General features: G+C 42.8%; 198 protein-coding genes and 1 pseudogene (1 of these 199 running past the window's edge). 41 read left to right on the top strand and 158 right to left on the bottom strand.

Annotation, left to right across the window (positions count from 1 at the left end):
- Nucleotides 1-85 precede the first annotated feature (85 nt).
- Nucleotides 86-460: a winged helix-turn-helix transcriptional regulator gene (locus tag MH215_RS17240; RefSeq protein ID WP_481857451.1), complete on the bottom strand. Its 375-nt coding sequence runs from the start codon at nucleotides 458-460 to the stop codon at nucleotides 86-88.
- A 170-nt stretch (nucleotides 461-630) separates the two neighbouring features.
- Between MH215_RS17240 and MH215_RS17235 the strand changes: the two genes are divergently transcribed.
- A complete protein-coding gene (locus MH215_RS17235) occupies nucleotides 631-1,269 on the top strand; it encodes a nitroreductase family protein (RefSeq protein ID WP_239291729.1) in 639 nt (212 codons plus the stop codon).
- A gap of 71 nt (nucleotides 1,270-1,340) precedes the next feature.
- Here the strand turns inward: MH215_RS17235 and MH215_RS17230 are convergent, their stop codons facing one another.
- The 9 genes from MH215_RS17230 to MH215_RS17190 form a co-directional block, all read right to left on the bottom strand.
- The gene (locus MH215_RS17230; protein ID WP_239291728.1) at nucleotides 1,341-2,408 is read right to left on the bottom strand and encodes an LLM class flavin-dependent oxidoreductase; all 1,068 of its coding nucleotides are present in this window, start codon (nucleotides 2,406-2,408) and stop codon (nucleotides 1,341-1,343) included.
- A 44-nt stretch (nucleotides 2,409-2,452) separates the two neighbouring features.
- Nucleotides 2,453-2,899, bottom strand: coding sequence for a MarR family winged helix-turn-helix transcriptional regulator (locus tag MH215_RS17225; RefSeq protein WP_239291727.1), 447 nt, complete (start codon nucleotides 2,897-2,899; stop codon nucleotides 2,453-2,455).
- A gap of 384 nt (nucleotides 2,900-3,283) precedes the next feature.
- A complete protein-coding gene (helD, locus tag MH215_RS17220; protein WP_239291726.1) occupies nucleotides 3,284-5,701 on the bottom strand; it encodes an RNA polymerase recycling motor HelD in 2,418 nt (805 codons plus the stop codon).
- A 308-nt stretch (nucleotides 5,702-6,009) separates the two neighbouring features.
- Complete coding sequence (locus MH215_RS17215; RefSeq protein ID WP_239291725.1) at nucleotides 6,010-7,026, bottom strand: HAMP domain-containing sensor histidine kinase; 1,017 nt, start codon at nucleotides 7,024-7,026, stop codon at nucleotides 6,010-6,012.
- Nucleotides 7,023-7,703, bottom strand: coding sequence for a response regulator transcription factor (locus MH215_RS17210; RefSeq protein WP_239291724.1), 681 nt, complete (start codon nucleotides 7,701-7,703; stop codon nucleotides 7,023-7,025). The genes MH215_RS17215 and MH215_RS17210 overlap by 4 nt, the downstream gene beginning before the upstream one ends.
- An 88-nt stretch (nucleotides 7,704-7,791) precedes the next feature.
- A complete protein-coding gene (locus MH215_RS17205) occupies nucleotides 7,792-8,184 on the bottom strand; it encodes a GNAT family N-acetyltransferase (RefSeq protein ID WP_239291722.1) in 393 nt (130 codons plus the stop codon).
- 457 nt (nucleotides 8,185-8,641) lie between these two features.
- On the bottom strand, nucleotides 8,642-9,046 hold the full coding sequence (locus MH215_RS17200) for a hypothetical protein (RefSeq protein WP_239291720.1): 405 nt from the start codon (nucleotides 9,044-9,046) through the stop codon (nucleotides 8,642-8,644).
- 308 nt (nucleotides 9,047-9,354) lie between these two features.
- A complete protein-coding gene (locus tag MH215_RS17195; RefSeq protein WP_239291718.1) occupies nucleotides 9,355-9,891 on the bottom strand; it encodes a hypothetical protein in 537 nt (178 codons plus the stop codon).
- Nucleotides 9,892-9,958: 67 nt separating this feature from the next.
- Complete coding sequence (locus MH215_RS17190) at nucleotides 9,959-11,395, bottom strand: Gfo/Idh/MocA family oxidoreductase (protein ID WP_239291716.1); 1,437 nt, start codon at nucleotides 11,393-11,395, stop codon at nucleotides 9,959-9,961.
- Nucleotides 11,396-11,600: 205 nt separating this feature from the next.
- Between MH215_RS17190 and MH215_RS17185 the strand changes: the two genes are divergently transcribed.
- Nucleotides 11,601-12,347 (top strand): DUF4386 domain-containing protein, encoded by a 747-nt coding sequence (locus tag MH215_RS17185; protein WP_239291714.1) that lies wholly within the window; start codon nucleotides 11,601-11,603, stop codon nucleotides 12,345-12,347.
- Here MH215_RS17185 and MH215_RS17180 read toward each other — a convergent pair.
- Nucleotides 12,338-12,916: a Crp/Fnr family transcriptional regulator gene (locus MH215_RS17180; protein WP_239291712.1), complete on the bottom strand. Its 579-nt coding sequence runs from the start codon at nucleotides 12,914-12,916 to the stop codon at nucleotides 12,338-12,340. The genes MH215_RS17185 and MH215_RS17180 overlap by 10 nt on opposite strands.
- 157 nt (nucleotides 12,917-13,073) lie before the next feature.
- Here MH215_RS17180 and MH215_RS17175 point away from each other — a divergent pair, with 157 nt between their 5' ends.
- Complete coding sequence (locus tag MH215_RS17175) at nucleotides 13,074-13,592, top strand: hypothetical protein (protein WP_239291710.1); 519 nt, start codon at nucleotides 13,074-13,076, stop codon at nucleotides 13,590-13,592.
- A 626-nt stretch (nucleotides 13,593-14,218) separates the two neighbouring features.
- On the opposite strand, the gene MH215_RS17170 is transcribed toward MH215_RS17175, so the two are convergent.
- From MH215_RS17170 to MH215_RS17160, 3 genes are all read right to left on the bottom strand, one after another.
- Nucleotides 14,219-15,103, bottom strand: a complete 885-nt coding sequence (locus MH215_RS17170; protein WP_239291708.1) for an AraC family transcriptional regulator — start codon at nucleotides 15,101-15,103, stop codon at nucleotides 14,219-14,221.
- Nucleotides 15,104-15,180: 77 nt separating this feature from the next.
- The gene (locus MH215_RS17165; RefSeq protein WP_239291706.1) at nucleotides 15,181-16,101 is read right to left on the bottom strand and encodes a poly(ethylene terephthalate) hydrolase family protein; all 921 of its coding nucleotides are present in this window, start codon (nucleotides 16,099-16,101) and stop codon (nucleotides 15,181-15,183) included.
- A 453-nt stretch (nucleotides 16,102-16,554) separates the two neighbouring features.
- On the bottom strand, nucleotides 16,555-17,193 hold the full coding sequence (locus MH215_RS17160) for a hypothetical protein (protein ID WP_239291705.1): 639 nt from the start codon (nucleotides 17,191-17,193) through the stop codon (nucleotides 16,555-16,557).
- A 328-nt stretch (nucleotides 17,194-17,521) separates the two neighbouring features.
- Here MH215_RS17160 and MH215_RS17155 point away from each other — a divergent pair, with 328 nt between their 5' ends.
- From MH215_RS17155 to MH215_RS17145, 3 genes are all read left to right on the top strand, one after another.
- A complete protein-coding gene (locus MH215_RS17155; protein ID WP_239291704.1) occupies nucleotides 17,522-17,968 on the top strand; it encodes a hypothetical protein in 447 nt (148 codons plus the stop codon).
- 35 nt (nucleotides 17,969-18,003) lie between these two features.
- Nucleotides 18,004-18,456 carry a hypothetical protein gene (locus MH215_RS17150; protein ID WP_239291703.1) on the top strand — a complete coding sequence of 151 codons (453 nt, stop codon included), beginning with the start codon at nucleotides 18,004-18,006 and terminating at the stop codon, nucleotides 18,454-18,456.
- A gap of 347 nt (nucleotides 18,457-18,803) precedes the next feature.
- Entirely contained in the window at nucleotides 18,804-19,955 is a 1,152-nt protein-coding gene (locus MH215_RS17145; protein WP_239291702.1) for an MBL fold metallo-hydrolase, read from the top strand.
- Between the two features lie 103 nt (nucleotides 19,956-20,058).
- On the opposite strand, the gene MH215_RS17140 is transcribed toward MH215_RS17145, so the two are convergent.
- From MH215_RS17140 to MH215_RS17130, 3 genes are all read right to left on the bottom strand, one after another.
- Nucleotides 20,059-21,300 carry a DUF418 domain-containing protein gene (locus MH215_RS17140; RefSeq protein WP_239291701.1) on the bottom strand — a complete coding sequence of 414 codons (1,242 nt, stop codon included), beginning with the start codon at nucleotides 21,298-21,300 and terminating at the stop codon, nucleotides 20,059-20,061.
- 189 nt (nucleotides 21,301-21,489) lie between these two features.
- On the bottom strand, nucleotides 21,490-22,380 hold the full coding sequence (murB, locus tag MH215_RS17135; protein ID WP_239291700.1) for a UDP-N-acetylmuramate dehydrogenase: 891 nt from the start codon (nucleotides 22,378-22,380) through the stop codon (nucleotides 21,490-21,492).
- A 747-nt stretch (nucleotides 22,381-23,127) separates the two neighbouring features.
- Nucleotides 23,128-24,003, bottom strand: a complete 876-nt coding sequence (locus tag MH215_RS17130; protein ID WP_239291699.1) for an NmrA family NAD(P)-binding protein — start codon at nucleotides 24,001-24,003, stop codon at nucleotides 23,128-23,130.
- Between the two features lie 145 nt (nucleotides 24,004-24,148).
- On the opposite strand from MH215_RS17130, the gene MH215_RS17125 reads away from it, so the two are divergent.
- Nucleotides 24,149-24,496 carry a winged helix-turn-helix transcriptional regulator gene (locus tag MH215_RS17125; RefSeq protein ID WP_239291697.1) on the top strand — a complete coding sequence of 116 codons (348 nt, stop codon included), beginning with the start codon at nucleotides 24,149-24,151 and terminating at the stop codon, nucleotides 24,494-24,496.
- Nucleotides 24,497-24,597: 101 nt separating this feature from the next.
- Here the strand turns inward: MH215_RS17125 and MH215_RS17120 are convergent, their stop codons facing one another.
- The 5 genes from MH215_RS17120 to MH215_RS17100 all read right to left on the bottom strand — a co-directional run bounded on the left by MH215_RS17120 (nucleotide 24,598) and on the right by MH215_RS17100 (nucleotide 29,292).
- Entirely contained in the window at nucleotides 24,598-25,239 is a 642-nt protein-coding gene (locus MH215_RS17120) for a YdcF family protein (protein WP_239291695.1), read from the bottom strand.
- A gap of 104 nt (nucleotides 25,240-25,343) precedes the next feature.
- Nucleotides 25,344-26,537, bottom strand: coding sequence for a chromate transporter (locus MH215_RS17115; protein WP_239291693.1), 1,194 nt, complete (start codon nucleotides 26,535-26,537; stop codon nucleotides 25,344-25,346).
- Nucleotides 26,538-26,748: 211 nt separating this feature from the next.
- Nucleotides 26,749-27,291 (bottom strand): GNAT family N-acetyltransferase, encoded by a 543-nt coding sequence (locus MH215_RS17110; protein ID WP_239291691.1) that lies wholly within the window; start codon nucleotides 27,289-27,291, stop codon nucleotides 26,749-26,751.
- A gap of 134 nt (nucleotides 27,292-27,425) precedes the next feature.
- Entirely contained in the window at nucleotides 27,426-28,304 is an 879-nt protein-coding gene (rarD, locus tag MH215_RS17105) for an EamA family transporter RarD (protein ID WP_239291689.1), read from the bottom strand.
- 142 nt (nucleotides 28,305-28,446) lie between these two features.
- Nucleotides 28,447-29,292 carry a LysR family transcriptional regulator gene (locus tag MH215_RS17100; protein WP_239291687.1) on the bottom strand — a complete coding sequence of 282 codons (846 nt, stop codon included), beginning with the start codon at nucleotides 29,290-29,292 and terminating at the stop codon, nucleotides 28,447-28,449.
- Between the two features lie 167 nt (nucleotides 29,293-29,459).
- Here MH215_RS17100 and MH215_RS17095 point away from each other — a divergent pair, with 167 nt between their 5' ends.
- On the top strand, nucleotides 29,460-30,407 hold the full coding sequence (locus MH215_RS17095) for a DMT family transporter (protein WP_239291685.1): 948 nt from the start codon (nucleotides 29,460-29,462) through the stop codon (nucleotides 30,405-30,407).
- A 208-nt stretch (nucleotides 30,408-30,615) separates the two neighbouring features.
- On the opposite strand, the gene MH215_RS17090 is transcribed toward MH215_RS17095, so the two are convergent.
- From MH215_RS17090 to MH215_RS17025, 14 genes are all read right to left on the bottom strand, one after another.
- A complete protein-coding gene (locus MH215_RS17090; protein WP_239291683.1) occupies nucleotides 30,616-31,827 on the bottom strand; it encodes a multidrug effflux MFS transporter in 1,212 nt (403 codons plus the stop codon).
- Nucleotides 31,828-32,025: 198 nt separating this feature from the next.
- A complete protein-coding gene (locus tag MH215_RS17085) occupies nucleotides 32,026-33,021 on the bottom strand; it encodes an alpha/beta fold hydrolase (RefSeq protein ID WP_239291681.1) in 996 nt (331 codons plus the stop codon).
- Nucleotides 33,022-33,087: 66 nt separating this feature from the next.
- Entirely contained in the window at nucleotides 33,088-34,071 is a 984-nt protein-coding gene (locus tag MH215_RS17080) for an alpha/beta hydrolase (RefSeq protein WP_481857450.1), read from the bottom strand.
- Between the two features lie 283 nt (nucleotides 34,072-34,354).
- On the bottom strand, nucleotides 34,355-35,653 hold the full coding sequence (locus tag MH215_RS17075) for an NCS2 family permease (protein ID WP_239291677.1): 1,299 nt from the start codon (nucleotides 35,651-35,653) through the stop codon (nucleotides 34,355-34,357).
- 469 nt (nucleotides 35,654-36,122) lie between these two features.
- Nucleotides 36,123-36,377, bottom strand: coding sequence for a hypothetical protein (locus MH215_RS17070; protein ID WP_239291675.1), 255 nt, complete (start codon nucleotides 36,375-36,377; stop codon nucleotides 36,123-36,125).
- A gap of 99 nt (nucleotides 36,378-36,476) precedes the next feature.
- Nucleotides 36,477-37,121, bottom strand: a complete 645-nt coding sequence (locus tag MH215_RS17065) for a sensor histidine kinase (protein WP_239291673.1) — start codon at nucleotides 37,119-37,121, stop codon at nucleotides 36,477-36,479.
- Between the two features lie 752 nt (nucleotides 37,122-37,873).
- Nucleotides 37,874-38,617: a LytR/AlgR family response regulator transcription factor gene (locus MH215_RS17060; RefSeq protein ID WP_239291672.1), complete on the bottom strand. Its 744-nt coding sequence runs from the start codon at nucleotides 38,615-38,617 to the stop codon at nucleotides 37,874-37,876.
- A 48-nt stretch (nucleotides 38,618-38,665) separates the two neighbouring features.
- The gene (locus MH215_RS17055) at nucleotides 38,666-40,396 is read right to left on the bottom strand and encodes an ABC transporter ATP-binding protein (protein ID WP_239291671.1); all 1,731 of its coding nucleotides are present in this window, start codon (nucleotides 40,394-40,396) and stop codon (nucleotides 38,666-38,668) included.
- Between the two features lie 29 nt (nucleotides 40,397-40,425).
- Nucleotides 40,426-42,201: an ABC transporter ATP-binding protein gene (locus MH215_RS17050; RefSeq protein WP_239291670.1), complete on the bottom strand. Its 1,776-nt coding sequence runs from the start codon at nucleotides 42,199-42,201 to the stop codon at nucleotides 40,426-40,428.
- 162 nt (nucleotides 42,202-42,363) lie between these two features.
- A complete protein-coding gene (locus MH215_RS17045; protein ID WP_239291669.1) occupies nucleotides 42,364-42,678 on the bottom strand; it encodes a thioredoxin family protein in 315 nt (104 codons plus the stop codon).
- 212 nt (nucleotides 42,679-42,890) lie between these two features.
- Nucleotides 42,891-44,084 (bottom strand): trans-sulfuration enzyme family protein, encoded by a 1,194-nt coding sequence (locus MH215_RS17040; RefSeq protein WP_239291668.1) that lies wholly within the window; start codon nucleotides 44,082-44,084, stop codon nucleotides 42,891-42,893.
- A gap of 59 nt (nucleotides 44,085-44,143) precedes the next feature.
- Entirely contained in the window at nucleotides 44,144-45,070 is a 927-nt protein-coding gene (locus tag MH215_RS17035) for a trigger factor (RefSeq protein ID WP_239291667.1), read from the bottom strand.
- 181 nt (nucleotides 45,071-45,251) lie between these two features.
- Entirely contained in the window at nucleotides 45,252-48,188 is a 2,937-nt protein-coding gene (locus tag MH215_RS17030; protein ID WP_239291666.1) for an insulinase family protein, read from the bottom strand.
- Nucleotides 48,189-48,389: 201 nt separating this feature from the next.
- Entirely contained in the window at nucleotides 48,390-49,025 is a 636-nt protein-coding gene (locus tag MH215_RS17025; protein ID WP_239291665.1) for an NAD(P)H-dependent oxidoreductase, read from the bottom strand.
- A 191-nt stretch (nucleotides 49,026-49,216) separates the two neighbouring features.
- Here MH215_RS17025 and MH215_RS17020 point away from each other — a divergent pair, with 191 nt between their 5' ends.
- The 3 genes from MH215_RS17020 to MH215_RS17010 all read left to right on the top strand — a co-directional run bounded on the left by MH215_RS17020 (nucleotide 49,217) and on the right by MH215_RS17010 (nucleotide 50,883).
- Nucleotides 49,217-49,669 (top strand): Rrf2 family transcriptional regulator, encoded by a 453-nt coding sequence (locus MH215_RS17020; RefSeq protein ID WP_239291663.1) that lies wholly within the window; start codon nucleotides 49,217-49,219, stop codon nucleotides 49,667-49,669.
- 190 nt (nucleotides 49,670-49,859) lie between these two features.
- The gene (locus MH215_RS17015) at nucleotides 49,860-50,141 is read left to right on the top strand and encodes an ArsR/SmtB family transcription factor (protein ID WP_239291661.1); all 282 of its coding nucleotides are present in this window, start codon (nucleotides 49,860-49,862) and stop codon (nucleotides 50,139-50,141) included.
- 88 nt (nucleotides 50,142-50,229) lie between these two features.
- Complete coding sequence (locus MH215_RS17010) at nucleotides 50,230-50,883, top strand: nitroreductase family protein (RefSeq protein WP_239291659.1); 654 nt, start codon at nucleotides 50,230-50,232, stop codon at nucleotides 50,881-50,883.
- Nucleotides 50,884-51,026: 143 nt separating this feature from the next.
- Here the strand turns inward: MH215_RS17010 and MH215_RS17005 are convergent, their stop codons facing one another.
- The 5 genes from MH215_RS17005 to MH215_RS29255 all read right to left on the bottom strand — a co-directional run bounded on the left by MH215_RS17005 (nucleotide 51,027) and on the right by MH215_RS29255 (nucleotide 56,070).
- A complete protein-coding gene (locus tag MH215_RS17005; protein WP_239291657.1) occupies nucleotides 51,027-51,743 on the bottom strand; it encodes a 3-ketoacyl-ACP reductase in 717 nt (238 codons plus the stop codon).
- 138 nt (nucleotides 51,744-51,881) lie between these two features.
- Complete coding sequence (locus MH215_RS17000) at nucleotides 51,882-52,253, bottom strand: winged helix-turn-helix transcriptional regulator (protein ID WP_239291656.1); 372 nt, start codon at nucleotides 52,251-52,253, stop codon at nucleotides 51,882-51,884.
- 279 nt (nucleotides 52,254-52,532) lie between these two features.
- Nucleotides 52,533-54,128 (bottom strand): extracellular solute-binding protein, encoded by a 1,596-nt coding sequence (locus MH215_RS16995; protein ID WP_239291655.1) that lies wholly within the window; start codon nucleotides 54,126-54,128, stop codon nucleotides 52,533-52,535.
- A 72-nt stretch (nucleotides 54,129-54,200) separates the two neighbouring features.
- Nucleotides 54,201-55,088 carry a carbohydrate ABC transporter permease gene (locus MH215_RS16990; RefSeq protein WP_343224589.1) on the bottom strand — a complete coding sequence of 296 codons (888 nt, stop codon included), beginning with the start codon at nucleotides 55,086-55,088 and terminating at the stop codon, nucleotides 54,201-54,203.
- A 16-nt stretch (nucleotides 55,089-55,104) separates the two neighbouring features.
- Entirely contained in the window at nucleotides 55,105-56,070 is a 966-nt protein-coding gene (locus MH215_RS29255) for an ABC transporter permease (RefSeq protein WP_239291654.1), read from the bottom strand.
- 269 nt (nucleotides 56,071-56,339) lie between these two features.
- Between MH215_RS29255 and MH215_RS16980 the strand changes: the two genes are divergently transcribed.
- From MH215_RS16980 to MH215_RS16970, 3 genes are all read left to right on the top strand, one after another.
- Nucleotides 56,340-58,100, top strand: coding sequence for a sensor histidine kinase (locus MH215_RS16980; RefSeq protein WP_239291653.1), 1,761 nt, complete (start codon nucleotides 56,340-56,342; stop codon nucleotides 58,098-58,100).
- Nucleotides 58,075-58,932 carry a response regulator transcription factor gene (locus MH215_RS16975; protein WP_239291652.1) on the top strand — a complete coding sequence of 286 codons (858 nt, stop codon included), beginning with the start codon at nucleotides 58,075-58,077 and terminating at the stop codon, nucleotides 58,930-58,932. The genes MH215_RS16980 and MH215_RS16975 overlap by 26 nt, the downstream gene beginning before the upstream one ends.
- Before the next feature lie 312 nt (nucleotides 58,933-59,244).
- On the top strand, nucleotides 59,245-60,444 hold the full coding sequence (locus MH215_RS16970) for a DUF418 domain-containing protein (RefSeq protein ID WP_239291651.1): 1,200 nt from the start codon (nucleotides 59,245-59,247) through the stop codon (nucleotides 60,442-60,444).
- A 362-nt stretch (nucleotides 60,445-60,806) separates the two neighbouring features.
- Here the strand turns inward: MH215_RS16970 and MH215_RS16965 are convergent, their stop codons facing one another.
- The 8 genes from MH215_RS16965 to MH215_RS16930 all read right to left on the bottom strand — a co-directional run bounded on the left by MH215_RS16965 (nucleotide 60,807) and on the right by MH215_RS16930 (nucleotide 72,136).
- Nucleotides 60,807-64,160: a M14 family metallopeptidase gene (locus tag MH215_RS16965; protein WP_239291650.1), complete on the bottom strand. Its 3,354-nt coding sequence runs from the start codon at nucleotides 64,158-64,160 to the stop codon at nucleotides 60,807-60,809.
- A 41-nt stretch (nucleotides 64,161-64,201) separates the two neighbouring features.
- Nucleotides 64,202-65,215, bottom strand: coding sequence for an LCP family protein (locus MH215_RS16960; protein ID WP_239291649.1), 1,014 nt, complete (start codon nucleotides 65,213-65,215; stop codon nucleotides 64,202-64,204).
- A gap of 42 nt (nucleotides 65,216-65,257) precedes the next feature.
- A complete protein-coding gene (locus tag MH215_RS16955) occupies nucleotides 65,258-65,959 on the bottom strand; it encodes an SGNH/GDSL hydrolase family protein (protein WP_239291647.1) in 702 nt (233 codons plus the stop codon).
- A gap of 44 nt (nucleotides 65,960-66,003) precedes the next feature.
- Nucleotides 66,004-67,857, bottom strand: coding sequence for an acyltransferase family protein (locus MH215_RS16950; protein ID WP_239291645.1), 1,854 nt, complete (start codon nucleotides 67,855-67,857; stop codon nucleotides 66,004-66,006).
- A 184-nt stretch (nucleotides 67,858-68,041) separates the two neighbouring features.
- On the bottom strand, nucleotides 68,042-69,199 hold the full coding sequence (locus MH215_RS16945; RefSeq protein ID WP_239291643.1) for a WD40 repeat domain-containing protein: 1,158 nt from the start codon (nucleotides 69,197-69,199) through the stop codon (nucleotides 68,042-68,044).
- A complete protein-coding gene (locus MH215_RS16940) occupies nucleotides 69,192-70,658 on the bottom strand; it encodes a HAMP domain-containing sensor histidine kinase (RefSeq protein ID WP_239291642.1) in 1,467 nt (488 codons plus the stop codon). Before MH215_RS16940 ends, MH215_RS16945 begins: the two co-directional genes overlap by 8 nt.
- Nucleotide 70,659: 1 nt before the next feature.
- Nucleotides 70,660-71,358, bottom strand: coding sequence for a response regulator transcription factor (locus tag MH215_RS16935; RefSeq protein WP_239291641.1), 699 nt, complete (start codon nucleotides 71,356-71,358; stop codon nucleotides 70,660-70,662).
- Between the two features lie 172 nt (nucleotides 71,359-71,530).
- Nucleotides 71,531-72,136, bottom strand: coding sequence for an acetylglutamate kinase (locus MH215_RS16930; protein ID WP_239291640.1), 606 nt, complete (start codon nucleotides 72,134-72,136; stop codon nucleotides 71,531-71,533).
- Between the two features lie 94 nt (nucleotides 72,137-72,230).
- Here MH215_RS16930 and MH215_RS16925 point away from each other — a divergent pair, with 94 nt between their 5' ends.
- The 3 genes from MH215_RS16925 to MH215_RS16915 all read left to right on the top strand — a co-directional run bounded on the left by MH215_RS16925 (nucleotide 72,231) and on the right by MH215_RS16915 (nucleotide 75,395).
- The gene (locus tag MH215_RS16925; protein ID WP_239291639.1) at nucleotides 72,231-72,839 is read left to right on the top strand and encodes a CPBP family intramembrane glutamic endopeptidase; all 609 of its coding nucleotides are present in this window, start codon (nucleotides 72,231-72,233) and stop codon (nucleotides 72,837-72,839) included.
- A gap of 111 nt (nucleotides 72,840-72,950) precedes the next feature.
- Nucleotides 72,951-74,087 (top strand): GerAB/ArcD/ProY family transporter, encoded by a 1,137-nt coding sequence (locus MH215_RS16920; protein ID WP_239291638.1) that lies wholly within the window; start codon nucleotides 72,951-72,953, stop codon nucleotides 74,085-74,087.
- Nucleotides 74,088-74,177: 90 nt separating this feature from the next.
- Nucleotides 74,178-75,395, top strand: coding sequence for an NAD(P)/FAD-dependent oxidoreductase (locus MH215_RS16915; RefSeq protein ID WP_239291637.1), 1,218 nt, complete (start codon nucleotides 74,178-74,180; stop codon nucleotides 75,393-75,395).
- Nucleotides 75,396-75,463: 68 nt separating this feature from the next.
- Here the strand turns inward: MH215_RS16915 and MH215_RS16910 are convergent, their stop codons facing one another.
- On the bottom strand, nucleotides 75,464-76,228 hold the full coding sequence (locus MH215_RS16910; RefSeq protein ID WP_239291636.1) for an alpha/beta hydrolase: 765 nt from the start codon (nucleotides 76,226-76,228) through the stop codon (nucleotides 75,464-75,466).
- Nucleotides 76,229-76,358: 130 nt separating this feature from the next.
- Between MH215_RS16910 and MH215_RS16905 the strand changes: the two genes are divergently transcribed.
- Complete coding sequence (locus MH215_RS16905; RefSeq protein WP_239291635.1) at nucleotides 76,359-76,976, top strand: TetR/AcrR family transcriptional regulator; 618 nt, start codon at nucleotides 76,359-76,361, stop codon at nucleotides 76,974-76,976.
- Between the two features lie 285 nt (nucleotides 76,977-77,261).
- Here the strand turns inward: MH215_RS16905 and MH215_RS16900 are convergent, their stop codons facing one another.
- The 14 genes from MH215_RS16900 to MH215_RS16835 all read right to left on the bottom strand — a co-directional run bounded on the left by MH215_RS16900 (nucleotide 77,262) and on the right by MH215_RS16835 (nucleotide 91,850).
- Nucleotides 77,262-77,450 carry a hypothetical protein gene (locus MH215_RS16900; RefSeq protein WP_056690632.1) on the bottom strand — a complete coding sequence of 63 codons (189 nt, stop codon included), beginning with the start codon at nucleotides 77,448-77,450 and terminating at the stop codon, nucleotides 77,262-77,264.
- A gap of 219 nt (nucleotides 77,451-77,669) precedes the next feature.
- Entirely contained in the window at nucleotides 77,670-78,629 is a 960-nt protein-coding gene (locus MH215_RS16895; protein ID WP_239291633.1) for a helix-turn-helix transcriptional regulator, read from the bottom strand.
- A 45-nt stretch (nucleotides 78,630-78,674) separates the two neighbouring features.
- Nucleotides 78,675-79,115, bottom strand: coding sequence for a hypothetical protein (locus MH215_RS16890; protein ID WP_239291631.1), 441 nt, complete (start codon nucleotides 79,113-79,115; stop codon nucleotides 78,675-78,677).
- A 232-nt stretch (nucleotides 79,116-79,347) separates the two neighbouring features.
- Nucleotides 79,348-80,616, bottom strand: a complete 1,269-nt coding sequence (locus tag MH215_RS16885; RefSeq protein WP_239291629.1) for a cytosine deaminase — start codon at nucleotides 80,614-80,616, stop codon at nucleotides 79,348-79,350.
- Nucleotides 80,585-81,862 carry a cytosine permease gene (gene codB / locus MH215_RS16880; protein WP_239291627.1) on the bottom strand — a complete coding sequence of 426 codons (1,278 nt, stop codon included), beginning with the start codon at nucleotides 81,860-81,862 and terminating at the stop codon, nucleotides 80,585-80,587. Before codB ends, MH215_RS16885 begins: the two co-directional genes overlap by 32 nt.
- 309 nt (nucleotides 81,863-82,171) lie before the next feature.
- Nucleotides 82,172-82,555 (bottom strand): hypothetical protein, encoded by a 384-nt coding sequence (locus MH215_RS16875; RefSeq protein WP_239291625.1) that lies wholly within the window; start codon nucleotides 82,553-82,555, stop codon nucleotides 82,172-82,174.
- 19 nt (nucleotides 82,556-82,574) lie between these two features.
- A complete protein-coding gene (locus tag MH215_RS16870; protein WP_239291623.1) occupies nucleotides 82,575-83,429 on the bottom strand; it encodes an aminoglycoside phosphotransferase family protein in 855 nt (284 codons plus the stop codon).
- 38 nt (nucleotides 83,430-83,467) lie between these two features.
- A complete protein-coding gene (locus tag MH215_RS16865) occupies nucleotides 83,468-84,118 on the bottom strand; it encodes a hypothetical protein (protein WP_239291621.1) in 651 nt (216 codons plus the stop codon).
- A gap of 333 nt (nucleotides 84,119-84,451) precedes the next feature.
- Nucleotides 84,452-87,097, bottom strand: a complete 2,646-nt coding sequence (locus MH215_RS16860) for an ABC transporter permease (RefSeq protein ID WP_239291619.1) — start codon at nucleotides 87,095-87,097, stop codon at nucleotides 84,452-84,454.
- Nucleotides 87,094-87,780 (bottom strand): ABC transporter ATP-binding protein, encoded by a 687-nt coding sequence (locus MH215_RS16855; protein WP_239291617.1) that lies wholly within the window; start codon nucleotides 87,778-87,780, stop codon nucleotides 87,094-87,096. The genes MH215_RS16860 and MH215_RS16855 overlap by 4 nt, the downstream gene beginning before the upstream one ends.
- A gap of 99 nt (nucleotides 87,781-87,879) precedes the next feature.
- Nucleotides 87,880-89,031, bottom strand: coding sequence for a HAMP domain-containing sensor histidine kinase (locus MH215_RS16850; RefSeq protein WP_239291615.1), 1,152 nt, complete (start codon nucleotides 89,029-89,031; stop codon nucleotides 87,880-87,882).
- Between the two features lie 96 nt (nucleotides 89,032-89,127).
- The gene (locus tag MH215_RS16845; protein ID WP_239291614.1) at nucleotides 89,128-89,823 is read right to left on the bottom strand and encodes a response regulator transcription factor; all 696 of its coding nucleotides are present in this window, start codon (nucleotides 89,821-89,823) and stop codon (nucleotides 89,128-89,130) included.
- 218 nt (nucleotides 89,824-90,041) lie between these two features.
- Nucleotides 90,042-91,088, bottom strand: a complete 1,047-nt coding sequence (locus tag MH215_RS16840) for a ketopantoate reductase family protein (RefSeq protein ID WP_239291613.1) — start codon at nucleotides 91,086-91,088, stop codon at nucleotides 90,042-90,044.
- Between the two features lie 15 nt (nucleotides 91,089-91,103).
- Nucleotides 91,104-91,850 (bottom strand): acetoacetate decarboxylase, encoded by a 747-nt coding sequence (locus MH215_RS16835; RefSeq protein WP_239291612.1) that lies wholly within the window; start codon nucleotides 91,848-91,850, stop codon nucleotides 91,104-91,106.
- Between the two features lie 128 nt (nucleotides 91,851-91,978).
- On the opposite strand from MH215_RS16835, the gene MH215_RS16830 reads away from it, so the two are divergent.
- On the top strand, nucleotides 91,979-92,863 hold the full coding sequence (locus tag MH215_RS16830) for a LysR family transcriptional regulator (protein WP_239291611.1): 885 nt from the start codon (nucleotides 91,979-91,981) through the stop codon (nucleotides 92,861-92,863).
- Nucleotides 92,864-92,967: 104 nt separating this feature from the next.
- Here MH215_RS16830 and MH215_RS16825 read toward each other — a convergent pair whose 3' ends face one another.
- Nucleotides 92,968-94,365: a family 4 glycosyl hydrolase gene (locus tag MH215_RS16825; protein WP_239291610.1), complete on the bottom strand. Its 1,398-nt coding sequence runs from the start codon at nucleotides 94,363-94,365 to the stop codon at nucleotides 92,968-92,970.
- 177 nt (nucleotides 94,366-94,542) lie between these two features.
- On the opposite strand from MH215_RS16825, the gene MH215_RS16820 reads away from it, so the two are divergent.
- Nucleotides 94,543-95,394, top strand: coding sequence for an AraC family transcriptional regulator (locus MH215_RS16820; protein ID WP_239291609.1), 852 nt, complete (start codon nucleotides 94,543-94,545; stop codon nucleotides 95,392-95,394).
- A 132-nt stretch (nucleotides 95,395-95,526) separates the two neighbouring features.
- On the opposite strand, the gene MH215_RS16815 is transcribed toward MH215_RS16820, so the two are convergent.
- Nucleotides 95,527-96,654 (bottom strand): phosphotransferase enzyme family protein, encoded by a 1,128-nt coding sequence (locus MH215_RS16815; RefSeq protein WP_239291608.1) that lies wholly within the window; start codon nucleotides 96,652-96,654, stop codon nucleotides 95,527-95,529.
- 279 nt (nucleotides 96,655-96,933) lie between these two features.
- On the opposite strand from MH215_RS16815, the gene MH215_RS16810 reads away from it, so the two are divergent.
- Nucleotides 96,934-97,419, top strand: coding sequence for a DinB family protein (locus tag MH215_RS16810; protein WP_239291607.1), 486 nt, complete (start codon nucleotides 96,934-96,936; stop codon nucleotides 97,417-97,419).
- 9 nt (nucleotides 97,420-97,428) lie between these two features.
- Here MH215_RS16810 and MH215_RS16805 read toward each other — a convergent pair whose 3' ends face one another.
- The gene (locus tag MH215_RS16805) at nucleotides 97,429-98,349 is read right to left on the bottom strand and encodes an ArsR/SmtB family transcription factor (protein WP_239291605.1); all 921 of its coding nucleotides are present in this window, start codon (nucleotides 98,347-98,349) and stop codon (nucleotides 97,429-97,431) included.
- A gap of 204 nt (nucleotides 98,350-98,553) precedes the next feature.
- Here MH215_RS16805 and arfA point away from each other — a divergent pair, with 204 nt between their 5' ends.
- Complete coding sequence (gene arfA / locus MH215_RS16800) at nucleotides 98,554-100,047, top strand: arabinosylfuranosidase ArfA (RefSeq protein ID WP_338544013.1); 1,494 nt, start codon at nucleotides 98,554-98,556, stop codon at nucleotides 100,045-100,047.
- Nucleotides 100,048-100,222: 175 nt separating this feature from the next.
- On the opposite strand, the gene MH215_RS16795 is transcribed toward arfA, so the two are convergent.
- The 3 genes from MH215_RS16795 to MH215_RS16785 form a co-directional block, all read right to left on the bottom strand.
- Nucleotides 100,223-100,678: an NUDIX domain-containing protein gene (locus tag MH215_RS16795; protein WP_239291601.1), complete on the bottom strand. Its 456-nt coding sequence runs from the start codon at nucleotides 100,676-100,678 to the stop codon at nucleotides 100,223-100,225.
- 215 nt (nucleotides 100,679-100,893) lie between these two features.
- Nucleotides 100,894-101,397, bottom strand: coding sequence for a ClbS/DfsB family four-helix bundle protein (locus tag MH215_RS16790; protein WP_239291599.1), 504 nt, complete (start codon nucleotides 101,395-101,397; stop codon nucleotides 100,894-100,896).
- Between the two features lie 98 nt (nucleotides 101,398-101,495).
- On the bottom strand, nucleotides 101,496-102,311 hold the full coding sequence (locus MH215_RS16785) for a MerR family transcriptional regulator (RefSeq protein ID WP_239291597.1): 816 nt from the start codon (nucleotides 102,309-102,311) through the stop codon (nucleotides 101,496-101,498).
- Nucleotides 102,312-102,437: 126 nt separating this feature from the next.
- Between MH215_RS16785 and MH215_RS16780 the strand changes: the two are divergent.
- Nucleotides 102,438-102,886 (top strand): annotated as a pseudogene (locus MH215_RS16780) (GNAT family N-acetyltransferase).
- Between the two features lie 183 nt (nucleotides 102,887-103,069).
- Here MH215_RS16780 and MH215_RS16775 read toward each other — a convergent pair.
- The 12 genes from MH215_RS16775 to MH215_RS16720 all read right to left on the bottom strand — a co-directional run bounded on the left by MH215_RS16775 (nucleotide 103,070) and on the right by MH215_RS16720 (nucleotide 119,057).
- A complete protein-coding gene (locus tag MH215_RS16775; RefSeq protein WP_239291595.1) occupies nucleotides 103,070-104,068 on the bottom strand; it encodes a hypothetical protein in 999 nt (332 codons plus the stop codon).
- Nucleotides 104,065-104,559 (bottom strand): RNA polymerase sigma factor, encoded by a 495-nt coding sequence (locus MH215_RS16770; protein WP_239291593.1) that lies wholly within the window; start codon nucleotides 104,557-104,559, stop codon nucleotides 104,065-104,067. The genes MH215_RS16775 and MH215_RS16770 overlap by 4 nt, the downstream gene beginning before the upstream one ends.
- Nucleotides 104,560-104,956: 397 nt before the next feature.
- Nucleotides 104,957-106,156 carry an MFS transporter gene (locus MH215_RS16765; protein ID WP_239291592.1) on the bottom strand — a complete coding sequence of 400 codons (1,200 nt, stop codon included), beginning with the start codon at nucleotides 106,154-106,156 and terminating at the stop codon, nucleotides 104,957-104,959.
- Between the two features lie 79 nt (nucleotides 106,157-106,235).
- Nucleotides 106,236-107,459 (bottom strand): M24 family metallopeptidase, encoded by a 1,224-nt coding sequence (locus MH215_RS16760; protein WP_239291591.1) that lies wholly within the window; start codon nucleotides 107,457-107,459, stop codon nucleotides 106,236-106,238.
- Between the two features lie 4 nt (nucleotides 107,460-107,463).
- Nucleotides 107,464-108,297: an ABC transporter permease gene (locus MH215_RS16755; protein WP_239291590.1), complete on the bottom strand. Its 834-nt coding sequence runs from the start codon at nucleotides 108,295-108,297 to the stop codon at nucleotides 107,464-107,466.
- Complete coding sequence (locus MH215_RS16750; protein ID WP_239291589.1) at nucleotides 108,290-109,207, bottom strand: ABC transporter permease; 918 nt, start codon at nucleotides 109,205-109,207, stop codon at nucleotides 108,290-108,292. Before MH215_RS16750 ends, MH215_RS16755 begins: the two co-directional genes overlap by 8 nt.
- Nucleotides 109,204-110,331 carry an ABC transporter ATP-binding protein gene (locus tag MH215_RS16745; RefSeq protein ID WP_239291588.1) on the bottom strand — a complete coding sequence of 376 codons (1,128 nt, stop codon included), beginning with the start codon at nucleotides 110,329-110,331 and terminating at the stop codon, nucleotides 109,204-109,206. The genes MH215_RS16750 and MH215_RS16745 overlap by 4 nt, the downstream gene beginning before the upstream one ends.
- 91 nt (nucleotides 110,332-110,422) lie before the next feature.
- Entirely contained in the window at nucleotides 110,423-111,559 is a 1,137-nt protein-coding gene (locus MH215_RS16740; RefSeq protein WP_239291587.1) for an ABC transporter substrate-binding protein, read from the bottom strand.
- Between the two features lie 109 nt (nucleotides 111,560-111,668).
- The gene (locus tag MH215_RS16735; protein WP_239291586.1) at nucleotides 111,669-113,648 is read right to left on the bottom strand and encodes a hydantoinase B/oxoprolinase family protein; all 1,980 of its coding nucleotides are present in this window, start codon (nucleotides 113,646-113,648) and stop codon (nucleotides 111,669-111,671) included.
- Nucleotides 113,645-115,696 (bottom strand): hydantoinase/oxoprolinase family protein, encoded by a 2,052-nt coding sequence (locus MH215_RS16730; RefSeq protein WP_239291585.1) that lies wholly within the window; start codon nucleotides 115,694-115,696, stop codon nucleotides 113,645-113,647. Before MH215_RS16730 ends, MH215_RS16735 begins: the two co-directional genes overlap by 4 nt.
- Nucleotides 115,697-115,710: 14 nt before the next feature.
- Nucleotides 115,711-116,460, bottom strand: a complete 750-nt coding sequence (locus MH215_RS16725; protein ID WP_239291584.1) for an FCD domain-containing protein — start codon at nucleotides 116,458-116,460, stop codon at nucleotides 115,711-115,713.
- 335 nt (nucleotides 116,461-116,795) lie between these two features.
- Nucleotides 116,796-119,057, bottom strand: coding sequence for a glycoside hydrolase family 3 N-terminal domain-containing protein (locus MH215_RS16720; RefSeq protein WP_239291583.1), 2,262 nt, complete (start codon nucleotides 119,055-119,057; stop codon nucleotides 116,796-116,798).
- A 247-nt stretch (nucleotides 119,058-119,304) separates the two neighbouring features.
- Here MH215_RS16720 and MH215_RS16715 point away from each other — a divergent pair, with 247 nt between their 5' ends.
- The gene (locus MH215_RS16715) at nucleotides 119,305-120,072 is read left to right on the top strand and encodes a sulfite exporter TauE/SafE family protein (RefSeq protein ID WP_239291582.1); all 768 of its coding nucleotides are present in this window, start codon (nucleotides 119,305-119,307) and stop codon (nucleotides 120,070-120,072) included.
- A 114-nt stretch (nucleotides 120,073-120,186) separates the two neighbouring features.
- Here MH215_RS16715 and MH215_RS16710 read toward each other — a convergent pair whose 3' ends face one another.
- The 9 genes from MH215_RS16710 to MH215_RS16670 form a co-directional block, all read right to left on the bottom strand.
- Nucleotides 120,187-121,089, bottom strand: coding sequence for a phosphotransferase family protein (locus MH215_RS16710; protein ID WP_239291581.1), 903 nt, complete (start codon nucleotides 121,087-121,089; stop codon nucleotides 120,187-120,189).
- A gap of 239 nt (nucleotides 121,090-121,328) precedes the next feature.
- Entirely contained in the window at nucleotides 121,329-122,249 is a 921-nt protein-coding gene (locus MH215_RS16705; RefSeq protein WP_239291580.1) for a carbohydrate ABC transporter permease, read from the bottom strand.
- 15 nt (nucleotides 122,250-122,264) lie between these two features.
- Nucleotides 122,265-123,206, bottom strand: a complete 942-nt coding sequence (locus MH215_RS16700) for an ABC transporter permease (RefSeq protein WP_239292038.1) — start codon at nucleotides 123,204-123,206, stop codon at nucleotides 122,265-122,267.
- Nucleotides 123,207-123,343: 137 nt separating this feature from the next.
- Entirely contained in the window at nucleotides 123,344-125,020 is a 1,677-nt protein-coding gene (locus MH215_RS16695) for an ABC transporter substrate-binding protein (RefSeq protein ID WP_239291579.1), read from the bottom strand.
- Nucleotides 125,021-125,061: 41 nt separating this feature from the next.
- Nucleotides 125,062-126,723 (bottom strand): ABC transporter substrate-binding protein, encoded by a 1,662-nt coding sequence (locus MH215_RS16690; RefSeq protein WP_239291578.1) that lies wholly within the window; start codon nucleotides 126,721-126,723, stop codon nucleotides 125,062-125,064.
- Between the two features lie 120 nt (nucleotides 126,724-126,843).
- Nucleotides 126,844-128,559, bottom strand: coding sequence for a sensor histidine kinase (locus MH215_RS16685; RefSeq protein WP_239291576.1), 1,716 nt, complete (start codon nucleotides 128,557-128,559; stop codon nucleotides 126,844-126,846).
- A gap of 20 nt (nucleotides 128,560-128,579) precedes the next feature.
- Nucleotides 128,580-130,145 carry a response regulator gene (locus MH215_RS16680; protein WP_239291574.1) on the bottom strand — a complete coding sequence of 522 codons (1,566 nt, stop codon included), beginning with the start codon at nucleotides 130,143-130,145 and terminating at the stop codon, nucleotides 128,580-128,582.
- Between the two features lie 361 nt (nucleotides 130,146-130,506).
- Nucleotides 130,507-132,834 (bottom strand): glycoside hydrolase family 95 protein, encoded by a 2,328-nt coding sequence (locus MH215_RS16675; protein ID WP_239291572.1) that lies wholly within the window; start codon nucleotides 132,832-132,834, stop codon nucleotides 130,507-130,509.
- Nucleotides 132,835-133,266: 432 nt separating this feature from the next.
- Nucleotides 133,267-134,850, bottom strand: coding sequence for a histidine-type phosphatase (locus MH215_RS16670; protein WP_239291570.1), 1,584 nt, complete (start codon nucleotides 134,848-134,850; stop codon nucleotides 133,267-133,269).
- 319 nt (nucleotides 134,851-135,169) lie between these two features.
- Between MH215_RS16670 and MH215_RS16665 the strand changes: the two genes are divergently transcribed.
- Entirely contained in the window at nucleotides 135,170-135,715 is a 546-nt protein-coding gene (locus MH215_RS16665; protein WP_239291567.1) for a TetR/AcrR family transcriptional regulator, read from the top strand.
- Nucleotides 135,716-135,858: 143 nt separating this feature from the next.
- Here MH215_RS16665 and MH215_RS16660 read toward each other — a convergent pair whose 3' ends face one another.
- From MH215_RS16660 to MH215_RS16620, 9 genes are all read right to left on the bottom strand, one after another.
- A complete protein-coding gene (locus MH215_RS16660) occupies nucleotides 135,859-137,679 on the bottom strand; it encodes a glycoside hydrolase family 2 protein (protein WP_481857449.1) in 1,821 nt (606 codons plus the stop codon).
- Between the two features lie 427 nt (nucleotides 137,680-138,106).
- Nucleotides 138,107-138,853: a VOC family protein gene (locus tag MH215_RS16655; protein WP_239291566.1), complete on the bottom strand. Its 747-nt coding sequence runs from the start codon at nucleotides 138,851-138,853 to the stop codon at nucleotides 138,107-138,109.
- Between the two features lie 221 nt (nucleotides 138,854-139,074).
- Complete coding sequence (locus MH215_RS16650; RefSeq protein ID WP_239291565.1) at nucleotides 139,075-139,779, bottom strand: SDR family oxidoreductase; 705 nt, start codon at nucleotides 139,777-139,779, stop codon at nucleotides 139,075-139,077.
- 200 nt (nucleotides 139,780-139,979) lie between these two features.
- Entirely contained in the window at nucleotides 139,980-140,558 is a 579-nt protein-coding gene (locus MH215_RS16645; protein ID WP_239291564.1) for a TetR/AcrR family transcriptional regulator, read from the bottom strand.
- A gap of 191 nt (nucleotides 140,559-140,749) precedes the next feature.
- Nucleotides 140,750-142,360, bottom strand: a complete 1,611-nt coding sequence (locus MH215_RS16640) for a DUF4179 domain-containing protein (protein ID WP_239291563.1) — start codon at nucleotides 142,358-142,360, stop codon at nucleotides 140,750-140,752.
- The gene (locus tag MH215_RS16635; RefSeq protein WP_239291562.1) at nucleotides 142,344-142,862 is read right to left on the bottom strand and encodes an RNA polymerase sigma factor; all 519 of its coding nucleotides are present in this window, start codon (nucleotides 142,860-142,862) and stop codon (nucleotides 142,344-142,346) included. The genes MH215_RS16640 and MH215_RS16635 overlap by 17 nt, the downstream gene beginning before the upstream one ends.
- A 108-nt stretch (nucleotides 142,863-142,970) precedes the next feature.
- Entirely contained in the window at nucleotides 142,971-143,369 is a 399-nt protein-coding gene (locus tag MH215_RS16630) for a GNAT family N-acetyltransferase (RefSeq protein WP_239291561.1), read from the bottom strand.
- A 114-nt stretch (nucleotides 143,370-143,483) separates the two neighbouring features.
- On the bottom strand, nucleotides 143,484-144,425 hold the full coding sequence (locus tag MH215_RS16625; protein WP_239291560.1) for a glycoside hydrolase family 43 protein: 942 nt from the start codon (nucleotides 144,423-144,425) through the stop codon (nucleotides 143,484-143,486).
- 208 nt (nucleotides 144,426-144,633) lie between these two features.
- Nucleotides 144,634-145,812, bottom strand: coding sequence for an adenosylhomocysteinase (locus MH215_RS16620; RefSeq protein WP_239291559.1), 1,179 nt, complete (start codon nucleotides 145,810-145,812; stop codon nucleotides 144,634-144,636).
- A 141-nt stretch (nucleotides 145,813-145,953) separates the two neighbouring features.
- Here MH215_RS16620 and MH215_RS16615 point away from each other — a divergent pair, with 141 nt between their 5' ends.
- Nucleotides 145,954-146,625, top strand: coding sequence for a Crp/Fnr family transcriptional regulator (locus MH215_RS16615; protein ID WP_239291558.1), 672 nt, complete (start codon nucleotides 145,954-145,956; stop codon nucleotides 146,623-146,625).
- 17 nt (nucleotides 146,626-146,642) lie between these two features.
- On the opposite strand, the gene MH215_RS16610 is transcribed toward MH215_RS16615, so the two are convergent.
- The 17 genes from MH215_RS16610 to MH215_RS16530 form a co-directional block, all read right to left on the bottom strand.
- On the bottom strand, nucleotides 146,643-147,068 hold the full coding sequence (locus MH215_RS16610) for a DUF3237 family protein (protein WP_239291556.1): 426 nt from the start codon (nucleotides 147,066-147,068) through the stop codon (nucleotides 146,643-146,645).
- 101 nt (nucleotides 147,069-147,169) lie between these two features.
- Nucleotides 147,170-147,928, bottom strand: a complete 759-nt coding sequence (locus MH215_RS16605; protein WP_239291555.1) for an SDR family NAD(P)-dependent oxidoreductase — start codon at nucleotides 147,926-147,928, stop codon at nucleotides 147,170-147,172.
- Between the two features lie 74 nt (nucleotides 147,929-148,002).
- Nucleotides 148,003-148,953, bottom strand: coding sequence for a transketolase family protein (locus MH215_RS16600; protein WP_239291554.1), 951 nt, complete (start codon nucleotides 148,951-148,953; stop codon nucleotides 148,003-148,005).
- On the bottom strand, nucleotides 148,950-149,783 hold the full coding sequence (locus MH215_RS16595; RefSeq protein ID WP_239291553.1) for a transketolase: 834 nt from the start codon (nucleotides 149,781-149,783) through the stop codon (nucleotides 148,950-148,952). The genes MH215_RS16600 and MH215_RS16595 overlap by 4 nt, the downstream gene beginning before the upstream one ends.
- A gap of 126 nt (nucleotides 149,784-149,909) precedes the next feature.
- Nucleotides 149,910-151,256, bottom strand: coding sequence for an MFS transporter (locus MH215_RS16590; RefSeq protein ID WP_239291552.1), 1,347 nt, complete (start codon nucleotides 151,254-151,256; stop codon nucleotides 149,910-149,912).
- A gap of 297 nt (nucleotides 151,257-151,553) precedes the next feature.
- A complete protein-coding gene (locus MH215_RS16585; RefSeq protein WP_239291551.1) occupies nucleotides 151,554-152,264 on the bottom strand; it encodes a FadR/GntR family transcriptional regulator in 711 nt (236 codons plus the stop codon).
- Between the two features lie 261 nt (nucleotides 152,265-152,525).
- Nucleotides 152,526-153,074, bottom strand: coding sequence for a carboxymuconolactone decarboxylase family protein (locus MH215_RS16580; protein WP_145048786.1), 549 nt, complete (start codon nucleotides 153,072-153,074; stop codon nucleotides 152,526-152,528).
- Nucleotides 153,075-153,146: 72 nt separating this feature from the next.
- Nucleotides 153,147-153,929 (bottom strand): ABC transporter ATP-binding protein, encoded by a 783-nt coding sequence (locus MH215_RS16575; RefSeq protein WP_239291550.1) that lies wholly within the window; start codon nucleotides 153,927-153,929, stop codon nucleotides 153,147-153,149.
- Nucleotides 153,926-154,747 carry an ABC transporter ATP-binding protein gene (locus MH215_RS16570; protein WP_056690426.1) on the bottom strand — a complete coding sequence of 274 codons (822 nt, stop codon included), beginning with the start codon at nucleotides 154,745-154,747 and terminating at the stop codon, nucleotides 153,926-153,928. The genes MH215_RS16575 and MH215_RS16570 overlap by 4 nt, the downstream gene beginning before the upstream one ends.
- Complete coding sequence (locus MH215_RS16565; RefSeq protein ID WP_239291549.1) at nucleotides 154,747-155,754, bottom strand: hypothetical protein; 1,008 nt, start codon at nucleotides 155,752-155,754, stop codon at nucleotides 154,747-154,749. The genes MH215_RS16570 and MH215_RS16565 overlap by 1 nt, the downstream gene beginning before the upstream one ends.
- Before the next feature lie 79 nt (nucleotides 155,755-155,833).
- Entirely contained in the window at nucleotides 155,834-156,673 is an 840-nt protein-coding gene (locus tag MH215_RS16560; RefSeq protein WP_239291547.1) for an ABC transporter permease, read from the bottom strand.
- Between the two features lie 18 nt (nucleotides 156,674-156,691).
- On the bottom strand, nucleotides 156,692-157,609 hold the full coding sequence (locus MH215_RS16555) for an ABC transporter permease (protein WP_056690418.1): 918 nt from the start codon (nucleotides 157,607-157,609) through the stop codon (nucleotides 156,692-156,694).
- A gap of 52 nt (nucleotides 157,610-157,661) precedes the next feature.
- The gene (locus tag MH215_RS16550; RefSeq protein WP_239291546.1) at nucleotides 157,662-159,212 is read right to left on the bottom strand and encodes an ABC transporter substrate-binding protein; all 1,551 of its coding nucleotides are present in this window, start codon (nucleotides 159,210-159,212) and stop codon (nucleotides 157,662-157,664) included.
- A gap of 24 nt (nucleotides 159,213-159,236) precedes the next feature.
- The gene (locus tag MH215_RS16545) at nucleotides 159,237-160,262 is read right to left on the bottom strand and encodes a M14 family metallopeptidase (RefSeq protein ID WP_239291545.1); all 1,026 of its coding nucleotides are present in this window, start codon (nucleotides 160,260-160,262) and stop codon (nucleotides 159,237-159,239) included.
- A gap of 247 nt (nucleotides 160,263-160,509) precedes the next feature.
- Complete coding sequence (locus tag MH215_RS16540; RefSeq protein WP_239291544.1) at nucleotides 160,510-161,193, bottom strand: metal-dependent hydrolase; 684 nt, start codon at nucleotides 161,191-161,193, stop codon at nucleotides 160,510-160,512.
- Between the two features lie 197 nt (nucleotides 161,194-161,390).
- Nucleotides 161,391-162,026, bottom strand: a complete 636-nt coding sequence (locus tag MH215_RS16535) for an FMN-dependent NADH-azoreductase (protein ID WP_239291543.1) — start codon at nucleotides 162,024-162,026, stop codon at nucleotides 161,391-161,393.
- Nucleotides 162,027-162,085: 59 nt separating this feature from the next.
- A complete protein-coding gene (locus MH215_RS16530; RefSeq protein WP_239291542.1) occupies nucleotides 162,086-162,469 on the bottom strand; it encodes a tautomerase family protein in 384 nt (127 codons plus the stop codon).
- Nucleotides 162,470-162,599: 130 nt separating this feature from the next.
- Here MH215_RS16530 and MH215_RS16525 point away from each other — a divergent pair, with 130 nt between their 5' ends.
- Entirely contained in the window at nucleotides 162,600-165,137 is a 2,538-nt protein-coding gene (locus MH215_RS16525) for a tetratricopeptide repeat protein (RefSeq protein WP_239291541.1), read from the top strand.
- 211 nt (nucleotides 165,138-165,348) lie between these two features.
- On the opposite strand, the gene MH215_RS16520 is transcribed toward MH215_RS16525, so the two are convergent.
- From MH215_RS16520 to MH215_RS16500, 5 genes are all read right to left on the bottom strand, one after another.
- Entirely contained in the window at nucleotides 165,349-166,323 is a 975-nt protein-coding gene (locus MH215_RS16520; protein WP_239291540.1) for a sensor domain-containing diguanylate cyclase, read from the bottom strand.
- A complete protein-coding gene (locus MH215_RS16515) occupies nucleotides 166,316-166,951 on the bottom strand; it encodes a chemotaxis protein CheC (RefSeq protein ID WP_239291539.1) in 636 nt (211 codons plus the stop codon). Before MH215_RS16515 ends, MH215_RS16520 begins: the two co-directional genes overlap by 8 nt.
- Nucleotides 166,941-167,315 (bottom strand): response regulator transcription factor, encoded by a 375-nt coding sequence (locus MH215_RS16510; protein WP_239291537.1) that lies wholly within the window; start codon nucleotides 167,313-167,315, stop codon nucleotides 166,941-166,943. Before MH215_RS16510 ends, MH215_RS16515 begins: the two co-directional genes overlap by 11 nt.
- A 379-nt stretch (nucleotides 167,316-167,694) precedes the next feature.
- Nucleotides 167,695-168,462 carry an alpha/beta hydrolase gene (locus tag MH215_RS16505; RefSeq protein WP_239291535.1) on the bottom strand — a complete coding sequence of 256 codons (768 nt, stop codon included), beginning with the start codon at nucleotides 168,460-168,462 and terminating at the stop codon, nucleotides 167,695-167,697.
- A gap of 65 nt (nucleotides 168,463-168,527) precedes the next feature.
- On the bottom strand, nucleotides 168,528-169,811 hold the full coding sequence (locus MH215_RS16500) for an SGNH/GDSL hydrolase family protein (RefSeq protein WP_239291533.1): 1,284 nt from the start codon (nucleotides 169,809-169,811) through the stop codon (nucleotides 168,528-168,530).
- A 234-nt stretch (nucleotides 169,812-170,045) separates the two neighbouring features.
- Between MH215_RS16500 and MH215_RS16495 the strand changes: the two genes are divergently transcribed.
- Nucleotides 170,046-171,188 (top strand): family 8 glycosyl hydrolase, encoded by a 1,143-nt coding sequence (locus MH215_RS16495; RefSeq protein WP_239291531.1) that lies wholly within the window; start codon nucleotides 170,046-170,048, stop codon nucleotides 171,186-171,188.
- A 219-nt stretch (nucleotides 171,189-171,407) separates the two neighbouring features.
- Here MH215_RS16495 and MH215_RS16490 read toward each other — a convergent pair whose 3' ends face one another.
- The 9 genes from MH215_RS16490 to MH215_RS16450 form a co-directional block, all read right to left on the bottom strand.
- Complete coding sequence (locus MH215_RS16490; protein WP_056690374.1) at nucleotides 171,408-172,352, bottom strand: carbohydrate ABC transporter permease; 945 nt, start codon at nucleotides 172,350-172,352, stop codon at nucleotides 171,408-171,410.
- Between the two features lie 17 nt (nucleotides 172,353-172,369).
- Entirely contained in the window at nucleotides 172,370-173,272 is a 903-nt protein-coding gene (locus MH215_RS16485; protein WP_481857454.1) for a carbohydrate ABC transporter permease, read from the bottom strand.
- On the bottom strand, nucleotides 173,269-175,839 hold the full coding sequence (locus tag MH215_RS16480) for a DUF5696 domain-containing protein (RefSeq protein WP_239291527.1): 2,571 nt from the start codon (nucleotides 175,837-175,839) through the stop codon (nucleotides 173,269-173,271). Before MH215_RS16480 ends, MH215_RS16485 begins: the two co-directional genes overlap by 4 nt.
- A 17-nt stretch (nucleotides 175,840-175,856) precedes the next feature.
- A complete protein-coding gene (locus MH215_RS16475) occupies nucleotides 175,857-176,492 on the bottom strand; it encodes a YIP1 family protein (RefSeq protein ID WP_239291525.1) in 636 nt (211 codons plus the stop codon).
- Nucleotides 176,476-177,939 (bottom strand): hypothetical protein, encoded by a 1,464-nt coding sequence (locus MH215_RS16470; protein WP_481857447.1) that lies wholly within the window; start codon nucleotides 177,937-177,939, stop codon nucleotides 176,476-176,478. The genes MH215_RS16475 and MH215_RS16470 overlap by 17 nt, the downstream gene beginning before the upstream one ends.
- A gap of 15 nt (nucleotides 177,940-177,954) precedes the next feature.
- The gene (locus tag MH215_RS16465) at nucleotides 177,955-178,836 is read right to left on the bottom strand and encodes a carbohydrate ABC transporter permease (protein WP_397338249.1); all 882 of its coding nucleotides are present in this window, start codon (nucleotides 178,834-178,836) and stop codon (nucleotides 177,955-177,957) included.
- Nucleotides 178,833-179,750 (bottom strand): carbohydrate ABC transporter permease, encoded by a 918-nt coding sequence (locus MH215_RS16460; protein WP_235540363.1) that lies wholly within the window; start codon nucleotides 179,748-179,750, stop codon nucleotides 178,833-178,835. The genes MH215_RS16465 and MH215_RS16460 overlap by 4 nt, the downstream gene beginning before the upstream one ends.
- Before the next feature lie 58 nt (nucleotides 179,751-179,808).
- Nucleotides 179,809-182,706: an extracellular solute-binding protein gene (locus tag MH215_RS16455; protein ID WP_239291523.1), complete on the bottom strand. Its 2,898-nt coding sequence runs from the start codon at nucleotides 182,704-182,706 to the stop codon at nucleotides 179,809-179,811.
- A gap of 108 nt (nucleotides 182,707-182,814) precedes the next feature.
- Nucleotides 182,815-184,173 (bottom strand): extracellular solute-binding protein, encoded by a 1,359-nt coding sequence (locus MH215_RS16450; RefSeq protein ID WP_239291521.1) that lies wholly within the window; start codon nucleotides 184,171-184,173, stop codon nucleotides 182,815-182,817.
- A gap of 273 nt (nucleotides 184,174-184,446) precedes the next feature.
- On the opposite strand from MH215_RS16450, the gene MH215_RS16445 reads away from it, so the two are divergent.
- Nucleotides 184,447-185,214, top strand: coding sequence for a helix-turn-helix transcriptional regulator (locus MH215_RS16445; protein ID WP_239291520.1), 768 nt, complete (start codon nucleotides 184,447-184,449; stop codon nucleotides 185,212-185,214).
- A 160-nt stretch (nucleotides 185,215-185,374) separates the two neighbouring features.
- Here the strand turns inward: MH215_RS16445 and MH215_RS16440 are convergent, their stop codons facing one another.
- The 5 genes from MH215_RS16440 to MH215_RS16420 form a co-directional block, all read right to left on the bottom strand.
- Nucleotides 185,375-187,009: a response regulator gene (locus MH215_RS16440; protein WP_239291519.1), complete on the bottom strand. Its 1,635-nt coding sequence runs from the start codon at nucleotides 187,007-187,009 to the stop codon at nucleotides 185,375-185,377.
- Complete coding sequence (locus MH215_RS16435; RefSeq protein ID WP_343224588.1) at nucleotides 186,984-188,759, bottom strand: sensor histidine kinase; 1,776 nt, start codon at nucleotides 188,757-188,759, stop codon at nucleotides 186,984-186,986. The genes MH215_RS16440 and MH215_RS16435 overlap by 26 nt, the downstream gene beginning before the upstream one ends.
- 24 nt (nucleotides 188,760-188,783) lie before the next feature.
- A complete protein-coding gene (locus MH215_RS16430; protein ID WP_239291517.1) occupies nucleotides 188,784-190,493 on the bottom strand; it encodes an extracellular solute-binding protein in 1,710 nt (569 codons plus the stop codon).
- Nucleotides 190,494-190,642: 149 nt separating this feature from the next.
- Nucleotides 190,643-192,175: a glycoside hydrolase family 43 protein gene (locus MH215_RS16425; protein WP_239291516.1), complete on the bottom strand. Its 1,533-nt coding sequence runs from the start codon at nucleotides 192,173-192,175 to the stop codon at nucleotides 190,643-190,645.
- A gap of 58 nt (nucleotides 192,176-192,233) precedes the next feature.
- Complete coding sequence (locus MH215_RS16420; protein ID WP_239291515.1) at nucleotides 192,234-193,754, bottom strand: glycoside hydrolase family 43 protein; 1,521 nt, start codon at nucleotides 193,752-193,754, stop codon at nucleotides 192,234-192,236.
- A gap of 198 nt (nucleotides 193,755-193,952) precedes the next feature.
- Between MH215_RS16420 and MH215_RS16415 the strand changes: the two genes are divergently transcribed.
- A complete protein-coding gene (locus MH215_RS16415) occupies nucleotides 193,953-194,837 on the top strand; it encodes an AraC family transcriptional regulator (protein ID WP_239291514.1) in 885 nt (294 codons plus the stop codon).
- Nucleotides 194,838-195,119: 282 nt separating this feature from the next.
- Here the strand turns inward: MH215_RS16415 and MH215_RS16410 are convergent, their stop codons facing one another.
- The 3 genes from MH215_RS16410 to MH215_RS16400 form a co-directional block, all read right to left on the bottom strand.
- Nucleotides 195,120-195,392 (bottom strand): barstar family protein, encoded by a 273-nt coding sequence (locus MH215_RS16410; protein WP_239291513.1) that lies wholly within the window; start codon nucleotides 195,390-195,392, stop codon nucleotides 195,120-195,122.
- An 11-nt stretch (nucleotides 195,393-195,403) separates the two neighbouring features.
- Nucleotides 195,404-195,838, bottom strand: a complete 435-nt coding sequence (locus MH215_RS16405; RefSeq protein ID WP_239291511.1) for a ribonuclease domain-containing protein — start codon at nucleotides 195,836-195,838, stop codon at nucleotides 195,404-195,406.
- Between the two features lie 220 nt (nucleotides 195,839-196,058).
- Nucleotides 196,059-196,973 carry a DsbA family protein gene (locus tag MH215_RS16400; protein ID WP_239291509.1) on the bottom strand — a complete coding sequence of 305 codons (915 nt, stop codon included), beginning with the start codon at nucleotides 196,971-196,973 and terminating at the stop codon, nucleotides 196,059-196,061.
- 154 nt (nucleotides 196,974-197,127) lie between these two features.
- Between MH215_RS16400 and MH215_RS16395 the strand changes: the two genes are divergently transcribed.
- Nucleotides 197,128-197,481 carry a winged helix-turn-helix transcriptional regulator gene (locus MH215_RS16395; protein ID WP_239291507.1) on the top strand — a complete coding sequence of 118 codons (354 nt, stop codon included), beginning with the start codon at nucleotides 197,128-197,130 and terminating at the stop codon, nucleotides 197,479-197,481.
- 109 nt (nucleotides 197,482-197,590) lie between these two features.
- Here the strand turns inward: MH215_RS16395 and MH215_RS16390 are convergent, their stop codons facing one another.
- Nucleotides 197,591-198,109: a DUF3231 family protein gene (locus MH215_RS16390; protein ID WP_239291505.1), complete on the bottom strand. Its 519-nt coding sequence runs from the start codon at nucleotides 198,107-198,109 to the stop codon at nucleotides 197,591-197,593.
- A 167-nt stretch (nucleotides 198,110-198,276) separates the two neighbouring features.
- Here MH215_RS16390 and MH215_RS16385 point away from each other — a divergent pair, with 167 nt between their 5' ends.
- Entirely contained in the window at nucleotides 198,277-199,131 is an 855-nt protein-coding gene (locus tag MH215_RS16385; RefSeq protein ID WP_239291503.1) for a manganese catalase family protein, read from the top strand.
- Nucleotides 199,132-199,237: 106 nt separating this feature from the next.
- Here MH215_RS16385 and MH215_RS16380 read toward each other — a convergent pair whose 3' ends face one another.
- Nucleotides 199,238-199,588, bottom strand: a complete 351-nt coding sequence (locus MH215_RS16380) for an AMP-dependent synthetase and ligase (protein WP_239291501.1) — start codon at nucleotides 199,586-199,588, stop codon at nucleotides 199,238-199,240.
- A gap of 84 nt (nucleotides 199,589-199,672) precedes the next feature.
- On the opposite strand from MH215_RS16380, the gene MH215_RS16375 reads away from it, so the two are divergent.
- The 4 genes from MH215_RS16375 (at nucleotide 199,673) to MH215_RS16360 (ending at nucleotide 203,165) form a co-directional block, all read left to right on the top strand.
- The gene (locus MH215_RS16375) at nucleotides 199,673-199,903 is read left to right on the top strand and encodes a hypothetical protein (protein WP_239291499.1); all 231 of its coding nucleotides are present in this window, start codon (nucleotides 199,673-199,675) and stop codon (nucleotides 199,901-199,903) included.
- Nucleotides 199,904-200,053: 150 nt separating this feature from the next.
- The gene (locus MH215_RS16370; protein WP_239291497.1) at nucleotides 200,054-200,935 is read left to right on the top strand and encodes an AraC family transcriptional regulator; all 882 of its coding nucleotides are present in this window, start codon (nucleotides 200,054-200,056) and stop codon (nucleotides 200,933-200,935) included.
- Between the two features lie 108 nt (nucleotides 200,936-201,043).
- Complete coding sequence (locus MH215_RS16365) at nucleotides 201,044-202,321, top strand: glycoside hydrolase family 27 protein (RefSeq protein WP_239292035.1); 1,278 nt, start codon at nucleotides 201,044-201,046, stop codon at nucleotides 202,319-202,321.
- A gap of 241 nt (nucleotides 202,322-202,562) precedes the next feature.
- Nucleotides 202,563-203,165, top strand: coding sequence for a DUF5412 family protein (locus tag MH215_RS16360; RefSeq protein ID WP_239291495.1), 603 nt, complete (start codon nucleotides 202,563-202,565; stop codon nucleotides 203,163-203,165).
- 23 nt (nucleotides 203,166-203,188) lie between these two features.
- On the opposite strand, the gene MH215_RS16355 is transcribed toward MH215_RS16360, so the two are convergent.
- The 5 genes from MH215_RS16355 to MH215_RS16335 all read right to left on the bottom strand — a co-directional run bounded on the left by MH215_RS16355 (nucleotide 203,189) and on the right by MH215_RS16335 (nucleotide 210,508).
- Nucleotides 203,189-204,580 (bottom strand): MFS transporter, encoded by a 1,392-nt coding sequence (locus MH215_RS16355; RefSeq protein WP_239291493.1) that lies wholly within the window; start codon nucleotides 204,578-204,580, stop codon nucleotides 203,189-203,191.
- Between the two features lie 121 nt (nucleotides 204,581-204,701).
- Nucleotides 204,702-205,292, bottom strand: a complete 591-nt coding sequence (locus tag MH215_RS16350; protein WP_239291491.1) for a TetR/AcrR family transcriptional regulator — start codon at nucleotides 205,290-205,292, stop codon at nucleotides 204,702-204,704.
- 212 nt (nucleotides 205,293-205,504) lie between these two features.
- Nucleotides 205,505-208,087: a X2-like carbohydrate binding domain-containing protein gene (locus MH215_RS16345; protein WP_239291489.1), complete on the bottom strand. Its 2,583-nt coding sequence runs from the start codon at nucleotides 208,085-208,087 to the stop codon at nucleotides 205,505-205,507.
- 324 nt (nucleotides 208,088-208,411) lie between these two features.
- Nucleotides 208,412-209,437, bottom strand: a complete 1,026-nt coding sequence (locus MH215_RS16340) for an NAD(P)-dependent alcohol dehydrogenase (RefSeq protein WP_239291487.1) — start codon at nucleotides 209,435-209,437, stop codon at nucleotides 208,412-208,414.
- A gap of 150 nt (nucleotides 209,438-209,587) precedes the next feature.
- A complete protein-coding gene (locus MH215_RS16335; RefSeq protein WP_239291485.1) occupies nucleotides 209,588-210,508 on the bottom strand; it encodes an ArsR/SmtB family transcription factor in 921 nt (306 codons plus the stop codon).
- Between the two features lie 228 nt (nucleotides 210,509-210,736).
- On the opposite strand from MH215_RS16335, the gene MH215_RS16330 reads away from it, so the two are divergent.
- Nucleotides 210,737-212,227 carry a glycoside hydrolase family 43 protein gene (locus tag MH215_RS16330; RefSeq protein ID WP_239291483.1) on the top strand — a complete coding sequence of 497 codons (1,491 nt, stop codon included), beginning with the start codon at nucleotides 210,737-210,739 and terminating at the stop codon, nucleotides 212,225-212,227.
- 94 nt (nucleotides 212,228-212,321) lie between these two features.
- Here MH215_RS16330 and MH215_RS16325 read toward each other — a convergent pair whose 3' ends face one another.
- Nucleotides 212,322-212,693 carry a hypothetical protein gene (locus MH215_RS16325; protein WP_239292034.1) on the bottom strand — a complete coding sequence of 124 codons (372 nt, stop codon included), beginning with the start codon at nucleotides 212,691-212,693 and terminating at the stop codon, nucleotides 212,322-212,324.
- Nucleotides 212,694-212,916: 223 nt separating this feature from the next.
- On the bottom strand, nucleotides 212,917-214,860 hold the full coding sequence (locus MH215_RS16320) for a glycoside hydrolase family 127 protein (protein ID WP_239291481.1): 1,944 nt from the start codon (nucleotides 214,858-214,860) through the stop codon (nucleotides 212,917-212,919).
- A 140-nt stretch (nucleotides 214,861-215,000) separates the two neighbouring features.
- Between MH215_RS16320 and MH215_RS16315 the strand changes: the two genes are divergently transcribed.
- Nucleotides 215,001-215,846, top strand: a complete 846-nt coding sequence (locus MH215_RS16315; protein ID WP_239291479.1) for a helix-turn-helix transcriptional regulator — start codon at nucleotides 215,001-215,003, stop codon at nucleotides 215,844-215,846.
- A gap of 135 nt (nucleotides 215,847-215,981) precedes the next feature.
- Here the strand turns inward: MH215_RS16315 and MH215_RS16310 are convergent, their stop codons facing one another.
- The 8 genes from MH215_RS16310 to MH215_RS16275 all read right to left on the bottom strand — a co-directional run bounded on the left by MH215_RS16310 (nucleotide 215,982) and on the right by MH215_RS16275 (nucleotide 224,775).
- Nucleotides 215,982-218,081, bottom strand: coding sequence for a serine hydrolase domain-containing protein (locus tag MH215_RS16310; RefSeq protein ID WP_239292033.1), 2,100 nt, complete (start codon nucleotides 218,079-218,081; stop codon nucleotides 215,982-215,984).
- A 329-nt stretch (nucleotides 218,082-218,410) separates the two neighbouring features.
- Nucleotides 218,411-219,343 carry a ribose ABC transporter substrate-binding protein RbsB gene (gene rbsB / locus MH215_RS16305; protein ID WP_239291477.1) on the bottom strand — a complete coding sequence of 311 codons (933 nt, stop codon included), beginning with the start codon at nucleotides 219,341-219,343 and terminating at the stop codon, nucleotides 218,411-218,413.
- Between the two features lie 14 nt (nucleotides 219,344-219,357).
- Nucleotides 219,358-220,326, bottom strand: coding sequence for a ribose ABC transporter permease RbsC (gene rbsC, locus MH215_RS16300; RefSeq protein WP_145048699.1), 969 nt, complete (start codon nucleotides 220,324-220,326; stop codon nucleotides 219,358-219,360).
- Nucleotide 220,327: 1 nt separating this feature from the next.
- The gene (locus MH215_RS16295; protein ID WP_239291475.1) at nucleotides 220,328-221,809 is read right to left on the bottom strand and encodes a sugar ABC transporter ATP-binding protein; all 1,482 of its coding nucleotides are present in this window, start codon (nucleotides 221,807-221,809) and stop codon (nucleotides 220,328-220,330) included.
- Nucleotides 221,810-221,824: 15 nt separating this feature from the next.
- Nucleotides 221,825-222,226, bottom strand: coding sequence for a D-ribose pyranase (rbsD, locus tag MH215_RS16290; protein ID WP_239291474.1), 402 nt, complete (start codon nucleotides 222,224-222,226; stop codon nucleotides 221,825-221,827).
- On the bottom strand, nucleotides 222,226-223,104 hold the full coding sequence (gene rbsK, locus MH215_RS16285) for a ribokinase (protein ID WP_239291473.1): 879 nt from the start codon (nucleotides 223,102-223,104) through the stop codon (nucleotides 222,226-222,228). The genes rbsD and rbsK overlap by 1 nt, the downstream gene beginning before the upstream one ends.
- Nucleotides 223,097-224,086: a LacI family DNA-binding transcriptional regulator gene (locus tag MH215_RS16280; RefSeq protein WP_239292032.1), complete on the bottom strand. Its 990-nt coding sequence runs from the start codon at nucleotides 224,084-224,086 to the stop codon at nucleotides 223,097-223,099. Before MH215_RS16280 ends, rbsK begins: the two co-directional genes overlap by 8 nt.
- 248 nt (nucleotides 224,087-224,334) lie before the next feature.
- Nucleotides 224,335-224,775: a nuclear transport factor 2 family protein gene (locus MH215_RS16275; protein WP_239291472.1), complete on the bottom strand. Its 441-nt coding sequence runs from the start codon at nucleotides 224,773-224,775 to the stop codon at nucleotides 224,335-224,337.
- Nucleotides 224,776-225,058: 283 nt separating this feature from the next.
- Here MH215_RS16275 and MH215_RS16270 point away from each other — a divergent pair, with 283 nt between their 5' ends.
- Entirely contained in the window at nucleotides 225,059-225,628 is a 570-nt protein-coding gene (locus MH215_RS16270; RefSeq protein ID WP_239291471.1) for a TetR/AcrR family transcriptional regulator, read from the top strand.
- Nucleotides 225,629-225,739: 111 nt separating this feature from the next.
- On the opposite strand, the gene MH215_RS16265 is transcribed toward MH215_RS16270, so the two are convergent.
- Nucleotides 225,740-228,919, bottom strand: a complete 3,180-nt coding sequence (locus tag MH215_RS16265) for a galactose-binding domain-containing protein (RefSeq protein ID WP_239291470.1) — start codon at nucleotides 228,917-228,919, stop codon at nucleotides 225,740-225,742.
- Between the two features lie 99 nt (nucleotides 228,920-229,018).
- On the opposite strand from MH215_RS16265, the gene MH215_RS16260 reads away from it, so the two are divergent.
- The gene (locus tag MH215_RS16260; RefSeq protein ID WP_239291469.1) at nucleotides 229,019-229,873 is read left to right on the top strand and encodes a helix-turn-helix domain-containing protein; all 855 of its coding nucleotides are present in this window, start codon (nucleotides 229,019-229,021) and stop codon (nucleotides 229,871-229,873) included.
- On the opposite strand, the gene paiA is transcribed toward MH215_RS16260, so the two are convergent.
- On the bottom strand, nucleotides 229,830-230,375 hold the full coding sequence (gene paiA / locus MH215_RS16255; protein ID WP_239291468.1) for a spermidine/spermine N(1)-acetyltransferase: 546 nt from the start codon (nucleotides 230,373-230,375) through the stop codon (nucleotides 229,830-229,832). The genes MH215_RS16260 and paiA overlap by 44 nt on opposite strands.
- Before the next feature lie 201 nt (nucleotides 230,376-230,576).
- Here paiA and MH215_RS16250 point away from each other — a divergent pair, with 201 nt between their 5' ends.
- A protein-coding gene (locus MH215_RS16250; RefSeq protein ID WP_239291467.1) for a class I SAM-dependent methyltransferase crosses the window boundary here: on the top strand, nucleotides 230,577-230,686 show its 5' portion. It continues 517 nt past the right edge of the window; the window shows 110 of its 627 coding nt (coding positions 1-110); the start codon lies at nucleotides 230,577-230,579; its stop codon lies off the right edge, out of view.

Raw genomic sequence — 230,686 nt, 5'->3', positions numbered from 1 at the left:
AGCGGCTTAGTGACAATGGGTTATGTCCCTCTTCAATGATGCTTAATATGCGCGCCCTCCCCCTCGATAAGCACCAGCCTTACGTTTAAAGCTGCTTGTCCTCCTCATGTTGCTCAAAGCGCTTACCCCATTCAGCAATACTGTTTAAAATCGGCATAAAACTATCCCCTAACGCTGTTAACGAATATTCAACCTTAGGAGGCACTTCTTTGTATACCTCTCGATGAATAAGTCCATCTGTTTCAAGCTCTCTTAGCTGCCGTGTAAGAATCCCTTTGGATATGCCGGGTAGTAAGCGTTGAAGCTCATTGAAACGTCTGGTCTGCATGCTTATTAGCCATAGAATAGTCAACTTCCACTTTCCAGCTATCATATTTTGCGGCTTAGCGATAGCACATCTTTTTACGTTTTCAGAAGAATCTATGTCATCCGTAGTTGAATTGTACTCCATTTTAGCCATTGAACATCACCAATCTCCCCAAAGGTTCTTTTTTTGTGACTATGTTATAAAAATATAACTACTTACATTAATAGATACTATGCATTAAGATAAGTCCGTAGTCAAGCCGTCCATTATGATGACGCGACTTCAATAAGATAAGTGATTGATTTTAAGGAGGATTATGGTTTATGGGAAAATATCAAAAAACGAACGATTTTAACGAAATCGTATTTGGTCGTCGCACTGTTAAAGTTTATGACCCTGAGGTTAAAATAAGCCACGAGGAAATGACTGAGATTTTGCAAGAAGCGACGCGTGCGCCTTCATCTATCAACTTACAGCCTTGGCGCTTTCTGATTATTGACAGTGATGAAGGTAAAGAAAAACTTACTCCCCTTGTTACGTATAACCAAAAGCAAATTAAAACTGCAGCAGCTGTCATTGCAGTGTTCATGGATATGCAGCACATTGAAAACATGGAGCGCATTTTGAACAAGGAAGTTGAGCTTGGATACAAACCTGCAGACATCAGAGACTTACAGTTAAACACAGTCAAACCTGGGTATACGAACATGCCTGAATCTGAATTACGCCATTTCAACACATTAGACACCGGACTCGTATCCATGCAGCTTATGTTGGTTGCAAGGGCACACGGATATGATACCAACGCTATTGGCGGTTATGATCGTTCGAGAATCAATGACGTATTTGGCTTAGATAAGGAACGTTACCCTACGGTTATGTTAATTACGATCGGTAAAGGAGCTAGAGAAGGGCATCAATCTTATCGTCTCCCGGTAGAGGAAGTTGCTACTTGGGTATAAATAGCATATAACAACAAGAACCAAGGGGTTGTCTTCAGACAGACAAGCCCTTGGCTCCATAACTACAGCAGTTACTTGTTACTTGATGACTGTATTCGCGCAAGCTCCTTTTTGACAATGGGTACAACTCTCGTTCCGAACAATTCAATCGTTTCTAAAAGGTCACGATGAGCTAACATACTATTATCTACATGCAGCAAAAATCGTGTCAGTCCCAAGTTCTTTCTCAACAATATGATTTTCTCGGCTACATACTCAGGATCACCTGTATATAACGCCCCATTTATGCTTCGAGCTTGATCAAAAGACCTACGTGTGTACTCTGAGAAACCACGTTCGCGGCCAATTTTATTGATTTGATCAACTACTGCAGGAAATTGCATATTGGCAGCTTGCTCGCCATCTTCTTTAATAAGACCGTGTGAATGAACAGCAATCTGTAATTGGTTTAGATCATGTCCTGCTTGAAGCGCAGCTTCTTTGTACACCTGAACCAAAGGAGCGAATTGCGCTGGTGAACCGCCAATGATCGCAAAACAAATAGGTAGTCCCAAAACTCCTGCGCGAATCGCTGAATTTACGTTTCCTCCCGTGCCAATCCATACAGGTAATGGCTCCTGTACTGCTCGTGGATATACCCCTAAATCATGAATCGCAGGACGGTGTTTACCTCTCCAAGTAACCTTCTCTGAAGCGGAGACTTGCAGTAACAAGTCCAGTTTTTCCTCAAATAACTCATTGTAATCATCTAAGTCATATCCGAACAGAGGGAAAGATTCTATAAATGATCCCCGTCCAGCCATAATCTCTGCACGTCCACTAGAAAGAGCATCTAATGTTGCGAAATTCTGATATATTCGAACAGGATCGTCAGATGATAAAACAGATACTGCGCTGGATAGACGTATTTTATTGGTTTTAGATGCAATGGCAGCTAATATGGTTGCGGGTGCCGAGCTTGCATAATCCTCACGATGATGTTCCCCAATAGCATACACGTCTAATCCAACCTGTTCAGCTAATTCAGCTTCCTCAACAGCCTGTCGAATTCTCTCTGCATGAGATACGCCATTCGCTGTTGGTTTAGATTCTAAGAAAGTACTTAGTCCAAATTCCATAGATTCTGATGATTGATTCATTCAATCTCCTTCTTTCTATTTTTATTTAAATGTTAGTCGGAAAATCATTCTTCACTCATATTTTGAATGCCATATCCAATCTTTTTGAGAAGATTAATGAGTTGTTCCTTTTCATCCGTTGTAACAAAAGACAAGCTTCGAGAGATCATATCCACATGTTTAGGAAAAATTTCATCAAACAGAGTTCTTCCTTGATCGGTTAAAGCGATAAGATACGCCCTTTTATCTTCCGAATGTTGTTTCCTTTCCACTAACTCCTTCTTTTCTAGCTTATTAATTACATAGGTAATACTTCCGCTCGGTATAGAAAGCAATTCACTGATTCTCTGAACAGTTTGCGGTCCCTTGCTATAGAGCAATTCAAGTGTTATAAAATTCTCCATGCTGATATTGTAACTTTGAATATCTCTCTGAATTGTTTCTGTCGCTGCTTTTGTAGCCTTCATCCACACACGAAATAATCGTAAATCAAGCTCACTCTGCTCGTTCATCTATCAAATCATCCTCTTCCATAGCATTTTGAAACTTAAGAACAATTGAAATTAAAACGTATCTATAAATTTATCATAATATTATGATAAATTTATCCTAACTATAGGATAAATAATTGTCAACAGTGTTTCTGTCCTAACATTTATCATAATTACAGCCCAGCGTTATTGCTTACACTCTCAGCATGATTGTCGTTAACAAGTTGTACAACCCATAAACGCGATGTTATGAAGTAGCACCTTTATTATAACAAAATTTTTAAAAAATCCTCTGGAGGCTCCTCTGACCTCACGTATAGCGTATGGTTTTCTTTCGATAAAAAAAGCCTTGGTTGGGAATAACCAAGGCTGAACATGCTTTCTATTACATGCTCACTGAGCTGTCTAAGATGATATCTCATACAAATCCGCAGGTAGCGCCTGCACAATTGGTGACCAATCTTCAATCGTATACAGATAAAGTTCGTGCATTGCCCGTGTACAAGCGGTATAAAGTAACTTACGTTCATTTTCCTCGCCATACGTTTTCGACGAAGCATCATAGACCAGCACTGCATCGAACTCGACTCCTTTGGCAAGGTAGACGGGGATCACCATCAACCCTTTTTCAAAGTGTATGGTCTCTTTTGTAATGAGTTGTAACGTTTCGTTTCCTTGAGCTTGTAACATCGCGTACGCCTCACGGCTCTCGGCTGCCGTTTTCGTAATAATTGCGATCGACTCAAATCCCTTGTCTCGAAGTGCAGCGATGTCTGCCATAACCTGTTCATCACGTTTTTCTCTACTAATTAACTTGGTTAGAAGGGGTTTCGGTCCTTGTCGATCAAACGGTACAATCTCCTCACCGCCAGGCAACATCGCTCTTGTGAATTCAACAATTTCGCTAGTTGAGCGATAGCTACACAATAGGGAAAATAGACTTGTGTCAGCTTCGCCAAAAAGGCGAACCAGTGGAGATTGATCTCCAACCAGACTTGTTGATTGCATGAAGATGGCTTGCCCAAAATCACCGAGCACCGTCATCCGGGCTCGAGGAAACAGTTTTTTCAAATACTCATATTGAAAGGACGAATAATCTTGACCCTCATCTACAAATACATATCGAATTTCCGTGTTTGTCCGGACACCTTCAATTAACTCTTTTACATATAAATACGGTGTTGCATCCTCATGAAACAACCTGTTTTGATCCAGCATATCCTTGGTTTTCATGCATATTTCTTTCCATAAAGCAGGAACAGGAGCTCCATTTGTTTTTTCTTTATATGTTGCTTCATCAACAAACAATTGAGCGTAAATGGCTTTGAGATTGACAAAAGAGAAATTTCTCACATTTTTCTTTAGCGGCTTAAAGTATGCTCTGACAATCTTTTGACGGAGCAGCTCTTCCTCTCGTTGCGTGAAATCGAAGTCACCTTCATCCCCTCGTTGCTTATGTTTGCTATCTCTAAGAATGGCAGCATAACGCTCTGCAACGTCGAAAATCTCTTTCTCCTTATGCAGCATTCCGAATGCTTCAACGTATTGCTCGGTATCCAGATAATTCAACTCTTCCTGTACCCAAGAGGATTCCCGTTCCAACCGTTCCAGCGAACCTAGTTCACTCAGTAGCCACTCCTGCAAGAGAGCAACTCGGTTGATTAGAGGCAAGGTATGATCATATCCGTAAAATTTCTCCTTCATCTGCTCTGCCGTAATCAGATCACGATCCTGTATCCGAAGTGCCTTGAATTGCATACCTTCATGTCCCAACGATACTCCATAGCTCTGTAGAGCTTGTAGAAAAGATTGGGATGTTTTGTATTCAATCCCCTGAAGACGAGCCTCATAACCTGGCGTTCCTTGTTCGGTCAGAACATATTCAATCTGATCAAAAGCATCCTCTGAGCGCAGTGTGGAATCGAGCCAATAGTCGAGATATTCTTGAAATGTTGTCTGCTGCATATTCTCTTCACCAAGCTCAGGAAGGACGGTGGAAATATAGCTGGCAAACATGGGATTTGGTGAAAAAAGAACAATCTGATCGGCCTTGATTGTCTGGCGATGCTTATATAGTAAGTAAGCTATCCGCTGCAAAGCCGCTGAAGTTTTACCACTGCCGGCAGCCCCCTGCACGATTAGCATACGACTTGTATCATTACGGATAATGGTATTTTGTTCTTTCTGAATCGTTGCTACAATGCTCTTCATTTGCGAATCTGCTCCAGAGCCAAGCACATGCTGAAGCAAGTCGTCCCCGATGGTTTCATTTGCATCAAACATATTATTTATTGTTCCGTTTTGGATCTGAAACTGCCGTTTAAGTTCCATCGTGCCATCGATGGTTCCAGAAGGGGTAACGTATGAGGCAACCCCGGGAGAAGCGTCATAATACATGCTAGCTATGGGCGTACGCCAGTCATAGATCAGAAAGCTCAAGCCGTCTTGATCAACAAAGGAAGACACGCCAATATAAATTTTCTCACTGAAGTTCACTCCCTTTTCTCGGAAGTCAATTCGCCCAAAATATGGTGATGGAAGCAGACGCTTTAAGTTTTTCCATTGCTGCATCAATCGCTGATGACCACGCTCTCGTTCGGCTAATACTGCGGACTGTTGGTTAATGGTGAAGAAAGACTCCTCGAAGTCTTCATTAGTACCTGTGTTCATCGTAACTTCTTCCCAGAATCGCTTGCGAATGTCCGATGCCTGATCATGTAATCCGGCCACTTCCGGCTCCAGTTCAGAGATCCTTACCTGCAGTTTGTTTCTAACTAACTCCAGCCGTTCCTGTTCTTGATGCCAATTGTTCTTTTCGATCATCCCTGAACCACCCTTTTCCCATTTTTTAGGCCAAAAAAGAGCATTGACAAATCCAAATCCCAGAGGTATACTATATTTAGGGATAATAAAATATACAACTATTGATTGGAATTATTAATGCGCTACTGATTATATCACAGCGTTTTTTCGCGTTCAATTTATTTTTTTATCTTTGGACAATAAATTGTGCGATCCACTTTGACCATTCCTCATGAGATTACATTTATAAGATAACATGACAAAGAAGAGGCACCTTGAATGATCAAAATGCCTCTTCTTTGTCATGTTTAATACGCACATAGAGTGCCTCATTGCTCAGCTCTACCAATAATAGCTTTTGTACCATAATCCTCATTAGATACGAAGTCTGCCTTCAGATTCATTTTGTTTAACATATAATTTACAGTCGACAAACCAATACCTGCTCCACCCTCATAAGAAGAGTTATTCATACCTGGGCCTCGGTCTGCAACGATGATTTGTTCTTGAGCTACATCAACCACAATGTGAGCATATTTCCCCTCTGCTGCATGTCGAAGAATATTCTGAAACAAATTATCCAGAACACGTGACATCCATTTTGGATCTGCATCCCAATAAAAAGTTTGCTCCGTCGGTAAAACGATTTCAAGCTGTATCTCTTTTTCTTCAAATACGGTATACCATGCAGCAACAGATGCTCTAACTAAACGTACAATATCTGTTGAAGCGGGTTCAAAAGGATATTTCTCTGATGTTAGCAACGTGTAGGAAAGCAAATCATCCATGAGTACGCCAACTCTTGTAATCGTATGATTCATTTCTGTTAACGAGTGTTGTTCTTCTAGACTTATGGTTTCTTTGTTTAATCTGGTGACATGTCCTCTCAAAATCGTCAGTGGCGTACGTAAATCGTGAGATAAATTGGCAATAAGTCGTTGGCGCAATAACTGCTCTTCATATTCTCGCTTACGACTGTCTTCAAGCTGTTCAATCATCCAATTAAACGAACTTCCTAACTGGTCTATTTCATCCATACGATCCATTTGAACAGATACTGGTGTAGGGAATGAATGATGATCTGCTGCAAATGACATGACTTCCTGTAAGCGTGTGAGACGATTACGAAGTCGGAAGAAGAACAGCCACGAAATGGCAACAAATGCGACAATAATAAAACCAAATAAAAAGAGCATAACGAATATTGGATTTAGAGTATTAAGCTCCTCACCATCGACAGAGAAATTAACGAACATAGAGAAGAATAACAGTAGCAGGGGAGGCGAAAAAATAAAGAGAAAATGTCCTCTTAGGTAATGGCGAAATAATGATCTATTCTGTTTCATTGTTTCACCCGATAACCTATTCCCTTCAGCGTTTCAATAATCTCCGGGGAATCTGGATTACGTTCCAGCTTTTGACGCAGTCGACGGATATGTACCATTAGTGTTTTATCGCCAGTTATGTATGCTTCTTGCCAAACTGCTTCATAGATTTGTTCTTTTGGTAATACTTGATTAGGATGCCGTAAGAAATACATTAAAATTTGATGCTGCCTTCCTGTCAATATAATTTCTTCCCCTGTGTCTTTGTTAAATACCATTCGGCCTGCTGGATCGACTTCAATATGGTTACCTAATGAAATTCGTTCAGAATATGTTGTCCCCCCTCGACGGATTAACACTCTTAACCTTGCAACTAATTCTTCCGTGTGGAATGGCTTAGTTAAATAGTCATCAGCAAATTGTAGACCATCTACCTTATCATTAATCGATGTTCGAGCGGATAACAATAGAATAGGAACAGCAGGAGCTGCCTTTTTTAATCGTTTTCCCACAGTAAATCCATCTAATCCGGGTAACATAATATCTAAAATAACGACTTCATGCTGACTCACTGCTTTTTCAGCTCCTTCACCAGTAAGTAGCCACTGAACTGCAAATCCTTGCTGTTCCAATTCTTCTTTTACCCAACTACCTATGTTCTTATTATCTTCAATATATAATATGCTTCTATTCTTCAAGTAACATCCCTCTCTCTATTTGGTGTCTACTTTATACAGATTAACATAATCACACTTAATTAGAATCCGTTTCCACCCGTCAGCAGCTTCATTCTTTTCTCCAAAGTCCTCCTGAACAAGGTACGAATCCGCAGTCTGCATAAAATGAATGATGTTTAGCATCATACGTTAACGTTACGATCTCAATTCCAATTCGTTCCGCTTCCTGGAGCAATCCTGTCACTAACGCTTGGCCAATACCCCTTCGTTGATATTGCGGGTGAACAATGATATCTTCCATATAACCATGTTGCAATCCCATGCCTGAAATATAACCAAAAGCGATTAACTCCTCCTGATCTCCTCGTAAACCTGCCCAAAAATTGCAACGTTCAAATAAAACGGGATAATCAGAGTAACGACCCTCCCAACCTACCAATTCTCTTAGCGCTGGGACTTCGTTAGGCTTGATGGGTAAATTAACAACGATTTCTTTACGCAATACTTCCCCCTCCTTAAACGTTGAATCTCAAAAGTTAAGTTGTTAATCTTCATCTAAACGAGCAGCCCAATTTTTAAAACAATCGAGTATTTCTTCAGTGTTGAGCGTACCACTTTTGAATCTATGAAAGTGTATCCATTATCATTAACTCTTCTTCGGTATTCGTATTATCTCACCATTCTAACTTTTCGGATCATGCTTTACCATCAAGCTTATATATTTTCACCGACGTTATATGATCACGCTAATATGTCGACAGAGAGTATATTTATTACAATTTATATGGATAAATATGCTTTTTATAAAGTACTTGGTTCGGGTAAATCCTCATTTCCCATGGACAAATGTGTAAATCATATAATGTATTAAAAACCAATGTATTTTAGAATTACTAACATAAAAAAAGGCATTCCTATTTAGGAACGCGCTTGGTTAGTATTTAGTCTTAACCATACAATTATTGATTAGCAGCTTCGGTTTTGGAAGTTAGCCTTTGAAGATATGTTTTGCTAGGACGATGTACTAGAACTACGATAAGCATAAACAAATGAATCAGAATGGAGAGCACCTCTTTCGAAGCAATTGCTTGAAGAAGAGTAACTATAAGCAAAATGATTGTTGTTTTATACAGCTTGCAGCTAATAAAAGTAACAGCTAACAGTGCGGGTATTAGCCTCACATAAATTTCCCCTTCTAGATACCCAAAAGTGGAATACAAATTTTCACTATTGACATCAAGGTACATAAATCGAGCATCTGCTTCTTTGATTTTAATCTGGAGTAACACCATCCAGTAAACCAAGAGTACTAATTTCAAACCTAGTAAACCTCGAACCACGTGTAACATTACAGGCATTTTCATACAGTCGACTTTCTCCAATCTCTTATGTATTAACAATTTTCCTTAATTATACTTTTTGATTAGTAGATAACATATTAGTCTTAAGTATGGATTTTACCAAGTTGTATTCATAAATGTGAATATAGATAAACTTGAAGTCGTGCATCTATTACCAACGATTGGATATTTCACGTCTTTGCTATCTAAACTCAAAGATGATCGTGAATTTTTATACTTTTAATAAAACAAAAGCAGACGATTGTCTAATCGCCTGCTTCTTGAATTTTGTGAATATGATGAAATCACTGACTCTCAATCCTTCACTTCTACTAATCGTTATCCATAAACTCGAAATACCCCGGTGCTCCAATTGAGACAGTCGTAAAATGGAAATACCTCTTCTCAAGCTCCTGATTCTCTTCACTCATCTCCAGAAACTCCGGATCTTTCAAGATGTCATCATTCATAATTCCTTCTCGCCAGAAGCTCAGTTCCAATGCTCGAATCGCAAAGGAAAATCCTGTCTTTGGATCATGATCTCCGACCGTGGGATAATCTTCCCTAAGGGAATAAATCAACACCTCAGCTTTCGCCTTGAATACATCCACCCCTTGAAACAAGCAAGGAACGTGAAACTCTCCCGAATACTGTGGATTGATCAGTTGAATAAATTTCACTCGACCATCGGCATCATATTCGAAATGTTCACGCATAAATAACATCTCGATATAGCTTGGATTCATGGGAATATCATCATCTGCTCTCCAATGATCCAATTTCTGAAATGTCTGCTCTACCTCTTCCCTACTCATTCCTAGTCGAAAAGGACCGATCCCAACAAGCGGCGTTATTGTGATTTCGTTCATTTACAAACTCCTTGTTATGATTCTATTGGTATCTAGTCAAGGTCTAAAGCTTCCCTTACGCTACAACTTAAATTGCGGCACTAGGGAAAACAGAAACTTGCTTCTCAAGAGCTCTACTCAAAGCCCGAATGATAAGCTCATGATCTCTACCTTCGTGCAGTCCGCTTAATGCAAGTGTTGCGACCCACTCATCATGTACTCGAATCGGGAAAGCTCCACCAGTTGGAATGTAGTGAGGTATATTCTCCATCTCTGTATTCCACTTCTTGTTTAAGACATGGTCAACGTGCATCCAAAGACTTGAGTGCCCGACTAACTTAGCCGCTCTACGTTTTCCCTCCATATAATTAATGTTCTTCCAAGCCTTGCTATCCATCATATATTGGAACAAGACAAGCTCGTCACTCTCTCTAATAATCGAAACAGCAATCTCACGATCGTATTCCTTAGCTAGTTCTGCAATGATATTTCCCAACTTTAAAGCCTCTGCAGCACCAAAATGGTCATATCGAAGCATCTCCTCTTGCTCCTTTAATACGTCTAAGCATTCTGGAGTGTACGACAGACCCGCACGGATGGTATCCAGAATTTCAGCACAGCGCAGAGAAGCGGTCAGTGACATGATATCACTTTCAGTCCGTCCATTCTTAAGACATTCTACGAAATGATGGATCTCACTGTAGAAATCATCAAACTCATAAGGAATGTCAACCTTCTCCGGTTCATAACCATCCCGAAGAACGAGCATTCTGACAGGCCGATGGAGATCCTCGACAACAATACTGCCACGTTCTCCCTGTAGCACAACTTTTCGTTCCTTTTGGCGATCAAATGCACACTCTAATTGCGCTTTGACATGACCTACATAGAGTTTCGCATCAATATAATAATCTATTGAATCCTTCTGAGATGCTGCCACAGTTTCTAGTTTAACACTCCCGCTGGAGAAATCTTCAATCCAACTTGCACAATACGTTCCAACATCTAACAATGAACCTCCAGGACCTGGCTGAACATGATATGTGTCCATTCCATCAGGCATTTGGTTACATAAACTCGCTTGTATAGAAGTGATCGTGCCAATTTCACCCGCTTCCACTCTTCGACGCAGATCTATGTACAGTGGCACAAAGCGTTGCTTCATAGCTTCCATAAATAGAACGTTTTTGCTTCTAGCCACTTCTACAATATCTTGCATTTCTTTCAGATTCAACGATGCAGGCTTTTCACACAACACAGCCTTTCCTGCATTCAACGCTTTAATTGCCCACTCATGATGCAAGTGATGAGGTAATGCGAGATAGATCGCATCCACATCGGGGTCTAACAACATCTCATCATGTGATACATATTGTCGATCTGTTGCGTATTTATCTGCAAAATCTTTTAACTTCGATTCACTGCGCCCACTAATAGCATATAGTTTACTGCTAGGTTCATGTTGTAGTGCCGTGGCAAAACGAGTTGCGATATACCCTGCGCCGAGAATTCCCCATCGTATCATCTGTAATCCCCCAATAATGTATATTTCATTCTTTGGTGTACGTTCAGCTTAATAAAGAATATAAGAATTGCATCTGCAAAAGCAAGCACAGTTCCTGTCAAAACAATCCCTCTTCTCATCTGTAACATTAACTTAAGTCAATGCAGACCACCTGAGTCACCATTACACTAATAATATTCGTACACTTCAAGGAGGTAGCTACAAGATGAAGAATGGATGGGAGATATCACCACATCGCCGTATAGTTGCGTTAACTATGGGATTGGCTTTACTGTTTATGGCTGTTGCTGCAGGCTTTGCATATGGTTATGTCCATAACCAATTACTTGTACAAGGCAATACAGAAAAAACAGTACAGAACCTATTCCTGCACAATAATCTTTATACAGCAGAAATAGTAGGTTGGATCATCGTTTGGTTATGTGACATTGTCGTCACCTGTACCTGCTATCTTTTCTTCAAGAAGCTGAATAAAAAACTAGCAGTCATATGCGCAAGTCTCCGTCTGGTTTACACACTCATACTTGGCTGGGCCGTAATGAATTTGATATTCATCATCCCACTGACCTCAAAAAATGTTCATGCATCAAGGGAAATTACAGTGTCGCACGGAGAACAAATAATGAGCTATTTGCAAAACTTTCAGGACATCTGGTCTGTAGGTTTGATTGTATTTGGTGGACATTTAATGGTTCTCGGGATTTTGGTTCTTAAGGCAGATGTGGCACCTAAGTGGATTGCGATCTTACTTCTGTTAGCGTCTGTTGGCTACTTCGTAATACATTCCCTTGAACTCGTCGGTCCAGCAGTTAAGAACGTTACAGACATAATTAATAGGATCATGGTTATACCTATGACTGTTGGAGAGTTGAGTTTCGCGCTTTGGTTAATATATAGAGGAAGTGAAAAAAGAACGAAAAGCAAGCCTTTAGCAAACTATTCTCATTCTTGATCCATTCTCTTTTTGATTCGGCTTAGTGATTCAGGGGTCATACCTAGATAGCTGGCTAATTGGTGTTGTGGCACCCGGTCGATTAACGTAGGCCGTTTGACCAAAAGAGACTTAAAACGTTCCTCTGGTGAAGAAGCAATAAACGCAGCAAAGTTCTCTTGAACCTCACTAAAACTCTGCTCGATCATCTGACGAGTCATGGATTCTAATTGGGTGTATTTCGAGTACATATCCTGTTCTGTCATAAGATCACCAACAACCAGGACGGAATCCTCAGCACACACAAAAGTACATTCGGAAGCTTTATCAAGCTTATGATGATTAAATAAAGCGATGGCCTGTTCTTCTGTATAAAAATTGGAGGTGAATTCTCTCCCAGCCATATCGATTGAATATTGCCTAACACATCCTCGTATAACAAAGAAGCATTTCGTAGGAATGTCACCTTGTTGAATAAGTACACTTCCTTTGTTGAACTCTTCTATTTGAATTTCATTTAGAATAGCTTCCTGTTGTTCGATGCTAAGCGAGGTGAGTCTACTCATATAATCTAAAAGTATATTTTTCATTTTATATACTAACCTCCTTTAACAAGCCTGTCATAACAACATAATCGTTCATTGTCATCTCATTCCATCGCTTTGGTAAATTGTTCATATAGAAAAAATACCAATGTTCATGGTAATATCGCTACTTGTGCATACATAACAACTGGGGGTTAATTTTATGAAGAAAAGATATACTAAACTCATCATTTGGGTTGCCGTTATACTGTCAATTGCCACAATTGTTGTACTCATTGATAATTATAACAGCAATAAAAACGCTGATATCAACTCACGTTATTATCAAGGTCTCGTTTCGAGAGTACAGAAGCTGGATCAGACACTGGATAAGATCAAAGAGTCAGAGGCAAACGGTAATGCTGTGCCGGAATTTGATGTGCTTCTTGATATTAATTTCGTAAATGACTTTTTCACTACTATAAAAGAACAGACAAGTGGTTTTCCTGATGTAAATGTTCTACGAAATGATTTTACATTATTCAGATTTGAATATGCCAATGTTGTGAGAAAACAGTTAGAAAGTAACCAACAAGATGCTGAGACACAATTAAAAGTAGCCCATCAGATCAAACTTTTTCTAGACGAATTACCTAGAGAATACGAGGATTCTACACAATTTTCGGATCAATTCAATACTGCAGCTCAGCATATCAAACCACTAACCCATCTTAACTTTTGATCATCATCCGTTCCCAACGTTTATAGGTAATATCGAATGAAATGCTTTGTAGGATCAGGTTATACATGATTTAAGCCGCGACTTGCGGTTTTTTTCTTATTTTTATTCACTCCACGAATCGTTTATAGTCCTGTTCATACGTTGCTTGACTCTCTTCATATGTAGGAACCTCAATGAACTCAATGTTTACTATTTGCTGTTGCCAAAAATCCGACGCCAGTTTCGAATTATATCTTTAATACTTTTTACATCCCAGTGTGCAGAACGTTTGGACATGACATTTATGTATATGGGTTTGTGACCTTTTTCATTAAACGGTGCAAAATGATTTACTTGATCTGCAAGATCTTCCTCATCTCGCGGATATATGTAGCTATAAACGACATCTTGGTGATTTTCAAGAAACGCATCAATTTCTTCGCAGAACGCTTGGTCTTCCACTCAATCAAGTTTATACCAATGCCTAACTTCCACATAGATTGTTTCCACTGTTGTTCACCAGTCTCCTCTATTCACTCATACGTTCACTGCATATATTAGCACATGTTCAATTTTCCATTTGACGTTTAGTTTAATGCAAACGCAAAAAGCCGCTGGATTTCAGCGGCATTCAAATTCAATGCAAATTATGATATTTTTCTAACAGCAAACCATAGCTCTACAAAGTTCAAACCATCCTTCTCACCCGTAATTTCGAACTCCAATCCCTCCACTTGTTCATACCCTGTAGTAGGAAGCCACTCTGAGTAAAATCGTTTGTATAACGTTTCAATCGTTTCATCGAATTGATCCCATGTAAAGAGATCGGATGAGAAAATTGCCCATGTATGAGCTGGAATCATTACGCTTGTGTATCCATCCATTTTACTTGTTTCATTTTTGAAGGCACATAACATGTATGGAAAGGTATCTTCTCCGGTTTTTTGATAACTACAGGCAGCGTGTACTTTATGATAATGCCCATTCAAGAAATCAGGATGGTCACCCGCATTCGCAGCGAGCCTCTCAACCTCCCCATTCTCGTGGCTCTGTTTCCATAAGTTCGCCGGAGTGTCTACTCCGTTTACTTGAAACACCTTCGCTACTCCGAATATTTGAAAGGCTTCTTTGGTTTCGATACGATAGTTCATAGCCGTCTCCCCTTTAATTGAAATAAGGAAGGATAACCGAGGATAGGCTTTGAGGGCAGTCCCTTCTTCACGTGCCATTGCTGGATTAACACCATGCAGTGATTGGAACGCCCTTGCGAATGAAACCGGTGATTCATAACCATACTTTAAGGCAATATCTACAACTTTTATTTTGCTATTCTGCAATTCAATGGCAGCGAGTGTAAGCCGTCTTCTTCTGATATATTCTGCTAGTGATACATTGGTAATGAATGAGAACATTCGCTGAAACTGATGCGAAGAACAACAAGCCTGCTCAGCGACTTCCTTCAGTTCAATCTCGCCACTCAAATTAACTTCAATGTAGTCCAATGCCCGATTCATCCTCATAAGCCAATCCATCTGATCCCTCCTCTTATTTCAAATTATAGGTGTATCTACGTTTCGCATCGCAACCATCTGTGCACAAAAAAGTTTCGTCAGTTAAACGTAGCTGCCATATTCGGTTGTTCAACATGCTGCCAATTGGTATTGTGCATCATCTCCGCCGCATCTCCTTGAAATGCCTTCATCGCTTCCTGATCATTGAGCAGACGATAGCTCATCCAAGCCGTCAAATACCCCCTGTGATTGCCACCATTCCCTTCAATCGCTGTATGCGCTGCCCCTTTTGCCATTCCCATCATCACAGGTGTGTTGCTGGCAGTATGTTGTAAAGCCAATTGATTCGTTGATACGGGTGAAATTAGAAAATCTCGTGTGCCACCCATGATGAAGAAAGGAACTGTAATTTGCGATGTATCGTATATATCTTCTGGATCACAATGCTTCAAGTCCGGGAGAGCGATAGATACAATCGTCTTAATCCGCGAGCCACTTGTATAGTTGGTATGCGCATTAATGACTCCCGTAGATCCTTGAGAATGTCCCGCTACTCCAACATGTTCAATTTGTATTTTCTCGTAAAATATACTTCCCAACCGTTCGTTTTCCTGTGTTAAATAATCAATCGCTTCTGCAATCTCTTGGCCTGTTCCTGTGGTCTTGCTATAGGAGTCGATGACAACAAATCCCCAGCTAGCAAGATGGGTTAAGAGTTCATTGTAATGATCAGGAGTAGCGCCTGTTCCATTCCCCCAAGAAATGATAGGATAGGATTCATCTTTTTGAAATTCTGGATAGTAGATTCGGTATACAGGGTCACCCATGGGACTCATAACTTCTTCTACCTGGACAAGATTACTGCCAGGCTGCGAATAATGCTGCTCAATGCTTCCCTCTGCAAGCTCTGGTACATTGGAGTGGATAATGATCTGCAAGAAAATGGTTGCTGGAACAGCAATGATTAGAATAATAGCTAACAACCAGACCATCCACTTTCGCTTTCTCTGAATGTTCATATACACGACCTCTGTATTTATTAATAGTTCACTTAAATATGTTCATGTTTTGTGTTACACCCTTTTAAAATATGAATACCATTAAACTAACAAGAGAAAAAACAAAGCTTATTTCAGCAGTGATAATAAGTAGGCAACTGAATGAGATTTTGTTAAGCCAATTTCTCGGGAGTGTAGTTCGAATCAGATATAAGTAAATTAATACCATAATTACAACCGGCGAATATTGAAGAATATCTATCCCATCTGTACTTGGCAATATAATAGTAAGCATATCTCTCGTTGTGTCATTCACAATCATAAGCGCATATACCAATCCAAATAATGCTGAAATTAAAAAATGAGATGCGACCTGAACTCGTTTTTGCCTAAGAAAATAAAAGCGTGGTTTACGGCACAATCCATTGTCCATGAATACATGTACCTCCTCAAATTTTAGAGAATGTAAAGTATCTATTTAAGCGGATATCTGATCTGAATGTTATGTACGGATTGTAATCCCTCGTAAAGTGCACGGTTATGGTCAGCGCCGACAATACATAAAATACGTGCATTGGCATTGTCTTTGATGGCATTTTTGATACGTTGCAGCATGAGTTCGTGCCTGCATTCCCATCTCACCGCATGTGAACTTGTATCCAATTGAGCGATCCACTCATACTTAAGCTTCGTGACATCATCAAACGCTTGATTATTAAAGGGGATTGTCCCTTGACTTGAAGCTGCAAGCTGTTTCTGCCACCAGTTCTCGAATTCATGTTCTAATTCTTCTTTTTGAGAATCGGTATAATTCCGCAGCGGATCAAAATCATTCCAGACATCCAGTTCAACCCAATCGACGGGAACAAATTTGTAGTTTTGCTCCTCGCAAAGTGGAAATATAAGATCATAATATTCGCTTGGAGGTTCTCCCCAGTACCCTCTTTCTATTGGATTTGTTGTGTATTTTTCAAAACTAGAAGGTAGTACCTCACCACATATGACGTCTGGTTTAAAATCCAAAATCAACTCCTTCAGGATATCCAGTGTTAAATGATGCTGAATTCGCAATGCATTATCGTGTACAACGCCTAAGATCCCTACAACTGTCATACATACATCCCCTTCAAATCATAGTATTTATGCCTTTTTTTCGTTTTACAGTAACAACATCCATACTTTGTATATCGTATCACATATATTATGTTATCTCTTAAATTAGGAGGTGAAGCAACAACATTTTCGAGATTATGAGTACACGCAGATTAGAAGTTTGACCAACTCTAGTTCTGTGCCGATTCAAGTTCATGAACAAGTCCTTAATACTCCACTAGTTCATGCTATGGACTGTAGAGATTGGGACAAACTCTTGTGCCATTGTATTTGATTATTCACGTCGAATTAAATCAAGAAAATAGGATGATAGATTGGAGGAATCATCATGGTACGTACGCTAGATGCCCGTACTTCGCTTGGATCAAACGGTGTTGCTCCACTTAACATTAATCTACCTGCCAATACACCTACGCTCGTTGGTATCCTCGGACTTAACATCGTCAATCCAGGACTATTAATCCGCACACAGTTTAATGGAACCTATCGCATCTCTGTGGCTAACTTGTCGTCGATCCCTTCTGCTGTTCGATTCGAAATCTATAGAGGCTCCACGAATACAGGAACACCGATCTACGTTGTCCAAAATCCGGTATTTCCTTCGGTAGGGAGCATTATAGCCAGCTTTGAAGGTTCGGATTACAATGTGCCTCCTCCTCCTTCAGGACAATTAATCTATTCATGTTATGTGACATTTGTTCCGGCATCACCTTCAGAAGTAGCTACGCGTGTAGGGCCGGAATGTTTCAATGCTGTCACATACAGTGATGACTAAATCCCAACTCTGATGAATTAGAAAGGAGGATGACTATGGTCAGAACGTTAGACGCACGGACATCTCAAGGTTCTAATGGACTGTACAGCCTAACTCCCAGCTTCACGAATGGTGTTCCGATCTTATTTGCTCAGGTTGCATTACAAGTTAATAATCCAGGTCCATTCGTGCGGACACTTTTCGCTGGAATAGTCGAACTTACTGCCAATGTGTTGCCTGTGAATGGGAATTTGGTTATCGAAGTATACCGAGGATTGGGTGCTTCGCAGCAATTGGTTTATCGTGCAGGCACTATAGTAGTGGCGGATCAATTTTTCAGCCCATGTGTATTCAGTTTTACCGGCTCTGAGTATAATGTGCCAACCGCGGGTAGTAGTCAGATCATCTATTCCGTATATGCTACGTTCAGCTATAATCCTTTGTATAATGTGAGCGGTATACGATTAGGTCCTGAGAGCTTTAATTCAACGCTCTACTCCGATGATTAGAATGTTCGCATCGACTCTGTAACTCCGTTTTAGTTAAACAATAAACAGCCAGACACCTGAACTATCCCTTCGTTGTAGTGGTTTATAAGCAATGGGGTTAGTTTTATAGGTTGAATGGCTGTTTTGTTGTTCGGTGAAGTAAAGGCTAGCTTCTCTTAAAAATTATTCTTTCAATTTAAATATTGATCAGAATCTGTAAATCACTTCACTCTTTGGGAGATAAAATATATCGTTCATTGAATATCGTTTACTACTCATCCATCTAAGTGTATGCTAAGATCACTTCCGATCTATCTTTCTGAGGAATAACAAGATTAGGAGTATTATCGCTACGTCAGGAGGCGAATATGAAAAGAAAAGGAAGATTTAAGAAAATGGTAATCTACATATTAAGTTTTCTACTCATGGTCATCGTTGGAGCTCTATTATTTATGCTACTTTACCCGAGCTTTGGCGGCAATCCATCTAAAGAACAAAAGGAAACCTATAAGCAGCTTGAAAATTATACAAACGGAAAATTTGTGAACGAAGTATCAGGCAAGTCTGACTTGGATTCCTGGAAAACCTTGTTCGAAGGTACAACAGATGGCGCGGCTCGGAAAGAGAAAAAGCCTTCCAGCCCACAACCCGTTGCAGAGATCGATTGGAATAAGGTTAACAACGATGAAGACAGCATCACTTGGTTGGGGCATTCCACATACCTGCTAAGTATGGATAACCGCAAAATGTTGGTAGACCCTATGTTGGAGTCGGTCGCGTCCCCTGTTTCATTTGTAGGTTCGAAGCGTTATCCGTATAGTACAGACATTTACAGCAACATTGTTTCTGAAATGCCCACCATCGATGCGGTATTAATCACACATGATCACTACGACCATTTAGATTACGCAACGGTTGTTGAACTGAAAGACAAGGTGTCACGCTTTATTGTTCCTCTTGGAGTTAGTGGTCATCTTGTACGTTGGGGAGTCCCTGCAAGTCAAATAACGGAATTAAACTGGTGGGACGAAATAGAATTCGAAGGAATGACCCTTGCGTTAGGGCCTGCCCGACATTTTTCTGGTAGAAGCTTGTTCAATATGAACAGTACGTTATGGGGAAGTTGGGTTATCTCAGGTACTGAGAATCGCTTGTTTATTAGCGGTGACGGAGGATATGGAGCACATTTCGAGGAGATTGGCCGCAAGTATGGACCTTTCGACTTAGCTGTTATTGAGGGCGGACAGTATGACAAGAAATGGTCTGATATTCATATGATTCCCGAACAATCTATTCAAGCTAGCCTGGATGTTAACACGACGAAAATGATGCTTAGTCACTGGGGCGCATTCACGCTAGCCAGTCATGACTGGAGAGATCCGATTCAACGAGCTATTAAGGCGGCAAAAGATAAAGACGTCGATATTGTCGTTCCTCAAATAGGCGAAACCCTCTCGATCTCAGCGCTTAAACCTGCGTTACCTGCCTGGTGGGATGACAATTCTGAAACTGAAGGTTAAGCAACCTTCAACATCATTATTCTTATAGGTTACACCCCATTGATTAGAACAATTCTATACCAATGGGGTGTTTACACTTGATGATCGTGTAAATTTACTTCATTCAGTTCATACCCGGTGTATTGTCTGGAGTCATTAGCTTAGAGTTTTTTTTCTTTCGTGGCTGCCCTCTCCATGAGAGGTATGTCCATATCCGTAGCATGTGTTCGACAGGGCCGCTACGAAACCTCTTGAGGTAAAGTGGACTGATCCACAATTGTAACCCATAGACTGCAAGCGCAATAAGCGCACCCACAAATACGCCAGCACGGCCAAAGAGACCTAGACCGTATCCATAAAAAATCATTGTGCAGATGACGCTCTGCATCAGGTAATTCGTTAGTGACAGACGACCCACGGCTTCGAACCTACTGAGCAGGTTCACACGGCTGCCGCTGGTATATAATATTGCAAAAGCGTAGATGTAGCCAAGTGCTAACAACGAGCCCCCAATGGCTTCCCCAATTCCAATCGCAAACCATTCTTGTTCCCTACCAAATTGGTGCATAAGTACACTATATGCTTTAAGAATTAAACCAATGGGTATGAGCAACTTAGCACGACGAAGGTAAACTTGTCGCATGGCTCGTGGATCGTCAAATGTACCAACTCTTGCGGCGTACATACCTAGAAGAAACATCGGGATGGTCATCAGTGGCGTAAATACCAGCAGTAGGAGGATCAACGCCGGATTCACTTCACCGCCTAAGGGATCAGCATGATTATTGAAATCCTTAATCTCTGCATAACTTCCACTTCCGAAAATTTCTTTACTCTGTAAGATATACGTTTCCATCTGAGGGGTTGAGTTGGCCAGCGGATTCATGGGATTCGAAGCTGGCAGACCACATAAACCGGCTGCAACCAGTAGCACAATCGCCCAGATTAGTAATGTCTTCGGCTTTCGATTGAGAAACATTAATAAGAAAAACCCAAGTATACCGTAAAACCCAAGGATATCTCCTTCCCAGACATAATTCATATGTAACAATCCGATAACGAACAAGAGCAGAAAGCGGCGAGACAGATGACACTTCGGTCGTAAATTCCGGGATTGAAGGCTTTCTGTCAATTTAATCATACCGAAGCCAAACATAAATGCAAAGATTGGCATGAAACTTCCCACCACAACAATCTTTAACAAGGAGTAGACCGCTATATCCACGCCTTCAACACCGAACAATTGAAGTTCATTCTGACCAAACATTCCATATTGGAAGACCAGCATATTCGCCATCAGAATGCCCGCCAGACTAAAACCACGCAATCCATCAATGAGCCTGATGCGCGTTGAAGAGGTATTCAATTGGTTTCCACCTACCTTTTTCCATATTAGCAAAAAAGTAATTTTAGCACATCTTATCTAACGTGTCTTCTCCCATTCCATACTGGAAACGCAAATAAGAAAAGGATGCTCCATAGCGTGATGCTAGGACACATCCTATTTATACGTTGAAATGCACTATATCTTTTCACTTTTTTGGAAAATAATTATTTACTCACCTAAAAAGATAACTTCTGTCTCCAATTGCACATTAAATTTGGCGTAAACTGTCTCTTTAATCAGGTTGATTAATTCTTGATAATCCTGAGCAGTAGCGTGATCCGCATTAATAATAAATCCCGCATGTTTCAATGAAATCTCCGCTCCACCTATACGAGTCCCCTGCAAATTACAGTCCTGAATGAGCTTTCCGACAAAATGACCCTCTGGACGTTTGAACACACTACCACAAGAAGGATATTCAAGAGGCTGCTTGGCTTCTCGCAACATAGTCAGTTCCTTCATTTTCGCAGCAATAGCTTCTTTATCACCCTTTTGCAGCTTAAAGGTCACTTCCAGAATAATGTATTCATCATTTTTAAAGATACTGTGACGATAGCTCAGCTTCATATCTTCGCGAGACATCGTCTTCCGCTGCCCATCTCGAGTAATGACATCTGCACTTTCGACCACATCATCCACCTGGCCACCATAAGCACCTGCATTCATGTAAATGGCGCCTCCTGTACTACCAGGGATCCCACATGCAAATTCTAGCCCGGTGAATCCATGATCTAATGCAGCCCGCGAGACATCGATAATATTAGCACCGCTTTGCGCAATAATTCTGTCCTCGTGTACTTTAATTTGATCAAAATGACTCAAAGACATGGTCACGCCCCGTATGCCCTTATCTTTTATGATTACATTCGATCCTTTTCCAATAATCGTGAGCGGGATCTGATGTGTGTTGGTAATTTGAACAACGTTTACGATTTCTTCTGCCTCTGTTGGATGGATAAGTGTATCCGCATACCCGCCTACTTTTACATAGGTGTGGTCTTTCAAGGGTTCATTTAATCTAAGCTTTTCATTAGGTATTACATTTTTAAAAATGTCCATATAACGTTCTCCCTACTACTGACTGGTTTTTTAAATGAAACTTTAAACATTCTTTGTACATGTATAACAGCAACTGTATTCCCTCATATTTCAGTATGAAATTTTATTGATAAATATACCGTGCTCATTACAATTCATATGAAGAAGTCCATTATTGAATCCACAGTTGCTTTAGCTCCAGCTACCAAAATAACACGATGCATGTAATTATGCTATAACTATAAACATCGTTTACATTCTGTAGTGGCATATCCATTATACAAAAATGTTTATAATACATAAAATAAAAATCTGATGATTGATTATTTCAGATGACGGTACCCTACCAAATAAAAAAAGCCGCATTGTGGCGGCTTGTAACATATAATGCTATTTGATTGCATCGTGTGACGGAAATACTACTTTACATTTCTTACAGATAACTAGCTCAATTACATCAGCAATATCTCCATTTTGCTCTTGAAGCACTTCGTACCCTGCATAATCCACTTCTATCGAATTACAATCTGGACATTCTAATAACACACTATTTCCTCCCTAATCATACTATAATAAACCATAATACTTGTTCTCATAGCGAATTAACTTTTCTATTATATCAGAAAGCAACATCTTATACTTTTATACGGAAGCAGTGAAAAAAAAACCCACTCATACATCATCATAAGCCACGCTAATTCAAGCATAACTATGTGATATACAAGCAGGTCAATCTTATAACCGTTTATTCAATACTATACTAATTCTTCAAAAGGAAATACGAACCCAATCCGTTATAGTGGAAAGATTCAAGTTATTTTTCAATGTGTCATCTACTTCATCAAATGTAGGTAGCTGATCGATGTTACTGCTTATCCATTGATAAAGCCCCTTAAGTCCTTCTGCATTTTGTGATCCTAACATTGGACTAATCGCTGCCTCAAAGTGTTCAAAAGGCAGGGAAACAAATTGAATCTCTTGACCCAGCACTTCGCTGAATTTCGCTGCGATTTCATTCCCCGTGTAGGCTTCGAGACCAGGAGCAGCGTAGATGCTTCCCGCTAATTCAGGATGAGTCAGTGCATACACATGATACTGCGCAGCATCATCTAAGCTGATCCAGCTTATTTTTTGATCTGCAGGCACTGGATAAGCCAATACTCCTTCGTTTAGCACGCCAGGGATCATGAAGTTCTCCAGATAAACAATAGGCTCTACAATGATGTAAGGCAGCCCACTTTTTTTAACATCTTCAATTAATTGCCGATTAAGCTCTACGGCTAGTGTATTTGTTGTATTATGTTGAGGGACAAACCCACCCGTGTTTACAACAAGCAATTCTACTTTTGCGTTAACCGCTGCTTCGATGGCATTATCGATATAAGTTTGAACTTTGGCTGAATCAAACTCAACGGGAATGTTTAAGAACACACGATCTACACCTTCGTGAGCCTTAGCCAGAACCTCAGTCTCTGCCATGTCGCCTATTACAGTCTCAATTCCTTTACTCTGTAGCAAATCTGCTCCTTCAGGGTTACGTGTAATGCTTCTTACCTTCTTGCCACTTGCAAGCAAACGATTGGCCACCGCTCCGCCTTGTGCTCCCGATGCGCCATATACTAAATAAAGATGATCTTGTTTCATTATGGTGAGTCCCCTTCGTGGTCAAATTAGCATTGAACCATTAGACTTTCTAATGATACTATCAATATAGCAAATCAGATTAGAACGCATAAGTACGCACATTTGAGATATTAAGTATCCCATAAGATACTTAAGGAGGGACAAATTGAAACAGCACGTTGACGCTTCTGATGACCGATGTCCAGTCGAGGCTAGTATTAATTTGATCGGTGGTAAGTGGAAAATCTTGATCTTATATCACTTGATCTCTGATAAGTCAAAACGATTCAATGAGCTTCAAAAAACACTTTCGACCATTACTCACCGAACACTAACACGACAATTGCGTGAGCTTGAGGAAGATCGACTGATCCGCCGGATCATTCATCCTGAGGTTCCACCCAAAGTTGAATACATGCTAACAGATACGGGCAGAAGTTTGGTGCCGATCCTAATGGAATTACAGAATTGGGGAACGAATTATTTACAAAACTCAGACGTAGATAAAGCGTAATGGTAGAATTTCTTTTCAGTTAAATATGTAGAACTGCTTAGTTCAATGATAAAGAGAAGGAAACCTGAATAAGGTTTACCTTCTCTTTTTACTTCACCTTTTCAAATCCGAAGACATTCTTCTAACCTTTCAATATCGCCTCGATCACCGTACTTACAGATTCGCAGGTACTCCCCATATACACGAGACCTTCCAATCTCTGTTTCCGCCCAATTTTGCCTATTGATCTCGACATTCTCATACATTGTGTCAAAAAGTGCCGGCATATAGTCAATGTCAGGATGAAGGTGCTTTTTCAACGTACGATATTGCCGTCCAGCGGCATGACTCTTACATACCATGAGTATCGAGCGAGTGTTGGAAAAATCGAATACTTCCTTAGCGAACAATACGTTCTCTAATGTATTAACGGACTTACTTTCTACATAAATGACGTCGGACGGGATGCCTGCCTCTATCAAATGCCGCCTAATTACATATGACTCTGGAACTTGGTTCTCTCTTTCCTGTTGAAGACTAACCCAACTGCACCTGCCTGTCACTACAATCTGTTTGCCTAAGCCTTTCCTATACGCAGAGATCGTTCTCGTCCAGTGGCCAGCATGTGTACCTCCAAAAACAAAAATGACATCACATGGAATATCCTCGTCAACGCTATGCATGAACACCGCTTCTGATATTCTATTGATCTGATCCTGAGTTAGGTTCGGAACTGCCGGCTCTTTCGCAATTTCACTATTCATGTTCATTTCGCCCCCCTTACTTTCAGATCAGGTTACTTATGAAATGCCCCTCAAATATACCATGTGATGCACATATAAACGGGAGACTTTTGCTATACCAATACCTAGAGTAAAGAGATCAGAGTTCCGCCAATTGCGCCTGTCACCACGATCAGCCATGGTGGCAACTTCCAGTAAACTAACATGCTGAATAATATGGCTGCAAACGCAAAATCAAGCGGGTTCAGAATCGTACTTGTCCATATGGGCTGATAAAATGCAGAGATTAAGAGGCCGACTACCGCTGCGTTTACGCCCATAAAAGCCGACTTGGCTTTGGGATTACGACGCACTACATCCCAGAAAGGAAGGGTTCCTACAATTAATAAGAAGGCAGGTAGGAAAATTGCAAAGGTTGCTAATACACCTCCACCCCATCCATACATCACTGCACCTAGATAAGAAGCAAATGTAAATAACGGTCCGGGAACGGCTTGAGTTGCCCCATATCCTGCGAGAAATGCCTCTTCGCTGAGCCAGCCTGTGGATACAAATTCATGTTCAAGTAAGGGTAGGACCACGTGTCCTCCACCAAATACGAGAGAGCCAGAACGGTAGAAGCTGTCAAACATCGCGATCCATTGCATGGAAGTTATTTCTCTTAGAATAGGAAGTAGAATTAATAAGCCTATAAATGACACTAAACAGAGCACGGCAACACTTCGTTTAACCGGAAAACGAACCTGATCATCTGAATCCACTTCATGTTGAATATGATCCCGGTATAACAGGAAACCCATAATTGCCGCGCCAACAATCATTACGACTTGAGAATATGCGGTTTGCCACAATAATGTAATGACCATAGCGAGTAAGGCAATGGCTTTCCTTCTTAGATCCGGAGTTAGTTTCTGAGCCATTCCTATGATCGCGTGTGCAACGACAGCGACAGCAACAATTTTCAACCCATGAATCCAACCGGCACCGCTCACATCCACACCTTGGAGAATTAAGGCAAATAGAATTAACACAAAGACAGAAGGTAAAGTGAAACCAAGAAATGAAACAATGCCTCCCAACACGCCAGCTCGCATTACCCCCATCCCTATCCCCACTTGGCTACTGGCAGGCCCGGGCAAGAATTGGCACAAGGCAACGAGGTCAGCATAACTCTTTTCATCCATCCATTTTCGTTTTCGGACGTATTCTTCATGAAAGTAACCTAAGTGAGCAACAGGCCCACCAAATGACGTAAAACCTAACTTCGTCGATACCCATAAAATCTCAAGTAATGATGTAAATAAACCTCGCTCGTTCATGGTTGTTCTATGCACTTCTCTCTATACTTATTTCATGTCTATATGGGATGCTAACATATACCGATAAGCGCTCTCAACACATCTTCAAAAAAATTACAATACGATAACATTTCTTATACAAGGTAATGGATTTCAAGAAAAAACATAGAAAAAAAACAGCCATTCCGATGTTGGAACGACTGTACTGTGTATTCCGTTTAAGCTCCTGTTACTAGAACAACTTATACCAGTATAACGTGGTTTCAATATTAGGAGTATAGGACTGCTTAAGTGTGTCAACTCCACCGAGTATGAATCCTTGTTTCACATAAAATCGGCATGCTCCAAGATTATCGTCTTGTGCTTCTAAGGACAGGCCTATAAGTTTTCTTTCTTTTGCCCACTCTTCTGCTTGATTTAAGAGCAACTTTCCAACTCCACTGCCTCTATAATCTTTTTTAGTAGCAATGTTTTCAATATAACAAAAGCGATTCCAATCCTTAATAATTCTAATTTGTCCTATGCAAGTATTGTTCATATAAGCTAAAAACAAAGCTTTATCGTCTTGGTTTATATATTGGCTCCAATCAAGTTTCTCATCTGGAAAACGTGTTTCTCTGGCTTCGTCAAAAAGAACTTCTGTATAAGACCATTTTCCTGATTGGAAACTGGGGACAACTCTACCATATAACTCAAAATAATCATTTGTCGTATTGATATCCTCTATTAAGTCATTATTTAGTGGTGAAATAATGATGTTATTTTCACGACTCAATATTACACACTTCCTTTTATGAGGTATTGAAAATAGTTTATTTAAGGATGATGAAACCGACCTTATTCAACATTACTGCCCTCGAAATGAATAAGTCTCGGAGTGAGCCATGAGATGTTAACGTGCAATTCGTCTTAACTTGCCTTAGCAAGTTTCGCGGCACGAATCGATGCCGTAGCATAAACGATGAGTGCAATCCATATGAATCCGAAACCGACAAGCAGAACAGGCGATACGGATTCTTTGAACACAAATACACTGAGTACCAGCATAATCGTCGGACCGATGTATTGAACGAATCCAAGTGTGGACAGTGACAACCGCGCGGCTGCTCGGGCAAAGAACAACAACGGCAGCGCCGTTACTACCCCAGAAAGAAGTAATTCGAGGAACATTGGTGTAGGCAGCGTCCAAGCCGTCGTTTTCCCTACAATCCCCAGGTAGATCCAGTAACCAAGTGCAATGGGGAGAACTACCGCTGTCTCTGACAGCAATCCTACCGAAGCATCCTGAGCAATCTTCTTCTTCGCCAGACCATACAAACCAAAGGATACAGCAAGTGAGATCGCGACCCACGGGAAGCGTCCATAATCGATGGCAATGATAAGCACAGCCGCTCCAGCAATAGCAATGGCGAGCCATTGACCCCGATTGGGCTTCTCACGTAGGAACATCACCGCCAATAATACATTCAGTAGCGGGTTCAAATAATAACCAAGGCTTGTCTCGACAACATGCCCGTTGTTGACTGCCCAGATGAAGATTAGCCAGTTGGCAGCGATCAACAGTCCACTGGCGGTGAGGGCTAACAGTTGTGTCCGATTAGCCAGAATTCGTTTCATCTCACCCCAACGGCGCTGGATCGCGACAAGAATGCCCATGAAGACAAATGACCAGACTACCCGATGCGACAGAATCTCACCTGCCGGCACATGATTAAATAACTTCCAATAAAGCGGGAGAACTCCCCACATGATATACGCGATTATAGCGTTAACCAACCCGTTGTTCATAATGTATGAATTCCTCTTTTCTCTCTATGATGTCTGAACGGATTATACGCCTCATTCTATATGTAAGTAAAGACAATAATCTGACAGCAGAAAAGACCCTCTGGTTCAACTGCGTTACATATTTCACTGCACAACTAGTCGATTAGGAGGGCAATGTCTGTACAAACGATTGAAGCGTATTCGTATAATAGATGTCGTTCCTGCGGATGAACAAGGTAGAAACTTTATTGAATTCTTCAGGCATATCGTAACCATGCAGCTTGCCTGCATTTATCCAAGATTGAATAGACGATTTGGGAGCAATGGTGATGCCAATACCAGCTGCAACACTTCCGATGATCGTTTCGAAAGTGCCAAATGACATCACTTTACGAGGCATGATGCCCTCTGATCTCAACCAACTCTCCAGCCTTTCTCGATACGTACAGCCTTGGTTGAACAGTAACAGCGGCATAGTTGAAGCATCTTCAATAACAAAGTGATCACTTTTGCTCACGATAACTAATTCTTCATCAAAAACATGATACGTTTCGATTAACGGATGATTGACTGGTCCTGTCATAAATGCACCATCTAGCCTTGAATTCAACACATCTTGAAACAAATTCCCACTAACTCCTGCATGTAGAGCGAGTTCTACACGGGGATATTTATCAATGTATGGCGACAAAATGCCAGGTAAATGTGTCATGGTATCCACAATCCCGATGTTCAGAATCCCCCTGGGGTCTTCCGAATTTTGAAACGCATATTGGATCTCGTCAAACTTCGTCAGAATCTCTTCTGCATATTCCATTAATCGTTTGCCTTCGGAATTTAGAATCATGCCGCGTTTGTGTCTCACAAATAATGCGGTCTGCAATTCCGCTTCAAGCTGTTTGATTCTGGCGGTCACATTTGATTGTACATAGTTTAAATCCAATGCAGCTTGACTTACACTCCCTCGCATGGCGACCATTTTAAAAATTCGCAGATCATTAATATCCATTGCTCTTCCCCCATCATAGACTCATCCAGCATGTATGTTGATCGATTTTCAAGCTCTTTTAAGTATCATTTTAAATGATGATAACTAGCATTTACAATCATTTTACTCCCTCTCTCCTGTCACGTAACATAAATCACGTTGAATTAATCGTATTGGAGAGGATTGAAATGAGCAAGAAGGTTGGGCTGGGTACGTTATTATGCTTGATCGCTAGTATGTCATGGGGAGCTATGTTTCCGGTGGCACACAGTGCATTACATATGATGGATCCATTATACTTTTCGTTTTACCGCTATTTATTTGTAACGATTATTCTTGTCGTGTTGCTTTATGTTAAGGAAGGGAAACAGGCTTTTCGCTTTGAGGGTCTGAGCCCCAAGCTGTTGTTCTATGGAACGATGGGATTCACTTTGTATAATTTCATGATTTTCTCTGGACAACATCTAATGGGTGATTCGGGTATCATTGTTGCCTCGATTATGGAAGCTCTGATGCCAATGATTACGGTTGTGATCCTTTGGTGTCAAACCAAAACCACACCAGCAAAAGCCACATTAACCAGCATAACGATTGCTCTGATCGGAGCTTTACTCGTAATTACTAATGGCAGTCTTTCATTTTTCATGATGGCACGAGATCATCTACTTCCTGTATTACTAATCTTTATGGGAGCTGTAGGCTGGGTTGTTTATTCGCTTGGCGGGGGTTCCTTTCCCAAGTGGTCTGTACTGAGATATTCAACACTCACTTGTCTGCTCGGAACGGTCGTTTCGTTTGTCATCGTATCCTCGGCTACTCTGTTGCAATGGCTTCCTGCGCCCCACTGGAATGACTTGCTCTCTATTAAATATCAGATGTTATTTATGATTCTTTTCCCTGGAACGATTGCTTTATTAAGCTGGAATACGGGGATGAAAATGCTCTCACCTGTTAATGGCATCTTATTTATAAGCTTAGTTCCTGTGACCACATTTATGGTAATGTCGTTTCAAGGCTATTCGATCAGTCTGAATGAATTTTACGGCGCGTTGTTGGTCATTTTTGCATTAATCCAAAATAACCTCTCCCAGCGTAAAGCTCTGAGTAAGACAAACCTTCGTGAGAAATCAGTTTAAATGAAGAGCATGCTCTTTCCTATATAGAGAGATGGTTAGAGGTAGTAAATCGAGTTTATGGATCAGTTTGTATGTTTAACTTCCATTAAATATGTGCGGATAAAGAATCAACCCTTCACTTATCCTTGATTCATTTATCCGCACAATTACATATCCATTTTCTAGATCGATTTATCGTTCAGTGTTCATATAATATAACGCACAACGCTTAATGCGTCTGAGCGGAGTTCTGATCTTTCTTAGCCACGAGTAAAAAATAAGTAACGACCGCGACAATACTCGTTCCTAACAAAGTAAGTCCGAGCGGAACAGCGGTGTCCTCTCCCGCAATACCAACGATTGGAGCAACCAAAGCTCCTAATACAAAGGGTACGACACCTAGAAGCGCCGCTGCACTACCAGCCATTTTGGATTGGCTTTCCATAGCGAGTGGGAATGCGGCAGTTGACGTAATACCGATTGAACATACGAAGAAGAACAATGGAAGAACCAGAGCAAACAGTGGCCCTTGAGCAATCGTTACCGCTACAACGACAACACTCGATATGAGCGCAAGCCACAGACCGGATAACAGAAGCGTCTGCTCAGGAATGCGGTGTGACATGCGTCCCACAATTTGCGAGCCAATGATTAAGCTAATTCCATTCGATGCAAACAATATGGAGAATACCGTCGGACTTACACCGTATATGTTCTGGTAAATAAACGGTGTGCCTGCCACATAAGCGAATACACCCGCGGTCATAATACCCTGTGCCAGCATGTAACCAACAAACTTGCGATCACGCAGCATGGTACCATAACCACGAAGTTGAAGTTTAAAATTCGGAGCGATGCGCTTTTCAGGAGGATTCGTTTCTTTAAGACGCCATTGCGTCATAATGTACAAGAAAACGCCTAGGATCGCGAGGGAAATAAACACACCCGGCCACGATGTGAACGTAAGGACCCCACTACCTGCAATTGGAGCTGCCAAAGGGCCGAGATTTCCTACAAGCAACAGTAGAGAGAAAAATTTAGTCAGTTCATGGCCACTATACAAGTCACGAGCAATAGCGCGAGAAATAACGATTCCTGCGGAAGCTGCAAATCCTTGTGTGAAACGGAACAAGATTAGCATACCAATGTTAGGCGAGTACGCACACGCTAAGGAGCAGATGATATAAGCAACCATAGAGATTAGCAAAGGTTTACGTCTGCCATGAGCATCACTGATTGGCCCCACAACGAGCTGACCCATACCTAACCCCAATAAACAAGCTGTAAGACTGAACTGAACCAGTGATGCATTCGTGTTGAACATTGCTGCAATTTCAGGAAATGCCGGTAAATACATATCGATTGTAAATGGTCCTAACGTCGAAAATACGCCCAACAATAGAGCTAGACCAATCACATTCCATTGCTTTCTTTTTGTCATGATTCCTTAAGTCTCCACTTCATCTATATTTTTAAATAAATTGATACACATCGTTATATTGTAAAGTTGAACCTATGAAAATTACAATCATTAATTTTAAATGTAAAGAACGAACGAGCCGCAAGTGAAGATATGCGAGCCGTCCGTTCCTGTTTGGTTCCTATTCAACTGGGTCAACATATTCCACATTCACTAGATTCATTGCGTAGTTAAAGCTCCAGTAAACTCTCTTACTTTTTCAGCGATTTCTTTGGCATGGGTTCGATATAAATAATGATCTGCCTCCAATAAAACCATCTCTGCATGAACAGAATTCGCTAGCTGCTTCTCGTGTTCGGGTACCCACTCAGGCGTTACCGGATGCTTGGCCTGAACAAAGAGCTGGACAGGGAGATTGGGTGGAAAAGATATTTGCGCTGCGGATTGGAAATTCGAATACATACTCACAGCTTCATTTAATTGAGTGTTGTTATACATATTTTTTTGTCTCAATATTTGCAGTTGTTCTTTTGTTACTTCACCATAAGGCATATCTTCATACGGATCATCACTTAGCTTTAATTGGATACGGGGAAAGCCCAAATTACGGAACCATTTGATCTGCTGGGTCACGGACGAATCGATCTTCTGTTCGCTCAATGTTGGAACACTGCTATCTAGTCCGATATATGCGCTCACTTCATCTGGATATTGGTTCACATAATTAAGACTGTATAATCCTGAAATGGAGTGAGCCATCAGGATATAACGATCAATCTGAAGACTCTGTAAGGCTTGATGAATTTCACTTACAATCTGTTCCGTAGAACGTTCCTTATCCGTTTGATCGCTCAATCCATAGCCAAAAGGCTCAACCACAACCACTTTATAATAAGGGGTTAATTCTGATAGCAATGGCTCAAAATCAAGTCCAGGTGCCGCATTGCCGTAACCAGGCAGAATGACTACAGTCTCCTCACCTTCCCCCTGAATGAGCACATTCATCTGTTTTCCATCTACAGACACATATTGACCATAAGGCTCAATTCTTTTTTGTTCTGAATGACTAGCGATTTGATTATACGTATAAACACCAGCGATAAACAGTAATATGGCTATAAGGATCGCAGCGAATATTTTAAGTAAAATAAGTAACACTCTCTTGGTTTTACTGCGCTTTCTCCCTTCTTTATCTACGGATGGATTCACATTCATCAACTCCTCTATATATCTATGCAACTTGTCTCGTCATTCGCTAAACCAGTCTACCGAACAAAAATGCTACAGTTGAATCTCTTTCATATACGCTTTGAACTCCGCAGCGATTTCTTTGAATTTGGTATGGTGAAGGTAATGAGAACCTTCCATCGGAATCATTTTGCCCTGTGCAGATTGTTTCACCTGCTCCTCATGTAGCGGAATCCACTGTGGATTGTGCTCGTTATTGGATTGCACGAAGAGTAGCACAGGCAGATCACGCGGATAGGCGAGTTTTTCGCTGTTTTTGAAATTAGAACCTAGGTGCTTGAGCTCGTCTATCATTGTATCGTTACTCGAGACTTTATTTGAGATCAGATTCATCTGGTCCTTAGTATGTTCATCAAATGCAAGCGATTTATAGGAATCTCCACTTACTTTTTTGATTAATCGCATCAGCCCTGATGTTTGAAGAAACTGCATCGATTTCAGTGGCAATTTCACATCCATGCCAGGTTGATTCGGCACACTGCTATCGATACCAATAAAAGCCTGAACCTCATCCGGATAATTGTTCACATAAGTAACACCATAGAGTCCTGTGATCGAATGCCCCATCAACACATAACGGTCAATACCAAGCTGTTGCACAGCCTCGTGAATTTCACTGACGATATTCGCTGTCGTCCGCTCCTTCTTGGTTTCATCACTTAATCCATAACCAAAGGGCTCAATCGCCACCACTTTGTAACTCGGTGTTAACTCATCAATCAACAATTTGAAATCAAGCACAGGTGATGGAGTTCCTTGACCGGGCAAGAGTACAATCGTTTGTTCGCCGCTGCCTTGAATAGAAACATTCATTTTCTTCCCGTCCACTTCAACATATTGACCATAGGATTCAATTTTATTTTTCTCCATACTGATACTAATCCCATTTACGATAAACGTAATGCCTAAGAATAGTACAAACGCTCCGACGATTCCTCCAATGATTTTCAACCATAATTTCCGTTTTTTACGTCCCTTTGTTCCAACATTACTCTCTACCGTTTCTGCCACGTTCATCTTCTCCTGTCCTTATATCTGTCATGCCGCCATGGCAACATTATGTAAACAATGGATTCAAAAATTCCTTTTGAATCGACATTCCAAGTATAAGCAAACAAGATGTCCCCTTCATGACGGGAATATGAACTGAATATGAACAAGCTAATAATGGATAAATATAAAAAAAGGAGAACTGCTGTTATAAGCAATTCTCCTTATGCATTACATCGTTTCTTGTTGAGCTATGATCATCATGCTTCTTGATCTAGGATCATCCTTCGTTATTCTTGGATCATCAGTCTTAATGATCGAGGAACACAAGTTGGATAAAGAACAGTACTGCAAAAACGTAAAATATCGGGTGTACGTCTTTGCCTTTGCCGCGAAGCAGCTTGAGCACTGGATAGAAGATAAAACCTATGCCAATACCTGTCGCAATACTATGCGTAAGCGGAGTTAAGATGATAATCAAGAAGGCAGGGAATGCCTCTTCTAGATCCTTCCAATCAATTTTACTGATTACATTAATCATAAAGTAACCGACAATAATGAGTGCTGGCGACGTAATCGCCGGAATGCCGGAGATAACACTTACGATTGGCGCAAAGAACAATGTCACGGCAAGCAACACACTCACTGTAATTGCAGTCAGTCCTGTTCTTCCTCCTGCCGCTACTCCTGTGCTGGACTCAATATATGCGGATGTCGGACTTGTTCCGAGCAATGAACCTGTTGTTGTACCTACCGCATCTGCCAGTAACGCTCCACGTGAACGTGGGAATTTGCCATCCTTGAGCAGTCCTGCTTGTTCAGCCACACCAAGCATTGTGCCCGTTGTATCAAACAAAGTGATCAATAGGAAGGTAAATATGATCGTGTACAAGCCATTGGAGAAGACCCCTGCCAGATCCAATTGAAACGCTGTCGTCCCGAGCCCTTGCGGCATGGATACAATCGATCCTGGCATTTGGAATAGTCCTAAGATCCAAGCAAGTATCGCGGTAACCACCATACCGATGAATAGATAGCCTTTTACATTGTAAGCCATTAGAACAACCGTGATAATTAATCCGATGATTGTCAGGTACGTCATTGGCTCTGCTAAGTTCCCGATCGTAATCAGATTCGATTCTGAGGCAGTAATGATGCCCGAATTTTGCAAACCTACTGTTGTAATAAACAAACCAATCCCTGCTGTGATTGCATGTTTTAAGCTCGCCGGAATGGCATCTAACAACATGTAACGGAACGAAGTGATCGACAAAATGATGAACAAAATCCCTGCAATGAATACCGCTCCAAGTGCAACTTGCCAAGAAACGCCATATCCAGAAACGACACTGTAGGCAAAGAATGCATTAAGACCCATTCCTGGTGCCAAGACAATCGGGTAGTTAGACCAGATTCCCATAATCAGAGTCGCAACAATACTTGCCAGAATAGTCGCAATGAACACACCATTAAAGTCCATGCCTGTACTGCTGAGAATTCCTGGGTTTACAATCACTATGTATACCATCGTGAAGAATGTGGTAATCCCTGCAATAATTTCTGTTGAAACAGTCGTGCCTCTTTCTTTCAGTTTGAACCAGTTGTCCATGGTAAAGCCAGCCTCCAACCTTCATAGTATTAACCTAAGCCACACATCAAAAAATCCTAATCTTCGTATAGGATTGTTAACTATTCGCTCCTATATTCGTCATTAGGATTTAACAGCTAAGCTTTTCACCAAAATAATCATACTCATCTCTGTGTTAACCTGATGTCCCTTTCGAATATTAATAAATTTAGCAGGCATTGTCAATGAATTATTCGATTTGTTCACACTATTTACGAACTATTCATATTATTTTTGTAATATTATTCGTTTTTTTTGATGACTGATTCATATTATATAAAAATTCTGAAATGCCATCCATATAGCCCTGAACGGTAATGTTTCTTGGTGCAAACAAACTGATTAATAGCGCCCGGATCGTCGAGTCCACCGTTGTAGTAGACAGCATGGAGTGCTCGGTATTTGGCAACAGCTTCACGTGTAATAGTTCCGGTGGCGAAACCTGTTCCCTTTACACCTGCTCTGTTTCTCTCACATCAACGTTTATGTCATGGTCACCAACCATAAGCAGAATCGGGGAGTCAAAATGAGCGATATCTTCTGTTGCATCTGCGGTGTAATTCTTACTGACAAATATCCAGCGATCTCTAGACATCGCTTCTTTTGGATTAGTCATATTCACATAATCTTCGTAAGACCCGCCCGCCTTCAACAAGGTCTGACCTAAGGTCAAGGACTGAAATGCAAAAACAAACCAAAAAAACACCTTAAGGAGCTTTCCCCCATCATTAGACAGGAATATTCGCTTCAAGGTGTTTTTCTTCATATTCATTTTTAGAGGTGATATCTTAGTTAAAGAGTTGGATTAAAATTCCAGTTCATCGTCAGCTCGTAGCAAATTTGGAATTTGTACAATAAAATGCACAAAATCGTCTTCGAATTCAGGATATACAACTCCATCATATTTTGCGGCTATCTTCTGTACCGTTGTAAGACCAATGCCTTCGTGTAACGGCTTCGTAGAATAACCTGGATTGAAAATATGTTTATAGCTACTTATTTCTTTGCTCGATCTATTAGTAACTTTGATAACGCTTTTACCACTTCTTTTTAGAATCATAACTTGTATCCATCGATCCTTAGTAGGATGCTGCTCTACTTCATCAATTGCATTTTGCACGAGATTACCAACCATCTTATTGATATCACTTACCGTGCACGGGATGTGTGATAAATTATAGTAAACAAAAATTTCAAGTTTAATTCCTTTATGTGCCGCCACTTCTCTAAATGTACTCAATAAGGCACCCACTGCTGGATGATATAAAGGTAGCACTTCATTCAGATCACTAACCTCATCCACCATCGTCTGGACATAATCTGTACATTCAGCATAACGTTTACCCTCAAGCATACCGAAAATTGCCTGTAGATGAAAATTAAAATCATGGCGCTGCGAACGAATTACCTGCATGAAGTTGAACATCTCTTCCTGATTTTGTTTGTCCATGATACTTTCTATTTTATCGTTAATATACAAAAAGAATATCTTAATAAAGTATATAAACAGAATGAAAATAACAAATGTGAACGAAAACACCATCCACTGGTGAACCATAGGATATAAACGCAGATGATATAAACAGTATAGAATCCATATAAACATTATAGACAACGTGAATATGGCTGGAAATAAGCTATAAGCGACTTTTCTTGCTAAACTGCCTTCGGATATCAAGTGAATGTCTGCTCTATTGGAGAAAATTGACACCTTTCTGCTGTATATCGCCAAGCCTAATACGGCATACAATATTAAACCGATTAAGCTCGTATATACGTTATATTCACTTACCCCAGACTTCATAAAGTAACTTGAAATCACTTCTCTCAAGAGTACATGAATTAGATATACAATGGATGAAAGCAAAACCACAATAGAGGAGAATGAATACGATAGTTTAAAACACTTTTTGAACAAATAAATGAGAACTGCGAGAAGTCCTAATGTCCATAAAGAATATTCCTTGGGGAAAAATAGCTCTGAGCAGATCACAAGTAGGCTGATTGCTACAGAGCTGATTGTTAGTGGTTTGAGGCATTCCTTAGGATTGGTGCCGATTAGAGATAATGCAAATAAAAGTGAGACGAATATGACAACAGGATAAGCAGAGATACTCCAGATAGTTGAAAACGTGATGTTCAAGTCATTTCACCGCCAACACTTGCATAATTTCGATTCGTTTCATCGTGGTGCATCATTGTTTACCAAATTTTAATTCCATTCTTGATTAATACCTGCTTGAGCTCATGGTGTTTATCCCTACTTAAAGGAATAATCTCGTCTACATCTTTTAACTGAACCGTATACGAACGTTTAAATTCGTCGGCGTGTATGCTTTTTATTTTATCAATCGGAATTAGAAAAGATTGATGGGTGCGAAAGAAATTATAATCACTGAAGATTGCCTCCAGCTTCTGCAATGAATCCGTTAATTTGAATTTCTCGCCTGTCTTGCAGAAGATGAAGACTTTACGTTCGATTTTTTCTAAATACAAGATATCATTCACATTAATAATCTCTAGTCCACCCTCGGTATGAATGCCAATCTGGGTTCCCTTTTTGGATTGATCCTTGTAAGCCAGGTCTCTAACTCTGGTCAAAGCCTGTTCTAAGCGTAATAGATTGACTGGCTTCACAAGAAAGTCGATCGGCTGATATTCGTATCCATTTAACGCCAAGTCAACGTGACCGGTTATAAAAATAATCATTACATCCGGATATGCCACTTGGATATGACTAGCAAGCTTAAATCCATGAATGTCTTCCATTTCAATGTCTAAGAGAACTAAGTCGATCTTATTTCCTTGCAAAAACTTGATAACATCTGCACCATTTGAAGCTTCTCCTACAATAGTAACAAAACTAAATACCTCTAAAGATGATTTTAAAATATCCAGACTTATCTGCTCATCATCCACAATCAGGATATTTAATTGTCGGTTCATAAAATCATCTCCAATTCGTGCCTTGTTCATCGAAAAAGGGCTCTAGCTTTAATTATAACCGAATTGCAAATCAAAATATTTACGATACAGAGAATTTTCTTTATGATATAGCTCCTCATGTATACCGATGTCTTGAATCTGACCACCAGCTATAACAATAATGTTGTCGGCGTTTTTGACCGTTTGAATATTATGGGCTACAACAATCGTTGTTCTTCCCTTCATCAGATTATTCAAAGCTTTCTGCACTTCGACCTCATTATGGGCATCCAAATTACTTGTTGCTTCATCAAGGAGTAAGTAATCTGGATCTTTGATCACGGTTCTTGCAATCGCAACTCTCTGACGTTCACCACCTGATAATTTTGATCCGTACTCACCTACATCCGTATCATAACCATCTGGTAATTTCATTATAAAATCGTGGGCATTCGCTAGTTTCGCTGCTCTAATCACTTCCTCTTCCTTGGCTTCACGATGTAGGCCATAAACAATGTTATCCCTGATCGATCCCGCAAGGAGCGGGCTGCTTTGCGCAACGTATCCCATTGCGTTCCTCCACTCGTCCATATTAATATCATCAACCGGGGTGTTACCGAACATAATCCGGCCAGAGTTGGGTTCATAGAAACGCTCTAACATATTCAGAATTGTCGTTTTTCCTGATCCACTTGGCCCAATAATAGCCGTCACCTCTCCTTTAGGAATGTTAAAATTCAGATTGGAGAGAACCTCTTGTTGACCATAGCGAAAGGAGACTCCTTCGAAGCGGATATCTTCGTCAGGCAAGGCAAATGATTTTTTTCTTGCGAGCTCTTCATTCTCCACTTCTAAAATCTCACTTACTTTAGCAGTAGCACCCTGTGCCTCTTTGGAAAATCTGAAGAACATCACAAATTGTGTAGCATACAAGGAGATCGATTGTGAATACATAAACATCGTAATAAGACTTGCCATATCCAGTTGCCCTCTATTTACAAGGACGCCACCATAGATCAATATTATAGCCTGACAATACGACTGAATGGAATACATGGCAGGCTCAGAGATTAAGCTAACTTTAGCTTTATAGATCTGTGCTTTATAATGTTCCATTGCTACTTCGTATCCTTGCTGCAACTCTAACTCTTCTGTACCAGAGGATTTAACTTGGCGAATATTGGTTAATCTCTCTGTAACAAAGTTAGTGAAGTTAGCATATCGTTCCTGCATTTTATGTTGTGCTTTGAAATAAAATCGACCGATTGTAAAAGCAATTAGGATTACCCAAGGAATCACGACAGACAATGCAAGAACCATGGCAGAACTCATGTCAAAAATCGTCTTAAGAATCAGAAACAACCCGTATACAATATTAACAAGTGTAAATAAGAAAGTAATCGTATAACTAATCTGAGACGTATCACTTGTGACACGGCTTGTTAGTGAGGTTGGATTGAGCTTATTAAAAAACGAAACCGGCATTTTAATAAATTTAGTCCATACTAAATTTTGAATCTTGCGATCTGTTGTGAGTTCAATCCATGATGCAAATATGCTTGTGGGAACATTGATAATGGTTAAAAGTAGGGATACTCCAATATAGGTTGTAACGATTTGCCGATCAAATATTTCCCCGCCCATAATGTTTCCAGCTAATTGAGGTAATTTAACAGATACTGTTGTTAAAGCAAAACTGAATAGAAGATTGAGTATATACCATTTCCACGGTAGTTTGGATTTAATGATTAGTTTGAAAAATGGACCCCATTTTTGCTTTTCGACTTCGTTGATTTGCATACTATTACCTCCTTTCGTTCACGTAAGTTTTATGCATCAAACTGTAATTCGACTAATTTTTTGTACAGTTTATTGTTTTCTAGCAACTCTTCATGACTGCCTATACCATTAATCTCCCCATCTTCTAAGACAAGGATCTGGTCTGCGTCTTTAACCGTGGCTAAACGATGTGCAATGATTACCGTTGTTCGTCCAACCGCTAGCTCCTTTAGAGATTGATCGACGATAAATTCGGATTCGGCATCCAGGCTTGAAGTTACTTCATCAAAGAGTAAAAAAGGAGGATTTTTTAAAATAACCCTTGCTATGGCAATTCTTCGTCTCTGACCTCCAGATAGCTTAGAGCCATTTTCTCCAACCAGAGTATCAAAGCCTTGCTCAGAGGATTGAATAAAATCTAGCGCACAGGCTGCTGAAGCTGCTTTTTCAATTTCCTGCATACTTACTGTTCTGTCCACGCCATACATAATGTTGTCGCGAATCGTTCCAGAAAATAACTGTGTATCTTGTGCTACATGACCAAAAGCTTTTCTCCACTCCTGCAGTTTGTAATTGTTAATGGCACCTCCACCAAACTGGATCTCACCAGAGTTAGGTTCATAGAATCGCATTAACAAATTGAAGATGGTTGACTTACCAGCACCACTTGGCCCTACAATCGCGGTAATCTTACCATGTGGGATGGTAAAGTTCATATTTTTAATAATTTCTTTTTCTGCATATCGGAAAGAAACATTTTTAAACGAAATATCCTCATCTTTCGGTTCGAAGGATAACGCTCGATTATATTCCTCCATAGGCTCCAGCGTAATTTCTGTAATACGTCTTACTGCTCCTTGGCCTCTTTTCACAAGAACCCAGTTCCCCATAAGAATAGATACCGACGTTAAAAGACCTTCTGCGTAAAGATAAAATGCAATCCAAATATCAATGGTGATGATCTCTCGTGAGATTAAATAGATCCCTAAAAGGATAATGATGATGGTTTGCAGAACCCTCACGAGGTTATTAAACAATCCAAAAAGATGCCCGAACATATGAAATATAAAATTCACTTTAAATAATTCTTTAATATAGCCTTTCCCTCTTTTTTCTTCCTTTTTCTCATTCACAAAGGACTTAACAAGTGGAATATTCACTAAAATCTCAGATATGAATCCAGTTAATTTGGCAAGCTTTGCTTGAATTTTAACATTGTACTTAAAGTTAATACGTCCATTTAAAATCCCGATTCCGATGGATACTAATAAAATGCCTACTTCTGCCGCAGCTAATCGCCAATCATAGCTAAATAGGATGAGGAATGCGCCTACGATTCCGTAAACAGAAGACAGTATATTGCCGATCCCGTAAGCTAATAGGTCGCTCAATTTTGTTGTATCATCAGTCGTACGGCTGATCATGTCTTTCGCATTGCTTTTATCAAAATACGGGATGGGTAGCACAATTAAAGCTTTCAAGATTAATTTACGAAAACTCAAGGTTACTTTGGCTGAGGCTACATTCGCCAGAAATTGTCGTACAGCTGTAAATATAGCTTGTCCTAGAACGACCAAGATACTCCCCACGATGATGGGTCTACTTATATCACCTGCAGTGATCTTTTGAGCATATTGGGGGAATAAGAGACTAAGTTGCGCGGATGCGAGACCTACAACGGTAGATAGGATAATCCAGAAATAAGGAAGCTTCGCTTGAATTAATAATTTGAAAAATGGCTTCCAAATACCACGTTTACCACTTTCATCGGGTTGAACTGACCCAAGGGGATTGGGTGCCTGAACAGAGGTGGGGCTCTCCGTCATAAGTTGACCTCCTTCTAGAACTACGTTTAACTAACATCAAATGTAACTTATTATTCAAATGGTAATACTCGGGTTAATTTTAAAAAAACTCATAGACTGATCTCGTTGTATGAATGTTCGTGTGATGACTTCAACATCAAATCAGGCTATGAGTGGCTTGTATTAATACATGTATTTGCCTACGATTTCTTTCATTTCATTTAACGGTATAAAACCAAGTTTTTTCTCTAATACTTCTCCATCCTTCATGAAGAATACAGTAGGTACGCTAGTAATACCCTGTTGCTCAATAATATTCTCCGTCTCATCGATCTTAAGCTTCACAATATTGATAAATGGAGCTTCAAAATCAAGCTCTTCCAATGTTCTTTCTAACGTTTTACAAGGAGCACAATTAGATCCATAAAAATCAACAATGACAAAGCCTTCTTTGGTTGCATTCTCAAATTCATTCTCTTTAATTTCAGTAATCGCCATGTCTCTTTCCTCCCTCAAACTTTTACAATCTCTTATCAATTTATTTTATTTTAATACTTTTCTTCCGTTTTTCAATCCATTATGTGCATTACGGCTATTATCGTGTTTATCACAACCAAATTCGGGATAATTGGGAACGGAAACGGTACAAAAACCTTACACAATCAGTCATTAATTTATTTATAATTATTCATATCTCTGCATTTTGCCCATTACAGTTGATCAAGCGCCTGCTTCAAGTCATCGATAATATCTTCCACATCTTCTAATCCTGTGGATAAGCGGATAAGACCATCCGTTATGTTAAACGTGTTCCGATCTTCTTCAGCAATTGAAGAATGTGTCATAGAAGCAGGATGCTGTACGAGTGTTTCTGGATCACCTAAACTAAATGAAATCATAGCAAGTTGTAATGCGTTTATTAAGCGTTTGGCCTCGTCAAATCCACCCTTTACTTCGAAAGAGACAATCCCGCCCATATCTATCATTTGCTGTTTGGCTAACTGATGCTGAGGATGTGAGTGTAGACCCGGATAGTGTACCTTTTGAATTAACGGATGGTCTGCAAGAAATTCAGCAATCTTTGCGGTACTATGGCAGTGCTGTTTCATTCTTAAACCAAGCGTTTTTAACCCACGCAATATCAAGAATGCATCCCACGCACTCAGATGTTGTCCTAAGTCACCTACCATGTTCTTTCGCATCCAGTTAATCTCTTTTGTTTTGCCTGCGATGAATCCAGCTATGACGTCCCCATGCCCGTTCAGATACTTTGTCGCACTATAGACAACAACGTCAGCTCCTAATTCAAGTGGCCTTTGTAAATAAGGGGTCATAAAGGTATTATCAACAATAACCGTTATCTCGTACTTATGTGCTAGATTGGACAGACCTCTGATATCTAAAACGGTCAAACAAGGATTAGAGGGTGTTTCGAGATAAAGAACTTTGGTATTCGAACGTATGGCACGTTCTACAGCGTTCAGGTCTGTACAATCAACAAACTCCGTTTGGATTCCATAGCGTGGCGCGAGATGATGAAGGAACTTATACGTCCCTCCATAAATATCTCGTGTGCATAGTACATGGTCTCCTTGTTTTAAATAGGTTAGAAGTGCACTTGAGATGGCTGCCATACCACTACTTACTCCCAGTGCTGATTCTGCTCTCTCCAGGTGAGCTATTTTCTCTTCTAATATCTTCACCGTGGGGTTCCCGTACCGGCCGTAATAGGTTCCTGCTTGTTCTCCATTAACACAAGAAGAAGCAGCTTCGACTGTTGGAAATGCATATGCAACTGCCGGGACGACAGCCGATACAACTGCACCCGATTTTTCACAAGGTTCCTGAGCGGTATGAATAATAGCTGTGTCTATACGCCAATTGTTATCATATTGTTTCGCCACAATCACTGCCACCCCCATTCATTAAGAATCCAGAAAGATTGATTAACGGTCTATACTCATTAGTCATGAAGTTCAATTCTTTTTTTAGACAGATTCAGAACATAATTGTAATAGTACATTTTGTACTGTTGTTGAAGGTAATCTTCAAACGAATAGCTTTTCTTCAATTCCTCTACGGGTTGATCGGCTTTATTCGCCATTTCTTTTATATCTTTTTCATACGTTTCTAGATTGAATTCATTGCCACCCTTAGCATCAAAAGATTGACCCAGTAGCATTTCTTGTATACCTCTTGTTAGCGATTTCCGAACATAAGCTTCACTTTCCTCTAACGATGGATTTTCAAGCTCCACCGAGGCATATTTCACAACATAGTCCTCATAACTCGAGTTCTCCCGGGCTGCATGTTCTCGTACGTTTTGAAGTTTATGGGCTATATCTTCCTCACTCATGTCGAATTCTGATCCGTCTATACCTGCTTTAATCCAAGCTTGTGCAATTTTAAATACATTCTGCTTTTTCAATTGCTCAGAGAAATCATGGTATAAATGAGCTTTGTACTCCTTGATCGTATGAACATGCTCTATATTTAGGCCTTCAATGAATTCATCTGTTACCTCGGGCACAATTTTTCTTTGAGCATTTACTACTTTTAGGTTCGCTGCCTCTCCATCTATGCTAATGCGCTTAACTTCCCCTATTTTCATTCCAACAACATGCTCTTCAATACGTTTGTTAAAACCAATGCCTACGGAAACCTGTACATTACTTTTATTAAGATCAGTGTTGTCACTTTCGATATCCACTGTAACAATGTCACCTGAAACAATTGGATCAGATGACTCAATCAAAACTACATGTTTCTTTGCCACAAATGAGATCGCATCTTCAACCTGGGATTCAATTTTTTCATGTTGAATGGAAAGCTCCTCAGGTATGATAAATGTACTAAAATCATATCTATTTAATAATTTTGATTTTAACAATCTAGTCACTCCTTTATTATTATCATGGTTTAGCTACCATAAAGTTTCACATATAAAAGAATCTAAAATATACAAGATACTTGCACACCTGTATATTCTAGATCTTTTACTTGGTTAAGAATTGTTAGCCGCTAGACACACAGAATGTATCTCTTATTACTGACGTATTTATCCGAAAGCGTTAGGATATTAGATCTGTAACGACATCGAACACTTCTTTATTTTCATTAATTTTATCTTTGTTACCAATTACACAAGAACGGCCTTGCGCTACGATTTCTTCAAGCAGTTTGGCATATCCCTGTATATCCTCAGCCGTAGTTGATAGGATCTCTCGTCTTTCTTTCTCCAGATCAGCAAATGATATGTTACTAAAGTAGTATGCATCACTTTGCTCACCTTTTTCGCGATCGGATAAAGGTCTATCTTGCCCTGCAATGGTGCCAATGATATACTTTGTCATCGTTTGTTGGTCTTCATTGAAATCAGCCAAATGTTCGTAAGCATGATCGTAAACATTGAAGGTAGCTGCTACATTCGGGTCTCTATAGGAGTAAAATGAACAGATTCCCCATCGACTAATCATCATGCCTACTCCATATGCCCCACCTTTTACCCTTACAGCATTCCACAGGTAATTCAGGTCAAGAATTCTCTTCAGAACCTTGAGCTTACCCGAGTATTCATAACCTAATGTTTGATATTGGTAACCTTTCGTGACGTAAGAAACACCGCTAGAAATAACATAAGCTTCATTTTCTTCAGTTGTATCACTGATTTCTGTAGGTTGAACCTTGTGATTCTTCGTTAAATCATTTAATTCTAACCGAGGCAAGAACTCGCTGAATACGTTAAATAACGCCTGATCTCCAGTGAAGCTTAAGACAAGATTCGTTTTGGTAAAGACATGCTGTCTCGTTTTCTCAAGTGCTTCAAGAATAGATTCTTGATTCCGATCAAAGTCCTTCAAGATACTACAAATAAAACGATAGAAGTTGATTCCATCTAGATTTTCTTCATATTTGGCAGCGTGAGATAATTGGGAATGCACCCGCATTAACGCAAAGGAATGACCGTTTTGATTCAGACTCATCTCAAGATTCAGCTTGATTTCTTGTAGCAATTCCAAAATTCTCTTCTCATCTGTGAACAGCGAGTGGTTTATGATTTCGTTCAAATAATGGAAAGAAACTTCGAGATGAGGCTCAAGCACTTTAGCTCTAGCTCTTAATCTCACATTCAGATTCTCTTCATTTGAATTTTCAAACGTTTTATTAGAGAAATCCAGTCCTCCAAACTTGATACTGATTTCATTAGATAACTCGTTATAGTTATAATTTCGGGTATCTACCTTACCCAGGAGCTTGCTTAACAAGGAAACGTAAGGAATGTAAGACTCACCCAGTTCTCTCACCACATTTTTGATATCAAAATAGAGATTGTAGTGCGCAATCTTACTGGTGTTCATCTCATGCCACAGTGTATCTATGCCATTAACTTTTACTTCCGTGCAAGGGATTCTCTCTGGACTCTGGTTAAGGTCACTCAACGTGAGCATTGGAATCTGTTCAAGATCTTCCTTCGTATCTCGTGTAGACTGTCTTTGGATAAGCTTTTCTGTTTCCTTTTGCAGTTGATCAAGCTCTTCTGTACGAAGTGAATTCTGATATGTCTTAAGTTTGTTAAGTTCAGCCTGACGCTTCTGTTCTCCTAATGTCCTGGATGGCTTCACCACTGCAAAACTATTGTGCTTACTATTCAGAATGATCTCTTCAATGAGTTGTTCGAAATAGTTTGTAGTCAGTGCTAATTTCATCTGTTCAAATAATTTCTCATATGCTAGACAATCTTCGGGTGTTCCATCATATAGCCAGTTATCCATAACAAATAAGTTATAAACAAGCCCTTTTGGCATACCAAAGTCTGCTTCTCTTAACTGAAACTCACTCCCGCTGATCGCACCTTCAATGAGCTTCTTATCAATTCCTTCTTCTACAATTCGTGTGAGTTCTTCGATAACTGCAAGCTTGAATTCTTCTTCCTGTCCTTCGTGAGCATTTCTAACGATGATTGAGAAAACGGGCTGACGCAAAGCACTATTAAACATCCCTGACACATGCTGCCCAATCCCTCTCGCAAGGAGTGCCTTTTTCAATGGTGCGGCTGGGCTAGTTAGCAGGATTTCCTGTAAGATCTGAGAGGCCACCGCACGTTCTCTATCAGAATGTTCACCAATTACAAAATTTAACGCCATATGCACTTTATTTTCTACCGTATCTGTTTCCAAAACTTCATATTCTTTAACAACAGTATGCTCCTGAACCGGTTGCTGTAGAGGTATGCTGGAATCCATCTGCTTTTTGTCATATTTAGATAAGTAATCCTGATCCAGAAAAGCTAACGTTTCTTCTACATTCAGATTCCCGTACAAAAAGATGTAGCTGTTGCTTGGGTGATAATACGTATAATAAGCTTCCATAAAAGCGTCATATGTTAGATCGGTAATCTTCTCAGGATCTCCCCCTGAAACATGACGATAAGGGTTATCCGGGAATATGGATTCATTAATAGTATTGGCGAGGATGGTATCAGGAGAGGAAAATACGCCCTTCATTTCATTAAATACGACACCTTTGTAGATGAGCTCATCCGAGGTTTCACTTAATTCGTAATGCCAACCTTCTTGTTTAAAGATCTCATCGTGCTCCCGAATATTTGGATTGAATACGGCATCCATATATACGTCCATGAGATTCATGAAATCTTTCTCATTCCGACTGGCTACGGGATACATCGTTTTGTCCGCAAAGGTCAGCGCGTTTAAGAACGTGTTCATCGAACCCTTTAACAATTCAACAAACGGCTCTTTCACATTAAATTTCTCTGATCCACAGAGAACTGAATGCTCCAAAATATGAAATACACCTGTGCTGTCACTTGGTGGCGTACGGAAAGAGATGCTAAACACTTTATTATCATCCGTACTATCTACATATAATAGTCTAGCTCCAGTCTTGGTATGTTCTAATGTATATACATTGGCATTAAGCTCTTTAACGAAAGTTTCCTTGTTGACAGTGAAGCCAGAATACACTTGAGTAAGGTTTAATTTCGACATGTTTTACCCCCTGATGAAATTTTTATCATTCTAGCATTGGGGTAAATGTAAAACAATATCGTTGGTTTATTCAGGAACAATTCATGTCTATTCAGGATAGTATGGTGTTCATTTGACTTTGCTAACTTCAGTTCCAAGACAAAATAAAAAGAGATCGTTTCCTGGATTCAATACCTGGAAACGATCTTTTTAGGTGATTAATTAGAATGTATGAGCAAGATCTTTGGCGCGTTGAATTGCATTTTCTTTAATCTCATTTGCATTCAGATGTGACTTTGCCAGACCTTCAAGGACAATATGTTCAAAGCTTGGAACTCCAAAGAATTTCATCATCACCTGCATGTGTCGATGGCCCATTTCGAATTCCGACGCAGGAGCCTCAGAGAACACTCCTCCACGAGCTTGGATGTGCAACGCTTTTTTGTCTGTAAGTAATCCGACAGGACGACCTTCAATATATTTGAATGCCTTCCCTGCTACGGATACAGCATCGAAATACGCCTTCATCATCGGTGGATACGATAAATTCCAGAATGGCGTAACAAATACATATTTATCTGCTGCAGCGAACTGATCAGAGATTTCACCCAAACGTGCGACTTTACTTTGTTCTTGTTCAGTCAATTGATCAAATGAAGTGCCTGCGCCAAGCTTACCCCAACCGCTGAATACATCAGCATCAATCATAGGGATATTATCCTGATACAAATTAATATGTATAACTTCATCATTAGGATTAACTTCTTGGTACGTTTCTACAAAAGCTTTGCCTGTAGCCAAGCCATAAGATTGTTCTTCTGTAAGCGGGTGTGCGGTGATATAAAGTAATGTACTCATTAAATATTCATCCTCTTCTGTATTTGATTTAATAGAATAATCCTGTAATCACATCGATTACATGTAATCATCATAATTACAAGAGATGCGTTTTGTCAACAATATATTTTCCTCATCACAAGTGATATAATATTTGGGCATAGATTTGACTACAGATCGTGTTAGTCATTAAACAAAATGGAGATGAAGTTATGTCTATAAATACGCGTTTTTCGGTTGGAATTCATATTTTGGCGTTTCTCGAAATCAATACAGGGAGTTCTACCTCTTCAGAAAATATAGCTAAAAGCGTAAATACGAACCCGGCTGTGATCAGGAAAATTATGGGTATGCTCAAAAAGGCAGATTTGATCCATGTTCGTCCTGGGATCGCAGGTGCCTCTCTTACTCGCAGCATTTCTGAGATTACTTTATTCGACATCTGCGAAGCTGTAAATACTGAGAAAGACAGAGAGCTTTTTAATATGCACAAAAATCCGGATCCAGACTGCAACGTTGGGAAATATATAGAAGATACGCTTGAACCCATCTTTGGCACAGCCCAAAGAGCGTTGGAAAAAACGCTGCAGAATGTTACGATTGCAGACATTATCAATGATATATCTAATCAGCAAGATCAGCCCGTTGCTATCTCGAAAATGTAATAACTAAATAAAGCCTGACCGTGTATGTTAACGGCAGGCTTTTTCAGTTCAATTATAGTTACTATAAACTTATGAAGATCAATTCTGTATTCAAATTCTTTTTGAACACTTTACTTTTAAAATATACTGTGCTATTGTTGATTTCGATAAACATGAAAATGAATTGCGTTAAGAAACGGAGGGAAATCATATGGAAGATCATTCAGAAGCCATTAAACAGGCAGTTAAAATATATAAAGCTTTAGGTGATCCTACCCGTATGAATATTACCTTGATTCTAACGAAGGAAAGTAATTTGTGTGTTACAGCAATTGGTCAAAGACTTCAGAATGTGGCTGGTTCTACATTGTCTCATCATCTGAAGCAGTTAACCGATTGTGGTTTAATTGAGTCTACCAAAACGGGCTCTTTCATACACTACACCTTAAACAAAGAAAAAGCTGAAAAATATGTGCCATTTTTAGGTGCATAATTTTTTGCATACCATTTCTATTATTCTAGAAATATAGAAACGTAAAATTCTCTACTTTATGAAACCATATCCTAAGGAGGCCAACAGCATGTCAACAGCAAATCTTACTCAGTCCAACTCCCCTTCATTCTCTGAAGTCATTCAGACCCGTCGAGCCATTCGTCATTACGATCCTTCCGTTCATATTTCCCATGACGAAATTAAACAGTTACTGGAGGAAGCTAATCTCGCTCCTTCATCCACAAATCTGCAACCTTGGCGCTTTTTCATTATTGATACGGAAGAATTAAGAACCAAGCTGCTCCCAGTCACATTTCATCAAAAACAAGTGATGGAAGCATCGGCCGTTATAGTGGTGCTTGGTGATACAGAAGGCTACAAACGTGCTGGTGAAATTTACGGAGAGGCAACGAAACAGGGATTGATGCCAGAGGAAGTGAGCAAAGCTTTTATTGAAAAAACGCTGAATAGATATAACGCTCTTACCAAAGAAGATATAAGCAGAATCATACTCGTTGATGGAGGTTTGGTCTCCCAACAGTTCATGTTGGCAGCACGAGCCCACAATTATGATACAGGCCCTCTTGGCTATGATCCTGTGGGGCTTATCCAAGCGTTCGATATAAGTGATCGATATATTCCCATCATGGTTATTACACTTGGTAAGGCAGAACAACCAGGACATCCATCCATAAGACTGCCTATAGACGATATTACCTTTTTCAATACAAAGCCTGAGTAAATAAGGGAAACAATAAAGACAAGCTGTATTCAATCTTGAAATGGGATTGTCTTTATTGTTTTAATCAGCCCATAAATGACTTCAAATGAAAGAGGGTACCCCGCCTTGATATGGCTTGTGGGGCACCCTTTTAGGAAATAAAATTACGGATTGGTTGACCAAAGTACAGCTTCCTTCAATAAAATCCGTTGACTAAGCTTCAATTGAGCCACAATTAGTTCACCCAAATCTTCAGGTTGCATAACCTTCTCGGGATTACCGTCTGTTAGCTTGGATTCAATTGCCAAGTCTGTAGCTACCGTACTTGGTGTTAGTGTAGTTACTCGAATATTTTTCTTACGCACCTCAAGCATTAAGGATTCACTAAGTCCAATAACTGCTGCTTTGGATGCCGTATATGCACTCGTCAGTGGCGCACCTCGGAGCCCTGCCGTTGAAGCAACATTAATAATATCACCTGTATTACGCTCCATCATCTCTGGCAATACTGCGCGAGTTGTATAATATACCCCTTTGACATTAACGTCGATAATATTGGTCCATTCTTCGGGTGTCAATTCCATGAATCCTCCGAATTTACCAATTCCTGCATTGTTAACAAGGATGTCGATGTCTCCTAATTCGCTTCGAATTGAATCCACTGCTGTGGTGATTGCATCCATGTCAGACACATCTGCTGAGGCTACTGCAACGTTCACATTGTACGACTTAAGCTCTTCCGCTACATTTCGTAAATTTTCAAGACTCCGGCCAACTAGACCTACATGTACACCCTCTTGTGCAAGCGAGATTGCGATTGTTCTACCGATACCTCGGCCTGCTCCTGTAATTAATGCTACTTTACCTGTGATGGATTGCATTTTAGTTTCTCTCTCCTTTTATGTTTCATAAGTAACCTGAAAACATTATAACTATAAAGTTCATATTACATGCTTAAATTCGTATTGAATAGAATGCACTTTTTGGTACGGAGGTTACCAATTGGTAACCTCCTAAGATCACTCCGTTTCCTGTTTAAGTTGTTCGATCCGGTTACTTCCCCATGTATACATCATCTCGACAATCGGTAATATACTCATCCCGACCGTTGTCATCGAATACTCTACTTTTGGCGGAACATCAGGGTAGACCTCCCTATGAACAATCCCATCTTCAATAAGTTCACGGAGCTGACTTGTCAACATTTTATGCGAGATTTTTGGAAACAACTTCTGTAAATCACTGAAACGGTGCGGGCCTTCAACGCCTAAATGCCATAAAATAACAACTTTCCATTTGCCACTGAGTATAGATAAGGTATACTCCTTTGCACAATGATAGTCTTTTTCTATTAATCTGTTTCTTATTTCTTGTCTTAAACTATCTGCCATTTCTCCATCATCCTTAATGATATTCATCATTTCAAACCTTATATCTTTAGTCAATCCTATGTATTATACCATCAATATCAAAACAGATCTTAAATAAGAAACAGCCCGACTCCCTTATAAAGTCAGGCTGTTTCTTATTTAAGATGAATTCAAACAACAAATAATAAGGATTTCTGTTATTTCAACTTAGCATTATCCTCAAGAATTGAATGTAGTCTTTATTAGTTTAAAATGAGGCTTGAAAAGCTAGATGTGTCTCTGCTTTTCAAGCCTTCGATCTTACTTTTGGTATGGTGGCCATGCAAAATCTTGGCCAAGACTCGCTTTTGCGTCTAAAAACGCCTTGTTCTTGTACTCATATAATTGCTGGTATCCTAATTGATCCTCTTGAGCTGGCATTTCATGAAATAGTCTTTCGACTTCTTCTTCACTTTTAGCCAAAACTAACTTGGCTGTCATCTTCGCACGATAATCTTTAATTTTCGCCTCGATCCCGGCTTCGGTTGTTCCGCCTTGAACTGTCGTTGCTTCAAAAGCAAGATCATTGTAAGCAAATTGTTCAAAAAATGCATCGTGCTCTTGCGTGATTTTTTCGAATTCGTTGCTAGGGGCCGGCGTTGTACGCTTGATTGGTACCCAATTCAATAACCAACCGAACGTGTCGTTACCATATTTGCGTTTGGCAGCCTCAGGGTCAGCTTCAAAGTCTTTAATGCGCTGTTCTGTAAATTTCACACGACCTTCATCGTCATAATCCCAGGCAATCCCTTTAGGTCCGTAAAACACATTAAGTGACATTTCATCTGTTGATAGATACTCAAATAAACGAATGATTTTCTCCTGATGTTTACTCTCTGTGCCAACCATACTTAACATCCAGCCAGACAAAGGACTCGGTGTAGCATACAACTCTTTCCCTGCATCCCCCTTAATGGGTGAGACCGGAACATACAATGCCTTATTGTCATTTTGGTACAGAGAGTCCCATTTCAGAAGAGCATTTGTTTTGGCAAAAACACTTCCTGCCGCGATTTTCTCCATTTTCTGATCATCATTCAGAGTAAGGCTATCCTGTGGCAACAATCCTTCCCGATACAATTGATTAAGAAATTTAAAAGCTTCCAAGGATTCAGGTGTACGGATCATATCCTGCCATTGACCATCTTCCGTTTCTGGGGCGGCGCCGAAGAAATGCATGAGATTATGGTGATCAAAATAGGCGGGAATCATATTGAAGCCATTATATTGAATACCCGATTCCTTCACTTTTTTCAAAGCTTCGATTGTACCTTGTTTGGTTGCAAAATCTTCGGGCTTAACACTTACCTGATCCATGATATCTTTGCGGGCTACCATATCAATATGAGTAGCTAGCGTATCTCCTTCCTGCATGTTTTCTTCTGCATAGAAAAAGTTAGGCAATCCGTAATAATGTCCATTTTCATTACGATACCAATCTTGAATGGATTGAGGAACCTTGAAGTCCGGAGTATACTTCTCGATTAACTCATCCAGCGGAACCACTAAACCAGAATTTTCTAATATTTTGCGCTGAGGTGCCACGTTCCATACTGTAATGACATCCGGAATATCTCCTGAGGCAATCATCGCACTCAACTTTTCTTCGTTTCCGCTGATAAACTCAACTGTTATCCCTGTCGCATCCGTAACCATTTTGTCCACCAGCACATTGTCCGCGTCCCACTGTTTCTTATACCAGTCTGCTGCTACAAACCATTTAATTTTAGTTGGTGCATTACTATTTCCCTCATCCTGAGCAGTTTCGTCGGCGCTCTTTCCTGTACATCCAGCTAATAGAGATGTGAATAACGCCAATACCAGCAATACGACAGTAGACCTGTTTATACGTTTCATTCGAACCCTCCCCTTGTTGTTTGCGATTCAGATTCCTATATTGTTAATCCACTCTGTATAATGTTGTGGAGATTAACCTTTGATCGATCCAATCATGACCCCTTTAACAAAGAACCTTTGCAAAAACGGGTAAATCACTAGAATAGGAGCAGTTGTTGCAATCATCATAGCAAGTTTGAGTGTTTCAGGACTCGTTTTCTTCGCTTGTTCAGGAACAACACTAGCAGCCTGCGCACTCATTCCCTGTGCAAAGTCAGCATCCGTAACGACTCGCATCAAGAAGAGCTGAACGGTTTGAAGGGAGTCCGATGTCGTAAACATCAACGTATCATAATACGAATTCCAGTGTCCAACGCCTGTAAATAATGCAATTGCGGCAAGTGCCGGCATCGATAATGGAATGATAAATTGCGCAAAAATTCGGTACTCACCTGCACCATCGATCTTGGCTGATTCAATTAACGATTCAGGAATAGACCGGAAGAAAGACAGCAGGATCATCATATTCCATACGCTGAACATCGACGGGATGATATACACGAGAAAGTTATCTAGAAGTCCGAGGTTACGATATAACAAGTACGTAGGAATTAACCCTCCCGAGAAAAACATCGTAATCATGATATAGATCAGATAAACGGACTTTCCTTTAAGCGAAGGTCGAGATAAGCCATAAGCAACCAGACCCGTGAACAGCACGTGAAGTACTGTGCCCAGTAACGTTCTTGCTATAGTCACTAAATAGGCGTTGTAAATCGTAGGGTCAGAGAATACAGCGATATAATTGCTTAGCGTAAATTCTCTTGGCCAGAAGTAAACCCCACCTCTTAAATAGTCAAGTCCCTCATTAAAAGAACCCACAAGTGAGAACCAGAATGGAGCGAGCATAAGAAACATAATGAAAATCATTAAAAGTGTGTTAAATATGGAGAACCACTTTTCACCTGTACTTTTGATCACTACAGCTCCTCCTCCTTTAGAATAAACCTCTATCTGTGATTTTTTTGGACACGTAGTTTGCCAAGAGTAATAGCATGACAGCTACAACGGATTTGGCAACACCAACAGCTGTAGAATACGAATACCTCATCTGCTGTAGACCCGTTTTATAGACATAAGTATCAATTGTTTCACTCGTCTCTAGGTTCAGAGGATTTTGCAGAACCAGGATCTGTTCAAATCCTGTATTCAAAATGGCGCTGATTGCAAAAATTAACATGATCACCACTGTTCCCATAATGCTTGGCAGGGTCACATACCACATCTTCTGAACTCTTCCCGCCCCATCTATGGTCGCAGCCTCATACATATCCTGATCGACCCCTGATATCGCAGCAATATAGATAATCGCACCCCAGCCGAGTCCTTTGATGACTTCTCCAGTAACGAGAATCATCCAGAAGTTATCCGCTTCCCCGATAAAGTTAACTGGTTCGGACAGAATGCCAAGTTGTACTAATAGGAAATTAAGTATGCCGTTTGTTGGAGATAAAATTGTGAGGATTAGTCCACCAAATACAACCCACGACACAAAATGCGGTAGATAAGAAATTGTTTGAACGAAACGCTTGAATCTGGAATGGGTAATCTCATTGAGCATGAGAGCAAAGATAATGGGTGCGGGAAATCCAATAAGCAGGTTCAATCCGTTGATCGCGAGCGTATTGCGGAGTACGGACATAAAATTGGGATCCAAGAAGAATTCTTTGAAATGCGTTAACCCTGCCCAAGGAGATTCCGTTATGCCAAGAAACATGTTGTATTCTTTAAAGGCAATCAGAATGCCATACATCGGAATATAAGAGAAAATAAAAAGAAAAATCAGCGCGGGCCAAACCATGCTTTGAAGCTCAAATTGCGCTTTTAACCGAAACCAGCGAGATGAAGTCTGTTTCCGGTGGGGAGCCTTATTGTGGTGTTGAACTTGTACAGTATTGTTCACTCGGTCTGCCTCCTGTTCTCTGTAACCATCATTTGTTATCGCTTACATTCGTAATGGTTTCATCATAATGAAGCAGCCGCGCTAAAAAAATATCATGATTTCAGAATTGTTATCTCATTTTCAGGGGATCATCACATTCTTGTGTGTAAGTATGAAAGTCCCACTCATTTAAATGCCATTATTTCAGATTCGATACCATTATTTCAGAACTGTATTTTAAAGCGCTTTCTTTTGTTGTAAACTGAGAAAAAACATAAGGGGTCTTCACCATGCAACCTCGATTCTGGACTGATTACAGTATTAAAAGACGAATCACTATCGCTTACGTCATATTTATTTTGATTCCATTCTGCCTTCTATCCATTCACTCTTACATTCAAACTAGAGCATTTCAAAGTGAGCAACTGTCCAATAGTTTGCAACAGACTTTGTCGGTTCAGAAAAGTGCAATCGAAGGAAAGCTAAATCTCGTAGAGAGCATTAGTAACAATATCACTTATAATGCACGTTTAAACAGCTTTTTGTCCGAACCATTTGATAATCAAAGTGGTGCCGTGGAGCATTACTTGCAGATCATCAGCCCCATCGTCTCGTACAGCCTTCTGTATAACCAGGTCGAAATTAATGACATCAAAATATACATGACCAATCACAGTATTCCAGAAGGATTCGGCAGCTTCTACCACGATACAGTAGTCCTCGGAGAAGTTTGGTATACAGATTTCATTGACTCGGAAGAACGATCCGCTTGGATACCGAATCCAAATGAAAACACTTATGTGTATTTGCAAAAAATAGTCAACTTAAAAGGGGATTTTCTAGGCGTAACAACGGTCTCCGCTCTTAAAGGAAACTTGTTTGCATCGTTGAATAATATGCCTGAGGAAAATGCTGTTATCTATTTAACGGATGAAGACGGGCTGCTTCAATATGGTAGTAAAAACATAGCGCTCCCAACGGAAGCGTTAAACCATACTCCTAGTGGACAAATAGAATTAGGAGGTATTCTGTATATCAGCAAACAGGTCGATCGGCTACACTTGAATATCGGGATGATGGATCGACTCTCACAATCGTGGATGTCGTTTCAGCTACTAACGACTTTAGGTTTCATTACAGCCATCGTATTATCTATACTTCTGTTCTATCAAGTTTTAAAAACAACGTTCATTAAGATTAAAGCTAGTATCCGTGCTATGGATCAGTCCATTCGCACTGGCTTTATCGAATTAGTACCAGTCGAACGAAATGATGAAATTGGTGTAATCGCCGAGAAGTTCAATACATTGCTTGTCCGAATTAGTACCTTGGTTGGAGATATGGTTAAGCGGGAAACGATACACAAGGACGCACAGTTAAAAGCTTTACAATCACAAATTAATCCCCATTTTATATATAACACTATTAATTTGTTCAGCGCAAAAGCGGAAATTGCAGGGATGTACGATGTATCTGAGGCTTTTGCCGAATTCGGACAAATGCTACGTTACAATATGAACGACGAATCTCACTATGCTTCCATACGTCAAGAGATTAACCATGTGCAAAGTTACATTGGTATTCAAAAACTACGGTATGGCGAAAGACTGGATTTCACATGGAGTTGTGAACACGAATTTATACAACAACGAATGATTCGCTTTATCTTCCAGCCCGTTGTAGAGAACTGCATTACACACGGTATGAACCAACAAGATCAACTCTGTGTCAAACTGGAAATAAAACGCTATAACGATCAAGAACTGATCGTTAGTATTACAGATAACGGGAAAGGCATTCCTATTGACAAGTTGCAAAGGCTTAATTCGTATTTCAGGCATGAAGATCAACAAGAACAAGTAGTCTTGGATTTTAACGGCTCTGGAATCGGGTTAAAAAACATTAATCATCGGCTACGGCTATTCTATGGGGAAGATTATTTTATACGATTGGATAGTGTAGAACAACGTTATACAAGGATTACCATAAGGCTTCCATACTTCTATGAAACGGAGGATGACCGGAATGCTGAACCTACTCATCGTGGATGATGAAGAGTTAATTCGTGAAGAGATTAAGTCCAAAATTATTCGCCTTGCGAACCCTAGAATATCTAATATACACCTTGCCTCGAATGGCCTTGAGGCTTTCAAAGCATGTCACGAGTTCAATCCGAATATTATGATATCGGATATTCGAATGCCGGATACGGACGGTTTAACTTTAATTCGTAAATGCTCAACAACATATCCATCGATCAAATTCATTGTACTTAGCGGTTATGGCGATTACGGCTATGTTCGTGAAGCATTTAAATATGGGGTCGTAGATTATCTCCTCAAACCGGTTCGGTTGTCAGAGCTCGAAACGCAGTTAAACCGCGCAATCGATCAATGCATCGCGGATGAAACTGAAGAATTGACTTTAAACACGATGGCAGAACATTCGGATAAGGGTGCTTCTGCACATGAGCAGCTCTTCTCTAACAGCTCTAACGACTCTAACACACTCAGCAATAGTTCTAAAACTCACAATTCTGCAGCATCCGTTTCACATCCGAAATCGTTAATCGGAATAGTCAAACAGTATATCGCGGAACGTCCTTATGATAACGTCACGCTAACCGAGGTTTCTAATCTCGTTTCCATGAACTATACCTACTTCAGTTCTTGGTTCAAAGAAGAAACTGGCTGGACGTTCTCAGCCTATATGATGAGAATCAAAATGGAGGAAGCCAAACGACTTCTCGAAAATCCAACCCTTCGTGTCAATGAGGTAGCCAGTCGGGTAGGATATGATAATATATATCATTTCTCCAGAGCATTTAAGAATTACACAGGTTTGGCACCGAAAGAATACCGCAAACAAAGCCTACAAAGATAAGGATGCATTGCATCCCAATCCTTGTAGGCTTTTCCCTCAACATAATCTACAATTCTCTTCATTTCCAATTACATATCAACTCACTTTATCAAGATTAACACACCTCTCTTAAATACATTTCTCAACTCCATCGATCGTTTATTAACTCCCAAATAGAAGGCTACGTCCCTTGGCCATTGACATTGTATCTACTTGTTACATTATGTTTACATGTTGATCAAACTTTTGCGACAACTGCTCGTTATTGTGAAAAGGTGCAGAATACAACAGTAATATTGTGCCGTTATTAAATATGTTAAGGAGGAAAATGAATTGTTAGTTCGTTCTCAGTCGCCAGATGAATCCTTCAATACTAATGAAAAAGCATCAGATTACTTCGAAACTAATCACTCAAACAGCTCTACTCAAAAGAGCAAAAGTAATGGTTCGGGGCGATTAATTGCCCTTGATGCAGTAAGAGGGCTTGCCGTAATCGGGATGTTTTTACAACACTTTGCCTTAAACGAGAGAAACGCATTTGTAGCAGGTAACACAACACTCCTATTCGTTCTGTGTGGAGGGATTTCCTACTCCATCATGGCTCAGCGCATGAAAGAGCGTGGAAGTGATGTATCCATTTTTCGATCCAAAATGCTGGCTCGGGCAATCTTTGTAGACATTATAGGTTACTTGCTTATTATGTTAAATACTCCGTATGGTATCATCTTACCTGCTTATGCAGCCATGTTCATACTGGCCTTGGTTCTGGTTAACCGTTCGACTCGTGTAATTGTTTACACCGCGGTGGGCTTATTGCTGTTCGCTCCCCCACTCATGATTCTAGGGATGAGCTACTTCAAGGGTGCTTATCTGCTTCAAGATATTGCTGGTGGTCCAATGTCTGCTCTGGCACTTGCACCTGCCTTCGTTGCAGGAATGGCTATTGCTCGGTTTAACTTAACCAACAAACGCATCGCAATAACACTTGCAGTCAGCGGTTTCATTATGTTAACCATTGGTAAACTACTAGCAATCTATGTACTCCCTGATCTAACCAGTTCCTTTGAGTCATGGCTTGTGAGCATAATGAATTTAGATCAGGCCCCGCCTGATGAATATGCAATCTGGCCGCATAATGTAACTCCACCACAGATGTGGCATTTGCTTCTTCAGACAGCTCCGCATACCGCATCCACGTTCCAAACCCTGATTGGACTTGGTATTGCATTCTTCGTACTAGGGCTTGTGTTCCTGATTCCTGACAGAATAAAAATCGTTTTAACCCCTTTTGCAGCAGTCGGGCGAGTAGCTCTTACGATGTATGCCCTTCAGTTCATTATTGTATGGGTTTTGACGATCCTAAACATCGATTATGATTTAAGCGTAATTCCACTGAATGATCTGCTTGTCGTTATCGTTACACTGGTGATTGGCTCCATGATTGCACGCATGCCTAATGGTCCACTTGAATCAATGATGCGAAGTTTTGATCGGCTGTTCAGTTCTTTTGGTTCAGCATCTACACCAAAGTAAGATATTTGTTTGTTAGATAGATAAATCATTATTTCTAGATACAAAAGAAACCGTCGATCTTTTCAGATTGACGGTTTCTTCTCTAATCTATTAAAGCCTTGAAAAAATACTTCTTTCCATATTTGATTGTGACTTGATGTATCATCCCCGTATTTCCATTTTGAAAGGGAACGTTGAAGAACCTGTTTTGTTAAATATTTATATCAATATATTTCCTTTCATACGCTTAATAAGTAAAAACGTTTCAATTTTCTACATACCATCAACCAAAAAAACAAGATCAGTCTGCTAGGATTGCAGACTGATCTTGTTTTGAATTAACGTTTCAAAGTGAGTAAATTGAGATTTTTATAGAGTTAAATTCATTCTTTCGTGAATGGTATCATCCGGTGAATAATAACCGCAGCTTGTGCTCGATTAGCAATTTCTTTTGCACCAAAGGTCGATACCGTATAACCTTTAATAATGTTCTCATGTGTCAACCAAGCAACAGCCTCACGTGCATATGGGGCAATTGTACTACGATCAGTAAAGCTAGATAACGAATTATTCAGGTCGGCACTTGTAGTATGCTGGCTATGTTTGAGCACATTAGCTGCCATCTGCGCCATTTCTTCTCGTGTAATCGCACGGTTAGGTTCAAAGCGTCCACCGCCCACACCATCCACTAACTTTAATTCAACAGCTGATGATATATATGGATATGACCAGCTTGACGACAGAACGTCCGTAAATGAACTTTGAGCCTGTGGATTAGTATAATCAAAAGCTCTTAGAAGCATTGTCAGAAACTCTGCGCGCGTTAATGACTTCAACGGCTCAAATTGATTGTTGCTTGTCCCTTGGATAATACCTTGTTTAGCTAGGTCACGAATTTCGTTTCCTGCCCATGCATCTACACGATCCAGATCATTAAACTCTGCTTGTGATTCAGATCCATGCTTGTCTGTTGAATCCGCATTATAAATGGAGTTCGCCAGCAAACGGTATTGATGCTGTGAGTGCCCAAGGTTCGTTAGATCATTGGCAAACACCGTAATATTTTCGTTGTTTTCTTCGTAGGTGAATGCCATGATATGACCTTTGGCAACGTCATGCCCTGGCCACCAGCCTGATTTGTAAAAATGGTCTTTCGTACTGAAATTAGCAAGGACTTTTGCATTTTTCGGTACAGATTGAATATACGATCCGGTTACAGTATATAAATATTCCTGATCATCATAAGGAGCTGTAATAACATTATCTTGCTTCACATCCGCCAAGAAAACACCCTCGTAACGTTCCCATTCAGGCCCGCCGTAAGTGAATCCAGGAATCAGGTCCTTTACGATCATCATACCCATACTTCCATAAGCTACAAAAGGTTTACCCTTCTTAATCTGTTCGTCGACATCAAACAGGTTAACAAGCACATCTGCCTTCTCGGGTTCAGGTGTAACTTCGAAGCCCAATCCTTCCAGGACAAATGCAGGTTCACCGAGCGTTGCTACTGTTGAGCGCTTCAGGTTCTTACCCTCAGATTTAATATCGCCATAAGCTCTCACGTCAAGGAAGTAATGGTTAGCCAGTGGAGCCAAGTCAGCATAAGAAACGACAAAGTCTCCTATTTCAGTTCCTTCTCCACGTGAAGTTAACATGGTGACCTCTTTCCCTGATGCTAACAGTTCATTTACAGCTTGGATTGCATCGTTATTCGTGTTTTTAATAACAACATATGTCGTATTATCCGGCATTGAAGTCGAAGGGATGGATACGGAGGTTACCGTCGTCGTTTTGTTTTTGAATACGTTCTGCTCTCGAACTGAGTAAGCATTAAAACCACGTAGATCAGGGAAATTCTGAACGATCTCTCCGGCCACGGATTCAAAATCTGATACGTCAATTCCGTCATACAAAACCAGATTAGCCATCCCCCTCAGCGCCTGATGCATATTGATAACAAATGATCCTGCTGGATATGTCTTATCATCAACGGTAATCGCTTCTGTCGAACGTTCGATCTGAACTCCGTTGCGGAGAAGGTACTCTATCATCCGATAGGTTTCAAGTGCATTTTTTTGAACACTCTTGTCGATAGGCAACACATAGTATTCTGGGAAGAAATTCTCGTTTCCTTGACGCGGACGTCCAATCACTTCATTTTTCGCATTAACCAAGTATTGATCTACAGCGTGATTGTCCACATTCTCGACACCTCGTTTGTAGATTTCCAACTGGTTCAGAAACAAACTTTCCTTATGATCCATGACGTATGAAGTAGCTCCTGCAACACTGTAATATAACGCCTTCGTTGATTCTTCGTTATTCTCAGGAATTTCAAGTGTATGTCCTAATGCACCATGATGCATGGCGAATACAGCAGTGTAGCCGGGTGATGCATCATCCCAGTTCGTAGCGGTGCCTTTGGATACGTAATTAGGATCCTCCATCGTTTTGCGATGTTCCTCATATGGAATGTGATAATAATCGTACCGGGTATTGGCTATGCCAGCTTCCCCCATCGCTTTTGCTTGTTCCAGCATACTGTCAATCACCAGATCATACTCCATGTTTGGATCATGCGGTGGGGTTGTTGGTTCAATCAGGAAATTTCGATCAAACCCATGCAGATCTAGGAAAGACAATGGAGACCATTTGGCAATCTGTTCTGTCACAATTCTCGTCTCAGGCTGGGTCTGATAAGAGTTATCCCGGTTCAAGTCAAAATAGTTGGCATTCCATCGTTTCGTATGATACCGTCCATCTGGATTATCGGTGTAAATGAATAGAAAAAAAGCATGCTCAAGTGCATCATTTACATCCAAAGTAACTTTGTTCGCTTTACCATTCGGCAATGTTGTGTTATAAACAATGTCCTTATCCAAGGCCATAGATTTAAAATAATTAAAAATAGCATCCACACCAGGGGATTCATTCGGATGGATATTATTCAGCCAGATTGGAACTGCATAATCGCCGAATGCACCAGATTTGATATCCTGCTGCAATTTCTCAGGACTGTTGATCATGGCAGGATGGGTAATATTTTGATATTGATCCACGGTCGCCTTATCCTTGGCTACAATCGTAAGATAGATATCTCTACCCTCCACTGATTTACCGATCGAGGTCGTTTCAATATATCTGTCGTTCTCCTTAGCTGCCTGAGCTGTAACCTCATCAATCTCTGGCTTCAAGTCATCGTATCGAATGAAGCTGTCATAAGGTGTTAATTTAACTGGAGCCTGAGCAATCACTTGACCACTCGCCACGGCTGCGAGTTCATATGTTCCCGCCAGTGACCCAAATAACTGGGCTTGCAAGTGTGCTTCAGCAAGATTAGTCGAGCCATACGGAAGATCAAACGTAATATTTGCCGTTAACTCATCTTTGTTCGTCTTCACATTACTAATTTTAATAAAAGACGGGCCGGTGTAATCACCATCAACGTAAGTTTTCCATTCGGTTAACGGCTTGCCATCATATGTCCAGCCTATGCTTTTGGCATCTACTCCTGCTGGAAGTTTCAACTTCACTTCAAAGGTTCTTTTCTCCGTCATCGATGCAACATCATGATTCATGATTAATGTTTGAGTTTTCTTCAAGTCATTCATCGTGTCTTCACCCTTGCTCTGCACTGATGCTGCCATAACCGCACCATCAAATGCCGTACTCATTATAACTAACAATGATACCATAAATACGACTACACATTTTTTCAACATTTTCTTAATCATCTTGCTCCTCCTCTTTCATATCCCCATCCAGTCCCTTAATGTTATGGATTGGATGATATCTCGACTTCTGTTTCGGTTTGTGCAGACTCCGATTCACCATCTTCAAGAATTTGCTGAACATACTTTTTCAGTTCATTGCTGCTGGTTACACCCAACACTGCTGCTCGTCCAACATATTTCTCCTCAAGCAGTTTCGTTGGTGGAATTTGCTCACTTGCTTGCATCTTGCTCTTGTATCCAACGGATGCCAATTGCCACATGTCCTCCACCGAGAGATTCGTATCAATATATGGACTAACTTCTTCCAGAATCGTTGGTAGCTTCATAATGGACGTTGTGCTTTTCATTTTCTCAACCATGGCATTGGTAAAATCACGTTGACGTTTCGTTCTCGAATAGTCTGACAGTGCATCATGGCGAAAACGTACGTATTGAAGTGCTGTTTTCCCATCCAAATGCTGCTCGCCTTCTTTTAAATTGATATCGTACTCATGGTTATCTGCTTTGCTCTCATAGGTCATATCCTTCTCCACATGAAAATCAACTCCACCGACTGCATCAACCAGTTTGATAAATCCTTGGAAGTCGGTGTATACATAGAATTGGATTGGGATACCAAGCAGATCGCTAACTGCTCGCATGGCAGTCTTCGGTCCATGGGTAACCGCCGTATTGATACGATTCTTGCCATGTTCAGGAATATCGGTATAGGTATCTCGAAGTATAGAGAATACATGAATGCTCTTTTTGACAGGATCTAAGGAAACAACCATCATACTATCTGATCTTGGAATCTCATTTTTCTTATTCCCACGCGCATCGACACCCATTAACAAAATATTCACTGGCTCTGTACCTAACCATTTTGGTGGTTCTACCACCTTTTCCTCACTCGCCATTACTTCAGCAAAGGGAGAATTCTCGGACGTTTTCTGTAAACCTTCCAATCCTTTATAGATGGATGTGAAGTAATAGAGACCAAAAGCAACAATAGCAAGAACAATTATGATAAGCATCATAGCAATTCTTTTCTTTTTCACAGACTTTACAGACATATCGTTACTCCTTTTCAATTCGTTAAAATTGTGAAGTCAGTTTTAATTACTTTTTAGACCTTCAATTAAAAGCGAAGCATAAAATCGACTGCCATCTGGCTTCAAATGCACACCATCCTGGTAAAAGAACTCATCTTTCCCTTCGCTAGCTGTATACCAGTCTACGATTTTGGCATTGTTGAATTCGGGTACAACTTCTTCAATGTTGGAGTTCACTATGTCCTGCCATCTTCTTGGAACTCGCGTCGTTACAACCAAGACCTGCTTGGCATCAGATAATGATGTAAGCAAACTACGAAGTTGATCTTTAGAAAATGGTCCATTTGTTCCGAGCTCAATAATGATGTGCTCCCCTAGTTTTCCTTGCTCTCTCAACTCATCAGTTAGTTTATTCGCCTGAGACATCTGTCTTCCGACTTTGCCCTCCACAATAACTTTTGGAAGCTTCTCCTTCAGGTAAGGCTCAATACCAACGAGTACAGAGTCCCCTATGACCGTAACCCCTTCACCCGTCATCGATGCAGAATCTGATTTCTTCACCGGCTGCTCTGTCTTTTTCGTTTCCAACTCACCATTAGACTGCAAATGTATCGAACTCACACCATCCTCGGATGAATCAGAAAAAGAATGCTGTTTGTTATCCCGACTACTTTCGGAAGAGGCTAGCGAATGGAAGCCCAGATATCCTAACGTGAAGATTAGAAGAGTAAGCCCCCACACCATCCATGCTTTAGTTTGTTTCATTTTGTATTCCTGCCTTTCACTAAGCTCTATGTTTTGTTCATTCGTTATGAGTTGTGTTTGAGATGTTCTGCCAGCAGGGTAGCGTAATATTTAGCTCCTTCAGGGGTTAAATGAACTCCATCATGAGCAAGCAGCTCACTTCTGTTCTCACTGGCCGTATACCAATCAATCAAATTCACATTTTCATATTCACTGGCGATTTCTTTCAATGAACTGTTAACAGAATCTTGCCAACTTCTGGGTACACGCGTGTTCACAAGATAAAGTTGCTTGTCTTGCAACGAATCCAGCAAGGAGCGCAATTTACTCTTGTTAAACACCCCATTACTCCCCAATTCTATGACGATGCGTTCTCCTAACTTTCCATTCGCCCGCAGTTCGTCTACGACTTGTTGAGCCTGCGTCATCTGTCTGCCTACCTTACCGTCAACGACAACACCTGGAATCAGCTCTTGGATATAGAGTTCTATATCCAACATGATTGAATCACCAATTAGCGTCATGCCCTCACCAGCATTAATGAGATTGGCTACTTTATCTGCATCAGGTTGCTGTTGTCCTTCGTTATTCGCATTCGGAATGGACATTTGGCTATCTTCACTGGGTTCGGTGGATGATACATCCGGGACGATAGGTTCTTGATTTTCATCTTCTAATGCTCGGTGGACGGCGGAAGCTTGCTTTGATTCAGGCTGTATCTGCGCTGCATTCGAAATCCAGGATTGGGCAATGAAGAAGGCGATTAGTGTAACGCTCAGTCCGATCATTGGCTTGAAGCGTTCATGATGCCTAATGGAATACCATCTGGCACGCAACCTACCTTTGCGGATTGGTTCTTCAATGAACTGATATGAAAGCACCGACAATAAAAGAATAATGATCAGTCGCAACATAATCGCTCCAAACCCTAGCTCTTCACTGATTCCTCCGGGCTTCATTAATATAATGACGGGATAGTGCCATATATAAAGGCTGTACGAATGCTTACCAATCCAGGATAAGGGACGACAGCCCAACATTTTACCTAAACGGCTCACTGGATGTACTAATACCGCAATGATGACCGCTGTGACCAGAGACAGATACAAGAAGCCGTACTGATACAACGCATTATCATACTCATTCGTACGATAAATCATTATCATTAGCACAAGTAAACCTAGCGCTCCAACGAGATCTAGCGATGTACGTGCTGAAGGTGATATCCTCTCACTCAGTTTCCAGCTTGACCATATCACAGCTAATGCGGCTCCGATGAGTATCGCAAAAGCTCGGGTATCCGTACCGTAATAGACTCGACTTGGATCTGTTCCGGGTACATATAGTAGAGTCATGACTAGTGCAGATATGACTACCAATACCAGCATCCAAAGCAGTAGCCTTCCACGCCGTGGTGCAAAGCTTAAGGCAACCAGCAGAAGGATAGGCCAAATCAGGTAAAACTGCTCTTCAATTGAAAGTGACCATAAATGTCCAATGGGTGAAGCAGGACCAAAACTCTCAAAATATGAAACTTGGTGAAAAATGAGATACCAGTTATTCACATACAATATGGAGGAGATAAAGTCGCCCTGGAGCGATATTAATCTAGCTGGGTCTGTCACGATTAACCACAAGGCAACCAGCGCAAGCATTCCCAACATCGCGGGCAACAATCTGCGGAACCTTCTCATCCAAAAGCTCCAAATCGATACTTTATTGTTCAATTTCCATTCCATAAGGAGCTGATCTGTAATTAGGTAGCCCGATAAGACGAAAAACACTCCGACTCCTAACAGTCCACCTTGAGCCCATTTCATATCCAAATGGTAACCAATGACCGCCAGCACAGAAATCGCTCGCAAGCCGTCAAGTCCAGGCATGTAACGTTTTTTCGGTAGATTTTGTTTCCCAATCATATGTTTCATTCCTTGTCTGTATATGGGCTATATCTGTGACTCTTGTATTAATATAATCAGTGGATGTCGCCAAAGTTTGATCAAGATGTAAACAAGTTGTCACAACAGACACATCGCTATTGACAAAGAAAACACAAAAAAACCCTCTCCATACGAATGTATGAAAAAGGGTTGTGAAGTTTTGCTATTCAAATTCAATAATATAAGCTGGCTCTTCAGTCGAATCATCATTAGGCATCGTCTTAGGATTCGCAAAGATCTTAGGTCCCTGTATAAACAAACGTGTGTTATCAGGACTCCATTTCATGTTTAACGGTAAAATACCGTGATACACAGGCTCATTGTACAACACATTTCTACCTTGCATTTTGCCTACATAAACGATGTCTTCATCCTGTAGTTTATATGCAATAAATCTTTTGTCTGGAGAAAATTCAAATGCAGTCACGCGTTCTAGGACAACTGAAAGCTCACCGTTCCGCTGATCGTATTCATAAAGTGTACCGTCCCTTCCAAGGAAAGCAAACTGATCGTTGCTGATCCATGTCATCTGATTATCTGCAATTTGACGTTTATAGTGGGTCTCAAAGTGCCCATCGCTCAGTAAGCCTAGTACAATTGTTGTTTTGTTGGACTGACTTGAATCCAATAGCTTAATCAAAACACTTCGACCATCATTGGATACTCGAACATCTAGTAGCGTATCTCCATTGTTAAAATCGTTTAAAGTATACGATTTGACTGAGTTGGCTTTAGTATCATATATTCGTAAGCTACTTTGATTTTTTTCAACAGCATCCAGAACAAGATAACTTATGAATTGGCTGTTATCTGACCAAGACATGTTCTGAAAATACTTTTGATCTTTCAAGCTGAATGAATCCAACTTAGCTGTTGTCTTGTCTTTTATCGAGAATAAGTTTAGGTTAGCAGCTGTTCTCGTTATGCGAATATCAGCAATGTGTAATCCATCAGGCGAAAGTGTCATCTGGTTGTTATTGATCTTAATCTCTGGCATATCTCCAGATAGGGTCTCACTCTGTTCAAATGGGAATGCTAACCGCTTCAACATCATTTGCTCGGGATAACCTGCCGACTTGAATGCTCCCACAATGGAGTTCGTAGTGTCCCAACCCCACCAATAGCCCCTATCAATGTTTTCTTCCGGAAGACGGTATATTTTTTGGACTTGTACAGGACTTAGATCATGTTGCATCTGTTCGGATGTGTCGTTCTCTGCTGATATAATAATGGTTTCATTCTGAAATCGACTACTACACCCTGACAGCATGAGACACAACAGCAGCAAGCCTAATCCCCATCGCATATATATTTTAGTCATGATGGCTCGCCTCCTCTGTCTGATGATACAGGTCAAAGTCCATCGTAACCTTGGTATGATGATCTTCACTAATGATGGAAATTGAACCTTGTAATTCATCCACAATTGATTTGACGATGCTTAAACCTAATCCGACACTGCCTTCTTCTGAGTCCTTGGAATGTGCCAGATAAAATGGCTCAAATAGCTTCGTGAGCTCGTCCGCATCAATAGGGTCACTCGGATTTTCAACAATAAATCGAACTTTATCTTCAATTCGATGACCTTGTACCGTAATCACAGAGAAGTCCAAACTGTATTTAATTGCATTATCGATGAGGTTAATAAATAGTTGTCGAATTCGATCCTCCTGAGCGAGAAGAAGTAATTCATCTTCCAGATCTAGTATTATCCTTTTTTTATACCGTTTAGCACGAATGGACATAGAATCATGCACATCTCGCAGAACCGCACCTGCGTTAACGAGATATAGTTCCTGGGTAGTCGCTTGCCGGCGTGAGACTTCAAGTAGCTTCAGCACCATCTTGTGCAGTCGCTTGCTCTCCTCGACAATATGATTCATCCCTTTTTCAAAAAAGGTGCGATCCTTCTCTCCGTTCGCTTTAATTAACTCAGCATAGCCTAGAATAGAAGTTAACGGTGTTTTGAGTTCATGGGTGATATTATCAAAGAAACGCTTTTCTTGCTCATGAAGCTCCTTGAGCTGATCCCGATCCTTACGGATAATGTTCATTTGCTGATCAATCTGATTAATCATGTCATTAAAATTATCAGCGAGTCTGCCGATCTCATCTTTTCGTTTAAGTTCAATACGCACATCCAGATTGCCATTTTTCACGTCAGAAGATGCTCGCGCTAGTTTTCCAAGCGGAAGAGTGATGTGTCTGGATAGAATGAAGGAAAATAAAAATGTAACCGCAAATATAGAAAGTGTAATATAGAGCGTCGTATCCAGTATTCGATTACTTTGTTGATATAGCAGACTGAAATCCTTGTAGAAGCGTAGAATACCAACTTTCGATCCATCGATGACGACTGGATAGGAGAACAAAACGGATGTTTCTTCTCCTTCATAATTGATGTTATACGCGGTGTTGCCCTTAATAGCCTCCTGCAAGTCAGTCCGTTCAGGCTGAGAAAATAACGTTGTGTCCGATGCGTATAATAATTCTCCATCGACGGTATATACACCGATACTGTTACCAGTTGCATGATTTAGATTATTTCCTAGTTCCTCTGCCATTTCTCCATAATAAAGCTCATTGCTTGTAAAATGATTGATCAGAAAGGTTTGACGAACGTATACGTTGCTATTATTTTTCAGACCTTCAAGCTCGGTTGTGATCAGGTTTTGATTGCTCGAATGAATAATCTCCTTCACCGTCTGACTCAACACAACGAATGAAAAAGAGAAGATTAACAGGAAGCCCAGAAGGAATTTGATACTGATTCTATGCATGTCAATCACCCGTTTTTCTGAACTTGTATCCAATGCCGAATACGGTGGTAATATCTTCCGTTGCATCAAGCTTTTTGCGAAGTCGTTGAATGTGTGTATCTACGGTACGTGTATCTCCTGCAAAATCGTACCCCCATACTACATCAAGCAGATCAGACCGACTGAAGGTTCGACCAGGATTCTTCACTAAAGTCATGAGTAAGTCATATTCCTTAGGTGTCAGCTCTACAGGGTGATTATTTTTACTGACAAGGCGCTCTTCAGGACGAATCTCGATATGATGAAAACGAATGATTTCTGTATGTAACTCATTTTGATCCCTGTGATTAGATTGCTCCACTCGTCGCAAAATGGTTCGTATACGTGCAATGACTTCTCGCAGATCAAAAGGTTTGGTTATATAGTCATCTGCACCAAATTCCAAACCAAGCACTTTATCCGTAATATCCGATTTCGCCGTAATCATGAAGATCGGAATGTTGTACTCAGCAGTAACCTTCTTACATATATCCAATCCGCTTTGATCTGGAAGCATCCAGTCCAATAACAACAGATCCGGTTGAAAGGATTGTATTGCTTGAATCCCGTCGGCCCCACTAGAAGCAATACGTGTCTCATACCCTTCCAAAGAAAGACCGTATGAAAGTAAATCTGCAATAGGTGCATCGTCTTCAATAATAAGGATTTTTGAATTTCTCATGATAATCTCCATCTCATTCGCTTATTCATGTCTCTTCGCTTCTTGACATTGAATCCTATGTTAACGATTTGAGCGAAAATAATCAATTCAGAACAAATACAAATCAAAAAGTCGATGCCCAGATGGACATCAACTTTAATAACCACACTACGATAACACGCGTAACAGTATACTAACCTTGAAAGCTCATTGGAAATTGCTGAACGATTCCGGTTGTCATCATGTCTGCCATCTCTAATGCTTGTTGTTCAATTGAATCACTGAGTGCTACATTCGTTGTGTAATCCTTCGCAATACGAGTAGCTACCGCTTCACTTAACAGTCTTAAATGTTCGTACAGCATACGTTGCCATTCTTCCTTAGACCAATATGGATTAATTCTGGCAAAAAATTGAGCAATATCGTCTGCATTAGCATACCAACGTTTCTGGGCGTCCCCCGCTGTAGTCGTATTCCCAGCTTTTAGTGCAGTAACCAACTCTGCCGCAATGGTCAGATGCTCACTCAGCAGCTTCTCAAACTCATTGGCAATAGCTGAGCCATAGATCGGTACAAGCACCGCTGCAAAATCTTGTGGATTACGAAGAAGTCTTGCCGTAGTCTGGTCTGCATCTCCAAGCCCATCAACAATACTGTTCACAGTTAACCTTGTCCAGAAAACATGTTGTTCCCAAAGTGTCCGCAATTTCCTGTTTAGCTCTACACTAGTTGGTGTCCATTGCATAAAGTGCTCTTGTCGAAATCCAGGATAATAATAAACGGGATAATAGCTATACATCTATCCGTCAGCTCCTCTTTTTCAACAATATATAGGCGAAACACCATATTGGTGCATGATAATTGGGTAATATGTGATCTAAGGAGGGAGAACTATGGAACCGCATAAGGAAAAGCTAACTAACACAACAAAGGATTTCAGCCTAAGAGACGCTGGGTTAGTGTTTCTTTCATTTTCTTTCATTTGTGCAGCTATTATCTTTGCCCTTGTCATTAATGATGTACTAACACTTCAACATTTTTTATCCTTGGATTCGCCTTTAGAAATGATTGGGATTATTGTCTTTTCTACGATTGGTCTACTGTTGTTCGGGGTCATTTTGAGTTCATATATTCCTGCAAAATATATCGATGACACGAATAAAAGCTATCCGGATTCCTCAATCCTTACCCTCTTGCTATTTATGTTTGTAGGCGCATTGTTTGAGGAGATGTTATTTAGAGGAATTGTGCAAAATGTACTATACGTATTCATTGAAAGTAACTGGATTGCAATCCTTATAACCTCATTGTTGTTCATCGGTTTTCATATTCAATATTTCAAGAAACCGATCATGCTTATCAACATTACCATTCCAAGTTTCGTTTTTGGGTGGATTTATACAGAAACGAACAATCTCGCCGTTCCAGTTCTTGTCCATTTCCTTATGAATGTAGGTATAACGCTTTTATTCAAATATAATATCATCCGCCTCAAACGTTAAAACATAACTATGCCCATAGATATTGGAGGGATGCCGTCAACACCTTTATTTACATAAAACAACTGGACTGGGGAATGCTACAAAAAAATTCTCCAGTTTGGAGTGAGATGGATGAAACAAGCCGGATCGAAGATCAGCACATCTGAGGTCGTCATTGTCGTTATTAATTCGATCCTAGGAGCCGGAATTCTAACACTACCTCGAACCATTAGTAAAGCAGTCAAAACACCAGATGTATGGATCTCCGTTATTGTATCCGGCGTGTTGGTGGCACTAATCAGTGTTCTTCTCGTTACGTTATGTCGCAGATTTCCTGGAAAATCCGTATTTGAATTTGTACCTGAAATTACAGGTAAATGGATTTCATATGTTGTGGGACTTTTGATCATTATCTATTTTGTCATTCTGTGTTCATTCGAAGTTAGAGTCATGGCCGAGATTACGAGCATGTACATCCTTGAGCGTACGCCGAGTTGGGTTACAATCATGGTTAGCTTATGGGTTGGCATTTATATGATCAGTGGTGGTCTTAAAGTGATTATCCGCGTTTTTGAGATCGTATTACCTGTGACTCTCTTATTGTTAGCCGTGGTGTTCCTTTTAAGCAGTAGAATGTTTGAATTGAGTAATCTTAGACCTCTTTTGGGCGAGGGACTTCTCCCAGTGTTAAAGGGGATTAAACCTTCATTTCTCTCCTACTCCGGATATGAAGTGTTATTGATCATTACAGCCCTCATGTCGGATGTCAAAACAAGTAATAAAGCCGCGATCTATAGCATTCTCATCTGCACTATCATATACCTGGTTACCATCGTCATGGTCGTAGGGAATTTATCATTGCCCGGTATTGAATCACGAACCTGGCCTACTTTAGATATGGTGCGAAGCTTCGAAATTGAAGGAATATTCTTTGAACGCTACGAATCGCTTTTTATCGTTTTTTGGCTCTTGCAAATTTTTGCGACATATGCGTTTAAGCACTATTTTGCCGCCGTGGGTATTCGAGATTTGTTCAGTCTCCGAAAAATCACAGGTATAGAATATGCATTGCTACCTGTACTCTATATCATTGCTTATTTGCCAAAAAACCTAGAAGAAACATTAGCCTTGGGAGATTTTCTAGGAAATATATCTATTTTTTTATTCGGTCTATTACCACTCCTGTTGCTGATCATCAGCATGATCCGTAAAAAGGGTGGTAAGCACACTTCTAACGAAGGCTCAGAATTACAATCCCAGAGTCAATAAACGCCTAGCCTTCATGGTCTTTGCATCTTTGCATCGAGTTAGATCATAATGCTCATACTACACACGGAATATATATAAGGGAGACTTGGTATGGATCTGCAAAGTGGAAAATTGTACTGGCCGACAACGGTTGTTAACCCACCCTCTTATCCTAAGCTGGAAGAAGATATATCCTGTGATGTACTCATTATTGGCGCTGGGAGTTCAGGTGCTCAGTGTGCCAACATCCTTAGTGAGCAAGGCTTGAAAGTAGTCATTGTAGACAAAAGAAAAGCCGGAGAAGGTAGCACCAGCACCAATACAGCTCTGATTCAATATGCCGGTGAGAAGAGCTTTGTATCGCTTAGCAATTCCTTTGGCGAAGCAGTGGCTGCTCGTCACCTTAAGCTATGTGAACAAGCGATTAATGATATTGAGCGAGTCAGTAGCGAGCTACCTATTCATCCAGATTTTACAAGACGTGACAGCTTGTATTATGCAAGTTACGAGGAAGATGTCTCTGCTCTAACCGAAGAGTATGCTCTACTTCAAAAATATGGATTCAAGGTAGATCTGTGGGATGAACACCACATCAAGCAAGCGTATCCTTTTCAAAAAGCAGGCGCTCTGTATTATTATGATGATGCTGAGATGAATCCGCTAAAATTCGTATATGGACTTCTTGAGAAAGTAAGATCTCATGGTGGCTTAATGTATGAGAACACCGAGATAACGGGAAAACGATTCGAACAGGACTACGCTGTTTTCTACACCAAGGAGCGTCGTGAAATTCGGGCAAAACATGTCATTATCGCTGCCGGTTATGAAGATCGTGAGTTTAAAGTTGAGAAAAATGCGACGTTAGCGAGCTCTTACGCTGTCATTACGAAACCTATTGACGATTGGTCGAGCTGGTACAAACGAACATTAATATGGGAAACCGCCCGTCCCTATGTCTACATGCGTACCACTCCAGACAATCGAATCATTATCGGAGGGATGGACAAGGATACGGAGTACGTCACTACACGAGATTCTAAGCTCTTAGCGAGTAAAGACAAACTCATTCAGGAGTTTAACCAATTGTTCCCTGACATCCCGGCAGAACCCGAGTTTTATTTGGGAGCTTTCTACGGGGGAACGCATGATGGGTTACCTGTAATCGGCCAATATGATACCTATCCTCATTGTTATGTCATTATGGCTTACGGAGACAATGGGACGGTGTATAATGGTGTATTAGCCAAAATAATTGCGGATAAAATCGTTACTGGATCAAGCCCTGATTGGGACATCTATCTGCAAAGCAGACCACTTATCACTCACTAAACCAGATTTAATAATACAAAAGGCTCGATCTAGTAACCGTAATGGTTAACGATTCGAGCCTCTTTGCTTTACTTGTTCAACGAGTTAAACCAGTTATCTAGTGCTTGAACGACTTGCTTGAGCTGCTCATCCTCGGTAATTCCAGGTGTACGGTCTCCTTTTTGCATGCCGTACGATCCAAACTGTCCGTGGTTGCCTCCATCTATACTGACAAATGTCGTATCCTTCGGAAGATTAGTTTTTGTTTTCTCCCATTCTTCCCAGTTCAATACGCCATCATTGGATCCTGTAATTTGCAGTGCCGATAAGTTGGTATCCTTCAAGCTCCCACCGTCATCAGCGTAAGATGCCAAGTAGAAAATCCCCTCAAGTTGATCCGCATGCTCCGCGGCATACCGTGAAGCAAATGCGCCACCAAGTGAATGACCACCAAGTACATAAGCTTCATCAGGATGTTCAGCGATAAACGAATCTGCTTTGTTCAGTCCAAAAATGGCTAGATTCAAAGGCATCTTGGCAATGTATACTCGGTGACCATGTTCAGCCATCGTTCTCGCTAGTGGCGAGTAGCTAGATGGTTCCACCAGACCTCCAGGATAAAAAACGATATTGGGCTCTACTGCATCAGTCCCCTTTGGTTCAAAGCGGTATCCCTGCTTCACCTCGGTAACCAATACCTGTTCGTCACTTTGCATAGCTGTTTCAGCTTGTTCGGATGGGCTGTATGTAACCGAGGATAGGTAAACAAACAAACCCACAACAAGAGCTACGACGACCACGCTTATCCATATCAGTATTTTTTTCCATCTGCTCATGCGTTGCGCCGTTTTCAAAATAAAACCACCTTTACTTGTTACGAATTGGATTACATTTAAATTATATTTACCGGTAAGTAAAATTACAAGAGGATTTTGCTAATGATCGAAATTTGTCATAAAATATTCATGTGAAGGAGCGAATGCAATGCCAGAGAAACCAGCAAAACGGTTACGAGGAAGACCCAAACAGGCCGACACTGATATATCCATACAGCAGACAATTATTTATACAGCGTCCACACTGTTTAAAGAATACGGCTACGAAGCAGTCTCGCTTCAACAAATTGGGAAACAATGCGGGGTATCCAAACCAACTATTTATTATCATTTCGCGAGCAAACCCGAACTATTCAAGGTAGCGATGACAACGATGCTTAACAATGTTCGGAAGGTCACTTCACATTTGTTGAACGAAGTCGACCATCTGGAGCACGGTTTAGTGCGATTGGCTGAGGCGAGATTAGCGAATCCTCATGCAGAGATCGAAACGATGATGAGAGAAGCTGAGTCTTTTCTTGATGAAAAGCAAGTTCGTGAAATCCGTGAAGCTGAGCTGCAGATCCATGAATTGCTGGCTGAACATTTCAGGCTCGCTATGGATCAGCAGATCCTTCGTGAAGAAGATCCCATGTTCTTGGCAGAGACCTTCTCGACGCTAATGTTAATGGGTAATCGTGAAAACAATCCACAAAAGTATGAATCACACCTTGCCCTCGCCCAAAAGGTAGTTTCCCTCTTCCTACAGGGCGCAAAGGCAACTTGAAGTAATAAATGAATGAATGTTATACGATGTCGTACAATTGGCAGATCGATAGGTAGGATTTTACGCAAGCAGGGTCTTAAGCACAATAGCTAGCTTGTTGATCGACGGGAGCTTTCGTTCTTGGAACGGAGTTTCTCGTCGTTCCGCTTTTCATAAATGCTATAGTGTGTGGTTCTTGTGTAAAATTGTAAATGCGCAGCAAAAAAGCCGCTCCGTGAGCGACTTCGAATGAATCTATGATTTCAATCTGAATATGACTATCTGTGGTTAAGCGAGTGTATAAGCTTATTTTTTCAACTTTTCCGGATTCTTCACTTTAATGGATACAACCTCACCGCAATCAAGACAGATGGTGTACACTCGTTCAGAACCAAGCGACATCTTTTGATTCACTGGGCGCAGATTAATGAAATCCATCGCTTCAACGAACGAAGTTCCCCCACAATCTTTACATGTTCTCTCCGATGCTTGCATTTTTTTTATTCCCCTTTCCGTCATCACTCATCCTCCAAAATAAAAACCTGCTCAATAGTTGTGTTAGATACACGAGCCGTAAACGTTCAACGTGATTGCTCAAACGCAAGCTCTCCTTGACACAAATTGTAAAGCAAACTTTACAATGACTATAATTTAATAACGAATATATTGTCAAGTTATCCTTCATTTACATCTTACTGGAACAAGTAGCTTCGATCAAATGGTTCGGTAGCGATTTAGAATTCGGTTGGCCTCTTCTTGTATTCGTTCACACAAAGACTGCGGTTCAATCACCTCAACGTCGCCTCCCCAGCCTAAGATATAGGGTACCAACTCTTCTGGATCATGGACACGATAAGTTACCAGAAGACTATCGTTCTGTTCCTCAGTAGCCTCGATATAAAAGTGACCCGTCTCTGCAATTTTGTCAGCTATTTTAACATTCGCTCTAACCGTTACTTGTTGATTTCTCTTATCTTGTGGACGATAGTTCATAAGATGAAATTCCTGCGGCATAACATAACGTGATTCCAACACAACCAGGTCTGTCATTCGTGACAAGCGAAAGTGTCGAATATCCTTACGAGTGTCACAACGTCCGATCAATGTCCAGTTTCCTTGAACGAGTGTCAAACCGTAAGGATCAACCTCTCGCATGCTCTTACGAGTTCCATCAGAATCAGCTATTTTTTTCAGATAGGTCATACGTATTTTTCGTCTTTCCAAAATAGCTTGACGCACCTGACTTAAGTAGCTCTTGACCTTATTGTCGATCTGCGGTTCACCCGCATGAATCACTCTCATCGTTTCGCGTATACGAGTCGACTCCTCACGTACTCCTTCTGGCAAAACAGCTTCAATCTTTCTCTGTACTTGTTCAACTACATCACTGTATTTGTTATCAAGCCTCTGTGAGATAAAATCCGTACCCAACAGTAGTGTTACTGCCTCTTCTGCAGTGAAGGTAACTGGCGGGAGAAAATACCCATCCATCAAGGCATAACCTTGTCCAGGGGCTCCAAAAATAGGCACTCCCACTTCACTCAAAGCCTGCATATCTCGATATATCGTTCTTACACTAGTCTCGAATTGAGCAGCCAGATCCTCCGCCCTCAACATCTTATTATTACGCTGAAGTTCAAGCGTTATTGCGAGCTGCCGTTCCGTTTTGTTCACTGTTCTTCCCCCATTAACCATGTAAGAAATCATACTTTGATTCATTTAATTACATTGCTCTTTGACACTAACATTGTTATTCGTGACAATGACATTGGAGTAACCTGACAATGATTCTGTGTACGAACATATCATTTTGTTGGTAGTCTCACCATTTGAATCAGTGATCTTTAGATAAATCCCACCTTCTCCAGATAAACTTAGGTTAGGACGAATTTTGATTACTTCACCACTTTTTATTTCTGCACCATACATATCTTTAGATCCACTTTCAACTGTCACGCCTTGAGCTCCAGTTACTAACACGCCCGTCTCTACAGAGGATAGATTAAAATCGGATTGGTTATCAATGGTCACCGTGAAGCTACGGAACTGATTTAAGAATGAAAAAGCATCACTTTTGACTAAACTTAAAACTACAATAGTAATTCCAACAACCATAATAATGCAGATTGTCACCAGCAATAAAAGGTTCTTGTTTGTCATTTAATCACCTCATTGGACTATTGTTCCAATATAACCCATTCTAATTCCTAAGTATAGCAGATCGGTCTTAGGCTCAATCCATGGTTCGCTTCATAAAAAAATCCCCTTCATATAGCAAGATTAAGTCCGTCTTAACATTGACTTTTCTCTTGTCTACTAAAAGGGGATATACCTAAAAAGTGATATCTAAAATAGTGGTGACTCTATTTCAATCATAATCAGGCCATGTCTATTATTTGTTGAACGTAACCTTTTCTGAACCACCTTCAAATAGGATGGATGTCTCACGCGGTTTCGTCTCTGCAATTTTACGACCATTTCTGAAGGAATATAGCACGCCTGCTTGTTTACGGATGGCTTCATATTCATTCTCTGCTTCAAGCACGATGAAGTTCGCTGGCTTACCTTCTTCAATACCGTATACATCCTCAATATGCAACGTTCTTGCACTATTGCGGGTAATGAGATCAATTGAATTCACGATCTGATCATATCCAAGCAATTGTGAAGCATGGATGCCCATATGCAGCACTTGAAGCATGTTGCCTGTACCAAGTGGGTACCATGGATCGAAGATATCATCATGACCGAAACATACATTCAAGCCTGCTTCCTGAAGCTCCTTCACCCGAGTCAGTCCTCTTCTCTTCGGATACGTGTCAAAGCGTCCTTGCAGGTGAATGTTAACGAGAGGGTTAGACACAAAGTTCAGATCAGCCATCTTCAATAGGCGGAACAATTTATACGTATAAGCATCATTATATGACCCCATCGCGGTTGTATGGCTAGCCGTAGTTCGGGAGCCTAGTCCTCGTTCGTAAGCTTCCTTCGCCACAACCTCTATGAATCGAGATTGCTCATCATCGATCTCATCACAGTGAATATCGATCAGTCGGTCATATTTCTCAGCAAGATCAAACGCGACTTTCATGGAATCAACGCCATATTCACGTGTGAATTCAAAATGCGGAATGCCGCCAACCACATCAACGCCCATTTTGAGTGACTCTTCCAGCAATTCCGCGCCGTTTGGATACGAGTGAATACCTTCCTGCGGGAAAGCAACAAGCTGGATGTCCATATATGGAGCCATTTCTTCTTTTACTTCGAGCATCGCTTTTACTGCAATTAAGCTTGGATCAGTCACATCGACATGTGTCCGCACATGCTGGATGCCTTGAGCCAGTTGCCATTTCAATGCCGTTTTGGAACGGGTTTTGACATCCTCATGAGTTAAGAACGCCTTGCGCTCAGACCAACGTTGAATCCCTTCGAACAGCGTACCGCTTAGATTCCACTCTGGCTCCCCTGCCGTAAGTGTTGTATCCAGATGGATATGTGGTTCAATAAATGGTGGCAGTACAAGTGAGCCGTTGACATTAATGACTTCGTCATTAGCTGTCGTCTCCAGCGCTTCTGTAATCTGCACAAACTTTCCGTCTTTTACTACAATATTCCAAAGGCCTTCTTTACCCCGCAATTTTGCGTTCTGTATAATCATTCAAATTCCCCTTTTCTTTATTTTCTTTTGCTGGAACAATCATCATGAGCAAGACATAAGCTACCGCTGTTCCGAGTAATGCGTTAAGTGGTGTTACCCCTGGTGCAAGCTGAGCAAATGCAACACCGATGGCCCAAGCAATCATCGCTATCCAGTTTACATTTTTGAAGTTCATTTCAGCAAAAGGCTTATACGATCTACGTTTCACAATAAAGTAATCTGCAATAATAATGGCTCCAATCGATGGAACAGCTGCACCCAGCACATTCAGGAAACCAACGAAGTTGTTATACATCCACATGGCAAACACTGTACCTACGATACCATTAACGATCACGAAGAATTTCTTCGATATTTTGGTGATGTTGGCAAACCCGAGCCCAGAAGCATATAGCGCATTATCATTAGTCGTCCAGATATTCAGACCCAGAACGATAATTGCTGGGATGATCAGTCCTTGCAGGAACATAACTTCTGAGATATCTGCTAGATTATAAGCCATCGCTCCTACAGCACCAAATAGAAACATGAGTGAATTCCCTAAGAAGAATGCAATAACTGTCGCCGTAACCGCTTGTTTGGAAGTACGGGAGAATCGAGCAAAATCGGGCGTTAGTGTTCCACCGCTAATAAATGAACCAATGCAGATCGTCAATGCTGCCGCCGCAGTAAGCGTCTGTGTTGGTGTGTAGTCAAGTAATCCCTGTAAACCACCTAGCGTGTTAACCCCTTCAAACATCGAGTAGCTACCCAGAATAGCAATTGCGGGAACTGCAATATAACCAAGAATGATCAATGACTTCATGCCGTAAATAGCGGATGCGGTCATCGCAAGACCAAACACAATGATCAATAGATATACGTTCCAGTCCATCGCTTTAGCGACCGGGATGGCAAACATCGCTACGCCGACACCGAACCATCCAACCTGTGTAAATCCAAGCAGAAATGATGGAAGATACGACCCTTTCGCACCAAACGCATATTTTGCAAGTAAATGTGTGGACAATCCCGTCTTGGCAGCAATATGTGCCAACGCTCCTGTGTAGATCCCGAGCACTAGGTTACCCGCGAGTACAATGCCGATGAATTCCATGAATGTCAGACTGACGCCCAGTGTTCCACCTGCCAACATACTTGCTGAGAAAAATGTGAACCCAAGCATAACAGATAACGTCTTCCAAAAATGGTTTCGTTGTGCCTTTGGTACCTCTTGCCATGAAAATTCTTGATCTTGTTTGCTCATCAGAATACCTCCAAAATAAAGTGTTCTGATACCATAAAAAAAGCAGAAAAAAGAGGCTACTCGTCAAGTTACACACTGACAAGTAGCCTCTTCTTGCATTATAATCCGCGCGAAGACACAGAGCATCCCTGATGGATATGCCCCGATTCCTGCGTGATTATAAAATCCGCTGCCCTTGCCAGCCTCTCTGGACTGAATTAAAGGTACCAGTATTCAATTAAACTCTATTATTTTAGAAAACGCTGAAGATGTCAATGTAATTATTATCCATTCATTATTAATGATTAATTTTTCATCAAAACTTTTGGACTACATACCCTCTTCATAAGAGTTTTCCAAAATACCGTAAATCGTCATATTGATCTTGCCAAAGCGGACTTCACAGAGTTCAGCTGGAGCAAAATGTAGACTTTCGATACACTCTTCTAATCTACCCAGATTATATTCTAAAACCTCATCTTCCAAACCAAAAATAAGGCTAGATACATCATAGCTTAGTTGATCCAGTTCATTGTTACAGGAGAAGGTCAACTTCTTAAGTTTCTTATTTCCAACCATGGATGGTTCGTCTAGTTCAATGTTGCCCTGAGCGCCATTTAGTGCATTCTGAAACGCTTCAATAAGATCATTAACACCATGTAGATCGAACCGAATCGTCATGGCGTATTTCCCATCTCTAGTCAACTTGATCATGACTCTAAGCCCCCTTATTCTAGCACTGGATTACAATTGCCCTCCAATACTGCCAAGATAGCAGATATGAATCCAGATCGCTCGGATGATGTTTGATGGCAGTTCCAATTCTCAGGTATAAGCCGATGAGAACTTTCTCGTAAATCGTCGTTACGGATGCCTCCCCCTTGAAGCGAACCTGATCTAAGATTAAATGGAATGTTTCTATCGTTAGATCATCAGGAGATGAACAAAATGCATAAATTACATCATACAAGGGATCTCCAATGACAGGTGTAGGGTCAATCACACCCTTTAATCGCCCATCTTCGAAGATAAAGTTATGTACACCACAATCTCCGTGCAATAAAAATGCTTCCTTCTCTTCCTCCATGCCTTGTATCAGATTACATACCAGTTCATGATCTTCATCACCTAAGTGTAACCCGATCATTTGAGATTTTTCAGAACGTTCGTCTTCAAGAAAATCACGCCATGATTTACTCGGTTGATCCACCCATCCCCAGCCTTGCCCAGCACTTACCTGCTTATAATTATTAATAAGCCCATGAACAAGCGTCTGCAATATCTCTGTTTTATTCCCATCAGGATAATCCGTTGAACCGGTGATAAACGAGTACACGAGATACGTATTTGAGGGTTCTAAAAATATAAGCTTCGGGAGTAAGTGTGATGGTTGATAACGGTTTAGGTAGATCGATTCAGACTTAACCACTTGAGGCTCATTTATTTTCACGACATACGGATTACCATCTGTGCGTTCTATAAGATATAGCTTACTCACTGTGCCTCCACTCAATGGTTTGGCTGGAATAGCAATAGAGTTTAACACGTTATGACGGACTAGCTCTTGTATAATCTGTTCGATGTTCATAAGTGACCACGCTACTTTCAGTGCTTAATATGTCATGTTTATGATACGGTTTCAACAACTTCTGGGTATAATCTTTCGTATTCCTTATAGAGCACATAATGGTGGACACCCTTAGAGACATGAAGGGCTTCTTTCGCAAGCTGTATGGCAAGATCTCTTCGACCCGCTTTGAGTTCTATTCCTCCTAGCAGCGCAGACCTCATCCAATGTTTCTTGATAGACTTCAGTCGTTCTCGTGCTTGCTCGCTGTTGCCCTCCTCCATCAGAAGATACGTTTCATAATATGCCCGGTAATCGGACCAACGAATATGAGGAATAGCTTCTCGAATAGCATTCATGTCCTTGTTATAAAATCCATAAGCTGCCTTGAACGGGGCTTGTGATGCTTTCTGTTTATATTTGAGTAATATCTGCTCCATGACGATCTCTGCTTCGTCATCCAGCTTATTGGCTAGAACATAATTGATGTACATCCCAGGTGTGTTTTGCTGATTCCGCAAATAAGACTCGACCCGCTCAATGTTCTTATCGAATCCCAAAGGATACAAATGAATCCGAATATACGCGATAAATATACCCATCAAGACAACACTTATCGTTAGAACTTTCGAATATTCATTCCAAGTCATGAACAACACAAACCAAAATCCGATAATAGCCATAACAACTTCCCAACGTAGCTTCCGCATAACCAATCTCCCCCGAATGATGTAAATAACAAAAAAGCAACAACAAGTAAATCAATTTCATAATACCATTGAGTTATGAAATTGATTCAAGTAACTATTATATCAAAACAACCATCATTTTTGTAAAATGTTAGGGAAACCATTGTATAACTTGACTTAATACACTGGGGGTGGTGATCCATCACTCTTCCAATCGTATAACAAATAAAATAGCCGGATCAACGGTGATCCGGCTCTGTGAGACTTGTGTGGTACATCGATGTTTCTATGATTTTCTACGATGTCTTTCTGATACCTTTCTAGTATCTTTATGGTCTGCGCAAATGCCTTCTCCTAATTCTCAGTGCGAAGAGCCTCTACGATATTCACTCTGTTCAATCGATGCAATGGCCAGATCGTTGCAAGCAATGTCGCAACCACTGCTCCAACAAAAGCAATGCCTAAACTTAACCATGGTATGCTCCAGGCTGTATCAACTGCACCTGAGAAGAGCGCATGTATTCCATAATGCAGAACAGTGCCCAGAATCGTTCCTATCGTAGCCGCAAATAAACCATAGAACACACCCTCAAGGATAATCATTTTCTTCAACTCTCGCTGAGTCATGCCAATAGCCTTGAGTACAGCAAATTCTTTGGTACGTAGAACTAGATTCGTACTTACCGTGTTCACAATATTCAGTAATGCAATAACTACAATAACACCGATAAATCCGTATAAAATGATACTTAACGTCATGGCATCATTTTGAGCTTGTGCAATTTCCGTCACGCGATCATTGTAGTTAAATCCCGCATCCTTTTCACTCAAGGATTGAAGATAATCGGTTATCGGTTTATTCGAAAGTTCAGGATTCGCCAGGATAAAGATTCTAGAATAGGCATCATTGCCAGTGATCTGCTTGTACACTTTTGGAGTCGTGATGAAGGTAACAACTTGGCTGCTATTATACTCCATTGAAAGCAGATCCTGATTAACAATTCCGACTACAGTTACAGTCTGATATCCGTGAGAATTCATATCTCTAATCCGAATATGATCCCCTACCTTGAACTCTGTTTGATCCAGAATCTTTTCTTTGCCATCGTCTGTGAACAGACTTATTCTTTGTTGAACAATAACTCCGTTCTCCTGGTTCATCGTATCTTTGTCTATTTTTCCAGCGACAAGTTTTGCTTCTAGCGCTTCCAGTCCGTTATCTCCATACGAGGTTAAGAAATTGTTATCGGTTCGGTATCCTTCGTCCTCTGCAACAACATATCGCGCTCCATTCAGCGCCATATACTCCGGATTAATCTTATCTTCTGGGATGATCGCAGCCACCTGACTGTTGTAAAACTTATAGGCATGATCTACCGCATCAAGGCCTGCAATATGCTCATATACCATATCGTCCATTTGGCCAGCGGGGTTATCATAGGATAACGAATACGAATACTGTGCACCAGAGACCTGGGTGTTCTGACGCATGAAATCGACCAATCCACTAAATACGATGAACAATACGATGCTAATAATCATCGATAAAGCTGTAATTCTGAACCTCTTCTTATTCCGCTTTAGATTACGACCGGCAAATTGTCCGATGATACCAAACAGCTTCTGGGCAACATGCGATGTATTAACCTTGGCGACTTGTTCAACCTTCCCTGTGCTCTTAAGTGCTTCGAGTGGGGATACACGGGCAGCTAATTTGGCTGGCCCTATGGCCGAGAAGTATACACTGAGCAAACCGAGCAAAGCCGCTACGATTAAGATCGGGACAGAGATCACCATTCTCATATCATTTAAGAAACCGAGTGCGATCAAGCTGATATTATAGAAGAGTACCTTCATAAATAACGTGCCCATCAGAAGTCCAATCGGTATGCCAATTAAGCTGAGTAATGCCGCCTCCTGCAATACGATTTTGCGAATTTGAGCTGGCGTAGCTCCTATACATCTCAGCATACCAAACTGCGAAATTCGTTCGAGAACGGAGATATGAAATGTATTATAAATAACAGCAATAGTAGATATCATCACGATCGCAATAACCGCTACAATAGCCAGGCTTAAGCTAAGGTTGACCCCTTCATAGGTACTTTTGCCGTACATTTTAAGCAGCTCATTATTGTATTCAATTCGGATATCCTTCAGATCATTTTCTTTGTCCAGTTGCTTAGCGGTATCCTTTTCGGCATAACCCAGCTGCAGGGCGTCGATCATATTACCCATTTTCTCTTCGATGTGATCCAACAATTTCATCTGCATATATACGAAATACTTCTTGTTCTGGTCAATATTCTGGTGATCATCATACGTGATAGCAGGAAAGATGTATCGTGAAGACCAATCACCTGTACTTGGGCGCTTCATATAGCCGACGACCGTATATTGTTGTGCCGATTGTGCCTCAAACGCTTCGTCAAGCCCCCAGCCAAAATCGCCTAAGCCGCTTATTTGAAGTTCTTTACCTGTAGAAGCCTCTTTACGAATACCAAGGTTAAGGTTAATACGCTCGCCCAGCTTCGGCTTGACTGGAAAATAACTCAAGCTGGAGGCCGAAAGGATAATTTCATTCTGCTTCGTAGGCAAACGTCCTGAATCCAGCTTCACTTGAAGCATGTCTAGCGCATTTGCATCATATCCTTTGACATTCAAGTAGCGATATGGCGCTGCGTTGGGGTCCTCTTTCTTCTCTTGTTCCTTAGACTCACGAATGATGGCATATCCTTCCCTACTTGCGACCCCTGCACTTCTCACGGTTGTATTGTTCTCGATCTTGTTGACCGCTTCTCCCGGGATATTGTTCATGGAAACGTGGTAATTCCCGAAGTCACGGATCGTCTGTCTGACGGTCTTATCCCAGTAACTCATCCCCATCGTACCAATGGAGGTAAGTAACGTAACGGACAGAATAATACCAAAAATCGTTAACAACGATCTCTTTTTCTGACCTTTTACATACTTTCCAGTGAGGCCTGTATAACTTCTCAATGCGTATTCACCTCACCGGGTTGATAAAGCACGCCATCTTTAATCGTTACAACGCGATCGGCCGTTTTGGCTATATTGAGATCATGTGTGATCATAATCAACGTCTGATGATACTTTTTAACGGAGTACGTTAATAGCTCCATAATCTCCTTACTGCTTCTGCTATCCAGATTACCACTTGGCTCGTCTGCCAAAATAATCGAGGGTTTATTGATTAATGCTCGTCCAATCGCTGTTCTCTGCTGCTGACCGCCAGACATTTCAGAAGGTAAATGATGTTTACGGTCCGTCAAACCTAGAATGTCCATCAGCTCCGATGCATATGTTTTATCCACTTTTTTGTTCTCCAATAACATCGGCAAATGGATATTTTCCTCTGCGGTCAATACTGGGATCAGATTGTACGATTGAAAAATAAATCCTATCTTTCGTCTGCGAAATAACGCAAGTTCCGTTTCGTTTTTACTATAGATGTCCGTTCCATCGATGATAACCTGTCCACTTGTTGGCTGATCGACCCCTCCGAGAAGATGTAGAAGAGAGCTTTTACCCGAGCCACTTGCTCCTACAATTGCAACAAATTCTCCTTGCTTTACCGAAAAATTCACACGTTTCAAAGCTTCAACTTTGGTATCTGCACTACCATACGTTTTGGTTAAATCTACGGTTTTTAATATTTCCACCTGAGTACCTCCTGAGTTAAGTTCCGATCCATGTCTGTTATTATACGGACGGAAGCTTACATTCAAGTGAAGAAGAAGCTTACGATATCGTAAGCTTCCTCATCGATCTCCTTTATTGAACGAGATTCTGAATTCCGTTCCTTGTCCCGGCGTGCTATCAACGCTGATGAATCCGCCCTGTTCTTCAATGATAGACTTGGATAAGGATAGACCGATTCCAATACTCTGGGACTTTGACGTACCGGAACCTCGATAGAACCGTTCAAAAATGTGCGGCAGATCTTCAGCAGAGATGCCTTCACCTTCATCTCTGATGTTAATCGTATGGAACAACGTATTTTCCTCAAATTCAATAGAAATGCAACCTTCAGGTGGTGTATGTTCCAATGCGTTTTTAATAATATTAATGAATGCTTCGGTCAACCACGCCTCATCTGCTTGCACGTACAAGTCTACATGGTCATCTATAAAGATTTTCTGCGCTCTTTGCTCAGATATACTACGAAGTGACTGTAACACGTGGTCAATGACCTCTCTGATCCGAACGTTCTCCTTCCGAAAAACAATCGCACCCGCCTCAACACGCGCCAGCTTCAACAAACTAATAATCAACCATTCCATTCGTTCTAATTGCCGTTGACTTCTTTCTAGAAACTTCACCCGTATCTCCGGCTTCATCGTATCGTCCTTCAGCAAATTCTCATTAAATACGATTAGTGATGCCAATGGTGTCTTAAGTTGATGGGATATATCAGACAATAGATTACGTAGGAAAATCTTTTCTTGTTGGAGCATGTCTAGACTGTGACGGAGTCTGTCGGCCATGGCATTGAAACTACGCCCTAAAGCGCCAAAGTCCCCCTCATCATGCTCTGGAAGAGGCCTCTCGAATTGTTGTTCGACAACCTGTTCTGCAGCGTGAGAGATTGTCCGTATGTTGCTGAATACCTTACGATATTCCCAGTAGATCAAGAACAAGAGCACTACGGTAAACAACAAAACAATTGCTGCTGATTGCAACGGCGATGAATGATTGGCTAGAATAGGCTGATTCTCTACAGGCATATCCTCTGTGTAGGCGTATTGTGAGAGCACTCGTTTTCCTTCATCAACCTCACTTGCTTGAGCCCCTTGTGTGATGAAATGGATAATCTTGTTCTCCAGGTGAGGCTCCTGCTTCAACACGTATCCAACTAACGCAGCATTCTGATTCAACAATGCCTTGTTGATCTCACCCATTTGATAGCTCATAAAAAAGAACATCGTTACTATACATATCACTTGTAATGCTATGACTTTAACAACAACAGACTTCCATTCTGGATTACGGAGAACATCAAGCATGATCTATCGACCTACCACATCTGCATTCCATTTGTAACCGACTCCTCGAACCGTTAGAATATATTGCGGCGCCGCAGGAACATCCTCTATCTTCTCTCTAAGTCTTCGGATATGCACCGAAAGCGTATTGTCATCAATGAAGTCACCGGATGAATCCCATAAATGACTGAGAATGGTTGTGCGACTGCAAATTTGTTTGGCATGGGACATGAGCATAAGTAACAATCGATATTCCATAGCCGTTAACAAAATTTCTTGATTGTGCTTGAGTACGTTACCTTCAAGAACACGCACTTCCATATGATCGGAGAGCCATACACTTACTTCTTCTCTAGCCTTGGTATTCCGTCTTAGCACAGCTTTCATGCGTGATAGGAGCTCTTTCGTTCGGATGGGCTTTGTCATATAGTCATCTGCACCTAGATCAAGCCCGGCAACGATATTGGCTTCTTCATCCAGAGCAGTCAGAAAAATAATCGGAATCGGGGATGTTGCCCGAATCTCCTTACATAAGGTGTACCCCGACCCATCAGGTAAATTTACATCCAATAAAATCATATCTATATTCTCAGTCTTTAAAGCATTTCTCGCTTCTTCTAGGCTGCCCGCAACCGTTACGGTATACCCCTCGCTCGATAATGTATATTCCATTCCAAACACTAAATTTTCATCATCTTCAACCAATAATATTTGATTCATTGTGCACCTCAATTGATATACAAACTTGATTTTTAATCTATCTGATTTTGCATTTGTTTATTCTACATGATTTCAGCTTCGTTTTGATATATGTGGTTTTTATTTTGTAATTGTAACCAAGAGCTGCTCTATAGCAAAAAAAAGACCTCACCAGATGTTGATTGGTAAGGTCTTTCAGAGTTTCAATAAAGGTGATGAGCTCGTTCAAACTATTTATGTTATATCGTGTTGACTTGTTGCTCGCTCAATAATGCTTCAAAAGCTTTGATATTCGTACCAAACTGTGGAACCGTTTGGGTCTCTTCAGCCTGTTTAACCAGTTCAACAACTAGGTCATTGTATGGCGTTGCCACCCCGGTGCCTGCCGCTCTACTGGATACGACTCCATTAATATAATCAATCTCGGTTTTGCGTTTCTTCTCCAGATCCTGTAGCATACTTGCTTTAAGGAGTCTTGAAGGTTCCATCACGGTACGAAATGTTTGAACTCGGGCAGCAATATCTGCCTCACTGTTCAGTTCAAGCGAAGCAATATCGAAGCCATTCATTTTCACAAATTGAACTCCACTTGCATGTCCAACCTTAATTGTCTCGTCCGCAATGTGAACTGCGCTCACAATACCAGCCTCGTGGTCGATAATATCTCCATACTCTCCGTTTAATGCTGCTGATAATCCGCTAAATGCATTATTAATTAACAGCTTCGACCATTTCGTCCCAACCAGATTGTCCGATATATGTGTACCTCCGACCAGGTCTAGAACGGATTTAACTCGCACAACTCTCTCGGTAACTTCACCATTTAGCTCGCCAATCTGAAAAGCATACTGCTTAAACTGAGTATATTCCGTCGTCAAGCTAGACACGCCAGGTTCAATGAAGGTAGCACCGAACTCTACGGAGCCTGCAATGACACGATGTTCACCAACAATCGCAGCGACTTTATCTTCAGGGATTCCATTCTGCAGGGAGCATACGATACTGTCTTCTTTCAAGAATGGAAGTAATTCCTGTAAGATCGCATCGTTATATAGTTGTTTGGTCAGAAGTAGGATAAGATCATATTGTCCTGACTTCTGCTCTGGAGTTATTGCTTTTACTCTGGCCTGAAACGCTGTGGTACCAGTCACTTTGGCACCTGTCTGATTTAAAGCTTCAACATGCTCCTGATACGCATCAATTAACTCGACATCCATTCCACCGTCCGCTAGATAAGCTCCGACGATCGTTCCCAAAGATCCTGCTCCTACAATTGCAATTCTCATGATTGTGTATCCTCCTTATTTCTCTTCTAGGTAGTTATATACAGGCTGTGCAGCATTTAAGGTTAGGTTGGTAAGAATATGGGATGCAGATACTACTTCCAACACAGGCAGATCTGCAAGAGGTGCTAATGCATGTTCGAAGAGCTGAAGCCGGGCAGGTCCTGTCCAGGCTTCCTTCACTTCAATATCTGTAATTTGAGTACGAATTAGATCACAGATTCTTAAATTACCGTTATAGTCCGTTGCAATCTTGATCATAAAATTCGGACGACATATTTCACGTTTAGCAGCCTCTTTATCCATTTCCACATGCTTGTAACCCATGGTCGCCGTTGCGACACGAAGTGTTCCATAATCTAGCGTACCAACGAGTGTATCTGAATCGGTGTAGAGCTTGGGTGCACCCAGCTTTTTCGGATATGCCGTAAGCTCTCGACCACTGGCAATCGCCGGGAAATTGTCTACATACATTGAGTGCACATAATCGCCATGCTCACCATTGAATTGAACGGGAATGACTTGTCCTGCTTCCGTATAAGCACCGAGCCCAGATACATCCGGCATCCACATCACTTCGAATTTGACCAGAGGGTCTGTGATCTGCAAAGGCTCTGGTACTGCAGCTCGCAAAGCTTGCTCATCCGTTCGGTATATAATATTTAGATACTCCCGATTCTTAAATTTATACGGTGGCATTGGATAAGCCGGAGCCGTTAAGGGTGTATTCAAATTGTTAGCTATGTTATTTACATCGATTTTCATCAAAGGACACCTGCCTTATCCAAATTTATCTCTATCTCATAAATAAATTCTACATCAAAGTTTAAATTTAATATAATACATAATAAGGACTATATATATTTATCAGAATAAATAAGAGGTGTACATGAATGGAGCTACTTCAACTCAAATATTTTCAGACAGTGGCTTATACGGAACATATATCTAAGGCTGCTGCACAACTAAATATAGCCCAGCCCTCGCTGAGCTTAACCATTAAACGGTTAGAAGACGAACTAGGAACACCTCTGTTTAACAGAAAAGGAAGAACGATTGAATTGAATGCGTCGGGAAGAATTCTGCTGAAGCATGTGAATCGAATTTTCTTAGAAATTGAGAATGCAGAGATGGAAATCAAGGCAGAGGAGCATCAAATCTCCAACACTATCCGAATCTCCATTACGAATCCTCGATTTCTGACAGGTCTCATTGGAGACTACATTAACGCTTCTCCTGAATCTAAGCTTCAGCAAGGCATTGGGAGCCGAAATGAGATTATTACAAATTTGAAAAGAGGTGATATGGATCTGGGGATAACGGGCCATCCGATTGATGACGAGGAGATTGAGAGTGTTGTTCTTGTTGAAGAAGACATTGTGCTAGTTGTACCTAAGAATCACGCTTATCGTGGCGAGACGACCATATCCTTAGGTGTTGTTGCGAAGGAGCCCTTTATCTCACTGGCTGACAATAAGGAGTACAGTCGGTTTACAACGATGCTGTGCCAAAAAGCTGGCTTCCTCCCCAATCTTGCATTTGAGGTTGATTCGCATACGTTGCTAGAAATTATCCGACTTGATCAAGGTGTGGCCTTGCTTCCCGTGTCAGTATGTAGAAATCTGGGCTTGAACTATATGCAAATTGCAGATGAAGCTTCCGTATATCCGATCAGCTTGTCTTGGGTTAAGCGGAAATGGCTCTCTCCCTCCGTTAAGGACTTTCGTGAATTTATTATCTCATATTACAATGAGAATGCTGGCATGTTTAAAGTTTGAGGTGACTTAAAACTGGACTAGGCATACCTATGACTACGTATATATAACGATCCATAACCAGAGACCACGTAATTCCCTCTCCAGGAACTCACGTGGTCTCTTCATTAATTTATATTGTACCAACCGTCCGGAATCATCTCACGCTCTAGTTCTAACAATTCGTGTATGATCTTATCCGCATCACTGATGGAATTCACCAGCGGGTCGGTCAGCATCGCCCTTCTCAGCTTCTCGTAGCTCTGATCCAGAACAGCTTCGACGGTAAGCTCATGCGTATCCAGTACAAGTTCCTGCATACCTCTTATTCCACGTGGCATCTCACCTACATGGACTGGCTTAACACCATCCATACTCACGTCACATAACAGCTCCAAAAATGAATCCTTATTCATATTGGTTACCGCACCTTGATTGAGAGTATTGATGAAGAACTTCTTGCCCAGATTACCCACCATATTTTCAATAATATCTGTAGCATGATCCGGCCCGAATGTGCCCATGTAATCAGCAATCGGGATATTTCCTGCAAGAAAATCATCCACCTGTTGCCACATTTCGTCGTGCCGCTGATATCGATCCTCTGTCTCCCAGATGGATAAAGGCGGGATCGAATCTGCAGACTTACCGTGACCCTGCCAGTATCGAACATATTCCTTCGTGTGTGCTGTGCATGTAGGAATAATACCGAAGATATCATACAACTCGTACGTAATTGCATCGTTAAAAAGAGCTTTAGCACCACGATCGCCGCCGTTATTCTCATCCCCTGCCAGCTTGCGCATCGCTTCAGCAATTTTCGGCATCACATTTTCCCCTTCAAACTCGGCTTGGAGTAGCCAAGTAAAGTGGTTCACACCAGCGATGCGAAAATCAAATTTCTGATCGATCTCTTGGGTAAACTCGCTAAGGTCTCCGATGATTCCGGCTCGCACAGCATAGTAGGCCTTCTTGTGTGGCATATGGTGGCTATCGCAGAGTGCAAACGATTTGAGCTGTGGTGCATAACGATGTAGCGCAATCCCATGAACCGTTGATGGATTAATATAGTTAATGACCCAGGCAACAGGGCATAGGGCTTCAATGTCTTTTGCACACTCCATAATAACCGGCAGTTCACGCATAGCTCGAAAGATCCCACCTGGTCCAATCGTATCACCGGAGCACATTCGAATACCGTACTTCAGAGAAACCTCACAGTCGATACCACGATACTTCACCGATTGCTCCGCAAAGCTGAGTACAACGAAGTCTGCCCCCGGTAACACTTGTCTTCGATCCACAGATCCCTCCACCTTAAGAGATACATTATTCTCCCGCGCAACCTTTTCAGCCAATGTTACCATTTTCGAGAGACGTTCCTCATCCGTATCCACAAGTGCTAGTGTTCCCTGATTCAAGTATGGGGAATGAACCATCTGCCAGATGGACTGACGACCAAAAAACAGGCTGCCAGCGCCGATCACGACCACTTTGGGATGTTGCTGCATCGTTGTGTCATTCATGAATTAATCCTCCTCGTAACGTTATAAGTTCATTATAAGAAAGTGGCACAAAATCGGAATGTGTGATAGTTTTCTATACATGTCATATGGTACGATTATATGGCTACTCCAAACCCTTTTGTGTATTAATTCAAATTATAGGATGTCATAAAGTTAAACAAAGCGAGGATTAATCTGATGCGCACCCATCAAGTTAATATGAGTGTAATCGATGAGCTCTCTGACCATATTACACTTCGGATGAGCTCTTATCTTGAACAGACTCACGATCGAAAGTGGATTGAGCACAAGTCGCATTCTGACTATGATCTGTGGTTGATTACAGCGGGCTCAGTTCAAATTACCGTTGAAGGCATTGAACATACCGCAACTAAAGGCGATATCATATTTTTTTATCCAGATATGCCCTATATGGCAACAACAACGGAAGAGGTGTGTCGATTTGTGTATATGCACTTTGACTTTAGTATCGCTGAGCAAAAACGAATTCTAGGTGAATTCCAACTCCCAGGCATCGTACCTGGTAACTTGATTCAAGAAGAAACCTCGTTATTTGCATCTTCCTATCGACGGTTTAAGCAGAGCAAGGGCACTTCTGGCAATCCACTATATCTAAAAGCGACTCTGCTTCTCGTCATCGCAAAAATATTAGAGCTTCATGGGCAAGGCTTGTATACAGGTACATTTCTGCAGAATCGGAAGTCTCAAAAAAGCGAAGGAAGTCTGGATGTTCTTCAGAGCGTATTCCAGTACGTTGATGCGAACCTGCACCGAGCCATCCGGATTAATGAGCTTGCGACTGTTGCGGGTGTCTCCGAGAAGTATTTTATCTCGCTTTTCAAGAAAATTTTGGGGATCACGCCGGGGCAGTACATCAATCAGATTAAAATGAATCGAGCCAGAGACTATCTGTACGAGAAAAAATATACAATCCAACAAATCGCTGAATTTTTAGGATATCCTGATCCCTTCACCTTCTCCAAAGCATTCAAAAAAATGTATAACGTCCCCCCTTCCAAATTCGAATAGTGCACCTTAGCTCCATAATTCATATCTATATCAAAATAAGCTACAAAAAAGAGGCAACCGATCTACACCGGCTGCCTCTTCCTATTGAATGAACTCATTCACGATCTTGAGTTACAAGTAATCCATCAGTATTCAGTTTTCCTCATATTCAAAAGGGGAATCTGGAGAATACATCTCATGGAAAAAACCTTTAAACGGTATGTCCTCTTCCATACATTTAATAAGATATGCGAGATGCTCATCATGATCTTCTTCCTCTTCCTGCTCGTTATACTGCATCACCTGAAATATATCCAGAATGTTCTCCAGCAAGTTGAGTTGAATGAATAACGGCAGGTTCTCCAGCATCGCTTCCGAAACGTGCGTTTCCGAAGTATATCCAGCAAGTACCGTTTGGAAATAATCGTCCATGAACTGTCTACGTTTGTCTGCATCTGGTTCGAATTGAATCCAGCCAGCGCCGTTTGACCAAATAGATGCAAGGTCTAACATGTACCAGCCAAAACAAGCATTATCAAAATCATACACCGTGATCTGACCGGTATCATAATCAATGGCGTAGTTCCCGTCATTAAAATCAAAATGAATCATGCCAAAGTTCTCTTGACTTAACTCCAATTGCTTAACGGTTTGCAGCAGCTCAGCCATCTTCTCTTTGAGCAGAGGGAACGCTCCAGGAATTAAGCTCGCGATTTTTTCTGTATTGTATCTCTCCAGAAATGGATATCTGCGATGAACGGGCATATAACTTTTCGATTCCTGATGCATCTTGCCCAGAACTTTGCCGCAATTATAATAGTACTCGCTAATGGGAACCCCTTCCCGGTACTGATAATGGTTTTCTACAAGCAGTTTGCCTTTGGCTTTTACAAACAAACTGATATAGAATGTATGTCCTTCATAAACGATTTCTTCGAGTAGATGACCTTTGTTGGAATTTACAACATTAGATACACTTGCGCCATGATCATGCAGATAACGGACGTATTCGAGCTCTGCCAAATAATCATTCCTGCTTCGATCTGGCAAAAAAGAAATACGAAGAATGAGTGATTCATGCCCCTCTTGATCACAAGAGTACACGATATTCCGACCTCCCTCATGAGGTGGGATAAGCTGAATCGTGTATCCTTCCAGGTCGAACATCTCGGATGCAAATGGTAGTACATGCATGTTGGTAATGTGAGTAGCTTCGTTAAAATGAATAATAATCTCCTCCAGTAAACATTGATAGGCGGTCTCCCGCATTACAATGTCCACAAAAGGAATTTCTTGAACCGATCATCCTTTCGTGGACCTAAAGCACAATCACCTTGTTAGACATTAAAATTCGCTCCTTTATATTTGGATATAACCAATATATCCTATGATTCCATATTATTCTAGTTGTTTATTTAGTTTTTTGGCTGTGTTAAAGGGTAGTGTTGATCTTTGATAGTTATATCAATTTTTGATATACTCTCAACAAGAACAAACGTTTGGGTAATTATAGTTCTATCTACACTCAATTTAGATAAATTTATGATCGGAGTGATTATCATGAATACGTTCTTTGAATACAACTGGCAAGTAAGAAACGAATGGTTTAACTGGTGTAATCAACTAACAACAGCAGAGCTATTAAAAACCCGCATAGGTGGAGTAGAGAATATTCTGTACACTCTTTTTCACATTATTGACGTTGAATATAGTTGGATTCGTGGTATCCAGGATAAGGAAGATGTCATATTTGATTTTGAAAATTATAAAACGCTTGAGAAGATAAGAGCTCTTTCAAATTCATTACGACCTGAAATCGTTGAGTTCTTAAAGACCAATTCAGAAGAAAGAAGCGATCAATTGGTAAAAGTCCCCTGGGATGAAGATGAATACACAAAAGATGAGATATTACATCATTTAATTGCCCACGAGATTCATCATATCGGGCAACTTTCTGTATGGGCGAGAGAACTAGAATTAACGCCTGTATCCGCTAATTTTATCGGTAGAGACTTAAAGCCAATGCAATCTTACTTAAAAGATTAATAAAGCCATTTATTTAGCATCTACTGGTTCATAATAGTACCTGATCAAAATGTCCTGGTTATAGTTCCCAAAACCCTTTCCGAATAACGTAAGTCCACCTCGGCCAGGTACACCTTCTTCTGGGCTTAAGCGAATCGTCCAATATGTAGCGGTATTGAGATTCAAATCATTTATTTTGACATCCGAAATGCGCTGCCCATCAATAAACGTGCCATCAGCATTGATTCGTAGCACTTTCAGTACACCATACTGGTTCACATCAGAATGCCACCACTGTGGAGTAAGCTTGCCCTTGCGATCCCCAAAGTCACCAGGACTCGTCCACGTTCCAAGAGCATGACCATTCAGCGTAAAACGAATATCCGACGGCCAGTTCTCATTCACTTGAGGAGCCTCCGAGCCAAGCTCTAGTGAGATTTCGATCTCCGTGATTGCCTGATCTTTATATAGATAATTAGGAATCTTATATTCGAGAAACCCGCGTGCTAACCAGAGTATGCCTGCATTCACCCGATCCGGATCCATGAAGCATGCTGGCGTATCGTATTGTCCAATGATTTGGGTCGTCGTCGCAATCCCGCATGTTGGCCATGCCTCATAATCCGTATATTGCCCTACTGGAATGGAGACTTCATGGTAAGGTGCAGCCATTGGCTCTGGGGATAGATTAATCGTCATAAACTCTTGCTGGATGTAACAAAATTTATAGGTTCCACCGTTTTCTCTCCTCATTCGGCTACCAACAATGCCAGCTTTCTGTAACTTGCTCACATGGGTACTAACGATGGCTTTGCTCAAATATAACTCCTCGGCAAGCGCATTAATGTGCATCTCTCTCTTTTGCAGTAATAAACGAACAATATTTAAACGAGCCTCGCTTGCAAGCGCCTCGTAAACGATTAGCGAATTAGCATCCGTACCGAGCATCATGAACTCCACTTCCCCCCTCTTTATGAATTCGTTATTTTGCGAACCCTGTAAAATAATATTGCTCCTAAAAAAGCATTATGATACATATTAGATAACAAATCAATATATTGATTTTGCTTTTTGGCGAATTCAATACATGACGTATGAATGAAACAAATAAAACATATCAATTCTATGGAGGTTTTCATTTTGCTTACATCTAAGATGCTTATTGATAAAGATTTTCAGATCGCTGAAGTTGATCCGCGAGTTTACGGCTCATTTGTTGAACATCTGGGACGTGCTGTGTATGGAGGGATTTATGATCCAGGTCATCCTACTGCAGATGCGCAAGGCTTCCGTCAAGATGCAATTGAAGCTATCAAGGCATTGAATGTACCTATTGTTCGTTATCCGGGCGGAAATTTTGTATCAGGTTACAATTGGGAAGATGGTGTGGGACCTGTAGCGGAGCGTAAACGCAGACTTGAGCTTGCTTGGTGGACTATTGAAACGAATGCGATTGGAACCAATGAATTTGCTGATTGGGCGAAGCTTGTTGGAACCGAAGTGATGATGGCTGTTAACTTGGGTACCCGTGGTATTGATGCAGCAAGAAACCTTGTGGAATACTGTAACCATCCTTCAGGCACGTATTGGAGCGATCTGCGTATTTCTCATGGTTACAAAGATCCTCACCAATTCAAAACCTGGTGTCTAGGTAATGAAATGGATGGCCCTTGGCAGATCGGAGCGATGACTGCACATGAATACGGCAGAATTGCGAACGAAACTGCGAAAGCGATGAAATGGGTTGATCCAAATATTGAACTTGTTGCATGTGGCAGTTCGAGCCGTGGTATGAGCACATTCGCTGATTGGGAAGCGACGGTTCTTGATCTCTCCTATGAGAATGTAGATTATCTGTCCCTGCATGCTTACTATAACAATAATAAAGACAACACATATGATTTCCTCGCTAGTTCTCTGGATTTGGATCAATTCATCGACAGTGTCGCTTCGATCTGTGATTTTGTGCAAGCGAAGAAACGTAGTAAAAAGAAATTGATGTTGTCCCTAGACGAATGGAATGTCTGGAACTCTATTGGTACGAGCCGTATGGAAGAACGGTGGCAGATTGCACCGCCGGAGTTCGAGGATGTATATACGCATGAAGATGCGCTGGCGGTAGGCTGTTACCTGATTACCATTTTGAAACACGCAGACCGGGTGAAAATGGCTTGTCTTGCACAACTGATCAATGTTATTGCACCGATCATGACCGAGAACAACGGAGCGATCTGGTTCCAAACAACCTACTTCCCGTTCATGCATGCATCCAACTTCGGACGTGGCACCGTGCTTCAATCTATCGTATCTTCACCGAAGTACGATTCCAAAGACTTCACGGATGTGCCTTACCTGGAAGCAATCAGCGTGCATGATGAAGAAAATGGATTGATCACTATCTTTGCGGTAAACAGACATCTGGACGAACAGATGGAACTGAATGTAGACCTTCGTTCTTTTGGCGAAACTACATTTGTAGAGCACATTGTATTGGAAAATGACGACTTGAAAGCGACCAATACCAAAACAAACCCACATAACGTTATGCCTCACAACGGCGGGCACACGAAGGTAGATCAAGGAAAAGTGCAAGCTGTCCTGAACAAAGCATCATGGAATGTGATTCGTCTTAAAACAAAGCAAGCGTAATTCACTGGTAGAGTTCAATTATGTGAACGTTCAATACCTTCGATAGCAATGTTGCCTTTAACGATTTATCTAATGATACGACAAAGACCTCTAGTCTTCTTACGAAGCTGGAGGTCTTTTTTTGATCTCAAACATGCAAATGAACTCTGATATTCAGGCCGACTCTTCAAATGAATCATTCTGAGTCTTCATGTTCTTCATTTCCTAAATACATAACGGTTTTCTCTCCAGCAACCAATCGTAGAATCTGCTTTCGTAATTTAGATGGGTTGAGGGGTTGTGCCATAATATCTTGGATCTCCAACCATTCATACGCCTCATGGGCTTGTTCATTGTGCAGATTCGCATGATCCAGCATGCCCCTGTACTCGCATAAAAAAAAGAAATCTACTCGATGAAGAGCTTCACCGTATACACCTTCGTTCACAAACTCCAATGACAACGGCTCTACATCGACTCCTATTTCCTCTGCCACTTCGCGTTTAACAGCATCAGTCAATGCTTCGCCTGCATTCTGAGTTCCGCCAGGTAACGTATAATATACATCCTGATTATCTTTGTGCTTCAAGGCAAGCATTCTTCCATCTTGAATAATCAATGCTTTGGCAGAATTTCTAATCTTTCTTTCCAATTTCAATCCCTCTTTTGTCATTAAACTGAATCGAGTTGTTGAGGGTTTTGTCTGCTGGCTTAAGAGTAGTCCCTTTCTCAATAAACGATATTATTGACGATGCCTGACTACTGTTGTCGAATGCATTATTGAGCTTCAGATTTATTCCGCTTAACTTCACGATTTTATGAAGAAGATTTTAACACATAATACTCAACAAATTCTGAACAATTATGTCATAACGCCTTGGCGATCCGTTCACATTTCTGAATTGCCCACACGTAATGATTGGAAGTGTTAGCTGCAAAGTAACTGTACAAATTGCTTGTTTTCACCCATTTATAATGTTTCTTAGTCATGATTTCTTCGTTGGTGTGATTTCGGATAAGCGTCATCACTCGTTCATGGCTCAACTTTAATTTTTTGATCGCATGGTTCAAAGTTACATCCTGATAGTTTTCCCAAATCTGCATATTGAGCTGATCAATCGTACGCCACTTAAAACCAGGTGCAGGCATCGAAGGGATATCGCCATCCATGCCTTCTCGGTACCATCTCTCCAACATGGCATGCCATTCATATAAATGCATCAGCACATCGCGAAAACTTTTGTCTCTCTCTTCTGTTTCAATTGAATGGCCTCTTTTGCCTCTAGGTACAGATTCAACAAGTTCTAGCAAGGTTGTGAAATGGTGATCACTATTCAATAATAACTCTTCTTTTTCACTCGTTCCGATCATGAGCCAAAACTCCTTTTAACTTCATCTTAGCATGGGCAGGCTCGTTCTGATAGATATCCTAGTTCTAGATTTCTGACCATTTATAAACAATTTATATACTAGTTAGAAGATACCCTCACCGTAATTTGAGTGATATAATCTTCCTCTTTCTGAACAGCCACCTCATCTACAAGATATTCTTCGTACGCGAATGATTCTATGCTGAGTTCCTCTTGTTGTAGATATGTCATTAATTCTGCATATGTAATCCCGATATTTCCGTAGCTTCCGTGATGAAAAGTCACTGCGTATGTTCCTTTTGGTTTAATCATCGTGGCAAGCTCAGGAGTTTGAGTTTTGGCAAACAAGTAGCTCTTATCATCCCATTTCCCCGCATGAATATTATCTTCACTTACCATCGCTCCAACAAATGACGTGTTGGCTGACTGTGTCCGTCTCTCAAATTTTCTAAAGAATGTTAACCACTGGAGATCCGTAAGGACATCCGATTCTTGGATTATTGGGCTAAGCATCAGATATTCCTCCTTTTGATCAATCAAACGAACCTCATTTTTCCAAGCTTGTAGTCCCCGATGAGTGTACTCTATCGTTTCTTGCAAAATATTTCTGATATTTTTTAGCTTGTCCATTTCTTTGTCCACCTTGTGAATCATTTCATTGGACATCTGCAAAATATGATCAGGTGTTCTTTCCTCCAGATAGGTCTTGATCTCCTTCAACGGAATACCAAGATCTTTCAACGCAGTGATCATTAAAAAGGTATCCAGTTGGTTCAGCGAATAATATCGATATCCCTTGTCATCCACATAAGTCGGCTTGAAGAGTCCAATCTCATCGTAATGAAAGAGCGTTTTCTTGTTTACATGGCATATCTCTGCAAACTGACCTGTTGAAACATATGTTAACCCCTCCATGTTTTCCCTCCCTTTTGCACTTGACTATCCTGTAACCGGATACCTTATTTTAAATTTAGTAATAAACAAAATCAAACCCCTAGGGAAAATGCACGGCGTCCTTAGGGGTAACAGAAGGTGTCTCCTATGAAAGTAGAAATTAAAAAAGTAGATCAAAACAATTTAGGTGATATCATATCCTTGCGTGTACATCACACTCAACAAAACTACATTGAAACTCCTGCTAAATGCTTACAAGATGCTAAAGAATGTCCCTTTTATCAGCCTGTTGGATTGTATGTGGATGGGGTCTTGTTGGATTCGCTATGTACGGTTTGTTTCCGAACGAAAGTGAAGATGGTAGAGTCTGGTTGGATCGCTATCTGATTGATATGCAATATCAGGGTCGTGGACTAGGTAAAATACTGCTGCAATCATTAATTGATCATATGGTCTGTCTATACTCATGCACGAAAATCTATCTCAGTCTGTATGAAAATAATAAGCCAGCGATGAAGTTATATACACAATTCGGCTTTCAATTGAATGGTGAAAAAGACATTAATGGAGAGCATGTGATGGTTAAATTGATCTAAGCCAAATATTCGTCTGCACCTGCTCAATGCTAATTCTCTAAATAGAATCTTAAACGCCTTTTCTGATCTTGCTCGGTACAAATTCATTTCTCATGCAGCATACAAAAAAAAAAAACGAGCAAGGCAATGATATGCCTTGCTCGCTCTTCTTCGCGCTTCCACTCCCACTGCTCAACTATAATTTTATTCGCTCAGGCTATCCCAGAACGCTTGAAATGCACCTGGCTCCACTTCAAGGAATACGGGTACATTACCGTAACGCACTAGACCTTCACCGAACAACACTAAGGACACTTTCGTTTTGTCTTGTAGCGTAAGATAGATCATTTTGCGATCTTCCTGTCCGTACAATTTCTCTTCCAGATCTGGGCTGGTTACAATCGGTTTAGCAGCATTCAATGCCGCGACAAAGGCATTCAATGATTCGTCTGCTGGCAGCTGTTGCAGCTCCTGTAATCCATTGTTCCAGCTAGCAAAGGTTTCCCACTGCGCGGCCGTAATATTACCTTCAATATGCAGCTTACCGATAAGATCGGCACCTGTATTAATAGTGATATCATTATTCTTGTCAAATAATTGTGCGTACACCTGTCCATCAATTTCAGTATAGGACATGATTCGGAAGTCTTGATCATACCCGTTTACTGCATAAATGTCTGCCTCACCAATGTTGGAAGCAAGCTCCGTATACTTATCTTGGCCGCTTAGCTCATGGATGCCACCTGTTGTCGTGCCAAGCTTCTCGCCACGCAACGCAAGGGCATCTGCACCATCGAGCGATGTTGCTGATTGGGTATAGACATTGCCCTGATAGACGACTAATTGCATCATATCTGCCATAGCACCTTTACCGTCCGCGGTTGGTAATTCCGTTTTTGGAATAACAACTGGATCATTGGATGTATTCGGTGTATTGGTTTCATTTGAGTCGTTGGTTTCATTGGAAGCCACACTAGTCACCGGTGCATTCGGTGCGTTCCATTGCTGCCATACACTAGGAGCGGCTATTCCAATACTCGCAACAATAGCAACGCTAGCTGCAATGTATAGAGGTTTACGTTGACGCTTTTGTTGCTGGCGCTCTGCATTCACACTTTGCTCCATCCGTTTTTTCATTTGCTCATCTGCTTTCATCGAATCCACCGCTTTCTTATAATTTCGTCTGAATTGTTCCTCGTTCATAGCTGTTCTTCCCCTTCCAGCTCCAGCTTTAACAACTGTCTTCCCCGTTGTAATCGCATCTTCACTGCTGACTCGCTAATCTGTAGAATAGCGCCGATTTCTCGGATCGGATAATCTTCGTAATAATATAAGTGAACCACCGATCTATACTTGACAGGCAGGGACAGCACAAGTTCAATCAACGCCTGGTCTTCAGGGTTATCCGTTGTGAGAGAATCTGCGCCCTCCAGCTTGATCTCCCGTTTGCGCCAACCTCTGCCTAATAAGGACTTGCAGTGATTGGTGATGACCCGAATTAACCATGCCTTCTGATGCTCTGCGTCGTTGAAGGTGGGGGCTTTTTCTATATATTTGATGAAGGTATCATGAGTAGCTTCCTCTGCGTCCTCTCGTCTGCCGAGGTGTACCATGGCAATCCGGAATAGCGTATCCGCATATGCCTCGTAGATGTTCATCACATGATCGCCCGGCTCGGGCACTGATCGCTGCATGGTGTCTTGCCCTCCTTTATATGTTAAACACTCTTAAGGACGACATTTGGTCACATTTTGTTTTTAATATTTTCGAGATGTCCTTTGCATGTACGTAAAATCCGTAACCAAACTGGAATTTACAGTCCCCAATTGAATCAATTTCATAACTCATTAAAACGAGTTTTATGTAACTAGATATACAAATTAAACCGTTTCGATCTATATCTAGCCTTATTTAAGCAGCTGAAGGTATTATGAAATTGATTCATTTATCAAAACAAAAAAGGCTACTTTGCAGGATACCAGTCCCGAAATAGCCTATTGCTCACATATTATTATTGATCAAATGTTTGTTTAAATGATAATGTAGCTTCCACTTGTTCGTAACGAACGAGCATCCACGCTCATTTTTTTGCTATTTCAAAGTTGCCTCCGATGGTCGTTCATCCAGATGGGCAAGGATCCGGCACAGGATAATTGCTAAGATAATATAGACAACGATCATACCTACGATACCCTGCCAGTCCTGCACACTGTAGAGCAACCCTCCACCTGTTCCACTAACACTTGAACCAACATAGTAGAAAAATAGGTACAGGGCATTCGCCTGGGATACATGCAGCTTCGCCACAAGACCTACCCAACTGCTTGCGATGGAATGTCCGCCGAAGAAACCAAAGGAAAATAGTGCAAGTCCTAAAATTTTCACCCACAAGTCAGAATGAAGTGTACATAGTGCACCAGCAAGAATGATAACAAGCGTGAAAATAAGAACATGTGACCTGCCGTATCGATCTGCCATTCTTCCCATCCAAGTGCTACTTAAGGTGCCCATAATATATACAACAAACAAGCTTCCAACAACAGATTGACTAAGGCTATACGGCTCTCCAGTTAATTCAAAGCCAATATAGTTAAATACCGTTACAAAGCCACCCATCAACAGAAAACCGAGTCCGTACAGACAGAGCAGACGTGGATTACGGCATTGGGACCATATGAGCGGCATAATACGTGAGAAGCTTACAGCACTCTTGACGTAATTACGTGAGGGTGGAATAACAAGCCAGAATATCAGAGCAGCGCATAAACCCAGAACACCTATAAAACCAATAGCTGTCCGCCAACTGAACCAGTCTGTAATTACACCGCTGATAAAACGCCCTGCCATGCCTCCAATGGAATTACCGCTGATGTATAGACCCATGGCATACCCTAGATTGGAGGTGTCGATCTCCTCAGCCAAATAGGTCATAGCTGTAGCTGGAAGCCCCGCCAGTGCGACACCTTGAAGGATACGAAGCAATAAAAGCTCCGTAAATCCTGAACTAAACGCGCTCAATATAGCAATTAGAGATGAGATCACCAAAGCAGCAGTCATGATATAACGGCGCCCGACCAAGTCAGACAAAGAGCCCACAAATAGCATCGTAAGTGCCATAGCAACGGTCGTTACCGAGAGGGTTAAGCTAGACTGGGCAGGCGTAATTGCAAAAGCTTTACTGATTTCAGGCATCAAAGGCTGCAAACTATATAATAATGCAAACGTGATAAATCCTCCGGCAAACAGTGCAAGACTGATGTTTCGAAATGTCGTCGTTCCCTGCTGAATCATTGCATTTTCCAACTTTCTGGAAGGAATGCCCCCTGATCGGCTCTTGCCAAATCGCTTGCGTGAAGCCTTCCATCAATCGTTATTTCGTGAACAGTTTACGCTCCATATGAGTCAGAAACTCAAAACCATCTGGAGTCACGATCACCGTATCCTCGATTTGGAAGCCACCAGCACCAAGCTCATAGTAAGGCACCTCAACACAAAGTACCATACCGGGCTCCAGAATGTGCTGGTCACCCGGGGAGAGGGTCAAATCATCATACAGCTCCAGGCCAATAGCATGTCCTACATGCTGACGTCGATAATGAGGGATACCTTCGCGTTGTACGCGTGATACCGCTGCATGAAATATGTCCGACGCTTTGACCCCTGGGCACACATGTTCAAGTGCCGTCTCCCATCCACTTTTTACCGCATCAAAATGCTTTTTCATCCAAGGTGTAGGCTCACCTGCAACCACTGTGCGACCGGTATCTGCCCAATACCCTTCTAATTGCAAACATAGATCGAAGCGAACCTGGTCACCTGATTCTATCGTGTGAAAATAATTCTCGATCAGAGGCAGCGCGCTTCGTGGCCCTGCACCTACTGCAGTCATCGCCGGAATCCCGCCGTCTTTCATCACGGCCAGCCGATAGTAGTCTGCAATCTGCTTCTCATGAACACCTGCTTTGATCAGATCAATTAATTCCTTCTCAATCCGTTCATTCAGAACGGCTGCTTCTTGTAGCCGACTCACTTCATAGGATGTTTTGATCAACCGGATATGTCGAAACAGGGCATAGGCAGGTATAACGGCTTCATTAGGTACCGTTTTCTTGATACCTTCCAAAATCTGTGGAGCTATCCGCATTTCATCAATTCCGATAGGCTGATGCTCGATACCCAACTGTTTCAGTGCCGCTTGAAGCGCATCTAACGGACTTTTGTGAATAACCGTGGATTGTAACAAGGAATAGAACAGATCAATATCCGGGGTTGAAGGCTTGCCTTCAATCGTGCCTTCCACGAAAAAATCGCTGTATGCAAAAATATCAACGTTCGTTATGCCAAATTGTGCGACTACTCCCAGACGATTGGTCGGGATGATGATACAAGGTCTTGTCGATCGATCCGCAGGAAGTACCGCATAAATTTGCATCGTCCAGTTACTCGCACGCAGCTGTGAGCCAATGACATATTGGATATTCTCCGGTGTAGTCGCAATTAGAGCTGCAATCCCTTTTGTCTTCATCACTTCTTCTGCCCGCTCCCAGTTCAAGCCAGCATTACGAGAACGCTGTTGTGAGCCTACTTCTTCCATGTAATCAAGACCTCCTTTGTTTTTTTCTTCCGCCCAGCATGCCTTCCATTCCTGTAAGCGAACGCAGAACTAGCCTAATCAGAAGAAACAGCACCAGCGCAAATACGATTAAAACAACGGATACCACCGCAATCGTAGGGTCTTGCCATTTTTCCATATACAAAAATAACTGAATAGGCAACGTGTAGCTGTCCTGCCGCAAGAGTAATAATGCAGCTTCGACTTGATCAAATGTGAATACAAATGCAATTGAGCCTGAGAGGAGCAAGGACAATTTAAGCTGTGGCAGCGTTATGGTAAGAAAAATCCGTATTGGACTTGCGCCCATATCCGCAGCAGCCTCCCGATATACAAGCTGTAGATTAGCGAGCGCACTACCCACAATTGTCAGAACAAAGGGGAGAACAATGACTGCTTCACCCAAAATCAAGGCAAATAAACCGCCTGCAATATGCATTTTGGAAAAGAGAATCAGGTAAGCAATACCCAACGTGATTTTGGGCATGACCATTGGGGAGACGAAGAAAGCCCGCAATAACCCTGATCCGCGAAACGGATATTGTACGATGGCAAGTGAAGCTAGTGTGCCAGTTACAAGCGCTAGTAGTACGGCACCTGTAGAAGCAATAAGACTGTTTTTGAATGCGTGCAAAAACTGAGTTTGCTCCGCTAAATTAGCATACCACTTCAGTGTGAACCCTTCTGGTGGGAATTTACTTGCCGATCCCGAGCCTACTGACGTCATCACGATCATAAGTAATGGTAACAGCAGATATACGGCTACCATGCCTGTAAAAACATAGAGTAGCAGCTTCGTAAGTCTGTTAGAGCTAACCATGTGCCTGACCTCCTTTGCGGGAACGTCTAAACATCAGCATGTCCGCGCATTTGTTGACGATAAGTGAGACAACGATGGAGGATACCAGCAGAAACAAGCTAGCAACGGCTGCCATAGGCCAATTCGTATCCAGTGTTCGCTGATATATGAAAACAGGCAATGTCATTACCCGACCTCCCCCAATAAGCTGAGGTGTGGTAAATGCGGTTAGGCACAGCGTAAATACAATCTGAATACCACTTGCAATGCCTCTTGCCGATAAGGGCAGCGTTATGGTAAAAAAGGTACGCCAACTGCCCGCACCTAGATCCTGAGCAGCTGCTTTGAGGGATACATCACTCTGCGATAACACATTCAGGATAGGAAAAACCATAAATGGTAGAAAAATATGAACTAGAGCAACCACTACACCCGTCTCGTTGTACATCATGTTGAAGCCTTCTTCGGTAATCCCCAGATGAGTGAACAACCAGTTCATCATGCCTTGTCTTGATAAGAGCAACTGCCATCCATATGATCTCACAACGGCGCTAACCAGCAAGGGTAGAAACGTTAATAGTAGCAACCACTGCTTCAAGCCTGGTTTCTTCAAGCCCACGATGGTGTAAGCCAATGGATACGCTAGCAGCATGCTCCACAGTGTAACCTTGAATGCAATCCGAAACGTCGTCCCAATCAGTTTCCAGTAATACGGGTCCGTTAGAAAAGCACGGTATGAAGCCCAGTCCCATCCCCGAATTAATTTGCCGTTCTCATAAATGTCGAAGCTGTATCTGCCAAAGATCAGCAAGCTACCGAGATAGACGACTCCCATCAACACTAAAGCAGGCACGAGCAGAAGAAACTGGGTCAACCAGTGACGATGCTGAGAAGAATACAAATTGACGACGCGTTCAGTTACCCGTTTCATGATCTATTCTCCTGATTCGATTCAGGTTCAGATAACAACAGTGCATCATCCGGGTCAAATCCAATCCGTACGATATCACCTGGTGCATATCGAGATGCACCTCGCTGATGCAGAACGGTCGCCTGAATACGTAATTCGGATGTTATTTCCAAGGTGTAGCGTATACTTGCGCCCCCATACACGCTCTCAATCACCCTGCCTTCCAGGGAATTCACAACACTGCCCTCGGCTTCGGCACCAAGACGAATATACTCATAACGTAACGACAATACGGATGGTGTACCCGTTGGTTGGACGCTTCCTCCCCTGTTTTCTTTCACAATAAGTGTATGACCGAAACAATCAACGCGAACAACCTCTCGATCTGATCCTAATACGGTTACGTTGATAAGGTTCGTATCCCCGATGAATTTCGCTACAAAATGATCCGCAGGATTCTCATAAATCTCATCAGGCGTCCCATATTGCAGCAGCTTTCCACTTCGCATGACACCAATTCGATCAGACATATTCATCGCTTCGCTCTGGTCATGTGTGACAAAAATGAATGTTCCTCCGAACTCCCGCTGAATACGTTTCAGCTCATGCTGCATATCCAGGCGCAACTGCATATCAAGCGCAGAGAGCGGTTCATCAAGCAATAACACCTCTGGCCGGTTAACTAGCGCACGGGCTATCGCCACACGCTGAGCCTGTCCTCCCGACAGTTGCGAGATAGCTCGGTTGCTGTAATCTCCAAGCTGTACTAATTCAAGCATTTCATAGACTTGCCGTTTAATCTCCGCCTTCGGTGTTTTTTTCACCTTAAGACCGTATGCAATATTGTGGAATACATCCATATGAGGAAACAGTGCAAGCTGCTGGAATATCATGTTACTGTTGCGACCATAAGCAGGAACTCCCGTGACATCGCGCCCTCCCAGTAAAATGACCCCTTCATCTGGCTGTTCAAGTCCACCCAACATGCGTAGCAGTGTTGTTTTGCCACAGCCACTTGGCCCCAGAAGGGAGACGAACTCTCCCTTTTGAACCTGAAGCGTTACCTGATCAACGGCGGCTCGCTCTCCATATGTCTTCCTGACACCTTTCGTTTCAATGGAAACGGGTTCTCGTCCGCTGTTCATTCTATTCCTCCAATCTATCCAGTTCGGTTTGCGAATAGATTTTAGGCCGTGTCTGAAATCTGCGCCTTCGGAGTTTTCAGACACGCCCTAATTATTGCAGCTTCGTTTTCACCAGACGATCCCACAGTTCTTTCCAAGCAGAGCTGTTCTGTGCCAGCTTGTCCCAATCCGGATTAATGCCGTTACTTTGTGTTTCAACGGAGAAGGAAGGATCGTCCTTATACTTATCAGGTACCGTTGCAGTAGTGCTAGTTACAGGCGTTCCGGTAGCATCAGCATAACTCGTTAGCGACTCAGCATTCAGCAACTCATTAATGATCTCGTTAGCCACCCGAGTCTGTTCAGGTGTCGATCCTTTGACAACTTGCAGTGAATACGGGAAGGATATCGCTCCTTCTTCAGGATAAGCAACAGCTAGTGGTGAACCTGCATCAATCCATGTCTGAGCAACTTGTGCACTGAACGGTGCAATAAGAGCATCGCCTGATTCAAGAAGTGCTTTTAATTGATCATTGGAAGTGACGAGTGTACCCATCTGATCACTATGATCCGCCACGTACTGGAATGCAGGCTCTGGATGTTCATATGAAGCACTAATCTCTTGGCCTTTAACCTCAATTAATGGTGAGATGTAAGAATAAAACATGTAGTCCCACAGAGCAGTTTTTCCTTTGAATTGCTCGTTCTCCCACAGGTCATTCCAACTCGTTGGCGGCGTTTGAACAAGATCTTTGTTGTACACTAATGCAAAGCTGGATACACCCCAGATGATCCCTTTATTATCCGGCTGATGAAATTGTTCAGGGATATCCTTTATATTCGTCACGATGCTTGTATCAAGTGGTTCCCACATATCGTCGTTCAGACCTTTCGCCGTAGCGTCGGCATTGAAGTAACCAAAGTTGACGATGGGATCGTCAGGATTCGCTTGTTTGCCAGCAACCATCTTCGGATACATCACAGAGTTAGTGGATTCTTCAAACGTTACTTCTACGTTTGGATGTTCTTTCACGTATTCAGCTACAACTTCTTTTGGTACAACATCCTGATTGGAACCAGCCCAAATGAACATCGTGAGCTTCACCTTTTCCCCACCAGATCCTGAAGTACCCGTTCCTTCGGAAGAATTGCTCGTATTACTCGCTCCCCCGCAAGCTGAGAGTACGAGTGAAGCAGCCAGTGTGAGAGAAGCTAAACTGAGAAAACGATTTTTCTTTGACTTAAACATATTGAATTTCCCCCATCGAATAAGTGATATAGGCCCACAAAATCATCTAATTAAATCTATTTAGTTGATGTGTTTCAATAAAACGTTAACTTCTTCTTCGTTTTCTTTCTCATTGAAGTCCAATCTGCTGTCGCAACTCTTCCATCATTTCAGGTATATCGTGAGGAGTCAGGGAAGCATTGCCTGCGAATCTGTGTTCAACAGCATTCATCGTTCGACGTTTCAAATAATCACGGAGTGCAATCGGATAGTTGTTCAAGGCATTAACCAAAGCCAACTGCATCTCATCACTCCACAACGTTTCATACTTCTCTCTCGTATGACCGTAGTTGAAGTCCTTCGTCTCCTGCTGACGTTTATTACCACGCTCAACCCGAGTCTGCTCCTCATCCAATTCTAAATCTCGAATCACAACGCCGTACCGTTCGAGTGCCTGACGAGTCGATACTAACCCACTTCTAACATCCTTCAGCACGAGTTGAACATCTCGTTCCATAGGATCGCCATATCCGCCGCCACCTTGGGATAGAAAGGTAACCGTATCTCCCGGCTGCAGAAGCAGTTCATCAATTCTACCTAACTGCTCTTCGCTATCAAGACCAACATTCAGAATAGCCTCACCGTGTGTACCCACACCGCCTCCAAGCCTACCCCATGGTTGGAACTCCATTCGTTCCATATTTCTTGCTGTCATCACCGTATCCGGTGTGCGAATCCGAACACGGAGTTGAATCCCACTTCCACCGCGGAAGGTTCCTGCTCCTGCCGAATCTGGACGTAGACCGTAGTGTTCAATCATGACTGGCATCTCAGCCTCTACCGTCTCGGCTGGGATATTACGTAGATGTCCTACCGCAAAATCCATACCATCTATACCATCCTTCATCGGTCTGGCACCTGATCCACCACAGATCGGCTGTATGACACCGACCTTTTTCTTCCCGTCGTTTGCATCGGTCATCGCCATCATGACAATACAGGCTTGTCCTGCTCCAGCCGCAGGTACTCTGCTCGCCTGTGCTTTACCCAAAGCACCAGTGATGACATCCATCAGACGAATAAAGGTTGCCGCCCGAGCGCCGACCGCTGCCATCGGCTCTGGATTAAGAATGGAAGCTGGAGGGGCATAATTGCGTACCAGACGAATCATGCCAGAATTCCACGGAATAGTCGGATCAAGTGTACGAAAATAACGGATAAGAGCAGGCACCAGCATGTAGTGTCCTTGTTGGTTATGCGTTGGAATGTTAAACGATGCCCTGACCTGTGGATCGGAACCATTGAAATCGAGATAGATATCGCTCTTGTTGATTGTCATGCTGCATCGCAGACGAATCGGATACCCGCCTGGTCCCTTTTCAAGGTAATCCCAGAATTCATATGTTCCATCTTGAATGTCACTGACAATAGCACGCGCTTTCAGCTCCGCGTATTCCAGTAATTGTTCAATGCCCTGTTCCACTCGCTCTACGCCATATCGCGTAATCAGTTCGCCAATCCGCTGTTCTCCCCGATTTAATGCCGCCATGAGCGCTCTGAGATCACCCAAATTCTGTTCAGGAATGCGGCTGTTGTCCAGAAACATGCGCTGTACAGTTTCATTAAGAACGCCAGCCTCATATAATTTAATAGGCGCGATCCGAATGCCTTCCATATGAATATCATAAGCGCTGGGAGATACACTTCCAGGCACCTTGCCGCCAACATCTGATGAATGTACAAAACACATTCCATATGCAATAATGCGTCCTTCATAGAAGAAAGGTTTGATAAGATGCATATCTGGAAGATGGGTTACCATGCCTTGCGTGGTATAGGGATCATTGCAAATGACGATATCGCCCTCTTGCCAATCTTTAACGCTCTGTATCGTTGCAGCAGCGGGGATTCCAAGAGATAGATTGTATCCCGTTTCAAGTGGAGAGCCAAATGTCTCACCTGTTGGGGACAGTAAGTATGTTCCAAAGTCACCGGTTTCTTTGACAAAAGCAGTAAAGCCCGTGCGTAACACAACATTCGCCATCTCTTCAACTGTTGCTTGAATCCGATTATTGAAGATCTCGAGAAAAACTTTATCAACGATCATCATTGCATCTCTCCAATCAAATTCCCATGAATATCTCTGAATACCGTAAAACCTGCGGGAATAAAAATGGTCGTATCATACTCCTCAATAATGACTGGCCCCTGAACCACAGCGTCAAGAGGAATCTGCGCCCTGGCGCATACCTTAGCTATTCTAGGAATGTGATCAAAAACAATCATGCGTTCTTCTGGTTCATTCTCATCTAACGATTGGTGAGCTTCCACTTCATGATCTATGCTGTTGTTCGATGGCACAACGCCTACAACACTTACTCGAAGACTGATAAACATAACCTCAGCCTCGGCCTGACTAATGCCAAACACTTGTTCATAATGTGAGTGAAATTTGGCTTTGGCCAGCTCTGGGTTATTAATCTCTTCAGGTGTAAGCGGAATTTCGAGATCAAATGCCTGTCCCTCATAACGCATATCAGCACTGAATAAGCAGTATACGGACTCCAGCTTCAAGCTTCCTTGAGCTTCCTCTTGAACCCAGTTCCGTCCCTTATGTTCTAATGCCTCGAAATGGTTAGCCAATTCTCCTGGAGCCAGAGCCTGACTGTTCTGGTGTAACGAAAAAACAAAATCATTCCGCAAGTTGGCTACCGTACATCCCATGGCACAAAGCGTTCCCGGTGAAGGCGGAATGAGCACTCTGCGGATTCCTACCTCCCGAGCCATCAAAAAGGCATGCATTGGTCCAGCACCGCCGTAAGCAAGTAGTGTAAAATCACGTGGGTCAACACCCTTTCGTGCCATTAACGGTGAGAATTGGGCGTACATATTAGCCGTCGCTACATCTAGAATAGCTTGAGCCGTTTGTGTTGCATCCAGCCCGAGGGTGTAACCTAGTCGATTAAGAGCACTTGTTGCAAGCTCTGGATGAAGTTGCATTTGTCCACCTAAGAAGCGATCCGCTTGCAGAATGCCTAGCTGAAGATAGGCATCTGTTGTGGTTGGGTCAAGTCCTCCCCTGTCGTAACAAGCTGGACCTGGACTTGCTCCTGCACTGCGAGGTCCTACCTTAAGAACACCTACTGAATCGAGCCAGGCAATAGAGCCCCCACCCGCACCGATCGCCGTTACATCAATCGCAGGAATGATCACTGGGAAATCCCCTACCTTGTTGTCGGTCGAATAAGCGGGGTGTACATCAATGAGAGCCACATCGACACTTGTACCGCCCATATCAAACGTGATAACTTGTTCAATGCCTGCGGTATGTGCGATATGTGTTGCTGCGATGACACCTGAAGCAGGACCAGACAACAGCGTACGGACAGGTTCACTTGCTGCACTTGAGGCTGTCATCATGCCACCATTAGACATCGTTGATAACAGATTGGCCTTTAACCCGTATGCTTGTATACCTTCTTGTAGCCTTTGAAAGTACGATCCCATTCGTTCCCCGACATAAGCGTTCATCGTCGTAGCAAGTGTACGCTCAAACTCTCGCTGCTGCGGCCATATCGTGCTGCTGCTACATACAAAAAGATGGGGATATCGCTGCTTAATCCGTTCTTCTGCTTGTTTCTCATGAGCAGGATTCACGTAGGCATGCAAGAAGCTGATCGCTAGAGCCGTAATCCCTTCTTCTACTAATTCATCTACAGCCTGGAGGAGCTGTTCTATAGACAGTGGGTGCAGCACTCGACCACTTGCCAGGACACGTTCATCGATTTCCTTAACCAGATGCCTTGGGACAAGTGCCTCCGTTTTGTCACCGTACAGATTGGTTGTATCTTCTAATCGCAATCTACGAATTTCGAGAATGTCACGAAAACCCTTCGTTACCAGAAGTCCCGTTTCTGCACCATTTCGCTCAATTAGCGTGTTAACCCCAAGAGTTGTTCCATGGACAAATAGATCAATGTCTTGAATATCCACACCACGTTCCTTAAGTTGATCAAGTGCATTAAAAATGGCCTGTTCAGGCGCTGAAGCAATGGATGGAGTCTTTAGCGCAGTAATGATTTTCCCCTGATCGTCAGTGACCAGAGCATCCGTAAATGTGCCTCCGATATCAACGCCTAAACGGTAAATGGTGTCCAAAAGCTCAGCTCCTTTTAAACCGTATCCATAGGTTTTATTTTGTTTTTCATCGCAAAGTATCGTTTGACGTCTTCGATCATCTGGTTAATGTGGTTGACCATGGCTGCCTCAGCTCGTTCCGGTGAACCAGAAGCCACTGCCTCCAATATTTCCTGATGATCTACAACGAGTTCGCTTCCAACGGTTCGCCGAATATACGCTGTTTCCAAGAAATCACGACTGGTTTCCCATACCAATTCGACGGCATGCAGCAAAATCTGGTTCTGAGCTGCATAAGCCAGAAGTCTATGAAACTCCCGATCTTCTTCATAAGGAATCATATTATCTGCGAGCATGCGATTCTGTACCACGATCGATTCTTTCAGCAATTCAATATATTCCTTCGTGGCACGCTGAGCAGCCAATGAAGCAATCTCCCTCTCAAGTGCTCTTCTTGCTACAAGAACGTCTAGCAGTGCTTTTTCACCTGAGTGATTTAACATCTGGATAAAACGCATGTTTACACTTTTTTGCTGCAGTTCACGTTCTAGTGTCTTCATCCGTTCTTGACCTGCTTCTGTCAGTACTCTTCCCTTACGTCCTTGTAGTACGGTATATCCATCAACATCCAACTCCATGAGTCTTCTACCAATCGTAGCCTGACTCAGATTATGGCTCTTGCCAAGTGTATGTACGAGCGTGCTTGCACCGATTGGCGTGCTCGCCTCATGAAGCTGCTTCAGCAATTCATACTCTAGCTCTAATTCCAACAATTCAAGAGACATCTGATCCCCTCCCTTAAACTCTCTCTCCATTGTTGTTACTCACTGATGATTAGCAAAATTATAATCTTATCCCCTAAATTTTTCAATAATTCTAATATAATTAGTATTTATTATTTTGCATTCCGTTGTTTCTTAATATTTTGCTAGAACATTTGCACTACGCCGCAAATAAAGAAAAAACCGCGCTGGGCACGGTTTATAGGTTTACATGATTTTAAGTTACTTCTTTTCTCCAATTTGCAATGACCATATCTGTTCTCTATCTATTACTAGTATTATATTCTACCTATTATTTTATTGATCTTTACCTATTCGTTAGAGACAGCAAGGTCGCTTTACTTTATTTCCACCGGCAACTTACCACCAGCCTCAAGCTGTCCAAGTAACATCTTGATTCCTGCTAACGTATTAGGTTCCTGCTTCCCGTACACAGCCAAGGCTGAGCGTACGTTCTGTAGATAGATGATCTCGTAGGGATTCCCAAGGGACAACAACGTATATCGCTGATTACGCTTGTTCATCTCATCAATTAAGACCTGGTAATCGTTCCAGCCGAACTCACTAGCCACATTACGGAATTGATAGGAAGCAAGAATCACGTAATCCGCTTTAGCGAGCGCTTGAAGAGTTGCCTGTGTATTCCCTTGACGTATCACGGATATGCCTGTTTTGATTGACAGGTTATTTGCCGATTGTTGGAGCTGTCTCTCAAGCTGCTGTGCCTGCTGTTCATCCGCTGCGACAATCACAACCTGATCACCTTTATTTATCGAATCAACACGCTTCCCTTCTCGACTTGCCAAGAGGGTAACTGCTTTCTCTGCAATATCCCGTTCCACGACGCGATGCTGATCAGATCCGATAACCCGGTTCAATTGTGCAAGTTTGACCGAAAGTGACTGACTGCGTTCAAATAGTCCGTATTTGGATTTGGCTTCCAAAATTCGCGTGACAGACGCTTCGATGGTTTCTTTCGGAATCGCGCCCTTCATCACTGCGTTTAATAGTGTCTGATGGGCTGCTGCAGAATCTTGGGGCATAAGAATAATGTCAACTCCAGCGGAAACTGCTCGTTCTACCGCCTTATTCTCTCCAAAATGCTCAGCGATTCCCTTCATTGTAAAAGCATCCGAGATGATCAATCCATCATATCCGAGTTCATCCCGAAGCAGACCCGTGAGTACCTTCTTGGATAATGTAGCGGGTACCGGAACTTTTTGGCCATCCTTCAGAGAAGTCATTTGCTCATTATCGATCGCAGGGAACGCAATGTGTGCGGTCATGATCATATCGACCCCATTGTTAATAGCTTCTCTGAACGGCTTCAGTTCAACGGCATCAAGTCGTTCACGCTGATGTGTCAACACAGGCATGCCCAGATGAGAATCCACTGCTGTGTCCCCATGACCTGGAAAATGCTTCACTGCAGCGATGACACCTGATTCCTTCAAACCTTTAATCATGGCAAGACCAAGTCGTGTCACCAAATCAGCATTCGAGCCAAATGAACGTATCCCGATAATGGGATTGTCCGGATTGCTGTTAATGTCGAGAACAGGTGCAAAATTAACCTGAATACCTAGCGCCCTCAGCTCTTCTCCTGTCAATTGAGCCGCAGATTCAGCTAGCGCTGTATTTCCGGTTGCACCAAGCGCCATCTGTCCCGGTAGATTCGTACCGCCTGGAATTCTTTTAATGACGCCGCCTTCTTGATCAATACCTAGAAACAGCGGAATATCACCTGCTTCTGCCTGCAGATCATGTGTAAACGTAGCAACCTGCCGGGCATCCACTATATTTTTATCAAAAAGAATAAGTCCACCCAGATCCTGGTCATGGATATTCCGCTTCAGACCTTCATGAACTGTCGTTGTGACTTTACCATTCCATTGTCTAATGTCTGGCATGAGCATCTGACCAACCTGTTCGCTCAACGTCATATATGAGATCAATTTATCCCAGTCTTGAGCCTGTATAGCTTGTTCACGCTCAAAGCGGATAACCCGCGACATAAATACGGCATATTCAGCGCGTGTAACTGATCGATTCGGCCGATAGGTTCCATCTGCGTATCCGCCCACCAGGCCATTGGAACTCAACATAAGAATCGGTGCGGCTGCCCAATGAGACCCCGTGTCTGTCCAATTTGCGGATTGCTTCCCTTCTTCCAGAGGATAGGCTCGCGTAAGGAATGCCGCCGTTTCAGCACGGCTAATCGGTGCATTAGGACGGAAGCTACCATCTGGGAACCCGCTCGCCAATCCATTCTTGGCAGCTATCGTAATCTCGCGATAGAAAGGATGTGTCGTTGGAACATCCGAATAAGTGCCACCTTGTACAGGCCGCTGAAGCTCTTCTACATATAACTCTCGTACCATAAAGGTAACAGCTTGCGCCCTCGTTACAGACTTCTCCGGCTGAAATATTCCGTTTCCGTAGCCTGCTACTGTCCCGCGTTCAGCCATATACTGAATGCCATCTTCTGCCCACTTGGAATACTGTAAATCCGTAAATCGCGACTCTGCGCCTGCGTTTCCTGCCCATAAGAGCATGGAACCAAGGATCGTACTAAGTAGTGTCATGCATTTTACAAACATCTGGTTTCCACTCCTGTTGCTGTTCTATTCATCCTATTTAGACGCTATGTGTACATATTTTGTTGCTCTTACATTTCATTTTCTAGTTCTACATACGCAGATCACCAGATCCAATCCGGCGATAATATGTAAATTATAAAATATTAATATTACAGATGATCATTGAAACAAGTTATAATGGTTCACAGCAACTGAAAATAGGCTGGTTAAGGTATAAGTACTAACCATCAAGTTTGGAGAATGTCACATGTTACTAATTAATATTACACTCGTTATGATTGTGCTTGGTCTTCTTTTAGGTTTTGTCGGTGCTGGAGGTTCCGGATTCATTATCTCCGTTCTTACCGTAGTCTTTGGATACCCGATACATGTCGCATTGGGAACCGCTTTGGCTGCGATGTTCTTCTCCTCTCTATCTGGTTCGATTAGCCATTATCGGGAGGGAAACTCCGTTCTAAAAACAGGCGCGATTGTAGGCTTAGCAGGAGCAGCAGGTGCCTGGGTCAGCTCCGGCTGGTCATCCTTTATTCCTGAAGATCGGCTGGGTATGTTGACCTCCATTATGCTCTTTGCATCAGGGCTTGCCTTATGGTTAAGGTTAATTCTTGTCTCCCGTCGTCCAACGATTACTAAAGAACATGCCTCAACACAGACTAGCGGAGTCCGGTACTGGTTGTATGCCATTCTGATTGGTCTAGTTACTGGCATGTTATCTGGGCTATTTGGTATTGGTTCCACACCATTTATACAGTTGGGTCTTATGCTGCTGTTAGGGATGTCAATGCGTTATGCGGCAGGTACAACGATGCTCGTAATCATTCCTATTGCACTAGCCGGTGGTGCCGGTTATATGAAGATCGGTTACCTCGATCTGCAATTGCTGCTGGCTGTTGTGATTGGAACCATGTCCGGTTCATATGTCGGAGCCAAATTTACGAAACGCGTTCCTGCAGCGTGGCTAAAAACAAGCATGGTGATCACTCCCATGATTGGAGCTTCGATACTGTGGCTGTAAACCAAACGAAAGATCCATTGACATAAGTCAATGGATCTTATTAAGTGGGAGCATAGCGATCTGCCTCTATACATGACAGAACACCTAAGATAATAACGTGGCATTACGCCATTTCTAATCTACGGAAAAAACTGCTTTATAATCTACTAGTTTTTGCAAAGTACGTATATTTTCCTGTAAAAATTCTCTATTTTGCTCAATTCCTCTATTCTTACACCATACTACTGCGCTGAAAGCATCATAAAAATCATAAAATGGAATTACTCTTTCCAAGTCGATCATTGGACGAATCGTTTGATACCCCTCAAGGTATGCGGATTTCATGTGCGGATTCACTTCCCATATGTATCGATTCATTTTGGTGAATTCTATTTCAGTGGAACCTGCTCGCGCACTCTCAAAATCAATAATTCCCGCAACCTCATTACTATTAACTAATATATTTCCTGGTCTAAAGTCCATGTGAACAACAACAGGCCCATCCGGTTCGGGTAACGCAGAGAAAGCATGATCAAAATAACGTATACACTTCTCATATAATGCTTGAACAAGAATCTCTCTACACGGCTCTTTCCATTTATCAAAATTATGTTGAATATGTAATCTCCAATTATTCTGCTCAAGTGGCTTGAATCCCTCGGTTGTATGATATCCGTATTGTTGCATGTTGACCTCATGAAGCATTGCATGATACATACCTATCTGAAAAGAAAGCTTATCGTCCATATCTGCTGTGCTAGGCATACCTGAAATCGCCGTGAGAAGTAGTGCTCCGGTTGTAACCTCATCTCCATACCAGATGTCCAATACCTTCGGAACTGGGATTACACCTTTCAATGTTTCAAGAATCTGGAACTCACGGTGTAGCTTATCTCGATTATAAGGAATTTTAACATAAACGTGCTCTCCGCTTGTAAGCGTAAGCCTGTATACATCCGAACTATATGACTCTGGAACATCATCAATCTTCAATACACTTAGTTTCATCTTCTCAATTACTTGTAAAATAGAAGACATTAAGTAACTCCTCTCTACGTAGGATTTGTTTGTTTGATTGGCTCGTTGTTTAATTAGTTTAGTTTATTCCGTTTTATTCCAATTCAATTGTATCAATGTATCAGCTTATTGAAAACAAGTCAAAATGCGCTAGATGAGCGATTGTAGTTGCACAGTATATCTATGCCCAATATCTTTAAACAGTGAAAAAGCCTGCTGGCTTCTCTTCCAATCCTTAAGAGAGAACAGCAGGCTTTTATTTATCCTTTTACACCACCGATTGTCATACCTTGTACAAAGTACTTCTGCAGGAACGGATAAACCATAAGTATAGGAACACTTGCAATAATGGTCATCGTTGCTCGAATGGACGTCGGCGTAACCGCTGTCCCACTGTTCTCGGCAGATTGATACGCATCGCTTGCCGTTGCTGTAGCTGCAGTTGTTGACGTTTGCAAAATTTTCATCAATTCGTACTGTAAGGTGCTAAGTTCTTTATTGGAAGAGTTGTACAGGAACACATCAAACCACGAGTTCCATTGTCCCACTGCCACAAAGAGTGATACGGTTGCCATCGCAGGAATGGTCAATGGAAGGACAACGCGGATAAAGGTCGTAAACTCTCCTGCTCCGTCAATACGCGCTGACTCCAGAATACCTTCGGGAAGTCCCTCAATAAAGGATCGAATGACGATCATATTGAATACACCGATCACACCCGGAATGATATACACCCAGAAAGAACCAATGAGTCCAAGATCACGGATCAATAGATAACCTGGAATCAATCCCCCACTAAAGTACATCGTGAATACAAAGAACATCGTTACAAACTTACGAAGCACAAACTCTTGACGACTGACCGTGTAAGCCAACATCGCTGTACAGAACACGGATACCACCGTACCAATCACCGTCCGAAGTGCCGAGATTAGCGTGGCGTGATAGATGTCCGATTCACCGAAAATATACTTATAATTATCCAAAGTCCACACCCGTGGCCACAGATAGATTCCACCACGAATGGCATCATTCGCATCGTTAAAGGACACGGCAATCATATTAATAAATGGATAGATAGTTACGATCATCAGGCACACCATGAAGGTAATGTTTATGGTGTCAAACGCCCGATCCCCTGTGCTGCTATTACGCAGTCGGGACGGTTTTCCTTTTCGCATGGCATTGGCCTCCTTTTAGAATAATCTGCTTTCTCCCATTTTTTTCGCTATAAAGTTCGCGGAGAAAAGGAAGATGAAGCTGACTACGGTTTTGAAGATGCCTGCTGCTGTACCCAAGGAAAAGTTCCCCATTCCCAAACCATATTTCAGTACAAAGATATCCAGGTTCTCCGAATAGTCCATGTTCATCCCGTTACCCAGCAAATATTGTGGTTCGAATCCGGACTCAAGGATACTCCCCATATTCATAATCAACAAGATGACAATAACGGGCTTCAAGCCGGGCAGTGTGATATATAACATCCGTTCGAATCGACTAGCTCCGTCAATCTCGGCAGCTTCATATTGAGCAGGGTCAATGGCTGTAATGGCGGCCAAATAGATAATCGTATTCCAACCGACATCCTTCCATACTTCTGTGGCTCCTAAAATCCCCCAGAAGTACTCCCCTTTCCCCATCCACAAGATTGGACTATCAATCAGGTGAAGCTTCGTAAGAAGCAGATTGATAATACCATCGGGTGACAGAACGGTTAGCACAATACTTGAAGCGACTACCCAAGAAATAAAGTGGGGTAGATAACTGACCGTTTGTACAAACCTTTTAAAGATTACATTTTTCAACTCATTCAACAACAGAGCCAGCGTGATGGCTGTTACGAATCCGAGTACGAGTTTGATCGAGCTCATCACCAGCGTATTGCGCAGCACTCGGTAGAATGTATTGTCCTCAAACAATATACTGAAATGATGCCATCCTACCCATTGCTGATCCGAGAAGGATCTCGCTGGTTTGAAATTCTGAAAAGCCATGGTCCATCCCCATAGCGGCAGGTATTTGAAAATAAAAGCCCATATGACGAATGGTATACACATCAAGGCCAGCGTTCGTTGCTGAACAAGCCGTTTAAAGAACGAATTCGCTTTGATTCCCTTTGGTTCCGAAGCCGGAGGCATCGACTGAAGGGGTACATTTGGTTTCTCCACGTTGAACCTGCTCCTTTCCTATGCTGTTATTCATGCGCGAAAGAAGGCTGATGTCCGATTCTCGAGTTTTCTCCCGCGCATGTAACAGTTTGTTTACAGCGTTCCTCTTACCATTTGCCTGCTACACGATCCTGTACAATTTTCGTAATGGTCTCTTCGTAGCCAGCTTTGTCCAGTTTGCTCAGCTCAGTCATGTAGGAATCCCATAGTTTGCTGAAGTTCGCTGGTGCTCCCAGAATCATCTCAGGCAAATATTTGCGTTGAAGATCATCTGATTTGGTCGTGAAGATCTGTTCAGGTGATCCTTGCTCCAGTGCAATGGACCATGCAGGGAACCAAGGCCGTTCTTCAGGCTTGTTAAACAATTCACTAAACGTTTGGATGCCATAGGCGTCTAGGAATTTCTTGTCTCCTTCCGTGTATGACGCTGCAGCTACCTCAGGCTGGTTGCCTGGGCTGTATGCGTTTCCATCAGACAGTGTAGATTCACCACCATAACGCGGCCAATCTGTGCCAAAATAGGTGAATCCGAATTTACGGCTCAGTTCTAGATCATCATGAGCTTTGCGCTGATCGTCATCGGCAAAATAGAAGCGTCCATTCTTGTCCACGCTATACGTCTCGTCCTTGATACCCCACTGTACTAAGATCTGATTCTCTTCCTTAAGCAGGTTATCAAAATATTGAATGATACGAACGGGATCTTTCGCATTGACTGTAATGCCAGTTGCATAATTGTTTACGAACCCAGGAGGGTCGATATATTGATCCTTGATACTTTCATCAAACACAATCGGGAGCGGAGCATATCGTTTCTCATCAATCCCTGCCGCTAGCAGGTTTTTGGTTGCGTCTCCGATCTGCCAGCCGTAATTGAAGTAACCAAGGACACGGCCTGAAGTCAGCTTCGCCAAATATTGGTCTTTGTTCATTGTGAATGATTCTGGATCAAGCATGCCTTTAGCATTGATTTCATTCAGCTTCTGAATCCATTTTTTCTGTTCATCGGTTCCAGCAACCACTTTAGCTTCATGTGTATTCATATCGACCATGACGCTACCGTCATTCGGATATCCGGCTAGATGCATGGCAGGATTCTGCAAGGTGAAGAAGTTGTTAGCTACTCCCGCGAGTGATACAAAACCGATGGTATCCGCACCATCAACAGTTGGATGCTTCTCCTTGTAATCCTCAATTAGATCAAAGTATTCATCCAATGTGGTGATTTTGGGATAGTTGAATTCCTTAAGTACAGAACGCTGAATCCAGAACGCCCCGCCGCCTACGTTTGGATTACCAGAGTATTCGCCCTGATTGGCTGTGTACGGAAGCGCATAGATTTTTCCATCCTCTGCATTTCTCATTTTGTCAAAATACGTTCCATATACCCTCTTAATATTCGGTCCGTACTCTTCAATGAGATCATCCAAAGGAATGTATGCTCCAGCATCTAATAACTTGGACATCTCACCACTGGAGCTGATGACATCTGGGTAATCTCCACTGGCGATCATAACCCCTGCTTTTGTAGCACTATCACCGACAAGGTATTCCATCTTAAAGTCCACACCCGTCTGTTCTTGCAATTCTTTACCGATCCTTGTCTCACTTGCCAATGTATCCTTCTTGCCTGGAGAGAACATGTAATACGAGAATGTGACTGGGCTGTTGTCATCCTCCGTTGGCGTTGAAGGTGACGAAGACGAATTGTTCTGACTGCATCCAGCCAGCAAAGCCATGAGTACTACGGCTAAACCTGCCGTTTTCAATTTTGGTTTCACCATGTGTGAAATTTCCCCCGTTCGTGTGGTCTGAATGGTTTCGATTACCATTTGCCTGCTACACGATCCTTCACTGCTTGCGTTATCGTGTCTTCGTATGTTTTTTTGGTCAATTGATTCATTTGCCCCATATATTCATTCCACGTGTTCTCAAAGCTTGTAGGCGATTCCATGATCATTTTCGGTAAATATTTCTTCTGTAGATCATCTGCCTTGGTAATGAAAATCTGTTCAGGTGAACCCTGCTCCAGTGCAATAGACCATGCAGGAGACCAAGGTCGTTCATCCGGCGTACTGAACAATTCCGCAAATGTTTCCACGCCATACTTCTCTAGCAGCAATTTGTCACCATCGGTATAACTGAAGGTGGCCACTTCCGGCTGGTTCCCCGGACCATAAGCATTTCCATCCTCTAACAGAGAGTTATTGCCATACCGTGGCCAGCTGTAGTTGAAATAATCAAAGCCAAATTTCTGACTCAGTTCGGGATCTTCGTGGTATCTGCGCTGCTCATCATTCTCGAAATAGAAACGTCCCTCATCATTCACGCTATACGTCTCATCTTGAATGCCCCACTGAACGAGAATCTGATTCTCTTCCTTGAGCAGGTTGTCAAAATACTTGATAATCCGTACCGGATCTTCAGCATTCACGCTTATCCCGATACCGTAGTTGTTCACAAAACCAGGCGGATCGATATACTGATCCTTGACGTTGTTATCAAATACGATGGGAAGTGCCACGTAGCGTTTGTCATCATTGCCGGCCTTCTTAAGGTTGCTCGTCGCATCACCAACCTGCCAAGAATAACTAAAGTATCCAAGCACTCGACCTGACGTCAATTTAGCAAGGTATTGATCTCGATTCATCGTAAAGGATTCTGGATCGAACATACCTTGAGCATTAACCTCACTAAGCTTCTGAATCCATTGTTTCTGGTAATCTGAACCCGCTACGAGTTTAGCTTCATGGCTCTCCATATCTACCATCACGCTGCCGTCATTCGGGTAACCTGCCAAGTGCATCGCTGGATTCTGTAAGGTGAAGAAGCTGCTTGGTTCACCCGCAAGTGTGGCGAAGCCAATGGTCTCCTTGCCGTCGATCTGAGGATACTTCTGCTTGTATTGTTCAATTAAGTCGAAATATTCGTCCAAAGTCTTGATTTTGGGATAGTTGAATTCTTTGAGCACAGCACGTTGGATGTAGAAACCCGTCTGGAAATTAGGCTCTGACACATACCCGATGTTCGCGGTGTATGGGAAGAAGTAGATTTGACCATCCTCTTGTCTGAACTTGTCCATATCAGGCCCGTATACTCGCTTGATGTTAGGTCCGTACTTTTCAATCAGCTCATCCAGTGGGATGAATGCCCCTGCATCCATCAATTTCGCCATTTCACCACTAGAGTCAATAATGTCTGGATAATCACCGCTCGCAATCATGACACCAGCTTTCGTAGCACTGTCACCCACTAGATATTCCATTTTCCAATCCACGCCTGTCTGTTCCTGAAGCTTCTTACCAATCGTCGTATCACTTGCTAAGATGTCCTTCTTACCCCCACCAAACGTGAAGTATTTGAACGTAACCGGTGAGTTGTCATTGCTGTCTGGGGAAGTAGCTTCTGGACTGGCTTTGTTACAACCCCCAATTGTGACGGCGAGCAAGATAGCTAGGCCTGTAATCAGTGTTTTCTTTCTAAACATGCAGCAGATGCCCCCTTTGAATAGTCTTAGTGTCTGTGGCACTCTCAATATATCAAGATAGCGCTTTCAAAGTTACCCATGAAAGTGTACCTTCTGCTTAGAAAAGTATATCCAGCTTCTTCACTCGTCTCTCATTCGCTCTGGATCAAGTGGCAATGTAATTTGAATATGTGTTCCTTCTCCTTCCCAAGTCTGAATATGGAATGAGAAATCGTCCTTGTAGCACAGTTTTAAGCGGCTATATGCATTCTTCATACCGACATGTTCACCCATATCTGTGTTTTGATCCAGATAACTCAGCAATTCCTCCAAGCGAGCAGGTGACATGCCTATTCCGTTATCCTGCAAAGAGATATGAAGCCGATCATGCTCGGCGGAAACCAGCAGTTCGATGAAACCTTCGTCTGGGCTTGACTCAATCCCGTGGATACTTGCATTTTCAACAAACGGAAGAATGACCATCTTAGGAATTCGATACATAAGTATGGCCGGATCTGCTTCAATGCGATATTGAAGCTTTTCGCCGAAGCGGTACTTTTGAATTTGCAGGAAACTCTCGATTAACTCCAGTTCTTCCTTCACCGTCACATCATGCTGATTCCAACTGATGGACTTCCGGAACATCTTAGCCATGTGATGCACCATTTTGGCTGTCTCCTTCTCGCCCTTGATCAGACTTCGCATCCGAACAGATTCAAGCGTATTGAATAGGAAATGTGGATTAATCTGACTATGGAGTGCGTGGAGCTGTGCTTGCTGTTGCTTCAACTCCAGATCTTTTTTCTGTATATCCGCTAAGTAAACTTCATCAATTAGATTACGGATCGTCTCGGTCATGCGATTGAATTCCATCGTAAGTTGACCAATCTCATCCCTGGCGTTTTCAGGCGGAATCGTCTGGAAATTCTGCGTTTTCACTTTTTTCATATGCTTAAGAATCCGTACGAGTCGGACATGAATGGATCTGGACATCGCTGCAATGATAATTGTAGGCAACACAAAATTGATGCAAGCAAGCCAGACGACGAATGCACGTGATCTGCGCACCTCACGTAGTACAATTTCTTCATCCATAACGCCTTGCAGAGACCAGCCCTCCAAATAGTTAATACCTGTGAATGTACGTTCGAACTGAATTGTTTTGTTCGGAAACTGGATATTGCTGTACAGCTCCCCGAGCTGAGGGTCTATCGTTTGCGGTTCGTTGGAGAAGCGGATGTGCCCTCCCGGATCGACCAAATATACTTCCCCATCAAAACCACTGTTGCGAAAATGCTCTTTAATTAGATCCATATTTAGGTCGATCTTGAGAAGCTGTTCTATCCCGCCGGTACCCAGATTGTCCAGTCGCTGCACCAGACTTAACATCTGATCCGTTGCAATTAATGCAGGATAAGGAGCGGAATGGTTCTGAAACTGCTGGTACCAATTCGTGCTACGGACACTATCGGTCAAGCGTTCAATATATCCTGAAGATAATACGGTAGGATTATCCGTGTATACTTGATACCAGCGGATTCCTTCAATCAATTTACCGGAAAATTCTCCTTGTAGATATGAATTGTAAGCATCAATATATTCAAAATGACTACGGAATGTACGGGAAAGTGTGTCATTGAACACAGGGTCAGCATACAACGAATAAGACAAGCCCACGCCTTGATCTATCGTTACACGCAGATCATTTTTCAGATTGTTCAAGGCAACTCCCGCATCACGTGTTTTCTGGCTACGTATATTGGCGGTAGTCACATTGTAGAAGACAACGTTTGTAACAACGATAGGAATGAACACAGACAGTACATACATAAGTAGCAGCTTGTCCCGAAGTTTCATGTAATTCAGGTTCCACCTGATCATTGTGCACCTCGCTGACTGTTTTCTTTGATAAAATTCCGATATGAGGTAGGTGACATGGCGACGATCTTCTCAAACTGTGTTACGAAATAATCTGCATTCTGAAATCCTACGCGCGCAGCCACCTCGTACATTCTTAGATCTGTCTGACGAAGGAGCTTCTTCGCTTCCTGGATCCGTAGTTCAAGCAGATACTCATTGAAATAAAGGTCATAGCTTTTGCGAAATAGACGTCCAAGGTAGACCGGGTTCACATAGAACAGCGCCGCGATACTTTTAAGGCTAATATTCTCCGTATAATGCGAGTCAATATAACGTTTGATTTTGCTAATATCTCCTTTGGACTGCTCTTTCCGTAATTGTGCAATGTATTCCTCCGCCTCCTCTAGCGCGACCAAGAAAGCGTCTTTAAGCAGGCGTAAATTCCATCCCTCATGACTTTGCTGTGCTAATTCCTTCAACCGTTGCAGTCCTTGGTCATCCCCGCCCATCTCATGGACTACAGCGAGAATCCCTGTGGTACATCGCAGTATTGAACCTGCAACGGCTTGAGGGGAAAACCGGCGCACATGGAATTGCGTGAACATGTCATTCACTATTTGAAGACAGGCAGCCTGACTCCTCTCTTCCAAACTTAGGATCAGTGGTTCAATATCATCTTGATTCACGTTGAACACATATAATGGTTTTTCCTTAATCTCCATATATCTTACAACTCCGCTATGTTCAGCATACTTGTGACGAATTGCTTCTTCCGCCTCAACATACGACCTTGGAACATCACTTAATTCGTTCACGAGTGTGCCTGCATACAGTCCGATATCTACCTTTAAACTTTCACTTAGCTTTTTGTGCATACAGTTCAGCTTATCTTCCACAATGCTCTTGCGGTTATTCTCCTTCCATATAAGCATGAGGACAAGCCTGTTTCTCTGCTCCATAACGAATACACTGAAGAACTCATTCTCCAGCACCTGTAACACCTCACGCACTCGCTGGACATTAACTTTTCTTTCATGTAGACCCGACTGCGGTTCGATCAATACCATCATCAGATCACCCTGCGGGTGAATTCCTAACACCTCGGTGTACCGATGCTCTTGCTCCTTCTGTAGCTTACCTTTGAGAATGTCCTCAAGCATAAACGTGCTGGCTTGTTCCTCTGCTAAGAAGGCATGCTTTCTTTTGTTATGAATCATGTTGGCTGATTTCTGTAATGTTGCCGTCATTTCTTCATCATCGATCGGCTTAAGAATGTAATCATGAACTCCGTATTTGATAGCCTGTTGTGCATACTTGAAGTCATGATATCCACTAATAATGATGAATACCGGCTCCAGGTTTGGCAGTTGTTCTATAGCACGGATCAGTTCCAGCCCATCTAGAACAGGCATTCGAATATCCGTAATGATGACGTCAGGCCGCAAAGATTCCGCCATATGTAATGCTTCCAAACCATTCTCCGCTTCCCCGCTAATCTCCATGCCGAGGACATGCCAATCAATCAGTTCATGCATCCCCTTCCGAACAAACATTTCATCGTCCACTAGCAATACCTTTAACATGTATTTCGTCCCCTTTCCTCAACGAAAATAAACCGCCGGCGCATGTTCTCTCTCGACGGGCGGAATCTCGTAAGGTTCCTTCTGCACAGTATGATGAATAAGGACATAGCCAAATTCCCAATCCAGATGCTTATGCCCCGAGTGCATTGCAAAATTCTGGTTAGATGTGCCTGATTGCTTACATTTTATAGCTTAATGTAAGCAATTTCATTGCACGGATTACTAAATTTATTGCGCTAAACGACAACAGAACATATGAACTGCCACATTTACAACATCGAACTAAGTTGGAAGAAGAACACCTCCTAACATCAAAAAAAGTCGCTGACCCAATTGAGCCAACGACGTGTAACCATTCTCGCTATGATGATGTGGGTATGTTCCAATCTTGATCCGTCAGTAAAAGGGTATAGCCTGATTCGGGAACATTGAATTCCCTCTGCTGCTTCCGGTAAGATACGATGACTTGGCATGAGTGGTCAGCCTGTATTCTGGCATGCACCAGATTCCCATTTTCCCAATCTAGATCGACTTCGAATCCACCCCTAGCTCGCATGCCGCGAATAGAACCTTTCGCCCAAGCCGTGGGGAGAGCAGGCAGTAATCGCAGTACTCCGCCATGACTCTGGAGAAGCATTTCTGCAATACCTGCAGTGCCACCAAAATTCCCGTCAATTTGAAACGGAGGATGATTACAGAACAGATTGGGTAAAGTTGATGAACGCAGTAGTTCCAGTATATTATCATGAGCGAGTTCTGCCTGCTCTAACCTTGCCCACATATTCAGAATCCAAGCTCTACTCCAACCTGTATGCCCTCCACCATGCTCCAACCTGCGGTCTAAAGTTGTGCGAGCCGCCTCAGCTAATTCCGGTGTAGCACTCGGCGTAATCTGTGTCCCAGGATGCAAGGCAAATAAATGGGATATGTGCCTGTGACCTGGCTCCACCTCTTCATAATCCAAACTCCACTCCTGGATCTGCCCATGTTTCCCAATCGTGATCTCTGGAATTCGGGTTAACGCCACTCGCAATGTTTCACCGAAGTCATGATCCTGTTGCAGAATCCGCGTACTCTCGATGCAATGTGTAAACAGCTCTCGGATGATCTGATTGTCCATGGAAGCACCGTAGCATAACGCTCCTGACTCTCCACTTGTTAACACATAGCGGTTCTCGGGTGAAGATGAGGGGCAGATAACCAGCTGGCCGCTTGGATTTTCCACCAGGTAATCCACAATGAACTGTGCGGCATCCTTCATCGTAGGGTACACCTGCTGCAGAAATTCCTTGTCACTTGTGTACTCGTAGTGATCCCATAAATGTAATGATAGCCAAGCACCACCCATCGTCCAGAACGTAGAGGTTACGCACACATCTTGGGGTGCGCTGTCAGCCCAGATATCGGAGTTGTGATGAGCTACGAATCCTTCGCAACCATACATCATTTGGGCAGTTTCCTTACCTCGAACTCGCAGTCTCTCGATAAAGTCAAACAACGGGATATGGCACTCAGAGAGATTACAGCTCTCGGCAGGCCAGTAGTTCATCTGTGTATTAATATTTATCGTATATTTACTATCCCATATCGGAAGCATGTCTTTATTCCAGATTCCTTGAAGGTTAGTGGGTAATGAACCCGGCCGGCTGCTGGAGATGAGTAAGTAACGACCGAATTGAAAATATAGCCTTACTAGCTCAGGGTCGTTTAGCCCTGTTCTAAGTTGCTCCAACCGCTGATTGATTGGAAGTGTGGCAGAGATCGAGTTATCTCCCTCACCTTCAAGGTGGATATCCATCCTTTTGAATAAAGATTGATAATCTTTAACATGCTCTAAGCGCAGCTGATCATACGATTTTGCCGCGGCTGCATCTAGTCTACGAACACACTCGGTTACCAGTTCTTCCTTAGGAAAACGAAAATCCGTGCAGGCTGCGATTAGAACGGTTGCCTCAGTTCCATTAGTTAGAGAAAGCTGGCCGCTCCCATAATGAACCTGTCCATCTATTGGCATGATCCGAATGGCACAACAGAAGCGCACGCCCTCTTCCCCGCCACTCCTACCCCGGATAATGACATCATGCGTGCCGCTCTGTTCAATTCGATCCAGATAGGCCTGGAAACCAACGGGATGCCTCAAGGTATCCGACCATTTGGTTCGCTCCAGTACCGTTCCTCTGCCAAACAATGTGGAGAAATCCAATTGGCTCGGAACACTTGAGGTTAGATGTATAGCCATGACATGATCTGGATGACTCGCAAAGTATTCACGCCGATACTTCACTTCACCCGCCGTGTATTCAACGCGCACCGTACCTTGGTCAAGATCAAGATGTCTTTCATATTGAGCAGCCTCATCTTCACCATGATTCATAGCTATGTATAGATCGCCTAGTGGCTCATAATGCCGCTGCCCGTCAGGTACACCTACTAAAGCAATCGCTGCGAGTTCCTCCGCTTTACGTATCTCCCCAGCAAAAATGAGGTCTCGTAACTTGTCCAGTGATTCAAGGGTCAGCGGATTATTCCGCTCCATTGGCCCACCATACCATAGACTATCCTCATTTAACTGAATCCGTTCCATATGGGTCTTCCCAAAAACCATTCCGCCCAAGGTGCCATTTCCTATAGGGAAAGCCTCTTCCCATTGTTCAGCAGGTTGGTTAAACCAGACTTTGTTCGAATTCATCTCATACCTCCAAAGGAACTCAAGTGTATGTACATTTCTTCCATATACTGTATCAGTTTATCCCTACCAACAGTTGAACGAAATGAAGAAAACAAACATAAAGATGTACGATCCTAACCCGTTTGTATGAAAACACGAAATTATTCCTTGATCTGTATTGCATAATTCTAATAGTCGCCAACAAGCCCTAATGACGGTTTCGTTCGCCCACAGCATCAGGCAAAACCAAGTGCTACGAAGCCACAAAAAAATCCCCTGCAGTAGGCAAGAACGAGTCCATCTAAACTAGATAGTCAGTCACTCCTTCTTGTCTACTATAAGGGGATACCATGATTAACATGTCTTATGAGTTTACTAGAGAACAGTTGTACTTCATACGAGATTTAATACAATTGAATTAGACATTATAGAAATAACACTTTCAATCGCAAATTAGAATTTTGTCTCTAGTAGCTCAATATTGTCTTCTAGACTGCTGTTCATGTCTACGCCAACCTTCTGAAGCTTCGTCTCATAATACTTTTTCACATCTTCCCATTTATAATACGGGTAGCTCTTCGTTTCGATCGGGAAGGCAATTTCCTCTTCATTTCTCAGCATCTTCACCATATAATCCTCACCATTGGAATACAGAATCCACTGAATATTAGCTCCCATTGGAGAAATCTCAGCACCATTCCAGCTCTCTGCAACTTTCTCCGGGTTGTCTACACTGACATTCGCCCCTTTGATGTCCAAGAATGAAGATAACGGAATAATCGTTTCTGCATGCGCAAATCGGAAAATTCCCGCCGTGTCCTTACTTTCAATGGACTGTTCAGTAGATACGAGCAGCTCTTTCACGAGTGGTGCAGCAATATTCTGAGGTAGATCTGTTGAAGTTAGAGACGGTCCTTTCTCGTAAAAGTCTTGAATACTATCCAAGCTTTCATACCATTTCAATTGGTTGGTGGTGAAGTATCTTCCGAATTCTAAATCACCTTCTTTTTTCAGGTTCGAAGAGATGATATACAACTCATATAGATTGGAAGCTGCTTCGGTTGGATTGCTCAGCTTCACTTTTCCTTTCTCGTCCTTCAATTGGAACTCACCCGCATCTAACCTCTGATAGAAACTTTCAGAGAACAAGGGCGACAGCAGCTCCTTCGCATACGTTGTTCCTTTTTCCTGTGTAGCATAATTCTCGTACAGCTTAACCCATTCACCATCTTCGGCAAATTCATTGTATTTCGTCGCCAGATCGTACGGTCGCAGATATGGGTCGCCCCCTTCTTCAAAAGCGGAGGAGAGGATGTCTACCTTCTTGCTGCCTAAGCTTCCTTCTAACCCTTCAATAAATTGATCTCTACTCTGCGGAGTCCGATCCTTGAAGGTTGCTTGCGCAATGACCTTTTTATCGTCCGTGAAGATATCCTTGAAATTGTGACCCAGTCTTGATCCGATGCCTTTCAATTCTTCGCCGCCAGAGATCGACAATAAACCATAGTGATCCTTCTCGATGTCCATAAGCTTGGCAATTTCTTTCTTAAGTTCTTTGCCCAAATTCGTGATCTGCCCATCTTTTTCAGCAATGCTGAGTAGTTCATACAACGTCTTATCATACTTGGAGCTGGACAAATGTCTTGAGCCATGTCTTCCTACCAAATTAATAAAGACCGGCTTATACCCGGCTGGTGCCTCTGAATAACTTGTTGTATTCTCAAAAGGATACGGTGTTTTGGTACCACGATAACCTTGTGTATCATTCATTTTCTGCCCAACGAATACGGATTGTGTCCGCTCGTCCCAGTCTACCTCTTTACCAAGCGCCTCCCCAATAACTCGAGCGGGAACATATGTAATTCCGTTATAGACAAAAGACTCACCATCCATTTTCTGTCCATCCACAACGACATTTACCGCTTGCTCAGACACTTCAATCGTGCGCTTAGTACCTGCACCGTACACATCAAACACACCGATCGATGTTAGCATCGTGAGTGAAACTACTGAAATTCCGATTTTTTTAATGTTCATTTTCGTTGATTTTCCCCTTAGTCTTCAGATATATATCGTTTTTTTAGCTCATCATACTATAGGTGAATAGTATTTATTCTATATCTACGCTTTGTTAAGATTATGTAAAATTTTTAATAATGAACGTGGTTGCGTCTCCGTTCTTGGCATACAATCAGTAGAAAATACACAATTAAAGTTGTTTAATCAACTCATGTTTATTATAAGAGAAGGAAATACACATGATATGGACATAACAACCTTGAATTGGGTTGATATTTGAACAGTGCTGACATAAGTGACCCTTTTATATATTAAAGAAAGCTTGGTGAAAAATCCGATGGCAAAAATAGATCGAAGAATTGCAAAAACTCAAGAAGCACTGCGAAGAGCTGTCGTTGAATTAATGAATCAAAAGAGTTTTGATGAAATTACTATTCAGGACATTGCAGATCAGGCAGACCTTAATCGCGGAACGATTTACCTACATTACAAAGACAAATATGATCTATTAGACAAAATGATTGAGTCCCACATGGAGGAATTGGGGGAATTGGATGAATGGGCATGCAAGTTGGATTGGAACAATGGCCTTGTCCCATTTTTCGAATATTTTGAGAAAAATCATTTGTTTTTTGCAACCATGCTAGCTAGTAAAGGGGCTCCGTCTTTTCGCGCCCGGCTACTGGAGTATGTAATGGCAGGGTTCAGTGGAGAAATTGACAGAGAAAGCGGCAAAAATAAAGACCTCAATGAAGATGTGATGTTGCAATATTCCGGAACAGCTTATGTAGGAATCATTGAATGGTGGATCAGAAACGACATGCCATATCCGCCTGAGACGATGGCTAAGCAAGTTGGCGTATTATTGGAGCGAAGCCTGTAAAGAACTAGGAGCAGCTATTCATTATTCCTGTTCATAATCTGAAAAGTTTGACTTCTATTGTATCTTACAAAATGAAAAGCCCCAGAATTAAATCGCCTACTGACGGTTTACCTCTGGGGCTTTTCCCTCATTCCATTCTTATCTTATCCAATGAAGTTTTTATTCAGGTCGTTTAAAGAGCCACTGATTACGGAAAATCCAGTTGGTCTAATAATTTCTAAGCCGATCTCATTCCAACGTTCCTGAGGAATTCCGGTAAAGTGGAACACATGCTTTTGCCCTGGTGATAACTCAGGGATTACATTGACAATGCGTTCACCCTGCGGATCATTCATTTCCAACGTATAATTAGATACTCGATGACATGGAATATCATTACGTACCTCAACGGATACGACTACTTTGTCTAACTCTGAACTCACACTTACGGTGATCGGTGACGCTAATTGACGTAATACTTCATAAGAGGGCTTAGGCATACCGTTAAGACTCATCGATCCGTGTACACGTTGCCGAAGCCTGCCCTCCCCTTCCTCACCCATCTGTGTTCGATAATCGTTCAGACTGAAATAAATGAGCGCCGCGATCTCTGAATGCTTACGATACTCCCTCGTATTCTCCAATAGAATCTGTGCACGGCGCTCGTCTCCACCTTCAAATGCAGGTTCACAGAGTCCATACTCAGCTACTACTACAGGTTTGTGAGGTATGCCTTTCGTTATGCTTCGAATGACTTCTGGGCGATCTAACTCACCGTGCCATGTACCGATATAATCATTCCACATGATCAGATCACCTGCACCCGTTGCATCCTGAGCGGGATTGTCATGTACTGTATTTGATACGTAGTTGATAAATCTTGTGTCATCAAGTTGTTCTACCTGAGACTTAAGTTTATCAAAGAATAGATTCGTCATTTCAGATTGACCGTTCAGCTCATTGCCAAGTCCCCATGCGTAAATGCAAGGGTGATTGTAATGACGATGAATCATCTCTTCGGCATGCTGCATCGAGATGTTCAGCCATTCGTCTCCCGGTTCACTTGGTGTCTGCCAGTGAGGAATCTCCTCTTGCACGAGTAAGCCATGCCGATCACACCAGTCCAACAGCTTGCTATCTTGTTGCCAGTGGAAACGGGTAATGACACAGTTTGCATGTTTAATATGGTGAAGCATCTCAGCAAGCTGTTCAGCTGTCTCGGCCATGCCATGCTCCGGATTCGATCCTGGCATCCACTCAACACCGAAGAGTCGTACAGGCTCGCGGTTAAGCAATAATGTACTGTCTTCTGAGCGAATCTCTCTAAAACCTATTACGGTTGATATCTCATCCGAGAGAACTCCATCCACATATATAGCAAGATGAACCGTATATAAGTGAGGTTGGTCAAAGTGCCACAGCTTCAAGTGGTCTACCTTGATATCGCTAAAGCTTAGGAATCCATCCGTTTCAGCGATCTCCCATTCCTTTGAATTTACGAGACCTTCTTCATTAGAGAGGGTCACTTTCAACTGCAAAGACTTGATATCTGCCTCAGAGCTGAGCTCCCACAACCGAATTTCACCAGATAACAAACCATATGTAGCCGTCGTTCCAGGCAGATCATCTTCAAAGAAAGGAATTGCTTGGAGCTTGGAATAGTCAATCGCTACATGGCCACTAACGATCAGTGATACACCTCGAATAATACCGCCATCGTCTGCCCAATCGAAACTATTTCCTAATGGAAGTGCAGTCTGACTATTCTCATTGTTGACAGAGACGACAATACGATTGTCTGCATTACAATGAATGAAGTCGGAGATATCGACGACAAATGAAGTGTATCCTGAATGTGCGTGCTCCCCTGCTCGTTTTCCATTTACCCATACCACAGCATCACGATATACAGCGTCAAACTGGAGTCGAAGCAGTTTACCCTCCCAATCCGAAGGTACGAACAAGTCATAGCTATACCAGCTCATGCCACGAAACTCCTCTAAGCCCTCGTGCACATTCCATGTATGGGGAATATTCACACTCTCGCCTGAGAAAAGACCTTGTTCATACCACTTTAGAGATAGCCCTTCATTCCTATGATCTGCCTGAAACAACCAAGAACCTTCTAATGGAACTATTATTCTCGCGCTCACTCTGATCCCTCTCTCTACCATGTTGTTTAGTTCATGATATAGGAGTCTCAGATGCATGACCATTGAATATCCTCTGAATGTCATGGACAATATTGTGAGCGAAATATGGCAACCATCCTAGCAATCAACAGGATAAGCAAAATAACTACAAATGCAAATACAAATAAGAACAAGTAATATGTTAGTCCGTACAAGATTCCATGACAAGCGCATAGATCGCAGCCTCTTTTATTATTTTCAATTGAAGTTCCCTTCCATGTTATGTATTCGCAATTTGAATATTATGAATATTCATTTTCTTCCCGGCATATGCCTCATTGTTACAACGAAGTTTGACCTCTACTTTATGTTCACTTGACTCAATAAAACGAATCGTTTGATCTGCTAAGTTGATGTTTAGTGCACCTTCATGCTCCTCATAATCGTCGAAGAGAGCATAAATAATTTTCCGGTCCTCATCTTCTAGTCTTCCGTAGATCGTTACTTCAAGAATGCCCTCAATGCCGTTCTCACTGCTATTGGGAACCATATACTGTTCCATAAAACTCTTGGATTTTTCATCGTTTAATTGCTGAAGGAAGAATTGAAAAGGAACTCCTTTAAATGTAGGTAAATAGGAGTTGCGCCACGGCATCGTTTTATTCAATAGATTGAAGAACCAACGAAACCTCAAAGGCTCTGGAAAAGTTACGTTGATCTGCCGATCAGTTAATTTCTGATACACTTTATCTATATTCTCAATTTCAAGAGCAAAACCAACTAAACCTCTGTGTCCTTCATTATACTTATTAGTCCATTCCTTCACCCATCCTCCCCCGTCTGCTTGTTTAATATGTACTAATTCAAAATACTCTTTGCCAATCCACAGATTGGATACTTTAAAACCTTTTGTCCCTTTACCCCATTTAGGCATATAGGGTAGGCCGATAGAATGAACAAAAGTAATATATTGCTTACTTTCTTGGAACGACTTATCAACATTGACGACTAAATGATCAATTTTCATATCCGACGTCTCCTATCTTTCCATGTACTCTATGGTATGTTACGTTTCAGATATTCTATCATATGTTGGTTATTATCTGGTTACTTAATTATAGACCAAAAAAGCCGCTAAATTAGCGACTTAGTGGATAATAAGCTTCAATGTCTCGGGGAAAAACCATCGAGTTTCTTCATTTCTGCATCTACATCCGTACGAGAAAAAAAATGAACTCACCTGTTCTGTTATTGTTGAAGCACTTGTGGATACAGAGCAGAGATGCCACCCGCCAAGCCTTGCTGAACACCTCGACTTACCTCATCAGCAATAATCTCATAAAGTCCAGATTGTATTCCGTCAATTGCAGTCTTGGCAATATCCGTTGGATTTGATTTCGGCGCTTCAATACCTGCTGTCATATCTGTGTCCATGTACGCGACGTGTAATCCTGCAACCCTTACGTTTTTGGCAGCTAACTCTAATCGTAATGCGTTCGTTAATCCCCATTGCGCAGACTTTGCAGTCGAATATGCACCTGAATTACCCGTATTGATCCAAGACAAGGCAGACAGGATATTTAGGATTGAACCTCCTCCATTGTTTTCAATTACCGGTGCAAAAGCGCGAATCATCGATAGAGTTCCGAATACATGCGTGTTAAATTCCAAATGAATATCTTGAAGCTCACCTGTAAGCAAAGAAGCTCCTGTAGAAGAACCAGCATTGTTAATAAGCAAAGTTGCATCTACTGCGATTTCAGCCGCTGCCTTCACGGATTCTGGATCGGTGATATCAAGCTGCAATGGAATCGCTCCCGGTAAATGAATGGATTCAGGATTTCTTGCTCCAGCGTACACTTTGGCTCCTCTAGCAAGAAGTTCAAGTGCCAATTCCTTGCCTAACCCCCGATTAGCACCACTTACTACAGCAACTTGTTTAGTCATATCCATCTGGCATTACTCCCTTACTTATATTAGTGTTATTTATTGAGAACAATCGTTCTAAAATAAGATAAAAAAAACAGTTAGAATATCTAACTTGAATGTAGTATATCAATTGTAGAACGATCAGTAAAGTATTTTTTTCGCACCTCTTCATTTACATCGCGATTTCGCTAATATCTTATGTACATGCACCAATAATCAATGCATCAATCTAGAAAAAGATTAATTGACACATTGATTATGCGGTTTAATTTCTCTTTGTCCGTTGAGGTTCTTGCCATAGCTCTTATGCCAACGGAGATGTTGTGAAGATACTCTGCTGTTTCTTTAGGGTCTAACTCCGGAGAAAATTCCCCCTCTTGCTGTCCCCATTCAATAATCCGTTGAAACATCTGCTCTACCGAGTTAAAGGACTCAAGAGATCTGCTATCCACTTCATTATCATGTGATGCCAGTTCTACTGCCGCATTGACAATCAAACAACCTGTAGGCATGGATTCTGTTTCAGCAATCATATAATCGAAAATGCTATGCAATGCTTCCACTGCAGTCTTGGACGCTTTAACTTCTGCGAGCAATGATGCATTGACCTTATCAGCGTAGCGATCCATAGCCCGCAGAAAGAGTGAATGTTTATCGTCAAATGTATCGTAAATACTTCTACGGTGAATTCCCATATGTTCAACTAAGTCACTCATGGAAGTCTTCTCATAACCTTGCTTCCAGAAGATATTCATCGCTTTATCTAGTACTTCATTAACTTCGAATTCTTTACTTCTAGCCATTGTTACTTCCCTCCCCCACATAATGTAACACAATGGGAACGATCAGTAAATTAACCGGCTTTTTTACACTGATATGATGTTCCTGCAATCTGTATGTATCATCCAAAGTGCCAACGTTCCGGAGAAAGTTGGCACTTTGGATAAATAAAAATTGTTCGATGGAGCTGCTTCACTTGTCCGCTATATCGTAACTATAACTTCATTTCTACATTTCGACTTGGATCACTGTATTTATATATACCTGGATTTAACTCTAGCGTAGCATCCAATGGGATATTACGATAGGTATCCATATTTACTCCCGTAGACACCATACCTTTAGGAGTAATCTCTGGTACGATTTCTTGGCCGTTAATACGTAATGTAGTTTGGTTAACCCCTTTGAAATCAGGCGATGTTGAAGAAGACTCTACTATCATGTTCTGCCCATCCATATAATACGTAAACTGAATTTCGAACTCTTCAACCTGAAGCTTGGTTTGTTGCTTTTCTGTTGTTGGCTTATGAAGAGTAACCCAGTTCTTCGTCGTATCCCGTTTCTCCACTACAGCATCTTGCAGTATCAGTTTCATAGGAACATCAGACCAGTCCTTGTACCACACTGGAGATTCAAACTGAAAATAATGCTGATATCCTTCAACCTGATCTCCTTTTAAGAATCGCCCACCCATAACCCTCTGATCTCCAATGATTAACTCCGTTGTGTTGTAATGAACAATTCCTTTACTCAGTGAATCCTCTTTGTTGATATGAACTTGAATATCTAATGGGGTAATGGCTAGCTGATCGATGCTAACACCTGTTCTTTCTTGAAATTCGGGACTCGTGTTCAGTGATTTAGAATACATCGCTTCACTCGCTTTTTTTCCATCTGCTTTAAAATCAAATGTCCATGTGCCCTCGATTCTCTTCGCCTCTTCAATATAACTGAGATGAAGATTCGAACTCTTCCATTCAGTCTCGGACATGTTGAATACCTGTTCGATCAACAAATCTGAATCTTCGTTGGGTAGAATCGTTGGAATAGCATTCCATTCATTATCGTGGTTATGCATGATTAAATGAGGATTTCCACGTCCTAAATCTGTCGGTGATGCCGCCACTTTATAACGAACAATCGTTTGATCTCCTACATGTCGAACCGATTGCATATGAATTGTGGGATACTGTGCAACTTCGGTGACGATCGTTTCTTCCGTTTCATGTTTAGATGCTAAAGGAATATCTCTATCACGGTACAAAATTAGATTTTGCGCTTTAAAGGTATACTTTTTGGCGTCATCCTTCAGCGTATCAGGGGTTTCATAGACTCCCAGGAGCTTCTGGTTATTCGGATCGTAGCCCAAATAACCATAGACTTTTGCTGTTCCAGCAGGCCCGATCAAGGTATTGGTCTCAGTAGCAAACTCAGTATATTGCGTTAGATCAATTGCAGCACTCAGAGATATAAGCATTTTCATCTTTTCTCCATCAGTCACCACACCATTCAAATTCATGGTCACCCCTGCATTGGAGGATTGCAGATCATACTGTTGTCCAATGCCATTTTGCAATGCTTTGGCGACGTTCCGACCACCCATCCGATCCCAATCAATCGTGACACTGGCGAATACAGGAATAGCGACGAGTAAGAAGCAAGAAAATGCGATCCCAACGGGGATAGCTTTAATTCGATGTAACATCCCGCTTCGTGAAGATTGCGTTTTGGCTTGACGGTGATGAACTTCGTTTTCTATGGCTGACCACATGACATCATAATCTGGCTGAGGAGTATTCTTATCTTTTTTAATATGCTGATTCACTACTTCTCATCTCCTTTAGTTGGGGTTCCACCATTTTATTAAGAAGTTTTAGCCCTTTGTTTAATCTCGACTTTGCCGTTCCTTCAGGGATATTCATCACTTTAGAAATCTCAGGTATGGTCAACTCATTGATGAACCGTAGCACAATGACCATTCTAATTTTGTCAGGAAGCTCGCTGTATAGCCCTTCTAGTTCTTCTTTGGTTTCCCGATGAGTTAGACGCTTCTCCACAGGATTATCATCCTGAGATTTGGACAACAAATAGTGGCGCACTTCTTTCATCCCGCCTGTTTTACGTCTTCTAATCACACTGTTACACTCATTCGATGCAATTCTTAATATCCAAGACTTCATGTTCCTTACCTTCGTTCTGTCAGCCATGATCACTTTGACAAATACTTCTTGGCATAGATCCTCTGCATCTGCCTGATTTTTCATCACATAGTAGCAAAAATAATATACATCCTCTCGATACAGCTCAAAAATTTGTCTGTCAGTCATTCTGCACCCCCTTTGTGGTTGTCAGTAATAAGACTAATAAAGCTATGTATTCGTTCATTTTATAGAAACCCAAAGAAAAAAGCCGCTAGATTAGCGACTTTGAACTCATCAAATGGTTCTTGGTATTAAAAACGCCTTCTCTGTTTTCTCAAAGCCAAGTCGAGGATAATATTCCATCGCCGTAGGTGCAGAGAGCAACAATAATGCTACCTCTTCGCCTAGATGGCTACGTACACGTTCGATAAGCTGTTTTCCAATGCCGTTTCTCTGATACTCCTTACTCACCGCTAGATCTGATAAATAACAACAATACGCAAAATCCGTAATTGCTCTTGCAAGTCCAATTAACTTGTCATCATGCCAAGCAGAAACCGTAAGTGTTGCGTTCTCAATCATTCGTTGAATTCGATCCCGATCCTCTACAGGACGTTTAATTCCTGAGCTTCTAAACACATTCTGAACATCCTCTGGCTTAAGAACGGCATTCGTTTTATACAAAATGTCCATTGATGCACCCCACAATTTATTTTAATATACAACGAACATATTAGAATATTGGTAGGGTGTGAAGATCCAATTTGCATGAAATGGACTAGTCCAATGTGATTCGTCTGTACAATATTATGATCCAAACGCTTCTAACAAACGAGTAACTTCATCGGCAGTAATCGGGATCACTCCGCCATGTCGCTTATGGGTCTTACCTAGGTCATACGCATCCTTATCCACCACCCGGAAATCTCCACTGTCGAGATCTGAGGTTAATAAAGGAAGATAACCATCACCCTTAGCAAATTGATCCACGATCAAACACCATTCATTGCGGTCATTCATCTTATAAATCTGAGGCCCTTCTACGCCAGGAATCGCTTCCAAAATAGGAGCAGATAACGGACTGAAAGCATCCTTATCCAAGGAAGAACCCTTCTCTACCCGAATATTTTTCGTCGTTTCATCTTTCGTATAACGGTAGTAGCTCCCATTGTGCGCGATAATGGTTGTGTCGATAATGTGGTTCTCTCGCTCAATATATAACTCCGTCGGAGTAAAGCTTCGGAAGTCCTTGGTTCGTGAACTATAGATTTTCTGTTTACGTTCGGTTTCAGAAGAGTCAGAAGCTCCTCTTCTCGTTGCCGACGCCCAGAATACTAAAAATTCATCTGTCGCCTCGTCATAGATGGCTTCAGGTGCCCATACACAGCCCGCGTCGGATACACCAACGGTAACTGCGCGAGGCGATGACCAATGCACTAAATCTTCGGATTCCCATACAATAATGTTCTTGCTTCCTTCATTTACTGCTGCATCCCAGCCTTTGCCGCTTGCAATCCGGAGATCTGTAGCAATCAGATAAAAGCGGTTATCCTTAGGAGAGCGAATGATAAATGGATCACGAACTCCTTTCTCCCCAATCGCTGATCGCAAAACCGGTAAACCTTGATTCAAATCTTGCCAATGCAGCCCATCCTCACTGTAAGAGAAGTAGACCTGTTCACCATCCGCACTTTCTCCAATAAAATGAACTAGAAGATAACCCGTATAAGGTACATGTTGTCCTGTCACAATGTAACACTCCTTCTAAGATCTAATAGAGGTACGTAGTCTCGTTGTGCTTAAACGTCCTATCAGTTGCCAGGCTTCAACTTGTAAAAGTGAGCTTTGGAACAACTGTTAGTAAGGACTATATCCATATTAAATGATTAGGGAGGGTTAAATAAATAGTTTTAATCCATTATCAGCTTGTTTAGAGCGAATGATGATCATAACACCTTTAGTTAAGCAGGTTCACGAACCTCTGACTAATCGTATAATTGATATCTTCGGGAACGGGTTGTAATCCAGCTTGAAGGGATTCAACATTCGTCAGGATACGATATGCTGCTTGCGAGATCAGCCCAAAGCCCATATCCATAATTTCAATAGGATTACCATCAGCTCCTGCCAAGTTAAGTGGGTTAGCCTGATGCAATAGATAGATGCTTTTCTCAGCATACGTTATTCGTTCAATACCTTCTTTGACGATTTCAACAGACTTCGAAGCCTTCTTCAATTCTTCCACATTGATTTCAAACCCATAATGCCCTGAGTTAGCAAGAATAGCTTTCTCTTTGAATAACGGAATATGCTGCTCGGTAATCACATTGAAGGTTCCCGTTACCGTGACGATTACATCGGCTTCAGGGATCAATTCGTGCAATTCGCCAACCAGATGTCCTTCTGTTCTGGCATTCAACAGTTGAATCGGATTAACGTCATACACGAGTGTAGTAGCTCCCAATCCACGGAACTTTTTGGCTACACCGCTTCCACAATAACCATATCCAATAACCAGTACTTTTTTGCCGCCAACGAGAAGACTCGTAGTTCGCATGAAGCCATCGACAACAGATTGACCAACCCCTAGTGCATTTTCGAAAATTTGCTTCAAGGGCGAATCGTCAATTACGATGACAGGATATTCGGGTTGGACACCCTTTTTCTCGATTAAAAGCTTGCCTGTGCGCGTCTCTTCATTGGCACCAATCGGGTTCCAATTAGGCTGTAATTCATGATGAGCAAGAATCAGACTTGCCCCATTGTCCAAGAAGAGGTCAATCTGGTTAGTCATCACCATCTTAAGATAGCGTTTGTGATCATCATATTGGTCTGCTTCTTTGGCAAGAACCGTCACATTGGGTAAAGAGGCCAGGTATGCTGCTGTATCTTTTTTAGTTGTACCCAGACAACCAACTAAGTAGATATGTGCGGCTCCACCGGCTAGGAGTCCCTCGATCCAGAATCCCGTTTTCGGCTCTATATGCATACTGATTGCAATGGTTTTACCTTTGAGCACCTGCTCCTCTTGGAACCAATCATTAAGCTCTGCCACAATCGGCATCCTCTCTCTAAACCAATGCATCCGAGATGCCCCAGCCTTAGCCAAACTTGGATCATCAATAATACTAATCATAACGAACCCCCTCGTTAATTATCTGTTGTGTTGTAATTCGAGGTAAGTATAATATGATACAAGGTCAACCAATAAGGACAAAAGTCCGCTTTTTGGGGGCTCTTTTTTAAAATTGTTTCCGCAAAAGGAGATTTGACTACTATGCCCACTAAGGTTAACCCGGATATAACGGCCGCTGTTATGAAAGCAAATCTACAACATATCATTACAGATGAAGCTCTAGCTATCTTGCAAGTAAGAACATACGCAAAAAACGAGACGGTTGTCGTCTCGGGTGATGCGTTAGCATTTTTCTATATTATTATTGAAGGCAGAGTGGCAATTCATAACTATTCCGAGCAGGGGAATGTAGCTGTTGTGGATTATGTAGAGCAAAACGGAGTATTAGGTGATATGGAATTCTTCAATCATTGCAATTATCTTCACACGGCTGTGGCTGTTGTACCAACAACCATATTACTCATTCCATTAGAAGTGGTACACTCTCATCTAACAACATCCGTCCCTTTTCTCATGCGCATGTGTTCGGTACTCACGGAGAAATTGATGAAATCTTCAGTAAAAAATGCACGATCACTGCTGTATCCGGCCAAAAATAAACTGTGCAAAACGATTGTACAAACCTCAGAGAAATTCGAATCGGCAACGATTCCTTTTGTTATGAAAGACATGTCCAGCATGATGGGTATCTCCGATCGCCATATTAGAAGATTGCTCAGTGATCTAGTGGAGGAGAAGATTATCCTGCGGCAGAACAAAACGATTCAGATTTTGGACATGAAGCAATTACAGCGATATTCCACCGATTTTTAAAAGATTCCCCAGTCTTCTTACGAGGTAGACACTCTGTAGATGATAATATCCAATCCAGTGTCTGTGGCTTTTCCCTCACCAACGAGAATATCGCTATTCAGAAAGGATAATGCTGTACTGTTCGTAATGATTGTAGGCGATGTGCGAAACAATGAAGATTTCAACTTTTTATTGATATTTCCGTTATTCTCGATGTAAATCTCACAGCTTTGTCCAGTAAAATCCTCACCTTGGAGCATGTATCTTGCCGACAGACTGTGTCGATCTCCGCCCTTCCCAATAACCTGTGTATCCACGCCACCATGAAGCACGATGCCTTCAAAATATTTGCCCGTTACATCTCCTGTGAACGTAATCATAACGACAGAATCATCCTCTATATTGCGTAATTCGACCGTTTCTAAGATCTTCACATGAACCGTAAACACTTCTTCTAATTCCATAGTTTCACCCCTTTATTGCATCCTATCATACCCTTCGCGGCAAAATAAAGGAAAGAGCCGCTATCTAGCAGCGGCTTCTTACACTCTATAGTGGTTGGCTATTAATCCATATGAGATCCGCCGTTGATATCAATTTCCTCGCCAGTAATGTAGGAAGCTTCAGTAGAAGCTAAGAAAGCAATGGCTGAAGCAATCTCTTCCGTTTCACCCGGGCGCCCCATTGGAATGCCTGCAATTACGCCATCAGCAGTTGGCTGATCTAAAGATTTCCAGATATCCGTATTCACAAGCCCTGGTGCGATACAGTTAACCGTAATACCATCTGTCGCAACTTCTCGTGCGAGGTTCTTGGAGAAACCTAGTACAGCTGCTTTTGATGCAGAATAGTGTGCTCCACCAAAAACGCCGCCGCCCCGTTTAGCAGATACAGAGGATAGACTAATGATCCGACCATAATTTTGTTTCTTCATCGTTTCAAGCACGGCTTGAGTGCAGAGAAAGAGTCCGAACATGTTTACATTAAATACACGAGTTACGTCCTCTAATGTCATTTCTGCTACGGTTGCCTTCTGGGATATGCCTGCATTATTCACCAAGATATCAATTCTTCCGTACGCTTGCAGTACCTTCTCCACCATGGCCTGATTCGATTCTAGGGTGGTAACGTTAAGCTCAACTCCAATTGCTTCCCCCCCTTCTGCACGAATAGCATCAACGGTCTCTTGAATTCCTTCTTGGTTGATATCAGCAATAACGAGCTTTGCCCCCTGCTTAGCTAATGTAAGTGCAATCGTACGCCCAATTCCTCGTTTAGATCCACTTCCTGTGACAATGGCTACTCTGTTGTTTAATTCAAACATGTTATACACTCCTTCAGATGGGTTGACTGCGATCGTTAAGCAAAATTCTTTCTCAATACTTTCGGATTAAGAAGTTATTTTAATAGGGAATGTGCAGTCGCTACGATGTTATCTATCGTGATTCCGTTCATTTCAAGCAATTTTTCGTATGGAGCAGATTCTCCGAATTTGTCCTGAACACCAATTCTGCGGACGACAGCTCCGCCTTCCTCGGCTACAACTTCACTTACTGCACTGCCAAGACCATTTAGGATGTTATGATCCTCCACAGTGATAATCCGCCCTGTACTTAAGCAATCTACGACAGCATCACGGTCTAGAGGTTTAATCGTATGGAAATCTAGTAATTTAACGGATACACCCTCGTTCTCCAACAGTTCCGATGCTTTCAAGGCAAGGTGTAAAGTGTCTCCATTGGCGATGATGGCAATATCTTTGCCGTCCTTCAACTTTTTGGCTTTACCAATCTCGAACTCTTCATCTTCTCCGTAAATGACCGGAACCGTATCACGGGTAAACCGAAGATATACTGGGCCATAATGTTCAGCAGCCTTGGAAACGAGCTTGCGCGTAGAAGCATAGTCAGCAGCCATAATAACCGTCATATTCGGAATCGTACGAAGCACGCCCATATCCTCGATGGCTTGATGGCTTCCGCCGTCATTAGCTGGGGTAAGTCCACCATGAGAACAAGCAATTTTCACATTCAAGTGAGGATAGCAGACTTCTTGGCGAATCTGTTCAAGCATGCGTAGCGAACCAAAAACAGCATATGTGCTGATAAAAGGTATTTTTCCCGTTGTTGCTAGTCCTGCGGCAAGTCCTGCTGCGTTCTGTTCGGCAATACCCACGTTGATATGCTGGTTCGGAAGCTGATTCGCAAACTCAGTCGTTTTACATGATTTACCGATATCAATATCAACGACATAGATGTTTTTATTCTTTTTGCCAAGCTCTACAATTTCGTGTCCAAAACCTTCGCGCGTCGCAATTTTTTTCTCCGTTACGTTATATGTGCTCATCATTTCAGACCTCCCGCAATTTCTTCCAAAGCCTGTAGATATTCAGCTTCCTTCGGAGCAACCCCGTGCCAGTTACATACATCCTCCATGAATGAAACCCCTCTGCCCTTAACGGTATTGCATACGATGCAGATTGGCTTCCCGTGTTGAATATCACGAATTTCGTCCAATGTATCTACGATCTGTTGCATGTCATGACCGTCTATTCTTCGGGTATCGAAGCCAAAAGCCTTAAATTTCAGCTCCAAATCCAAGTTTGGCATGATCTCATCACAAGTCCCGTCAATCTGCAGGTTGTTATCATCAACAAACACAATTAGATTATCAAGCTGATATTTGTTTGCCGTTTGAGCAGCTTCCCAAATCTGACCTTCCTGGCATTCACCATCTCCCAGCATAGCGAATACTCGATATGACTTGTCGTCCCTTTTACCTGCAATCGCCATGCCTACGGCACAAGAGAGCCCTTGACCGAGTGAGCCTGTTGAGATGTCGATTCCCGGACACTTTTTCATATCAGGATGTCCCTGAAATGGAGAGCCGTACTGTCTCAGCGTGTGTACATTCTCCATTGGAACAAATCCCCGGTGAAGCAATGCAGCGTACTGAATTGGGCATACATGTCCTTTGGATAATACAAAGCGATCACGCTCTTCCCATTTTGGATTAGCTGGGTCAATGTTCATTTCCTTAAAATACAATGCCGTAACGATATCAGCTGCGGATAGTGAACCACCTGGATGACCAGATTGTGCTTCATAAATCATCGTGATCGCTGTTTGTCTCAACTCGATTGCCTTTTGCTTGAGTTCCTCAATGCTGGACTTGGTCATTATGCTCACCTCATATGAATTTGGTAGTTAATTATTGTCTCCTTGTTAACTTGTTAACTTGTATCCTAAGTTGTTGTAAAAAAAACGAGCACTTTGCTCAGATTCTAATACTCGTTTCACGTGCGGTTACCCTGTTTTAGTTGAATTAGTATGATCTAATGGTCTACCTGGACTTACTTTATAACTTTTACCGGATTGTTTGACAAGCAACACGATGATAGTCGCACTTATTATCATGCTGATTCCAAGTACTGTCAACCCGAGATTATGGCTACCTGTCATATCATTGATAAATCCTACGAAGTATGGCCCGAAGAATCCGCCGAGATTACCAATACTATTAATCAACGCTATCGCACCACCTGCGGCTGCTCCTGTCAGGAATGATGGCGGAATCGCCCAGAATGGAGAGTAAGCTCCAAATGCTCCACACAAACTAATCGTTAGAAGTGCGAACGCTCCTATCAAACTGAAATCTGCAACATATACACTTGCTATCATGGCAATCGCACTAACCGTCAAGCAACCAGCTACATGGAATTTACGTTCGTTTTGTTTATCTGAACTTTTGCCGACAAGATACATGACAACCATCGCACACAGATACATGAATCCAAGCAACCAGCCAATACTCTGTAAGGACCAACCTGTCGATTCAGTTAAACCTCTAGAAATCGTTGGCAGGAACATGTTAATTCCGTAATAACCAAACATCCAGAAGAAGTAACCCAGTGCCAAAATAAGTACATCCTTATCTCGCAATACTTCAAGGAAAGTAGGCTTTTTAACTTTTTGTTTCTCCAGTGCCTCTTTACGCGTTACATCCAACAGCCAAGTCTTCTCTGCGCCTGTCAACCACTTCGCATCTTCGATACGATCCGTTAAGTAGAAGTAACAGATAATACCGAGAATCACCGCTGGAATCGCTTCCAAAATAAAGAGCCATTGCCAACCTGACAAACCGAGCCAATCAATTTGTAGCAAGAACGTTGATAACGGTGACCCGATGGCGTTGGCTGCTGGAATCGCAATCATAAATCCAGCAATCGCTTTGGCGTGATGCTTGGATTGGTAGAATCCACTTAAATAATGCACCATGCAAGGGTAAAAACTCGCTTCAGCCACACCCAATAAGAAACGAACGATGTAGAATTGGATGGGCGTTTGAATAAATGCCATAATGACGGCGATAATACCCCAGGAAACCATAATGCGGCTAATCCATCGTCTTGCACCAATTTTAGACATCATCGCACTGCCGGGTACCTCAAGCAGGAAGTAACCTAGAAAGAAGATGCCTGCACCAAATCCATACACAGCCTCGGAGAACCCGAGGTCTTCATTCATTCGTAATGCCGCAAATCCAATATTTACGCGATCCAGAATTGAAATGGCAAAGCACAAAAACAAAAATGGGATCAAACGTAATGTTACTTTGCGGACAGTCGACTTCTCCAATTGCTGCAGATCCATATGAAATCCTCCCGTGAAATGATTCATTCCTTTGTTATATTAAACGCTTACAATTTCAGTTTCAAAAAAATAATGTCCTACATTATCGACACAACTCACTGAAATGAAGCGTTTCCAAATACTTGTGATGATATGCACCTCCTGTTAATTTGTAATCTTGTTAACTTGTATCCTAAGTTTATCTGTTTTGAATATAACAATTAACTTTTTAATTGTCAATATGTTATTTTTTCAATTTTTTATGTATTAAAAACAACAAATAATCCCTATGCTAGATGCGATGCATAGGGATTATGATTAATCTTTCCAATAACGATTAAAAAGATTCTGCATGTGCTGTTTCATTAGTTTGGATGCCGTATCTGCCTGCTTATTTTCAATAGCATCAATGATTTCCTTATGCTCGCTAAAGTTAGTATCACGGTAGTCAGGGCGGGTTACCGTTCGATCGCGGATAAATCTCCACATCTCCTGCTGTTTCATCGCTTGAGTAATGACTGTCATGAACTGAATGAACAGATCATTGTGTGAAGCTCTAGCAATCTCCATATGCAAGCGTTCATCCGTCTCCGGTACATAGTTTCCACCTGCTGTCTCTGATTCCATCTGTTTGATGGTTTCTCGGAGAAGCTGAATCTCGTCTGCCGTAGCCCGTTGTGCTGCCATACTGGCGATAAGTGGTTCTATATTCATTCGTGCTTCAACAATATCCTCGGGGGATACGGAGTTGATGAAAGACTCGTCCGTTACCGCCTCATCCTGAGCGATCGTGCTTTTGACATAAACGCCTTCGCCCTGTCTGGAATAGATGTATCCCTTCATTTCCAGAGCGCTCAGTGCCTGTCTAATTGGAGCACGGCTTACCCCGAATTGTGCGCATAGTTCTCGTTCTGTTGGCAACTTGTCCCCAATCTCGAACGTACCTGATTGTATTTCAGAGAGAATCTGATCATAAATTTGAATATACAGTTTATTGCTTGATACGCGATTAAATTGTATTGAAATCACTTCCCTCTGTTAGTTTCATTACATCTAATTACCAAAATGTTATATCAATAAACATTATATAAATTAGAACCTTGTTAGACAACATGATAATTAGACAAATCGCTGGAATTCTACAAAAGTACATGGTTTGGACAAGCTTTTCCATTATTTTTCACACGAGGGCTATTCAGACAACAACTTGGTGTTAAAAACCAACAAAAAAACATGACCGCCACAGAGCGATCATGTTTTCTTCCAATCCCACATCTCAATGCATAACCATTAAGACTTAGTAGGCAATATATTTTTGTCAAATTCGACTTCGAACAGATATTCGTCCAAATCTACCTTCATCGCTTCATTGAATATGTTCGATGCAATCATCTTGCATCCGACCGTGGTGATTAGCACAATCTCTTCTGAGGAGAATTCGCTTCTTAATTTATCGTAGATAGACTCATCAATGGTGTTTGGATTGTTAACCAATCCACGACCATAATCAATCAATACTTTTTCGATTTCAGTGAATTCGAACTCATTGAAGCTGATGTTCAGATCGCGGAGAAGCTTCGCATGATAGGTGGAGCAGACCAGACACTCATTCTCGGTCGAGATTGCATAACAGTAAAAATAAATAGCGCGACTGCCTATAATTTTTTGTAGCTCATTACGCACCGGATAAAACTCCATCGCATCAAAAGACGGCATGGAATACAACAATGTTTTAACCATATTCGTTACTCGATTGCCATTTTTGATTCGCTCATCCACAAAGTTCTTGGCTTCTTGAGACATGTCTTCATATTGTAATGCGGGTACCACACTGCTCATGTAAAATTCCTCCTCTTAAGTAAAGTTAATATGACGTCTTTAAGTAACAAGTAACCGTCATGTTTGGACAGCTTATTGAAATTGTGGAATATTAATTCTCGGAATAGCCTCAATCAATGACCGGGTATACTCATGCTGCGGATCGTGGAAAATTTGCTTGGTTTCCCCCGCCTCGACAACTTCGCCAGCTTTCATGACCATCACGCGATGCGAAATGCTATAGATCACCTCAAGGCCATGGGCGATAAATAGATAGGATACACCCTTCTGCTGTTGAAGCTTCTTCAGCAATTCGAGAATCTGTGCCTGAATGGTCATATCGAGTGCAGAGGTCGGTTCATCACAGACGATAACGGCAGGTTCTGCTGCAAGTGCTCTGGCAATGCCCACACGCTGACATTGTCCACCAGACAGTTCTCCGGGATATCGCGATTTGAACTCACGGGGTAAACCAACATCATCCAACAATTCGTCCACCCGTTTATCGATTGCTTTAGCGTTCATCTGAAAGTACAGCTTCAGTGGTTCAGCCACGATATCTCTGATCTTCCATCTTGGATTCAGGGAAGAGACCGGATCTTGGAATACATATTGGATGCTGCGCTTATCAGAGCGAATACGCTTCGTGCCACTCAAGGCTTTGTCGCCCAAGATGATTGAACCTGATGTAAGTGGAATCATGCCAGCAACCATTTTTGCAACCGTCGTTTTGCCACTGCCGGATTCACCAACAATGCCTAATGTCTCCCCTTGCCCTAGATAAAACGAAACATCTCGAACCGCGGAAAAATCGGTGCCGTTCCTCGTCCGATATACCTTATGAAGTCCCTCAGCCTCCAACAGATGTTTGCTCATATGTCCACCCCCTCAAAATAAATACGGGGCATGCTGTTTAGCAGCTGCTTGGTGTATGGATGTTCCGGTCGCCCGAATATTGCTTCCTTCGTACCTTCTTCAACCAGATTGCCATGTCTCATCACGATGACACGGTCAGCAATCTCGTGAACCACACCAAGATCATGCGTAATGAACAGCACCGTCATGCCATATTGCTCTTTCAGCTTCAGGATTAACCGCAAAATCTGAGCTTGAACCGTCACATCCAATGCTGTTGTCGGCTCATCTGCAAGCAGCAATTCAGGTCGGGAAGACAAGGCCATCGCAATCATGACACGCTGCCTCATTCCACCAGACAACTGAAATGGATACTGCTTCACAACCTCATCCACATTGCGAATCTCCACTTGAGTTAACCAGGATTTCGCTTCTTCAAGCGCGGCTTTTTTGCTCATTCGCTTCGGCGCATGCAAACGAATGACATCCACCATTTGTGTTCCAATCGTGTAGACCGGGTTTAATGCACTCAGTGCATCTTGGAAAACCATAGCGATCCGTTTGCCACGAATACGCTGCATCTGTTTCTCATTTAATGTCAGCAAATCCTGACCGTCAAACCAGATCTGCCCATGGGTATATTGTGCTGCAGGTCGTGGTAGCAATTGCATAATCGATTTGGCGGCAACGCTCTTGCCGCTTCCCGACTCACCTACTAGGCATAATATTTCACCCTCACGGATATCCAAGGAAATATGATGAAGCACGTCCGTATGTTGGTCACGCTTGGTGAAGCGAATGCCCAATTCATTGATGCGCAGGAGTGATGTGTCTGTCATTAGCTTCTCTCCTTGCTAAGGTCGAATTGCCCCACATTTGATCCCGGTTGTTTCAGAAGCCGCTGTAAGGCTTCATGGGCAAGCACAAGATCAAATATGGATAGACCGAACGCATTAAACATTATTTTACGATCAGAGTGCCGCTGGATTGCCAGATCAGGCTCAGCCAGAAGTGTTTCTAACAATGTTACCTTACCGCCAATTTCCGGTGTCTTGCGTGCAAGACCGAATAACGACTGACTGCTAGATGGAATGCCGGCTTCATAATCATCACATACAATATGGTCAAATGATTCAATGGCTTCTGCATCAATGTCACGCATGCCAATATGAAGATACAGATGACCTTGAATAAAATGGTGTGCATGTAGGTAAGGAGTGGAAGCGGATGTCGCCCCGACCACAACCTCAGCACAATCAAGTCGTTCCGGAAGAGATGCATGGACACGGCTCCGAATACCCCGTTCTCCAAGAATATCTGCGTGATTTTCAAGCAACTGTTCTGCATGATGCTTCGTACGACTCCACACATGAACTTCCTTCAGTTCAGGCATGAACGGTACAATACTGCGAAGCTGGTGACTCGCCTGGAATCCAGATCCACAGAGGAACAATGATGATGCCTTTGATCTTTCCAACGTTTTGATCGCAGTCGCGGATACTGCGCCTGTACGGAGTCCGCTAATCAACTCTCCTTCCAACAGTGCAAGCGGTCTGCCCGTTGCTAATTCATTGAGCACAACGACCGGATGCGTATAGGGTATCGAAGGATCGGAATGTGGCACATGTGAAGTCCATTTCAGTCCAGCCACGCCTTCCTCAGCAAGATACGCAGGCAAGGAATAGAAAGCTCCCGCTTCTCTAGCTCCAGCAGCCATCGCTACCTCCTGTGCACCTACTGCTGTCCCCTGTGCCTTTTGACTAAAGGTTCGTTCAATCAGACGTTGTGCAACTAAGGGGTCGGCTATCCCACTTTGCTTGATGCTTTCTCGTGATAGAAAGTACATTCGCTCCATCCTCCTTCCTGCTGTGACATGATTTGTTGCCCTGTTGCTTCGAATCGCTTTCCTTCGAGGCGCTTCATATTCATCGGAACTCCGCTCGGTCTCTAAGCCAATCGCCGAACAGATTAATCGTCATAATGACCAGAGCAATAGCCAGACCCGGTATCGTAGACAACCACCATGCCGAACTGATATAACTCTTGCCGTCATTCACCATTCCACCCCAAGACGGTGTTGACACATCAATACCGAGCCCAAGGAAACTTAATGCTGCTGCGAGCAAGATCATGTGTGACATCTGTAAAGCAGCTTGTGTAGCGATCGTATACAGGGTATTCGGTAAAATATGCTTCGCCATGATACTGATGCTCGGTACACCCATGGCTTTGGCTGCTTCGACGTACTCCAACTCTTTCAGCGAGAGTACCTGACTACGAACAACACGTGCAAAGGTCACCCAACCTGTAACTGCCAGCACAATAACAATATTTGTTAGACCTGACCCAAGCACAGCAACCATAACGATGGCGAGCAGCATGCTTGGGATGGACATCTGGATATCAGCTAGACGCATTAATACCGCGTCCGTCTTACCACCGAAGTATCCGGCTACGATTCCAATAATACTGCCCAGCACACCTGAAATGACAACGGCGACAATGCTGATCCAGAGCGAGAGTCTGCCCCCATATAACAATCTGCTGAGCACATCCCTGCCCAATTGATCTGTGCCAAGCAAGCTCATACCGCCGTCTCCGCTATACGTGCTCCCTGGCGGAATAAGGATGTCCTGCAATGACTGCCTATACGGATCGAATGGCGCGAATAGCGGGGCAAAGACCGTCAGCACGAAGATGACGGTCAACGAACCTATGCTGGCAATGCCCTTGGCATTGGCACGAAGCAAAGATCGTTTTTTCATGATTATCCCTCTCTTCGTTTAGTGCACTTTGATTCTTGGATCAAGGCGATGGTAGATCAGATCCGTCACAAGTGTAATGGCGATATAGATGATGCTGATCACAAGAATACTTGCCTGCACCAACGGGAAATCGCGGTTGCTGACACCTTGTATGATCAACTGCCCCACACCTGGCCATGAGAAAATCGTTTCAGTCACCACTGCGCCAGCGATCATGACTCCGAATTCCAGGCTAATGACGGTAATAACCGGCAGAAACGCGTTTTTGAGTCCGCGTTTCAAAATCCGGCTAGGTTTGGAGAATCCTTGAGCTTGACTTGTAATCATATACCCCTTGTCCATGACCTCAATAAGAGAGGCTCGCATAGTGCGTGCAATTGGAGCAATCGGGTATGCTGCTAGAGTCAGTGCTGGTAGTATAATTGACTCCAATCCGCGATTGCCTGACGTTGGCAACCAGTGGAGATTTACTGCAAAAATCATGATTAACACGATACCAATCCAGAATACTGGCAGTGATTGAGTTAAGAAAATCCAACCGTTGACCACATAGTCGATCCAGCTATTCTTTTTGTATGCCGACACGATCCCTGCCAGCAAACCAACAGTGACTGCAATAATGATTGCAAACATGGCCAGATCTATGGTTGCTGGCATTCGTTCAAGCACCAGCTTTAGTGCGGATTCTTTGTAATACAGCGAGTTTCCCAAATCGCCGGTAAATAGGTTTTTTAGATAATCGATGTACTGCATCCAGAGAGGTTGATTGAAACCTAAGCTCTCTCGAAGCGCGGTCACCTGTTCTTCGCTCGCTTCAGGTGGAAGCATTAGGCGCGCCGGATCACCTGACAAGCGAATAATGAAAAATACAAGCGTTGCCGCACCGAGGACTGCAAGTACCGATTGTCCCAAACGTTTAAGCACGTAATGCTTCAATGGTTAACACTCCCATCCGGGCTTGGCCAAGTCACAAAAGACGCCTGCCGATTTACTCGTTACCTGCTGAAATCGTCGATACCGGAATGGATCCATCCACACGGCCGTCCCATTTCAATCGATCAGATACGCCATAGTACTGGTTCTCCTGATACAGGAAAATGCGTGGTGCATCTTTCAACACTTCATCTTGGATTTCTTGATAAAGCTGTTTACGTTTAGCCTCATCAGTAACTGATCTTGCCTCATCCAGCTTAGCATCTACGTCCTTATTCGCATAAGTGGAGTAAGACTCTCCTGAACGAAGAATGGCATAGATCGCTGCATCTGCATCAAGCGTGTTCGTACTGCTCCAACCAAGTACATACATATCCGATTGTTTGCCCGCAGGTACGAGTGTACGATACACTGAACTTTCTACGTTATTAACTTTGATATTTACGCCAACGGCTTTGAGTTGCTCTGCAATGACTTGCGCAACATCCGTGTTTTTGATGTACCAGCTTACCGTATCCAGTGTTGCGGAGAATCCGTTCGGGTAACCTGCTTCTGCTAACAATTGCTTCGCTTTTTCCAGATCATAGCTATATCCTTCTGGTTCGCCAGCATATCCGAAGTCTTTTGGACCAATCAAGCTATTCGTTTGAACAGCAGCGCCTTGAAGCACTTTATCTACAATAGATTTAACATCGATTGCATAGTTCAGGGCTTGTCTTACTTTTGGATCATCAAATGGTTTTACATCGGTTTTGAAGCCAACATATACCGTATTGCCCGCACGTTCAACTGTGGAGAGACGTGCAGTAGAAGATGATTCAATCTTCTCACGATCTTCTGGAGATACCGCTGTGATCAGATCAACCTCACCGTTCAACAGCGCGCTTACACGTGTCGAAGCTTCAGGGATAGAACGGAAAGTAACCTTCTTCACATCAGGTTCGCCGCCCCAGTAATTCGGGTTAGCTTCTAATACTACATTGCTGCCTTTATCCCAGCTTACGAACTGATATGGGCCTGTGCCGATCGGTTTTTGAGCAAATTGCTCTTGTCCTACTTCTTCAGCATATTTGGGAGGTACAATTTCAGTTGGATAACGATTAAACCGTGTTGGTACAAGTGGGTCAGGTTTCTTCGTTACAACGTTAACCGTGTACTCATCAACAACGTTAACTTCTTGGATCGTAGATACATAACTAGCTGTCGGTGCATTGTTCGCTGGATCAAGCACACGATCAAGGGAGTACTTCACTGCATCGGCATTGAACGCCTCACCATTGGTGAAGGTTACACCCTCACGCAGTTTGAATTGCCATGTTGTATCATCGATTTGGCTCCAGCTTGTCGCTAGACCAGGTACGAGTTTTTCTTCTGCGTCCCGTTTAACCAATGTATCGAAGATATTGTCCACGACCTGTGCATTTTCGGTCAGAAAGCCCGGATCCAATCCGTTTACGTCAAATGCTCGGGCAATCGTGATTTCTAGTTTTTGATCTTGCCCTTCACCTGTTGTCTCTTCACCTGCTCCTGATTTGCTCGTTGTAGAGCAGCCTGCAGCGAACACAGCCAGCAGTGTCAAGATTAGAAGAAACTTACTCTTTTTCATGATGTACAACCCCCGTTAATTAAATTATGCTAATTTGCCCAACATGACCGCGTAACCGTTCTGATGAACTGTCGATGCTGCATGAATGGATAAAATGACACCATGTTCAATGGGACAGATTATGGACTGCTCTTCAAGTCCCGGATATGACAGTACGCGCATCAGCTCTTCCCCTAGCCGAGCGTTCTCTCCAACTTGCCTACTAAACGTTAACAAACCGCTCGTTTCAAACCGCATTTCAACGATGTCAGAGATCTGTGCAGGTTTTCGGTTCATGCCAGGTGTTTCTTCTGCCTGAGAAAATTGTTCGGATGAATATACGCCAAGTTGATCAAGGATCATCTGAACAGCTTGTAGATGCGTATCCACGGCTGTGGAAGTCCAGTAATTGCCTCCTCCACTTTCCAGTAAGACGGCCGGGATCCCCTGTTGACACACTTCATTAATCAACATCCCTTTGGTACCCGACTGGCAGACATACGTCGCTGTAAGCGGGATTTTATTTAGCGCCGCCATACTACGCTCGAATGCAGCTTCATGGTCGGCTGCTACCATCGCAAACGGACAGACATCCAACCAGCGACCGCCTCCATGCAGATCAATCAAAAAATCGGCATATGCGATGATATTGTTAGCCAGCCAGCGACCATAGCGACCGGAGTATGAATCATCTGTTGCATTTTGACCAAAAACCCGGTTCAGGTTTATGCCATCCAGTGGACTGCCATTCGTTCCCGCAAACATCGCGGTTGGATTCGTGACAGGACACAATATCAGATTTCCAGACAAATGCTCCGGCACAATATCCTTCAAAAGTTTAGCGCAAGCGATTATGCCATCATGCTCGTCTCCATGCAGTGCAGCCTGTACCCATACCGTTGGTCCCTCTTGGATTCCCTTGATCAGAAACAAAACGATCGTTTGCTCCTCATGAATCTCTTGAATTCGGGATACACTTGCCGAGGGTTGTTGTCTGAAAGCTTGTTCCAGACTTGCATAAACGGGATATGGTTTTGCAAAAATGGAAGTTGCAGATAGGGACTGATGCATGATGAAATGAACCGCCTTTCTATAACCAAGTATTCTTGTATGAATTATAAAATTTAGTTGATATTATCAAACGATGTGTCATTCTGTCAATGTCATAAATTGTATAAAAATAGCGTTATATGTCGAAAAAACAGTTATAATATGCGGTTGATATCGATTACAAAAAAATGAATATTGAATTATATAATAAAGAAATTGTTCAAACATACGAAAAAAGCCGCTCTAAAGCGACTCCGTATAACATTATCTACAGTTCAATCCCTTCTCCAGGTTCGAGCACCTTGCCTACCCCATTCGGCAAGAGTGAGACAAAGGCATGTGGATCCTGCTGAATAAAAGGAAATGTATTGAAGTGAATTGGCACAACCTGTTTAGCTTGAAGCCATTCTGCCGCTACTGAAGCATCTTCTGCACCCATCGTATGATTATCACCGATCGGTAGAAAAGCTAGATCAATATCATTGCGTTCTCCGATTACCTTCATATCATAAAACAGTCCCGTATCTCCTGCATGAAACACGGTTTTGCCCTCAGCAGTGAACAGTATTCCGGTAGGCATGCCCGTGTAGATGATTGTTCTTGTCTCTGGATCTACATAACTTGAACTATGAAAAGCTTGTGTTATCTTTACTTTTCCAAAGTCAAATGTATAAGAGCCGCCAATGCTCATCGCATGTGTATTTAGACCTTCCCAGCTGAGTATATCAGCCAGTTCAGCCGACGCAATAACCAAGGCATTATTCCGCTTGGCGATTTCAACGGTATCCCCCACATGATCCCCATGTCCATGCGTTAACAGAATTACATCTCCTTTCACGTTCGACGCATCTAGATCCGAATTTGTGTTACCTGTAATAAACGGATCAATCCAAATGATTTTTCCGTTCGTTTCTATTCTGACAACAGAATGCCCATGATAAGTTACTTTCACCTTTATTTCCTCCTTGTTCAGACAACTGAATTTGAAATGGATAATGCCATATTGGGCCTCCATTGGTATAACCGATGATGCAATCCTGCATGCGCCTGCCCGTTCATAAGTAAACCCATCAAAACGCTGACTAGTGATCCGGCGAACGTTTGATGGGCATAATGTAAACAGGGTGCACCGCTTATGGTATAAAAATGTTAGAAATTTTCCGCTGCTTTACGTGCTTTTTCAATAGCTTCTGCTTTGATCTGCGGAGCACGTTCACCTGCTGTAGATACACCTTCAATAAATAGGTGGTCAACATCTGTAATACCAACAAAGTTTAATACCGTTTGCAGGTGACGATTGCCATTCTCACGATCAGCGACAGGGCCTGCAGAGTATACGCCGCCACTTGCTTGAATGTGGAACGCTTTCTTGTTTTCGAGCAGACCAACTGGACCATTCTCAGTATATTTGAACGTTTTGGCTCTAACACAGAAGGAATCAATGTATGCTTTCATTACTGGAGGGTATGAGAAGTTCCACATCGGTGTCACGAATACATACTTGTCTGCTGCCACGAACTCTTCAAGCAATTCATTTAACAGTGCTACTTTTTGTTGTTGTGCTGCACTCAATTCTTCAAATGTACCACCTGTTTGCAGCTTGCCCCACGCGTCCAACACGTCAGCATCGATATGAGGAATGTTACGTTGATACAGATCAACATGCACAACCTCGTCTGCTGTGTGATTCTCTTTATACGCTTGTACGAATTGTTCGCCAGCTGAAAGGCTGTACGATGCTTCTGGGTTACCTGGGTGAGCTGTGATGTATAGTAGTGTTGACATAGTTATAACTTCCTCTCTTTTGTACGAATATGAGAAATTGATGTTTAAATATATGGACGTCATACGATGAATGGAGCTTCTCCATTGCCATAAGACCAGTTTTCCTTGGTGACTTCAATCAGGTTGATGAACACATCTTCTTTACGGATGTCACGCTGTTGATGCAATTGTTCAGCTAATTCTGCATAGAATTCTTTCTTCACATCAGCGGAACGACCAGCGTTCAACGTGATCTGTACCAGGAGGAATCCTTCGCTTCTCTCAATATCCAGGCACGTTGGATCGAAGCTGAAATGTTCACGTTCCAATTCTTCAATAATCAGAAAACGATCATTCGCAGGTACATGCAGTTTATCTACAATCGTTTGCAGAACAATCTCACCGATTTGTGCTTTCTCTTCACTGGAGCGACCCTTCAAAGTTACAATGCGAGTTAAAGGCATTTGCGCTACCTCCTTGGTTTGTTTTTGTTGATATGCTTTATTTTATCTGCTAAAATCCAGAACACGAATGTACATAAGTTCGTGTTTGTTCGTGTCGAACTTGCTTAGTCTACGGAATTCAGGTGATGATATGGAAGAAGGCAAATTATCGAAAGATTGGCCTCATGAGTGGATCAAAAAAATACGTTCCAGACCGATTAGACGAGGCCCAGCCAAACGAATGCGTCAGATCGATCTGGCCAAAAGGGTCGGTGTTGACCCTAGAACGGTTCAACAATGGGAGAATGGAGATCGCCTTCCCAGCGTTGGCAACCTCAAGCTCATCATCCAAGCATTCTGGGAAGAAGGTCTTTTTCTAGAAATAAATCCGTCTCAAGAAGCCGAGCAGCTATGGCTAGCCGTCAAACGATTCTTCGAAGCACGTTCGGCGACGGGGCGTGAGTTTCCGGATTTTGACGCCGCATGGTTTGCAACGTTAGCTGTCACAGAGGTCATGGGAACAGATTCGACCAGAGAGGTGAAGGCAGCCTCCTCCGCCTCAGTGTCCGCTACAATTCATTTACCAAGGCTCGCCTTCCACTTCGTTGGACGGAATCAAGCCAAAGTCGATTTGGTGGAATGGTTACGTGTTCACTCACTAGTCTCGATCGTAGGGTCAGGAGGGATCGGTAAAACCTCACTTGCTGCTGAGGTCGCTTCATCGCTGATAGACATGTACCCGGATGGGGTGTGGATGTTTGAATTCGGCGTTATTCATGAATCACATGATTTGGGACAATTGCTTCTAGCTACGCTGGGGATACAAAATCAGGCGAGCCAAACGGATCTTCAAGCTGTAATGGACAGGATTGCTGACCGTAAGATGCTATTCATTTTTGATAATTGTGAGCATCTGATTGATTCCATAGCAGCTACCGCCGAATCCTTGTTGTCTGTTGCGCCCGAATTAACCATTCTCGCTACCAGTCGTGAACCTTTTAATATTGCAGGAGAATGGGTCTACCGTATTCCTCCCTTGTCCTACCCAGCCGATGATCGTTCACTGCAAGAACTCCATGAACAAGAACTATTGGCGTTTGAAGCGGTACAATTATTTTTGGAACGGGCACGCATTGCAGTCCCGCAGTTCCAACCAACGTTAACTGCTCTCAAGCGTATTGGAGCCATTTGCAAAAAGGTCGAGGGTATACCGTTAGCTATCGAGCTAGCCGTTGCTCGGATGAATATGCTGACCCTTGAACAGATCGAGGAGCGGTTAGCTAACCTATTGAGCTTGTTGACCGCTGGGAAACGAACAGCTGCCCCCCGCCATCAAACGCTACGTTCAACGATTGATTGGAGTTATAACTTGTTGTCTGGTAAGGAACGCCTTTTGCTAAGACGACTTAGTGTATTTGCAGGTGGATTTACGCTGGAGGCAGCCGAAGATGTGTGTATCTGTGAACCTGGAATGTCTGATCATGAAGATCGAATTATACGAGAAGATATGCTGGATCTGCTGTCTGGACTTGTTAACAAATCTCTCGTATCCACTGTAATCGGTGAAGATTACGGTAGGATTCGGTATTTCATGCTCCAAGCCATTAAGGAATATGCAGGTGAGAAATTGCGGGAAGATTCCAACGAACGCAAACAATATGCTATGTCTGAACGCCATGCTCAATTCTACATTCAATGCTTGGTACGTGAAGAACCCAAGTTCAGGACTCGTGACCGCGAAGCATGTATAGCAGCAGTGCGAAGAGACTACACCAATTTGCGCTCTGCCCTTCAGTGGTCTTATGCCAACCCTCAAGCTCATTCGTACGGGCTACATATGGTATCCAAGCTCTATTGGTTCTGGTTGCACGAAGGCAGGTTAACGGAAGGGCTATTCTGGCTGGAACGTTTTCTAGACAGTAGCAACGATGTAAATCCCGCTGTGTTGAATGGTGCCAAGGCTCTGCATGGACAAGCTGTCATTCAATTTATTCAGGGCAATATTGAAGGTGCCATGAATGCGGCAACTCGAAGCGTAGAGCTCGCACGTCATCTGCAGGAGGAGTCTCTACTGGCTTCCTGTCTCCGGCTGTCTGCTTTTCTTTATATCAAGATGCAACATATAGAAGAAGCCGAAACGCTGGTGGAACAAAGTATAGACATCGCTAGATCGGCAGAGGATTCATGGAATCTAGCCTCTTCATTACATGCATATGGAAGACTACGTATGGAGCAACAGAATTACGACGAGGCGACTATATTCCTGAAGGAAAGCGTTCAGCTCTTCGAATCCGTCCATGATCAGTGGGAAGTTTCTGGGCCATACGAGTGCCTAGGTTATGCTGCATTGAAGCTAGGAGATGTGGAGCTGTCGATTGAATATTTCAAAAAAAGCATTGTCGCCAGCCAGATTTACAGTGGCTCTTGGGTTCTTTCACGTGGGTTAGAAGGAATAGGCCTTGCATTATATGCCAAAAATGCCCTCTTCGAAGCTACAGTTCTACTTGGAGCTGCGGCGAAAGGACGACAGAACTTTGACGCGGAGAACAAACCAAATTTCCCCGCAGAATATGAAGAGGCTATATTCACTCTTCAGCACACAGTGTCTGATCAGGAATTCCGGGAATGGTGGACAAAAGGGAGAGACATGCCTCAGGCACAAGCTCTTGCTTATGCTTTGGAGATATAATTCAAATTGGATAGTCACATCCGGATTCTACATATATTTTTAAGTGAATGATTTTCAACATATGGAATAAGCGGTGGGTTTCTTCACAATTGAAGAGATCCACCGCTTACTTTAAGGACGTATAGAAAGAGACGCAAGTTTTTCAACGCCAAAAAAAGTCGCTATATAAGCAACTTTCGTGATGGGTGCCCGTAAGATTCGTGCTGCAGCCTTACACGTACTGATCTCTTTGCGAATCATACATAGCGTAACCGCTCTTTCCATTTTTCTTAATTCGGTACATCGCCTGATCTGCATACCTTAGAAGCTCAGCCGGTTCCTCTCCATCCCGCGGATAGACGCTAATCCCAATACTGAGTGATAGATGAATGAGATTACCCGAGACTTCGATAGGAGCTACAAATGCTGTTCCCAGCTTCTCGCACACCACCTCTGCGTCGTGGTCATCGTTCAATTGGTTTAAGATGATACTGAATTCATCTCCACTTAGCCGAGCCACACTATCTGTACTTCGGATGTTTTCCTTCAGCCGTTTTGCAGTCTCAACGAGCACCTGGTCACCCACTTCATGTCCGTAAGTGTCATTGATCTGCTTGAATCCATCGGTATCTACGAATAGAACAGCCAATTTCCCCTCACTTCGCTCGGCATGGTTAATAGCCCAGATTAGACGTTCGTTGAAGGCACGGCGATTAGGCAATCCCGTAAGGGAGTCATGCATCGACAGATGTTTACTAATTTTTTCGGAAATTTTAACTTTGTTATATTCAACATCCAATTCCTTGATTAGGTTTTTCAGTTTATATACCCGTGTGCTAGTGTTGGTCATGTCACTGATCTGAATCATCGCGTAATTACGACCATTTTCGTATAAGGGTTCAACATGCATGTTTTGTTTAAAAAAGTGTTCATCTTCATTTTCTTTAGGCAGAATAAATGCCTTATGTAGAGCGCTTGAACAGAACCTACTTTGCCCTTGGTACAGCGCATTTTGCAGTATATTCTGGTACATGTTCAATTTAAATCTTGGGCATACCTCAAGCAAATTCCGCCCAATCACCTCTTCTTTACTTTTACCAGTGAATCGTTCCAACCAGCCATTCCAGAGGATCACTTTTAATTGCCTGTCAATGATGAAGATGCCCATATTGATTTTGCCTAAGGCCTGTATTACGAGATTATCCATGGTCATCCTCCAATAATGCATTCATTTTATCCAATAGGCTTGAGATAGAGTTCATGCTGAGCGCAATAAGTATGATCCCTTTCACATTGGTATCGGCAAGTAAGAATGACGTATGGAGAACGAGCACATATACTTCGTTCTGGAGCAGGATCTGTGGATCAGAGTGTGTCACATGCAGTAGCTCAATATCCGGCAATACGTATTCTAATTTCATTTCTAGAAAATTACCGAATTCTCCAATGATGGCATTAAGCAGAATATTACTAACTTCTTTGAGCACATCCAGATCCGTATCTAATAAGCGACATTCTTCCGGCTCAATTGTCTCGGTAAGTTCTCCAAGACACATATTCGCTAACACTTTAGCCTGCTCAGCAGGGAACATAAGGAATGCTTTTCCCTGAAACTCATATCCGAACTGCAAAGATGATCTGAACAGATGACCTTCGCTGAAAAGGAGTTTATACCGTCGATCTCCTGGATCAACGTCAGATATCGAAATGAGCTCCACTTCAGGTATGCTCAGTACAATGTGCTTGTCGACAATCTCGGATAGCATATTGGCCGCTTGTCCAACGTAAACGTTCACAAGTTCAGTCAGCATATCCTTCTGCAATTCAGTCAGCATGATGTGCCACCTGAATCATTTGAATCAATGTATTTGCTTTTTCTACAGTTAACGGCTTATTCAAAAATCCAGAGATCCCAAGGCTCTCTACTTCTTCACGAGTCACCTTCTGAATATCTGCAGATAAAATAATAATTCTGACTTCACGGTCGATCTCACGAATCATACGAAGCATCTCTTGACCACTAAGGTTAGGCATGAGCAGATCCGTCGTTATAAAATCAGGCTTGAATTCCAGGTACTGTTGATAGCCTTCTTCTCCATTGTTCGCTGTCTGAATCTCAGATTCTGGAAAATGATCAGCAATCAGCTTACGCATCATTTTCTGTACAAAAATAGAGTCTTCCACAATTAATACTTTCATTCGTTCCTCAGTCTCCTCGATAAAATTTTAAGGGCGCAGGATGAGCAAGCGCTGTGGACAGTTCTGAGAAGGAGATTTGCGCATAGTGGCACCCCTTACAAGTGACTGACTGGTTATTCAAGCAAAACAAATTATATTATAGTAACTTTAATTAAATTGTCAACGATATTATAGAATAAAATATATCTAGTTCTGCATTAATTCGCCTAAAATGAGTTGTATCGTTCTAAAACACAATGGTATTTTGCTTGTAGTTTATTGAATTTTACATGTTATTTATCGAATACGCACGTCAATACAGTGCATTAATAAAAAATGCCACCTTAGCCTCTCTACACAAGGTTCAGCTTGTGCATTCAAGACTCCGGTGGCACTTAGGTTATTTGAATAGACGTTGAGAAAATAAATAAAGGTCATTCCTCCATACCGGCCAGTCATGTCCTCCGCTCTCTTCATACCAGATATGAGCCACTCCCTGCTGCTGCAAATACTGATGAACCCCTACGCTAATATGGAGCAGATTGTCCTGATCGCCGCAGGAAAGCCATAACAGCAAGAGAAGTGACGACACCTTGGCTGGATCAGGCACAAGCTGTTCTGGCGTTTTGGTGTTAGGTGCTGCAGAAAAGGCTCCGACCCAGGCGAAGGAATCCAGATTGCTAAGTCCGATGTTTAACGACTGACCTCCGCCCATGGATAAGCCTGCAATAGCTCGATTATCTCTGTTGCTGTTCGTGAGATAGTTGGAGTCAATGTAAGGGATGAGATCATCAATGAGATCCAATTCAAAGCGTTCAAAAGCTTTTATCTTCTCCGAATCAAACAGGTCTCCCTCTGCTCGATCATTCGGCATAGCACGACCATTGGGTAATACAACAATCATCGGTTCAAGCAGATTGTCAGCATAGAGATTGTCGAGAATAATCTGCGGAGCGCCATGGTTACACCACTCCTTTTTGTCTCCACCAATGCCATGCAACAAATACAGAACAGGATACGCCTCTTCTGTTGAGAACTCGGGTGGTGTATACACCATTGCTTTACGCGTATTGCCTACTGTTGTAGAGTTATACTCTACAGTCTTGATTACGCCGCGAGGTATGTTCTCTCGATATTGGTCAAATCCTGTTGGTGCTAAAAAGTTCATTTCCATGGCTCCCTTCAACTCAACGTATACTTTCACCCTTAGAGCTACATCTAGGCCGCCTTTTGTTAATCGACATATCCGAAACCTAGAATGGTAAACCTCTTGTCTTCATAACCTTCCGCCATTTCAATCTCAATCTTGTGCTCACTGACCTCATTTTCGTTAATTAGAAGTGTCACATGACAATGTGTCCAATTCACTTGGTGTGGATCGGCTTGTTTGATGTGTTCATCATCTACTCTAATATTGGCGGTACCGAATTCATCACTACCTGAATCTTTAAAGATCAAAATAAAACGTTTGCAATTTAAATGTAATGTAAAACGATTCAGTTCTTGCGTGTCCTCCCTGATATACATCCAATTATGAGGGAACAAAGGCGTACCATAATCATGATCATGCATCTCAGCCATCTGTAACTCTGTATCCGTATGCTGGAAAGCTCCTACTTCAATTTTCGCAATATGCTCAATGTTCTTTCGATCCAGCAAATTAACATTTACGAAATCGTTTCCAATTAAAGGTGTTCGATCGAAGCACTGTTCCACCTGATCGAGCGTTGAGTGATCCGTAACGTCAAACAGATGAGAGAGTGCGTCAGCCATGATCCGGTGTCCCAAGTTTGTCGGATGATATATATCATGGAAATACTGTTCTTTGGTAATCACGTTTCCTTCGGCTGGCGTCTTCTGGAATTGCTCTACAAGAGCATCTTTCATACTCACCATAGGCAGATCATAATGCCATCCGATTGGAGCTAGACGATCTTGTAGATTCCAGTCGTTCTCGAACACGCTGAAAAGCAAGATCACCGCTGGCTTGTTATCAGCAGCAAGTGCTTTGATCACCAAGCTTTCATAACAATTGCCCTTTGTTTCGTCATCCGCGTCATTAACGGCAAATTCGATGATCAGAATGTCCGGCTGAACCTGACCATCCCGAAGCACATCTCGGTCATAACGTATGATTCCAAGCTCAGAGGGTGTTCCACCTACACCGGCTTTGATCAGGTTAATCAAACTCCCGTCTAAGGGAGCATACCTATTCTTAAATTGCTCATAAGAACGATAAGCATAGCTTTGCAGATGAATAGGTATAGCACCTGCACCTTGAGTAATTGAACCTCCAATATAAGCAATATTAATCGGTTCACCTTTTCTAGCTTTCTCAATAGCTCGCTTCAACCTAACATTGTTACCCTTGTTCAGAAGAGATCGTTCGATCAACTCGCGATATGCCTGAGATTCAAAGTCCACCTGCGTCTCATTCGCTGATTGTACAACGCCTACAGGATCACGTGGTGCTGAATAATCTCGTTTATCATCTACACTTCTTTCATCGTCCAACATGTTAAGTCATCACGTTCCTTTCTGTTCCCACCTAGCTCTATCCCTCCGAGTTTAGCGCCCATATCTTGTAACAACAACCTGACAAAGTATAGGACTTGACTCAATATATCACTTGGATTCGCTGTCTAATAGACGAGATACGGAAAACCTATAATTTCTGATGTAAACGCTTTAATTTATAGAGTCGAACCGGTGATACAATAGGATAAACGGATTCATTAAGGGAGGTAAAGCATGCAAATTACAGGTCAGAATGCATATGATTCAGGTAACTATACCAATATGTTTCACAAGTTAGGGTATAGCGAACAAGAGATTAACACACGACTGGAGTTTACATGGAACGAATTGTTTTATGGAGATGAACAAACACGAATCTATTACCCTATGGGTGAAAACAAAGGCTATTTGCTGGACACAGGCAACCACGATGTACGCTCTGAGGGCATGTCTTACGGGATGATGATGGCTGTACAGATGAACAAAAAAGAAGAGTTTGATCGTCTATGGAATTATGCCTACACATTCATGCAGCACACTGAAGGACGATATAAAGATTATTTTGCATGGCATTGTAAGCCTGACGGAACCCGGATCTCACAAGGACCTGCACCTGATGGTGAGGAGTTCTTTGCTATGGCTTTGTTGTTCGCCTCTAACCGCTGGGGCGATGGCGATACGCCATACAATTACCAAGAACAAGCTCGAAAAATTCTCCGTGCGTGCATTCATCAAAATGAAAACGGTGAGGGCGATCCCATGTGGGACCCAGAGACTCGGCTAATTAAATTCGTGCCCGAAGCGCCATTCAGTGATCCATCTTATCATCTTCCCCACTTCTATGAACTGTTCGCTATCTACGCAGATGAGGGTGATCAGGTATTCTGGCAAGAGGCCGCGGCCGCAAGTCGGGCATATCTGCATACCGCCTGCCACCCTGTGACAGGACTTTCGCCAGAATACGCCAATTATGATGGCTCACCTGCTCCCATTCAGCCTCACGGTGACTATAGACACTTTTACAGTGATGCCTATCGAGTTGCAGCGAATGTTGCGCTGGACTGGGAATGGTTCCGCAAGGATCACTGGCAAGTCGAACAATCCAATCGGATTCAGTCTTTCTTCAGCGACATTGACGTATCCGATTATCGTCGTTATACCATTGAAGGCGAAGCCTTTGACGAACCTTCCTTGCACCCCATAGGTTTGCTTGCTACCAATGCTATGGCTTCACTGGCGGCAGATGGCCCGCATGCAGAGTCATTTGTTCATCAATTCTGGAACACACCTCTGCGCCAGGGAGAACGCCGCTACTACGACAATTGTTTATACTTCTTCAGTCTGCTTGCCTTAAGCGGCAGATATCGGATTTATTAATTTACATCTGTAAACAGAAGAAGCATAAAACCCTCTGGTTTCTTCGGAAGCCAAAGGGTTTTATGCTTCTTCTGAATTTTTACTCTTTCTAATTCTTGAATGTCATCTAAACTGTGTCATTCGAATATAAGAATCTCCTCTTTTTCACCCCAAGTTACAATTACACTTTCGATGTCTCTCCAGTCCTCTACACTACTTCTAGTTGGCAGCTGAATGACTTCAGCCGACAATACCAGTACGTTCCACGCTCTCCACGAAGTATCGCTGTACAAACAAGTAAATTACGATCAACGGCAGGATCGCCAGCAAAACGCCTGTATCTTGAATCATGCTTAGGTAGAAAGGGTCTGCCTTCGAAGCGCCATCGCTGACTTGTTGAGCCAGATTGTATGGAAGAGACGACAACTGGGTAGACATCACCTTGCTGGACGTCAGATATGTGGTCGTGTAGAAACTATCGTTCCACTGCCAAACAAAGGAGAACAGCATTACAGTTACCATCGAAGGGATGGCATTAGGTAACATAATTCTGGTGAACGTCCGGCCAATCCCTGCTCCGTCCACGTAAGCTGCCTCTTCCACCTCTTTAGGGATTCCCCTGAAGAACTGGCGAAAGATGAAAATATACAGCCCTGCTTTGAGTGAATTCGCTGTAATGGCAGTAAGAATGAACGGCCAGTAGGTGTTCAACAGGTTAATGGGTTTGCCTGTGATGAGCGTTATAATACCCATCAGATCAAAGCTTTTTAGATTAAGATAGACTGGAATCAGAATCGTTGTTGGTGGAACAAGAATCGTCAGAATTACGCCAGCAAACAACCAGTTACTGCCTTTGAATTTCAATCGGGCGAACCCGTAGCCGGCAAGCGCGCAAGAAGCCGTCGTTAGTAGAGTTGTTGTTGCAGATAACGCAAATGTATTAAACAGCGTTACCCAGTAATCCATGACACGAATAGCTTCCTTGAAATTGTCCACGGAGAAGTTCTGGGGAATCCATACAACGACTGCTGAATACAGATCTCCCTTGTCCTTAATGGATGTTGACACTTTCTGAAATATAGGAAAGAGGATAACAAAAGAAAGTCCGGTAATCAGAACAAAACGGATGATGGACCACAGCCAGCCTTTCCAATGTTCTAATGATAATAATCGTGAAGTTGTCACACTAAACCTCCTCCTTTCTAATCTTGATAGAAGACCCGTTTCGAGAAAATAATAGATACAAGGACTAGAATGATGGCGATCGCTAAGAAGTAGACCCACGCCATAGCAGAGCTTAGACCAAAATCAAATTTGACGAAGCCAGTATCCCGGATCAGTTTTGTCATGGCGTTATTAGCAAACGAATCAATGATCGTATAGATTGCATTGACGAAAATAAGCGGACTCACCATCGGAAACGTGATCTTCCAGAACGCCTCGTATCCGGTTGCACCTTCCATCTTAGACGCCTCATATAGTTGAGGAGAGATTGTCTGAATACCGGCTAGAAAGATCAAAATCTGTACACCAGATTGACTAACAATCTGATAGATTCGATCTACGGCGCTGCTTAAATAGGTGACAACCCATTCACTTACTCCTGCATCAAGCATCAGGTTCTCCAATTCGAAAGTCCCCAGCGAGCTTCCACCTGTACTACTTTGATTAACTGCATCAATTAGGCTTGTGCTCTCCAGTGTCATGATCACGCCTGATGCAAGAATAACCGGCAAGAAAAAGATCGAACGTGCTACCGCTCTACCTCTGAATTTCTGGTTCAGAATAACCGCAAGGAACAAACTAAAGATGACAATAAGCGGCACGTTCACAAGTACATCTGTCACCGATTCGATGAGTGCCCGGTTAAAGCTGGTATTCACGGTCAATGCCTGAATATAATTGGTGACCCCAGTGAATTGAATTGCGATCCCTTCTGCATTTGCCTGTATTGTGCTCAGGCTGTACCTTAGGGAAGCCAGCAACGGAACGAAGAAAAACAATACAAATCCAACAAGCCAGGGAAGCACGTAAATCATGCCCCACATGGCTTTCTGCTGAGCATACGTACGACTTCCCCATTTCCACTTCAGGAGCATCTTCAGAGCTGCTCACCACCAGTCACATAACTTTGAGCTTCCACAGTATAGTTCTCAACTTCCACTGGAAAGTCGTTATAATTCACGATTGCGAATCCGCCGCCCTCATACGTTGTCTGAAATACACCTTCGGATACGGATTGATGCCCGATCATCGAACGACCTATAAACGGCAGATTTGCCTGATTAACCTCTCTGTACATCTCAGCCGCCAGATCGATCCATTGCTCATAATTCGCCGCATAGAGATGATCAAAATCAGTCTCTTTCACGACGTGATTGGGTGCATTAAACCAAGCAAAATATGGACTTGCCCCATATTCAATCAACTTCAGCACATACTGTCTTGCGTTCGTATATGTCGATAGATTATAAGGGGAACCGGTATAGCTGATACTTCCGTGCATGACAAGCTGAAAGAATGGAATCTCTTCATCCTCCAACTTGAATCGGCTGCTGGTCATGGGAGCATCTGTCAGACTTGTGACATAAGGGAGTGCATAAGCATTTCCTCCCTCAGCAACCACGGAGCCGACCTGCTGCTTAATTTGTTCGAGTGTAGTCGTCACCGTGCTTAATACCTCAGTTCGATCCAGTAGTTTCTTCGGATTCATATCGCTATTCAGTTGTTCTGTCAGATCTGACAGGGAAAGCCCCTCCGTTTCAAGTGGCTTAAGCGCGCCAAGCATTTTATCCGTTATATTGCCCAGTAGATTCGGAGAGAGAATGTAGGAAGGCGATCGATCCCGGTCGGGACGTTGGATTGCACGATTCATCGGATAGTGCACCGCCGGTTGCTGGGTCAGCGTGCGGGATGCCTCTCTGGATGGTTTGAATCCACCTTTGGAATGCACATTCAATACCGCTACATCTGGATAAAATCCAATGCCGGCATCACGAGCAAACGTACTGAATTCACGCATTGCTTTTTGCCCGCCGATAGCTCCATCGACTTTAATTGAATCCGGTATTCGGTGATGAATTCCCCCGTTAAGCCATCCTGCATAACGAACCTGAATATTAGCAACATCCTTCTCCATTAACGTAGAGAGTATCTTCTCTGCTTCGTCGAAAGTGGTTAACGCCTGCGTGGAATCGTAAGGAATGCCCAGCATATGCTGCCTTGTTGTTATACCTCCAAATAGTTTGAGATAAAAAGGGATACTGTCCTGTTCCTTGCTGGCTTGTTCCTCAGGCACTCCGCCCGTTCGTTGCAGGTAACTTCGATACACGGAGGCAAGACCCGAATAACTAGCCTCTTCTGCACCAACAAAAGCATAACGAACGACAAAGTCAGATACGGTCGGCTGATTCTGAAATTTGGGAAGTGTTCGGACCATATCGCTGGCCTGCAATGTAATATCGCTCTTATTCACCACATAGAAGCTTGGGTATACGTTGTTGTAGCTATTAAGCTTGCCGCTGATATCTGCGTTGACAACTGCAACAGCATCCCCTTCCTCAATAATGCCTAGAAAAGCACCATCGGTCCGAATTAATCCAAAAACCGGCAATCTTGCTTTGGCTTCATTAGAACTTGCTTCCCGCATTTTCATCGTGAGGTCAGGCCCATATATATCCTGCTGATAGGCAGGGTAGAGCGTCTTCCCATTGTTAAAATGAATCAATGCTCCTGAGCCGTCGGGAACCAGCATAGAGCCCTCTTCACTTGTGCTACCTGCTCCGAAATATTCCAGCACAGATATGCTGTTAATTGGATATTCCTCTGGAAAATGAATGCCCGAGGCAGGTACCCGTACCAACAGATCCTGTCCGTCCAGCTCATATTCCATCGTGAGCATAAAGAGTCGTGGCCCACTTCGTTCCTGCTCGACTCCATGTTCCGCATGGTCTTGCACCAGATCCTCTTCCGTGTATCCGGCTTCATCAAAAGCTTTCAGGGCTCGGGATAGCTGTAACCCTTGAAGCGCCTTATCATTTCGAACATAGACGCCCTCGTCCTTGTCTTCTGCATAACCAATCTTCAGGGCTCGTTCCCCAACCTTGTCGAGCTGAGCGAGTAAGTCTTGCTCGAAACGTTCTTTGCTAATCTTGACTGGCAAGTCTTCGATCGAACGCTCGGTACTTCCAAACTGATAGTGAACCCGTACACCATTTGGCAATGCTTCATAGCTTATCTGCTTATGTCTGACACTATCGGTGTAGGAGTTCACTGTACTGCTCTGGCCGAGACTATTAAAGAAGCTTAGCCTGGTTTGCGACGATAAAAGATCTTTGTTAATCCCTGCTGCAATCGCATCCTGCTCTCGATCTGTGGGATTGCTGCGCCAGATTTGCCCACTTTCCCTATGAATAATTGCAATTTCAGCAGTCTCCTCATCAATGAACAATTGCAACGCATTATTTAGGGCAATCCCGAGCATGCCTGGTAGGCGATCATCACGGAAGGAAGATTTTAGTTTTTCTCCGGGAGGCAGGGAAGGTATATTAGCCTGGTCAACGGCATTCGCAGTCACTTGGGTTAATGGTGAAGGCGAGAACTGACAACCGCTGAGAAGCAGACTGCTCATGAGCAGCATTCCAGTTATTTTTTTGACTACAGCGTGTTTCATTGCTTGTTCCCCCTTCCTTAGCCCCGAAGCACTAATTCCTGATAGATAGTCACTGCAAAAGATACAATCTGTTGTACGAGACTGAAGAATAACAGGCACAAAAATGCCATAAATGCCATAGCTACAAGTGTTAGGAACATGGTGAGTATCGTTTTGGCTGGCGTATACTGGTGAACCGTCATATTGCCAACGAATAATAGGTACACCGTCCAGCCAATAGCAATCGCATTAGAGAAATAATAGAAGGCGGTTTCCTGTACAGAGATTACCAGACTCAGCCAGATCCAAGGAAACTGAATCAACAACAATGGTACCAAGGCGAAGCATGTAGACATAAAAATTTCGGAAAACTTACCTTCCCCATCCATCAGTGTTGTTAAGGACCAGTTCGCAACACACCAGAACAACACTGGAAAGATGACATATACCATTTCAAGCAGACTGTTTAGCCGTTTTGGATTGTTGAAATTGATTAGAAAACCACTGTACTGTGCATGCAAAATCTTGGTCATAATCAAAAGCAGCATGATCATACCTGCAATTAGCAGTGTCATTTTCTGATTTCGTTCATATTTCAGTTCCCAATATCCGTCAAACGGATGAAAAATGAGATGCAGCGGATATTGGTATAATTGCTTACTTGACGCCAGCATTCGTTGTCCTCCTTTTCTGCCTACGAACGATCGTGACGGTGACAAGCGAACCTACAGCTAGGAATAGTCCGGACATCATCCATGAGAAATGCTCACGCATCAGCTCTTTGCGGAACAACAGAAACGCTTTGGAATAACCAAGACGCTCCATGCTACGCTTGAAGTATTGCGCAGAATCTGCATATTCCTTCTGGCGAAGCAGGGCTTTACCGATGCCGGCATAGGCGTATTCCAGATTGGCGTTCATCTCAGCAGCTTTGGCAAACAGCAACGACGAATGATCTTCGTCACCGTAATAATAACTGCGCACCGCATCGTGTAATGTACGCCCATACTCGGTCGTTTGAAAGATGGTGATCTCACCAAGTGCTTTGTCCAGTACAAGGATCCGCTCCCCAGCACGCTCAAGTGCAACAGGTGTGTTAAATTGCCCCTGACGATTACCAATACCACCAAAAATATGGAGCAGATAACCGTCACCATTGTAGGTGAAGACTCGCCCTGTATTCGCATCTAACACGGAGTACATGTCACTGTCCCCCACGTCAACATCAATCAGTCGCGATGGCCCTGTCTCAGTGGTGTACATCATATCTCCTTGAGGTGGCTGGTAGCCTTCTCTGCGCAAGATGTCCGTTCCTTGGGCGTTCAGCTTCTTAATTGGATCCTTACCACGATCTCCACTTGTGGCATAGATGAATCCCTCTTCATCCATATCCAGATTAGTGAACTCCGTTGGCGTGAACATGACCATCTGACTCCGCTGCTCACGAGTTGCAAATCGTTTCCACAGATACTCTACCGGGTCAACCTGAACTCGATTAGCTCCGATAAATGAGGAGAACGTGCCATCCGCATTAAACTCCATGAATCCGTCAAAGACACCTTCAGCCATGACGTAAATGCGTTCTCCTTTGTCCATGACGACCCGTATAGGCATAAATTGAAAGTCTGCTCGCAACAGATCTGATTGCGGTTCAGCTACAATTTTGACCAATTGCCCGAGTTCATCTAGATGCACTACACGTTGATTATCTGAATCTGCCACTAGCAAATGTCCTTTATCCGTAACGTAAAGCCCTTGAGGGTTATTAAAATGGTCTGGCTGCCCTTCACGTTCAAATGAATCGATTACCCGAACGAGCTTGAAATTACGATCCATCTCGATGATCCGTCCATTGCCCGAATCCAGCAGGAAGACCCGCTCATCGGCTGTAACATGCAGGTCGCTCGGTTCCTTGAACGCATCCGTGTTCAGCTTCCTGCCCGTAATGATTGCCGTTGCTTCATATGCGGCTGGAGCAGGAACCGCTTCGCCCCAATAGGAATAATGATATGCCTCTGACGTTCCGTCCGCGTTGACTAGGGGTGCCTCATGCCCGAACAATAGGAGGCAGACCATGCCTATGATGATCCATTTTCGTTTGTTCCTTGTGCTTGTTCGCACCTAGCTGCCTCCTTTCTAGTCTTTCATTCCAGAAGTGGCCATCGTCTGCATAACACTGCTCTGGGAGATGATGAACAAGGTGATCGGTACAATCATGAGCAGCAAGGCGACAGCAGCACCAACCCCTGCCCTTGCGATCCCCCCCTGAACAATCTGACTGAGTGCATAATGCAGCGTTTTGAGATTCTCACTATAAATGAAGCTACCGCCATCTGTTCCCCAAAGTGCAGGAAACTGCAAAATCATGAGTGTAAGCCAAGCGGGCTTCACATTGGGCATCACTATGCTCCAGAAAATTCGGTATTCATTGGCTCCGTCGATTTTGGCTGCCTCTAGCAACGCATCGGGAATCTGCTCCATGAACTGTTTCATCAGGAACAATCCCAGTGAGAATGCAAGTGAAGGCACAATAATGGACGTGTGTGTGTTAATCCAGCCGAGCCATGACATCACCATGTAGTTGGGAATTGCAGTAACATGTGGTGAGAACATCAGTGACAAAATGACGATCGTGAACAACACTTTGGAGCCAGGAAAACGGTACTTGGCTAGCGGATAAGCTGCTGCAGAAGCAAGAAGGATATGCCCTGCGGTTCCGACCAGCGTAATGAGCAGTGTATTAGCAATGTACCGGGATAACGGTACCCATGAGTTGCCCATGAGATTAATCAGATCTGCAAAGTTCTCCGTCGTCGGATTATTCACCCAGAAGCGAGGTGGGAAAATAAAAAGCTCATCCAGTGGCTTGAAGGCATTGTTTACGGCATAGATAAGCGGAAGTACCATAAATGACCCGAACAGAGCAAGCAGTGCGAATAACATCAAGCTGACGGTAAATGACCGATTGAGTTTCTTCGGCATGCCAAAGATGGCCCGTACCTTGCTGGTCATTGTCATTCACCTATCTTTCTCAGCATTTTTTGCGTTAGAACGTTTGTTCCAAGCATCAGTGCAAATAAAACGGTGGCGATTGCCGAAGCGTATCCCATCTCGAAGCGAATCGTACCAAAGTCCATCAAATGAGTGACCACGGTATGCGCAGCATAGTTCACACTCGGGAAACCTGCTAACGCAATTGAGATCTCGGCTACAGCGAACGAAGCTGTGATCTGCATGACTGCCCCAAACATCAACTGCGGTCTCATCGAAGGCAGTGTAATGAACCAAAGTTCCTGCCATCGGTTCTTAATGCCGTCCACTGTACCAGCTTCCACCAAAGACCGATCGATGGTCTGAAGCCCTGCAATAAAGGCTAGAAAGCTGGTACCTAAGCTAAGCCATAGCTGTACAATGATGACGATGGCTAACACGTACTTCTCGTTGGACAGCCATTGAACCGGCTCCAGGATGATGCCAAGACGCATCAAAAAGCCATTCATGTAACCGTAGCTGTCACCAGAGAAAATAATTAGCCAGATGAAAAAGACGTTGCCGGATATGGATGGTGCATAGAATACCAGCGTCATCACTGCCCGAACTTTGGGGGACAGCTCATTAATGATCCAGGCAAATAAGAAACAAGCAATATAACTGACTGGACCCGTGATAACAGCAAAAAGCAGCGTGTTTTTGAGTGCGATCAGAAATACATCGTCATTTAGGAAAAGCCGTGAATAATTCTGCCAACCGATAAATCGCGGCAACTCCAACATATTGAAGTGAAAAAAGCTTAAGCCGAGCGAAATACCGACCGGAATGACCGTAAACATAAAAAAGATCAACATGAACGGTGCCATCAAAATATAATAGTGCCTGCTGAGATATAGATCCCGTTTAAGCAGGGTCCACCAGCCGACATGGCGCGCTTGGATGGCAGGAGCGGCGGCTGTCTTGGTTGTTTTGGCTTGCAACCGTTACCCTCCCTTTCCTCTATTTCAGATTAAATTCCTTACGCTTCAACTCAATTTCATCATCGATATACAATACATAATCGGACAAGGCCTCACGTGGGTTCTCATTTGCGTTGACGACCTTACGGAAAGCATTATCTAGATGTCGACCGGTAAAATACCCTCCGGGAACTTGCGGAATGCCCTGCACCCACTCCCATTGCTTCTCCAGGTTTTGATAATCCTTCACAGGCCAAGGTAATTGCTTCAGAGCCTCAATATTGGCTGTTGGATAACGAGCAGCTGCGCCCATTAGACCTTCCATTTCTCTTCCGTATTCGATCTGTGTCTGCTCATCCGTCCACCATTTCATAAACTTCCATGCTGCTTCTTTGTTGTTGGCATTTTCAAGCATCATCGCGGCACTGGTCGAGCTAGCTACTTCATGTCGGATCGAACCATCCGGAAGCTCTGTACCCGGAACAATTGTGAAGTCCCAGAGGTTACGTATTTCTGGAGCCATGACCGTCAGCATGTTATATGTGGTGTAATCAGCAATACCAATTGGCATCTCTCCAGTACGGAAGCGATTCGGAAAATCAGCCTTTAGCGGAAATTTGTAATTGGTATAAAATTGTGTCCATCGCTTGAACGCATCCATCGAAATCTCTGAATCGAGCGCACTCTTCTTCTGATCCTCGGCATAGAAGATGCCATCATTCTGGTATAGGAGCATAGCAAAGGTTGCATTTGGAACTAGATTGGCGTTATTCAGCGTATCCTCAATAGGCAGATAAAACTCCATGTTATGCTTCTGCAACACAGCAATAGCGTTGTATACGTCCTGCCACGTTTTTGGCGGCCCCAGCTCCAGCTCACTGAGGACATCTTTCCGGTAGAATAACATTGGAAATTGCTGTTGCTCCGGAAGTGCGTAGACTCCATCGTTGTAACGGTACGGCGTTAATCCACTTGCGCGGAATCGATCTGCAATTTCTTCAAAGTCTGGGAACGTGCTTAGATCAGCTGCCGCATTCCTCATCGCATAGTTTACGGGAATATCTTCACCCATCTGCATAGCCACGTCAGGTCCTTCGCCAGCAAGTGTCGCGGGTAGCAAGATATTAGGAGGAACAAGGCGCAATTGTACGGAGACATCCGTTTCTGGTGTAAATGAATCGTCAATCAATCCTTTTAACACTTGGGCCTGATCTCGTCCGGTCGTAATCCATACGGTAATCGATTCCTGCTTCTGTTCCACGTTACCAATACTGTCGTAATCCTCCGTGTAGGAAGCGACGTAAGCGCCCATTTCGTGCTTCACTTGCTGGAATACGCTCGCTTCTGCTCTTGGCAATGCCTCATCTAGCGAAGACACAACCAAGTAATCCAATGTAATCGGTTGTTCACGAACCGAAAGAATCCACGTACCGAGTCCGCCTACATTAATCTTGAACGTATCCAGACGTTTGGGTACTGTCTCCGGCCTAGCTGCCATATCCTCTAGCTGAACGACCATCGCATGCAAGATAGCAACCTTATCACTCTGTTCTCCTGTTGCCTGTTCCAGATAATCAGCTACAGAACGAAGTGTGTTTGCCTGCCGTTCAAAGACCTCTGTCATCTCTGGAATACGGCGTTCCAATTGATAATCCCGAAGCGGATCAGGTGTTTTGGAGGTGATCATCAATATTTTGCGGTACATCTCATTCAGTTCCAGCACGCTGGATTCCACGGTACGAAGGAGCGGCGCAATATCACCTAGTGTTACTGTCATTCGCAGTCGATGCGTGCCTTTTTCGAGATGGAATAAATAGGGCTTCTCTTCACTACTTCCCAATACCTGAGTTTGCCAAGCTGGGCTGTAATTAAATCGAAGGCGTTTCATCTCCTTGAATGGAACTTGGCCGTTGATTGTCAGACTACGGGTGGCATAGACGCCGCGCAGCTGATCCTGCTTCACTTTTAACGCGATCTGGTATAGTCCATCTTCAGGCACCTCGACCTCCCACTCGATCCATTCCCCAGGCAACTTCCAATTGATGCCGCCAATGGCGTTGACTCGAATTTTGGATACGTCGTATGGCTCCAGCGAAGGGCTCGAACGATCTGATATTGGCGCAAGCGTAGGCGATGACTTACTCACTGCCTGTTCTCCTTGAACTTTCAACATCAACGAGCTTGCTTCTGTTAGCCCGCGCGAGGCATAGACCTTCTCCACGTCTGCATAGGAAGGAATATCCTCTTCCTGGTACAACTCAATGTAATCAATCGCCATACTCTCTCTCAGCGAGGTGAACGATAACTGTTGGTTTCCTTTTTCAAAATAAAACTGAAATGGTTCCTCGAAGTAGCCTGCGCTATCTTTGAACGAAGCGATCTGCCATTCAGGCTGTTCCACTTGTCTTGGTCTGAGGTCATTGCCGCGATCGTCCCTGCGAATGCTATCTTCACGATTGCCCCATACTCTGTCGAATAAGAGGACGTCTGCTCCCCTGAAAGGAACCTGCCCGTTCAGCTCAAGTCTCCGTTCGATGCCTGAACTTTTGCCTGTAACGGGATAATAGTGGATACGAAGATGGTACAGCCCACTCACCTGCACAGGAACATCCCACCGGATGCTTCCCGTTTCCGGCGTAATTACAGCACTCCCATCCAATCCGGCATAACCCTGTACGACCTCAAAACCGTCACCATCGGTCTGGGCATAAGCTTCGCCTTCAATTCGCACGGTTTGCTCGGGTTTGGCTGTATTCGAATGGGTAGTCAGGTAATATTCATAGCTGCGTGAATCCTCGGTACCCGATATCGCCTCAAAATCCTCAAGCGCATGCACTATTCCCGGACTCCGATCCCGCGATGGATATAAGGTCCATATGGAGAACACCAGAGCCACAACGAGCACAAGGATCAGTCCCTTTTTCTTTGGTGACCGCATGTTCGAATGTATCCCCTTTCCTGTATTCGTAAGCGACAACGACATGATGAGCTAATCCAGGCAGACCGCTTCCTAGAGACGATCTACCTGGGAATTTAATAGCGTAGTTTATTGGTATACCTCATCAATTGCGGCTTGAAATGGTGCTTTGTATTTCTCGATCAGGGTCGATACAGATACGCCTTCCTTCAGCTCAGCGTCGAAATCCCAGAAAGGTAGGGAAGGGAATGTATTATGATCCAAAACTAACATGCCCTCTGCCACCGTTCTGGCATTGTTGATGTCGGCTTCATCTGCCAAATTTGTTTCTAACGAAGATTGTTCTGGATAATCATAGACAGAATCAATTTCATTGATTTTTTCCCAGATATACATTAGTTGCTCGGGATTCTCTGCCGCTTTAGGAATCGTTAGTGCTTGGTAACGTGATTCACCGGAATGATAAGCTGACGCACTCGGTCCTTTCGGAAATGGCACAAAGCCGATGTCGTAATCCTGCATGTCTGTCATAATGCCGCTAACCTCGTACATTGCACCTGAATACATCAACGTATTACCTTGACGGAAAAACGTTGCTGGCTCCGTCCAATCGCCGCCTTCCGTTGCTCTGCCAACCTTCTCTGTGGCAAGTTTAGAGAGGAAGTTCAGTGCCTCTTTTGTTTTCGGATCTTCCAGGTTCTGTTTATCCTCTTTCGTCAAGGATGCTTCGTTCGAGTAGAGAATCGGTTCAAGCAGACCCGTCTGTGCTAATCCCCATGTATCCAGCTTACCGTCGTTATTGCGGTCCTGATTCGCCTGCTTAGCAACGCTAATGAACGTATCCCAGTTCCACTCATCGGCATCAACATACTCCTGTAACGGCTTTAAGCCGAGCTCCTGCATTAATGTGCGGTTATAGAATATTCCATTGATGAACGAAGACTTATCTTCAGTAAATCCATAACCCTTACCTTCGTATTGCATATATTCCTTGGTCGTTTTCTGATTGAATACCTTGTCGTTTTTGATATAATCATCCACCGGCCACAACAGATCTTGTTTGGTCAACGCTGGAATCGCATAGTTTTTCCCTAACCTCACTAGATCACCAAGCGGTTCACCCGCCATCAGAGAAGCGACCACTTTTTCTTGATATTCTCCAAAATCAATCGAGACATATTCAATCTCGAAGTTATGCTTTTTCTTCAATGCTTCTAGATTTTCAATGCGCTGAATGTTATCCGGATTGCTATCTGTAATTTCCATGTCCCACCAGGCAACAACTTTGATCGTTCTGCCGCCCATGTCAAAATCCATCTCTGGTGTGGATAATTCATTCTTCGGCTCTGCTTCGCTTGTTTGTTCCTCTTGCTCTTGTGGTGCGGGTGTTTCCGGCTCAGGCTGAGCGGTAGGTGCGGAACTACATGCAGCAATCAATAACATCAGTGCACATACCAAACTCAATAGCATAAACTTGTTTTTTCTCATCGTCTTCCCCCCTAATGTCGTTTGCTCTCAAAGTGTATCGCTCATATGAAAGCGTAAACAACCCGCCAAAATACAGGTATTTACCCCGATGAACTATAGAACACCTGACTTTTTAACGAATATCGAAGTGTTACACCTTCAATTGGTAAAGAAATGCACCATCTGCAAAAATATGGACATTGTATGCGCTTTCTTTTGTTCCCATAATGAAGGTAAGCCTTATTTCAGTGGAACTATCGGTTGAAAATTCAGGAGAAGGTGAGGTTTTGCTTCATGTACAACATATTACTTGTGGATTATAGTCGTCGTTTGTGCAGAGAGCTTCAACACCTGTTACAACACAACAATTCAGACTATACGATTGGGGATTGCGTCTTTGATTCAGCAGCTGCTCTGACCGCTATGTCCAAACAGGACTTTTCTGTCGTTGTCATACATACAGAGCAGTATGATACCGCTGGGTTGTGGCTATGTCATCACATTCGAAAAATAAGCGAAATCCCTATCCTTATTATGGGTGGGAGGGATCACTTCAAGCTTGTACGCAAGGCGTTAATATATCAGGTGAATGATTACTTGCCTTCTCCTCTCAGTACATCCGCTCTGCTCTGTAGTCTGCATGAACTACGGACGAAGCTGGAACCAGAGCCGCCTATGAAGAAAACAGCTTCTCTCACGCCGCCCATTCAAATTAATGGCAAAGCGATGGATTCCACTCATGTAATTCGAATTGTCAAATCGTATGTAAGGGATCATCTGAGTGATGAGATCACGCTGAAAAAAATATCGGATATGCTGCATTTTAACTGTGCGTATCTTGGACAGAAGTTTAAGCTTGAAGAGAAGATGTCCTTCAATGATTACATGCTGCAGCAGCGGATGGAAAAAGCGAAACAGCTTCTCTTGTCCACGGATCTGCGAATTTACGAGATTGCTGTTGGTGTAGGCTATAAGGATATCGACTGGTTCTACAAAAAGTTCAAGGCTTGTACGGGATCAAGCCCCAATGCGTATCGAAGGCAAAAAATCCACACCGCTTAGGCATGGATTGTCAGCATCTATATGCACATAATTAAAGTAAATAAATTGGCATCCCCCTACCCACGAAACGCTAGCTCTCTTCTCAGCCAGCGTCTCGTGGGTATTCTGTATCCCGCTGATCATAGATTGAAATTTGTATAGCAGTCATTCATTATCATATCTAGCGTACTAGCATTGACTCACGGTATTCTTGGGGCGTCATACCCGTCAGCTTCTTGAAGAGACGGGTAAAGGAATGAGCAGCTTCATAACCAACCTGTAGCGCCACCTCACGCACCATTAGATCCGTCTTATGCAATAACTCCTTTGCTTTACGGATACGGCAGTCGTCGATATACTCTGACAAATTGATCCCCATCTCTTGCTTGAAAAGTCTGGACAGATAGGATGGGTTAAAATGATTCCGTTCTGCCAATCTCACCAGCGAGAGATCCTTCTCTAAATTGTCCTTGATATAACGACCCAACGATTGGATTACCAGGTTCGTTCGTTCTTCTTCTGATGATCGCTTGAAATGAACCAATTCATCCGCAGTGCGGTACAGAGACTGCACAGCATCTTTCATGCAGGCATAATCGCCGAGTTGCAGCAAGCTTCGCTGGTCAGCATTACCCTGTTGAAGTCCCCACCGATTGCACGTCGAGTATAGCAGCAGCGCCAGATGATAGTAGGTCTCCATCGCTCGTTCCATCGTCATATCCTGAAGCATTAGCTCACCTACAAGCTCTTCAAATATGTCATAAAAGGATTGAAATCGTCCGGTTTCCAAATATCCTGACATGACGTCTATACGGCTTGATATTCGAACCGGGTCTTTCACAGCCCCAGCAGTAAAACCTTCGTAATTATCGGTCAACACCATGGATACCCCATCGCCAATCTTCATCCACTGCAGCAATCTTAGCCGTTCATATTGCCTAGAAATCTGTGACCAAGCATATGCGCGCCCACTTAATGTAAACGCGATGGACATTTCAAGAGAAGCGAGGCAAGCTTCCTGTACAAGCTCCAACGTACCCTCGATATAGCTAGTAAACGGAATGGGTTCGTACCCCTTCTCTCTTTTGGGCTGGAGCAGCCAGATGACATCACCGTAATGATCCGATACGCTAACATACGTTGCTTGTTCACTTAATAACGAAGAGCCAATAATACGGACGGAATCCTGAACCTGTCTGAGATCCGATCCAGCATCTAGCAGTGTGTTAAATCGACCAAGCACCAGATATACCGGAGCATCCGCCTGCAAATCGATGTTTCTCTTAGTCAGTTCAGTCTGCATTTCAGACATCTCAGACAGAGAGAATGGAGCAGAGTTACAGTCCTGGAGTAATTGACGTACATACTCCTCCTGCTGGAACATAGCCAGCTGAATATGCAGTTCACGTGACCGTTCCAGCCCTTCAAGCATGTGGTGACTCTGTCTGATTTCTTCCATCACCTGTTCCACGATTGTTAGCACTTTGTCGTAGCCTTCCGTTTTGAGCAAATAACGTACATTGGGCATTTGCAGCGCTTTGTACGCATAATCAAAATCGCTGTGTCCTGTCAGAAAAATAATGCGACATTGAGGCCATTGAGTCTGGATCTCTTGAGTGAGTTCCAGCCCGCTCATGCCTGGCATGCGAATGTCTGTCAGCACAATATCGATTCTACTCCGCCGCATCCAGTTCAATGCTTCTAATGCCGAATAGGCTTTGCATACGTCAAGTTGATCTGGCATATGCCTGGCAAATGTTTCATACAGACTGTCTGTAATGATCTCCTCATCATCCACAATCAGAAGTCGATACATTCCTTTTCCCCTCTTTCCATTGGATTCGAATCGTAACTTTCAAGCCCTGCAACTCGCTACGGGATAGAAACAGACCGCTTTCTTCCCCATAAGTCAGAACTAGACGTCTGTGAATATTTGTTAATCCGGTCATTTCGTCCGCACCGGCCTCGTTGCGAATTCGCGCTTGAAGCAGCATGATATCTTTATGTTGCAACTCACTGCCATTGTCCTCCACGATGATCTCGGCATACGTAGTTTCCATATGAAATTGAACGCGTAAGAGCCCCATACTTGTATTTCTCTCAAGACTATGCTCGTAAGCATTCTCAATAATCGGTTGTATAATCAGTCTGGGTACCTGTATATGTTCCATGCCAGATGGCACTTGCCCGAACTCCATCTTAATTCGTCTGGAGAATCGCAATTGCTGAATATCGGTATATATTCGAGAATGCTCGACCTCCTCTTTTAATGGTACATAATCAGTTCCGTTGCGGGTGATGAAGCGAAAGTATTCACCAAGCATATTCGTAAACTGCTCGATCCGCTCCGTTTCTCCTGTTCTGGCAAGTGAGTTTAGGATGAAAAAGCTATTGTACAGAAAATGAGGATTAATCTGAGATTGGAGTTGCTTCAATTCAGCACGCTGCATCATCATTGTTTTTTTGAAGTCACGGTCAATCAGTTGCTGTAGATTTTCAATCATGTGGTTGAAGCGGGCATACAAAAATCCAAATTCATCTGTGCGATGGTGGATGATCGGAATATCAAGCACGCCTCCCTCCATTTTCTTGAACCTCTTGACCAATAACAGTAACGGGATGTGTATCAACCTATAACTGGAGTAGAGAAAAGCTGCGACGGCAATAAAGGATGTTATCGCAAAAATCCAGGCCCACTGATTGAACCTGCTGAGTGGTTTGGTTACGATTTTCTCAGGCAGATACGTAGCCACGGATAACCCTAACTTATCGATGTGAAGCTGATTCACATGATACATAATGCCGTCCACCTTCTTGCGATAGTTACCCTGCAGGTTCTTCTGACTGTACTCACGGTAACTGGCAAGAATGACGTCTCGCTGCAGCTGATCTGAGATGGCGTGTCCTGTTCTATCCTCGATTAGCAGTGTGGCACTTTCTGGGTAGAGATTGAGCTCTGTTAATTCATGTTGAAACTGTGATGTATCTAGCTCCACCTGGATCACGAACAGAGGAAGCTCATCTCTTTTTCCCGTTAGCCTTACAGCACTTAGGTTCAAGGTATCGTCTTTTACAGTAAATCGAGAGTCCTCTTCATGTAATGCCAAGCTAAAGTAATCAAAGGAGTCCTTATCCAATTCATCAATGCCTTGTGTAGCCGAAATGCTCTTGTTGACTAATGGGATATGTACATAAACATTCTTAATATACGAACTGCTGTTTTTGAAGGCAGCCAGTCTTTCGGTTAAATAACCTAATGTTTCGCGTCGATCGACCTGCTCCATCATGTCCCAGAGGATCGCAAGACGATTCAATTTACGATCCTCTGCGATATCAAACTGCTGCAATTCCAACCATTCAATCTCCCTGCTCAGCTCTGTTGCATATTGACTTAATCGCCTATCCGTGGATAGGGAGATTTCCTGGCTTGCTGTATCGTAGCTCCAGTGGTACAGATACACCCCCAGAAGAATTAGTGGCAATACAAAAATCAGATACGTCATAATTAATCGTACAAAAATACTGTTGAGCCACGACTTAGCAGGTATCTTCAACAATTCGTTCACCTCCTGATATGAAGGTTGAAGAAATCACCTGTTGGCGTGTGATAAGGTAGACGGCTGGTGATTCATTGCGGTATTCATTTTGAACCACGCATTCACCTCCGATGTGATTTCATCCCCACCCAGCTTGCGCCAATTCTGAACGAATTGATCGAACTCTTCTATGGGAGAGCCGAGAATAATATTCATATAAGCCTCAAGTTGCAGATCACGAAGAATGGTTTGCCGATCAATCATTGTGTCGGTGATTCCGCCGGTGAATTCGTCATTTAACAGCTGTCCATTCTGATCATAGGTATCCGCAATGCTAAAGGCACCTGTCGGACCATACGTTTGTTTCCATCCCCATCCGCTCTTCAAGCCTTCTGATTCATATGAAACAATTCGTTTATGGATTGCGAGCGCTTCGTTCTCCAAGCTCGAGAAATCTCCGGTCTCTCTGGCGTCGCGAATCTGACGATAAGCATCCATATTTTTGGTGCCGGGAAAAGGTGTTACTGGGGATAGCATCCATACAGCCCGTGAATCGTCATTGTAGTACGTTTCATATTCGGCTTCCTCACCCCAATTTTTGTCCAGATGCATGTTCATAAGCTTTACGACAATCTCTGGATAAGCAAAACCTTTTTTTACTGCAAAGTACTGTCCTGTATTGGAACGAAGTGGCACCAAAAGGGCACGGTTAGACTCAGCAACAATAGGATATGCCTGCCACTGTGCATATGGATCTGTATCACGAGTAGTCTGTAGCATAAATGGAGCCCACTGTTCACCATAGAGCATGCCAATCTGCCCGTCCTGAACTAAGCGGTACTCCTTACTTCCGTTTTTGTAAGAAAAATCTGGATCAATCTGACCTTCGAGATACAACTTCTGCAATACCTCCAGCGCTGTTCTCACTTCAGGTTGTATGCCGCCATACGTAAGATCGCCATTCTCATCTTTGATCCATATACTAGGGTAAGCTCCGTAACCCGCCATGAATCCTGTAGCGCCCATTACGGGATCCCATAAATAGCTAGTTAATGCTAATCCATACGTATCCTGTACACCATTTCCGTTAGGATCCTGCATTGTAAACGCTTTCGATATTTGAAGCAGATCTTCCATCGTTTCAGGCGGCTGTAGGCCTAGCCTTTTCAACCAATCCGTTCTGATCCATAGATATTGCGCTGTTTCAATGGAAGAAGAGGATTCCGGAATAGCCATTAGGTTACCGTCAATCGTGGCAGCATCGAACGCTCCCCTTCCCTCCGCTTCTAATATTTTTTTCGTTAAAGGAGAAGCGTGTGTCCGGTATACTTCGGTCAGATCTTCAATCAATCCAGCGTTGCTTAATTGCCTGAGCTGATATGGATTCACTTTGACTACATCCGGGAAACGACCTGCCGCAAGGGATACCCCCATTTTTTGATGATATACATCACCAGTAGCAACCCAATCATAGTGAATCTGAATGCCAAGTTCTTGTTCATATAAGCGAGTCCAACGATTGTTCGTAAGGGTTTCATCAGGCAACTGATCAATCATCCGCTGCAGGTCTTCTCCGGTTTCCCTTACAAAAGAGACTTTAATGGGTGGGTCATACTTCCCTAACACCGTTGATGATCGTTGCTGTTGTCCGTCAGAAGAGGAATGTAATTGCCCAGAATTCCCTTGTGTATGGCCAGCAGGAATACACACAGCAAGAACGATGATAAAGGTCCACCTAGATCTGTACAGCCATCTTTTATTCACGACGACATGCCCCCAGTTCGATTGGAATGAACATATTCATTTTTCTATTATCTGGAATCTCCATCATTGTACAACATCTTGCATGGCAGGAGTAACGAAAAAGCCGCCATTTGGCGACTTTTATGCGTGTACATCGTACATTTTTTTGATTACTTAATATGATAATTGAAATTTGAAAAGTCAGCTGAGCCTCCGATCATTTCTGTGGAGTACAGAAACAGACCGATACGGCAACCCATGAAATGATCTAGCTTATAGAACATTCGGTGAGTGATGCCGAGACTCTTCCACGCTGTACCGTCCCAATAGCCAAAAGAACACTCATCCTGGTTATCTACAAAATTCCCTGTCGCTTGTAGTGTAATCAACGGGCCATCTATGGGAATCCGAGCATGCTCTGTCGCTGGCTCCTCATCAATCAGATTACCAAATATGCTCGAATCTTCGCTCTCTCTCGCCTGCATAACAAGGTAATACTGGCCTTCCTTTTTCGTGAGTGCAATGAGACCATACGTGCCGATCAGGAAGCATAGACCAGCATAATCTCCATCATTCAAACCGCTGCCATCTAGTGTAACCGTAGCTTCACAAGTCGGCCCCATCGAACGCTGAGTTAGTGTATTTACAGCGAAGGTCAGATTCGGGCTAAGTTGACCCGTTCGGATTCGATAAACTCCCGGCACTTCTGTGACTGACCAGAGCTCGTCGTGCGGTGTGTGATTCCACTGCCAAAAGTCCTGAAGACGCACCTTGCCGTCCTCCTGTGCAGTGTACTCAAAGCGGTCACTCCCAACAAGTGGTCTATAGGCATACCCCGGCCTTGTGCTCACAATATCGATGGATTTGGGGGCTTCATTCGCAAATACCGGAATCCCCTGCTTGAATTGCAGAGGCACCAGCACAGGAATTCGCCCTACTGCTCCATGATCCTGAAATAACATGGCATACCAATCTCCGTTCGGCGTATCGACAATACCTCCTTGAGCTACACCTAAATTGAAATATCCCATGTCATCGTTAAACACTTCCCCGCCTACAAATTCACTATCCAAGGCGTCGGCCATATAAAATGCCTGTGTCCTCCGTCCTGCTGCCTTGGTCATATGAATGAGGAAAATGTAATACTTGCCCTGGATTTTGTAGAAATGGGCACCTTCATAACCAAGATAGTACGGTTGATTGTCTTTTACAATAATCCGCTGTATACCGCCGGGCTTTGGCCCAGAGAGGTCTGCGCTTAACTCGGTCAAATGAATCTCGGCATTACCATGCACTAGATAGACTCGTTCATCCTCATCAAAGAATAGGGAGCAATCATGATAAAATCCTTCCACAATTTGCTTCTTCCAAGGACCTTCTATCGTTCGTGATGTGTACAAATACGTCTTACGCGTATCATTAGCGACAAAGATAACATAAAACATGCCTTGATGATGCCGTAGAGACGCTGCCCACATGCCTTTACCATAAATCTGTTGACCATTCTCTAATCGCTGGGCAGGAGTGTTATCCAGCTTGTCGTACACATGCGTGGCTACTTCCCAATGAATCAGATCATACGACCGCAGGATTACGCAACCTGGCATCATGTGCATGGTTGTGCTGACCATGTAGTACATATCCTCTACCCGGATGACATCAATATCTGGGTAATCAGCCCAGATAATTGGATTTGAATACATGCTTTGTGTTCACCTCATTTTGATTCCTGCGTATATAAACACAGGTTACGTTCTATTCTTATTTAACTCTCTCGAACTTCCATTCTTGCAAGAGGACAGCACTCGAATGATCCGAAGATGCTTGAAGGACGATATACAGATCATGAGTCCCTTGCGAATCAGCAATTGCGGTTGACTGCTCATTCCATTGATAGGCTTCACTCGTTGACGGAATAGCAATCTTACCTACAATTGGCCCATCTTCACGATCAAGTCGCAGTTCGAGCGTAGCTGCTTCTCCTTGATTAGAGAGCAACGCTGTAAAACCAGACGCACCATCTTGCCCAAAATTCACATTCGAGATCGCAATCCAGCTCCCCCCATGCAGTTTACTTACAACCACATCAGATGCTGAAGCTAGCCCATGATCGGCGCTAGTTAATTGCAACGTGCTCACCCCTGCGCTCCAGCCAATTGTTGCCCCACTAATGGCTTGATATGGATCGAAGGAGTGTAGCTGACTTACACCTTGATAATCCGCCTGGATTGCCTTCAATCTACCCGTCGTTTCTTCGTATTCAATACGATTGATATGCGTAGAGCGATAACCTTCTGGAATATCCATCGCTTGGCAGAGCGTCTGAGCATGGTAGGCGATGTACCATTGATCCGCTAATTGAAAAATGGCATGATGATTGTTGCCGCCAATCCCGAAGAAATGACCTGGATTTTGAAGAATTGTACCTTGATACGTCCAAGGCCCCATTGGCTGAGTACTCGTCATATAGGCAATCTCACCCGGCGGTGGATCACCCTCTGCACGATCAACTTCATGAAAATTAGAGCAATACGTATAGTAGTAGATATGTTGATGCTTATGTATCCCTGAATCCTCGAACATAAAAGGAGCTGGAATGACCTTAGCTTTACCAGTCACACTGATCATATCATCTCCCAATCGCATTACACGGGCTGTATCAGGTCTTTCGGATTTCCCTTCAGGCACTCCGCCTCCAAAATATAGATACGCCTGATGATCTTCATCAACTAGCACAGCCGGATCGAAGAGCCAGGTGACGTCTTCTACCCCCGGGGTTTCTCTTGTCACGAGTGCTTTCCCTATAGGGTCTATCCAAGGCCCAACTGGTGTTGGTGCAGACAATACACCTATACCGCTGGCGTTATTAGCAAAATAAAGAAAGAAGCAATCTTGCCCGTCTAGTTTCCGATGGGCGGCCGCCGGAGCCCAAGACTGCGAAGCCCATGTTGCTGCGCCTTGAGGGCCTGCAACTCTGATCTCACCATGATCAGTCCAGTTAATCAGATCCTCTGACGAGATCACTGTAATCCGGTTAATCGAACTATAACTGTTTTTCTGAGGTATTCCGTTCGAATCATACTCGAGTTTGTCACTGGTCATGTATATATACACTCGATTATTGAACACCAGCGCATAAGGATCAGCTCCAAATTTATGCGCCATCAACGGATTAGCATTCGGACGCAGCTTGCCGATTTCCTTTGGTTGCAATTCAGGTTGGACAGGTTCAACCGTGCCTTGCTTCTGCTTGCCAGCATGTGGAGTAACATGATGATTCATTTCATTCATTCCCCCTCGGATGGTTTGATCATGACAGCTCTAAGTCATTCGATATACATCAGGTTTGAATCAGTATATTAGTAAGCGTTTGCAATAAAAACAGCTTCGTGATAGGATGATTACATTTTAAGGTAAGCTGAGTACAATTTCATTGCTTAATCTGCTCTATTTATTGCGTGAAATGACGGGAGGTACGCTATGAACGGATCCTCTGAATATTTTTACGATCCCATTCAACCTGAGCTTCTGTATCAGCATCGAGTGACGACCTATAAACTGGAAACGATCTATCATCGACATAATGCCTATGAAATTTATCTTTTCCTTCGTGGCAATGTTCATTTTTATGTAGAAAATCGCTGTTACCATATGGAGCGGGGTGATCTACTCGTTATGTCACCTCAGGAGATGCACCGTGCTTTTATTTTGGATGAAACGGAGTATGAACGGATTACGATTAATCTTAAGAAAACGTATCTTCATCAGCTATCTACACCTTCAACTAATTTATCATCCTGCTTCGATTATCGACCCAAAGGAAAAGGCAACATGATTCATCTGGATGAAGATCGTCTGCAGCAGTTGTTACAATGGACAGAACAAATTGAAGAATTACGTGCTTCCGATGCCTATGGTACAGATATCAAACTGAATGCAGCAATCGCCCAATTGCTGATTATGCTGAATGTATGGTTTCACAACAATTCTTTTGTGCCTCACGACATCATGCCAGAACTGGTACGTAACACCATGGAGTACATTGAAGAGCATATCACGCAAGATATTACGCTTGGCAAACTTGCCGAAGAGTTCTATATGAACAGCACTTCCATCAGTCGCCAGTTTAAAAAGCACACCGGACTAACTCTCCGCTCCTACATTCTAGGTCGGCGTATTGAGCTTGCCAAATTCCACCTTTCTGAAGGGATGAGCATTACAGATACGTGCTTTCAATCGGGCTTTAGTGATTACGCCAATTTTATTCGGAGTTTTACCAAATTAGTTGGCATCTCTCCAGGTAAATATATCAAGAAACGACGAGATACGTTCAAGTCTGCTGTGAGTTCTTCATCCAATTCGTAAATGGCTGCAATCTTGTACGAAACGAGCTGTCGCCTGCGAGGTTTGCGAAGTGGTATGTAGAATAGCCCAAAAACATCGAGTCAAGGATATGAACTCGATGTTTTTGGGGGATTTAATCCATTAATACTATTCAACAATCATCAATCATCATTAGATGGATACATGCGATTTAATTTTTACTATTGAATTTCTTTTCCCGTCCACAATCGAACGCGGTCTTTAATCCACTCCGTATACTGCTGCTCCATCGCTACTGCTCCCGCGTTGCTGTGGAATGATACGCTACTTCAATTCCAATGTGAATCCTTCGATCTCCTCTTCTACCTCGCGCATCAAATCAATGACTTGGTCAGCGTATCCTCCTAGTACTTGTTTACTTTTCTCGAAATGAACCCACTGAATGGTGATCGGCATGCTCACTTCCCCTGTTAAGCAGTCCCACAGCGCGTCTAAGTTACGTCCGTAGTGTTCTCCCAATTCAAGCTTCTCCTGAAGTATGGCATGCAGTTCATCTCTCGCAAGTAATTGCTCTCCATCAATCTGAATGATATTCATAATACCCTCCGTTATTTTAACTGCTCAAATGATTCATAATGGTCTGTTGTCTTATAGATTAGTCCGTCGTTTGAATATAAGATTCGATCACTTCCACGTCTTCCACCTGCATAATGGATGTCAGCTTCATACCACGTTCGGCCTTTCTTATTCGGTAACAAGCCTTCTCGATTTCTAAACACATCCCCACCGATGCTTTTGCCTGGAGCAACTTCTTGCAAATTGCCTTCACTTGGTTCCCAGCCCAATGCTCTAGCCTCTTTCTTCGTAATGTAGTTCGGCGGAAGCGCATTGTGCTCCGATATATACTTGGCGACCTCATCAAATCCCATATCCTGTGAAGCCGTAGTCGTAGTCTGATCCAGAATCGACTGCGGGGTACAACCTGAGAACACCAGTGCAGCCAAGATAATTAACAACGTATAACCTATTTTTCTAAAAAACATGTTCATTTCTCCTTTGGGTAATCTTGCATTTTGTCGGCAATGACAACGAGTCTAATGTTACTCAGTTATGTACGATAAATCAAATCTATTCAAGTCTAGTCAATTTATAAAATCAAACATATTTTGACGATGCAATTCATTCGTAGACAAAAAATAAACCGACAACTGACGTCGATTTATTTATAGTCGTTTTCATATGCAGAAGTGGATTCCTTCTATATTATCGTTGTACCACGTAGAGTTCATCCAGAATCAGTTGCGTTTCATAAGTGTTCGGAGCCAATTCAGATGTAATAAATGCCTCTACCGCATCTTGCTCCAGATCGTACATCACTTCAATCTCTTTGGAGAAGAGCATGTGTGTCTCATTCAACTTGTTAGATAAGCTTGGAATGGCTCTAGGCATAACTTCACGCTCTGTGATCTGCTGAAGCGCTTGTACATACGTGTCCAGAGAGCGTGCCCCGACTACTTTGATGCCTTTGTTCTCTTCATTCACCATCACAATGGATGGAAAACCTCTAACACCCAGGCGAGCTACCATCTCAAAATCTTCTTCCAACAGATCCTGTGCGGACTGCTGACTGGCCTCTTCCACAATTTGTTTGCCATCTAAGCCGAGTTGGTTCACTATATCCATAAGCACTTGCTCATCACCAATATTCCGATTGAATACAAACACCGCTTCACGCGCTCGTCTTAAGAATTTCTCTTCCTTACCCTTATGTGTATGTTGAATGATCTTGAATACACGTGATGGAGGATAGGATGAAAGGATCGGATCGGTGTGCCACAATGAGCCATCAATCGGCATCCGAGAATGTTCACCCACTTCTCTCCAATGACCTGCAACATCAGAGGGCTTCTGAATTCCATTCGCTCCATCTGAGAAACCTTGCCAGCTCGCCAGCAACCCTCCCATCATGATTCGCACATCAACGTACTGACCATACTCCTCCACAAACCGATTCAGTACAGGCTCAAGTGCCCAACAGTGCGAACAGATTGGGTCTGTCGCGTAATACAACGTAATCTTCTTCTCCGATAGGTTGAGATCCACCTCTTGCATCATATCTTCATCTCCAGGGCCACATACGCCTGTTGCTAAGTCACACATCATAGGTCCATCTGCCATTATTAATCACGCCTTTCCGATTCTCAGATTCTCAGAGTTTCAAAAATAAATTGATCTGTTCTTTCTAGTATGATTATAATAGTTGCAATCGTAACAACAAGTACTATTATTTTTCTGACTAAGTATAAAAAAGTATACTAATGGAGGTTATCAAGTGAAATATGACTTCAAACTGGATCAACTATGTCCAGCAAGCTACGCATTTCAGGTGATTGGGGGCAAATGGAATTTGCCTATACTAGCAATTCTTAGTCAGAGTGAAACGATCCGTTACAATGAATTAAAAAGAAGATTGCACGGCATAACCGGTACGATGCTTACGAATTGTCTGAAAGACCTTATTGATTATGGCATTGTTCATAGAGAGCAATATAATGAAGTTCCGCCTAGAGTGGAGTATTCGCTGACATCCTCCGGGCAGCATTTGGTGCCTTTGATTGAATCAATTGTAAACTGGGGCGAGCAACATATTCCGTCCAAGATCAAAAGTACAGATTTTTCAACATAGTAGTATGTGGGACAAAATCAAATTGAGCTACTGTAAATGATGAGCAGATGCAAATGCTGCTTAAAAAAAAACAAAAAGCCGCTTCTCAGCGACTTTTCAAAGGGTTTACTTAAACCTCGACAGCTTCCGGTCTTTTCACCTGAAGTGGTGGTGGAATGAGCCAGCCCTTCTCTTTGTTCATTTGCAAAATCCGCACACCTAGTGCTGTCTTGGTTACATGATATTTGGCAAACAAAGCTCCAATATCTTCTCGAATAGATTGACCGATCACTTGACTTGCTGCAACTAACCCTAATGATGTATCTGCTGTTATCTTAGCAGCAATTTCAGGATCTGTGAATCTCGCTCCAGCCGGAATATCTTCCAACTTAACGGGAGGTCTTTCCGGCAACGTTGGCGCAGGTGCAATACCATTATCGGTAAGTAACGTATCGCATTCTTTAATCTCAAGTTTGGCTTGATCCAATAGATCATCCAGTATTTTTTTCAAATCCTTGTCACCCGCATGATTCAAATAAGCCTGATAACAGGACACTGCGCCTTTCGCCATCATAGAACATTCCCATACACTAAAGATTTCTCCATAATGCATCGGTTCGTTTTTCGGATTGCCACTTAAAATACCCATTTTATTTTCCCTCCAGATCATGTGTCGTTTATACCCGTGATATCGTCTGCCTTAGAGTAAAATAATATTCTTAATCAAGTAACCAAACTTTGTTAGTGGATCCTTTCACATAAATAGAGAAGTATGGAAGAGACTAAACCTGTAACTTACTTGATTGGAGGACAATTATGTTTTTCTATAGAGAAGACTTAATCAATTTGATCGTTCCAGACAAGCCCGACCCGGCTGCAGCAAAAGTGCTGCAAGAAACACTTGGCGGCCAATTCGGCGAGATGCGGACGATGATGCAGTTTTTTTTCCAGAGTAGTAATTTCCGTGGCAAAGAGATACAGTATAGAGATCTTCTTCGTGGTGTATTTCTGGAGGAATTAAGTCACATTGAATTAGTACAGCAAACGATTAATCAATTGTTGACTGGTGCAGGTGCTGAAGGAGCTGGTCAAGCCGGTATCGATGGTGCTCCGCTGGACGAAGCAATCAAACATGCCAACCCTCATCATTACATTATGGGAGCACAGAGCTCACTGCCTGTAGATGCTGCGGGGAATCCATGGCTTGGAAATTATGTGTATGATCACGGCAACCTCGTAAGTAATTTGCTCGATAATGTTGTATTAGAGTCAACAGGTGTACTGCAAAAAACAAGAATCTACGAAATGAGCACAAATAAAGCGTTTCGTGAAACGTTAGGTTTCCTGATTGTTCGCGATAACGCTCACCAAAATGCATTTGCGAAGGCTCTAGAAACGTTGGGCGTCAATTGGGGAAAATTGTTCCCTGTTCCCAACTACGATATTAACAAGTATCCCGAATGTCGGAAGTATGTTGATCTTGGTTACCATAATGCACAATTTAACTTCCGCTTAGATCAGACGCGTATCGCTGAAATATATAGTGGACAATCCCCAAGCCGTAATGGCGGTGAGTTACAAGTCATAGACCCACCGCAGGGATTCCCGTTACCCTATATGCCGGAGCTTCCTAACGAGCATAGTCCTGGCTTGCATGATTTGAATGCCTAAGAAGCTCGAGTAAGTACTGACTTATTGAACATGTAAAACACTAAAAAGGAACCCAAGTTATGGGTTCCTTTTTTTTGCTTCATTCCTTTTTGTTAATACCAATTTCCTACTGACGATTCTGGTTGCTGAAGTTTCCATAGGTTGAAGCAGGGGAACCAATCAGCGGATTGTTATAAGGTTGTTCTATGTGAGATACATTCTGAGTTGCTGTATGTGCAATTTGTTGCGCAATGTTTGCAATTTGTTGTAATTGTTGGATCGCCGTTTGATGCCCTTGAAGAGCTGTTTGAATGATATGAGCTGCTTGCTGCTCACGCTGTGCGATTTGGTTCAATTGCTCAGCATTGCTCTGCTCTTGTCTCAAAAGCTGTTGATATTGCATGGATGCATGTTGCGTTTGTTGAGTGAGCTGTTGAGCTAACTGCGTGATTTGTTGAGTTTGTGAAAATTGATTCAAGGTAAAACCTCCTAAATGTCGTTTGTATTACCTGTGTAGTATGTAAAGTGGTCATTGAAAATATTCATTCGTGCGTCTGCTTAGATGACCACATTGAATTATGCTAACCCCATAGTTCTAACCTATGAACTTATCCATTTTCTCTATCTCCTCTTATTAAGCAGTGAATCCCTCTCGGCTGCGATCGAACACCGTAAGTTAGATATTAACGCCACAGAAGAGGAACAATTACAGTGGTTGGAGGATGCAGGCTTTCAGGTGGTCGATTGCATGTACAAGTATCTTGATTTTGTCGTCTTCTACCCCAAAAAGTAAGAAATCTGGATGCAATCATTATGAAAAGAACAAGATTTATGGGATAACGATATTTGGTTGTTCCTTAAACTTGATACGATATAATAGAACGATCAATGAACCACTGTTCCGTAAACTCAATCATGACCGCTAAACTAGGAGGAAGTATTTATGAACATACCCAGGGGTACCTATGGCTTTCGGTTCGCTGAGGACACCGATCTACAACTTTGCGTTCTATTTGCAGTAGGGTCTGATTCAATTACCGATGCTTCGTATCACTGGGACGGATTGGAGCGTACAGATGGACCTTTGCTTCTATTCCAGTATACAATCTCAGGCGAAGGTGTATTTGAATCACAAGGTCGCGTTCATCGTGTCACCGCAGGACAAGCATTCTTGGCCGAAATCCCGAGTTCACATCGCTATTATTATCCTCCGGAATCGCAAGAACCGTGGGAATTCATATTTTTGTTGTTTAGACCTAATCTTGTACTGCCCCACTGGCGAAAATTCCTTCGTGAATCAGGAGAGATCCCCGATCTCCCTTACGAATGTGCTCCGATTCAGTTGTTGCGAATGATGGTAACCGATGCAGCAGCAGGTAGAATTACAGATCCGCTAATGGCGTCCTCGTGTGTCTATCAATTCATGACTGAATTGGTTAGGTTACAGAAAACAACCCTGCAGAACAGAGAAACCTGGTCAGAACCCATCCAACAAGCCGTTGATTTTATTGAAAATAACTATTCCAGGATGATCAGTATGGATCAACTGTCCGAGTATGTTTCTCTCTCTAAATATCACTTCATTCGCCGCTTTTCATCCAGCACAGGTTTAACTCCTGGAGCTTATTTGACCCGCATCCGTACCGAGAAGGCGATGGAGTTGCTTCGTGGCACAAACTTAAGTGTTGAAACGATCGCAGAGCGTGTTGGTTATTCCAGTGGAAGCTACTTTATCAAAGCATTCCGCAGCTTAACCGGCATTACACCCGGCGATTTTCGCAGTGGAGGAGAAAGTCTGGTTTATCGTAAGATGTTCTTCGACTGACCGCAATATAATGCTATTCGTTCATCTAGATTACTGTAGATTATTGATATTCTCCTATACTATGATAATTGTATGAGAGCAATAAAGAATCAGTAAAGGAGCATGATGATGAATCATAAACTTGTAGCCCCAACTCCACCTCTCGGCTGGAATAGCTGGGATTGTTATGGCGCAGCCGTTACAGAAGACGAAATTCGCGGCAACGCCGAATACATGGCAGAGCATCTCAAAGACTTTGGCTGGAGCTATATTACGGTCGATATTCAGTGGTACGAACCTTTCGCTAACTCGTCTCAATACCGCGCTTTCGTTCCATTAGTTATGGACGAATACTCCCGTCTGATGCCTGCTGAGAATCGGTTTCCCTCTGCTGCGAATGGACAAGGATTCAAACCATTAGCCGATTATGTACATAGCCTAGGGCTTCAATTTGGCATCCATATCATGCGCGGCATTCCAAGACAAGCTGCACACGCGGCTACACCGATCCTTGGCACAACTGCGACTGCGCGTGATATTGCGCATCCGAACTCCATTTGTCCGTGGAATACAGATATGTACGGAGTAGATTCCTCTAAGAAAGGTGCTCAGGCGTATTACGACTCGCTCTTTGAATTGTATGCGCAATGGGGTGTTGATCTGGTAAAAGTAGATGATATTGCTGCTTCTAGACTTTACGATACACATCAGCCAGAGATTGAGATGATCGCCAAAGCGATTGAACGCTCTGGGCGCCCCATGGTTCTGAGCCTCTCTCCTGGGCCTGCTCCAGTAGAATACGCTGAACATTTCGCTGAACATGCTAATATGTGGCGGGTCACGGATGACTTCTGGGATCTATGGCCGCTGCTGCTAGATATGTTTGACCGTTGCCGAACTTGGCAGGGTATTCCGAAGGAAGGCTGCTGGCCAGACTGTGATATGCTGCCACTGGGTCACATCGGCATCCGTTCTGTTGACGGTGGCGGAGCCGACCGTTGGACTCGATTCACGCCAGATGAACAGTTGACGATGATGTCGTTATGGAGTATTTTCCGCTCCCCACTCATCTTTGGTGGTGAACTTCGAGACAACGATGAATGGACGTTATCGCTGCTAACCAACCGTGAAGTTCTGCGTATGCATCGCGACAGCTATGGTGCCAAAGAAGCCCTGCACCGTGATGATCTGATCGTCTGGACTGCACAGAATGCTGAAGGCTCCTCCTATGCTGCAATGTTCAATGTTGGTGAGAAGCCTCTTTCACTAGATCTGAATCTTGAAGAAATCGACCTTTCTGGCATTACGGAAGGTACTGAACTATGGAGTGCAATTCCAGCTGAGTTAAACGGGAACACTTTACGCACAACCATTCCTGTGCATGGTGTACGCCTCTATCGGTTTTAATTAATATTAATCTCTTCATTTCTAGAGAACAATCAAATGAATTACCTAAGATGATCTCTGTACGCAATGTACTTCACAGGGATCATCTTTTTTTGTTATTTACAGATTGAAGCATGAGGAATTCCTGCTGGAATATGCTCTAACTAGGAATGATGAAACTTAATAAAAGATGATATTGTGGACATTTTTCCCAAACAAACCTTATAATACAAAGTGTATTAGAAAGAGATAGATACATATAGTGAGTAAGCTGGCCCTAAAATGCAGTGATCTGAATCTAGCATGTGCGAAAGGAGACTTCATCATCGTTAAAAAAATAAGCTGGATTGCACTATTCCTTGTCCTTTTTTTGTACTCTATTTCGTTGTACACCTTCTATTCAAGTATCCATTATTTGTGGAAGATCGCTCCACCTGGTTATGTGTTGGTTATTCTCTCTATTCTAGCGTTCATCCTTTCCATCGTAAGTTTTATGGACACATCAACTTTGTTCGCCAAGATCAGAAGCTGGATCTCGACGATCCTCTCATTCATATTAGTCTCCATCCTACTTTTTGTCGTGACACTTACATCCATCTTCTCAGGAGCAAAAGTACTACTTACTACGACACAATCTCCTGACCAGCACTATACAATTAACTTTTATAAAACGGATGCGGGAGCCATGGGAAGCTTCGGTATTGTAGGGGAGTTACAAGGAGCACTGTGGTTCAGAAAAGCGGTGTATTGGGAGAGTAAGATTGATCAAGTAGAGCTACAATGGCACAACAACCATACGGTTATCGTGAATGGACATACCCTCGACATTGGAAGCGGTGAAACATGGGGGTTTCAGTCCGAATAATTCGAGACTGTCCCCCCATTCTGTTAACTGTTCTGTCTGACCTGGAGGTCTACGACGGGTTTACGTCCATATTGCAGCACATAAAACAGCAGCATCGCAGCTACACACAAGGCGAGCACGACAAAAATGTTACTATACACGAAAGCACTCTTCACTTCTATCCAAGGATTCAAATGAACAGAAGTTGCACCCCGATCAAGCACCTTGCCAAGAGCTGCGGTAGATACAGATGCCGCGATGAAATTGAACATAGATAACAATCCCATTCCGATGCCGATGTGCTCCTTGGGAAGTGTCTGTGCAATCGTATTGGACATCGCGATCTGCATGTAGGATTGACCTAACACTGCCAAGATCAGAAATACAGCAATCCAAATCGGTGACGCACTGATAACAAAGGATAAGCAAATGAAACCGATGATGAGTAGTACAGAAGCCGTATATAACAGAAAAGGATTGCCTTTCTCATCGGCGAGCTTCCCGCCTTTACGTCCTAGAAGAGCAGCAACGAGCGCGGATGGAAGCATGATCATTCCAGTTAGAGCTGGTGAGAATCCATGTACTTGTGCTAGTAATTGTGGCGTTATAAATGGAATGCCAAAACCAATGGCGACCAGCACGAATGCAATGCCCATTCCTATGGCATAAGGTTTGTTGTAGAATACGGCTGGCTTGACGAATGGTGCTTCAGCGTAACGAATTCGTAAGATGAACAAGATCAAGAACACGATGCCTGTCATTAAGAACCATAGGTTGGATTGAGTCAACGAGAGTAACAATGCAGCAACTGTCCCCGCTAATGTTAATCCCCCGATATAATCCATTTTTTCACTGACTCCTCTGTCGTCATCCAGATACTTTCGATAAAAGGGTAGTGTTGCAAGCGAAAGCAACGGAATAACAAAGAGAAACTGCCAGCTTAAGACACTTGATATCAACCCGGCTACAATAGGCCCTAGCGCAGATCCAAGAGCAATACCAATGGCAGAGGTTCCCAGCGCTTGACCCCGCTTCTTAGGTGAGAAGTAACGAACCGGAATGATCATAGCAAGTGCAGGAATGACAGCAGCTCCAGCTGCTTGCACAATCCGTGCAACAATAATCATCCAATATTGAGTAGCTACGATGCCGATCACAGAACCTGCCGCGAGCAATAATAGACCAAATGTAATTAAGTGCTTCATGCTGTACCTATCGGTGAGCTTGCCATAAGTAACTGTTCCAATTGCATATACAATCAAATAACCTGTCACAATCCAGCTCGATTGAGAAGCCGTAAGCTGAAATTGTATGCTAATTACCGGCAATACCACATTAAACATCATGCCATTCATGACAGAAATAATCAGGGTGAAGACAAGCACTCGGAGTAATAACGTCTCCTTGCTCTGTGAAGCAGAATGATTGGTAGTCATATATGTTCCTCATTTCTATAATCTAGATGTGTCACTCAGCTCGGGGCTGATGCTAAATAATTCGTTAAACTTAAGTGAAAAATGACTGTCAGTGCTTACTGACATATAAGAGCTAAAAAAACTAGGGGGTTAAAGCCCTAGTAAACGTCCATACACTTTCTGTAATAATGCTATCCAAAGAGAGCGATGGAAAACGAGCATCTTCATGCAAATTGTTAATAAACACACCGTAATTCAAAGCCATAAATGAAAAAGCTTGATGCTCAAAATTCGTTTGAACCAGCTTCCCTTTGTCATACATGATGCTAAAATACTCGGTTATAATCTCTAAGAGCTGTCTTGGATGTTTAATCGTGCGATCCCGAAGACCTGGTAGATGCTCCTCTTCCTTAAACCCAATCAGAAACAGCTTCCGGTTGCGGTTCATGATCTCGTGATACGTTATGCTGATCAAAAGCAAATCGGTGTGCAAATCCCAGACTAGCTTTTCATTGAAGATCCTCGTCATCTCTTCGGAGTAATAATATTGATCGAATGCCGATTCCAAAAGGTTCTGCTTGGTTCCAAATTGACGAAACAGCGTTTTTTCACTTAAGCCAGCCGTAGTCGCGATTTCCATCGTTGTTACGCTTTTATAACCTTTTTTTGAGATCAAATCAATCGCAGTCATCATTAATCGTTCTTTGCTGCTATAGTCTGTACGACTAGACATTTCTCTGTCCTCTCTTCTATAGAATGTCAGTACTTACTGTCATACAAAAAATAGTAACGAATCATCACATAAATGTCAAGAAGCTCTCTGATCTGTGATTATCTTTGCCGTCTGCTGAGTGAACTGCCACTAATACATCTAACCTCCTCACTTCAATTCAAAAAAAGAGCAGAGAAGGACGTGCTCCTTCTCCACCCTTTCGTTCTACCTCGTTACGGTTCAATTCCCCATACAAGCTCATCGCCTACATAACCAGTAACCTGTTCATGGTTAGCTAACTGTGTGCCAGATGCCTTGAACGAGTAGTCATTAGACTGATTGTAATTCGACCAGTTATTTTTGGAGAAACGTGCTTGAATCTCTGCACTCTGACCTGCGTTCAACGTTCCTGCTGCACTTGTGAAGCCAACTTCCAGATAATGATCTGCTCCGGCAACCGGAGTTGCCAATTGGACGAATTTGCTTGTTACATTCGCACTGCCAACACTTGCCCAATCAGACCAGAAGGTCTGCGCCTCTTCCCCATCAATCGTATAGTAATACCGAAGTTTCACATCACTTAACTGAATTGCCGAATTACCTGAGTTGATTAATTTGAACTTGGGCGAAATTCCGTTGGTCGAAGAACTGGTATTGCCGTTAAATGCTTGAATGGTCAAGTCTCCGGTAGGTGGTACAGTAACCGTACTGTCTACAACGTTAACGGTTAATACAGCGTTATTTCCGCCATTAAAGTGGAAAGTCAAAGTATTTTGACCTAATGGCAGCGTTGTGAGATAGGATTGTTTCAACACAACCGTCGAACCGGAAGCTGTATAATGCTGACCCAATTCGAGTGTAGCATTTCCCTTGGCTATGCTTGTAAGCTGACGACCATTTAAGGTAAGGGTAACGGAAACATCCTGTGCTGCGTTCGTTGCTTTATCAAATGAGGCATTCACCGGTGTAATAGTAGCATTGGAACTTGGCGTTGAATCCACAATTTTAACCTTTAACACTGGATCTTGCCCTTGATTAAAATCCAGTACAATCGAATGCTCTCCTATTGGCAGTGTAGCAAGGTAAGCTTTATTTAGTAACAAGTCGTTTCCATTAAATGTATAATCTGTTGTTGCGTTAAGCACAGTATTGCCTGCACGGACAGCAGTAAGCGTATTCCCATTGGCAGTCACTGTCACGGATTTGTCGTTTTGATTAGGCGTGTTTTTGTCAAACTCGACGGTTCCCGGTGAGATCGATGCGCTCGGGTTAGGATTGGTAACCTTTAGATCCGGCAATTCATCCAAAGTGATAACATAATCACTCTGATAAAGTGTGGTTAAAGTCGCAGGATAATTAAATGCCGTGCTCATGAGGTGCTCGCCATACCAAGGGCAGAAGTACAGCCATCCTGCTCTCTCCTCTTTCAGATTTTGCACACTTGGAATCGTATCATTCTCTGTCATGGCAACCATTTTGCTACCATTCGTCAGATCCACAAGCTGATAGAAAATCGAAGTAATAGCGTCCTCATTCGGGACTCCAGACAAGCCGTCATACCGGTTATAGATCGTATTATATTTATCGTATCCAACCAGATCCACTTGATGATCGCCAGGATACCAAGCTGGAGATGTGCTATACACATAGCTGTTATAGGTCCAAATCAAGTTATGAAGATCGTACGTCTCCGTAAGCTCTGTGTAAATTAGATCCCACAGGTCTTTGTACACTTCTGCTCCTGCGGAAGCCCACCAGAACCATGCACCTTCCCCATTCAGACCACCGTTACCCTCAGCCTCATGATAAGGACGGAATATAACAGGCACATTGTTATCTTGGAGAATCAACAATTGTTCTGCCAGATCTTCGATTGTCATCATTACATATTGATATTCTTTCGTCCCTGGAATAACAGCATTGGCTGTATTAAAATTGGTTTCTGTCGGCTTGTACGTGGCTTCCTTCCAATCCACAAAATCTCCAAGCTGATACGTATTGAAATTACGTGGTACATTGATATGCCATGAAGCTGTTGCAATTCCGCCTCGGTTATTAACCCAATCAATCATCCGATCCGTTGTGCCATCCTCCCAACCATAGAGCGGATTATAATTCATCAGATCGAAGCCGCGAATCGCTGGATATTTGCCAGTAAGATCATAAATCCATTCGAACTCTAGCTCTGTGTCTCCGTCATTCCCTCCTCCATAAATCTCCTGTTGACCTGAAATAATCTGGTTTCCGTATACCTCCGTTAAATAATTCATTAAAATTTGTGTTTCTGGTGTTGCCTCAGGATCGGTAAGAATTGGCTGTACATTTAATGGGTCAAGATCCGCATGATCCACAGTAAAGGTATCAAAATATGCAAAGCCCCATCCAGACTTGATCTGGATTGTGTTGCTGCCTTTATTCAGTTTGTGAAAACCAAAGTCAAAGTCCGACCATGTTGTCGTGTACGGCAGCATATACGAACCCTTAGTCACACCGTTCACGTTTAAGTATTGAACTCTGCCATCCGCACTAAGCTCCTGCATGTATCGAGTAGAGATCGCGTACATGCCAGTCTCGGGAGCATTCACTGTAAAAGTTAACGTCCCTGAATTCTGCATCCAGACGAATCCGCTACCTGAATATCCAGGCTTGGGTTGTCCGTAAATCTCGGTGACTACTTGAAGATCCGAAGTGAGCTGAGCGTCTTCTGCTTCGATAGTGAAAAGTGCATTGTTTGCATGAACGGGCGCTGTCATCAATCCTAGCAGTAGAGCAAATGCCAGCATCATTGCGGTTGCCTTTCTAAGCCAATTTTCCATTTTCATCTTCCCTTCCATTTGAGATATGATAATGAAATTTGTCAATGAACCCATTCATGATGACGCTTTCAAAGTAAACATAGCATGCGCATCAATTTTTGTAAATATATGGTCATTGTAAATTTTCTTTCCCATTCATTGAGAAACAAAAAAGCCGCTAACATAGCGACTACGAGTATATCTATTATTTTACGTATCACCGAAACACCTCCAAAAAAATCTCACGCAGGAGAAGATCGGTACTTCTGTTATGACGAGCTATGCGCAGACCAGTGGATGTATTTAAACTCAATAAAGCTTCGCTTCCATAGAAGTGTGAGCAGACTATTTTTTCATGATAATGATCGTTTTTCCTTTCACACGACCTGCTCCCATATCACGAAATGCCTGAGCTGCTTCACGTAATGGATACTGTTGATCAATGATCGGTATGACATGCCCTGATTCAACCAGCTCGATCCATTCGCTCTGATCTTCGGCGCTCAGTTTGTGCACAAGTACTGATATTTTCTTGTTTTCAAGCTTCGAAACGATTGGTGCCCACAATAGATTCATTACAATTCGTCCCATCGGACCTCCAATCATTACATACCGACCGCCGCTACGCAGTGCTCGTTTCAAAGCTGTCACCTTACGATTCCCTACCACATCAAGAATTACGTCATATGTTATTCCCTGTGCAGTATAGTCTTCATTCCGGTAATCTATGACGTGATCCGAACCCAAAGCCTGTAACATCTCCAGCTTCTCACCGTGATCAACACAGGTCACTTCTGCACCGTGTAACTTGGCATATTGGAGAGCAAATGTTCCCACTCCACCCCCAGCCCCATTAATGAGAATTCGTTGCCCCTGTTGCAAAGTTCCGCGATTACGCAAACCCTGTAATGCAAGAACTGCTGCTTGAGGGATAGCTGCTGCCTCTACATAAGTGATTCCGGCAGGTATAGGCGACAATGCCGTTCCACTGGCACACACATACTCCGCAAATCCACCCCAGTTGCAGGCTGAGAGATCGCCAAACACTCGATCACCAACTTGGAATTGCCCCGCTGCACAGCCAACCGCGACGACTGTCCCTGCTACGTCTGCACCAAGAATTGGATAACGGGGTTTGCGGAATGCGCCGATGCGTGTAACGAACGGTTGCCCCAGAAGGAGATCCCAGTCCCAAGAATTGATCGACGTTGCATGAACCTCAATTAACACTTCATGTTCCTTTGGAGTCGGAACGGTTACATCTTCCAAGCGCAAAACTTCCGGTGTACCGTACGTGTCATAGACTAATGCTTTCATTAGGTCTGGTACTCGCTTGCTGGATACTCCAATACGGCTCATATCTTCGCCCATGGTATCATTCTCCATTCGACAGATGTATGTGTTTGGGTCACGCAAAGCCAACACTAGAATTAGAATGCCTCAACTCATCTAACCGAGTTAACCATGCTTCTCCTGAATAACGGATACGTTAAATATATAGCGTGGTTTCAGAAGGATATATCAACCCATATCTGCTCTAGGCTGTATGGTACGAATGATGATGTCTTGATTGTGGTTACCAAAGCCGGCTCCATACAGCGTCAAACCGCCCACATTTGTGGCATGCTCCTCCACAGAAAATCGAAGCGTCCAGAATAACTCCTCCAGTTTGATATCATCGATACCTACATTCGACAGCCATTCTCCATCTATTGATGTGCCTTGAGCATCCACTCGAATCGTCTTCAGCAGACCATATTGGTTAACATTCCTATGCCACCATGACGGGGTGAATTTTCCACGAGCAGCTCTTCCGAAATCAGCAGGACTGGTCCATGTGCCAAGCTGCACGCCATTAAATGAAAATGTGATATCCGAGGGCCAATCATCCCCTAAGCCAGGTGCCTCCGAAGCAATTTCCATTGAGATCTCAATCGCACTGGGTACATCCTCTGCAAGTATATAATTAGGTGTTTTATATTCCACATACCCCCGACCAAACCACAGGATTGCTGCGTGAACACGCTCAGGATCAAGGAAATAGCGTGGATCATCCCATACGCCAATTTCTTTCTCATGCGTTCCCAGTCCACAGGTCGGATGTACTTCGAACGCTGTATAGTGACCCACAGAGATGCTTTGTTCTTTGATGTCTGCAAATGAACCCACCGAAGGCAATTCAATTTCAATTGCATCTTGTTGGAGAAAACACATTTTGTGTGTGCCTCCGTTCAGTCGTACTCTACGACTGCCAATCAATTCCGCTTGCTCCAATTTACGAACATGCATCGTCACAATGGACGGACTAAGCTCCAGCACATCAGCCAGATCTTTCACATTCATCTCTCTTTCAGAGAGAAGGGTCATTATTCTCCAGCGTACTTCGCTAGCCAGTGCTTCATACAGTGGCATGTATTTGGAATCTCCATTAGCTCTAATCATTCAGATTTTCTCCCAGCTCCAATTATTGAAATGCTATTTATGTTAATTTAACGGATTTTCATTGTTCTATCAAGACTAAAACATTGTAAATATAATTGCTATGGTGTTTAATTTTTGATGAGGAGATTATTGAAATATTCTTTTTACACTGTAAATTATGCCTGAGAGCATTACCTGTTTTAAGTTGAATTCTTATAAATATGAATTTATAACGAGGTGCACTAAAAGATGAAATATACCAATCCAGTAATCAAAGGTTTCTATCCTGATCCTAGCGTTTGCAAAGTTGCCGACACGTATTATCTCGTATGTAGCTCTTTTCAATATTTCCCTGGCGTTCCGCTTTTCGAAAGTAAAGATTTGATCAATTGGACGCAGATCGGACATTGCTTAACACGGCCAAGCCAAATTCAATTAGAAACGGTTAACAGTTCCGGTGGCGTATTTGCGCCAACCATCCGTCATAACAATGGCCGATTCTATATGACCACAACAAATGACACTACGCATCAGAATTTCTACGTATGGACGGACGATATCTATGGTGAATGGTCTGATCCGATCTATGTTGATCAAGGTGGCATCGATCCAGATCTATACTTTGAGGATGGTAAAGCAATATTTATGAGTAATGGTACCGACGATAACGGCGTTGGAGGCATAATCCAATGTGAGATTGATATCGAAACTGGACGTAAACTAACTCCTGGGCGTATGATCTGGAATGGCACGGGCGGGCGCTATTTGGAGAGTCCCCATCTGTATAAAATAAATGGAACATACTATCTCATGGCTTCCGAAGGTGGAACCGAGTATGGCCATATGGTTACTTATGCGAGAGGGGATTCGCCATCAGGTCCGTTTGAGCCTTACCCACATAACCCTGTTCTGACCAATCGTAATTTGGGTGGTTATGAGCTTCAAGGCGCTGGGCATGGAGACCTTGTTGAGGATGAGAACGGCAATTGGTGGATGCTTCATCTCGGTTTCCGTCAAATCGGAAGATGGCAAACGTACCACCATCTGGGACGTGAAGTGTTTCTAACGCCGGTGACATTTAATGAAGATGGTTGGTTTACCGCGGGGTATAAGGGCACCGTGCTTACGAGTTTTGAAACCGATCGAATCTCTGAGGCAACCGTTCAACAGGAACGCAACGTCTATACATTTGAAAATACCGATTGGAATCTAGACTGGTGTTATTTACGTCACCCTGCTAAGCAGCAGTATGAATTAGCTCCAGACAAGGTGATTCTAAGAGGTACAGATGTCACATTAGACACTCCATTGTCCCCTACTTTTATCGGCATACGTCAGAGAGATTTCAATGCAATTATCTCTTGTGATGTCACATTAACTGAAGGGGAAGCGGGTATTACGCTCTATATGGATGAAAATCATCATTATGATCTGGCTCTTCGCCAAGTCGATAACGGATATAGCGTAGTTAAACGTCTGAATGTTGGTGATATCAAGTCGATTGAACAGGAAGAGTATGTGGGGGTAAGCAATCAAGCTACGCTCACTATTCAATCCACTCCTGATCGTTATACTTTCATTTTGAACTATGATGGTAAGGATATTCCGCTTGGAACGGCACAGACTAGATATCTATCATCCGAGGTGGCTGGAGGATTCACAGGTGTGCTTATTGGTCTCTACGCTTCTAAGGTAGGATCTGTTGCTGAATTCACTAACTTTACATGCACGTATACCTAAGTTGCGTTAGGAATGAAGTAATCTACTGGGAAATAGAAATATAGTAAGCTTTGATTACAACACATATCGCTTGAGGATTCGAGGGTGGCAGATGTTAGACGTCTGCTGCCTTTTTCGTTGACATGATTTGAATAGCTAGCTCAAAAGCTCTTATTCTTCTCTCTAACAATGTTTTTTGGGCACCGCCCACTTTGGCTTTAGCGTACTGGGTCTCAAGAGAAGGGAATAAACCAGTTATTACATGTTGAGCTTCTCGTATTTCCTCATCAGTGTATGAATGTGATTCGCCGTGCCACGCATGTTCAAGCATAGCTAATCCGATACGTAGCGCTGTGAGCCGTTTCTGTACTAAGGTTGTGCTTGTGCCCTTCTGAGTCATATTTACTAAAGCATCTTCTGATTTATGAATGGTTGATTCAAAAGCTCTGATCGCTCCAGTCCGCTCTTCACTAGATACGTTCTCCATACTCATACTGTACATACCTCCCTGGATTACTGATATATTGATCATCATATCACATGAATAAAAACACAAAGACCCCTAGTCACCAATACTAAGGATCCCTGTGTGTTGTTAGGTTAATGAATTCATTTGTTTATATGCTTTTCGTTAGATTCTAATGCTTTATTCGTTAGTTAATTCTTTGTTTGTTATAAATTCAATCGTTAACTCCTATATCATACTTCTATTAATTACGTAACCAGACACTCATTTCCCCAGCCTCGCGGTTACCCCACAAATAATAAGGAATTGCAGTAAATCGAACCTGCTTTGACTCAGTTGCCAGTGGCTTGTACAATTCATTTGCCAACCATCCAGAGGTATTCTCCCTTTTTGCATCACCTTCAACGACAATACAGCCACCAAGTAAATCAGAATCTTCCCGCTCATTTAGCTGAGTCCCTTTCGGAAGCGAAAGGGATGACAGCAATATACCGTTGTCTGCCTCCTCCACGCAATAGACAAGTGGTCCACGCTGAATAGCTACTTTGCCTGCGTTGGCTCTAATCTGTGGGTTAGCAGCAATTAACTTCGTTTCCACAGGTATCGACCACTCCACCACATCACCATCGTTCCAGATTCGACTGATTTGAGCATAGCCGTTCTTCACATCGTATACCTGCACCTCGCCGTTAATGCTAAGGACAGGCTGCCCGCTCTGATGCCAGTTAGGAATTCGTAAGGCCAGTGCAAAAGCAGTTCCATTTACATGCTTCTCATCCAGTGACACGTTAAACTCTACCTTACCCTGCCAAGGCAGCTCCGATGTCTGGTGAAGGGATACATCACAACCGTCTGCTGATGTGAAATGTAGATGACTACCAATGTATAAATGGACATGAACCTTATTCTCTTCTGAAGATACATCGTAAATATAGTCATTCAGCGAGCTGAGCAAGCGTGCTACATTGGGTGGACAGCAAGAGCAGCCAAACCATGCCTGTCGAACAGGCTTAACATGCTGTTTATCCGGATTGCGTTTATTCGCCTCAGGCCATACCTCGAGTGGATTCACATAGAAAAAGTGCTTGCCATCCCGGGACATGCTGCCAAGTACGTTGTTATACAACGCCCGTTCCATGATATCCGCATACTCACTCTTCGCTTCAAGCTGAAGCATCCGCCGTGCCCAGAATATTAGCCCGATAGAAGCACAGGTCTCTGCATACACCGTATCATTCGGCAAGTCATAGTCAAAGGTAAAGGCTTCTCCCCGATGGGTTGAACCGACTCCACCCGTAATGTACATCTGCTTGCGCGTTGTATTCTCCCATAGCCGCTCACAAGCTGCTTTTAAGCTAGCGTCTTGAGTCAATCGAGCAAGATCAGCCATTGCTGTGTACATATAAACTGCACGTACGGAATGTCCAACTGCGGTTGACTGCTCGCGCACAGGCAGATGGGATTGGTACATTTCTAGATTAGGTTTACCATCTGACCAGTGACCTGTTCTGCCGCGCCGCTCCCATTCTTCCTCAAAATAACTTGGAAGACTGCCACGTTGATCAATGAAATAACGACTGAGCTTCAAATACCGTTGCTCTCCCGTTGCATAATATAACTTGACCAGCGCAAGTTCAATTTCCTGATGTCCGCAATATCCCTGCTTCTGACTAGCATCCAGCCCAAACAAACGATCAATCAGATCAGCGAAGCGGCATGCAATATCCAGCAATCTACGTTTGCCCGTTGCCTCAGCATATGCTACAGCGGCTTCGATCAGGTGTCCTGCACAATACAGTTCATGGGCTTCATATAGATTCGTCCATTCTCTGCCTGGTTCCTTAATCGTGAAATACGTATTCACATATCCATCTTCTCGTTGGGCTTGGCCGATTAATTCAATTGCTTCATCCGCAATCTTCTCCAGCTTCGGATCAGGTTGGGAGCGTAGTGTGTAAGCAACCGCTTCCAGCCATTTATATAGATCACTATCCTGGAACACCCATCCTCCGAATTCTCCCTCTTCAAGTCCAGCGGCGATGCGGAAATTCCGAATAGCATAACTGGGCTCCGCTCCTTCTACACGATCGTTCAATGCTTGCCATTGATACGGGATGACCGTATCGCGTACTAATGCAGAATAATTTTCCCAGAAGTTGTCCTCAATGCGTACATTTGTTGTATTCACTTCGTCATGCCTCCTATAGTAATTGACTCTCTATGTTCTCCATTATATGCTTGATAGAACCAGCTTAATAGGAAAGGAATGAACCTTTTTCTATAAAAAATAACACAACATAAGGAGTGTTTCATCTGAGCGATAACACCATGATTGAACTTGAACTGCCACCAATCCCTTATTTCCTAGGCGCAGGTCGTACAGAATACAGCACTGGAGATCACCATCCTCATCGAAGCAAGCTTGGCATTTACGATCTACTCATCGTTGCTGAAGGTGGCTTATTCATGGGAGAGAACGGTTCAGAGTGGCGCTTGTTGAGTGGGGATATGCTACTGCTCTTGCCAGATGGTGAACATTATTCGTTTCAACCTTGCACAGAAGATACGCTGTTTTACTGGATTCATTTTGAGCATGAAGTAAGGCAACGCACCCTGGTAACGAAAGAAACAAGCATCAGTCCTGCGCTGTATTCTTCACGTCCTTTCGAAAATCCCTACATGCTTCGACTGCCTAAGTACCTACGCCTCCCAGATCCTCAGGCTGTGTACGACATTATCGAGCAACTGCTGACTTTACCAACGAACGCTACATTTTGGAGAGAGCAGCAACTGCTAGGCAACCTACTAAGCATACTCGAAGAGAGTGGCTCAAGAGAAACCGAATCGGTTGCAACCCGTTTAGCAGAACGCGCGGCTACATACATTCAGGCTCATTACCAGAACAAAGTTACCCATGAGATGCTCGCAGAAGCCTTACATTTTCACCCCAATTATATTGTACGATGCATGAAAGCCAGATACGGTTGCACCCCCTCGGACTATTTGCAGGAGATACGGCTCGATCGTGCTAGACGTTTGCTGGTGACCACCGATTGGTCCATTGACCGCGTTGCCGAAGAAGTAGGTTTCCGCTACTCTCCTTACTTCTCCGCGTGTTTCAAACGCAAGATGGGAATCTCCCCACTGCAATTCCGTAAGCAATATCTGAAATGACGGCAACCCTCGCTTGAGAAAATGAAATATGGATGTGACGATGTTCCAGATTGGGTAGACATGCAACAAAAAAAGCCGCGTTTCCGCGACTTTCTGTAGGTTCAGATTGATTGATCACACACCTGAAACCAGGTGTTACTTTTTTAATGAGATTTCAAACGTCGAACCCGGCTCCCCAGCAAACACAATGCTACCGTTCTCAGGCAACACAACTTCATTCTGACCGCTAACCACCGTGTGATTCACACCTATACCTGCCTGGTTGTATACAGCAAACGCACCACTTGAAGGCATTTGAACCGTCATCGTTTTACCAGCAGCTGAGGCTGGAACCGTAAACCAACTGGAATGTCCATTTGCTTGAATGGTTGTCTTCGATTGATGTCCCGAATAGATTGGTGTCACAACCTCTTGACTGGCGTAGACATTTCCTCCGGCCATAACATATTCAACCCCATCTTCCATATAGAATTCAAAATTCATCGTGTCACGACCAGCTAAGCCAGGAATTTGGAGTTGATTCACAGCTTGGTTCGCTCCAATGATTTTATTCGTGTAGATATACCCTGGCCATTCATTAAATGTGTGAATGGGGATAATCGGAAGAGCAATGTTATACAGTGTTGATGTATGCTTCTCATTTACCAAGTAATATGTGTTTCCTTCTCGCTTCTGCCAAGCAGCTGCCACATCATTAGCTAATTCATTTGTTTCTAACTTTTCGGCCTTGTATTCGGAAGAAGCAATCTGACCCAGACCAGGTACGGATTTATATGAGCGTGACCATAGATAGATTTTTCCATTGTCCTCATTAACGAATTGCAGCTTCTCCGTTCCCTCGTAATTAACAAATGAACCATTCGCAGTGTACGTATATTTCTGATCTGGATTGGTTGGAGCAGATAGCGTAGACACGGTTAATTGTCCGTTATCCTTCACATCCAACTTCATTAACAAATTGGCTCCGCCGCCATATATACCTGTATAACTCAACAACTCCTTCGGCATCACTGCTGTTACAGGTGTGGAGAACGATTTCTCCGGCTTTTGCTCTGGAATGATATTCTTCTCTTCCAGCGCGCCCAGTAACAGTTCAGTCGCAAGTAGTTGATCTGTTGTGCTCGTGCCCCCCGAGGACGTTACAGCTGCAGCCATATTGAATTCGGGAAGTACAATTAACGATGAATGGTATGTAATTGTATTACCTCCTTTGGTAACTGCCTTGATACCATAATCGTTGAACGGGAACAGCTGAACACTATCCCAACCTAGTCCATACGCAATGGACGAATCGCTGTCTTCTGGCCATATGCCCTTCTTGTATTCTTCTTGTTCCATCGCTTGTACAGATTCACGAGAGAGAATACCTTCTACTTGTCCTGTGAAAATCCTCGAAAATTTCACTAGATCCTCCGCAGTCGAGTAGATACCTCCTGAAGCGATCATATTCGTGGTCTCCAATGGAAGTTGTTGTTTCGCATTCGTGGCAGAATAGGTTGCTGCCATTTGCCTCAGATTCACCTGATCTTGAGGCGTCTGAGTATTATTCATATCCAGTGGCTCGGTGATGTAACGATGCATGAACGCAGTGAAACTTATGCCACTAACCCTCTCCACCAAAATTTCAGCTAATGTAAAACCATCGTTACTATACACGGAATAGGCGCCTGGATCTGCTTTCAGGTTTTGGTTAGCCAGTTGTTCCAGTAAAGTGTCATGTGCATACGTATCGTTATCTCCAAATAAGATGGCACTATTGCTCGACGTTCCAAGAAGCCCGGAAGAATGATTCAATAACATCCGTGGTGTAATTTGCTGATAACGCTTGTCCTTCATTTTGAAATCCGGGATATAGTTCACGATAGGTGTATCCAGATTCACCTTACCTTCATCGACGAGCTTCATTACAGCAGTCGTAAGCATCATTTTACTCGTTGACCCAATACCGTACATCGTATCTGCCGTAAGAGGAATCTCTCCCTTGGGGTCGTTTCCCCCTACTTGTCCAGAGAGTACGATCTTTCCCTCATCCATAAGCGCATACTGCACACTTGTTGTGCCATATGATTGGGTTAAAAGGTTAGCTTTCTCAATAACAGCTCTCTCCGTCGATTTGTAAGTAAGATTAGCGCTATTTCCCGTATCCGAACTAGCCAAGGCATACGCGGGAGACAACATGGCAAGCACTAAGGTAATTGCCGTTATCGAAGTTCGTTTCTTACGTGACAATCTCATCATCTCCTGTTTTTCTGTGTCTAAGGATCATTGTGTTTGGTACTGAATAAAGTGTAATCGGAGAAGATGTACTGATCGTGACGACGATATGAACTGAACATGAATAAATCTGCACACACGCCCCTATTGCAACTACTTCATGTTGTTCACTAAGGGTATTCTAAAATATTGCTTGATGGAGCCCATTTTGCTTGTCCAACTTGAAGTATCTCTAAGTAATCTAAATAAAGAAAAAAAGTCGCAATTATGCGACTTTTAATAGATAGGTGAATCTATCTACATCTCCATACTAATTATTATTTCAATTACAATATAGAGAATAGAACTGTTTATTCATTTACATTTTCTTTCGTTACCAGCTTCAGTTCAGCTGGGATGGATTGCTCTACCTGCTTACCGTCCAGCACATCCAGCGCTGCTTGCACCGCCAGACCACCAATCAACACAGGCTGCTGAGCAACCGTAGCTGTCAACTTACCGTCTTGAATGGATTTGATCGCATCATCATTACCGTCGAATCCAATAACCGGGATGTCTTTACCTGAACTTTGGATTGCTTCAATCGCTCCAAGTGCCATCTCATCGTTATGGGCAAATACCGCTTGTACATCTGGATTACCTTGCAGCAGATTCTCCATAACATTCAATCCTTTGGAACGGTCAAAGTCCGCTGATTGCTTCGCCACCACATCGAGTTTCTCGTCAGCCACTTCATGGAAGCCTTTGCCCCGCTCTCGTGTTGCGGAAGCACCTGGGACACCCTCAAGCTCAATTACTTTCGCGCCCTCACCAAGCTGTTCAACAAAGTATTCCGCTGCCATGCGTCCACCTTTGACATTATCCGAAGCCACCAAGGCTGCCACTTCACCTTTATCTGCGGAACGGTCGAGTGTAATCACTGGAACACCTACACTGTTCGCCGACTGAACCGCTGTAGAGATTGCCGCAGAATCGGCAGGGTTAATGAGTAATGCATCTACGCCTTGTTGAAGCAGATCGTCCACATCATTCGTTTGTTTCGCCGAATCGTTCTGTGCATCAACGACAATCACTTGGATCCCCTGTTTTTGAGCTTCAGCCACGACCCCATCCTTCAGGGATACAAAGAATGGATTATTTAATGTGGAAATGGATAACCCAATTTTCTTTTGTCCTTTATTTCCGGCTGCGTCAGGCTTTGCCCAACCCGGAGGCTCCAACGAGCAACCTGCCAGAACAATAATCATTAGCATGCTTATGAGTGTCAAAGTTATTTTTTTCATAGTCGCATCTCTCCTTATGCTGTTTTCTTGCGGTCTAGCAGGACTGCAATGGCAATGACAACGCCCTTCACGACCATTTGGTAGAAGGAGTTAACTCCGAGCAGGTTCAATCCATTATTCAGTACACCGATAATCAGAACACCGATCAACGTACCGACAATGCGCCCTCTGCCTCCAGAAAGGCTCGTACCACCGAGTACAACGGCTGCAATCGCATCCAACTCGTAGGATGTACCCGCTGTGGGTTGTGCTGAATTCAACCGTGATGTCAGAATTGCCCCTGCCAGTGCTGCAAGCATACCGGCCAAGGAATAGATCATCACTTTAACACGTGTAACTTTGATACCTGAGATAATGGAGGCTTTCTCATTACCACCAATTGCATACGTTTTGCGACCAAAAGCTGTTTTATGCAGAATAATCCATAGAATCATAAACGTAATCAACATGGTGATGGCTGGTACCGGAATTCCCAACAAGTAACCACGGCCAAACAATTGGAACAGCAGGCTGTCACCAAGACCGGTAATTGGATTACCGTTTGTGTAGACCAGCGTTAATCCTCTGAATATCGTCATCGTTGCCAATGTCGCGATAAACGGTGCCATCTTGCCTTTGGTTATCATAAGACCATTGACCATCCCCATGACACCGCCAAGTGCTACCCCGATAATGATGGACAAGATCGGATCTAAACCAGATAACATCATATTGGCAACAAAAGCACTGGATAATGCGAGGATCGAGCCCACCGATAGATCAATTCCGCCGGTGAGAATAACAAATGTCATTCCAAAAGCAATCAGCGCATTAATCGAAACTTGGCGCAGTAGATTCAAGATATTAAGCGGTTCCAAGAAGCTAGGATTTAAGATTGAAACGATGAGAATGAGAATGATTAAGCCGAGTAACGGTCCTAATTTTTGTGTTACGTTCGAGAAACGGAAGCCGCTTTTGGCAGTTTTGTTGTCCATTGTTGTCATATCACTGTCCCCCTGTAGCCAATGTCATAATATTTTCCTGAGTGGCTTCTTCTTTAGACAGCACGCCACTAATGTGCCCTTCATGCACAACTGCAATTCGATCACTCATCCCGAGCACTTCGGGTAGCTCTGACGACACCATGATGATGGCGACGCCTCGGTCAGTCAGTTCATTCATGAGCTGATAGATCTCGCGCTTCGCTCCAACATCGACACCTCGTGTAGGTTCATCCAGAATGAGTACACTTGGACCGATGCCGACCCATTTAGCGATAACCACTTTTTGCTGATTACCACCAGATAGGTTACGAGCGGCCGTTTCTGAAGATTGTGTTTTGATCTGCAATCGTTTGATCAGTGTATCCACGAATTCCTGTTCTTTCGCAGTCGAGATGAAGCCTTTGCTGGAGAAGCTGAACAGGTTCGGCAGTGCCATATTCTCACGAATAGAGAAGTCAAGCACGAGACCCTCATCCTTGCGATCTTCCGTAATAAAACCAATACCATGTCTGACCGCATCTACAGGTTTACGAATGTTCACTTTTTTGCCGCGAATGATTACTTCACCACGATCCATCGTGTCGAGACCAAAGATCGTTCTCATAATTTCCGTTCGCCCAGAGCCCATAAGTCCTGAGAAGCCTAGAATTTCACCTGCTCTAACATTAAAGCTCACATCGTGAAATAATCCTTTGCTGCTCGCGTTTCTGACCTCCAGAACAACCTCACCATACGAGGGATTCCGAGATGGATAACGTTCCGTTAATTCTCGGCCGACCATTTTTCGAACGACTTCGTCAAAACTAGTCTGCTGAATCGATTGGGTATCTACGGTTCTACCGTCACGCATAATCGTAATTCGGTCACAGATTGTGAATATCTCCTCCATGCGGTGAGAGATATAGACGATGGATACACCATTTTTCTTCAGTGACGTTATGACTCCGAACAGCTTCTGGATCTCCCGCTCTGTGAGTGCCGCTGTTGGTTCGTCCATAATGATGACCTTCGCATCTGTCATGAGCGCCTTGGCAATTTCGATCATCTGTTGTTGTCCAACAGAGCATTCGCCCGCAGGACGTTCGAGTGGAATGTCCACAGATAACTTGCTAAACTGCTCTTTGGCAAGCGCTTTCATTTGTCTTGTATTTAGCAACCCGAACGAGGAAGTGACCTCCTTACCGATAAAAAGGTTATCAAGCACCGTCATTTCAGGCCAGACGTTTAGCTCCTGGTGAATAAATGTGATGCCTAGTTTCTCTGCTTCCTTCGGAGTAGCGAAATACGTTTCCTTATCGTCTATCGTAATCGTGCCTTGATCCCGCTGATGAAGACCAATCAGAATATTCATGAGTGTAGATTTACCTGCTCCGTTCTCCCCCATTAGGGCGTGAACCTCACCTTCTTGCAGTTCAAAATCCACTCCGCTTAGCACCTGATTGGTGCCAAACGCTTTGTGAATGTTGTGCATCTGAATATGCATTACGCAACCTCCTTTTTAACCAAAATGGACTCCTGCTTGTAAAATGCAATTAGCATAAGGCGTAGCTTCACCAGTGCGAATGACTGCTTTTACCTGCCCGGTTAACACCTTAAATTGTTCATGACTGACGGAAACAGCCACGTTGTCCTCTCCGAATCTGTCTATCATAAATTGCAGCGCTGTGGGGTTTCCCTCCCGAATCTCTTCTGCCACAATGACCTTTTCAATGACCATATCATCTGCAACCGTCTCTACGACTTCACGAAAACTGGGTGTTCCCAGCTTCAGAGCGAGATCAATCTTACGTACTCCTTCCGGTACGGGAAGCCCGGCATCCGCAATCACAATCAGATCCGTGTGACCTAGATCCGCTAATATTTTGGAAATGTGACTATTTAGTATTCCATGTCTTTTCATTACAGGCTCTCCTCCACTTCCGCTCGCGTTGGCATTCCGCCTTGCGCCCCGAACTTGGTCACAGACAATGAGGCAGCTCGATTAGCGAAGCGGATGCTATCTTGTAGCGGTTTGCTTTCAGCCAGAGCGACGGCAAATGCAGCATTGAATGTATCGCCAGCGCCTGTTGTATCAACGGCTTTCACTTGGTACGTTGGCACTAGAACTTCCTGTTCACCATCATAATAACGTACACCCTTGCTACCTTCTGTAATAAACAATTTATTGGGATACTGTCGCATCGCCTCTGCCGGGCTTACACCTTGGAACAAAATTTCTGCCTCATGTTCGTTCGGCGTAATGTAGGAGGCATTGTCAATGACCTCTTGCGATATTGTTCTTGCGGGTGCTGGATTCAATAACAGCGGAGTTCCAAACTTCGCGCACAGTGCACTGACGTGAACCACCGTTTCCTCAGGAATTTCTTGTTGGATCAATACGATATCAGCATTACGGATAATATCTACCGCCTCATCGACATATGCGGGAGTGACTTCACGGTTGGCCGCCTCAACAACTACAATACTATTATCACCTTCCGCAAGAATGATATGAGCCGTTCCGCTCTCTAAATGTGTAACCGGTTTCACATTTTGCGTATTTACACCATTTGCTTCAAAGTTGTTCAAAATGTCTGTACCGAAGGTATCTTCACCTACCCGTCCGATCATATACACCTCTGCTCCCAATCGGGCAGCAGCAACAGCTTGATTCGCTCCTTTGCCGCCTGGGACTGTTTTGAAGCTTTCGCCAAGAACGGTTTCACCCGCTCCTGGTCTTCTTGAAGAAGTAACGACTAAATCCATAGAACTGCTACCAATCACGCAAATTTTAGCCATCTGTTCTCACCTTTCTTGTTGTTCCCCGCTCAATGAATCCAACGGGCAACTGTATGTTTTTATCCTCTATCACATTTTGTTCCACAAGCTTGATAAGTAATCCCGCTGCTTCTCTACCCATCTCATATGCCGGTTGCCGAATGGTGGACAACGCTGGCGACAACAGACCACTCATCGGAATATCGTCAAACCCAATGACTTGTACATCATCAGGAACTTTCCTTCCAATTCGCGCCGCCTCATGCAGCACGGCCATCGCAGCAATGTCATTACTGGCGATTACTCCATCCGTGTCAGCATATTTCTTGAATAACTCTTCTGCCCACACCCCTGCCTCGTTAAACGAAAAGGAGGTTGTCTGGATAACCCGGTAATCAAGCCCCGCCGCACGAATGGTTTCAATTGCTCCTTCAAAGCGATCCTGGGCTGGGCGAATATGTGTTGGTCCCTGCATAACCGTTATCCGGCTGCTCCCCCGTCTGATGATCTCCTTGGCTGCTAGCCTTCCCCCTTCTCTACCGTCTGCATACACAGAAGGTCGATCTAATGAAGTTCTATCGAGAAACACCACAGGAATCTTCAGGTTTTCATATGTTGAAGAATGAGGGTAGTTCGTTGAAGAGATTACACCAACCACGTTATTCTGAATGAACGTCTGGATGTAATCTTGCTCCTTCCGTTCATCCTCATCACTATTTCCGAATATCAGTCTGTAATCCTGCTCCTGCATCCGATCCTCTACACCGCGAGCAAGTTGTGGAAAGTAAGGGTTTGCAATATCGGGCAGCAACAGGCCAATCAGTTTGGACTTACGTTTATATAATGAGCGAGCTACTTCATTCGGGGAGAAGTTAAGCGCCTTCACGGCATCTTCCACTTTCTTGCGAGTATCCGCATGAACATAACCCCTGTCATTAATGACTCTTGATACGGTGGCTACTGATACGCCAGCCAGATTCGCTACGTCTTTGATCGTTTTCATCATCTGTTCTCCTTATGTGTAACCGGTTACAGACATAAATTATCATATTTTTTTTCATTTGACAAGCATTTCATTACTTGAAATTTATCCCAGTCAGTCGAACAAGTGTCTTAAATTTATATCAACAACGAATGATCAGATTATATCTGTTTACTCAAAACTAAGCCACATACCGCTACGAATTTAAAGCCAAAATGACAAGCTAGCGCTTAACACGACCCTGCCATTTTGGGATTTCACCTTATCCTTTAACCTTGTAATGGTCTTGCTTCCACAATGATATAATGCGACTTCCGTTCCTGAATGTACCACTTCTCGTCTTGACGAATATATACATCATGATATTGCACACTATAATCCGTTAACACTTCTTGTCCCTCTTCATCCCTCACCATCTTCACTTGCGAAAATACAACACCCGTTGCGCTGTCTCCATCTACTTGCACAACATGCTGTGCGTTAGTGGTAAAGTAACGTTTAACCAATGCAACGTGACCGTTGAACTCTTCCTCTAGTTGTTTGGTGCCAGTCACATCAGACACCAACTGATCTCCGAAGTACACTTTAAATCGAGCATTTGTCGTAAATAATAACATCTGTTCCGAGACCTTTTTGGCATCGGTTAATGTTGCGTAAGAATCAATGAGATTTCTCAGATCTGACTTTGCTTGTAGTATTTCTAGTGACATGTTGTTTTCCCCCTCGGATAAGTTATAAGTTCTATAATTCTTTGTTATCTGATCCTTATATCCAATTCATTTCGTTTGATATTACAAGGGTATCTTTATCGGTCATCCTTTCTATTCTCGTCATTGTTCGCTTATTAGCTAATCCAACATTTGTTGAATAACTAACGCTTATTGACTATTATATGAGCTATACGAATCTATTCAATCGTTAATCTAGTCCAATATGTTGGATATCCAACGTAATGGGCTGAGATGTTAGATATCTTATCTGGAGGTTGGTCTGATGGAGATCAAAATGGACAGAAGAGTTGCAAAAACAAAGGCAGCAATCTTTCAATCCTTTGTTTCTTTAATTGCTGAGAAGAACTTTGAGGTTATTACAATCAACGAAATTGCCGATCGAGCAAATATTAACCGAGGGACCGTTTACTTTCACTACAGTGATAAGTACGATCTGTTGAACAAGTGCATTGAAGAAAACTTGAATCAGATGATCGCAGTAACAACAACAACGAATACCAATGGAGAAACTATCGATCTCATTGAATCTTCATTTCTTCCAGTCATTCGCTATTTTGAAGAGAACCACACATTTTACTTCTCCATGCTCTCGAATAAAGGTATTCCCGCATTCCGCGACCGTATGCTGGAGCTTGCGACAACTCATATTAGCATACAAATCCATATGGAAGGAGTTAATCTAAACTATAACAAAGAACTGATTACTCAATTCATAGCCTCGGCGTTTGTCGGTATTATTGAATGGTGGATTCTGAATCATATGCCGATATCAGCAGATGATGTTGCACAGCAATTATGGGGTTTACTGAAGCGGAACGAAGTTATTAACTAAGGTTACCCTCTTCGTTATTTTGCCATGTCATTACGTTACAACTGTCATTTTAAGAGAAAAAGAACGACACCCTAACGTGACGTTCTTTCTTGGAATTCATGTTCTCGCTAACTACCTACCGTATACTTCAAATGCGCGGTGTCCCGCCCTAACCCCACTTGGCAATCCGTTATACACGATTCGTACATACCTTCCCTTCGCCTCAAAACGGTCTACACGCGCCATTGCAGTCGATGTCTGACCGGTCTGATTCGAAACAACGCTCCATTGTTGACCATCACTTGAAACCTGAATCACATACAGGAAGTTACCTTCCTGATGAAACTCCACCTTTGTTCGTGTAATAGAGTGTTCATGTAGCAGGTCAACCTGCCACCAGTGACCTGGCGCATCATCTTCTGCCTGCCAATAGGTCTGACGGTTACCGTCGTTTCCGTACATTGCTTCATGACGGTCGCCTTCACTATCACTGGATGCGACCTTCATATGTGCAAGCTCATCATCTGGAATCATAGAATCGGTTGCTTCCTCGGCAGATTGCTCACTCTCAGCAAGTAATTGACGAAGCTGATGCAGTTCAATCCCTACTGTGGGTTCAAACGACTCCCCTGACACATAATTGATTAAACTTGTACGAAGCTGGGCTGCAACAGGTCGATGCTGCAGATCATCTTCAATGTTGATGCCGCAGATCAATACCTTGCCTTGACCGACGTTATATTCAGCAAGATTCATCAGCTTGCGATTGTGATAGAAGTTGGGAATGACCTGAACAATTGGGTTGAATGGAATCCCTTCGTTCACCACAAGTGATACGGATTGATCCAACAAGTCTTGCCACGGATGCTCCGCATAATCTCTGGTCGGTAATCCGTTCAAAGCAGGGTGATCCGTGTGAGCGATAATACCGCACGGTGCCTCCGTTGCAAAATGAGCCGGACTCCAGAACACGGGATAAAACTTCCCCGGGCTCGCATGTTGCAGCTTATCTTTTTGCGCCAAAAACAGGACATGCCCTCCTGCTATAAGATGTTGTTCCATCTCTTCATCTAGATTTCGTTTCACCATGATCGACTGCGGGAATTCACGATGCTTCTCTGGGGATTCGTAAACCCAAAATGGCCATTCATTTCGCACATCGCTACCCAAGATTTCTAGTGATATCGTTAATCTGTCACTCTTCTTGATGTACTGTGGTGCCAACGATACTATACTTCCTAGTGGTTGGCCTGACCCATTCGGGATGGTATCTGTCTGTAAGAAGCCCTGGTCAAGAATGTGCCCATCACCATTCTTCATGACCCATTGGATGGAGGATGGCGGGATATCTGTTGCGGCAAAATGAGAAATATTGATCTCCGCATTGAATTGTTCCGTTTCAGTATAGATACGCTTCGGCATACGAAGCAGCAACACTGTTGGTGCACAGAATTCGCGAAATTGATGCGGCTCGGTCAAGCCTTTCGATTCCCAAAATGCATTTAGAATTCCGACCGTAGCCGTGCTCTGTCCTGGAAAATCATGCAAGTCTAACAACTGGAACCCTCCAAGATACGGTGTGCGCAATGCAGCCTCAATCTCATCACGATATAATTGCAGGGCAAACATCCCCGTACCATGTACAAATGAGCGAATATCCTCTGCTAAACCTCGTGTCTCCATATCTGCGTGGATTGCCTCCAGGTTTACCGGACGTAGCGCACCCGTGTATTTCGGTATTTCTTGCACGTCTGGATATACCGCATACTGCCCCACTTCATGGGAGATGACCGGAACAGACCGTGCCGCTACGGCTTCTCGAAAATCAAGGTCTGTCGACAAGGCTAGCTTTTCAGGAAAATATTGTCCTCGCACACCGATGCCATCAACCGATTGGGCAATAAAAAGGTCATCTGCGGGATCAAGCGGTCGATCCCAATTCGTGGTGAGCGTGTACAATCGTCGATCATCGTTCACTTTCAGCTCTTCAACCATCTGATGCAACAGCTCAAAATCACCATTCAGTTCATTGCCATTACTGTATATGCAGAACGAAGGGTGGTTGCCGTACACTTCCACAATTCTACGGGCTTCTTGCGGTAAGTAGGTATAATGCTCTGGATGCGTACCAACGGCCATATTCCACGTATCCATCCACATTGGCGATTCAACCTGCAAGTATATTCCCAATTGATCTGCTGCTTCAAATGCCACCTCCGGCGGGCACCAAGAGTGAAACCGAATGTGATTTAACCCGTACTCCTTAGCGGTCTGAAAGATCTTCTGCCATGATCCAATGTCCATTGGAGGATGACCCGTATGTGGGAAAATGCAGCATTCCAAGGTTCCCCGCAAGAAGACTGCCCGACCATTCATTTTTAATATTCTGCCTTCACGATTGAAGTAGCGTAAACCAAAGGTTTGATGCGCTATGATGCGAACCGGGTTATGTTCATCTAATAAAATGCTTCCTTCTACCTTCATCTCATACAAGTTGGGGGTGAATTCGTCCCATAACAAGGAATCTTCACCCATAGGGTATTCATATTCAAAGTTCTGAGCGGATGAAGCAGGGACATTCAATTCCTCTTTAGTCTCATCCCCTACATGTGGGGCCGTTCCCTGTTTAATTGAAGCCCTTAAGTTTAATTGAAACTGAACCTTAGTATCTGTTGTATTATGACATGTCCCCTTTACGATAATAGAGCGCAGATCGGGACGAGGGTATATATGCACATTGTTGATCCAATAAGGGTCTAACGTATGCAGTTCAATACGTCCAACGACGCCATTCCATATCGTTTGCGTTTCTTCCGTATATGCACTCGAATGTGTACCCAAATTCTGTACATCTCGATTGTCGATCCGAAGCGTAAACCGGTTTACCGTTCCAGGTTGTATGAGCGTGCTCACATCATATTCATGAGGTGCTGACAGACTATCCTGCTGCCCAGCCAGTTCCCCATTCACCCATAAGGTAGATTGAAACATTACACGTTCAAGAAAAATAAAGAAGCGTCGATCTATCCAATCCGCAGGAACGTTAATTTCAGATTCGTACCATGCTGCTCCAATATAGCGATATCGCTGACGTAGAGATCGGATCGACTCCCGGTTCAGTGTTTGTCCCCATTTCTCAGCTTCACCTATTCCGTTATCGGTCAGTGTGCCTGGGAGGGATACGGTTTCGTCTGAACCTGGCACGAACGAATCGTACCATTGTTCTGATTCTCCGATATCCTCTGGGTCAAGTGCATATCTCCATGCTCCTGCAAGTTGAAGTATTCTCCTGTCCTTGTGCTGCTCTGACATGCAGTTCACTCCTTATTCCGCATCTTAGTAAATGCTTTTATTCCAAGTAACTCTCGTATATTATTTTAGAATAAGCACTTCTCAGAAAGGAATGAGGATATGGCTAATAACCCTAACGATCCTGCTATGTTATTGATGAAACAGCAATACACACACCCTCCGGGAATTCTCGTATCCGATCATTACATCCAACCCTATGGCTACGCTTGTTATCGTGAACAAGGAACCAAGGACTGGTTAATTATCTATACTCTATCTGGTCAAGGATGGATTAATAATGGAGACAAAGGATACTTAAGCTGCACACCGGGGACGTTAACCATGGTATCTCCTGGCACGATCCAGGATTATTTTACAGAGGAAGGGGAGGTCTGGGAGAAACTATGGGCTCACTTTATTCCACGCCTAAGCTGGGCCGATTGGATGCCGACCAGCAATACAGACGGGCCTCTAATTCAACTTGATCTACTTAACGAGCATTCCCGACAAGCGATTGAATCAGCTTTGTGGAGAGTAATCTCCTACCGATTACACGGAGACGCTGCGTTGAGAGATGAGCTCACCTTAAATGCGCTTGAAGAAGTCATTTTGTTAGTCGCCAGCCAGAATCAGTCACAGAAGACGTTAGACGCACGCGTACAGGAAGTGCTCAATATCATATCTCAGGAATACACGGGACAACTTCTGATTGAGGATCTAGGTAAGCGCGTGTGTCTATCTCCTTCGCGATTATCTCATTTGTTCAAGGAACAAGTCGGCGATACCATTATGGGCACACTGATGAAGCATCGTTTGAAACAAGCCGAGAAGCTGTTGAAGTACACGCTTCGTCCCGTCACTGAGATTGCTCTATCCGTTGGTTTTCATTCACCCGATTATTTTTCACGGCAATTCTCCACTCACTTTGGAGTTACCCCATCCAACTATCGGAAGGCGTGTAGGAATGTGTTTTGACCATAATAAAGTCCGTCTGTTTCTCATCCCCCATATAGAATGAATGGGATCCCTGTAGCACAAATCCCATTCTCTTGTAGAATGCGATTGCATTATCATTCTTCTCCCATACACCAAGCCAAATTTTGTGTTTGTTCTGTTCGTTTGCAATTTCAATGGCTTTGTTGAGCAAATGTTTACCTAGCCCATGCTTCTGGAATGCTTTTTTTACATAAATTCGTTCAATCTCCATGGCTTCTTCGCCCATGCTTTCGGATTGAGCATCATTCATATTAACTTTTAAGTATCCGGCAAGTTCTTCATGGAAATAGATAAAATAGATCTGTGAGGAACGGTTAACCAGCTCCTTTTCTATTTGTTCGAAATGAAACGCTCTTTCCAAATACTCTCTCATATTCTCATCTGAATTCTGATCTTTAAACGTACCATGGAACGTTTCGATACTGATTGCTTGAAGTTGAAGCACTTCGTTAGGAGTGCACTTTGTAATTTTCACGCTCATGGATGAATCGCCCCTTACCAAAATAATGAAATTAAATAAAACCTATGAAATTTGTATCATCAATTTAAATCAATTTTGTTGTAAATGCTTCATAATTAAATATGGAATTTGCTATTTACAAAAAACGATAGATATATTAGAGTTATTAAGGATTTCAAATGTCTTTTATATACTTATAATAGAAAAGGAGCTGGCTGTACCGTGGAATTCTGGGAATCCAGTTTTATAGATAAACAAACGATGTGGGGATTCGAACCGACAGATTCAAGTCTTTTAACCAAGGAATTCTTCCTCGAAAAGAACATTAGAGA

Origin of the sequence: Paenibacillus sp. ACRSA (assembly GCF_022346845.1) — a bacterium.
In the GTDB taxonomy this organism is placed as follows: Bacteria; Bacillota; Bacilli; order Paenibacillales; family Paenibacillaceae; genus Paenibacillus.
The sequence above is the reverse complement of the archived record's forward strand: the minus strand, read 5'-3'. Positions and strand labels throughout refer to the sequence as shown.

Bases quoted from the DNA above. Each gene is read 5' to 3' on its own strand.
- MH215_RS17240 (WP_481857451.1), bottom strand. From the start codon at position 460: ATGGCTAAAATGGAGTACAATTCAACTACGGATGACATAGATTCTTCT.
- MH215_RS17235 (WP_239291729.1), top strand. From the start codon at position 631: ATGGGAAAATATCAAAAAACGAACGATTTTAACGAAATCGTATTTGGT.
- MH215_RS17230 (WP_239291728.1), bottom strand. From the start codon at position 2,408: ATGAATCAATCATCAGAATCTATGGAATTTGGACTAAGTACTTTCTTA.
- MH215_RS17225 (WP_239291727.1), bottom strand. From the start codon at position 2,899: ATGAACGAGCAGAGTGAGCTTGATTTACGATTATTTCGTGTGTGGATG.
- helD (WP_239291726.1), bottom strand. From the start codon at position 5,701: ATGATCGAAAAGAACAATTGGCATCAAGAACAGGAACGGCTGGAGTTA.
- MH215_RS17215 (WP_239291725.1), bottom strand. From the start codon at position 7,026: ATGAAACAGAATAGATCATTATTTCGCCATTACCTAAGAGGACATTTT.
- MH215_RS17200 (WP_239291720.1), bottom strand. From the start codon at position 9,046: ATGAAAATGCCTGTAATGTTACACGTGGTTCGAGGTTTACTAGGTTTG.
- MH215_RS17195 (WP_239291718.1), bottom strand. From the start codon at position 9,891: ATGAACGAAATCACAATAACGCCGCTTGTTGGGATCGGTCCTTTTCGA.
- MH215_RS17190 (WP_239291716.1), bottom strand. From the start codon at position 11,395: ATGATACGATGGGGAATTCTCGGCGCAGGGTATATCGCAACTCGTTTT.
- MH215_RS17185 (WP_239291714.1), top strand. From the start codon at position 11,601: ATGAAGAATGGATGGGAGATATCACCACATCGCCGTATAGTTGCGTTA.
- MH215_RS17180 (WP_239291712.1), bottom strand. From the start codon at position 12,916: ATGAAAAATATACTTTTAGATTATATGAGTAGACTCACCTCGCTTAGC.
- MH215_RS17175 (WP_239291710.1), top strand. From the start codon at position 13,074: ATGAAGAAAAGATATACTAAACTCATCATTTGGGTTGCCGTTATACTG.
- MH215_RS17170 (WP_239291708.1), bottom strand. From the start codon at position 15,103: ATGGATTGGCTTATGAGGATGAATCGGGCATTGGACTACATTGAAGTT.
- MH215_RS17165 (WP_239291706.1), bottom strand. From the start codon at position 16,101: ATGAACATTCAGAGAAAGCGAAAGTGGATGGTCTGGTTGTTAGCTATT.
- MH215_RS17160 (WP_239291705.1), bottom strand. From the start codon at position 17,193: ATGACAGTTGTAGGGATCTTAGGCGTTGTACACGATAATGCATTGCGA.
- MH215_RS17155 (WP_239291704.1), top strand. From the start codon at position 17,522: ATGGTACGTACGCTAGATGCCCGTACTTCGCTTGGATCAAACGGTGTT.
- MH215_RS17150 (WP_239291703.1), top strand. From the start codon at position 18,004: ATGGTCAGAACGTTAGACGCACGGACATCTCAAGGTTCTAATGGACTG.
- MH215_RS17145 (WP_239291702.1), top strand. From the start codon at position 18,804: ATGAAAAGAAAAGGAAGATTTAAGAAAATGGTAATCTACATATTAAGT.
- murB (WP_239291700.1), bottom strand. From the start codon at position 22,380: ATGGACATTTTTAAAAATGTAATACCTAATGAAAAGCTTAGATTAAAT.
- MH215_RS17130 (WP_239291699.1), bottom strand. From the start codon at position 24,003: ATGAAACAAGATCATCTTTATTTAGTATATGGCGCATCGGGAGCACAA.
- MH215_RS17120 (WP_239291695.1), bottom strand. From the start codon at position 25,239: ATGAATAGTGAAATTGCGAAAGAGCCGGCAGTTCCGAACCTAACTCAG.
- MH215_RS17115 (WP_239291693.1), bottom strand. From the start codon at position 26,537: ATGAACGAGCGAGGTTTATTTACATCATTACTTGAGATTTTATGGGTA.
- rarD (WP_239291689.1), bottom strand. From the start codon at position 28,304: ATGAACAACGGGTTGGTTAACGCTATAATCGCGTATATCATGTGGGGA.
- MH215_RS17100 (WP_239291687.1), bottom strand. From the start codon at position 29,292: ATGGATATTAATGATCTGCGAATTTTTAAAATGGTCGCCATGCGAGGG.
- MH215_RS17095 (WP_239291685.1), top strand. From the start codon at position 29,460: ATGAGCAAGAAGGTTGGGCTGGGTACGTTATTATGCTTGATCGCTAGT.
- MH215_RS17090 (WP_239291683.1), bottom strand. From the start codon at position 31,827: ATGACAAAAAGAAAGCAATGGAATGTGATTGGTCTAGCTCTATTGTTG.
- MH215_RS17085 (WP_239291681.1), bottom strand. From the start codon at position 33,021: ATGAATGTGAATCCATCCGTAGATAAAGAAGGGAGAAAGCGCAGTAAA.
- MH215_RS17080 (WP_481857450.1), bottom strand. From the start codon at position 34,071: ATGAACGTGGCAGAAACGGTAGAGAGTAATGTTGGAACAAAGGGACGT.
- MH215_RS17075 (WP_239291677.1), bottom strand. From the start codon at position 35,653: ATGGACAACTGGTTCAAACTGAAAGAAAGAGGCACGACTGTTTCAACA.
- MH215_RS17065 (WP_239291673.1), bottom strand. From the start codon at position 37,121: ATGGACAAACAAAATCAGGAAGAGATGTTCAACTTCATGCAGGTAATT.
- MH215_RS17060 (WP_239291672.1), bottom strand. From the start codon at position 38,617: ATGAACCGACAATTAAATATCCTGATTGTGGATGATGAGCAGATAAGT.
- MH215_RS17055 (WP_239291671.1), bottom strand. From the start codon at position 40,396: ATGCAAATCAACGAAGTCGAAAAGCAAAAATGGGGTCCATTTTTCAAA.
- MH215_RS17050 (WP_239291670.1), bottom strand. From the start codon at position 42,201: ATGACGGAGAGCCCCACCTCTGTTCAGGCACCCAATCCCCTTGGGTCA.
- MH215_RS17045 (WP_239291669.1), bottom strand. From the start codon at position 42,678: ATGGCGATTACTGAAATTAAAGAGAATGAATTTGAGAATGCAACCAAA.
- MH215_RS17030 (WP_239291666.1), bottom strand. From the start codon at position 48,188: ATGTCGAAATTAAACCTTACTCAAGTGTATTCTGGCTTCACTGTCAAC.
- MH215_RS17025 (WP_239291665.1), bottom strand. From the start codon at position 49,025: ATGAGTACATTACTTTATATCACCGCACACCCGCTTACAGAAGAACAA.
- MH215_RS17020 (WP_239291663.1), top strand. From the start codon at position 49,217: ATGTCTATAAATACGCGTTTTTCGGTTGGAATTCATATTTTGGCGTTT.
- MH215_RS17015 (WP_239291661.1), top strand. From the start codon at position 49,860: ATGGAAGATCATTCAGAAGCCATTAAACAGGCAGTTAAAATATATAAA.
- MH215_RS17010 (WP_239291659.1), top strand. From the start codon at position 50,230: ATGTCAACAGCAAATCTTACTCAGTCCAACTCCCCTTCATTCTCTGAA.
- MH215_RS17005 (WP_239291657.1), bottom strand. From the start codon at position 51,743: ATGCAATCCATCACAGGTAAAGTAGCATTAATTACAGGAGCAGGCCGA.
- MH215_RS17000 (WP_239291656.1), bottom strand. From the start codon at position 52,253: ATGGCAGATAGTTTAAGACAAGAAATAAGAAACAGATTAATAGAAAAA.
- MH215_RS16995 (WP_239291655.1), bottom strand. From the start codon at position 54,128: ATGAAACGTATAAACAGGTCTACTGTCGTATTGCTGGTATTGGCGTTA.
- MH215_RS16980 (WP_239291653.1), top strand. From the start codon at position 56,340: ATGCAACCTCGATTCTGGACTGATTACAGTATTAAAAGACGAATCACT.
- MH215_RS16975 (WP_239291652.1), top strand. From the start codon at position 58,075: ATGCTGAACCTACTCATCGTGGATGATGAAGAGTTAATTCGTGAAGAG.
- MH215_RS16965 (WP_239291650.1), bottom strand. From the start codon at position 64,160: ATGATTAAGAAAATGTTGAAAAAATGTGTAGTCGTATTTATGGTATCA.
- MH215_RS16960 (WP_239291649.1), bottom strand. From the start codon at position 65,215: ATGTCTGTAAAGTCTGTGAAAAAGAAAAGAATTGCTATGATGCTTATC.
- MH215_RS16955 (WP_239291647.1), bottom strand. From the start codon at position 65,959: ATGAAACAAACTAAAGCATGGATGGTGTGGGGGCTTACTCTTCTAATC.
- MH215_RS16950 (WP_239291645.1), bottom strand. From the start codon at position 67,857: ATGATTGGGAAACAAAATCTACCGAAAAAACGTTACATGCCTGGACTT.
- MH215_RS16945 (WP_239291643.1), bottom strand. From the start codon at position 69,199: ATGACTAAAATATATATGCGATGGGGATTAGGCTTGCTGCTGTTGTGT.
- MH215_RS16940 (WP_239291642.1), bottom strand. From the start codon at position 70,658: ATGCATAGAATCAGTATCAAATTCCTTCTGGGCTTCCTGTTAATCTTC.
- MH215_RS16935 (WP_239291641.1), bottom strand. From the start codon at position 71,358: ATGAGAAATTCAAAAATCCTTATTATTGAAGACGATGCACCTATTGCA.
- MH215_RS16930 (WP_239291640.1), bottom strand. From the start codon at position 72,136: ATGTATAGCTATTATCCCGTTTATTATTATCCTGGATTTCGACAAGAG.
- MH215_RS16925 (WP_239291639.1), top strand. From the start codon at position 72,231: ATGGAACCGCATAAGGAAAAGCTAACTAACACAACAAAGGATTTCAGC.
- MH215_RS16920 (WP_239291638.1), top strand. From the start codon at position 72,951: ATGAAACAAGCCGGATCGAAGATCAGCACATCTGAGGTCGTCATTGTC.
- MH215_RS16915 (WP_239291637.1), top strand. From the start codon at position 74,178: ATGGATCTGCAAAGTGGAAAATTGTACTGGCCGACAACGGTTGTTAAC.
- MH215_RS16905 (WP_239291635.1), top strand. From the start codon at position 76,359: ATGCCAGAGAAACCAGCAAAACGGTTACGAGGAAGACCCAAACAGGCC.
- MH215_RS16900 (WP_056690632.1), bottom strand. From the start codon at position 77,450: ATGCAAGCATCGGAGAGAACATGTAAAGATTGTGGGGGAACTTCGTTC.
- MH215_RS16890 (WP_239291631.1), bottom strand. From the start codon at position 79,115: ATGACAAACAAGAACCTTTTATTGCTGGTGACAATCTGCATTATTATG.
- MH215_RS16885 (WP_239291629.1), bottom strand. From the start codon at position 80,616: ATGATTATACAGAACGCAAAATTGCGGGGTAAAGAAGGCCTTTGGAAT.
- codB (WP_239291627.1), bottom strand. From the start codon at position 81,862: ATGAGCAAACAAGATCAAGAATTTTCATGGCAAGAGGTACCAAAGGCA.
- MH215_RS16875 (WP_239291625.1), bottom strand. From the start codon at position 82,555: ATGATCAAGTTGACTAGAGATGGGAAATACGCCATGACGATTCGGTTC.
- MH215_RS16870 (WP_239291623.1), bottom strand. From the start codon at position 83,429: ATGAACATCGAACAGATTATACAAGAGCTAGTCCGTCATAACGTGTTA.
- MH215_RS16865 (WP_239291621.1), bottom strand. From the start codon at position 84,118: ATGCGGAAGCTACGTTGGGAAGTTGTTATGGCTATTATCGGATTTTGG.
- MH215_RS16850 (WP_239291615.1), bottom strand. From the start codon at position 89,031: ATGAGCTATCAAATGGGTGAGATCAACAAGGCATTGTTGAATCAGAAT.
- MH215_RS16845 (WP_239291614.1), bottom strand. From the start codon at position 89,823: ATGAATCAAATATTATTGGTTGAAGATGATGAAAATTTAGTGTTTGGA.
- MH215_RS16840 (WP_239291613.1), bottom strand. From the start codon at position 91,088: ATGAGAATTGCAATTGTAGGAGCAGGATCTTTGGGAACGATCGTCGGA.
- MH215_RS16835 (WP_239291612.1), bottom strand. From the start codon at position 91,850: ATGAAAATCGATGTAAATAACATAGCTAACAATTTGAATACACCCTTA.
- MH215_RS16830 (WP_239291611.1), top strand. From the start codon at position 91,979: ATGGAGCTACTTCAACTCAAATATTTTCAGACAGTGGCTTATACGGAA.
- MH215_RS16825 (WP_239291610.1), bottom strand. From the start codon at position 94,365: ATGAATGACACAACGATGCAGCAACATCCCAAAGTGGTCGTGATCGGC.
- MH215_RS16820 (WP_239291609.1), top strand. From the start codon at position 94,543: ATGCGCACCCATCAAGTTAATATGAGTGTAATCGATGAGCTCTCTGAC.
- MH215_RS16810 (WP_239291607.1), top strand. From the start codon at position 96,934: ATGAATACGTTCTTTGAATACAACTGGCAAGTAAGAAACGAATGGTTT.
- MH215_RS16805 (WP_239291605.1), bottom strand. From the start codon at position 98,349: ATGATGCTCGGTACGGATGCTAATTCGCTAATCGTTTACGAGGCGCTT.
- arfA (WP_338544013.1), top strand. From the start codon at position 98,554: ATGCTTATTGATAAAGATTTTCAGATCGCTGAAGTTGATCCGCGAGTT.
- MH215_RS16790 (WP_239291599.1), bottom strand. From the start codon at position 101,397: ATGATCGGAACGAGTGAAAAAGAAGAGTTATTATTGAATAGTGATCAC.
- MH215_RS16785 (WP_239291597.1), bottom strand. From the start codon at position 102,311: ATGGAGGGGTTAACATATGTTTCAACAGGTCAGTTTGCAGAGATATGC.
- MH215_RS16775 (WP_239291595.1), bottom strand. From the start codon at position 104,068: ATGAACGAGGAACAATTCAGACGAAATTATAAGAAAGCGGTGGATTCG.
- MH215_RS16770 (WP_239291593.1), bottom strand. From the start codon at position 104,559: ATGCAGCGATCAGTGCCCGAGCCGGGCGATCATGTGATGAACATCTAC.
- MH215_RS16765 (WP_239291592.1), bottom strand. From the start codon at position 106,156: ATGATTCAGCAGGGAACGACGACATTTCGAAACATCAGTCTTGCACTG.
- MH215_RS16760 (WP_239291591.1), bottom strand. From the start codon at position 107,459: ATGGAAGAAGTAGGCTCACAACAGCGTTCTCGTAATGCTGGCTTGAAC.
- MH215_RS16755 (WP_239291590.1), bottom strand. From the start codon at position 108,297: ATGGTTAGCTCTAACAGACTTACGAAGCTGCTACTCTATGTTTTTACA.
- MH215_RS16750 (WP_239291589.1), bottom strand. From the start codon at position 109,207: ATGAAACGGGTAACTGAACGCGTCGTCAATTTGTATTCTTCTCAGCAT.
- MH215_RS16745 (WP_239291588.1), bottom strand. From the start codon at position 110,331: ATGAACAGCGGACGAGAACCCGTTTCCATTGAAACGAAAGGTGTCAGG.
- MH215_RS16740 (WP_239291587.1), bottom strand. From the start codon at position 111,559: ATGTTTAAGTCAAAGAAAAATCGTTTTCTCAGTTTAGCTTCTCTCACA.
- MH215_RS16735 (WP_239291586.1), bottom strand. From the start codon at position 113,648: ATGATGATCGTTGATAAAGTTTTTCTCGAGATCTTCAATAATCGGATT.
- MH215_RS16725 (WP_239291584.1), bottom strand. From the start codon at position 116,460: ATGTCTCTTGAATTGTTGGAATTAGAGCTAGAGTATGAATTGCTGAAG.
- MH215_RS16720 (WP_239291583.1), bottom strand. From the start codon at position 119,057: ATGTTTGTAAAATGCATGACACTACTTAGTACGATCCTTGGTTCCATG.
- MH215_RS16715 (WP_239291582.1), top strand. From the start codon at position 119,305: ATGTTACTAATTAATATTACACTCGTTATGATTGTGCTTGGTCTTCTT.
- MH215_RS16710 (WP_239291581.1), bottom strand. From the start codon at position 121,089: ATGTCTTCTATTTTACAAGTAATTGAGAAGATGAAACTAAGTGTATTG.
- MH215_RS16705 (WP_239291580.1), bottom strand. From the start codon at position 122,249: ATGCGAAAAGGAAAACCGTCCCGACTGCGTAATAGCAGCACAGGGGAT.
- MH215_RS16700 (WP_239292038.1), bottom strand. From the start codon at position 123,206: ATGCCTCCGGCTTCGGAACCAAAGGGAATCAAAGCGAATTCGTTCTTT.
- MH215_RS16695 (WP_239291579.1), bottom strand. From the start codon at position 125,020: ATGGTGAAACCAAAATTGAAAACGGCAGGTTTAGCCGTAGTACTCATG.
- MH215_RS16690 (WP_239291578.1), bottom strand. From the start codon at position 126,723: ATGTTTAGAAAGAAAACACTGATTACAGGCCTAGCTATCTTGCTCGCC.
- MH215_RS16685 (WP_239291576.1), bottom strand. From the start codon at position 128,559: ATGAAACTTCGGGACAAGCTGCTACTTATGTATGTACTGTCTGTGTTC.
- MH215_RS16680 (WP_239291574.1), bottom strand. From the start codon at position 130,145: ATGTTAAAGGTATTGCTAGTGGACGATGAAATGTTTGTTCGGAAGGGG.
- MH215_RS16675 (WP_239291572.1), bottom strand. From the start codon at position 132,834: ATGAATTCGAACAAAGTCTGGTTTAACCAACCTGCTGAACAATGGGAA.
- MH215_RS16670 (WP_239291570.1), bottom strand. From the start codon at position 134,850: ATGAACATTAAAAAAATCGGAATTTCAGTAGTTTCACTCACGATGCTA.
- MH215_RS16665 (WP_239291567.1), top strand. From the start codon at position 135,170: ATGGCAAAAATAGATCGAAGAATTGCAAAAACTCAAGAAGCACTGCGA.
- MH215_RS16660 (WP_481857449.1), bottom strand. From the start codon at position 137,679: ATGAGCTGGTATAGCTATGACTTGTTCGTACCTTCGGATTGGGAGGGT.
- MH215_RS16655 (WP_239291566.1), bottom strand. From the start codon at position 138,853: ATGAAAATTGATCATTTAGTCGTCAATGTTGATAAGTCGTTCCAAGAA.
- MH215_RS16650 (WP_239291565.1), bottom strand. From the start codon at position 139,779: ATGGATATGACTAAACAAGTTGCTGTAGTAAGTGGTGCTAATCGGGGG.
- MH215_RS16645 (WP_239291564.1), bottom strand. From the start codon at position 140,558: ATGGCTAGAAGTAAAGAATTCGAAGTTAATGAAGTACTAGATAAAGCG.
- MH215_RS16635 (WP_239291562.1), bottom strand. From the start codon at position 142,862: ATGACTGACAGACAAATTTTTGAGCTGTATCGAGAGGATGTATATTAT.
- MH215_RS16630 (WP_239291561.1), bottom strand. From the start codon at position 143,369: ATGGACATTTTGTATAAAACGAATGCCGTTCTTAAGCCAGAGGATGTT.
- MH215_RS16620 (WP_239291559.1), bottom strand. From the start codon at position 145,812: ATGATTAGTATTATTGATGATCCAAGTTTGGCTAAGGCTGGGGCATCT.
- MH215_RS16615 (WP_239291558.1), top strand. From the start codon at position 145,954: ATGCCCACTAAGGTTAACCCGGATATAACGGCCGCTGTTATGAAAGCA.
- MH215_RS16610 (WP_239291556.1), bottom strand. From the start codon at position 147,068: ATGGAATTAGAAGAAGTGTTTACGGTTCATGTGAAGATCTTAGAAACG.
- MH215_RS16605 (WP_239291555.1), bottom strand. From the start codon at position 147,928: ATGTTTGAATTAAACAACAGAGTAGCCATTGTCACAGGAAGTGGATCT.
- MH215_RS16600 (WP_239291554.1), bottom strand. From the start codon at position 148,953: ATGATGAGCACATATAACGTAACGGAGAAAAAAATTGCGACGCGCGAA.
- MH215_RS16595 (WP_239291553.1), bottom strand. From the start codon at position 149,783: ATGACCAAGTCCAGCATTGAGGAACTCAAGCAAAAGGCAATCGAGTTG.
- MH215_RS16590 (WP_239291552.1), bottom strand. From the start codon at position 151,256: ATGGATCTGCAGCAATTGGAGAAGTCGACTGTCCGCAAAGTAACATTA.
- MH215_RS16580 (WP_145048786.1), bottom strand. From the start codon at position 153,074: ATGAGCAGTGTGGTACCCGCATTACAATATGAAGACATGTCTCAAGAA.
- MH215_RS16575 (WP_239291550.1), bottom strand. From the start codon at position 153,929: ATGAGCAAACATCTGTTGGAGGCTGAGGGACTTCATAAGGTATATCGG.
- MH215_RS16570 (WP_056690426.1), bottom strand. From the start codon at position 154,747: ATGACAGACACATCACTCCTGCGCATCAATGAATTGGGCATTCGCTTC.
- MH215_RS16565 (WP_239291549.1), bottom strand. From the start codon at position 155,754: ATGTACTTTCTATCACGAGAAAGCATCAAGCAAAGTGGGATAGCCGAC.
- MH215_RS16560 (WP_239291547.1), bottom strand. From the start codon at position 156,673: ATGAAAAAACGATCTTTGCTTCGTGCCAATGCCAAGGGCATTGCCAGC.
- MH215_RS16550 (WP_239291546.1), bottom strand. From the start codon at position 159,212: ATGAAAAAGAGTAAGTTTCTTCTAATCTTGACACTGCTGGCTGTGTTC.
- MH215_RS16545 (WP_239291545.1), bottom strand. From the start codon at position 160,262: ATGCATCAGTCCCTATCTGCAACTTCCATTTTTGCAAAACCATATCCC.
- MH215_RS16535 (WP_239291543.1), bottom strand. From the start codon at position 162,026: ATGTCAACACTACTATACATCACAGCTCACCCAGGTAACCCAGAAGCA.
- MH215_RS16530 (WP_239291542.1), bottom strand. From the start codon at position 162,469: ATGCCTTTAACTCGCATTGTAACTTTGAAGGGTCGCTCCAGTGAAGAG.
- MH215_RS16525 (WP_239291541.1), top strand. From the start codon at position 162,600: ATGGAAGAAGGCAAATTATCGAAAGATTGGCCTCATGAGTGGATCAAA.
- MH215_RS16520 (WP_239291540.1), bottom strand. From the start codon at position 166,323: ATGGATAATCTCGTAATACAGGCCTTAGGCAAAATCAATATGGGCATC.
- MH215_RS16515 (WP_239291539.1), bottom strand. From the start codon at position 166,951: ATGCTGACTGAATTGCAGAAGGATATGCTGACTGAACTTGTGAACGTT.
- MH215_RS16510 (WP_239291537.1), bottom strand. From the start codon at position 167,315: ATGAAAGTATTAATTGTGGAAGACTCTATTTTTGTACAGAAAATGATG.
- MH215_RS16505 (WP_239291535.1), bottom strand. From the start codon at position 168,462: ATGAACTTTTTAGCACCAACAGGATTTGACCAATATCGAGAGAACATA.
- MH215_RS16500 (WP_239291533.1), bottom strand. From the start codon at position 169,811: ATGTTGGACGATGAAAGAAGTGTAGATGATAAACGAGATTATTCAGCA.
- MH215_RS16495 (WP_239291531.1), top strand. From the start codon at position 170,046: ATGCAAATTACAGGTCAGAATGCATATGATTCAGGTAACTATACCAAT.
- MH215_RS16480 (WP_239291527.1), bottom strand. From the start codon at position 175,839: ATGAAACACGCTGTAGTCAAAAAAATAACTGGAATGCTGCTCATGAGC.
- MH215_RS16475 (WP_239291525.1), bottom strand. From the start codon at position 176,492: ATGCTGGCGTCAAGTAAGCAATTATACCAATATCCGCTGCATCTCATT.
- MH215_RS16465 (WP_397338249.1), bottom strand. From the start codon at position 178,836: ATGACAATGACCAGCAAGGTACGGGCCATCTTTGGCATGCCGAAGAAA.
- MH215_RS16455 (WP_239291523.1), bottom strand. From the start codon at position 182,706: ATGCGGTCACCAAAGAAAAAGGGACTGATCCTTGTGCTCGTTGTGGCT.
- MH215_RS16450 (WP_239291521.1), bottom strand. From the start codon at position 184,173: ATGAGAAAAAACAAGTTTATGCTATTGAGTTTGGTATGTGCACTGATG.
- MH215_RS16445 (WP_239291520.1), top strand. From the start codon at position 184,447: ATGTACAACATATTACTTGTGGATTATAGTCGTCGTTTGTGCAGAGAG.
- MH215_RS16440 (WP_239291519.1), bottom strand. From the start codon at position 187,009: ATGTATCGACTTCTGATTGTGGATGATGAGGAGATCATTACAGACAGT.
- MH215_RS16425 (WP_239291516.1), bottom strand. From the start codon at position 192,175: ATGTATTCAAATCCAATTATCTGGGCTGATTACCCAGATATTGATGTC.
- MH215_RS16420 (WP_239291515.1), bottom strand. From the start codon at position 193,754: ATGAATCATCATGTTACTCCACATGCTGGCAAGCAGAAGCAAGGCACG.
- MH215_RS16415 (WP_239291514.1), top strand. From the start codon at position 193,953: ATGAACGGATCCTCTGAATATTTTTACGATCCCATTCAACCTGAGCTT.
- MH215_RS16410 (WP_239291513.1), bottom strand. From the start codon at position 195,392: ATGAATATCATTCAGATTGATGGAGAGCAATTACTTGCGAGAGATGAA.
- MH215_RS16405 (WP_239291511.1), bottom strand. From the start codon at position 195,838: ATGTTTTTTAGAAAAATAGGTTATACGTTGTTAATTATCTTGGCTGCA.
- MH215_RS16400 (WP_239291509.1), bottom strand. From the start codon at position 196,973: ATGGCAGATGGACCTATGATGTGTGACTTAGCAACAGGCGTATGTGGC.
- MH215_RS16390 (WP_239291505.1), bottom strand. From the start codon at position 198,109: ATGGGTATTTTAAGTGGCAATCCGAAAAACGAACCGATGCATTATGGA.
- MH215_RS16385 (WP_239291503.1), top strand. From the start codon at position 198,277: ATGTTTTTCTATAGAGAAGACTTAATCAATTTGATCGTTCCAGACAAG.
- MH215_RS16375 (WP_239291499.1), top strand. From the start codon at position 199,673: ATGACCACATTGAATTATGCTAACCCCATAGTTCTAACCTATGAACTT.
- MH215_RS16370 (WP_239291497.1), top strand. From the start codon at position 200,054: ATGAACATACCCAGGGGTACCTATGGCTTTCGGTTCGCTGAGGACACC.
- MH215_RS16365 (WP_239292035.1), top strand. From the start codon at position 201,044: ATGAATCATAAACTTGTAGCCCCAACTCCACCTCTCGGCTGGAATAGC.
- MH215_RS16355 (WP_239291493.1), bottom strand. From the start codon at position 204,580: ATGACTACCAATCATTCTGCTTCACAGAGCAAGGAGACGTTATTACTC.
- MH215_RS16350 (WP_239291491.1), bottom strand. From the start codon at position 205,292: ATGTCTAGTCGTACAGACTATAGCAGCAAAGAACGATTAATGATGACT.
- MH215_RS16345 (WP_239291489.1), bottom strand. From the start codon at position 208,087: ATGGAAAATTGGCTTAGAAAGGCAACCGCAATGATGCTGGCATTTGCT.
- MH215_RS16340 (WP_239291487.1), bottom strand. From the start codon at position 209,437: ATGGGCGAAGATATGAGCCGTATTGGAGTATCCAGCAAGCGAGTACCA.
- MH215_RS16335 (WP_239291485.1), bottom strand. From the start codon at position 210,508: ATGATTAGAGCTAATGGAGATTCCAAATACATGCCACTGTATGAAGCA.
- MH215_RS16330 (WP_239291483.1), top strand. From the start codon at position 210,737: ATGAAATATACCAATCCAGTAATCAAAGGTTTCTATCCTGATCCTAGC.
- MH215_RS16325 (WP_239292034.1), bottom strand. From the start codon at position 212,693: ATGGAGAACGTATCTAGTGAAGAGCGGACTGGAGCGATCAGAGCTTTT.
- MH215_RS16315 (WP_239291479.1), top strand. From the start codon at position 215,001: ATGATTGAACTTGAACTGCCACCAATCCCTTATTTCCTAGGCGCAGGT.
- MH215_RS16310 (WP_239292033.1), bottom strand. From the start codon at position 218,081: ATGAGATTGTCACGTAAGAAACGAACTTCGATAACGGCAATTACCTTA.
- rbsB (WP_239291477.1), bottom strand. From the start codon at position 219,343: ATGAAAAAAATAACTTTGACACTCATAAGCATGCTAATGATTATTGTT.
- rbsC (WP_145048699.1), bottom strand. From the start codon at position 220,326: ATGACAACAATGGACAACAAAACTGCCAAAAGCGGCTTCCGTTTCTCG.
- MH215_RS16295 (WP_239291475.1), bottom strand. From the start codon at position 221,809: ATGCATATTCAGATGCACAACATTCACAAAGCGTTTGGCACCAATCAG.
- rbsD (WP_239291474.1), bottom strand. From the start codon at position 222,226: ATGAAAAGACATGGAATACTAAATAGTCACATTTCCAAAATATTAGCG.
- rbsK (WP_239291473.1), bottom strand. From the start codon at position 223,104: ATGGCTAAAATTTGCGTGATTGGTAGCAGTTCTATGGATTTAGTCGTT.
- MH215_RS16280 (WP_239292032.1), bottom strand. From the start codon at position 224,086: ATGAAAACGATCAAAGACGTAGCGAATCTGGCTGGCGTATCAGTAGCC.
- MH215_RS16275 (WP_239291472.1), bottom strand. From the start codon at position 224,775: ATGTCACTAGAAATACTACAAGCAAAGTCAGATCTGAGAAATCTCATT.
- MH215_RS16270 (WP_239291471.1), top strand. From the start codon at position 225,059: ATGGAGATCAAAATGGACAGAAGAGTTGCAAAAACAAAGGCAGCAATC.
- MH215_RS16265 (WP_239291470.1), bottom strand. From the start codon at position 228,919: ATGTCAGAGCAGCACAAGGACAGGAGAATACTTCAACTTGCAGGAGCA.
- MH215_RS16260 (WP_239291469.1), top strand. From the start codon at position 229,019: ATGGCTAATAACCCTAACGATCCTGCTATGTTATTGATGAAACAGCAA.
- paiA (WP_239291468.1), bottom strand. From the start codon at position 230,375: ATGAGCGTGAAAATTACAAAGTGCACTCCTAACGAAGTGCTTCAACTT.